The sequence below is a fragment of the Eubacterium sp. AF17-7 genome (assembly GCF_003461285.1).
Taxonomy (GTDB): domain Bacteria; phylum Bacillota; class Clostridia; order Lachnospirales; family Lachnospiraceae; genus Eubacterium_U; species Eubacterium_U album.
On sequence record NZ_QTWU01000001.1, the window covers coordinates 1 to 230686 of the forward strand.

The following is a 230686-nucleotide window of genomic DNA, read 5'->3' on the forward strand; positions in this document are numbered from 1 at the left end:
TTTTATTATGAAATCCTTGAGAATAAGCTGTCAACTTTTTTTATACCACACCACTATGTCCCTTTCGGGCGGGCAAAAGCAAAGGGTTTCTGTTGCATGTGCTCTTGCTTCAGATAAAAAAATATTAGTATATGACGAACCAACTAGCGGTTTAGATTATACAAGAATGTTAGATGTTGCAGAAGCAATTAAAAGTATGCAGAAAAGGGGAAGAACTCAGTTTGTTATTACCCATGATCCAGAATTGATTGAGAAATGTTGTGATTATGTAATGTTTATGGACAAGGGGGGAGTTATTGATGTGGGAACTATAGAAGAGGAAAGACTGCATAGAATAAAAAAATTCTTTAGGGTATGAGATTTAGGACTAATCTTTTTGTAGTTATGATATGATTGGGTTTGCATCAGGAATCTATTTTTCAAAATTTCATCAGTCGATATTGGGATTTGCAGAGAAGAATCTACCGGACGACAAAAAGATATTTCTGATCTGTACTTATGGCGGGAGTGCGAATTATAAAACCATAGAGCAGATTTTGGATAAAAGACATGCCAGTGTGGTTGGAAAATTTGGCTGTAAAGGGTATGACACATTCGGACCATTTAAACTGGTTGGAGGTATTGCTAAAGACCATCCGAATGAAGAAGATATGAAAAACGCAGCGGACTTCGTAAAAGGATTACACTGATTTTTGAGCAAAAGGAAAACCGGGGATTTTACTCCTCGGTTTTCTGGCAGTTGTGTTTCAGTCTTCAACCTGAAAAATATCTTCTACAGGCACTTTCAGGTAATGTGCCAGCCGGATTGCAATCTCAAGAGAGGGATTACGTTCTCCACGTTCGATGCGGCCTATAGTCTGGCTGCAGGAACCTATGGCTTCAGCCAAATCTGCTTGAATGAGATTCCGTTCTTCACGAATATCTTTTAGTGTATTATTGATTGCCATTCAATCACTTCCTTTGCTTATTGTTATCAGCAGGATCATGAACCTGCTGTTGAAATCTAATGAAATCCCGGAATTTCTGCACCTTTGCATTTCCCGATTACTTTTCCAAAAATCTTAAAAGAGTCAGATTCCAAAACCTGGATAGGACGATATTTTTGATTTAAAGAAATCAGATAAACACCATCTGGCTCATCGTGTAATTCCTTGATGTAAGTATTGCCGTTGAGATAGAAGATTCCAATTTCACCATTAGCAAGAGAATCTTTTTTCTGAATCCATGCAACATCGTCTGTATGATAAAGTGGCTCCATACTGTCACCGGAAATCCGTACACCAAAGTCAGTCTGCTCAGGAGCAAGGTGTCCTACATCATAGGTTTCTTTTACAGAATCCTCCAGGTAATTTCCAGTACCAGCAGAAACTGGTTCCCAGGTAATTTCTACAGGATGATGGAATGGGATAATTTTTGCAGACAGTGGAGAAAACTTTTTAGAAGCTTTCAAAATATCAGCAAATTCAATCAATTTATTTCTGCCTTCTTCATTCAATCCACTCATAATGTTATATGGGTTTTCTCCAAAGAAGGATTCATATATATCTTCGATATCAAGTAACTGGCAAAGTGTCAGGAAAACATGTAAAGCTGGTTCTCGTGCATTGGTCTCCCATTTGGAGATTGCTTTTGTAGTGACCTGAATACCTTCCTGAGAAAGCAGGTCTACCAGATCTGATTGAGAGTATCCTTTCTTTTTTCTATTTTCTGCTAATATTTCCCCGAAATCACGCATTTGTTCGCCTCATTTCTATTTGAATTTTCTATATGCATTATACCGTATGTTAGAAATAAAATCAACAATAATCTCCAAAATGGAGAAAATACAACCAAGATGTTGCTTGACTATCTCCGGAATGTCGATGTATACTAAACATACAAAAATTGATAAGACATCATGTTGAAGAAAACAGCTGGGAGGTGAAAAGTTTGAGTGAGCGTGTGATCCTGCATAGTGATATGAACTGTTTTTATGCCAGTGTGGAAATGCTGCATCATCCGGAATTTACCGGAATGCCGCTGGCAGTCGGTGGCGATCCGGAAGCCAGACATGGGATTGTGCTGACAGCAAATTATATTGCAAAGCAAAAAGGTGTAAAGACCGGAATGGCATTATGGCAGGCAAAACAGATTTGTCCGGAAATCATATTTGTACCACCACGGATGGATTTGTATTTGAGATTTTCACAGATGGCAAGAGAAATCTATTCGGAGTATACGGACAAGATCGAGCCATATGGAATTGATGAAGCCTGGCTGGATGTATCGGACAGCAGAAATCTGAAAGGAAGCGGAATGACGATTGCAAGAGAAATCAGTCATCGGATTAAATACGAACTGGGTGTAACGGTAAGTATTGGAATTTCCTGGAATAAGATTTATGCGAAACTAGGTTCAGATTATAAAAAGCCGGATGCAATCACAGAGTTTAATCGAGAAAATTATAAAGACAGGATATGGCAGCTTCCAGCGACAGATTTGCTTTATGTCGGAAGACAGACAAATAAGAAATTGCAAAAACTTGGAATCCGGACAATCGGGCAACTTGCGGAATCAGACGAAAAGTTGTTAGAGAGCCATTTGGGAAAAATAGGAAATGTATTATGGGCTTTCGCAAATGGCTGGGATGAAGATCCGGTTTGCAAGGAAGGATATGAAGCACCAGTAAAGTCGATAGGTAATAGCACTACAACACCGAGAGATCTGGAAAATGATCTGGATGTCTGGATCATTCAAATAGCATTGGCAGAAAGTGTAGCTGCACGATTGCGGAAACATGGATTTAAATGCAAAACAGTAGAAATTACAGTTCGAGATAATGGATTGTATAGTTTTTCCAGACAGATACATTTACGACAGCCAACGAATATTACAAACGAGATTGTAACTGCAGCATTTCAGCTATTTAAAGATAATTATAAATGGGAACATCCCATTAGAAGCTTGGGAATCCGAGCTGCGGATCTTGTGTTAGATGATATTCCCGTGCAGTTGGATTTATTTGGAAATCAGGAGAAAAAGGAAAAGTTAGAGAAGCTGGATCGTACTGTAGATGAGATCAGACGACGGTTTGGTTATTTCAGTATACAGCGAGCGGCAATGTATCAGGATAAAGTCTTATCCCACTTAGACGCTGGTACGCACACGATCCATCCACACAGTTATTTTCATAGGTAATTGGAGGGATAGATTTGAAAAAAGCATTAACCAGAAAACAGAAAGAAAGTTATCAATGTATTTTGAATTATATGAAGGAGCATGGATACCCGCCGACAGTCCGGGAATTTGGAGAGTTGATCGGGGTGAAATCAACATCATCTGCTTTTTCCAGAATCAAGCAGTTGGAGCAAAATGGATATATCCGCAGAATCCCGGCATCGCCAAGAGCAATCGAGATTTTATAGTGAGGTGTCGGCATGAACAAAGTATATATAGATGTAGTAGCAGAGTTTCGGAAAGACGGACAGCTGGTTCCTATATTTTTTACATGGGAGGATGGAAGAAAGTATAGCATTGACAGAATTTTGAAAATCGAGCGATGCGCCAGCAGAAAGGCAGGCGGTGTAGGAATGATGTACACCTGTATGATACAAGGGCAGGAAAGCCACTTGTTTTACGAAGTGGATAAATGGTTTATGGAGAGAAAAACAGCATAAGGAGAGATTGGTATAGACGATATTATTTGGATTATTAACCGGCAGGGATAGTCACTTTCCCTTTATATTCCTGCAGGTTTTACATAAGAAGAGGGATTCCGGTCAGCAAAGGCAGCTCCCACAATGCCTTTTGGATATCCGCTTCTGCAAATTGTAGTAAGTAATTGCTTCCCATCAAAATCATGGGGAAAGCGAACTGGTCTGAAAGACCGCCAGTTAGTGTGATGATGATAAGGAGATTTTGAAACTGATGACAGACAGAGATTATGCAATTAAATCAATGAAAGAGATTACCTTCCAGATGGCAAGCCATGCGCAGGATTATCTGGAAGTTACAATCGAAAGACATTATACTGATATTAAAGAACTGATGACAAGCTATCAGAAATTGATTTTGGAAAATCAGATTGTGTTAGAAGAACTGGATATGGAATGCCAGGAGAAAATCAATGAAGATATGGCATATGCATTGAGTTATCTGAGCATTTATAACAACCAGCTGAATGTGCCAAAGATGCACCGGGAGATGAATAATCTGATGATTATTTATGGATTGTCGGACATGATCTATCGGGGAATGACTTTGGTGAAGTTCTATGCACCGAATGGTGTGATGCTCAGTGAAATCCTTCATTCCTGTTTTTGCAGTCATTATAATAAGACAGATGTGGAAGTACAACAGGAGTTAGGAATAGGCAGGACTTCTTTTTATAAAATGAAGAAGCAGGCACTTGGGTATTTAGGATTTTATTTTTATGAGATCGTGGTACCGCAGGCAAAGGATAAAAGATTTAAACCGTCACTGGGCGTTGAGGAAGAGTAGGTGAATAATATGAGATACGAAGATTCGATGAAAGGTGTAGCTGCTCAGATAATCAAAGAACAGCTGAGAGCCAGTAAAATTAAAAACAATCCAGAAGAGTTCCATTGGCATGATGAATATGTAACGTTGAATTTCTTTTGGTTTATCTGCAAAAATATCGGTAACTTGGGAAATGGAGAAATTGAAAAAATGGTCACACGCTTGAAAAGCATAGATCAGAAAGCAGTGGAAAACCATGTGAATGGTGCTGTTTGGGCATTTGATTATGATAAGATGTTCTGTGTATTGATGGAAAATGAAATTTGCCGAAAGGTGTGTGAAAAGAATAAATATAATAGTTGGATGAAGCTGATTGGACAGTATTGTATCTCAATGGCTTAAAGATAAAGAAAGTTGCTGGAGAGAAAAAATATTCTCCAGCAACTTTGTCTTTGATGAATAAAGGTCAATTTTTTATTTAACTATTCTCACTATTATTTGATTCAGTGATTTTTTTCTTCTTTGGAGAAACCAGTTTGTGACCGGAATAAATGGACATGCCCATACAAAGCAATGAAGAATAGGCAAAGTATTTATGTGCAGTCATAGATTTTTTGATTCCAGAATAAATGCATCCCAACATACAGAAAAGTGCGCCTAAGGACCAGTATTTATGTGATTTCATAATTTGATACCTCCTTTGATTTAACTGAATCAATCATAACGCTTTTTTACGAAAATGCAAAGAAAAACTTTGAATATAGTTCTGTAGAATTAGAACTTGGCTTTGCGATTCTGTATATTTAAGATATCCACAAGTATACTAAATTCAGAACGATTATTCGTTCTGGAGGAGGTGTTACGATGGATTTGAAAGCAGTAGGACAGCGAATCAAATCAGCACGAGAAGCAAAAAATCTCACGCAAGAGGAACTGGCTGCATTAGTAAATTTAAGTCCAACGCATGTGAGTGTAATAGAGAGAGGCTTGAAAGTTACAAAATTGGATACCTTTGTTGCAATTGCAAATGTATTAGATGTTTCAGCAGATACTCTTTTGATTGATGTTGTGGCACATTCAGTTACAGGTGTTACCAATGAGCTGACAGAAAAAATTGAAAAACTTCCGATCAAAGAGCAGAAAAAAATCATCAAAGTAATTCACACATTATTGGAAGAGTGATATGACAAACTGGGAAGAGCGAGTAGCTCTTCTTTTTTTGACCTTTTATTCAGCTTTAAGTTGTAAAGTGTCTTTTCATGATAATAGAAATATGCTAAATTAGTTCTATAGAACAAGGTGTAATTCTACTTATATATTGGAGGAAAATGAATGAGAGAGAAAACTATTTATGAGAAGATTGCAGAAAAGTACAACACAACACCAGAAGAGGTACGCAGAGAAATGCAGATAGCCATAGATGCAGGATTTGATAATCCCGATCCGGCTGTGCAGGAAGAATGGAAGAAAATGACACTTAAAGGAGACAGACCTACACCGGAAGAAGTAGTCAATTACGCAGTAAAACAATTTAAAGGAAATTAATGAAAATATGAAGAAAAAGATAATTGCAGTGATAACAGGAGCAGTGATCTTGATAATTGCTGCGGGAAGTATTTATGGTAAAACTGAATCCGGTCATAAGAGAGGTGAACCGGATGTGGTAGGAACATTTTCCGTAAATCGAGATGAAAATATTACAGTGGTTGCTAACCGGGGACATATCGGGGATAAAGAAGCTTTTGCAAGAGAACTTTTGCAGATGTACAAGGATGATTCATTTTATTCGACAAAATTCTCCACAGACAGGGGATATGCGACGAGCCTTGATATGAACATCTATTTATGGAAAGAGGATATTGAAGATGGGGAATCGGTAATGACAGCCGAATATAGACCTGTAGAATACGGAAAGGACTATGATGTAGTCAATAATCCTGATAAATTTCAACTATATATAGATGGAAAAGAAGTAGAAGAATAACACGGTGAACTTTTTATACTGAAATATGTACGATTCCAATAATGATATGAACTTATGGGAATATATTGCGGATACTTTGTGAACTTTATCCTGATACAATGATTATGCTGATGAAAGAAGGCATAGATAACTGAATACAAGAAAGAGACGAAAGCCTCAGTAGTTAAGAAAAAACTACTGGGGCTTTTTTTCGTGCCTAAATTTCTCAGCCAATAACTGCGGGCGTATCCCGGCAGGATAAAGGCGGAGCAGGCATGATCCTAAACAGAGGTCCGCCTTCTGGATTTGAAACGAGCAACAAGATTTCAAATTCAGGAGGAACGGATATGTATATTGAACACCCATATTTTTACGAAGGAAAGTATTACGCAAATATTGATGGAGAAATGATCGAGATTACAAAAGAAGTTGCGTATGCGATGAATAATTTTTACAGAAGCAGCAAGGCAAAAAAAGTTGAGATTAAGAATGAACTGGGTGAGGTTGTGGATAAGATGCTGAGAGAAGTACCTTACAGCGGTCAGTCCATTGATGGAGAAGGCTTCATGATTGAGGATTTTCCAGATCTGAACTGTGATGTGGAGCACTGTGTACTGACAAAAATGGAACAGCAGGATATTCACACAGTGATCAATCAACTGAACTCAGAGGAACGCATGATTATTTACGGCATTTTCTTTGAAAACAAGACACAGACACAGATGGCAGAGATTATGGGGATTTCCAGACAGGTATTAGCTTACAAGCTGAAAACGATCCTTAATAAAATGCGTGAAATGTATATGAAAAAATTTTTTTAAAAAATTCGGAAATTTTTTTGCATCTGTCGAAGTCATTTGACTTTAGTAATTAGAGGAGCTTTAAGGACTCCCTAAAATGCACCATGAAAACTGAATATCCAATAATAACTGACGTGACATTTCATACAGTGAGCACGAGGAAGATGCCGCTATAGGATTATAAGACGTAAAAAACTTTTTTGAGCTAATAATACTGCGAAAAAGCACTGACCAAAGCCAGTCGGCAGACTGGTGATGCGATGACATGTGTGAGATGCGATACACTTGCAGCCCCTGAGAAGTCTGTAACTGGTAAACCTATGAACTGCCAGAGCCTGGAAACGAGAGTTTTTGGGTTGTGGTCCGGAGTATAGCATCCGGGCAGGTTATTATTCCCTCCCTGCAGATGCAGGAGTAACGATTCGGGGTATCGAGGATAAATAGAATCGAGCGAGCACTGTTTAATAATCAAATTGGCTATAGAGGTTATGCGGCAGAGCTTTCCGTCTTGGAAAGGAACTCTGCCGTATCCCTGTGGAGCCAATATAGCGCTATGAATGCTTTACAAATTAAAAAGATTGGAGAGATGACAAGTGACGATTCGAAGAGGAGATATCTTATGGGCGGATCTCGGTATGTTCCCGACAACTTCGGTTCAGGGAGGAGTAAGACCGGTGATCGTAGTAAGTAACAACAAAGCTAATACATATAGTTCAGTCATTACAGTAGTTCCGCTGACGTCAAGAATATATAAGAAGCGGTATTTACCAACGCATGTATTTATCAGTAAATACGACATGACAGGGATCCGAAAAGGAAGCCTGGCATTGGCTGAACAGGTTATGAGCATTTCTACAAAATGCATTATTGAGAAATGCGGAAGAGTAAATAAGTGGAGCCTGGATCGGGTACTGAAAGCAGTACGGATTCAGATGGGAATGGAAGGAGAAGGTCATGACTGCGGAAGAATATAGAAACTATCTGGAAACGGATTTTGATGATGTAGATCTGAAGGAATTGAAGGACATCCGAAAAATAAGGATTGACCGGAATCAGACGAAAGAAAAAAGAATAGCTCAATATCTCAGACAGGTGGGAAATCCCTATCTTGTCTGTATAGGAAATGTAAAAGTGAAAATACGGTTTGCAAACAATGGAGTATCTTTTGAAGATGCATTTGAGGAACTTTTGCTTTCTGTATAAAAAGTGATGGTAAAATCTGAAGAGTTATGTTAATATGGAGGCGAGGAATTCAGGACTCCTCATTCCAATCAGGACAAAATCGACTCACCCTCTGGGTTTTACCAATGTTGATGGAAAGGTAAAACTAAGGAGGATGAAGATGAATCATATTAACAATTCAAAGAAAATCTATCATGCAGCCATTTATGTTCGTTTATCGAAAGAAGATGGCGATGTTGCTACTGTTGGAAAGCGTGAAAGCAACAGTATCTCAAATCAGAAAGATCTGATAAAAAATTTCCTAAAAGATAAAAAGGATATAGTTGTTGTATCAGAACGGGTGGATGACGGTTACAGTGGTTCTAATTTTGAACGTCCTGCATTTCAGATGATGCTGGAAGATATCAAAAAAGGAATTGTGGATTGTGTTGTCGTAAAAGACCTTTCCCGTTTTGGACGTGAGTATATTGATGCCGGAAAATATATCGAAAGATTATTTCCGGCACTTGGCGTGCGGTTTATTGCGGTCAATGATCATTATGATAGCCTGGAAGGAAAAAGTCAGGCAGACGAAATCGTGATTCCCTTCAAGAATCTTATTAACGATGCATATTGCCGTGACATTTCTATCAAAATAAGAAGCCACCTGGAAGTAAAGAGAAAAAATGGGGAATATATTGGAGCGTTTACACCGTATGGCTACCAGAAAGATTCAGATAATAAAAACAAACTGGTGATAGATGCATATGCGGCAGGTATCGTCAAAGAAATTTACCGCATGAAATTATCAGGTATGAGCCAGACAGCAATTGCCAATGCATTGAACAAACAGGGTGTTCTTTCGCCAATGGAATATAAGCACAGTCTTGGAATAAGGATTCAGGATAATTTTAAAACACACGAACAGGCAGAATGGAGCGCCATGTCGGTAAAAAGAATCCTTGAAAATGAAGTATACACTGGAACTCTGGTGCAGGGAAAAAGAACAACACCAAACCATAAAGTAAAAAAATTGATGAAAAAGCCGGAGACAGATTGGGTTAGAATTGAAAAAAATCATGAGGCTATCGTATCAGAACGAGAATTTGCACTGGTGCAGAGATTATTAGGGATAGATACAAGGACTTCTCCGAACGAGGAAAAGGTATATCCATTATCTGGACTTGTGGTTTGTGGAGACTGTGGGGCAATGATGATCAAACGGGATGTTCCGGCAGGAGGAAAGGTATACGCTTACTATATCTGTTCCAGACATGCGGCTACGAAAGCGTGTGCAGCACACAGAATACCAATGGGTAAACTAGAAGAAACAGTATTGGAACTGGTAAAAATCCATATTGAAAATATCCTTGATATGAAAAAAATCATGGATTTTATCCATGAAGTACCATTTCAAGAATTGGATATAAAAGAACTGGAAATTAGAAAAGAAGTAAAAGAAAAAGAAGCCGTGCGATGCCGGGAGTTAAGAGATTATCTATATGAGGATTTCCGTGAAGGAATCATTTCAAAAGAAGATTATAAAGAGCTTCATGACGGGTACACAGAAAAACGGAAAAAAGCCGAGGAAGCAGTCCGAAGCATTGATCAACAGATCAGTGAAGTCCTGGAATCAAAAAGTGATAAATATCATTGGCTGGATTATTTTGCCGAGCATCAGAATATACAGGAACTTACAAGAACGGTTGCTGTTGAACTGATTGACCAGATATTAGTATATGACAAAAAACATATTGAAGTCAGATTTAATTTTGATGATTGTTATCAATCTCTGTTACGGCAGATACAGTCGGTGGGATGCGATGTCAGCACAGGTATGGACGGAAGAATAGAAATTCAAAAGAGGGAGGTCGTATAAATGGCTCGAAAATCAAGAAAAGTAGATTATGTGAATGTTGGAAATAAAGAAAATTTGGTTACAGAAGCTGAAAACCAGTGTGAAAAAGTTTCACATGCAGCCCTTTATGCAAGGCTTTCCTATGAGAGTGAAAAGAACAGAGAAAGAAATACGATAGAAACGCAGATGGTTCTGCTTCATAATTTCGTAAAAGAACAGAAAGATATCGTGGTTGCAAAGGAATATTATGATATATCTAAAACCGGAACTAATTTTGAGAGAGATGGTTTTAATGAGATGATGCAGGACATCAAAGAGGGAAATATTGACTGTGTTATTGTTAAAGATCTTTCTAGACTTGGAAGAAATTATGTAGAGGCAGGAAGCTATATTGAAAGAGTGTTCCCATTCTTTAATGTGCGTTTTATTTCGGTGAATGATCATTATGATTCGTTCAGAGATGACATAAGCCTGCTGATCAGCATGTCAAACGTGTATAATGAGTTTTATTCCAGAGATTTGGCAAAGAAAATAAGAAGTTCATACCGGACGAGCTGGGCAAATGGCGAATTTCCTTCCGGTCAGATGGCTTATGGTTATGAAAAAGACAAGGATAATCCTCATCAGCTGATTCCAGATCCGGTAGCAGCACCAGTGGTGAAAAAGATATTTCAGTATTTTATTGATGGAATGACTTATGCAGAGATTGCCCGGAAATTAAATGCGGATGGGTATCTCTGCCCGAAAGCCTACAAGCTGGATAAAGCAGGAAAAGCAAACGAAAAGTCAGCGACATGGACATGGAGTGGAGGAACAGTCCACAAAATCCTTGAGAATCAATATTATGCCGGTGATAGTGTGCATAATCAGTTTACCAATGATTCCTGGGCAGCACAGAGACAGAAAATGAATCAGAAAGAAGAATGGATCATTATCAAAAATACCCATGAGGCACTTGTGAGCAGAAAGGATTTTGATGAGGTACAGGAAAAGATTGGTCATATCGTAAAGCGGGTTAATGAAGCTCGTAAATCAAATGGCAATAATGTAAGAGACTTCAACTTTTTCAAGCAGAAAATTGTATGTGCAGACTGTGGAAAAACCATGTATTTATATGGGAAAACAAAAGGCAATCATCGTAGGTTTTACTGTGGAAATAATAAGCTCCACGGGAAGTGTACGCCACATTCTATCACTGATTTGGAAGTGAATGATTATGTACTGCGTGTGATACGTGCACATATCAATGTATATGTTGAAAATGTAGATTTGATTCGGCGGTTGAATCAAAGACAGGAAAGCATTAAAAAATATGATGTGTTTAACAGGGAAATCAAGAAATGCCGGAAAGAACTGGAAAAAGTGGCAGTACACCGGGAAAGATTGTTTGAGGATTATGTGTGCCGTATTATTGATGCAGAGCAGTATGAAACATTTTCAAAGCAGGATGCGGAAACAGAAAAAGAGATCCAGAATAACATGGAAATTTTATTAAAGCATCAGGTTGGATATGAAAAAAATTTTCACACAGAGGAAGAATGGGAAACATTGATCAATAAATACCGCAATACGAGAACGCTGACAAAGGAAATGGTCAATGCTTTTGTAGAAAAAATCGAAATACATGAAAGCGGTTCTATTACGGTACGTTTGGTGTATGATGATATGTTGGAAGAATTAAGAAAATATGCAAAAGAACGGGAGGCTGAGTTATGCCAGTAACAGAATGTATCGCTGTTTATATCAGACTTTCGTCGGAGGATAATGATGTAGATGGCAGTATAAAAGCCGAAAGTAACAGTGTCAGTGCACAGAGAATGCTGATAAACGAATTTATCAAAAAACAGGACGAATTTACTAACTGTCCAGTAGTTGAATATGTAGACGATGGGTACAGTGGTACAAACTTTAACCGTCCTGGCTTTCAGAGGATGATGGAAGATGCAAAAGCAGGACGTATAAAAAGTATTGTTATAAAGGACTTTTCAAGATTTGGAAGAGATTATCTGGATGTGGGGAATTATCTGGAAAAAATCCTGCCAGTCCTTGGTATTCGAATTATCTCAATTAACGATGGCTTTGACAGTATCAATTCCTCTGGTTTTACTGGAGGAATGAGTGTAGCGTTAAAAAATATGCTGAATGCAATGTACAGCAGAGATTTGTCCAGAAAAGTTCGTTCTGCTATGAAAACACATGCTAAAAACGGTGAATATATGCCGGCTTTTCCCAAATATGGATATATTAAAGATCCAGAAGATAAGCATCATCTGGTTATAGACCCAGAAGCGGCTGAAATAGTGAAACTGATATTCACAATGGCGGCAGATGGAAAAACAAAAGGACAGATAGCAAAATATCTGAACGAAACCCATGTGCTTACATGCCGGGAGTATATGTGCAGAAAAGGTATAAAAATGCACAGAGAAAACGAAAAAGAAAAGAAACTCTGGTCAGTCACAACCATTTCAGATATGCTCAAAAATGAAGTGTATCTTGGAAAAATTATTTGGAATAAAAAGAGAGTGGCAAGAACAGGAAGCAATAAATTGGTTTCCAATGATAAAGAGGAGTGGATTGTTGTAGAAAATGCACATGAACCAATTATATCCGATGAATTATTCCGGAAAGCAAATGAGAAAGCGTTTACTAACCAGAAAAAAGTTCTTGCAAAAAGAGGAGTAGCCTGCCCTATTTTCTTTTGCCCGACCTGTGGAAGAAGACTTGGTTTTACCAGCAGAGAGACTGGGTATCGCTGTATGCAGGCACATATCAGCGGTCTTAGTGGGTGTGCGGAAAGTAAAATGGACAGGAAAGAAGCAGAAGAAACAGTACTGGATGCAGCCAAAAATATGGCACAATTTATTTCGGAAAATCTTGAGAAAAAGAAAAGTGAATGGCATAAAACAATTTTGAAAGAAGAAAATATCGCAACACTGGAAAGTGAAAAAAAGCGACTCTCGTCAAGAAAGATGAAACTGTATTCTGATTATCGTTCAGAAGTGTTGGACAAGGAAGGGTATATGGAAGAACTGGAAAAAACGACTTCTCGTATTTCAGAAATCACTTTGCAGATAATAGAATTGGAGAATGAGATTGCCACAGCGAAGAAAAAATGTGATGAAGCAACAGAAAAAGAAATGGAAGTAAATGAGATTGCAGCATTGCAGGATTTTGACAAAATACAGCTGTCGAAGATTATTGAGAAAGTCTTTATTTATGGACCAGGACGTATGGAGATAAACTGGAAGATGGATGACATTTTCTACAAAGAAGAAAAAGCATAAACTGAATAAGATTGTTCGCAGGGAGCATCACTGGATGAAAACAGTGGTGCTTTTTGCGAATTAAAAGCAAATTTTTTTTAGACTTATATTGACAAAAGCAGAACTTCTTGCCTTAACACCGAAAGATTTTGATTTTGAAAATAATGTTTTGAAAATAACAAAGTCATATAAAAAGGTTAAAGGTAAAGACATTGTGACGGACCCAAAGACACCTAAAAGCATAAGGGATATAGTAATTCCTGAATTTTTGGCAGAAGAAATTAAGGAATATTTGGCAAGTATATATGGCATCAAAGAAAATGACAGAATATTTCAAAATTCAAAAAGCTATTTTCGCCATGAAATGATAAGAGGTTCAAAAGCTGCAGGAGTTAAAAGAATAAGAATACATGATTTAAGACATTCACATGTATCATATTTGATTAATAAAGGCTATACAGCACTTGCCATAGCCGACAGACTAGGCCACGAGGCTGTAGACATCACTTATAAATATGCACATCTATTTCCAACTGTACAAACAGATATGGCAAAAACTATGGATGCAGAAAGAGAGGCTTTATTAGATGAGTGCGAAGAATAATGATGCAAAAGGCAGATGGAGAAATGTAACAGTTGCCTTTAGGGTGTCACAAGAAGAAAACGAAGAAATAAATATGAGGGCAAAACTAAGTGGATTTCAGACAAAGCAGGAATTTATTGTTCAATCATTACTTTATACAAAAATAAGAGCTGTGGGGAATCCGCTAATGATGCTTAGTTTCAGAAAATATCTCCAAGAAATAATAGCACAGTTAAAGAGGATTGAGGCTGGTGGAGAAATTGATGAAGAGGTATTTGTCCCAATTAGAACAATGTTGGATATATTAGATGGATTTGAAGAAAGAAAAAAGCCCTAAGCAATAAGCTTAAGACTTACAAGGTAACAAGGAGGTTGTCCCCGCTACTTTTATTACCAATTAAATTATAGCAGGGGTTACCTCCAATAACAACAAAATTTTTAAATTACGGAGGAAAAATGAATAACACAGTAATAAATAAATCCTCCAATGCGGAGGACACAGATAATAAAGAAATAGAGGCTATAAGAGATAGCCTAAAAAAACGTCCTGATGGAAGTCCGAGACAAACCATTGAAAATGTCATTGAGGTTTTAAATAAGGACCCAATGTTAAAGGATGCAATAAGGCGTAATGAACTTTCCTGTAAGACAGACATTGTTAAGAAGATGGATTGGAGAAGACGTTCAAAGACATTTACCGATACGGATTTTAACAACATAATGCTTAGAATGGAGAAATTCTATGGCATTACAAGAGATAAAAACATAAAACGTGCAATTGACATTGTAGGCAACAACAACCATTATCATCCCATTATAGACAAATTGGAAAGTCTGGAGTGGGACGGAAAATCAAGGCTTAGATATCTGTTACCAAGATACCTTGGAACAGATGAAAGTGATTACATATTTGAAGCAACAAGAATAATGATGATGGGTGCAGTACACAGAGTTTACAATCCCGGGTGCAAGTTTGAATACATGGTTTGTCTGGTAGGCGGGCAGGGTGCAGGAAAGTCAAGTTTTTTAAGACTTCTTGCAATGGAAAATGAGTGGTTTTCGGATGACTTAAGAAAACTTGATGATGACAACGTGTTCCGTAAGATTCAGGGACATTGGATTATTGAAATGGCGGAAATGCTTGCAACCTGTAACGCAAGAAGCGTTGAGGACATTAAGTCATTTCTAAGCCGTCAGAGTGAAACTTACAAGGTTCCTTATGAAACCCATCCTGAGGACAGACCAAGACAGTGCATATTTGTGGGTTCTTCCAATAATGCTGATTTTCTGCCATTTGACCGTACAGGTAACAGAAGATTTGTACCGGTAATGGTAAATAAGGAAAAGGCGTTGCATCATCCGCTGAAGAATGAGGAAGAAACAAGGGCATACATAGAACAGTGCTGGGCTGAAATAATGAATATGTATAAAAAGGGCATAAACACTAAACTTGTATTTAATAAGGATTTGGAAAAGGAACTTATTGAATTTCAGAAGGAATGCATGCCTCAGGATACTCTTGTGGGCATCATTGAGATGTTTCTTGAAATGACGGATGAGGAGTTTGTATGTGTTCAGATGATTTACGAGAGAGCGTTGCACCACGAAAACTGCAAGCCGAAACAGTACGAATCCAGAGAGATAACAAGTATCATGAGACTTAAATTCGCAGAGCAGTGGGAAGAGGTTAAAAGTCACAGATTCATTAAGGAAGGATACGGAACCCAGCTTGCGTGGAAGAGAAAAATGTAAATTTGTTATGTAAATTGGGTGGTTTGTAAATCAGAAAGATGGATTTGTAAATTGGAAATGACGTAAAAAGAAGAGCCAATTTACATGTGGATGGCTTCAATCCCTTTATTTATGGGATGTTTTGAAATTTGTAAATCGTAAATTGTAAATTGGCTAAATAAAACTAAAAAAATAAAGTTTTTTAAAGCCGATTTACATTTTCAATTTACGGAAGGAGATTTGTATGGTTGAAAAGGTTAAACAGATAAAAATAGATGAGGACTTATTTAGGATGATTTATCAGTATTTTATATATGGTCGTGAGGACGAAACGGAACTGATTAAGGCAGGTCTTAAAGATAAGATGGATAAGATGATTTTGAGAAACATTTATACAGAAAGCAAGACTGCCGAATCGGTAGAGGAAAGAGAAAATGCAAGAAAAGATTATCTTGACAGAAAGAAAATCCCGGAGGATTTCCGTTGGTAAATTTCTGCTTAATGTTAATGACCTGCAAGTGGCACTTGCAGGTGGTAGAGCAGACAAGTCGGAAATAATATATGCGGTAGCAACGGAAAAACTAAAGGAAAAAGAAAAGAGGATTAGCCCTCGGCGATTGAGAGCGAAATACACCCATCGCACAAAATCTTACGATTTTATGCTCTTAAGGGTTTGCATTTCGCCCTTGCAGGGGGCTTTTTATTTTACTTAAACATAAAGATTTAAAGAACAGGAGGAACAAACATATGGCAAGAAATTCATTTATTCAGATAAGCAAGTTAGGCAATTTAAAGGGGCGCATAGATTACATTACAAATCCCAAAAGGCAGGAAAATCTGTACGCAGTTTACAATACAACAGACGATACATTTTGGCATGAACTTGCAAGGTGTAACAGATTGGAATTTAAGAAAAGCGGAAGTGCCGGAAAGTGTATCGAATCAAGAGAACTGATTATTGCATTGCCTGAACCATTCTGTAACATGGACAAACAAAAGGTATTGAAAGATTTTACCGAGCTGTTTAGAAGAACTTACGGAGTAAACTGCATTGCAGCAATGCATCACAACAAGACAAAAACAAACTTACACATTCATTTGATATTTTCGGAAAGAGAGGAATTAAAAAACGACATAAAGAAAATTGCCACAAGAAACATGTTTTATGACGAAACAGGAAAGCATGTAAGGACCAAAAAGGAGATACTGGATGATAGTGGGAATGTGAGAAAAGGCTGTAACATCATAAGAAAAGGTCAGGTTTATGAGTACAACAGATTTTCAAAAAAGAAAGCGGAGTTTAAGGCAAGGTCATTTCTAAAGGGTGTGAAAACACTGTACACTGAGCACATCAATTCATTCTTAAATGATAAGGACAAACTGCAGGTGTTTAACAATAAAGATATTTATCTGCCAACAAAAAAGATTGGAAAGAATAATCCAAAAGCAGAGCAGATAAGAAGAAACAATCAGGTGAGAATGAGGTGGAACAGTACAGTTGATGAAGCACTGTTTTATCAGGTTCCAAGAAAACACATCAGAACCATTAAAGAGGAAAAGATACTTAAGAATGTAAATAAATTTGGAAAGACGGAAACAAAGACAGTTGGTGGATTAAGGAAAAACAAGTCATCAAGGGAAAGTGCAGGTGTAGGAATATTTGCCGGAGTTTTTGAAAAGGCTGTTGGAATGGCGTGTGATTGTTTAAAGGGACTGATTAAGATATTTAGAGGAGCAATTGCACCAAAGCCACCACAACCGGTTAAGGAGTACAAGCAATATGCAAAAAAGGTAGATGAATTATTGGAAAATCATAGAGTATTAAACAGAGTGCATATGGCAATAAGAGAGGCAAAAGACCAAATGGACCGAAAAGAACACAGGATATTTGGAGGAAAGAAAAAGTTAAAGGATGAAATTGTACAGTTGGAAAAGCAGGAGAAAACAGCCAAGAACTTAGAAAAAAGGTTGTTGAAAAAATTAAATGGTACAAATGTTGAAGAAGTTATAAGAAAATTTAATCGAAAGAGAATGGAAATGGATGCGTATAAAGATTCCGTTGACAGGGCGGAGGATGCTAAAGAAATGTTGGATGAGAACGTTAGGGAGTATATGGGAAATGTACAAGAAAAGGTATCAGCGAGAGAAAAAAGTAGAGATGTACGAGGTGAGAAAAAAATGGAATTTAGAAGATGAAGATGATATAATGTGTAGAAATAGATTTGATATACAAATCGGAATTTGTGGAGAGATTTCCTGAACTTTCCTTATTTTACAGGCTTTTCAGCCCATTAAATAGTGAAATGATATGTATTTTCCCTTATTTTTGCCCTTATGCGGAATCCGCAAGGGAAATAAGGGAAATTTTTAGTTAAGCATTGCTCGCTACTTTATCAAGAAGTCTTGCGGAATCCCGTTTTGCTTTTCTTGTTGAGTGAGCGTAAATATTCATTGTGGTACTGACATCAGAGTGTCCTAACAGTTCCTGTACATCTTTCGGTGCAGCTCCATTGGAAAGCAGATTGCTGGTATAAGTGTGACGCAACTGGTGAAAATGGAAATCTTCAAATCCTTCCAGCTTCTTTGCCACTGATCTGCATACAATGCTGAGTGTACTCGGCAGTTCCAAAGAGCCATCTGGTCGCAGGCAGACAAAGGAGATTTCTTTGTAATCTGTCGGGACTTCCTGTGTTCCGTCAAGATGATAGTATTCATAATATACCCTGTTTTTCACATGCACTTCTTTGTAGTAATTGCGGTGATATAATTCGCCATACTGCATCCGGTTTTTGAGCTGTTCTTTTCTGGCAGCTTTCAGTATTTCAGTCAGCGTATCTCCAAAATCAACAATCCTTACTTTTTTCCGTTTCGTTGGTCCGATAATATTTTTGTGTTTCATGCCGTCGTAGCGGATACTGCGTTTTATGGTCAGGCATTGTTCCTCAAGGTTAATGTCCTGCCATGTAAGACCACAGGTTTCCCCGATACGGAGCCCGGCATAATACGCAATTTGAATCGGAAGAATAGCAGGTGGATTTTTCTTTTCCAGATATTGGATAAGCCGTTCATAATCCTCATGTGAAATCGGCTGTGTACCTTCTTCCACTTCATCATCGGAAAAGAGGTCAACTTCCTCTGCCTGCTTTTTCAGCTTAATATACTGCATCGGATTGAAACTGATTAACTGTTTTGGAAATACTGCAAAACGGAATGACTGCTGTAACACTGCGGAAAAAGAATGGATATAATCTTTGCTGTATCCCTTTTTTACTTTCCCGTCTGGAAACTCACCACCGAATGTAAGCAGATCAAGAAATGCCTGTAAATGTTCGGCAGTAACTGTTTTCAGTTTGCGGTCTGCAATCGGGTGTTTTTTGATACATCGGATTGCACCAAGATAATTTTCCACTGTACCGTTGCTGAGTGTCCCAGTTTTCAGTTCTTCTTCTGCCCACATATCCAGAAGTTCCCCTACGGTAAGATTATCTGCCTTTGCAACAAACTTCTTATCTTCGTAGTCTTCCAGTGCCTTGCGGAGAAGCTTTTCCGTCTCACTTTTACTTTCGGTTCCGGCGTATTCTTTCTGAACCATTTTACCGCTTGCATCTTCTACATAGAAACGATAGTACCATTTTTTTCCTTTTTTTCTAACAGATCCTTTTGCCATAATCGTATGTCTCCTTTCGATATCAGACAATCGGAACTGCTGAAATGCTTCTTGCGTGTAGGCATCTTATGGACAAGTCCATAAGCCAATTCGCCGCTCGTCAAATCTGTAAACAGCTTGACTCGCTTGCGCTCATTGTATCATAACTCCGATTATCTTACTATACCGATTCAGAATCGTCATACATAACTTCGGATAAAAGATTTGCAAGCCTTTGTTCTGCCGCTTCCGGTTTCTTTGAATAGAGCCTTACAACATCTGCCATATCATTAAATGCGTTGACAGTATGTGTGATCTCCCTGAGAAACATAATCTCATTATATTCATCTTTCGATTCAAATCCCATTACTTTGGCAATGTCCGCATCTTTGGTACTGCCTTTGTAATTTTTACAGGCGAACTGAAACGAATCCAGAAACAGTTCATATTGCTTTAACATTAACAGCAGTAAGTCTTTAGAAAAAGCGTCTTCTGTTTTATTGAGGTCAAGAGGAAACTGTTTGAGAATGTCGCCCATCGCATCACGAATCTGCAATTCTTTCTTATCCGTAATATCAGTTTCATATTCATCGGTTTCCCCTTTGAGCCATTCAATCGATACATGAAGTGCTTCCGAAAGACCTTCCAGTACCATCTTTTTGGTATTGTCAATCGAACCATTCTCATAACGCAGGATTGTGGAAGCGGTAACTCCCATCTTCTCTGCGACATAAGGCTGTGTCAGATTTAATTCCAGACGGCGCTGTTTTGCCCTGCTGCCGATCAGCTTGCGTAGTTCTTTATCTTTCATGCTGATGTGCCTCCTTTTTCGGTATGTCATTACTATACCACGCAACAAAATATATTGCAATATGCAATTTTAAGAAAAGCAGCAAAATTTCATAATGCTTGACAAAGCAATATAAACACGCTATACTGACAGCACAAATGAAATTGCATAATGCAATTCGAAAGGAGGTGGTCATATGACGCAAAGAAAGATTGCCTTATCTATTGAGGAAGCTGCTGATTATACGGGAATTGGCAGGAACACCCTGCGAAAGTTGGTAGAGTGGAAGAAACTTCCGGTATTGAAGGTTGGGAGAAAAGTCCTGATCAAAACGGATATGCTGGAACTTTTTATGGAAGCCAACGAGGGCAGGGACTTGAGGGATAAGGGAAATGTGAAAGCAGTCACAAGAAACGGTTCAACTTAAAAAAGCGGTTCCCGAAGAAACCGCCAAAGGTTCTATCAGACCGGAGTCATGATATACCTACACGCAAGCAGATTATACCATGTACTTCGTCTGACAGACAACAGGAAACTTATGTTTGGAAAAAAAGAAAGGACGATGATATTTATGGCAAGATCAACAAAGAGTTATGAGGAGCGTATGCTCCAGTTGGAAAAGAAAGAACAGGAAAGCCTTGAGAAAGCAAAACAGTATGCAGCACAGAAACGGGAACTGAAGAAACGTCAGAAAGATGTGGAAACCAAAAAACGGACACACAGGCTCTGCCAGATTGGCGGTGCAGTGGAATCGGTACTGGGTTCTGCGATTGAGGAAGATGATATCCCAAAGCTGATCGGCTTCTTAAAAAGGCAGGAAGCAAATGGGAAATTCTTCTCAAAGGCAATGCAGAAAGAGCCAGTTGCAAATACGGAGGAAGTGTAATGCCGGAGGGAGTGGAGTTTCCATTCCCTTCATTGCTTTTTTATGAAGGGCGCACTTATGGACAACCAGAGGTCGTCCGTATAAGTTTGCCACAGGTGGCAACCGGTCTGCGCTTACGCTTGCCGGGCTCGTTCCGTCGGCGGGGCTTTCAGCCAGACCTGCTCATGCCGCAGGAGGCACTCTTCGCCAGAGGGGCACATTCCATGCAGGCTGTTATGCACAGGGCACTCTTACGCAGAGGGTGCTCCGGCAGATACCATTTTCTTTTAGGAAAAACGTTACCTGCCGGAAATCAAAGCCGGATACGGCAGAATGGGGGAAACGGAGCATGGCGATTTTTCATTATACAGTAAAGATTGTTGGACGCAGCAAAGGAAAATCCATCATATCGGCGTCTGCTTATCTCAATGGCGATGTGATGAAAAATGAAGAAACAGGCAGGATCAGCTACTATACTTCAAAAAAAGAAGTCGTTTATACCAGCCTGCTGATGTGTGAAAATGCACCACAGGAATGGCAGAATGTACCTGCTGAAAATATCAGACGGTTCCAGAAATCTGTCCGATATAAAAGGGCAGATAACCAAAATGCTGCACTGGAAAAATTCAAACTTACTTTTCAGAAGCAGCGTTTATGGAATGAAGTCTTGAGGATAGAAAAAAGTTCAGATGCACAACTCGGCAGGTCATTTGAGTTCTCACTTCCGAAAGAATGGAGCCGACAGGAACAGATTGATTATACAACTGAATATATTCAAAAGACCTTTGTAGATAAGGGAATGTGTGCGGATTGGAGTATCCACGATAAAGGAGATGGTAATCCCCATGTGCATTTACTGGTGACGATGCGACCATTCAATTCAGACCACTCATGGGGTAACAAAGAAATCAAGGATTGGGAGTTTGTCAGAGATGAAAATGGAAATATTGTGGTGGATGAATCCCATCCGGACTGGTGGCAGGATAAAAAGAACCCTGACCGTCATGGAATCCGAATCCCCGTACTTGATGAAAATGGAGTCCAGAAAGTCGGGACAAGGAACCGCAAACAGTGGAAACGTGTATTAACCGATGCTACCGGGTGGAACAATCCGAAAAATTGTGAGCTATGGCGGAGCGAATGGGCAAACGTCTGTAATGCACATTTGAAAACGGAAAATCACATTGACCATCGTTCTTATGCAAGGCAGGGAAAATTAGAGATACCGACGATCCATGAGGGCGCAGATGCCAGAAAAATTGACGAGAAATTTCAAAACGGACAGACATCCTCTACTTCATGGAAAGTAGAGGAAAACCAGATCATAAAAAGACAAAATGCACTGCTGGATAAAATACAGATTTCTTTTGGAAAAGTATCCAGTGCATTAACACAATGGAAGGAGCGATTGCGTGACATTAGAAGAAAGCCGGGAAGTCATTTCCATGATGGAGACAATGATAAACCAGATCGAGGAACAGCAGAATCTTATGGCAGAGATGGTACAGGAATTGCAGGAACGGGACAGGCAGCTCCTGTCTTTTCAGGAGCAGAACCAGAGTTTAAAAAGCTTAAACAGCGAATTATCCAGGCTGCTAAATCTTTTGCCAGATACAGAAGAACTGCTCTCACAGATCGAGCAACAGAAAACCAGAATCGAACAGTTGGAAAACGAGAATCAGCAATGGCAGGAATTAACGCAGAAGCTGAACAACGAGAACAGCTTATTGCAGAAACAGAACAGCGAATTGCTGACCTTAAACAGCAGATAGAGAAAGCGAGGGAGATCGATGAGCGAATGCAGAAACTTAGAGAACGTCGGGCAGGTGGAAGAACTTCTGCTGATGACCGAACAGATGCAGGACGAACTGGATCAGAAAGACCAGACAATCCAGGAACTAAACAGGCAGCTAAGCGAATCGCTGACCTTGAACGAGAAATTGAACAGCGAAAACAGAGCCGAGAATATCGAAGCATTGCGGACAAGATTAAGGCAAACAGAGGAACGATTGACCAGCGAGACAGACAGCAGGAAAAGAGCCGACGCAGAAGCCGTGGCATGGAAATTTAAGTATGAAAAAGCAGAGCAGGAAAAACTTTATGCACAGACACACCAAAAGACGGTAGAGGTAGCTGTTGAGAAAAAAGTGCCTTATGAGAAATGTGAAAAATGTGACCGTACTGCTTACCGGAAAGCAAAAGAAAAATGCGATAGCCGTAAAAGCCAGTTAGAAAAGAAATATAAAAATATGACGATTGGTTATGAAAGTATCTTGTTTCTACTGGCATGGTACAGCATAACAACAACACTGTTTACTGCGATTCTTTCGCCGGTTTTCCTTAACGACTGTATCGTCTTTTTCGGTGCGTTAGGAAAAGGAATGGGAAGTTTATTTCGGGAGTTTGTGACAGGTGCAGACTCTTTCGGACAGTTAAGCAGTGGAATACCTAACAGTATTCTTTCCGGGATTGTGTACTGGCTGATTGCCGGTACTGTCATGGCAATTTTATTCGTAATAACCGGGTGGCTGATAATCGGGATTGGTTATCAGGTAGGAAAAATCTACCGGAAATATTGTTGGGATATCATCAGTATCGTGGTAGCGATAACGAGTACAGCTGTTGTAATTTACTTTGGAGAATGGATTAAAAACGCTAATCCGATAAATCTTATTGTATTGCTATTACTGTCGCATATTATTTATATTGGAATCAGATGTTATGTGAAAGACTGGATGGAAGAACGAGGATATTATTAAAAGAGGACAGGGAAATTTCATAATCTTCCTGTCCTTAGTAAGGGACTATTGATTGTTTATATAAAGAAAAAGTATATAAATAAATCTTGACAATTAGTACGAACTCGGACTATAATACAAAAGTCCGGATTCGTACTAATTTAAGGAGGAAAAAGATGAGAAAAGATAATAATATGATAATACAGTTGCAACGATATTATGCTTTATGGAAAGAATGTACAGCAATGTATGAGGAATGGTCAAAGGATCAGGGACTGTCTTCAAATGGAGTTTTTGCTTTGTATTCATTTTATGAAAGTAATGGAAGATGCACGCAGAAAATGATAAGTGAAAAATGGAATATACCTAAGCAAACGGTAAATACGATACTAAAAGATTTTCAGAAAAAAGGATACATCAATATGGTATCTGATGATTCAGACAAGAGAAATAAGCTGATATGCCTCACAGAATCAGGAATGGAATATACGAAAGATATCATAGAAAAACTGCACTCAAAAGAAATATATGTAATCGAAAAAATGGGATTAGAGAATATAGAAAGTCTTAATGATAATACAGAGCTGTTTATCAGACTTTTCAAGGAAGGAGATTGTAAGAAAAATGAATCATAAATCATTATTTTTTAAATATGTTATTCCATCTATTATAGCATTTGCATTATCAGGAATATATGCGATAGTGGATGGATATTTTGTAGGCAATACCATAGGAGATGCTGGACTTTCGGCTATTAATATTGCATATCCGATTGTGGCTTTGATTCAGGCTCTTGGAACAGGAATTGGTATGGGAGGAGCTGTTTATTACTCAATTAATGCAGCAGAAAAGAAAGGAAAACGGGCAGAAGAATTTATTGCTACAAGCTGGTGGCTTCTTGTAATAGTAAGTGTTATCAGTACCATAATTATTTACTCCTTTTCGTCTAAAATTTTAGGATTGCTTGGAGCAGATGGAATTATATTAACAAATGCGACAGATTATATCAAAATTATAGCACTTGGAGCAATATTGCAGATTCTTGGAACTGGAATGATGCCATTCATTAGAAATTATGGAAACTCTTTCTGGTCAATGTTTGCGATGGTTGGTGGATTCATAACCAATATTGTTCTGGATTTTATCTTTGTATGGATATATGAAATGGGCATGAAAGGTGCAGCCACAGCTACAATAGCCGGACAGGGTGTGACTGCAGCAATTGCAATCATATACGCATTATATAATAAAAAGTTTTATGTGTATGTATCCTTAAAAAATGTAAAAGAAATGTGTGGCGCTATATTCAGAGTAGGTCTTGCACCATTTGGGCTAGCATTGACTCCTAATATTTCATTGGTGTTTATAAACCGATTCTCCGCTTCTTATGGGGGAGAAAAAGCTATTGCAACTTATGCATGTGTATCCTATATTATCTGTATCATATATCTCATATTGCAGGGCGTAGGTGATGGAAGTCAACCTTTAATGAGCCGTTTTTATGGTGAGAAGGATCAAGAAAGCCTGAGAGGAGTTCAGAGAATGGCATACATTTTTGCAATAATTCTTGCTGTTTGTGGTGGAATTATCATGTATGTAAACAGAGCAAATATTGGAGGGGTTTTCGGAGCTTCTTATGAAGTAAGTATTGAGATTTCTAAAATTGTACCTATATTTTTAGTGTCATTACCATTTGTTGCGATTACCAGAATAGCGACAGCTGGATTTTATGCTACTGAAAAAAGTGGATTGTCATACATTCTTACATTCATTGAACCAGTATTGATGCTGATATTTATGCTTGTTTTACCACCTTTATTTGGTGGACAGATTATGATATGGTGGAGTACGGTATTGGCACGTGTTTTTTCAGCGATTCTGGCATTCATACTAATAAAATATTGCGAAAAGGGAGATTTGCAATATGGAATACAGAAAATTTAACAATCAGATAGTAGCAAGAATAATCTAGGTTTATCTATTGTATTTTTAAGGACAGCCTCATAGCAATAGGGCTGTCCTTTTAAAATTATGAAGCTAATTTTTAATAAATTCTAGTAGATTTTGATTGGAATAATCATAACTCTAATGAATCTTCAGCATCTACCCACATCTGTAAATTCCCATCAAGATATAACCTTGCATATTCTAATGGCTCATCGATTGCAAGCGATGTCAAAGCACAATCAGATCCAGGTGTGGTTCTTAAATTTTTTTCTGCTTCCCAACAATCAATACGGAGTATATAGCCCGTATTAGTATATACATCAATGCTGTTGCACTGTGGATTGTATTCTGCAAATATTGTTCTCATCGTATCCCATCTCCTTATCATTTAATCAATCAGTAGTAGCAAAAATTAAGAAGCATTTCAATCAGTTCACCATGTCACTTTTATTTTGTGTTATACTGTCTTATAGATTTTTCTTGCCCTTGTATTTGCCCTTATCAGAGTGCATAAACACTGATGGGACGATATAACACAAGGGAAATAATAAGGGAAAGCTCACCTGCGACAAATCCAGTGTTTTCAAGGGGTTGCGAAGAATTTAATAATAAAATATAACAGTTATTAAATTTCTTAAAACAGGTGAAATCTCAATCGGAATTTAAAAGGATGATGATATGATGGATAAATTAAAAAAGAACATGGTTTTCTACCTACTGTTGCTGATAGATTTTTATATCGTTCCTTGGTTTATAAAAGACACAGGAAGTGCAATGATTGTTATGTTAGTAATTATTCCTCTAATATGTTTAATAACCTCTGTTTTTTATGGGATTAGGAATGGTTTTAACTTCTGGTATATTTTGATTGTAGCAATAATGTTTGCGCCATCCATATTTATATTTTATAACTCAAGTGCATGGGTTTATGTAGTTGGATATGCTGTTATTGCATTATTGGGAAATTTAATAGCATTGCCATTAAGAAAAAGATAACTTCCAGTTTGTCATACATGCAAGAACGACTACAACGATATTGACTCGTGACAATAAAATGACAATATTTTCGTCTTAGACTATATGCAAAAATACTAAAACAGTACAGAAATGAACTTTTAAATACAATAAATATCCTACTTTATAAAGGAGTAAATTTTTGTGAGTAGGAGTTTGAATAGTAAAATATTTTGAAAAAAGCCCGTAAATAAAGGCTTTGCAAGGTGTTTGCAACCTGTCGTGGCAACGATATGGCAACACTAAAACAATTTACCTATATATATAATTGAAAAAACCTTACTGATTTCAAGGAGTCAGTAAGGTTTTTTAATGCTCTTTTATAAATCTAAATCAATCATCTTATGGTATCTGGAAGCAGATGCAGGATAATTGTATCTCCAATCATCATATTCTTCTTGGGAGATTTCTCCGGCATCAAGTTTGGATTTCATCTTTGCCCAGGCTTTTGCTTCATTACCTAAAGTATCATGGATGGCGCCAAGATCAATGTTGATGTGGCTGCCCTCCTGCTTTACGGAAATACCATAGATATCTTCAAGAGTAAATAGTACCTGCATTACACCAACGTGTGTATCAATGTTTGGAACGTTAATAGCCTCAGGAGAAACTTCCAATATGCTAGATAGAGTTTCTATCAAATCTTCCTTAGGGACGCGTTTCTCGGCTTCGTACTGAGCTAAACGGATATCAGCAGTACTTTCTTTAAAACCTAACTGAACTCCCAATTCTTTTTGAGTTAAACCTTTACGTTTACGAAAAGTTTTAATTCTTTCACCAATAGCCATAATGAACCTCCAATTTAATATAGGATAATATAACTTAAACAAATTCGTTATAGTCAGTATATCATAGGCAAAAATAGATATCAAGAAAAACTTAAACAAAAAAAGTTAATTTTTCTATTGACTTAAGCTAAAATGTTTAGTATCATATAAACCAACCTAAACAAATTAGTTTAGGAAATATAATGCAGGAGGTAAAAATATGGATAAGAACTTTATGACAGTAGATGATGTCGCTAAAGAACTTTGTGTATCCAAGTCTAAGGCTTACAAGATTGTAAGACAGCTTAATAAGGAACTTGAAGCAAAGGGCATCATCACAGTAGCAGGACGTGTTTGTACTTCTTATTTCGAGAAAAAAGTTATGTACAGCGGTGATTAAGAAATGCTTAGGAAAGGAAGGTGATAAACATGAGCGTTTATTCTTATACAGCAAATAATAAGAAAAAATGGAGAGCTGTTTATCGCTATACTGACTTTACCGGAAAGAGAAGGCAGACGCAGAAAAGAGGCTTCGATACTAAAAGAGATGCTGAAGCATGGCTTTCTAACAAGAAAAGAGCCGAAAACGGACAATTGAATATGACGTTTGGTAGTTTCTATGAAATCTATGAAAGAGATAAGAAGGCTAGGGTTAAAGAAACTACGTTTGAAACCAAATCATACTTGGTTAGAGACAAAATCCTTCCATACTTCAAAGATAGAACAATGGATGAAATCAAGCCAAAGGATGTAATTGCTTGGCAGAATGAGTTGCTTAATTACAAAGATGCAAACGGAAAACCATACTCATCAGGTTATCTTAAAACCATTCATGCACAGCTTAGCGCAATTTTTAACTTTGCAAAGAAGTTCTACGGATTACAGACGAATCCAGCAGCTGTAGTTGGTGCTATGAAAAATGATGAGGAAAAGGAAGTTGAAATCTGGACTAAGGAAGAATACTTAAAGTTTTCTGAAGCGGTTATGGATAAACCTTTATCCTTTTATGCTTTTGAAGTTCTGTATTGGACAGGAATCAGAGAAGGTGAACTTCTGGCTTTAACTCCGGCAGACTTTGATTTTGACAATAATACAATGAGAATCAATAAGAACTATCAAGTAGTCAAAGGTCGTGAGATTATCACTACTCCAAAAACAAAAAAGAGTAATCGAGTGGTAAAGATTCCGCAGTTTTTGGCAGATGAAATTAAAGACTTTATGAAGTGCTTTTATGACTTAAAGCCTAATCAGAGACTTTTCTTTAAATCAAAAGGGTATCTCGGTCATGAAATCACCAGAGGTTCAAAGAAAGCAGGCATTAAGAGAATTAATATTCATGCACTTAGACATTCGCATATTTCTTTATTGATTGATAGGGGATTTTCTGCACTTGATATTGCAGATCGTGTTGGACATGAAGCAATCGGTATCACATATAAGTATGCACATCTGTTCCCTAACAAGCAGGATGAAATGGCAAATCAGTTGGATGAAGAAAGGAAGTAAAGTCTATGGAAAAATCATTAGACAGTCATGGCAGGTGGAGGCAGAAGATTGTTGCTTTTAGAGTTTCTGATGAAGAGGCAAAAATCATTGATAATAAAGTCGCTTTGTCAGGACTCACAAAGCAGGATTATATTCTCCGCCGTCTATGTGAAAAAGAAATAACAGTTTATGGGAACCCAAAAGTTTATATTGCACTGAAAACAAAACTGAATGATGTATATGAGGAACTGAAAAGAATCTCAGATGCAAGTGAAGTTAATGATGTTTTGTTGGAAGTAATTGAACTTATTGCAGTAACCATGAACGGAATGAAAGAGGAGGCAGAAACATGGATAACAAAAGAATAGTGACTGCTCAAAACGTATCTGTTGGCGCAGATAACGAGCAGTCACACAGTGTTCCTAAACACAGTAACAGTATAACAGATAACACCGGTGCACGCAATTTGCAAGCCACTGGGACTTTAGTGGGTGAAAATTTGGAGACGGTATCAATGGATGAACTTTACGATACAGTCTACCCTATTAAGAAACCTTTAGTTGAAGATTTGGTCTATAACGGAGTGTATTTGTTTGTTGGAGCGCCAAAGGTCGGCAAGTCATTTTTAATGGCTGAAATCGGCTTCTGCGTTAGCGCAGGAGTCGACCTTTGGGGACACAAGACCAATCAGGGAACAGTGCTGTATTTGGCACTGGAAGATGATTATGCAAGACTTCAGCAAAGGTTATCAAAGATGTTTGGAATTGATGTTGCAGAGCACTTTTATTTTGCAACACGTTCTAAAAACTTGAATGAAGGATTGGAAGAACAGCTTAAAGCGTTTCTTACAACTCATCCTGACACAAGGCTTATCATTATTGATACTTTGCAGAAGATTAAAGAAATCAGCGGAGACAAGTTCAGTTATGCAAATGATTATGACATTATTACAAAGTTAAAGCATTTTGCAGATGACCACAATATTTGTATTTTGGTAGTTCATCATACAAGAAAGATGGATTCATCAGATGCTTTTGAAATGATATCCGGTACCAATGGATTACTTGGTGCAGCTGACGGAGCATTCATTATGCAGAAAGAAAAAAGAACTGACCTTAAGGCTACTGTTGATATAACCGGAAGAGACCAACAGGATCAGAGACTGCACCTTAAGTTTGTACCAAATTTGTGTTTATGGGAATTTGAAAAAGCAGAAACAGAGTTATGGAAAGAACCGGAAGATGAAATGTTATTGGCAATCCATATGTATCTGATGGATGCAGAGAAGTTTGAGGGTACGGCAAGTGAATTGTTAGAGAAGATTCCAAGTCTTAATTTACAGCCTAATCAATTGACTAGAAAACTCAATATAAAGGCTGGAAGATTGTTTGAAGACTATGGAATAAAGTACAGTAATCAGAGATGCCATGATGGCAGAATCATAACTTTGGAGTACGAAAATGAATAGAAGCGTGTCGATGGTGACGATGTTTTATGGTACGTAAATCATCGTCACAACCGTCACGCATCGTCACGGAACAATATTAATGGAGGTTTAGATATGAATAAAAATAGAAAAATAACTAATGAACTAATGGTGGCTTTAATAAAGTATCATGTTTTAAACATGAGAGATGATGAGGAAATGAACAAATATATAGTTTCAGAATTAGAAAAGAAATTAAAGCGAATGGGAAACCATGATACTTATACAAAAAGTAAAACGGCTTCAACTGAAGAAGAACGAGAGGAAGCCAGACAGGACTATCTTGATGCGGTCGGAATGCATCCGGACTTTAGATGGTAGTATCGCATCATACAACATTACTTTTTCCTTATCAATTTAATACCTGCAAGTGCCACTTGCAGGTTAAAGGGTTGGTAAGGGAAAGTAATGAGTTGGTGACATGATGTCACCGACAATTTGTGGAACTTTAGTTCTGCAAATTAAGTAGGCAGTAATAGGTAGGCAATAGGTATAAAAGCCCTCGGCAGAGACCCCGCAGTTATGGCTATGACAAAACTGCTAGAGGGTTATCAATTATGGCAGAGCCAAATTGATAACCTGACCTACACTTGTACTTTTACTTCTGCTTACAACGATAAGACCTGCCGGTGTCACCGGCGGGTGAATGACAAATAAGAAGAAATAAGAGAGGTATTGATTATGGACAAATTATCGTATTCAGCACACCTCAGTAATGGCGATCATGCAATCAATAGCAAAGCCAAACTCTCAGGTGTTGCAAAACATAATCTTCGTAAGTACCACTCAAAAGATTATAATAAGGAGAACATTGTAGTTTTATGTGGTACGGATAAATTAATGGAAGATGTGAAAAAAGTATATAAGGAACAGTTCGATGAATCAGTAAAAAAGTACAATCAGAAACAGACCAGAGATGACAGAAAGATTGATGACTATTTTGAAAAGGTCTGTAATAGCAAAAATAAAGATATTGCTGTAGAATTGATTTTTCAGTTAGGTGATAAAGATTACTGGGATAGGAATGAAGAAAAGAAAAAGAATATGGATGTTGCTTTTGAACAAATCCTGAAAGAGTTGCAGAAGCAGGCTCCGGATTTGGTTGTGGCAAATGCTGTAGTGCATCGAGATGAAGCAAGCCCTCATATGCATGTTGTGGCTGTTCCTGTTGGCAGAGGGTTCAAAAACGGAATGGAGACACAGGTTTCTAAAAGAAAAGTCTGTACAAAGGAATTTCTTGAAGATGTTTTACAAGGCTCAATGAGAAAGTTTGTAAGTGCCAATCTTTTTACTTGGATTTCTGAATTAAATTTAAAGAGAAAAGAATTTGGCAGAAATCATGATTTAAGTGTTGCAGAGTATAAGGTCAAAGCCGAGACTGAAAGAGCCGAGAAATTGGCAAAGGAAAATGCTGAATCAGAAAAGGAACTGAATGAAACAATTGCAAAACAGATTGTTGCTGAAAAGGAATTAAAAGATACTTACAAAGAATTGGAAGTTGTCGGTGATGTAGCTGATCTGGGAAAGAATATCAAGAAACTTGAAACAATGGTCAGGAAAGGACCAGATGCTCCAAAGGGAATGATGACAGCTAAGGGGTATCGTGAAAAGGTAGTTATTCCTTTTATTGATAAGTTGTATGGTGTATTCAGAAACGTAGTTGATTTTGCTAAAGGTTGTTTTGCTCAGTTAAAAGAAGTTACAGAAAAGTATCATGAGGTCTCTGAAATCAATGAAAGTCTTAGAAGACAGAACAGCAATCTTAGGGAACAGATTGAAGACCAGGAGAAAGAGATTGATGAGCTGTATGATTCTAAGGAGAAACTTGGGTATTTTGAGACTTTCTTAAGGAAGGAAGACTATGATAAGGTCATTGAGATGGGCGAGGAACAGGATAAAATTAGAACGCGAAGTAGATGATTTAAATGCCCGAAACCGCGTGTTTGTGGGTATTTTATTGATGCGCAGACCGTGAAAATATGATAGAATGAAAAACATATGAATAATAGAAAAACAATTATTTAAATAATATGATAATCAGCGTAGATATATATATATCAGCGAATTATTGATATCGTATCTAATAATTATGTTGTGAGGAAAAATATGAATAGAAATAAATATGATAATATTTTTTTGTTTTGTGATGATGCAATGAATCAATATAAGAATTGGAAAACTCCAACCATGATTATGTGTGATGGACCTTATGGAGTAAATGGCTTTAAAGGTGATTTGGTTTCGTACCATGGGCTAGATGATTGGTATGAGCCACATATCAAAGAGTGGAGCAAGAAAGCAACAGCGTTAACAACGTTATGGTTTTGGAACACAGAAGTTGGATGGGCAACGGTACATCCAATCTTGGAAAAGTATGGATGGAAATATGTCTCGTGTTGTGTTTGGGACAAGGGAATGAGCCATGTTGCAGGTAATACAAACACTAAAACTATTAGGCACCTACCAGTTGTAACAGAGGTTTGCGTTCAATATGTTAAAGAGCCATTTTTCTATGTTGAAAATAAAGCTATGAAAATGAAGGAGTGGCTCAGATACGAATGGGAAAGAACGGGACTTCCTTTTTCAAAAACTAATGAGGCTTGTGGTGTGGTTAATGCTGCAACAAGAAAATATTTTACTAAGTGTCATTTGTGGTATATGCCACCTGCAGAAGCCTTTGAAAAGATAACTAATTATGCTAATTCTTATGGTGCAGAAGATGGAAAACCATACTTCTCTATTGATGGTGAAAGACCAATAAAAAGAGATGAATGGGAGCGATTGAGAGCAAAGTTTTATTGCCCGATAGGAGTTACAAACGTATGGAAAGAACCTCAGTTGAGAAATACAGAGCGTTTGAAAGTAAACCAAAAAGCAATTCATTTAAATCAAAAACCCTTGTCGCTGATTAAAAGAATAATTGAAATGACAACGGATGAAGGAGATGTAGTATGGGATCCGTTTGCAGGACTTTGTACAACGGCAATTGCATCGATGGATTTGAAACGTGAATGCTATAGTGCCGAAAAAAATGAAGATGTTTATAAAGTGGCAAATAAACGAGTGAGAGAACATAAAAAAAAGGAGGAATGATTATGGATTTTAATGATGTTTTAGATTGTGCTAAATCTGAACTAACGAGTCTTGATGAACATTTAATTGATATATTGGATATTTCTAGACCTCCTTCATTAGAATATGCAAAAAATCTTGCAAAGGTGATTTCTAAATTGTCTCCTCTTTTGGGAAATATGATTGAATTTTCAACGGTAGATTTACTCAACCAATATGATTGGTGCGATAATGGAAAGTGGGTTAGGCAAGATCCAGGTTTTCCAGATGCGCTATTTAAGAGTGATATAATTATACCTAATCCTGGGATTGAAATTAAGGCATGGTTTCCGTTTGCAACAGAGATAACTGCACGCTTTAAGGATAGTGTTAATATATTTTCTGAAAATAATATTGATGTAGCGTTGATTGCTTGGTTGCCAGAACATGTCATTTGGGGAAAGCCAAAGATTATAGATGTTTTGGTTGTGAGTGGAAAAAGTGTCGCTGAAGCAAGAGACTCGCATTATCATCGACCGCCAGACTATATTGTTTTTGAACCAGAGGATACATCTGAAAGAACATCAAATCTTCAACAAACTAATACCAATGGTTATAAGCTTCAAACAGACAAGTGTGATGCAAATGAAGCTGAAATATTAGTTGAGTCTTGGGGACCTAAGGGAAAAATATATAGTCCATCTGTAGAATACCAACGTAAACTTCATGATTTGCTAGGTAAGTTTGTATATCGGCTTGATACTAATTATGCAAAGCTAGATCGTATCGAGCACAAAGAGATTGAAGCATTTAAACAACAAGTGCTAGATAAAGAGTATCAAGGAAAAACTATAAAACAGTGGAGTAATGTACTTTTATCAAAGGATGAAGAGAGATTAGAAGAAGCATTGAAAACAATACTGTAAATATAAAAATCAAAGTAATGCGTGAACATTTGTGAATCGTTCTTTTAATGTGATTGAACAGGAATTATAGGTAATGAAAAAAACAAAAAGAATAATTAGTTTAGAAGAGTATATTACAATAATAAGAGATGCATATAATTGTGAAGGCTGTGGACCGATTGAGAAGATTTTCTATAGAGGACAATCAAATTGTGATTACAAATTAGTCCCTTCTCTTGCACATAAAATTAAAGGCCATACAAGTGAAACAGAGAATTATATAGGGTTCGAAAAAAAGATTATTGAAAGAAGTAAGTTGGAGTATCCTTTTATCTTTAAGGAAAATAATCTCTTAGATGAATTGGCACTAATGCAACATTATGGAATGCCAACAAGACTGATGGATGTAACAGAAAACCCGTTGGTAGCATTATATTTTGCGTGTATTAGTAACTTGGACAGAGATGGAGAGGTTTTTACTTTCGCAGCCGGTTATGGGGCACAATTATATAGTAGCTATGATGCAAAAAGAATATATAAAGATAAAAAAATTGCTTTTGTAAGGACAAAGATTTTCAGTGAGAGACAAAGAATTCAGCAAGGGTTATTTATGTGGTTCCCAAAAGATAAACTAGAGGGAATTGATAAGGAATCGGATGTAATACATAACAGAATTATCATTCCGAGTGACTGTAAAGGTAGTTTGATTAATGATTTAAAAATGTTAGGAATATCTGAGAAAACATTATTTCCGGAAAACATAGATGCATGCTGTAGAGAGTTACTCGGTGATATTACAAAAGATGCATATTCGTGTTAAAAATTAAATTTTTTATAATTTAAATTGGAGGTTGGCTGTTATGAATTGTTATATTGCAATTTTACGACCTTTTTTACCTGAAGAACGAAAGAGTGAGAAGGCTCATAAATGTGAACTGAATTCTATAAAAAATGGCATTTGTGGTATGGGTTGGAATCCGGATGATAGTTTTTGGAAAGCAGGCAAAAACATAATTAACGATATGAGTATTTCTTACGATACACTCAATTATGGAAAGGGTTGGAAAACTGCCTTTAATATTTATAAAGAGATGGAAGCTGGTTCCTATATTCTAACTCGAACAATTGATGATATATGCTATGTAGGAAAAATTGTTGGCACAGCTTATCATGAAAAAGGAAAATACAACTTTGAATCGTATGATAATTATTCGTGGATAGTTGATGTTGATTGGAAAAAAATAGGGAACTTTATGAATATTCCTAATGGATTGAGAGGTTTGATGTCAGGACGAATTAATACAGTAAAGAGAGTTACAGATGATGTTCATAAAGCCTTGTTAGAAGCATTGTATAAAGGAATGGAAAACAAAATTGTATTGAAAGAAGACAATTTTTGTACTGCTCTTGCTCCGAATGATTTGGAGGATTTAGTTGCTTTATACATAAGTAGAGAGAATAGTTCATATATGATAGTTCCTTCGAGTAGTAAAGTTACTGAGCCGAAGTATGAGTTCAAATTTATTGATATGAACAATTGTAACAAACCAATTACATGTCAGGTTAAGAATAACAAACCGGTTATAGCTAGCCAATATGAAAGTGATGAGTTTTATAAAATATATTTGTTTTCTGGAATAGAAGACTACGGAGATATAGATGAAATAGCAAATAATATTATAATAATCAAAAGAAGTGAATTGTTTATTTTGCTGAAGGAATATTACAACAATAATGAATTTATAAGAAAACAGCTGGGAGATATTTTTGCTATTTAACTGCTTGTTAAAATAACAATCTGATTAGTGTATTAATGAGTCAAATGGTTGATTGCATGTAATAACTATGCTACAATAATCACGTGGCAACACTATGGCAACACGAGATCAGAAGGATAATATAAATTATATAATATAGGTAGAAAAACGGCTAAAAGAACATTGAACTTAAACAAATATGTTTAAGTTATGCTCTGTACACGCCGAGTTTGAATAAGCTACAAGCCGATTAGCATAAAACAAAAGCCAACTGTAGGAGCATATATGCTCACTAACAGTTGGCTTTTATTTTTTGCGTAAGTGGCGACAGCCACTCATAAGCAAGAAGCGAAGCGAATTGCGAATGAATCGGTGTTGTGGAAGATGGAAATACATATATGGATTTCTGCGAGGCTCTTTCTTTTCGGTCTTATACGGCGCCAGCCGTCAGTGAGATGTAGCAAGGCGAAATCGAACTGAGCATGGCGTGGAAAAAGAAGATTTTATTTTTTATATATTTTGATATAATTAGTTTAACAAAAACTTTTAGAAAATATAAATTAATAATTCAAATGTTATAGAAAATACTATTTGTGTCACCAATGGTGACACAAATAGGTTGGACAAATCATTTATTATGTAAGCTTGAAAATAAAACTGATAATAGATGAAAGATAATTAAAAAGTATGTTAGGAATGGAGAGGACATTATGGAGCTTGAACTAGACGTAGAAGATTTATTAAACAAAAGAAAAATAGAATCAGACCGAATAGAGTTTAAGACTGGGTGGAATCCTGATGATATCTACCATAGTGTCTGTGCATTCGCAAATGATTATAATAATGATGGTGGTGGTTATATTGTTGTAGGCGTTGAAGAAGAAAATGGTGTTGCCAAGCGTCCGGTAAAAGGTTTACCTGAATATATGTTGGATTCAATACAGAAAGATATGTTGGGGTACAATAATTTGATTTCTCCACCCTACTTTCCACAGGGGATACCAGCAGAAGTGGATGGAAAATGGATTTTTGTAATTGTTGTCAGAACAGGACAGCAGCGACCTTATAAATCACCAGAGCATGTAACAAGTAAGAAAGAAAAAAAGTACAATTATTATATTCGTTATCAGACAAGTTCTGTTAAGGCAAATAGTGAACAGGAGCGAGAACTGATTAATATGTCAGATCAAACCCCGTTTGATTGCAGATCAAACCATAAGGCAACATTTGAGGATATTTCACCGGTGCTGTTAGAAGATCATTTGAGAAAAACCGGTAGTAAACTTGCTAAACAGGTAAGAGAACGTGGAGTTGAGGAAATACTTAATGATATGCAGTTATTGGTTGGTTCTCCAGAACTCAGATATATTCAGAATGTGGCAATTATGATGTTCTGTGAGCATCCAGAAAAATTCTTTGGATATACTTATGTACAGATGACCTCTTTTCCTAAAGGAAGCATTAAGAATCCAAGTATTAGTGAAGATTTTCCTAATATTACAGGTTCGGTGCCTCAGATGATTCAAGCAACAATGGAAAGATTTCGTAATTTGATTATTCGAGAAAAGGTAATTAAAGTACCAAATCAGATGGAGGCGTTAAGGATATTCAATTATCCATATCAGGCAATCGAGGAGGCTGTTGTAAATGCTTTTTATCACAGAGATTATATGTCGTATGAGCCGATAACTATAGAAATAGAACCTGATTGTATAAACATTATGAACTTCCCGGGGATAGACAGATCTATTTCAGAAAAAACGATAGCTGAGGGAAAGAGATTTGTTTCGAGATATTATAGAAATAGACGACTTGGAGAGTTTTTAAAAGAACTGGATTTATCAGAGGGACATTCTTCCGGCATACCAACAATACAGGAAGAACTTGAGAAGAATGGCTCACCAAGAGCGGAGTTCTTTACGGATGAAGATAGACGAGCTATGAGAATAAGAATTCCAATCCACCCGGCATTTTTGGAAGCGGAGGATGAAGTTTTGCTGCCAGATAGCTATGAGAAAGCGACGAAAAAATCATCAAAGAAAAAGATAGAACAATATGAAAAAATCTTAAAATTATTAAATGATGGTGAATGGCACAAAACAGCTGAAATAGCTGATGATCTGGGATTAAAGGATACTAGGACAAAGGAATTGTTAAAGGAATTAATTGCACTTGATAAACTCATTGATAATGGAAAAACAAAAGGCAAATTATATAGATTAAAATAATTCGTCGCTTTTTTCGTTGAAAAAGCGACGAAAAAAGCGACGAAAAAAGTGCACTTTGTGAGGTGAGATTGATGAACAAGATTATCGAACAGATAGAAAAAATTAAGCAAATAAATTCAAATGAGAATCTTGTGATTTTTGTGGGTGCTGGAGTTTCTAAAAATTCTGGTGTGTGTTCATGGTGGGAGTTAGTTAAAGAGATTGCTGATAAAATTGGTGAAAATAAATATACATCATGCGAGATAAAAGATTTGATATGTGGAGAAGCTGACTTGTAAAAGTAAATTCCGTGTGAAAGACTAAATTCCACCCACTGTTAAAAATCAACCTAAATTTAAAAGTTTTTGGTTGAATAAAGGGTAATAAGTGTTAAAATTTAAGTACATTTTTCTTTAAATCTGAAAATCAAGGCATAGGAAACAGACCTCTGGAATTCTTGTGTGAAAGATTAAATTCCACAGGTCGGTGTGAGAAATGTGAAATTTGTGGCTCTGATGACGGGATTTATAAAAATGTTATTTTAGCAGCTTTGGTGTGAGGATTACATCATCAGGTGGGATGTATTTAAGCTGCAGGGCCCGGAGAATCTCCGGGCCAAATTTTTCAAGTGATGCCTGATATGGTGTTTTACCATTCAATCCTTCCCTCACATAAGAATTGATGTGATTAACACATTTCTTTATGTCCCATTGTGTAAGATGCGTGAAAACGGTTCCTTTTGGGATAATCATTCTCAACAGGGTATGTGCTTCCTCAATGCCCCCCTTCTGATTACTTCTCATGGGATCACAGTAATAAATACTCATGCGTTCAATGCCGTTAATACCCGTTTCAAGCGATATCGGGTCGCTGAATTCACTGCCACGGTCAGTCAGGTATTGAAAACGGATAGAAAGTCATATGTGCCAAGAGCCCTCTCCAGTTCGTTAATGGCAACCTTAACAGCTCCTTCAGTACAACGATTTAGGAGTCTGGCAATAAACAGTTGTGTTTCAGGAATGTAAAAAGTCAGAATACATTTATTGGAACCTTTAGCCGAAATAACAGTATCCATTTCACAGAAATAATCAGGATTCAGTTGCTTAAAATCAGCATAAGTTCTTCCGACGAAAACTTCCCTGTTTTTGATTGAAGGTTTGGAATCATCTTTTCGTAACTTAAACTTGACCTTACGTTTTAAATTAATGTTTCTGGTGAGAAGAACACCCTGTTCAATGTAGTTGTAAAGTGTTTTCACACTGATGCCCAGTTCCGGATGGTCGGTGACAATTACATATGGAGACTGTCCCTGTTCTATCAGAGGTGCAACCACGGCATTCATTTGAAGAGCCTGATGTTTTGTGAGATTTACACCGGTTCTTGAAGAAGTACGGAGTTCCTCATATTTTCGTTGTGCAAAAACAGCATCATAGCGATATTTATGCGGAACGCTACAGCGATGGAGTGGTTTATCACAACCATTGCAAACGTAAGGAGCCCGGTCCACTCGCAAACAGGATTCCTTTACGAAAGATTTGCATACCTGATTACATTTATTGCATGATGAACACTTAATGTCACAGAGGATAATCTTTTCACATACATTTGTCCGTTTGCACCTAAATCTCCTGGTGCAAAAGTTGTGTGGATTATTAAATATCCGTTTGGGTTGGATGTCATCAACCCGGTGAAGACGGATTTCTTTTGAAATGGTAGTCGGATCCTTACAAAGATATTTGGCAATCTCCTTGAAGGAAAGACCTTCATTTAGAGAGTCTTCAATAATTTTACGGTCATCTAAAGTTAAGTGTTTCTGGTTTCCCGGTATAAGGTTAGACATATGTACCTCCTTCTACCGTCATCAGAGAGCATGGAACAAGCATACAAGGGTAAAGATAAATATGCAAATGAATAGAATAAAATGGTGCGAAAGATTAAATTCCACTTATGTAAAAGTAAAATCCACTGTGAAATGGAAGAGTGGAATTTAAAATTTTAATTTTGGATGAGCCTATAATTCTAAAAAATTAGAATACAAAGTTAATCTGGTAAATGCTATAATGAATATATAATTAAGGTGTAAAAGAATAAATGATTAAAAGGAGATTTTATGAAAAAAGGGTTTAGTATAATCATGGCGTTTGTTACGGTTATGACAATGCTTTTTAGTGGCGCAACTTTTGCTGATGATACGAATGAAAATACAGAAAATAAAACAAAAGAAAGTAATTTTACAAATCTTATAGTATTTGCAAGATTTTTAGATGAAGATGAATTTATAGATAATTCTTATAATGGGGAATCTGTTAGAAAAATTACAGATAATACTTATAACAGTGCATATTTTAATGTTTCGGATTATTATGAAATTGCGTCAAGGGGAAGTCTTAAGATAAATAGCGTGTATTTGTTTAATAAAGGTGGTTCAGTGCAGTTATCTCATACAAGAGGATACTATGCAGAGTATAGTGAAGAGAATCCTGAAGGTTACAGGGACAACGGAGAGAGAGCAGAGCGTATGTACGAATTAAAAACAGACTGGTCTGAATCTATAAACAGAGCTATATCGGCGGGTAATGTGATTACAAATTATGATGGTACAAAAAAGTACAACTTTTCTGAACTTGATAAAAACAATGATGGGGTAATCGATGCAATCACCATTATTTATAAAAATACAACTCAGAGTATCTCTGTGGGTTGGTCCTCACCTTTGTGGAATTATAAGGATTATGCAGATTACGTAAAAATAAATGCAGATGGAAAAACAATTACAAGTAAAAACTATGTACAGGTGACAAATTCTTATAATTATTTATACAAGGATAATCGGGAAAACGTGATTTTGCCTATGGCAGTGGCGACTCATGAAATGGGGCACATTTTAGGATTTAAGGATTTGTACAATAGCTCAAATAGTTCGCCGGTATATTATATGTCTGCAATGGCAAAGCATACGTCACCTGTGCCACAGTTTATATCTGTAAAAGAAAGAGAAGCAAAGGGGTGGCTTACATCTGACAATGTTAAAACAATTTATCAAAATGGACAGTATACCTTAAAGGAAGCATCGACTAGAGAAGATTCACAGATAGTCGGATACAAATTAAATTTAAAAGGAACCGATAAAACACTGTACTTAGAATATAGAAATTTTGGAACAGGTGGTAATAAGTATGATTGTCAGTCAAAAGAATTGTATAAAACAGATGGAACGAAGCTAAAAGGATTGACAATTGGTTCAGGACTTGTTTGTTATTTGGTGGACAAAGACACAAAATTCCCAAACAATATGGGATGCGTTGCAGGAAAGTGGAATTATGAAACATTAGGTGGCACATATGCAACAAAATCTGACGCACCATTAAAACTGAATCAGAGCTTGGAAATAACTGATGATATGCATGTTGAAGTCACAAATATAACTGATAATCAATTAACATTTAAAATAGAAGGTGATTTTGAAGAACAACAGACTGAAACTAAAGAGATATCAGACAGGGAAAAATATGATGGAAGGGACGATGGCATAGTAACACCTGTAAAAGATCAGGGAGATACCAATTTGTGTTGGGCATATTCAAGCATTGCAGCAGCAGAATCATCCATTTTGAAAAGTGGAATTGATCCTACAGTAACAAAAGATACATTATCATTAAATCCGATGGCGGCAGCTTATAGAGTTTTTAAGAGAGAAAGCGATCCATTGGGAAATACAGATGGAGACTGGCAATCAGTAAATTATTTGATGCAGTCAGGAGACCCACTAAAAATTGCCAAGTTATATTCAATGTGGTGGGCACCGGTATCGGGTAATGTGGTTACGACAAACCCATATGAAAATCCATCATATAGATTTGAAAATGCAATTTATATACCTGAAAACAAATCAAATCCGGAAGAATACATTAGGTCAATAAAAAAAGCCATAGCAAAATATGGGGCAGTAACATTTCAGTACAACAATGCAAGAGAAACATTATACTACAATCCAAAGAATGAACATAGCAGTACAATTTCTCCACATGCATGCACAATCATTGGCTGGGATGACAATATCCCATCAGACAAATTTGTGCCAAATGGTGCTACCCAAAAGGGTGGCTGGCTTGTAAAAAACAGTTACAAATCATTGGAGTATTTTTGGCTGTCATATGACAATACAAGCAGTTGTTCTTATGCATTTTCATTTGCACCAAAGGACAAGTATGGCTTTAATTATTACTATGATGGAAGCATGGACGATTTCCCATTAAGAAAAGATAAGTCAGTGGCAAATGTGTTTAAAGCAAAAAAATCTGATGATTTAAAAGATGAATATATAAAAGCAGTAAATGTAGCTATTGGTGGTGAAAATGTAACCGCTAAAGTGGAGATATATAAAAATGTAGATTATCCTTATGGTGGACAGGACAATGTACCAGTTTCAGGTGGTTATCTGGCAAATACTACAACAGCATATTTTGAAAATAGCGGATATGTAACAATAGAACTGAATCAGCCGGTAAAAATCGAAAAAGACCAATGGTTCTCTGCAATAGTAAGTGTTTCAAATGAAAAGGGCGACGCCAAAATAATGACTTCATATAAAAATGGCAGGGAAATGTCATATATAAACAACGGTAGTGGATGGACACAACTTAAAAATTATGTAGGAAGAATAAAGGTATACACAAAATTGGAGAACAAAGTGGAAAATCCAACTGTAGAAGCGCCTACAACGGAAGCACTAACAACGGAAGTGACAACTACATCAGAGCCAACAACAGAAGCACCAACCACAGCGGAAGTGACAACAACATCAGAGCCTACAACGGAAGCACCAACCACAGCGGAAGTGACAACAACATCAGAGCCTACAACGGAAGCACCAACCACAGCGGAAGTGACAACAACACTAAAGCCAACAACGGAAGTGACAACTACATTAGAACCAACAACTGAGAAACAAACTGAGACAACTGTCACAGTAGAACCCACAACTGAAATATTGACTACAGAAAATACAACATCAGAAACTACTGTAGAAAATCAAACAACTGACGAAACAACATCAGAAAAAGAATCAACTACAACTTTTGGACAAGTTGTAACAAAGGAAAATGAACCAACAACTAACGGAAAAACTACAACTCGTGTTGACGGTGTAAATAAAAAGAGTTTAAAGCAAACAAAAATTCTAAAAGTAAAAAAATTTAAAAATAGAAAAGTGAGAATTACTTTTAAAAAGGTAAGTAAGGCTAAAATATATCGGATACAGTATTCAACTGACAGAAAATTTAAGAAAAACGTAAGAACAAAACGTACAGGAAAAAATACATATCTGTTAAGAAAATTACGTGTTAGAAAAAGATATTATGTAAGAGTGAGAGCAATAGTTGGAAAAGACAAAGGCAAATGGAGTAGTGTAAAATCTTTTAAAGTGAGTAAGCGGTTTTATAAGTAATTGACAGTTATTCCATATTTGTTATAATACCGTCACTTGATAGCGCAATGGTAATGTCAATTTACACACTTACAGATGCAATTGTAATTGGACAGGGAGTTGGGGCTAACGCCCTTGCGACACTTGCATCAGGGCTTATGGGCTGTAATGCCGGTGGTGGAAGTTTTGGTGTTAGGGTGGAGTGTAGTGTTTTTGAAAAATATAAAGTATAATACAAAATAATAAATTTCTAGCTAAGGAGACCAACTATGTCAGAAATTCAGAATACACAAAATAATATGGATAAAGCTCTTGCGAGGATTACTTCTATGGAACCATATCATTGCAATCCATTTGATAATCCGCCGGAATTAAGACGAAGAGCGGAAAGATTATTAAAAGAAATTGAAAGTCTAAATGAAGATGAAGTTGCAAAGAAAGAAAAAATTATGGAAGAACTTTTCGGAACGTATAATAAGCTTGCGTTTCCGGGACTAGGATTTAAATGTGATTTTGGATTGAATATTCATTTTCACGGACTTGCAGTTATAAATTATAATGTGGTGATGCTTGATACATCACCTATAAATATCGGGCATGGAGCGTTTATAGGACCGGGGGTATGTCTTGCATGTGCGGGGCATGCCATTCATCCGTCCCAGAGAAGCAACGTTCTTACCAGTGCGCCGATTACGCTTGAAGAAGATGTATGGTTAGGAGCAAATGTAACTGTATTAGGTGGAGTGACAATAGGAAAAGGAAGTGTAATTGGAGCAGGAAGTGTTGTGACAAAGGATATACCGGCAGGAGTTATTGCTGTGGGAAATCCATGCAAAGTTAAAAGAAAAATTACAGATAAAGATATATTTGATGATATACAAATATAATGATATTAGATAAATGCTACAGTAGTAAGAAAAGTGTCTGTCAAATTTGTGGATAGACATTATTTTTACTACTGTATTTTTTTTGTTATCTGTGTGCCATTTTATTTCAAAATTAAAATCGATTCAATTTAGAAAAGCCCCATTTTATGGAATTATTTAATAGGCATTAAAATATGGTAAAATTATTCTATATATATTGAGCGGGAATTTAATTAATAACATGAAATTTTAGAGATAAATTTATGTAACAAAGAAAAAATTACATCTCTACGATAAATTTATGTAATAAGGATAAGTTTATACTTTTGTATTAATTTGTGTTACAGAGACGAATTTATATCTCTTGGATATATTTATGTCTAACGTTTTTTGTTATACGATGGGTGGCAAAATGCCTCACAAAATGTTACGGGGAAAATTAAATAAAAAATTAGGCAGGTGATAGTTTGAGAAAGATTTTTTTGAGTTTACTTATAGCACTCATGCTTTTATGTATAACACCGGAAAATAATGTTACACAGGCCAAAGAAAATGCGACTCTTACAGTGTCGTCAACTATAACAAAAAATGACAAGGCAGTTGTAGATATTGATTTAAGTGGAAACAGTGGAATTTGGGCACTTAAGTTTAAAGTTGGATATAATCATTCAGCATTAACTTTGGAGTCAGTACAAAATGGCGAAGTGTTTTTGGATGGTGATTTGACGATGCCGGACAAGCCGGATAAAGAAGAGTTTGTTTTTGTTGTAAGTTCAAATAGTCTTAAAGATATTAAAGGTAATGGAACGGTTGTGACATTTAATTTTAAAATAGTAGATTATTCACCGGAAGGAAAATATCCTATAGAGCTTACGTTAATCCAGGCAATAGACGTAGATGGAAATATTATTAAAATGGATACGCAAGATGGCATGGTTACTGTATCTTACGATATAAAAAATGAGGATATTGTATTTGATAAGGCAAAGAACGAAGAAATCAGGATACCATTAGAATCTAAGGAAGCAGTTAATAAAGTGAAAATAAATGAAACGGAAATTGATAAGGATAGTTATACTGTTGATTCAGACGGAAATGTGGTAATTGGTTCGGATTATTTAAATACTTTAAAAAACGGAAAATATAAAGTAAATGTGGAAACAGAAAAGAAAAATTATGCAGCAGATATTTTTGTAAAAGAAGATGTGGAAAAAGAAATAGAGGAAAAAAGTAAAGAGGCAAAGGAGAAAAATAAAAAAGGAGAGGAAAGTAAATCAACAAAGAAAATAAACGGGAAGGATAGTAAATCAGAAAAAGGGGTAAATAAAACAAAAAATGATTGGACAGGACAGAAATCAAATAGTGCAATTGTCATATCAATTATAGGATTGGTAATTATTGCAGGGATTGTCTGTGTACTAGTAAAGAAAAGGAGAGTGAATGGATGAAGAAAAGAGTGTTACCCCTATTTTTAGCAATTGCAATTATTGTTTCACAAATGCCGGCTCAAGAAATATTTGCAAAAACCAGTGGAAACATGTATGGCGATGTAAATGGGGACAGAGTAATTGATTTAAGAGATTTGCTAACACTAAAAAAATATATTTCTGAAGAAAAAATAAAAGATTTTGTATTTGCAAATTCAGACATAAACGCAGATGGGCAGGTTGACTTAAAGGACTTTCTTATTCTTAAAAAATATTTTGCAGAATGGGATGTTCATTTAGGAGCAAAACTTTTAACAGTATCTTTTTATGACGGAGACAGACTAATAGAAACTTTGCCGGCTGAAAAGGATTATCCTTTAGGCGAATTACCATCAAAGGAAAAGGCAACAAAGGACAATGCTGTTTTAGTTGGATATTATACTGATAAAGAATTTACAACACCTTTCTATTCAGATGATGCTGTTACAGATAATATAAATGTTTATGCTAAATATCAGGAAATGGGAGGAAAAGAAGAATTAAATATTACTTCATTTGCTCAAATGGACCAGACTCCTGATATGACTTTTAGTATAAAAAAAGTGTCAGGCGATATTGAACCACAGGAAGCAGCAACATTAGTTGTTAAAGATGGTTCTGACAATGTGGAAATTAGTATTGAAGACAATGATGGAGATGGCATATATACAGTCAGCGCACCGAATGGATTTAATGAGGGATGTTCATATGAGTTAAATCTTGCAGATGGCTGGGTGTTTGATGGAAAAGAAGAAACAATACGAACAGCATCATTTTCAATAGCCATGAAGGAAGTTGAAAATCTGGAAATGAATGATGACATAGTTTATATAAAGGATACGGATGAAATAACTTATTTTGTTGATGGAAAAAATTATGACGTATTGACTTCAGAACAGATAAATGAAAACGGTGGAAGTTTTGAATATGATGAGGCTTCAAAACTTAATGAAGATGACATTATTTGTCTTTACGTTGGTACAAAACCAACTGAAAGAAATACTGATGAAACTTCTGAATTATTAGATCCGGCAGTTTACGTTAAGGTAGCAGCAATAGATGGAAATGAGGTAACATTTGCAGCACTTGATGAAAATGATCAGGCAAAAGTATATAACATGCCTGATAATTTCCCATTAATAGTACAGGAATTGCCAACTGAAGAGACCGGAACAATAAGTCTTGAAGAGTTAGATGTAGATATGTACGCAAATATGATGGGAGATGAAGGTACATATGAAAATGCAGTAGATTCAATAGGAACAGGTGATTTTGTTACATTATATGTTTCAACTGATGAAATTAAATCAGGAAATGATGTATATTATGGTGAAATCACAGATTATGATAAAGATACAGAGTTAATTACATACAAAAAAGTAGAAAAGAATGATATAGAGGAAAGCATGGACCTCTATTCTGAGATTCCTATTTCCGGAAGTGACATCATTAGTGATGAAGAATGCGAACAGTTAGAAAATGTCGTACAGACACAGATGGAAGACAGTGGATTTGGCGAAGAGGCAGCAGACATTCTTTGTGATATGGTAACAAAGACAGATGGGTTCAAAGAAAATACGAGTCTTCAAAGCCTTGTTTTAACAGATGAAAACGGTCAGCAATTATCAGCAAAGCAACTCAGAAAAATGAATGTTGGAAAGAGCTTCGAACTAACAGATGATGTAAAGCTTTCTGTTGAAATAATAAATAAAGGTGAACAACTTCATTTTAACAATGGAATCCAGCTTGCAGTTGGTGTTGAAGCTGAATTTGAAGTAGAGGTAGAAGATGGTACGGTAAAGATTGACCTTTCAGCAACATTTGTTGAAGAATGTGAATTAGTGCCACGAGTAAAAGGAAGCATTGTTACAAAAGAGATTCTTTTTATCCCTATTCCGGTTGGTATTTGTGTAAACACATCAATGGATGTAAAGAATTTTACAGCATTTTCATTTAACGCAAATATATATACAGTAGCAGAAGAGGAACAGTCTCTTTGGGAAAAATTCAAATCTATTGCTGATGATCCGACAGAAGCATTAGGACTTTCTAATTTGCCAAGTGGACTTAGTGCAGGTCTAAAGTCTGTAAAAGATGTTATGGATAAGATTGAAGAAATTCAGACAAAGATAGACCAGGCAAATGATACAGCAGAACAGATAAAAGGATATAAAGAAGATTTAAATGCTCTTTGGGAAGTAATGGAAATGAACGGAACAGACAAAGAGCAATGGAATGAAATGTGCAAAACATTTGAAAAGTCAAATGTTGCAAGTGATATTTTAGATGTTATGGATTTAAGCACTGAAACAGAACTTGGCACAGAATTTCTCGATGGAATGCAGGCACTCATGGATAAATATTCAGAGACACTGCAAAAGGAAACAGACTGGGTAACACTTGTAAACAAAGAAATCTGTTCAACAGAAGTATGTTATTTCGGCGTTGTAATTGGTACACAGGTAAACTTCCTTGTTAGAGCAGATATGAACATAGCAATCGGTTCGAATTTGGAATACGAAGTAGGCAAGCGATACAATTTCTGGTTTAAAGTTGGATTGTTTAAACCGTCAGCAGGTTCTTCTACAATGGATTTGTTAGATGAAAGATTCGATTTCCAGTTTTATGTAATGGGTAAAATTGGTTTAAAAGCAGGAATAAGAGCTAAGCTTTATGCGGGTATTGGTAGTGGCAAATTTGCATCTGTAGGTATTGCGGCAGAACTTGGACCATATGTCAAATTATATGGATTCTTTATATATGAATATTCAAAGTATCGCCCGGCAAATACGCAAAATACTGTAAGTAAAGAGCGAATGGCAGGAGCTTTGTATCTGGAATTTGGCTTATATTTTATGATGAGTTTTGAGGCAAATGCCATAGGAAATCTTTTTGAATACAGCAATGATTTCGTAAATGAAGAAATACCATTGCTGGCGGCAGGAAGAAATGTATTTTATTACAATACAGCTTACGAGCCACAGGAGGATGAGGTAATACTTGTAAAGGATGAGGATGGTGACAGCACTAACGGAATTACTATGGATGTTCCGGCTAATGTATTAGCATTGTCATATGTAGAATTAAATACAGGTATTCAGGGAGTAGAGTCACTACATCCTTCAAATTATAATATTAGATTTACAAACAGAAACTTTAGTGTTGATTATAAAACAGGAAAAATTAACGTCAATGTTCCTAAAAACACACGTTATATGACTGCAGAAATGACTATTACTTACCTATATAGTAAGGTTGCATTCAGTCAGTATGACATGACGGTAACAGTTCCTGTAGTATGGACAAACCTTACAACTGAAGAATTAAGTGAATACTATACTGCATCAGTTCGTGTTGGTAATGATACTGACGGTTATAAGACTGTATGGAACAAAAAACTTTTAAAGAACGAAGAATTTGATTTGCCAACAGAAGACGAATTAAAGAACTTACTTAACTGGAATGACTACAAGTATACTTTGACAAAAGGATATGATGGTCAGAATACGGAAAAATTAACACTTGTTGACAACACAACTTATGACTTCTATGTAGATTACAAGACATATGCAATTACTGTAACTGATATACAGAATGCAAATGGGACAACAAAAAGTAAGACATTTTATGCAAAATATGGTGAAAGATTTGATTTCTCAGAATTAGAATCAACAGGTTCTAACCGACAGGGTGCATATAATAAATTTGCAGGAATTACAACAACGGCAACTATAAATGTAAATGGTTATCCACAGACTATTGATTTGACACAGCCGATTAACAGCAAGGTTGCAGAAGCCTTAATGCAGGGTGTTACAGCAAAAGCAAATTATGTGGATGACAGCGTAACAGCAACATTTGTATTTAACGGAATTGATGTAGAAAATACTGTAGTTAAACTAAAAAGAGGTACGGTTCCAAATTATGATTATTTTGAAGTAGCTCAGGAAAATAACACGGATATTATTGGAATCAGCCCTGAAGTAGATAAGATATCAACACCAACAACATATTACGTTGAATGTAAAAATGTAATTAAGAAACTGGTAACAATGACATTTGATACAAATGGAGGAAATACAGTTGATCCGATAACAAGAAAGGAAACAACAATTCTTCCTACAATTCCAACCCCTGTTAAAAGAGGATACGAATTTAATGGATGGTGTACAGATGCCGCATGTGAAAATATGTTTACATCAAAGACTGTTCCAACAGAAGACATAACACTTTACGCAAAATGGAAACCGGCTGTATATACACTTACATTTAATGTTAATGGTGGAAATGAATTAGATAAAAATACAAAGAGAGTAATATACGATGGAAAATATGGTGAAATTCCACAACTTGTAAGAGACGGTTACGCATTCCTTGGATGGTACAATAAGGTAGAAGGAGGCGAACAGATTACAGCTGATGACCAGGTATTGATTACATCAAATACAACACTGTATGCACATTGGAGAAAATTAAAACCTATTCCGGCTGAAACATTTGTATTTAATCCACAGACATACTACTATGATTCAGCTATAGAACGTGCTACAGAGTATACATTTAATCCACCGGAAGATGAAAATTTAAGCGAAGAAGAAACATATACCGAAGACAGTTTTACGTTTAAATTCAAGTCACAGAGTAAGGACGAATACGAAAATGGATTCCCTTCAGATATAGGTGTTTATGATGTTGTAATAACACGTCCGGCAGATCAGTATTATCTGAAATTTGAAACATTATACGAAGGAGTTTTGGTAATTAAGCCGTATGACTTAAATTGCTCATATTATAAGGTTTATGTTGATTGCAGAGATTCAGTTGGTGGATCGCAGAAACTTAATAGTACTGTATCCTGGTCAAATGGAGCAAAAACTTCATTCTCAATTGAAATGGATACAAGCACTAATTATGGATATACAACAAATTATGCTTGTTATCCGACACAGATATATATGGAATCAAGTGGAAGAATGGTTGGTCAGCATGTATGGATGACAACAAGGGTACATGATATCACAGATAACATAAAATCGATAAAGAACAGACATAAGGAATATTGGGCAAACAAACTTAATTATACATGGGGACTTGGAAGTTATCCAAGCGTTAACTATTCAGCTGGAAATTATGAGGTCAGCAAGGATGGAAAGATAAAGGTTAGATTTACTACATATGGAAATAACGGAGCAGTATCGAATCTAACATATTCAACGTCATGGGATGGTAACAATAATGATTCCTGTGTAACAGTAGACGGAAATTACTTTATCATTGATGGAAGTAAATTAACAGAAGAAAAACATACTATTAATGTATATGCTAAATATGGTGGTTCCGGCTACTATCAGGTAGGCAGATTTACAGTTAGTCCTATTGATGAAGATGAATAGAAGCAGTACGGTATAACAGCAATATTATGAGAAAATGAACGTGAAGGAGGTTTTCCATATGTATAAATTAAAAAAATCCGGCATTCGCAAGTTGTTTGCCATGTTATGTGTAGTATTTATATTTGCAAGTGGTATTTATGTAAGTGTACCGACATTTGCACAGACAGAAACTAAAGAAAGTACAATTTCAGTATCTTCAGATACAGTTGAAAAAGGTGATAAGTTTTCTATTACAGTTGATATAAAAAACAACCCGGGTATCTGGGGGCTTAAGTTTAAAGTAGGATATGACCATTCTGCATTAACATTGACATCAGCAAAGAATGGAAATGTATTTGATAATGAGGATGCAACTTTACCAAGTGCTTTAGATAAGGAAGAATTTATATATCTTGCATATTTAAACAGCCTTAAAAATAACACTACAGACGGAACTATTTTAACTTTAGAGTTTACAGCAAAAAATGAAGCAGAGTTTAAACCATACATTATTGCAATTAATGTTGAACAGGCAATTAATGTTAATGGTGACGATATAGCTTTAAAATCAAATAATGGTGCTGTTTCTGTAGTTAAATGCATACATGTAAGTGACACAAAATGGGAGAGTGATGCTGATACTCATTGGCATAACTGCAAATATAGTGACTGTAAAGAAAAGATATTAAAGACTGTAGAAAAACACACAGTAGAAGTAATACCAGCAGTAAGTGCAACATGTACACAGGATGGATTAACAAGCGGAAAGAAATGCTCTGTATGCGGTTATATTATTGAAAAACAGCAGGTAGTTAAAGCTACAGGTCATACACCGGTTAAACTTAAAGCAGTAAAGGCTACGACAAAAAGAGAAGGATTAACAAGTGGAAGAAAATGTTCTGTATGTGGAGAAACTTTGGTAGTGCAACAGGTAATTCCTAAAATTACATATAAGATGAAAAAGGCTGCAAAGACAAATGGCAAAATAAAAATGTATAAAAAGAAAAAGCAGTCATCAAAGGTAATTCAAAATGTAAAAAAAGGAGAAAAAGTTACCATAGTTGATATGGACAAAACATGGTATTTAATTAAATACAAAGGTAAAGTAGGATATGTAAAATCCACATCAATAACATGGAATGCAAAGGTAAATGTAACAAAAGGAAATCTTAGAATAAGAACAGGAGCAGGACTAAAATATCCAATTATTTCTTCCCGTCCAAATGCAACAAAAGTATCAGTTGTTGGAAGAACTGCAAATGGTTGGTACAAAGTTCAGATAAAAGAAAAGAAAAAAAACATTGAAGGATATATGTATTCAAAATATGTTAAATAGAAGTTAATAAGTGTTGATGGAAATTAATAAATATTAAATAAAAGTTAATAGATGTCAATAAAATAAAAAAACAGGGCTTATATGGATTTGAGAAATTAAAATAATTCGTATAGGCTCTGCTTTTATATTTTGGGTAGAAAAACAATACTAACATCACAATCAAATATAGGAAAAGTTTATTAATTAATTTAAATGTAAAATATATCAATGTTGGTAAATCAATGTAATAATAATAGTTCTCATCAAGAAAATATGATAAAATTTAGACAGAGAATTTTTTTGTTGGGATAGATTATAATTGAAAAATAGAAGGAAAAAACAACAGATTTGATTGAAGAATTTATTCAGCAAAATGAATTGTAACAGGTAAAGTACTATGATATTGTGTAAATATAAGGATAAATAGTTGTTAGCAGTAAAAAGAATAATATTTATTTTGAAACAGAAATGGACATAAGAAATATAATAATTTGAATTGAGGTGACAAACTATGAGAATTATAATTGTACGGCATGGAGAGCCAAATTATGAAATAGACTCTTTAACTGAAAAGGGGTGGAAAGAAGCAGAATTAGCTTCTAGAAAATTTAGGATGATAAATAAAATTAGCACAATATTTATGTGGGTTGTGGCGTTTCGCAAACGCCTATTAAGTAGCAAATAATAAAGGAGCGACTATATGGCAGCAGATAAAATTACAGAATTAAAAAATGGTCTCACAACAGCATTTATAGATAGTACATTTAATTCAAATTTGGCGTACAAACCTCAGTTGGTTTACAACAATTATAAGAATGGGCAAAAAGTTTTTTCTACTGTTGAAGATGAACTTAGAAAATGTGACAAATTTGCAATTAGCGTGGCATTTATTACAAGGGGTGGAATTACACCACTTTTACAGACACTTAGGGAATTAGAAAAAAGAAATGTGCCTGGAAGAATTCTGACGACAGATTATTTGGCATTTAGTGATCCTGTGGCATTAGATACATTGGCCGGATTGTCAAATATAGAACTTCGCATGTATGAAACAGGAAAAGCAGGAAATGGATTTCACACAAAAGGTTATATTTTTCGGAAAAATGAAGAATATAGATTCATAATAGGAAGTTCTAATTTAACTCAGGATGCACTAACAAAGAATATTGAGTGGAATACAAGATTAGTATCTACGGAAAAGGGAGAGATGCTTGGTACACTTATAAATGAATTCGACAATTTATGGAATGACAGAGAATGCACGAAAGAATATAAAGAATTTATAGATAATTATAGACATAAGTATAGGGAAAAACAGCTATTTAATAAAATGGTAGCTGAACAGAAGCGTATAAGCAAAAAGGCACAAATTCCGTCACTTGAAGCGTATACATTAAAGCCTAATTCAATGCAGCTTAAATTTATAAATAATTTAATGGAGTTGAGGAAGAATGATGTTGATAGAGCATTATTGATATCAGCTACAGGTACCGGTAAAACTTATGCGTCGGCATTTGCAATGAGAGAACTTGGTTTTAAGAAAGTATTATTTTTAGTTCATCGTGAGCAAATTTTAAAGCAAGCAAAAAGGTCTTATGAGAATGTTTTTAGCAATAGAATTACTACAGGCATTCTTTCCGGAAATCATAAAGATATGAATGTTGATTATCTTTTTTCAACAGTTCAAACAATGAGTAGAGACTATATTCTTACCGAATTCGAAGAAGATAGGTTTGATTGTATTATTATTGATGAAACTCATAAGGCAGGGGCTGAGAGTTATCACAAAATAATTAATCATTTTAAACCCAAATTGCTTTTAGGGATGACGGCGTCGCCTGAACGTACAGATGGATTTGATATTTACAAATTATTTGGACACAATATCGCAAGTGAGATTAGACTTCAGGATGCCCTTGAAGATGATTTATTATGCCCATTTCACTATTTTGGAATTTCAGATTTAGTTATAGATGGAAAAGAAATTGATGAAAAGACAGAATTTAGATATTTGGCAAATGAGCAAAGAGTAGAGCATATAATTGAACAAACCGAATATTTTGGGTATTCAGGAAATAGAGTAAAAGGGCTTATTTTTTGCAGCAGAAAAGAGGAAGCTAAGGCTTTATCAGATGCGTTTAATTATAGAGGCTATAATACAGTTGCACTTTCAGGTGATGATTCACAGGAGAAAAGAGAGGAGGCTATTGAACGATTAGAGATGGAGTGTGAGGTCGATAATTGTGGAAGACCTATAATAAAATCGGAAGTAGTAAAACATAATCAGCCACTCGATTACATTTTTACTGTAGATATTTTTAATGAAGGTGTAGATATACCACAGGTAAATCAGGTCATTATGCTAAGACCTACGCAGTCAGCAATTATATTTGTACAGCAGTTAGGTAGAGGACTTAGAAAAGCGGATAATAAAGAGTATGTAGTTATTCTTGATTTTATTGGTAATTACAGCAACAATTTTTTAATTCCAATTGCGTTGTCAGGAGATAGAACATACAACAAGGACAATGTGCGTAAATACGTGCGTGAAGGATCACGATTGCTTCCGGGGTGTTCAACAATTCATTTTGATGAGATTACGAAAAAGAAAATTTTTGCATCAATTGATAGAATGACTACGACGAAGAAAATGCTTACAGAAAAATATATGCAGGTAAAATTTAAAATTGGTAGAATACCTACTATTATAGATTTCTACAAACTTGGCGAAATTGATCCTATGCTATTTATTAACTATGCAAAAACGTATGATAATTTCCAGCGGGTTGTAGATAAAGATTATACAGTTGTGTTTACAGAAAAAGAAGAGCAGATACTTGCATTTATTTCATCATTGATAATTGATGGTAAGAGACCGCATGAACTCTTGATGTTAAAGATGATGTTAGATGGAAAATCAGTTGCGATAGATTCATTTGCTAAGGAACTTGTAAGCATAGGCGAAAAGTTCAAAGAGGCTGATTATAATTCTGCGGTTCGAATGATGAGTTTAGAATTTGTAGCCGGAGCAGATGCAAATAAATTCGCACAGATAGAATTGCTATCTAAATTAGATTTAAAGTCAGGTCTATTAAAACGTTCACTAGCGTTTTTAGATAAACTTAATAATACGAAATTTAGGGAAGAGATATCAAATCTTTTAGATTATGGGATGATGCGATATAAGGATATGTACGCAAATCATGATGAAAATAATTTAGTGTTATATGGAAAATATTCAAGAAAAGATGTTTGTCGACTTATGAACTGGGATAAAGATGAAAGCTCAACAATGTATGGATATCGTATCAAACACGGAACGTGTCCAATATTTGTTACATACGAAAAGAAGGATGATATTTCTGAAAGCACAAAATATGAAGATCAGTTTATTAATCAGAAGACATTTAGCTGGCTGACTAGAAGTAATGTGGCAATTGATAATAGAGAGAGTAAGGAAATAATAAATTATAAAAATAGTGGATTAAAAATAGTTCTTTTTATAAAGAAGAGTGATGGCGAGGGTACAGATTTTTATTATATGGGTGAAGTTGTGCCTAAGAGCTGGATGCAGAAAACTATAAAGAATAATAAAGGAAAAGAACTTCCAATCATGAATTTTATTTTCGAGTTAGAACATAGTGTAAGAGAAGATATTTATGAGTATCTGACTAACTAAGAAAATTTATGATAAAACATTTTGAAGAAAAATATAAAAATAAGAGGGACGATTTTATTGGGGGCAGTAAAATCGTCTCATTATAAGTAATAAGAAAATAAATTTGTTTACGAAATAGGAGAAAGCTATAAATGAAAATAGTACGAGTAGTTGCAGCAGTTATAAAATCTATAAATGAAAAAGGACAAACAATTATATTTGCAACACAGCGTGGATATGGAGATATGAAAGATGGTTGGGAATTCCCCGGCGGAAAAATAGAACCGAGGGAAACCCCGCAGGAAGCTTTGAAAAGAGAAATAATGGAGGAAATCGAAACAGAAATTGAAGTAGGTGAATTGATTGATACTGTAGAATATGATTATGAAACATTTCACCTTTCAATGGATTGCTTTTGGTGCAATATTAAACAAGGAAAGCCAATTCTCAAAGAACATGAAGCTGCAAAATGGCTTACAAAAGGACAATTATATGATGTAGATTGGCTACCGGCAGATGTAACGTTGATAGATAAAATAAAGAAAAACATTTGAGATATAGAAGCGTAAAAAATGTTTCAAAATGATATTTTGATTTAAAATGAAACGTTGCTATATATCATAATTAATATTATAATAAATAGATAAAAACGTTACAGAGATATGTTTAAGAGGTTACATAAATGAAGCAATTATTAATGGGGAATGAAGCAATAGCTATGGGTGCGATAAGAGCCGGAGTTAATTTAGTTTGTGGATATCCGGGAACACCCTCTACAGAGGTTTTAGAAACAGCAGCAAAGAAAAATGACGGTTCATATTATATTGAATGGTCAGTAAATGAAAAGGCAGCTCTTGAGGTTGCAGCAGGCGCATCGTATGCAGGTGCAAGAACACTGGTTACAATGAAGCAGGTAGGACTAAATGTTGCATCTGATCCTATCATGAGTTTATCTTATGTAGGAATTAAAGGTGGAATGGTAGTTTTAGTAGCAGATGATCCGGGACCGATATCCTCTCAGACAGAACAGGATACAAGAGAATTTGGCATTTTTTCAAAAATACCGGTATTCGATCCATCAACACCGCAGGAAGCTTATTTGATGATGGCAGATGCTTTTGAAATGTCAGAAAAATATAACACACCTGTAATTTTCAGACCTACAACAAGAGTATGCCATGGATGTGCGGATATTGAAATTTTAGAAAATATAAAAAGAGAGCCACCGGAGGGATTTATAAAAGATACTCAGAAATGGGTTATTTTCCCAAGAACATCTTACCTCAACCATATTAGGATAGAGGAAAGAAATGCAAAACTTACACATGTACTTTCTGCAGATAGTACAGATGAATTGGATTTATCAAAATGGAACAAAATTCATCTTTGTGAAGATAGTAGGAAGGCAGTTGTATCAGGCGGAGTTTCAAGAAAATACGTTCAGGAATACTTAGATTATGACAAGGCAGGATTTTTGGAAATAGGAATTTCATATCCTTTTCCGGAACAACTTGTTGCAAGATTTTTAGAGGGAGTGGATGAAGTTCTTGTAATAGAAGAATTAAGTCCGTTTATAGAAAGAGAAATCACATACGTATGTGGAAAATATAATATTAAATGTAAGGTGTTAGGAAAACTTACAAAAGATGTACAGTGTGCAGGAGAAAATACTGCAAAATCAGTAAGAGAACAGCTTACTAAATTTGGAGTTGCAAAAGATATAGATGACGAAACACTTAAGGAAGTAGGCGGAAAACCAGAATTACCTGTAAGACCACCGGTACTCTGTGCAGGATGCCCACATAGAGCTTCATTTTATGCCGTAAAACAGGCAATGAAAGAAAAAGAAGCAGTATTTTGTGGTGACATAGGTTGTTACACACTTGGAAATGCAAAGCCATTGGATATGACTGATACATGTCTATGCATGGGAGCGGATGTAACAATAGCGCAGGGGCTTCATAGGATTGAACCTGAGAAAGTGCATTTTTCATTTATTGGCGATTCAACATTTTTCGCATCAGGAATTACAGGAGTTGTAAATGCTGTATATAATGAGACAGACATAGTCCTTATTGTGTTAGATAATTCTACTACAGCAATGACGGGACACCAGCCACATCCGGGAACCGGTGTTACAATGATGGACATGGTTAAGAAAAAAGATACTAATCCAAAGGGTGAAATAACTCATAAGATTTCTATTGAAGCTGTTTTAAAAGCAGTAGGAGTTGTAAGTGTTGAAAAAGTAAATCCATTTGAACTTGATAAGGCAATAGACGCGGTTAAGAGAGCAGCACAGATGAAAGGCGTTAAGGCAATTATATTTAAGAGTCCATGTATTGCTGTGAATAAGCCTAAAAAGGCTTATACCGTAAGCGAAAAATGTATTAAATGTAAGAAATGCATTAATGAAATAGGTTGTCCTGCAGTGACAAATATAGATGGGAAAATTGAAATAGATTCATCATTATGCTTTGGTTGCGGATTATGCAGTCATATTTGTCCGGTTCATGCTATTGAGCAGTAGAACTGTTGACAAAATAATTGCCGGAAATCGAAGATTACAAATAATATGCATGAAAGGTTTGGTATAAATATGAATTGTTTACTTTGCGGAGTTGGTGGACAGGGCACAGTTTTAGCGTCAAAATTACTTGCACAGGCTGCAATTGATAAAGGGATAAGTGTAAAAACAGCAGAAACAATTGGAATGGCCCAGCGTGGAGGTAGCGTTGTAAGCCATGTAAGAATAGGAAATGAAATAAAAGCTCCAATGATTCCTGAGGGAGAAGCGGATATAATTATCGGATTTGAACCGGGTGAAGTTGTAAGAAATTTAAATTATTTAAAAGAGGGAGGTACAGTTGTTGTAAATACAAAGCCGGTAATGCCAACAACTGCAAGTCTTGGACTTCACTATGATGGTAAAGAGATGATAGAATATTTACAAAAGCAAAATATTAATCTTATTGCTGTGGACGGAGAAAAGATTTGTAAAGAGTTAGGAAGCTCGAAGGCTTTAAATGTTGTACTACTTGGAGCAGCAGCCAATAGTAATGAATTAGGAATAACAAAAGAGGAAATTAAAAAAGCTATAGAAACAAAACTTAATCCGAAATTCCTTGAAATGAACATTAAAGCACTTATGGCAACAAACTAGTATATAAGTCTAAAAGACTTTTTATAAATTATGGACAAATGAAGAGGCATTTGTCATAAATACATAGAGGAGAAGAAAAGGTTAAAAGAAATAAAAAAGAAAGGAAAAACAATGCAAATCATTCTTTTAATCTTGGATTTGCGCCTTTCAAACACATGAAAATGCATAGTTGAAAGGCTAGGTACAAATTATGAAAATGAAAGAAGAGCAGTTTGAACTAATTAAAGCACAGTTGAAAAAACTTACAAGTCAGGATTGCTTTTACCAGAAAAAATTGGAGGGTATTAATGTAGATGATATTAAGTCTCAGGAGGATTTTGAGAAACTCCCATTTACATGGAAGGGAGATTTAAGAGAAGCTTATCCGTTGGGACTTCGTGCAGTGCCTGAAGAAGAAATTGTAAGAATACATTCATCTTCAGGTACAACAGGTATACCTGTTATTATTCCATATACAAAAAAAGATATTGATGATTGGGCAACAATGTTTTCACGTTGCTATAAAATGGCAGGAGTAACTAATAAAGATAGAATTCATATTACACCAGGTTACGGATTATGGACCGCCGGAATAGGATTTCAAAATGGTGCTGAAAAGCTTGGAGCAATGACTATTCCTATGGGTCCGGGAAATACAGATAAACAGCTTAGAATGATGGTTGACTTGGAATCTACAGTTCTATGCGCAACATCATCATATGCGTTGTTACTTGCGGAAGAAATTGCCAAGAGAGGTATTGGAGATAAGATTAAACTTAAAAAAGGAATAATTGGTTCTGAACGCTGGGGAGACAAGATGAGAAAAAGAATTGCAAATGAACTTGGCGTTAAGCTTTATGATATTTATGGACTTACAGAAGTCTATGGTCCTGGAATTGCAATCAGTTGTGAACATGAATGTGGAATGCATTATTGGGATGATTATGTCTATATAGAAATTGTTGACCCTAAGACAGGAAAAAATCTTCCTGATGGAGAAATTGGAGAAATAGTTATTACAACATTACATAAAGAAGGGGCCCCACTTATCAGATATCGTACACATGATCTTTCAAGAATTATTCCGGGAGAATGCCCATGTGGTTCTAAATATCCAAGAATCGATGTTATTTTAGGGAGAACAGATGATATGGTTAAAGTAAAAGGTGTAAATATTTTCCCATCACAGATAGAAGAAATGTTAAAAGGCATTAATGGGGCGTCAAGTGAATATCAGGTTATGATAGATCATTTGAATGGAAAAGATATTCTTACATTATTTGTTGAAATAAAGGACGATGCAAATGCTTATGAAATGGAACATGAAATTGGAGCAGCATTCAAGGCTAAAATAGGTATCGCAGCAATAATTAAGCCTGTTGCAATTGGCGATCTTCCAAGAAGTGAGAAAAAATCAACAAGAATTTATGACAACAGATACTAAATTGTGATTTAGAAAGTGATAAATCAATGGAATTAAGAGTTTTGCGGTATTTTTTTGCAGACAAATATTCAGGCGAAAGATATATTAAATATGATAGAAGAAGAGTATGGAGCATCAAAATATGGTTCAGTAAAATACAATTTGAATGAACTATATTGGATAGGATATCTGTATCGGTACTTTTCATACACTTATAATATGTCATCAATACAAGTGTACAAGATTGTAAAGCCAAAAGAGTTACGAGGATTGTATTTACCATATCACACATTAGATCCAAGTCAGGCAATAGAAAGAATATTAGGATCAAAGAATCTATTATTAGATGAAAAAAAGAATTAGAGAGACAGTACGAAATATTCAAAAGAATCCGAAATGAAAATTAAAGTAAAAATTACAACTTGTTAAATCTAAACAATACGTAATTTTTATTTTATCTACCTTAAAGCATAAATTACAAAAGAAATAGAATTTTCTAACTACAGCCGGCAGAAATTTTCATAAGCAAACGATAGGCAGATTTTTACAATTTTGCGAGCATAGCGTAAGTTCAAAAGATATGTCTGAGCCGATAGGCGAGTTTATCTTTTGAACTTACAATAAGCGGCGCAGCAAAATAAAAAAATCAACGTGTTTGCTATGAAAATTTCTGCCGGCTGGGGTTGTGAAAGTTGTGTTGCTTATGGTCGTGGGAAGGTGAAACAACGTGTTTGTTTATGAAAGTTTCAGCCGACTGGAATATCAGTTAATTATAGTGTTTAAAATCAGTAAAACTACAAGAAATACAATATTTACAACTGTAAAATAAAGCAAATATTTTCCTTTTGTGCTGTTGTTATTATGTGCATATAATTTGTAAGAAATTAAACTAGCCATTGAAGCAATAAGTGTTCCAAGACCACCAACATTTACACCTATAAGTAATCCTTTATAGTTTGTTGTAAAACCAGATAAAAGCAAGGCAGAAGGAACATTGCTTATCACCTGACTCGCAAGTACCCCAATTCCAATTTCATTTCCTATAACAATTGAAGCCAAATACTTATTTGCCATTGGAAGTGAACCAATATTTCCCGTAAAAATAAAAAATCCAATAAATGTAAAAAGTAATGCGTAATCTATTTTATATAGCACATTTCGCTGTATAAAAAACACAACAATAAACACAAGAAATATAAGAATATAATAAGGAATTAATTTAAATACAGTTCCTAATGCGATTACAAATAAAATTACATAGAAAAATAAGTTCCCCTTATATTGAATAATATCATTTTCTTTACCATCAACAACAATTTTACTTTTCTTATCCTTAATAAAAAACAAAAATAGTAAAAGAAGAAAAAATGAAACAATTGAATAAGGTAAAATAGTTTTTATGAATGTAAATATGTTAACTCCCCATAAACCATATAAATATAAATTTTGAGGGTTGCCAATTGGAGTAAGCATACTTCCAAGATTAGCTGCAATGGTTTGCAAAACAATTATTGGAATCAATAAATTTTGTTTTTCACATTTTCCTAAAATCATCATTGTAAAAGGAACAAATGTAATAAGTGCAACGTCATTTGTAATTAACATACTTGAGAAAAAACAAATGAATACCAATGTTATACTTAGCTGCCATACATTTTTCGTCTTTTTTAATAATTTATAACCTATCTTTTCAAATAATCCATTACAACTTAACCCTTCCATGATAACCATAAGGCTCCATAATATTCCAAGCGTTCTAAAATCTATGTAATCTATGTATTTAATATTTGGTTTTACAAAAAATGCGGATATAATTGCCAAGACCCATGCAATTACTAATACTGTTTCTTTACGTACTAATTCTATAAATTTTTTCATCATTAAATATATCCTTTTTTAACATGATTATAGCATATTGCTTAAACAGGATTTTTGTCAATTAATATATGGCATATTTAGCAAATATTTTTCAAGGAAATAATACATTTAACATTGTTTCAGCTAACAGAAAATTCATAGACAACACAATTCCCAGCCCAGTCGTCATAAACGTTCATAATCGACATAGTATCTTCATCCCAGCCGGCATAAACTTTCATAAGCGACATAATATACTTATCCCAGTCGGCAGAAACTTTCATAAGCAACAAAATTTCCACACCCCAGCCGGCAGATATATCCAGAGCAACAAAATTTCCATACCCCAGCCGGCAGATATTTTCATAAGCAAACGATAGGCAGATTTTTGAAATTTTGCGAGCATAACGTAAGTTCAAAAGATATGTTTGAGCCGATAGGCGAGTTTATCTTTTGAACTTACAATAAGCGGCGCAGCAAAATAAAAAAATCAACGTGTATGCTATGAAAATATCTGCCGGCTGGGGAAAGGAAAATCAACGTGTATGCTATGAAAATATCTGCCGGCTGGGGAAAGGAAAATCAACGTGTATGCTATGAAAATATCTGCCAGCTGGGGAAAAGTGAAAATACAAAACAATTTGAAATTCCCATATATTGGCACATTGACAAGAAAAAAGCGATATGCTAGACTATGCAGAGTTAGAAAAGAATAACTAGCATAAGATGCAACTAACCTTAAAACATATAAAGAAAAACAAAAGGCAATACAAATGAAAAAAATAATTATGTTAATAGCATTTGCAGTTATATTATGTGGATGCAAGAACAGCAATTTAAATAAAACTGAATATACAACAAGCCAAAAAACAGAAGAACAAAAGGCAAGTAATGAACTATTTGCAATGGACACATATATGGAAATAACAGCATATGGCAAAAATGCTAAAAAGGCAGTAGATGAAGCAACAGCAAAAATAAACGAATTAGACAATATGCTTTCAACAGGAAACAGTGAAAGTGAAATCAGTAAATTAAATAGTGAAAAAAAGTTAACATTGTCAGAGGATGTTGGAAATATAATGGAACAATCTTTAGAAATATCTGAAAGCACAGATGGAGCGTTTAATCCTGCAATATATCCAATTATGCAGCTATGGGGATTTGATACGAAAAATTACAAAATCCCTGATGAAAAAGAATTAAATAAAGCATTACAAAATATTAACGAATCAAAAATTGAATATAACAAAGAAACACGAGTAGCAAAATTGGGCAAAAAAATGAAAATAGATTTCGGAGGAATTGCAAAAGGTTATACTTCGTCAGAAATTATGAAAATTTTTGATGCAAATGGTATCAAAAGCGGTTTGGTAAGCTTAGGTGGAAATGTACAGGCACTAGGCTGCAAAACAGACAAGAGTAAATGGAAAGTAGCAATTCAGAATCCTGATAACGAAGAAGATTATATTGGTGTTTTAGCAATAGAAAACAAGGCTGTTATTACATCAGGAGGGTATGAACGTTATTTTGAAAACAATGGAAAAATATATCATCATATTATTGACCCTGCGACAGGATATCCGGCAGACTCAGGTTTAAAATCAGTTACAATAGTTAGCGAAGATGGAACCTTAGCAGACGGATTATCAACGTCATTATTTATCATGGGACTTGACAAGGCCAAAGAATATTGGCAGAAAAATAGTAAAAAATTTGATGCAATTTTATTAACAAATGACAATAAGCAGTACGTGACTGAAGGAATTTATAATGATTATTCAACAGATTACCCGGTCGAGGAAATAAAAAAGGAAAACTAGTATGCATAACATTAGAAATATTAAAATTATAGGAAATTTTATACCTACAATAATTGTTTTTGCTCTGGTTGTATCTTCACTAAATAACTTTCAGCCCCAAACATTTGAAGCTAAAGTTAAGGAAGAAATAATAACTAAGGAAACACAGGAAGATATAACAGAGGAAATAATAGAAACTGATTCAAATAAAGAATCTACAGAAGAATCAGATAAAGAAAGCATTACAGATAATACGCAAAATGTAAAAACAGCTAATCTAAATGCAATTCTAAATAAAACTGAAAATAAAAATGCTACATATAAAGATGGAGAATTTTACGGAACAGCACAAGGATTTAAGGGTGAAATTAAAGTTAGTGTTGTAATTAAGAATGGAAAAATTCAGTCTGTTAAATGCATTAATTCACAAGATGATAAAGCTTATTTTGACAAAGCATCTAATTTGATGAAAAAAATTGTAGATAAACAAAGCGCAAGTGTGGATGTTGTTTCAGGAGCAACTTATAGTTCAAATGGAATTATAGGAGCAGTACAAAACGCATTAAGTAAGGCAGTAGTTTCTAAAGCAACCAAAGAGGAAACAACTAAAACTGCAAAAAAGAAAAATGTGAAAAAAAGCAGTACAAAGAAGTCGAAAAAAGGAAAGTTTCCTTATAAAAAGGGCGTATATTATGGAGCAGGCGAAGGATATAAAGGAGAAATAAAAGTCGCCGTAGTAATTGAAAATAAAAAAATACAATACATTTTGATTTTAGAAAATAAAGATGATAAAGCGTATTTTAAAAGAGCAAAAAGCGTTACTACTCAAGTTGTGAAGAATCAAAAAACAAAGGTAGACACAGTATCAGGAGCAACATACAGCTCAAAAGGAATATTAGAAGCTATAAAAAATGCTCTCAAAGATGCAAAGGAAAAAACTTCAAACAAAAATAACAGCAACAATAATAAATCCAATGAGGATAATGATACAAATAGTTCAAATGAAGAAAAAGTAGAAACGACAACGAAGCAGCCTTCGACAGACCGGGCTTTGGAAAATGAAACTAAAGTTTACAAAGATGGAACGTATACAGTGACAGGTATTTGCAGTCCTAACGGTCATGGAGGATTTGAGGCATACACATTGTCAGCGACAGTCACAATAATTAATGACAAAATAATTGCCGTCAGTGATGTTAAAGGCGTTGGAAGTGATTATGATAAAGCAAATGACTGGTATATAAAAAGGGCAGTTAATGGAACAAGCAAATATCAGGGAGTTGTTAAACAGATTGTAGCAAAGGGAAATGTAGAGTCGATAGACTCTGTATCAGGGGCAACGTGTTCATCAGAAGCCTTGACAGAAATAGTAAAACAGGCTCTAGAAGGTGCAAAAAATAATTAATATGTAATTACAAAATAAATTTGTGATTTAATTTGTAGAATTATAAATAACTAACGGGTAATTACAACAGGTAAAAACATGAAAAGATTTTGGATAAAAACAGTCAATTTAATTTTAATAATTGGAATGATTTTTGGGTACAATCAAATAGTTTTATATAGACAGAAAGCCGAGGAGGTAAATAGTCTTCAGGCAAAACTTACTGATGCTAATACAATGTTAAAAAATACAGAAAACAAAATAAAGGCAGAAACATATGAAGCTGAAAATGATAAAACAACAGAAAATCAAACAGACAAATATAAGGATGGCATTTATAAAGGACAGGCAAAAGGATTTGGCGGAATGGTAGTTGTAGAAACTACAATTAATCAGGGTCAGATAGAAAAAGTAAATATTATTTCAGCAGATAAAGAAGACAAAGCTTATTTTGATATGGCAACAGGAGTTGTTGACGAAATAATAGAAAACCAGTCAGCAGATGTAGATGCTGTTAGTGGAGCAACTTTTAGCTCAAATGGAATAATAAATGCTGTAAAACAGGGATTGGAAAAGGCAGAAGCAAAGTAATGAAAAATATAACACCAAAGATGAAGAAAAAATTAAATATATATTTGAGATTAATTATACAGATATTATTTTTTCTGATAATGCCATCAATTTTTACAACTGCTTTTTCAGGAGTAAAATATATATTTACTCAAATAGGAAATGGACAGTCGATTGAACTGACTTCGTTTGTAACAGTATTAATTGTTTTGTGCATTTATACTATCGTGTTTGGCAGATTTTTTTGTGGATTTGCCTGTGCATTTGGAAGCGTTGGAGACTGGATACACGAAGTCTATTTGATTATATGTAAAAAGTTAAAGAAAAAGCCTTTAGTTATAAATGAAAAGATAAGAAGAAAATCAACCTTAATTAAATATATAATTTTAGCAACGATAGTGATTACATGTTTTTGTGGAGTATATTCAAAAACAAAAGGATGGAGTCCTTGGGAAGTATTTTCAATGTTATTAGCAGGAAATATAAGCTTATCAACTTATGTTCCTGCAATAATAATTTTACTATTAATAATAGTGGGTATGGCTGTATGTGAAAGATTCTTTTGCAGATTTCTTTGCCCTATGGGAGCCGTTTTTTCATTGCTGCCAATATTGCCGTTTTTTTCATTAGGCAGGGAAAGGGAAAAGTGCATAAAAGGGTGTAGGGCATGTATAAACAAATGTCCCTCAGACATAGAATTGCCTGAATTAGGCACAGACATACAAAGTGGGGATTGCTTTATGTGTCAAAAATGTATTGATATTTGCCCAAAGTCCAATGTTAGGACATCAGTAAAAAAATTACGTGGAAATGAAAGTATGTTTACTTTAATAAAAGTAATATTACTTATTATTCTGATGAAATATGCAGGGGTATAAAGAAATATATATTAATAAGATTTAATCTGTAAAAGACATTGAAAGAATGTTGATGGGCAGGAGAATTTGATGAAAAAGAGAGATTGGATTTTAGGTGCAGTTATTATTCTTGTGGCAGTTATTATGTACATTGAAATGAATGCCACGCAATCAGATGATGGTATGGCTGTAAAGATAACATTAGATGGAAAAGAGTATGGAACATATTCATTAGATGAAGATAGGGAAATAGAAATTAAAACAGATAATGGAAATAATAAGGTAGAGATTCATGACAAAAGTGTTGAAATGAAGGAAGCAGACTGTCCTGACAAATATTGTGTAAAGCAGGGAGAAATTAATAAAATCAGACAAAATATTGTATGTTTGCCCCACAAAATTGTTGTGGAAATAATATCTGCGGACAGTAGTAAACAAAATGAAGCAGACGCGATTGCAAAATAAGAGGATAACTATGAGTACAAAAAGAATAGCAAATATATCAATGCTAATTGCCCTTGCCATAATTTTTAGCTATGTAGAGGTTTTAATACCTATTAGTATAGGGATTCCGGGAATAAAAATGGGATTAGCTAATATCGTAATAGTTATTGCGTTATATAGTTTAAATTTAGGGGATGTATGGATGATATCAATAATAAGAATATTTATCATTGGTATTATGTTTGGTAATTTTATGTCAATTGCTTACAGTCTTTCAGGGGCTGTAGTAAGTCTTACCATTATGGCAATAATTAAGAAATCAAATATTTTGGGAATTATGGGGACAAGCATTATAGGCGGAGTATCTCATAATATAGCACAGCTTTTGGTAGCTATGTTTGTGGTAAGTAATAATGTTGTTTTGTATTATATGCCGGTTTTAATAATAGCAGGTGTAATAACAGGAGCAATGATAGGAATACTGTCTCAAAGAGTAGTAAATATTCTGAAAGACTATTTTTTTTAACACAGAGTTAGTTATAACTAATTTAAATAAGTGCAAACAAATTGATATTAACGGCTAAAATTTGGCCATTAATAATATAAAAAATTCTCAAACGGAGGTAAGAAAAAGTGAGAAGAAAGCAATTTTTAAAAAAGACTTTATCAGTTACACTTGCAGCAGCAATGGCATTAACTGTAAGTCAGGTAACTACATTTGCAGAAACTGATTCAATATTAAATGGAATTAGTTCATATGCAGCAGAAAATAATGGAACATACAAGTATGTTTATGCAGGTCTTACTTGGAGTGAGTATTGGAAGAGCGAAGGCGTGTATGAAGCAGAAAATGTTCAGTCTTCAGATGAACAGGATAGTAAAGGTGAATATGATAAAGGTGCATTTGATGCAGTATCAAGAGCAACAACAAACCATGGTATTCACAGAGGAAGTTTCCAGTGCAGTACAACAATTTATGATGAAGATGGAAATACATATAATGTTTCTTATTGGCAGAGTGATGATAAAGGAAAAGGAACTTCATCATGTGTTCTTACAGACGGAAGCGTTATTAATTTCGTAAAGGGAACAATTACATATAAAGATGAAGCAGGCAATGAAAAGACAGCAAAGATGAAAGATTATGTTGTTGCAGGAATTAAATATGTTCCTGTTGCAGTAAAGGCAGATGATTATGATGCGTTTAAAGAACAATATATTACTATAGAAAATGGTGAAAAACTTGCAGGAGGATATAGCGAAAATAATCTTAAGTCATTTGAAGAAACAGCTAACGTAACATTAAATACAAATGGCTTAAAGTTGGTCACAAAAAATGAAGATGGTTCATTTACATTTGGAAAGAGACAGACAGGAACTGATTCAGGTATTTTAGACAAAGAATTAGTTAAAGACGAAGGTGTTACAGTTAATGTTTTAGAAAACGATGATATAGGTGCATATGGCGAATTTATGAGAGTTGACTTAAAAGGAAACTATGGTGAATTAGGAGCAAATATGCAGACAGTAAAATGGACATATTATGGAAACGATGCTTCATATGAAATACCAGTTATTTCATATGGTACAAAGTTCGCAGCAGATAATTGGATGCACAAAGTTAATGGAATTCAGCTTGCACTTACAGATTCCATCCGTTGCCAGATTCCAAAGGGTTATGATGGAACAGGTTACTGGAAAGTTACAGTTTACGCTTTAGGACATGAAGATTATGAATTCACATTTAATGCTACATCGGCTAACGTAAAACTTTCAGACGATGACACAACAGTAGATACAACTGAATTAGCAAAATTAGTAGCAGAAGCTGCAAAATTAAATGAAAAAGATTACACACAGGCTTCATGGAAAGTATTCACAGAAGAATTTGATGAAGCAAAGGCAGAATTAGCAAATCCACAGAATCAGGCAACTGTAAATGAAGCAATTGCACATTTAACAGCAGCCATGAACTCACTTGAAAAAGTAAAAGTAGATGAAACAACAACAAATCCTGCAACAACTAATCCGTCAACAACACAAAAGCAGCCGGAAAGCAAAACTGAAACAACAACAAATCCGCAGAACACAACTGCTGTAGTTTCAGCACCAAAGGCTACAAAGATTAGCAAGACAATTGCCAAAAAGAAATCAATTACTTTGAAATGGAAAGTGGTTAAAAACGTAAAAGGATATGAAATTCAGGTAGCAACTGATAAGAAGTTTAAGAAAAACAAAAAGACAATATCAGTAAACAAACAAAAGGCAACTATATATATTGTAAAGAAATTAAAAGCAAAGAAAACATACAATGTTCGAATCCGTACATACAAAATCGTAGATGGAAACAAAGTATATTCAGCATGGTCAAAGACGAAATCCGTTAAGACAAAATAATAATAAAAAATAATTAATATGAAATACCGAAGATCTATTGTCAATAGATTTTCGGTATTTTTTTTTAATTAAAGTATGAAAAATAGAAAATTCAATCAACCATATTAGTTTCTCGATAATTTAAATAAATTAACCTTCCATAACAAACATTATTTTTTATAAAGAAAATTATTAAAAATAACATCACTTTTCATAACCGTATCTGACAGAAATCACCAAGGTAACAAAATTTCCACACTCCAGCCGGCAGAAGTATCCATAAGCAATAGAATGTCCACAATCCCAGCCGGCAGAAACTTTCATAAGCAAACGATAGGCAGATTTTTGAAATTTTGCGAGCATAGCGTAAGTTCAAAAGATATGTCTGAGCCGATAGGCGAGTTTATCTTTTGAACTTACAATAAGCGGCGCAGCAAAATAAAAAAATCAACGTGTTTGCTGTGAAAATATCTGCCGGCTGGGGAAAGGAAAATCAACGTGTATGCTATGGAAACTTCTGCTGAATAATAATTTAAATAAAGACTTCAAGATTATATTATGTTAAAATTATAATATAAAAAATGTAGTAGAAAGGAGCTGCCTATGAGAAAGTATTTTAGCCTTATTCTAAGTATAATGTTGGTAATATCATTAGTACCACAAAATACTATGGCACAACAAACAAATAATGTTATAACTAAAGAAAATACGAAAATTTCCGTATACGAAAATAACAGTGACGCTTCAATTGCCCAAAGCGATAATTCTGAAACTAATGAAAATTTAGTATACGTAACAGGAGACATAGTTTCAGATGATGGAAGTAATGTTGTAACATGGACAAAAGATAAAACATATGTTGTATGTTCAAAAAATATAGTTGAATTACCATATGTTAAATGTAAACTTGTAATCGAACCGGGAACAACAGTTTTATTTGGAACAGGAACGGGAAATGTTAACGGAGTAGAAAATTCAGATGTAGTTTATAGACCATATTCTATTTTTAGAGTAGAAGAAGGTGGAAGCATAGAAGCAAAAGGTACACAGGATGAGCCTATTGTTTTTAAAAATATTGATACTCACGCAGGGTGGAATGGAATAGAGATAACACTTCCTGATAATGGAGAAGTGACAGACACATTTGAATATTGTTATTTTATAAACGGTGGAGCACAGTTTAGAGATTTCACAGAGGGATTAATTGATGTATCTCATGGGACAAAGAATACGAAGTTTAATCTTACAGTAGACCATTGTATATTTGATAGTACAGAGTTAGTAAGCAAAAATATTTTGCAACCGAGTGAAATAGGTGCAGGATTTTTTTATGGAGATTATGATGCAAATACTGTTGAATCAAATATTAAAATATCAAATTCAATGTTCAAATCACTTTCAATGGGAATTGAAGGTTATACAAAGGATTTAGCATATGAGTATTTTTATAATGATAAATCAAAATGTAAAATAGAAAATAATACATTTAAAAACAATATTCCCGGTTCTTACAATCCGTCTGTTAACTGGGGAGGAAATGCGGAAATAATAAATAATGAATTTTATACAACAGAAGGTGGAGCATTAACAAAAAATGCGTTGAATCTTGATGGACAATGTGATTTTGTAATAGAGGGAAATGTATTCCACGGAAGTCAATCTAATGAATCATCAGAAATGAATAAGTGTGCACCTATACGAGTTCAATTTGGAGCAAATGTCAATGCTGATAAAACAAGAACTTATGCGAACAATACATGCGATTACTCAGCTGTATTTGGAAAGTACGTTGAACTTAGTGGCTCAATGATAACTCCGGAATGTACATTAGGAGAAATAGACGGTCTGGAATATTACTTTAAAAATTGTACTATAGGATATAACAATGGAAATGATGCAAAAGTAATATTGACTTCAGAACATCCTTATGTAATTGCATCGTTAGATATTATGTATAATGGAGAGCTGATTGCAAAAGGAACAAAGGAAAATCCTATTAAATTTGTAGGGGCTTCTGACAGAGGATTAACAAATGCAAGCAATCAAATTTCCATAACGCAGAATTCGTCTTCGGATTATTTAAATGGAAAAGCCGTATTTGAAAATTGTGAATTTGATAATGTTAAAATGCAGGCAAACATAATAAGCAAAAAGACCGGATATGAGGGAGAAATTCCGCAAATACTTACAGTAAAGGATTGTAAATTTACCAATGAATCAAGTGGAATGTATGTTACACTTAACAGCTATAATGATTACATTTATGGAAAAATTTCTGTAGAAAATACAATTTTTGAAGGAAAAAACAATGATTCTTTCACGGGATTAAGCATATCAGCTTATGGAACAAAAGTACCAAAAGATAATATTTTCAAAATTTCAAATTGTATTATACATAATTTTAATAAGCAAAATGATGGAATTGGTCTATCATTAAGTGTAGAAGAAGATTTAATTGAAAAAATAGTTTTGGAAAATGTTACAATTGCAAACTGCTATTATGGAGTAAGCATAGGCAGATATATGACAAAACTTCCGATAATAAAAAATTGTATAATAGCCGGAAACAAGAGAGGATTTAAGAATCTAAATGACGATACAGACACATCAAATATAACATATACATGCATATATAATGATAGCTGGAATGGTAACACTTATAATTATGGAATAGGATGTATATTTGAAGAACCATTATTTGCAAATATAGAAAAAGGAAATTATCATTTGAAATCTAAAGGCGGAAGATGGAATGGAACGATGTGGATTGCGGATGATGTTACAAGCCCTTGCATAAATGCAGGTGACCCGTTAAGTGATTATTCAAATGAACCGGCTCCTAATGGAAGCAGAGTTAATATGGGTGCTTATGGAAATACGGCAGAAGCTTCGAAAACAGATGATGGGACTTTTATTCCAACTGAATGTGAGCACAAAAATACGACAATTATAAATAAAAAAGATGCAACAGAACAAGAGGAAGGATACACAGGAGATACTTATTGTAACGATTGTGATAAAATAATTGCAATAGGAAAAACATTACCAAGAATTATAGCATCAACTTCTGAGACAACAAAAGAAGCAGATTCTACACAAACAACAAAAAAAGCAGATGTAACTAATCCGACAACACAAAAGCAGCCGGAAAGCAAAACTGAAACAACAACAAATCCGCAGAATACAACTGCTGTAGTTTCAACACCAAAGGCTACAAAGATTAGCAAGACAATTGCCAAAAAGAAATCAATTACTTTGAAATGGAAAGTGGTTAAAAACGTAAAAGGATATGAAATTCAGGTAGCAACTGATAAGAAGTTTAAGAAAAACAAAAAGACAATATCAGTAAACAAACAAAAGGCAACTATATATATTGTAAAGAAATTAAAAGCAAAGAAAACATACAATGTTCGAATCCGTACATACAAAATCGTAGATGGAAACAAAGTATATTCAGCATGGTCAAAGACAAAAAGAGTTAAGACAAAATAGTAAAAAATAATTAAAAATTACTAAGGTGAAATACCGAAGGTCTATTGTTAATAGATTTTCGGTATTTTTTTAAATTAAAGTATGAAAAATAGAAAATTTAATCAACTATATCCGATTTTAAAGAACTATATAAATTAAATCACCCAATCTGTCAAAACTTTTTATAAGCAACAAAATTTCCATACCCCAGCCGGCAGAAATATCCAGAGCAACAAAATTTCCACACCCCAGCCGGCAGATATTTTCATAAGCAAACGATAGGCAGATTTTTGAAATTTTGCGAGCATAGCGTAAGTTCAAAAGATATGTCTGAGCCGATAGGCGAGTTTATCTTTTGAACTTACAATAAGCGGCGCAGCAAAATAAAAAAATCAACGTGTTTGCTATGAAAAAATCTGCCGGCTGGGGAAGGAAAATCAACGTGTTTGCTATGAAAAAATCTGCCGGCTGGGGAAGGAAAATCAACGTGTTTGCTATGAAAATATCTGCCGGCTGGGGAAAGGAAAATCAACGTGTTTGCTATGAAAATATCTGCCGGCTGGGGGGAAGGAAAATCAACGTGTTTGCTATGAAAAAATCTGTCGGCTGGGGAAGAAATTCAAAATATAAAACATAATCAAATTAACATATGATATAATTTAATCACAATATGAAAAGAAAAATTATGGAGGCAATATGGAAAAAGTAATAGAGGTAAAAAATCTAACTAAAGAATATAAAGAACAAAAGGCAGTTGATAATTTATCATTTGATGTATATGAAGGAGAAATATTAGGATTACTTGGACCTAACGGAAGTGGTAAAAGTACAACTATAAATTCAATTTTAGCATTGCTTAAATATCAGAACGGAAGCATAAAAATATTTGGTAAGGATATGAAACCCGATTCGTACGATATAAAATCGAAAATTGGAGTCATTTTTCAGGAGGTTGCAGTATTTAATGAATTAAATGTATATGACAATATAAACTATTTTTGTGGATTATACATAGAAGATAAAAATATCAGAAAGCAATATGTAGAAGATGCCATTGAATTAGTAGGACTTGGTGAATTTAAAAAATATTTGCCAAAACAACTTTCAGGGGGACTTTTAAGAAGATTAAATATTGCCTGTGGAATAGCACATAAACCAAAACTTATTTTTCTTGATGAACCAACAGTAGCAGTCGACCCACAGAGTAGAAACAATATTTTAGATGGAATTAAGAAATTAAGAGACGATGGTGCCACAATAGTTTACACAACACATTATATGGAAGAGGTAGAGATACTTTGCGATAGAATTATAATTCTTGATAAAGGAAAAATAATAGCTCAGGGAACAAGCGAAGAACTGAAACAACAGGCAAATATTGAAGAAAAAATAGAACGTGTAGGACCTACATTAAATGATGTATTTTTGAAATTAACAGGAAAGGAATTAAGAGATTAATGTTTATTCATAATTTGAAATATACGATAAAAACATTGTTTAAAAATAAAATATTAGTCTTTTGGACATTTGCCTTTCCGATTATTCTTGGAATATTTTTCAATATGGCATTTTCCAACATAGAAAAAGATGAAGTATTAAAAGTGTTTGATATTGCAGTCGTAGATAATGACGAATTTGAAACGCAGGAAATATACAAAAACGCATTAAAAGAATTATCGGATAATGATAATAAAGACAAATTATTTAATATCAAATATGTAAGTAATAAAAAAGCAGATTCACTATTAGATGATTCTAAAATTGAAGGATATGTTGTATTTAAGAACGACGAACCGCAGGTTGTAGTAAAGGCAAATGGTACATATCAAACATTACTTAAGTTTGTCATAAATGAAATCAGACAGAATGAAACAATAGTAGAAGAATTGACCGAAAAAAATATAGAAAACGAAATAGCAAACGGGAATTTTACATTTGATACAGACAAAATAGTAAATCAAATATTAGACAAAATTAATGATGAACAAGTTAATTTGAAAAATATTTCTAATTCAAATTTAAGTTATATGCAAATAGAATATTATACTTTAATTGCGATGATGTGTATGTATGGTGGAATATTCGGGTTGACTGCAATAAATAACTGTCTGGCGAATATGAGTAGCAAGGGAAAAAGAATTTCCGTGTCACCAAATAAAAAAAGCACAATTATTTTGAGTTCGACTATAGGAAGTTATGCGGTAAGTCTGGTAGGACTTGCGGTACTTATGGCATTTTTGACATTTGTAATAAAAGTTGATTTTGGAGAAAATCTTTTGTTAATTATTTTACTTTCCATGGTAGGAAATCTGGCAGGAATTGCACTAGGGGTAGTAATTGCTTCAATATTCAGAGTGTCAGAAGGTGCTAAGACAGGAATAACTATTGCTGTTACAATGTTCTTTTCTGTTTTTTCAGGAATGATGGGAGTTACATTAAAATATGTAATTGATAAAAATGTGCCTATAATTAATCTGATAAATCCAAATAACTTAATAACTGATGGCTTTTATTCATTATACTATTACGATACTTTAGACAGATATTTTAGAGATATCATTTATTTGATTATATTTATCATAATTTGTCTATTAATTTCGTTTGTTAGCTTAAGGAGGGAAAAGTATGACAGTATTTAAGACTATTTTAAAGATATTAAATAAATTAAAGGGAATGATTATTTTATATACTGCCATACTTGTTGCAATAACAGCGCTTAATCAGACATCAGGTAATAATATGACAAATTTTGAAGATTCAAAACCAAGTGTGTTAATTGTAAATAAAGACAGTGAAGATAATATTGCTAAAGGCTTTGAGGATTATATAAGTAAACATTCAGAAATAAAAGATATAGATACAAAAGACGAAGACAAAATAAATGATGCAATTTTTTACAGAGACGTAAATTATGTAATTTATATACCAAAAGATTTTGGAAAAAATTTATTAGATGGAAAGAATCCTTCGTTGGAATATAAATCATGTGGTGATGAATATTCTTCATATGCCCAAATGATGGTGGAAAAATACATAAAAACCGTGCTTATTTACAAGGATTATTATAGTGGAGTTGAGTTAATTTCAAAAGTAAATAAAGTTGTGGACAAAGATACAAAGGTTTATATGAAAACGACTTTAGATACATCAAAGTTAAGCAGCATGACACAGTATTTTAATATCCTAAATTACGCCTTGCTTGCAGGATGTGTGTATTGCATCAGTATGATTTTAGCAAGTTTAAATGATGAGACTGTAAGAAAGAGAACAATTATAAGCAGTTTCAATTACAAAAAATATAATAGAATCGTACTATTATCAAATTCCATAGTAATATTTGCAATGTGGATTTTATATATGATTTTGGCATTGATTTTGTTTAAAGACTTAATGTTTAGTTCAAATGGTTTAGGCTATGTTATAAATTCATTTGTATTTACGATATGCAGTCTGACCATAGGATTTTTAATTGGAAATATTACGCAGAATAAGAATGCTATTGGTGGAATAGTAAATGTAATAGCACTCGGCACATCATTTCTTTGTGGATGCTTTGTGCCATTTGAATACATGCCTGATTATGTATTGAAAATAGCACATATATTGCCAACATATTATTATGTAGCAAATAACCAACTGATAAAAACTATGGAAGCTTTTAATTTTGAAAGCATTAAACCATTGTTAATAAATGGGGCAGTTATAGTAATTTCCAGTTTTATATTTGTCGCAGTAACAAATTATGTAAGTAAAAGAAAACAGATAATAAATTAAGAATTTTAAAAATGCTATTTTATAGTTTTTTATCAAAAATACCCGGTTGTGAAAATGGTTCACAACCGGGTATTTGTTTTTATTATTTGCTACATTCTAAAACAAAGGCTTTAGCAGCAACTTCGGAATTTTCATAGACACCTGCTCCTAAATAATTAGCCTCCATTCTTAAAGTTTTTTAAAACTTATAGTCCTTCTTTAATACAGTTATTAAAATTGATAATACCTGTTTCATATTAATAGGCTTTGGTATATGAGCATTCATTCCGGCTTCTTTACATGCTTTTATGTCTTCAGCAAATGCATCAGCAGTCATTGCTACAATAGGAATATTTCGTATATACGCATCTTCGTTTTTCCTGATTTTACGTGTAGCTTCTTTTCCGTTCAGTACAGGCATTTGGATATCCATTAAAATTAAGTCATAAAAGCCTTTGGAAGAGGAAGTCAAAGTGTTTATGCATTCAAGACCATTTACGGCACGGTCACATGAAACTTTATATTCGGAAAGCATTGTTTTAATAATTTCCCAATTTAAATCATTGTCTTCTGCAACAAGTACATGTAATGAAGAAAAATCATAATTTTTTTCATATAATGAATCCGGATTTACTGTATCTAAATGCTTGTGTTCGTTAAGTACTGCTAAATCAAGGTAAACAGTAAATGTAGTTCCTTTCCTTAATTCGCTTTTACAATCAATTGAGCCGTTCATTAAATCTACAAGCTGTTTAATAATGGCAAGGCCTAAACCGGTTCCCTGAATTTTATTAGTTCGACTGTCAAGAGCTCTGGTAAATGAATTATACATTGTTTCCTGAAATTCTTTAGTCATACCGATTCCGTTATCAGAGACAACAATTTTTAGTCGTATTTTTTCGTCATCATCCGGTAATCGTGACTGACTTATATCAAATAAAACTTTTCCACCATTGTCAGTATATTTTACGGCATTAGTTAAAAGATTAGTTGTTATCTGATTAAGTCGTAAAGGATCAGCTGACAAAGTTTCGTAAATAATGTCATGCATATTAACCTCAAGCGAAATGCCTTTATATTCAGCCTGAGGGCGAATAATACTAACAACTTCATTTACACAGTCCTTAAGTGAAAAAGGTTCTATAGAAATAGCCATTTTCCCACTCTCAATTTTTGAAATATCTAAAATATCATTTATTAATGTTAAAAGATGATTTCCGGCAAGAGAAACTTTATCCAGACATTCGCCCATATATTCAGGATCATTTAAATGTTTTTTCGCAATTTGAGTCATTCCCAAAACGCCATTCATTGGAGTACGGATATCGTGAGATATAGTGGACAAAAATTGTGTTTTTGCCTGACTTGCATGTTCAGCTTCACTTGCAGCTTTTCTTAAACTATGATTAATTGATAATATGTAAAATGTATCAAGAATTGTTAAAAACAATACTGTTCCACATATAATTGCAACAATACTCCAGTTCATATTAACTGAATTAATATCCTTTACAGGAATATATCCTATGATGTATAAATCTAAATTTTTTCCAAAACTTGAATAGTACCAATAGCAATTTTCGTTACGATAGTCTTTGTATTGAAGCAAGCCACTATCGGACGATTTAATTTTGTTAGCAAGCTCGTCGACTTTATTGTAATCATTTTGAAAATTGTATCCGCGAATATAGTCATAAAAAGTTCTTGATTTCATCGAAGGAGACTGAATAACATATTCACCGTTAGAGTTAATAAGACTGATTTCTGCTGATTTATATTCAGTTGGAAATGCACATGCATTTTTTAGGTAATCAACAGGAAGCAATCTTAAAAGCAGGTAAGGCTTTGTCTTATTGTTACCAATATTTAAATAAACTCTAGTACCAACACTGATGACAGTCTGTTGTAGTCCGTCAACGCGATATTTACCAAGAACATAAACCTGACCGGATTGTGATTTAAACATATTCTGCATTTTTTTTATCATTGCATGACATGCATTGGTATCTGTATCATAAAATGTTTTGTAACAGTTAACAGAGTAATTTCCATTTTTATCTGCAATAGTAGAAATAGCTGAGAAGTCATCCATATCAACGAAGTGTGCATAGCGGTTGCCCTGTGTGTTAATATTCTGCACAAATTTTATTGCTTCATCTATAGTCATATTATTGCTGGAAATGTAGTGAGCCCAGTTATCGACATATCCTTTTTCTGCATGTAAATAGCTTTCAGTAAGCTGTTTCATAGAGTCAGTAGAGTCGCAGAAATTATCTAAACGTAAGGCGACGCTTTTGTTTTCCGTAGTAATAGAATAGGAGTAGGAAGATAAAAGTGCCACTACAATCATAATAATATTGCATAAGAGTAAAAGAAATTTTTGGATACTAGTTTTTTTAGTATACTTATTTGTATATTTATTAGCTGAGTTATCTTTTGAATTATCTTGTGTCACAATAATCTCTCCTTTCGCAAAATTTAGTAATAATTTGCTTACAAAGAAGTAATAAAATTAGTAATTTTCCGAACCAAATTACATTACCTAATTATAACATATTGAGTAAAATTTAACTATAATAATCCCTATAATGTGATACAATATTTAAGGTACGATTGAAAAAGGAAAGGATAAAAATTAATGGAAAAAAAGAGGGACGGGTTTAAGAGTAGAACAGGCTTTGTAATTGCATGCATAGGGTCGGCAGTAGGAATGGGAAATATATGGAGATTTCCTTATATGGTGTCAGACTGGGGAGGTATGACATTTTTAATCCCATACGTTTTATTTGTTATTTTAATTGGAGCAACAGGGCTTATCGAAGAAATGGCGCTTGGAAGAGCTGCTAAAGGTGGACCTATTAAAGCATTTGGCAAATGTACTGAAGTTAGGACAGGTAATAAAAGAATCGGAGAAGTGATTGGTGCACTTCCGGTTATCGGTTCATTAGCATTAGCAATAGGATATACGGTAGTTGTAGGATGGATATTTAAATATACATATTTAGCAATTACAGGTCAGCTTTCTGATATGGGACATGATATGGATGCTATTGGCGGAATGTTTGGAAGTACAGCAACAAATTTTGGTAATAATTTATGGCTTGTAATCGCAGTAATTGTTACAGCCGTAATAATGGCATTTGGAATTGCCAGTGGTATCGAAAGGGCAAACAAATTTATGATGCCACTTCTTTTTGTATTATTTTTGGGATTAGGAATTTATGTATTTACGCTTCCGGGTGCAAGTGATGGATATAAATACATATTTACAATAAATCCTAAAGGATTGCTTGACCCGAGATTGTGGATTTATGCATTTGGACAGGCATTTTTCTCATTATCAATAGCGGGAAATGGAACAGTAATTTATGGTTCATATTTAAGTGAATCAGAAAATGTAGTAAGTTCTGCAAGAAACGTAGCAGTATTTGATACAGTAGCAGCATTACTTGCAGCATTTGTAATAATTCCGGGAATGGCTGTTGGTGGAGCAGAATTGTCTTCAGGCGGACCGGGACTTATGTTTATCTATCTTGTAAATGTATTTAATGGAATGTCGGGTGGAAAGATTGTAGGAATAATTTTCTATATTTGCGTTTTATTTGCGGGAATGAGTTCTCTTGTAAATTTATATGAGGCACCGATAGCAACATTAGAAGAAAGATTAAAATTTAAAAGACCGGTAGCTGTTTTGAGTATAGCGGTAGTTGGGTGCGCAGTTGCGCTTGTTATTCAGGGGATTGTTTCAGGATGGATGGATGCAGTATCAATTTATATTTGTCCATTAGGTGCAATGCTTGCAGCAATTATGTTCTTCTGGGTTGCAGGGAAGGATTTTGCAATTAGTGCAGTAAATAAAGGCAATAATAAGCCGATTGGCAAATGGTTTATGCCACTTGGAAAATATGTGCTTGTACCATTAGCGTTTATAGCACTTGTGGCCGGAGCAATGCTTGGAGGAATAGGCTGATAATGTTAAACAAAGAAACAGCATATTATCATCTTCCCGGATTATTTGAATTTTACGGGTTGTACCGTGAGTTTTTGCCATTGTTTCGTGAACATAGAGAATATTTTTACGACTGGTGCGATATAGGTTCTATATATGGAGCTCCGGCAGATTGTGCTTGGGGCGGAGGCCGTGTCGGATTTGGAGAAAATAATCCAAAAGAAGTTTTAGCATTAATGAAGGAATATGGCATTTCAGCAAGACTGACATTTAGTAATTCATTGTTGAGAAATGAACATCTTTCAGATAAGAAATGCAATGACCTATGCTCTATGTTTGAAGAAAAGAATGGAATACAAAATGGTGTGATAATTCACTCAGATTTGCTATTAGATTATTTAAAAAATAAATATCCTGAATTTTATTTTGTCTCATCAACAACTAAGGTGTTAACTGATTTTGAACAATTAAAAAATGAGATAAATAGAGATGATTTTCTTTATGTTGTTCCGGATTTTCGGTTAAATAAAGAATTAGATAAATTGAATAGGTTATCAGAAAAGCAGAAGGATAAAGTCGAATTTTTATGCAATGAATGCTGTTGGTTTGGTTGCACTGACAGAAAAAAATGTTATGAAACTGTAAGTCGCAAAAATTTAGGAGAAAAATTCAAAGAGTATCGTTGCGTGGCTCCTGATGCAGAGAGTGGCTATAAATTTTCTAAAGCAATGACAAATCCCGGTTTCATTGGTATAGATGATATAAAAAATATTTATATGCCTATGGGCTTTTCAAATTTTAAAATTGAAGGACGAAGCTTAGGAAGTGCTTTGATTCTGGAATTTTTACTTTATTATATGACTAAGCCTGAGTATCAGATTCATGTCAGAGAAAGAATTTACTTGGACAACATGTTGGATTTATTTTAAAAGTAGCATAGTAGCCTGGTATTTGGTTTGTGACTTGGATTTTATCCCAAAAAGATGTTATGTATTTAAGCAAATTTTATTTATATAAATCTGAGCGAGGAAATGGATATGCACGTTAAATGTTGGAATTTGTCATTAAAAATGCAAAGGAACTTAAATTAAATGGCATAGTTAATAACTATATGTTATTAGGAATAAGGAGAAGGACATGAAAATAGCTATCGTTGATGATAATGAGGATGACAGAAAGAGACTGCAAGAGGAAATTACAAAAATTTGCGATAACAAATCAAGAAAAGATTTTGAAATCACAGAATTTTTTAGTGGAGAAGATTTTATAAATTTAATAGAGAAAAATGAAAACAAAAAATATTTTGACATTGTATTCTTAGACATTTATATGAATGGAATTACAGGAATTGAAACGGCAAAGAAACTAAGAGAAACAGACAATCAGTCAAAGATAATATTTATCACAACAAGTAATGAATTTGCCAGTGAAAGCTATGAAGTTAAAGCATATGACTATCTGATAAAACCATTTAGTAAAGAACGTATACTTAAAACTATGGAAAGAATATCTGAGGATGAAAAGAATAATAAAAAAATATTAGATTTACCGGATGGACAGATTATACCAATTGATTCTTTATTATATACAACTTTTTCAGGGCATTATGTAACAATTTATCTGATTGATGGAAACAAAATCCAATTAAGATGCACACAGAAAAATTTTGAAGCATGTATACAAGAACATAAGGAACTTATTCAATGCTTTAAAGGAATAGTAGTTAATATTACAAAAGTAGATGGGCTTGAGGAAGACAGATTTAAACTGATAAATAAAGAATATGTTCCAATTAGCAGGAGAAAATATGCAGAAGTAAAGAAATCTTACACAGATTATCTGATAGAGAGATTAAGACAAGGGGAGGATATATAAATGTCTAATTTAAGAATATTTGAGATAATATTATATTCGTGTCTTAATTTAATTCCATACTTAGGACTTGCAATTTATCCCTTTATTGATAAACTACGTTTTTCAAAGAAAACAACAATGTTTTTTGCAATTATTCTTACGATATTTCAAAATGCGATGGGGATATATGCAACAACCTGTTCGCAAAGTCAGAAAGGACTTATTTCCCTAATAAGTACGGTAAGTTATGCAGCGTTCTATTTTATTGCCATAAAAGATTATTTTGGAAAACTTGTATTTGTGCTTCTTATAGTATCAAATTTTGCTAATTTTATTGTAATGGCAGGAAAATGCATGGAAGGTCACATATTCCCACAAATGGCCATACAGAATAACCGTTGGACATTTTCATTATGCACAATAATTGTGCAGATAATATTTGTACCAATTATATTTATATACTTTAAAAAATATATAAAAGGTCTTGCAGACATTAAAATTAATGGAAAAATGTGGAGATACCTATGGATGATACCTGCCACATTTTATTTATTCTGGTATCACGGTCTGTATTTTAACTCTAAATCTTCATTGGAACTTGCTTTAAATTATGTCAGTCTAATATTTACATTTTTAGTAAATGTAGGTGCGCTTTTGGTATATGGAGTATTAATCAGTGCAATGTTTGAATTTGAACACAATTTAAAACTGCGTGATGAAAATAAGCAGCTTGCACTTCAGAATCTTCGTTATGACGAAATGAAAAAACAGATGGATGCAACAAGAAGGGCAAGACATGACTTGAGACATCACATAAGTGTTGTACATGCAATGGCACAGAATAATGAATGCAAAAAAATAGAAGAGTATCTGGGAAAATATCTTAAGCATTCATATTTGAAAAATCCAATTGTATATTGTGGAAATTTTGCATTAAATACGGTGCTTGTATATTATGTGCAGGAGGCTGAAAAATCAGATATAAGTATAAATGTAGATGTTTCTATTCCAAATGAAGTAAATATCAGCGATTCAGATTTGACAGTGTTATTTGGAAATTTGCTCGAAAATGCTATTGATGCATGCAAAAATATAGAAATAGAAAAAAGAAAAATTGATTTAAAAATACATAAACCAAATGCAGAAGCAATAGTATTTTCAATAGATAATACATTTGACGGAAATATAAAAATGAAAGGAAACAGATTTTTGTCAACAAAAGAAAATGGTAGTGGAATAGGAATTGAATCCGTAAAATATGTTGTAAATAAATATGAAGGAGATATTAAAATAGAAATTAACGAAAAGAAATTCTGTGTTAGTGGAGTATTATTGCAACCACCTGAAATATAAAGAAAATATAGAAATAAAAAGGATACCGGCTTTATATGAGTCAGGTATCTTTTTTATTACAACCACTTGATGCCTAAAATTAACCGTTTGACGCCAGAACATAGAATTGAAATATAGTCTTATTCTATAATAAAACATGAAGTAAATTGGAAAAATATACATATCTAAATGGGAGGGCAAATATGAGAAAAAAAGTGACACGATTTTTAAGTATGACACTACCGTTGGCAATGATTTTTACTAATAATTTCATGCCTGTCAGTACATATGCAGCTACTGATAATAGTGAAGAAAACGTAATGTATGCAGACAATATAGCATATGACAAGACTACAGGACACTTGTATAAATTGACAAGTGAGGAAGGAAATTATGAGCGGGTTTTGGCTTTGGCAAAAGAAAGCGGAGGCTATCTTGCATGTATTTCCAATGCAAGGGAAAATGACATCGTTGCGAATGTTATTTCAGAGCAAGGTGCTAATACATCATCTTATATTGGACTTATAAGAAATGAAGAAAATCTTGATGAATGGCTGTGGGCAGATGGAAGTGAAGTAAGTTATACTAATTGGAATGATGGCGAACCAAACAACAAGAATGAAAAAGCAGGAGAGGTTTACGATAATAAAAGATCAAATGGTGCAGGAAAGTGGAATGACTGCAATACGACTTCACTTCGCACAGGTGTTATAGAATATGATTCATGTATTCATCCTAAATCACAGAACGTTATAAAGGATAGAACTTTAGCTGACTGTGAACAGGGAGGGTATACCGGAGATGTTTACTGTGGATTTTGTAATGAAAAAATAAGTGACGGCGAAGAGATTGAAGCTAGAGGACATTCTGATGCAGTATTAGATGAAAGCACAGTTAAAGAAGCTACATGTACTGAAACCGGTTATTCGGGTGATAAGATTTGTCCTGTTTGCGACAAGGTATTAGAGCAGGGCAAAGTGCTTAAGGCAAATGGACACAAAGAGGCTGAACAGGTTAGAAATGCCAAAAAAAGCAGTTGCTATCAGAAAGGCTATACAGGAGATAAATACTGTGAAGTATGTGATGAAACTTTGCAGGAAGGAAAGGCAATTCCTAAGCTTGAGCATGAATACGAAAATGATGTATGTAAAAACTGCGGAAGAGTAAATAACGCTCAGGTAGACGTAACATATAGCTTAACGAAAACAATAGATTGTCCGTATACAGTATTTCAATTTACGGCACCTGAAAGTGGGGGATACACATTTACAGGAGATTCAGAATGGGATAGCTATGGATATCTTTACAAGGCAGATAAATTTAATGATTCCGTAATAAGTGCAGGAATGGAAATGTATTATGCCAGATTAAAGGACAATAATGCATCAACACCACGATTAAAAGATTATTGGATAAGTGATGATGATAGCGGAATTGGTCCAGCGCCTAAGATAACTGCAGAACTAACAAAGGGAGAGACATATTACTTTGTTTTTGGACCTTATATAACAGAATATGGAGATTTTAAGCTGACAATAACGTGTGCGCATACAAAAACGCATGTTGAAGGAAGAACACTTGAAAGCTGTGAGCAGGGAGGCTATACCGGAGATGTTGTGTGCGATATATGTGGAAAAGTAATAGAAAATGGCACTACAGTTGAACCTTCAGAGCATACGCCGGGTGATTTAGAGAATGCCAGAGAGAACAGTTGTTATTTAGACGGCTATACAGGAGATAAATACTGTACGGTATGTAATACGCAACTTCAGCAAGGAGAAGTAATTCCTAAACTTGAACATGAATACGAAGATGATGTATGTAAAAATTGTGGAAGAGTAAATAATGCTCAGTTAGATATAACATACACTTCAAAGACAACAAAAGATTATCCGTATACAGTATTTCAATTCACGGCACCGGAAAGTGGAAGATACACATTTACAGGAGATTCAGACTGGGACAGCTATGGATATCTTTACAGGGCAGATAAATTTAATGATTCCGTAATAAGTGCAGGAATGGAAATGTATTATGCCAGATTAAAGGATAATAATGCATCAAGACCACAATTAAAAAACTATTGGATAGGTAATGATGGTGGTAATAACCTGGCACCGAAGATAAATGTAGAACTAACAAAGGGAGAGACATATTACTTTGTTTTTGGACCTTATTCAACAGAATATGGAGATTTTAAGCTGACAATAACGTGTGTGCATACAAAAACGCATGTTGAAGGAAGAACGCTTGAAAACTGTGAGCAGGGAGGCTATACCGGAGATGTTGTATGCGATACATGTGGAAAAGTAATAGAAAATGGCACTACAGTTGAACCTTCAGAGCATACGCCGGGTGATTTAGAGAATGCCAGAGTGAACAGTTGTTATTTAGATGGCTATACAGGAGATAAACACTGTACGGTATGTAATATGCAACTTCAGCAAGGAGAAGTAATTCCTAAATTCGAACACGAATATGAAAATGATGTATGTAAAAACTGTGGAAGAATAAGAAATGTACAGAAGAATAAAGTATATGATACTCAAATAACTAAAGACTTACCAATTCAGGTAATAGAATATACTGCAGATAAGGATGAATATGTTAGTTTTTATTGTAGTAATAAAACCGGTTGGGACAGTTATGGATTCTTATTTGATTCAGAGAATTATAGTGATGAAATGATAAGAAATGAGCTTGATAAATTCTTTGATGAAGACGAATACAAAATACGATTTAATAATGCTCTTGACTCTGATGATGATGGTGGAAACAATGGAGCTCCACAGGTTGAATACGAGCTTACTAAGGGTGAAAAATATTATTTTGTAGTTGTACCTTATGGCTATAATGATGAGTATGAATATGGCGAATTTACCATAACTGTTGGTTGTGCACATTATAATATTCATGTAGAAAATAAAACAATTAATAGTTGTGAAGAAGGAGGTTATACCGGAGATATTATCTGTGATGATTGTGGAGAAACAGTAGAAGAAGGAGTAACCATAGAACCTCACAGTGAACATTCTTATTATGAATATAACAGAAAAGATGCAACGTGTAATGAATATGCAAAGACTTATTACAGATGTAGGTATTGCAATGCTAAGAAAACTGAAATAGATACTAATGCAGGATATGGTTCACATAAATATGAATTTGTAGGTAGCATAGAAGCAACATGTACAACAGACGGATATCTTGGAGATTACAAGTGTATATATTGTGGAGAAGAAAGTGAAAATCAGCCTACAAATAAAATTATAAAAGCATATCATGATTATCCGGAAGGAAGCAGAAATCAATATTTTATATATGATTATAATATGGTCAAGGCAACATGTGAAAAGGATGGTTATACCGGCGATGTATACTGCCCAATTTGTAAAGAAACAATAGAAAAAGGCAAAGTAATAAACAAATTAGGTCATTCATTTAAAGATGGTGTTTGCGAGGAATGTGGTGCAGAAGAAGAATTCGTAAAACAACAAAAAGACGGATATTTTGAAATTACTACATTTGAAGACCTGATATTATATTTGAAAAATATTTACAGTGGTATTAATGGAAAACTTATGAGTGACATTACATTCCCTGAAAACTATGAGGATGAAGATGATCTTATAGGAAATGTGAATGCAGTAAATATTATTTTTGATGGTAATGGCCATTCGATATCAGGAATCAACCAAAGAGGAGAAAACAGACCATTATTTAATTTTGTTTATTCTAGTGAAATAAAGAACATTAATATTAAATATGTAAATGAAAACTTTACAAGTGGAATGGCTGCAGACATAGCAATTGGAGCAAAAAATTCAGTTTTTAGAAACTGTAGTGTTAGTGGTAACAAAAATCTTAATAACCTTAATGACTGTTTATCAGCAATGGTTTGTTTTGCGGATAATTGTAAATTTATCGGTTGCACAAATAATGCTAATGTTACAGGTACGGGATCAGGTGGAACAGCAGCAGGAATTGCATATATAATAACTGAAAATACTATTGTAGAAGATTGTGTGAACAATGGAAAATTATCTATGCAAAATGGCATGGCAGCAGGAATTGCAGTCAATGTATATTCAAGCACAATTAAGAACTGTATAAATAATGGTAGTATTAATGGCTATAATATAGCAAGCGGAATAGTAATTGATGTTCAGGGAGAACTTATTCCGGGGACAACTGAGATATCAGGTTGCATAAATAAGGGAAGAATAGAAGCAAATAGTTACTATGATCATTATGCATCCGGAATCTGTTCTAAATATAAAGGTAATTTTGATTCACCGGGGAAACTAATAATAAGTAATTGTGTAAATGAAGGATATGTCAAAGGTGGTACAGTAGCCGGAATTATTTGTGAAGCCAATGGAAAGTTAGAAATAACAAGTTGTGAAAACAATGGAAATATTGATGGAGATGATAGCGCAGCAGGAATCTGTGAATATATAAATAATGCACAGAATCACAACAAAATAAAAATTAGTAATTGTAAAAATAACGGAGATATATCAGCAGAAAGTGCAGCCGGAATAGTTGATTATGGATATTACTTTGATATTAACAATTGTATAAATAATGGAAATATTTTATCTGACAGATATGGCGGAGGAATATTAGCATATGTATATGGTGTAAATGGTTCTGAATTAATTAATAATGGCGATATAAATGCATACGAATATGCCGGAGGAATTTGTGCATATGATGAAGGAAAATCAACGTATGATAAATTATACAATTCAGGAAAAATTGATACTAGAAATATTGCAGCAGATAAGAATAGTCTTGTAAATTCTGATGAAGAAATAAACGTAACTAACTCAGAAGAAAAACATGTACATAACTATGATAGCGAAGCAAATATTATTAAAGCAACATTAGAAGCTGACGGTTACAGGGAATTTAAGTGTTATTGTGGTGACAGTAAAAAAATTGCAATAAGCAGAATTGATAGTGTTAATATTTCAAATGAAAAATATGAATACACTGGAAATTCAATTGCATTACCAACAGTAACAGTTACTGATGCAGCCGGTGAAATTGTATCAGACCAGTATTATACAGTTACATTTAAAAATAAAACTACAGGTGCTGCGGTTACTGAAATTAAGGACGCAGGAACATATGAGGTTATAGTAACATTTAATACATTATATGAAGGTGAAGTTGCAAAAGAAATTACAGTTGTAAATAATTCCGGAACAACTCCGGTAGATACAACACCGGGAGGTACAAATAATTCCGGAACAACAAATGTAAGCAATTCTGATACAACAAACAAAACAGACAATGATAACTCTGTTACAAAACCGGGCAAAGTTAAGAAGGTGACAACAAAGGTTAATAAGAAAAAGAGTGTTATCATTAAATGGAGAAAACAGAAAGCTGTTACAGGATATCAGATTAGATATTCAGTTAACAAAAAGATGAAAAAAGCAAAAATTAAAACTATTACAAAGAATAATGCAAAAACTGTTCTTAAAAAATTGAAACCTGGAAAATACTTTGTTCAGATTCGTGCATACAAAGTGGTGAACGGAAAGAAAGTAGCAGGAAAATGGAGCAGTAAAAAGGTTGTAAAAGTAAGTAAATAATGTATAATCTAGAAAGAGGGTCAGATTTATCTGGCTCTCTTTTAAAGTAAAATTTGCAACGAATAGCCGTCGATTAAAGAGAGGGCAAATATCATATTATTAAGGGAAAAAGCAAATTAGATTATAATTACATAAAAATTAGAACAGCGTAAATAACATAATATTAGGAGAGAAAGCATGTCAGGATATTTAATAAAAGATACAACAAGAGAAGAAAGAAAAAAGATAGTTGAGGAGTCGCTTGGAAACATAGAGGCTAACTGTGACGGATGTATGGCCGGACTTGCTGAAATGTATAATGATTACATTGATGGAAAGAGAGAAATAAGAGATATCAATATGGAATTTAATGCAAGATATGTTAAAGGCGATATGGAAAAAGATAATGGAAGAAGTTGCCCAATGTAGATGGGCAAACTACTCCGTTATTTAAAATAATTATTACAATATTTACAATTTTTTCTGAAGTAAAAACAAGCGGTTCATACCATCCTGCCACGGATAAGGAAATTCAAGATAGCGAATAATTTCATAATGTTTTTCAAAACTTTGCTTCCATGAAGCAGTATCCAACTCACGATATCTAAGAACGCCATTCTCCTCGAAAAGATTATCCTTTATCTGAGTGAATCCCCATGCCTTCATATCAGATTTCTCATAATATGGATTGAGTTTAACGAACATAAGTCCTGAAGGAACAAGCAAATCCGTAAGCCGTCTAAAAGTCTTTAAAGCAACATCCTGAGGCATAACATCTAAAACGTTAGACAAAATAATACCATCAAAACTATTACTATTATAATTATCAAAAAAAGAAATATCGCCAATTTGGAAATCAAGATTGTGATAATTGTTTACGGAAGCAAATTTTTTAGCAAATTCAATTCCTATTTCAGATAAATCCACTCCTAGTCCTGAATCTGTATTTCCAAATTCATAGCACTGAAAAAGAATATCTCCTGTTCCACAACCAAAATCTAATATGTTTTTGCATTTGCTTGCAAATATATCAAGGCAAATATCAAACATAGGCTCAACAGATAATGATTTTCCCTTTAAATCTACAATTTTACAATTAGAATAAACATCATTCCACATGTTTATTGAACGGTCGTAATCACGCTTGATAAAGTCTCCATTATTAGCGGTATTGTCAGAAGAATCGGATAATTTGTTGATATTTTTTTGAAATTTTGATTCCATTTTAATTCACCCCACTTCTAAGAAAAAAAATGATTGATAATAGAATAATTATAACTTATTAAAATATATTTTGTTATATTTATTTTTACAAGTATACAATTTTATCTTTATTTTTGATATAGTGAATAGTGAGATTGTAGAGGAACTAATGATGAAAATGGGGAGAGGAAAAAAATTATGACATTACAGGAATTTATTACCAAATTCAATGTAAAATTAAATAAACAACAGTTAGAGGCAGTGCAGAGCGTTGAAAAACCTACACTGCTTTTAGCTGTGCCGGGAAGCGGAAAAACCACGGTTTTGGTTACCAGATTAGGATATATGATTTACTGCTTAGGAATTCGTCCGGAAGAAATCCTAACAGTTACATATACTGTGGCTGCAACAAATGATATGCGAAAAAGATTTGCATCTATATTTGGAGACGAACTTGCTGCAAGACTTGAGTTTAGAACCATAAACGGAATATGTGCAAAAATAATAGGATATTGTGAAATATGTGTTGGGAAAAAAGCATTTGATTTGTTGACTGATGAGGGATATAAAACAAAGCTTTTGTCTGCAATTTACACAGAACTCGTTCATCAATATCCGACAGAAAGCGATTTGAAAAACATAAGCACATTAATTACATACATAAAAAATATGCAGCTTTCAAAAGAAGAGATAGATAAAGTTGGTAACGAACAGGACATACCACTTTTAAAAATTTATAGCGCATATTGTGATGAAATGAAAAAGCAATCACTTATGGATTATGATGACCAAATGGTGTATGCCCTGACTATGCTAAAAGTATCGCCACAGATTTTAGAATATTTTCAGGAAATGTATAAATATATTTGTGTGGATGAGGCACAGGATACCTCTAAAATTCAGCATCAGATTATCGCCTTACTTGCAAGTAAATATAAAAAAGTATTTATGGTAGGAGACGAAGACCAAAGTATTTATGGGTTTAGGGCAGCCTACCCTGAGGCACTTCTTTCATTTGAAAAAAATTATGATAATGCAAATGTATTACTAATGGAAGAAAATTTCAGGTCAAATGCAAAAATAGTTGATGCTGCGGATAAATTTATACAGAAAAATAAATTCAGGCATGAAAAACATATGAAAGCATTTAGAGAATCAGGGACTGAAATACAGAAAATTCATTTGAAAAACCGACGTGCACAATATAGTTATCTGGCAAAAGTAGCTGAAAATACAGATGTAGAGACAGCGGTGCTTTACAGGGATAATGAGAGCATTATTCCGGTGGTTGATTTGTTAGAAAGAAAAGGAATTGCATATAGAATTAAAAATGCTGACCTGACTTTTTTCTCGCATAGGGTTGTGATGGACATAAAAAATATTATCAGATTTGCAATGGAGCCAACGAATACAGAAATTTTTATGCAAATGTTTTACAAGATAAATACTTATATGAGTAAAGCCGTGGCAACACAAGTATGTAAAATAAGTCAGGAAAGAGGAATTACAATTTTTGATGCAGCCATTGATTATGGAGATGTTCCCGCGGGTACACGTAAAAGTGTAAAAGCGATGCAGACACATTTGAAAAGAATGCTTGAAGAAAGTGGAGGTAAGGCAATTTATAGAATTATACATTCTATGGGATATAAGGAATATTTAGACAGGTCAAATATAAAGGATAGCAAATTAAGTATAATTCAGGCAATCGCATATAATGAGCCGTCTGCATTAGCTTTAATAAACAGATTAGATGAACTTGCGATGCTTATAAAAGAAAAGCCTTACGATAATGGATGCAAATTTATTTTATCAACAATTCATTCAAGCAAAGGTTTAGAGTATGACAAAGTATACATAATGGATGCAGTTGATGGAATTTTTCCTGAAAATGTTATAGCAAATTATGAAACATGCAAAGCAAAAGGCGAAGAGGCAAAAGAGTATGAAGAAGAAAGAAGACTTTATTACGTAGGTGTAACCAGGGCAAAAAATGAACTTTGCATATTTGAATTTGACGACGGTTCTACATTTACAAATGAGTTGCTTGGAATCGAAAATAAAAATAGTGCAAATTCTAGTGATATATATGGAATAACAGGTATATCGTCAACCCGAAGTATGTCAAAATCATCGTCTTATAAAAATAACATAGATTTAACTAAACCAACTTCTTATCAGAAAACGGAAACGAAACGCAAAAAAATTACGGAGTCTGAATATGCCGATAAAATAGAAGAAATTTATTTGACAGGAACAGTTATGCATAAGAAGTATGGTTTAGGTAAAGTACTTAAAATATCCGGTGATTTGCTTGAAATCGAGTTCGATGGAAGAGTAACAAAATGCAAATTAAAGTTTATGATGGAACATTCGCTGATTGAGTAAATTACGCAGGTTGTCTTGTGGAAAAGAAAATAATTGTATATAATTGTGAGAGTGCTTGGCACGGAACAATCCGTAGGAATCAAAGTCGGGGAAGTTTGCCACGACAACATATAATGATGTCGGCACAATTTAGTTAAAATAAACATTTGGAGAATAAAATGGACGAAAATTTGAAAAAAGAAATAGAAAACAGAAGAACATTTGCAATCATTTCCCACCCGGATGCAGGTAAGACAACGTTAACAGAAAAATTTCTGTTATACGGAGGTGCAATTAACACAGCCGGTTCAGTAAAGGGAAAGGCAAATTCAAAATATGCGGTTTCTGACTGGATGGGAATTGAAAAGGAAAGAGGAATTTCAGTTACTTCATCAGCATTGCAGTTTAATTATGAAGGATATTGCATTAACATTTTGGATACTCCGGGACATCAGGATTTCTCGGAAGACACATACAGAACTTTAATGGCAGCAGACTCAGCAGTAATGGTAATTGATGCTTCAAAGGGTGTTGAAGCACAGACAATTAAGCTTTTCAAAGTTTGTGTAATGAGACATATTCCAATTTTCACGTTTATCAATAAGATGGATTTGGAAGCAAGGGACCCATATGAACTTTTAGAAGAAATTGAAAATGTTTTAGGAATAAAGACTTGTCCCATAAACTGGCCAATAGGTTCAGGTAAAAGATTTAAAGGTGTTTACGATAGAGATACAAAGAAAATATCAATGTTTCAGGCAGTATCTGTCGGTGGTGCAAAAAGTGCAGCAGAAACAACTTATGATTTAGAAGACGAAGCGTTCAAAGGTGAAGTTGGGGATGAATTATATGACCAGCTTATGGATGATGTAGAATTGTTGGACGGAGCAAGTGAACCATTTGATCAGGATTTGGTTGATAAAGGTGAATTATCTCCGGTATTCTTCGGTTCAGCTTTAACTACATTTGGTATAGAAACATTTTTGGAGCATTTCTTAAAAATGACAGAATCACCACTTCCAAGAATGTCAGATATAGGACTAATAGATCCTATAACAGAACCTTTTTCAGGATTTGTATTTAAAATTCAGGCAAATATGAATAAGGCACATCATGACAGAATTGCATTTATGAGAGTATGTTCGGGCAAATTTGATGCCACAAAAGATGTGTTCCATGTACAAAGTGGAAAGAAAATGAAATTATCAAGACCGCAGCAGATTATGGCACAGGATAGAAAAGTAATTGATGAGGCTTATGCAGGAGATGTAATCGGTGTATTTGATCCCGGAATTTTCTCTATTGGCGATACAATTTGCACTCCGGGCAAAAAATTCACTTACGAAGGAATACCTACATTTGCACCAGAACATTTCTGTCGACTTGTAGCACTTGATTCTATGAAGCGTAAGCAATTTATGAAAGGTGTAACGCAGATTGCTCAGGAAGGTGCGATACAGATTTTCCAGGACTACAATCTTGAAATGTCTGAAATTATCGTGGGTGTTGTAGGAACACTTCAGTTTGATGTGTTAAAATACAGAATGGAAAATGAATATAGCTGTGATGTAAGACTTGAACCATTGCCATATGGTCATATAAGATGGGTCAAAGACCCGGCTACAGATTTAAACAGCATAAAATGCCCAAGCGATACAAAGCGAGTTAAGGACATGAAAGGAAATCCTTTGATTTTATTTACAAATGAATGGTCAATAAGACTTTTATTGGAAAGAAATGAAGGAATTGAACTTACTGAATTTAAGAAGAATTAGATTGATTGGAAAACCGGTTCTGGAAACTTGTAATTTAATTTATAAATGAGTTAAGGAAACTGTTTCTGGAAAACTTGTAATTTAATAAAATCGAATTAAAGAAAATATAAAAAGGATGGAATCTTTGTTATGGGATTTCGTCCTTTTTATATGTTAAAGTCTGGTCGCGGATTATGTAGATTAGAAATAAAGGGGGAATTTGTTGCTTTAACGGTATGTAAAATAAAAGCAGGCTTGAAAATTTCTCTTTTGAAAATTCCCAAATGAGTAATAAAAAAATGACATAATACAAGTTAGAGAATAAAACAAGCCTGTGCAACAGGATAAACAGGCAGGCACAGCCCGGCAAAAAAAAATGTGATATTATTCTTTCCTGAATTGTTATATTATTAGAAAGATCTTTCAAAGCAACAAGGAGGAAAGCAGTGGAAACGCAAAAGTACAAAGAATTTGTATCGGAATATGCAAATATGGTATTTAAAATTGCTTATAATTATTGCCGAAACAAATATGATGCCGAAGACATAGTCCAGAATACATTTTTAAAACTTTTACAATATAAAGGCGAATTTGCTGATGGTGAACATGCAAAAAGATGGCTTATAAGAGTGACTGTAAATGAATCAAAAAACATGTGTACATCATTTTGGCACAAAAGAATAGTTTCGCTGGAAGAATCCAAATCAGATGCCGAATTTTCTTTTGAAAATGAAGAAGAATCAGAACTATATGATGCAGTAATGAAGCTTGGCGAAAAATACAGAATAGTGGTTCATTTGTATTATTACGAAGAATATTCAGTAAAAGAAATCGCAGAAATATTAAATATAAAAGAGACTACAATTCAAACAAGACTTATGAGAGCTAGAGCAAAAATTAAAAGTATGGTCAAAGGAGATTGGTTAGATGAATAAATATAAAGAAATGTTTGACAAAATAAATATTTCAGACGAGTGTTTAAGAAAGGTGGAACATATGGAAAAGAATAATCACAAAATAAAGAAATTCAGAATACGTTATGTGGCGGTTGCAGCAGTTATGCTTGCTATATTCGCAATGACAGATGTTGTGTCTTATGCGGCAACCGGAAATGGAATAACAAAGCATGTCCATGTATTTTTGGATAACAATAGTGAAAAAAAAGAACTTAAAGAAAATGGCAAAGGAAAATACATTTACGAGGGCGAAGACAAGAAGTATGAGCTCGAAATGAATGAAGATGAAATGGAAAAAGAGGGCATAAATGCTGAGGTAAGTGTTGATGAAAGTAGCGGAGAGGTAAATATAGAACTAAAGGCAAAATAATCAAAAAAATAAATCTAAAAAAAATATATGTCGACAAACAAAAACAAACAAAAGAAGTCCACAGGCGAATTAAAATTATGAAATTCTCTTGTGGGCTGTTTTTATGCTTTAAAATAAGTGAAAACAGAACAGAGTTTCGAAAAAATAGCAAAATCGAGTCCTGAAAAAGGGACAGTGAATGTGAGAAAATGGAGTCATAAAAGGAAAAAGAAAAATAGCAGCTATAAAGGAGGAAAAAAAGATGGCAGATAAGATTTATTTTACAATTACAGGAACAGGATTTTTTGAAGGTGACGAATTTTTTGAAAAGGATATGGAAGTGTTTCTTGAGAAAGAACCGGACAACAAATATGACCACGAAGCAATTCTTGTAAAAATGCCGGGAATTGGAAAAGTAGGGCATGTGGCAAATAGTTGTAGTACAGTCATTGGCGAGTCATATAGCGCCGGACGTATTTATGACAAAATTGGCGACACAGCAGTTGGAAAAGTGCTTTACAAAATGCCAAGAGGAATTTTGTGTGAATTAGTAAAACCAGTAGATGAAATTAAATTTTAAAGAAGTTATTGGAATTAGAATTATGGTGTAGCTGAAATGGAAAATGATAGTACAAATAATGAAATAATGTATAAATAAGGAGGCAAATATAACAATGCAAAAGTTGTATAAAATAGCCACTTATAATATAATTAATAAATATTTACAATGTGATAAAAATGAATAAATAATTATTTGATTTACTAAAAATATAGGAGGACTAAAATGGCAGAAGGAAAAGATTTGTTGCAGGTTTTGTGGAGCGGAGCAGATGTATTAAGAGGTAAGATGGATGCAAATGAATACAAAACTTATTTATTAGGATTGGTATTTTATAAGTATTTATCAGATTCATATTTATCAAAAGTATATGATTTATTAAACGATGAAACACCAGATGATTTAGAAGAAGCACAGGAAGTTTATGATGATGTAATGAATAGTGAAGATGCCGAAGAACTATTGGCAGAATTGAAAGAATCATTACGTTATACATTGGACCCTGATATGACATATGTAAGCATATTGAAAGATGCTAAAAACAATTCTTTCAACAGAGAAAAATTACAGTCAGCATTTAATAGAATTCAGGAATCAGACGAATTATTTAATGGATTATTTGCAGATGTTGATTTGTATTCAAACAGGCTTGGAACCGGAGACCAAAAACAGAGTGCAACAATAGCAGAAGTGATAAAAGTGTTAGATGGTGCAGATTTAATACATACAGAAGGCGATGTGCTAGGAAATGCATATGAATACTTAATAGGACAGTTTGCTTCTGAAACAGGAAAAAAGGCAGGGGAATTCTATACTCCACATGGTCCGGCACAGATACTATGTCGAATTGCAATGACAGGACAGGAAGATAAAAAAGGATTACAGGTATATGACCCTTGTATGGGTTCAGGATCATTAATGCTGAGCTGCAAAAATTATGCAAAAGAACCAGATTATATAAAATACTATGGACAGGAACTTATGCCATCAACTTATAATTTGGCAAGAATGAATATGTTTTTGCATGGAGTTTTGCCGGAAAATCAGCACTTAAGAAATGCTGATACATTAGATGCAGACTGGCCAACTGATGAAGAAACAGAATTTGATGTAGTTACAATGAATCCACCATATTCTGCAAAATGGTCTGCAGCAGAAGGATTTAAACAAGATGAAAGATTTATGGATTATGGTGGAAAGCTTGCACCAAAATCAAAAGCAGATTATGCATTCTTATTACACGGATTTTATCATTTAAAACAGACAGGAACAATGGCGATTGTTTTACCACATGGAGTTTTATTTAGAGGAGCAGCAGAAGGAACAATAAGAGAAACACTTTTGAAAAATGGTTCTATATATGCGGTAATTGGCTTGCCATCAAATATGTTTTATAATACTTCAATTCCAACATGTATTGTAGTATTGAAAAAGCATCGTGATGGACGAGATGTGTTGTTTATAGATGCATCAAATTTGTATGAAAAAGAGAAAAAGCAGAATGTTATGAAAGAAGAACATATTGATCGTGTTCTTGAATTATATAATAACAGAGAAAGTGTAGAGAAAGAAGCATACCTTGCATCTTATGAAGACATTGTGAAAAATGATTACAACTTGAATATACCACGATATGTAGATACTTCAGAAGAAGAACCAGAGATTGATTTAAAAGCACTTACGCTGAGAATGAGAGATACAGATAAAGAAATAAAAGAGGGTAATAATATGCTGTTAAGTATGTTAAAAGGCCTAAATTTTGACAGTGATGAAACTAGAGAATCAGTAGAAGAATTCATAAAAGTCTTAGAGGAGGTGTAAAATATGGCAGATATACCAAAAATAAGATTTAAAGGATTTACTGAACCTTGGGAACAGCGTAAGTTATCGGATGTAACAGCATGTATTAAGAATGGTTATACATACAAAGCTGATGGAAGTCGAGACCATAGATATAAGATTACAAGAATAGAAAGCATATCTTCCGGTGTCATAAACACTGAAAAACTCGGTTCCTCAGATGAGATAAATGAGAATTATAGACTTGTGGATGGGGATATACTTTTTAGCCATATAAATAGTCTACCTTATATTGCTAATACAGCCCTCTATACGGCGGATTTAGGTGAAATTTATCATGGAATGAACCTGCTAAATATACGTTCAAGACATGAAGAAATAGATTCCCATTTTTTACTTCATTTGCTCAAAAAGGAATCAACCAGAGATTGGTTTAGAATCATAGCAAAACCTGCGGTGAATCAAGCAAGTATATCCACAACAGAGGTTGGCGCGTTCGCATTTTTGATTCCAAGAATGGAAGAACAGAAGAAAATATCATCAGTATTAGATAACCTTGATAACCTTATCACTCTTCATCAACGTAAGTGTGATGACACAAAAGAATTAAAAAAATATATGCTTCAAAAAATGTTTCCGAAAAATGGAGAAAAATTTCCAGAAATCCGTTTTAAAGGATTCACTGAAGCTTGGGAACAGCGTAAGTTGGGGCACCTATGTGAAAGAGTCACCAGAAAAAATAAAAATAACGAATCCGATTTGCCACTGACAATAGCATCTCAATATGGCTTGATTGATCAAAGAGATTTTTTTAATAAGGTTGTCGCAGCAAAAGACATGTCAAATTATTACCTTTTGAAAAAAGGGGAATTTGCGTATAACAAAAGTTATTCTAAAGGATTTGATTATGGTTCAATAAAACGACTAAATGCCTATGAACAGGGATGTTTATCGACATTATATATATGTTTCGGGATAACATCAGACGATGTGGAATCAGATTATTTGGAATGCTTTTTTGATACTCTTAAATGGTATTCCGATATTACAATGATATGCGCAGAAGGTGCCAGAAATCATGGATTATTGAATGTTGATACAAAAGCATTTTTTGATGAGGTTACAATATCAATGCCTTCATCAAAGAAAGAACAGCGTATTATTTCTGCATATTTAAACAACCTCGACCACCTCATCACTCTTCATCAACGTAAGTGTGATACACTAAAAGAGTTAAAAAAATATATGCTACAAAATATGTTTCCAAAGAAAGGTAAGGGATTATGGCAGAATTAGAAGCAATAATTGAGAGAAGACTAATAGACCAACTATGTAGTGGTGAATCACAATGGACGTATAGACCGGATATCAGAAATGAAGAGCAATTATGGAAGAACTTTAAGTATATTTTAGAGCAGAACAATAAAGCAAAACTAAATGATACACCATTAAGTGAAAGTGAGTTTGCAAAGGTAAAGAATGATTTATCACATGCTTCATTTTATGATGCAGGGAAATGGCTAGTTGGCGAAAATGGAAAAGTTTATGTTCATGTACAAAGAGGCAATGAAACATTACATTTAGTCGTTATGAATAATGAGCACATTGCAGGCGGGACAAGTGTATATGAAGTTATAAATCAATATCAGGCGTTCAAAACAGAAGAAAATGACGAAAGGGACAGAAGATTTGACGTCACATTGCTTATTAATGGAATTCCTATGATTCATATTGAACTGAAAAATAAAGAACATTCATATATGGACGGATATAGGCAAATAAAGAAATATATAGCAGAAGGTAAATTTAGAGGTCTCTTTTCAAATATTCAAATGTTTGTTGTAAGTAATGCGGTAGATACAAAATATTTTTCGGCAGCAAGAGATACGGAATTAAATAAAAAATTTATTACAGGATGGATAGATGAAAAGAACTATCCTGTATGTGATTATATGGATTTTGCAAAGGCAGTATTAAAAATACCGGAAGCGCATGAAATGGTTACAAAATATACAGTTTTGGATAATGACAAAAAGAAATTGTTAATTCTGAGACCATATCAGATTCATGCAATTAAGGCAATGCGAAATGCATCAAAACAAGGAAAATCAGGATTTATTTGGCATACAACAGGTTCAGGAAAGACAATGACATCATATAAGGCTACAAGAAACCTGCTAATGGATATACCATCTATAGAAAAAACAGTTTTTTTGATTGATAGAAAAGATTTAGATATGCAGACAAAGATGGCATTTCAGTCTTATGCAGATAACGATACAATTGATGTAGATGATACAGATTATGTCGATACTTTAATTAAAAGAATGACTGATGGTAATAGGCAAATGATTGTTACAACAAGACAAAAAATGCAGACAATGATTAGCAATCGTTTGAAAGAAGGAACGAAAGAATATCAGATTATAAAGAATTTAAGAGTTGCTTTTGTAGTAGATGAATGTCATAGAGCAGTAACTCCTGAAACAAAAAGAAAATTGGAACAGTTCTTTAATAATTCTTTGTGGTATGGATTTACCGGAACACCTATTTTTGAGCAGAATAAATATGAACAAAAGGGAGACTTACCACAAACTACAGAACAGCTGTATGGAAAGTGTTTGCATAGTTATACGATAAAGGAAGCTATCCATGATGAGGCAGTCTTAGGCTTTATGGTAGAAAATCTTGGACCAAAGAATAAGGATGTAGATGAATCTGCCTATTTATCCGAAAAGCATATGAGAAATGTTTTAGACGTTATATTGAATCAATCTGCCACAAAATTGGGAATGCAGAATGGTAAAGGAAGAACATATGAGGGAATATTAACAGTTAAATCCATTTCAATTGCACAAAAATATTATGAATTGTTAAAGAAAATAAAAAATGGACAAGATGAGTTAAAGATAAGTGAAGATATTCAGAAAGCGTTACCGGATTTTCCTAAGTTTGCAATTACATACTCAATTTCAGAAAATGAAGAAGCATCTACTGTTAATCAGGATAAGATGAAAGAATCTTTAGAAGATTACAATGAAATGTTTGGAACAAATTACAAGCTTGAAGCGATAAATGCCTACAATAGTAACTTAAATGACAGATTAGCAAGAAAGGAAAAGAAATATCTTGAAAGAAGTCAGCAACTTGATTTGGTAATTGTTGTTGATAGATTGTTGACGGGATTTGATGCACCTTGTTTATCTACATTGTTTATGGATAGACCACCAATGACTCCACAGAATATAATTCAGGCGTTTTCACGAACTAATCGATTGTTTGATAGTAATAAGCAGTATGGGCAAATTGTAACATTCCAATCGCCTAAAGAGTTTAAAGATGCTATAAACAATGCATTGACATTATATTCTAGAGGTGGTGATGGAAAACCAGTGGCTGAGGATTGGGAAACTGTACTTGATAATTTCAATATATCTGTTAAGGCTATTCATGCTTTAGCAGAAACACCCGAAGAGATATCAGCATTGTCAAGACAACAAAAGAAATCGTTTGTTCATCTGTTTAGAGCATTAGACCATGATTTTGCACATCTTAAGGCGTTTTCAAATTACAATGAAGATATATTGAAAGAGTTAGAATTTTCACAGGAAGAATATGAAAACTATGCAGCAATGTATAACAATGTAATGGAGGAACTTAAGAAACCTTCAGATGACCCGGATGGAGATGGACCTGAATTAGATGAATATGATTTGATGGCTTATAGCAAGTTGCGTATAGATTTTGAATATATTATTGAATTGCTTCAAGGGGTTGTTGAATCTTTAGACCAGACAAAAGATGATTTTAAAGAATCTGATTTTGAATATAATATTAATGTATTAAGAGGTATTATCGATGATTATTATAAGGTTAATCCACAAATAAGTGAGCTACTAAAGATAATTATCGAAGATATCGAAAATGATAAGGAAAAGTATATAGGTCAGGACATATCCGTTATATTTAATCAGATGAAGTATAAAATTATCGATGATGCTATAAGGAAATTTGCTCAAAAATGGTATTTAGAAGATGAGGATGTTAAGTTTGAAGCATATAATTATAGAGATGGAATGCTTGCAAACGAAAACGTCCTAAAAGAAAAAACGGATTATAAAACTTATAAAGAAGAATCAGAAGAACCTATGCCAAAATACAAGTTTAGAAAAACTATGGTAGAAGAGTTTAAAAATGATTTAATGGAAGAAATAAGCCCATTGATTAATGAATAATATAATTATCAAGAAAGTAAAAGCTTGGAATTTTTTGAGTTTCCAAGCTTTTATTTATTAAAATCGGCGTGCATATTTTATTTAAGAAAGGTTAGATAATGACCTCATAATAATATCAATATCCTTACTTTCAAGTTCCTGTATAATATGGAGATATGTTTTTTGAGTTGTAGTCATACTAGCGTGCCCCAATCTCCTTGCAACACTGGCAATTGAAACTCCGGCAAATAGCAAAAGTGATGCATGCGTATGTCGTAATCCGTGAATTGAAATTACTGGAATACCAGTACTAATACAATGTCTTGCTAAAATATCATTTAGCGTAGAGTTGTATACTTTTTCTTTAACGAAAATTGGTTCGTTTTCAGGTAAATCTTTTATAAGTGAAGAAAACTGCATTACTGTCTGCCAATCAAGTTGGATTTTTCTCATAGAAGAAAGATTTTTTGTAGGAAGAAAACCACCGTTACCTTTGTAATTCCATGTCTTAGAAACAGTTAACATTTGATGAGACAAGTCAAAATCTTTAGGGGTTAATGCTAATGCTTCTGAAAATCTCATTCCTGTCTTAGCTACTAAAAGTATAAACCAATCCCAATTTATATTCTGTGATAAATCTAAAGACTCAATTAACTTATGTAGTTCAAATTGGTTAAGATACTTTTGCTTTTTTGCTCTAGGTTCTTTGCCTTTAATGATAGCTTTCCTTGTAGGGTCGCGGGAAATTAACCCCTCATCAACAGCATCTAATATTGCACATTTAATATGATGATGAAAATCCATAGTTGTTTGTCGTTCATGGTTTTGTGCATAATCGTTTAGAAGTTGCTGATAAGATATTCTGTCAATATCCCCAACAGTAAGAGTCGGAATTAATTTTACTAACCATTGATGTGCCATCTTATATTTGTTCATTGTTATAGGTCTTATAGCACCTTCCTTGTAAACAGTAATCCATTTTTTGTAGTAATCACAGAATAAAGTGTCACTACTGACTGTCGTTGTGTTCATTTGTAAGTCCTCCTTTTCATTAGTCTATAATGCACGCCGATGAAGAGTGATGAGGTGGTCGAGGTTAGAAAAATATTCTCCGATTTTTTCTTGTTCTTCTATATCTTGTGGCATAATCATATCCGTATCTTGAAGAGCTGACTTTGAAATTGAAGTAACTTTTATTCCCTGCATTAATGGTTTTAACTGGTTGTGATATGCAGGAGAATTGATATAGTATCCCAAGAACATCGGACCATATTTTTCCTTCGGGCGACAAGCTATCGTATGAAGTCCTGACAGAAGTTTTAATCCTTCAGAGCCCTGTATTTCTGTACATTTGCCAACAGCCTCATCCTCTGCGGTATCTGCAATTATAATGTCCCCATCTTGCAAAAAAGAGTTCTTAAACTTATCGGCTTTTGCATCATCGGATATATATGGCAACTCTGTTTCGGAAGCATTAATATAATCTCCAAACTTTATCAGCACATCGCCGTAATGAACATTCTTTACTGTACCGCTTTCATAGTTCAATTCTGCCCTTGAAAATGTATTATTCGGTAATCCATCAAAGACTGCAGCAAACTTACACTGTTCCCAAGTTATTAATTTATTATATATTATAAAATACTTACGCTGATGAAGAGTGATGAGGTGGTCGAGGGTGGAAAAATAGGCTCCGATTTGCTGCTGTTCTTCTAATACAGGAGTAGCAATTTGATAACTTGCATATTCCTGAGCATTAACACCCGGCTGTCCGGAACGTTGCGATGTAATTCTAATAAACCTTTCATAATCCGCCGTGAGTGTATTTTGAAAGACAAATTCAGGAGAATATTCATTCTTAACTCGTCCTCGAATCAAGAAACCAGCATAGTACACTAACCCGTCGGATTCCTCGTAAATATAGGTTTTTCCAACACTCGCTCCAGTTCGAGCAAACAAAATATCCCCCTGCTTAAGTTTATAATTTTCTGCACCACTAAAATCAATGTCAGGAGATGTAACATTATTCTGCAAAAACTCATGAGAATTGTCATCTATGTCAGTAATGCGAATATATTTGTTCTCACCATCATAATCAGTAGCCGCAGCATTCAATCCATATTCAAACGAATCACAAATCTCCCCCAACTTACGCTGTTCCCAAGTATTACATATAAAAAATAGAATATAATGATGTAATTTAATAAAAATCAAAATGTGAAAGAAGCTATTTTATAGTTCGATAAAGTAAAAAATAACGGAATCGAGTCCTGAAAAAGGGACAGTGAATATGAGAAAATGGAAGCATAAAAGGAAAAAGAAAAAAATTGCAGCTATAAAGGAGGCAAATTATGGGATTTTGGAACGGAAAAGCGGATGGACCTTTAGATAAGATGTTTGACTTTAACAGAGACGGAAAATTAAATGCTTGGGAAAGAGCAATGGAACTGGGGTTATTAATGGATGATGAAGATGACTACCAGGATGAGGATGATGAATTTGATGATGACGACGATGAAGAAGATGATGAAAGTGAAGAGCTGATGGAAGAAGATTGGGATTCGGATTACGATGAAAGTGATGAGTGGTAGAAGTAATTATAAAAATAAATTGACATAACATTATATATATATAATAAGATTGAGTTAATAATTTCTACTAAAATATGGTAGATAGAACCTTGTAGTTTCGAATAAATATAAAAATTGGTTGCAAAAGTAACTGCTAGTTTGCAAAAGTAGTAGCATGGAAAAACTAGCAGTTTAAATTGCAATTAAATCTTTAAATATTCCCCTACAAGTCCCATCTATTGGACACCAAATATGAGATAATTACCTCAATAAAAGAAAAACATTCTTTTACCACACAATTTGTAAAATATTTATAACACATGATTGGAGGTTAATTATGGGAATTTGGAATGGAAAGGCAGATGGACCGTTAGACAAGTTTTTTGATTTTAATAAAGATGGTAAATTAAATACATTTGAAAGAGGCATGGAATATCGCTTTATGAACGAAACAAGAAATCAGAATAGCCAGAGAAAACAGTATAGAGATTATGAAGATAGTAGTTCCAGATATCATAACAATGAGGAAAACAATGGCAGGACCTACAGCAAGAATAATGATAAGAGTAATAGCAACAACAATAAAACTGACAACAATAATGACAAGAGTAATAGCAACAACAATAAAGTTGACAACAATGACGATAACTATGGCAAACAAAATGGTGGAAGTGATTCAACCATGAAAAACAACAAATCAACTTCAGTTATAAAATTTGTTATATTAATAGTAGCCATATTTGGATTAATATACGGCTTTAAATCAATTTACACTAACATAAAAACATGCGCAGAGCCCGGTTGTAATTTTAATAAAGAAAAAGGATTTGATTATTGCTATCGTCATATGAAAGAGCATGGGCTTGATTATGATTTTTCTGATTTGGAAAATGATACAACAGAAAATGATGAAACCTACGAAGAAGAGACAACCCGTTATGACATCATAAATAATACTCAGAAACCAACTAGCAACAGCAACACATATGAAAGAGAGACAACAAGAAAAACTTATAATTATTCAAATAGCTCTAAAAAACATTATTATTATGATGACTCATACGACGATGGATATGATGATGTAATATCAGATGACGACTATGATTATGACCGCTATGATGAAGATGATGATTATGCAGATGGTGTTGACGATGCAATAGATGAAATGATGGAAGAGGGAGAAGGCGATTGGTAGATTTGAAGAAAGTGCTTAAGCTTTATTGAATTAAATCCCAAGTTTACCCGCTTAATATAGAAACACAAAGTGCTACAACAACACAAAAAATGTCATAAAATTTTGCCATAAAAATCCATAAAATCTTTGCAAATAAATTTCAAATCTATTCCCTCAACACCCATTTTATGCTATAATACTAGTAAGAAATCGAGACAGGCTAGGACGGTGGCTTGCTCATATGGAAACTCAGGATTGCATTGACGAAGGTATGTAATTCTGGGTTTCTTTTTTGACAAAATTTATTAAAAAATTACGGAAAATGGAGTAAGGTCGCAACTTAAATAGTAAATAATTGTGACCGTAAGTTTTGCATATGGATTTGACGCAGGGAAATATAACAGGAAAATTAATTAAATTTGCATTGCCACTTATGTTAGGAAATATACTCCAGCAATGCTATAATATCGCAGACACATTGATTGTAGGTAGATTTGTAGGAAAAGATGCTCTTGCCGCGGTAGGGGCATCTTATACATTGATGATTTTCTTAACATCAATAATATTAGGATTAAGTATGGGAGCCGGCGCTTTTATATCTATGGAATTTGGGAAAAAAGATTATGACCGAATGAAAAATGGAATTGTATTAGCATTTGTGTTAATAGGCGGCATTACTTTGTTAATAACTTTTGTATTTTTCGCGGAAATTAATAATATAATTAAGTTTTTGCAGATTCCAACTGAAATAACGAAGCTTACAAAACAGTATCTTCTTATTATTGGAATTGGAATAATTGCAACATTTTTTTACAATTTTTTTGGAAATGGGCTTAGAGCTATAGGAAATTCAGTAATGCCACTGGTATTCCTTGGGGTTTCAGCGGTTCTTAATATTGTGCTGGACCTTATTTTTATAGTTAAATTCAATCTTGGAGTTGCCGGAGCAGCTGAAGCTACCGTGATTTCACAGTATGTTTCAGGAATGGGAATAACCATCTATGCACTTTTAAAATCTACACATTTTAGAATTAAGCTCAAGCACTTAAAATTTGATATGAATATTGTTAAGGAACTGGCAAATCTTTCTATATTAACAGCTTTGCAACAGTCGGTTATGAATTTTGGAATCTTACTTGTGCAGGGATTGGTAAATAGTTTCGGAACGATAGTTATGGCGGCATTTGCGGCAGCAGTAAAAATAGATACTTTAGCATATTCACCGGTACAGGATTTTGGCAATGCAGTATCAACTTTTGTTGCGCAAAATTATGGAGCAGGTAAACACAGAAGAATAAAGGATGGCTGGAAGCAGTCTATGATTGCAGCATCTGTTTTTTGTGTGTGCGTGAGTGCAGTAGTGTTTATATTTGCTGAAAAATTTATGGGCCTGTTTGTGTCTGATGGAACTGAAATTATAAAAGTGGGAGCAGGATATTTAAGAATTGAAGGAAGTTTTTATATTGGAATTGGCATATTATTTTTGCTTTATGGATTTTACAGGGCAGTTGGAAAACCGGAAATGTCCTTGATTCTTACAATCATTTCACTTGGAACAAGAGTTGTGCTTGCATATGCATTATCAGCGATTCCAAAGATTGGTGTTATTGGAATATGGATATCTGTACCTATAGGATGGTTTTTGGCTGATATGACAGGGCTTTTATATATGAAAAAATTACCACTGTTAAAAAGTAGATTTAGAAAGAAATATGACTTGCATATATGAAATATTATCGAAATATATGAAAAATAACCAAAAACTCAATTGACAATTTGGCTATTTATACTATACTTAGATTGTTGTAAGGGATTTAAGGGGTAGATTCTAATGCAATTATTGGTTGAGGTGAGAAAGGATGGGAGTATGGCTAAAACACTTACGGAAAAATTTGAAAGCGAAAGAAAAGAATGCGTAACATCTGAAGATTTTTTAAGATTAATTAACAGATGGAGAAACATTCAGGGAGAGAATGTAGCAGGAGTTGAGTACTCAAGAAAAGCAATGCAATGTCTGAAGAAATGTTAGTTTACATTTTTTGAGGCATTTAAACTACTAGTTGATATCGCGGAGAATATTAATATGTCGCTTAATATTACATAAAATGTTTAAAGTCATCTTATTATTGATAAATAAGAGGGCTTTTTTTATTGATATAATTTGATAAAATAAAAGCATAGATTATAGCAGAGAAGGAGACGGGATAATGATTAAACATTTTGTTATATTTACATTTGAAAAAGATTTTTTTAAAGAAGAACATTACAAAGAATATTGTGAGGCATTTGCCAAAATAAAGAATGCATTTGATGGAATAAAGGATGTAAAGATTCATAAAAATTGCGTGGACCGTCCGGCAAATATGGACCTTATGATTGAGATGGATTTGGAAGACGAAAGCGTTCTTGGACAATATTTAAGTTATCCTGAGCATGTGAGAATGGGTGAAAAATATAATCCACATGTAACAAATAGGGTTTCATTTGATTATAAAATGTAATTTGATATGTATCAGGCGGATATTTATTAAGAGCGAAAGAACGATGGAATATTAGCCATGAGTTTTTTAGCTGTATCAGACAGATATAAAATAAGAGCGAAAGTTATATTTATGTCATGTGGGAAAAATAAATTGCCACGGAATTATGGATTTTGATGGGAGGTAAAATGGAGTTAAGGAAGGAACAATCAAACGAAAATTTAAAATATGACCAGTTAAGTATAGAATTGCAGGAACGAATTAAAGACGACAGAAAGCAGGGAAAAATTAATCCTTACAGATGCAATGATGATATGGTAATCAGAAGAAATATGGAACACGACAAGCCTAATTTATGGCGACCGGCATTTGTGCGTGATATTGAGAAAATTATTCATTTGCCATATTACAATCGTTATGCGGATAAAACGCAGGTGTTTTCATTTTACAGTAATGATGATATTACAAGAAGAGCTTTGCATGTTCAGCTTGTGTCAAGAATTGCGAGAAATATAGGCGCGGTGCTTGGACTTAATCTTGATTTAATTGAAGCCATTTCTTTGGGACACGATATTGGGCATACACCATTTGGCCACGCAGGCGAAAGATTTTTAAGCGAATTACTTCAGAATGAAACCGGACGTTTTTTTAATCATAACGTACAGAGTGTAAGGGTTCTTGAAAATATGTTTGCGAGAAATGTGTCACTTCAGACTTTAGACGGAATTCTATGCCATAACGGTGAATTTGAGCAACAGGAATATCGTCCGCACTTTGGAAAAACATTTGTCGAATATGATAGGGAAGTAGAGGACAGTTATGTAATCGGTCACGATGCGATTTCACGTCTTGTACCGCTTACACTTGAGGCATGTGTGGTAAGAATATGTGATATTGTTGCATATCTTGGAAAGGACAGACAGGATGCAAGAATTGCAAAAATAATCGATAAAAATTATCAATTTAAGACAAATAAAATAGGCGCGGAAAATGCCGCAATAATTAATAATATGACTGTTGATATTTTGGAAAACAGCTACGGAAAAGATTACATATTGTTAAGCAAATCTGTATATAATGATTTGAAAACTGCAAAAAGAGAAAATTACGAAGTTATATATAACAACAAGAAACTTGAAGAGCAGTACAATGAAATTATTAAACCAATGTTTAAGGAAATGTATTATAAATTATTGGATGATGTTCATAACAAGAGCACAGATTCAATAATTTACAAGCACCATATTAAGTTCATAAATGAAAATTTAAAGTACTATAAGCATAAAAATTATCTTGATGAAGAGGAAAATCAGATTGTTGTAGATTTTATTGCCAGCATGACTGACGATTATTTTATAGAACTGCATAAATATTTGTTCCCTGACAGCAAGTATAAAATAGAATACAAGAGCTATTTCCAGTAAACAAAAGAATATTTATTACAAACATAGACTTCCGGAAAAATAATTGATTGGTTAAACGTGGATTACCCATTAGATACTTTGTTTATCAAACACAGAATATCCGATAGATAGAAAGGTTACTTTCAATAAATAAAAATTATTAAGAAAAAATTTACTTTTATTAGAAACACTGCTGTACTATAATGAAGAAGTTGTGTGAAAAGATAATTAAAAAATACCTACAGATTTATTTAGCCTGATTTAAATAGAGGAAATATTTTATTTAAAAAATGCCTTCGTGAACTGTAGGTATAAAATCTTTTTTCAAATTAACAAGTAAATAAAATTGGAGGACTTTATATGTTGGAGTTTATTGAATGGCTTAAAGTTGTTTTCTTAGGAATTGTAGAAGGAATTACGGAATGGCTTCCTATCAGCAGTACAGGTCATATGCTTTTGGTAGATGAGTTTATCAAGTTAAATGTAAGTGATGCATTTAAGGAAATGTTTTTTGTAGTTATTCAGTTGGGAGCAATTTTAGCGGTTGTAGTAATTTTTTGGAATAAAATGTGGCCTTTTCAAATGCCAAAAGAATCTCAATCTATAATTAAAAAAGACAGATTCTCATTATGGTTTAAGGTAGTTGTTTCATGTATTCCGGGTGCAGCGGTTACATTGTTGTTTGATGATTATGTTGAAGCACATTTTCATACACCTGTAGTAATTGCAATTGCATTAATTTTCTATGGTATAGCATTTATCATTATTGAAAATAAAAACAAAAATAAAGTTGCAAGAATTAATACATTAGAAGAAATAAGTTACAAGGATGCATTTTTAATCGGTGTATTTCAGGTGCTTTCAATTGTTCCCGGAACATCCCGTTCAGGCTCAACAATCATCGGTGGTTTGTTGATGGGAATATCAAGAGTTGCTATAGCGGAATTTACATTTTTTATGGCAGTGCCTGTAATGTTTGGCTTAAGTGCAATCAAAATAATAAAATTTGGATTTAACTTTACACACACTGAGCTTGCAATTCTCATATGGGGAATGGTAATAGCGTTCGCAGTATCAATCATTGTAATCAAATTTTTAATGAGTTACATAAAGAAACATGATTTCAAGATATTTGGCTGGTACAGAATCATATTGGGTATAGTAGTGCTTGCATATTTTTTATAAAATATCTACATAGAAATATTTGTTTTATAATAAATTTTGCACTTTTGTCCTGAGATTGAAAATGATTAGAAGTTAATGACTATAGATTTGAAGCATATTTAATGCCGGAGTCATAAATAGTTTATGGATAAAAGAATCTTGACATAACAAATAAACAATATTAATATATCAAAGGATTAAAACCTTTAAGGGGTGGATTTTTAGAGAGAAATCTTTTTTCGCCACACAATTACAGAAGTAGTTGTGTGGCTTTATTATTGTTATAAACAATTAGCAAAAAAGAAAGGTAGGATAAAATGGATCAGAGTTTTATGAAAGAAAAGAAAATTTTGCCATTAGTATTGTCGATGTCGCTGCCTATGGTTATTTCAATGGCAGTAAACTCGATGTATAACATAGTAGACAGTTTCTTTGTGGCAAAATTAAGCGAGAATGCGATGACATCATTGGCACTTGTATACCCTGTTCAGAACATAATAACATCAATTGGTGTCGGTATAGGAATTGGAATAAATTCGACAGTTGCGTATTATCTTGGAGCAGAGGATAAAAAAATGGCAAATAAAGCAACTACACAAGGTGTTGTCTTGAACTTTATACATGGATTGCTATTGACAATTTTATGTACAGCGTTTATGCCAACGTTTTTAAAGATGTTTACAAATAATCAAAATATAATTTCCATGTCATTAGAGTATGCAAACATAGTATTCATGTTTAGTGTGGCAAGCACTGTAGGTATTACATTGGAAAAGATTTTTCAGGCTGTGGGACAAATGAAAGTTTCCATGTTTAGTATGATTTGCGGATTTGCAACAAATATAATTCTGGACCCACTAATGATTTTTGGAATTGGTCCGTTTCCTAAAATGGGGATTTCAGGTGCAGCCTATGCGACAGGAATAGGACAGGTTATTTCGATGTTAGTTTATATAATTGTATATTTTGCGAGACCAATTCCTGTAAAAATAGAAAGAAAATCATTAAAGCCTGATTTTAAATTGTTAAAGAGATTATATGGAATAGGAATTCCGGCAACATTAAATATGGCATTACCGTCATTTTTAATATCTGCGTTAAACGGAATCCTCGCAGAATTTTCAGACAAATATGTACTTGTACTTGGGGTTTATTATAAACTTCAGACATTTATCTATCTTAGTGCAAATGGAATTATACAGGGAATCAGACCGCTTGTTGGATACAATTATGGAGCGGGAGAACACAAACGTGTTGAAAAAATTTATCATACAACATTAAAATTAACAGTATTAATAATGGCACTTGGTATGACACTTTCATGGATTATTCCGTCACAGCTTATAGGATTGTTTACTGCAAATCCTGAAACAATTAAAATTGGTGTTACGGCACTTCATATAATAAGTTTTGGATTTATAATTTCTGCAGTATCAGTTACATCCAGTGGAGCATTAGAAGGTTTAGGAATGGGAAATCCATCATTGATGATATCCCTTCTTCGTTATGTGATAGTGATTATTCCGACTGCATTCGTTTTGAGCCGATTCATGGGAGCAACCGGTGTGTGGATGGCATTTGCCGTCGCAGAATTTGTGACAGGTATAATTTCATATTTCATTTATCAGAAATATGCTAAGAAAACTATTGAATAGATATACAATGATAGAATATGCGGTTATGAAATTAGATATTTAGATGCAAATCGAATTTGATAATTTGAGATTAGAAAAATTAGAAGGTGAAAAATCTAACAAGTATAGACAATAATTAGCCAAGAAAATTCAATTATTTTGCAAAGCATTATAGTATAATGTGTTCATATATTTTATAAAGGGGGTTAAAAATGAATAGAAAAAGAATAATTGCTTCAACAATTACTATTTTAATAATTTCAGGATTGCTTGTTGGATGCAATGAACCAAAGAATAAAATGAAGATGAGTAACGTAAGATATATGGAAGACGATGAAAGTCAGAATGAAATAAGGACATTAAAGAAATGGCCGGATAATAGCTTTACAGAAGGTTTTCCGGAACTCAATAATGCAGACTCATATTCTTATACGGAAGATAAAGAGAATAAAATGTATTCACTGTTTATAGATGGTATAAGCAAGAAAGAGATTGAAGAGTACATAGAAAAATTACAAAGTTCCGGAGTCGAAACTGTAGGATATATTCATGATGATAAAAATAAATATGAAATGATAGAATACACGGGAACAAAGGATAATGTTTCAATATCAATCTCATTTTCTGATAATGGATGTGTAATTGGTTTTATGGAACAGTAATGCAACATAATGATGCCAGGATAAAAAGACCTAAGAACACATGAACTTGCTCATAAATGGGTGAAAGACTTTGGAACTCGTCACGATATGAAAATCAAAGTTGTGGCTTTTGACCACAACATCATAAAATATAAAATTTATAAAGAGTTAAAAAATTACCTTAAGAAAAAGTATTTGAGCTTAGTCTTAAGGTAAATTTTTTGTTATGGAATTATAAAAGTAAAATAACATTAAAATATAAATATAATATTTGAAACCAGACCAAGATTAATCTCAAGGTTTAAATATCAGGAGCCAAAAAGTTTATCAAAGATAATACTTAAGTATAATATTTAAAATAAAATCTCAACCCTTAACATCCATAATTGTTAATTAATAAACAAAGATAATATGCTAATTGTGCAAAATTACTAAAACAAGAAACGTTTTTATAAAAAAATAGGGCATAAATATTAGTAAATATGCTTTGAATGTAAATATTGACAAATAAAATAAACAATGTTATTATTAGTTTAACGTTAAACGGTATAACAAACTTACAAAGAAGTTGAATATTCTTTTGATTGGGGAATTTATAGAAGGTACGTAGGTATATTATGTTCTTAATTAAGTTTAACGTTAAACTTAACGTAATATATTATTATATAATGTAGAAGGGAGTATTTATATGAGAAAGAAACAGTTACTTAGTTTGGCATTAATTGCCGCGTTGACAACAACAATGTTTGCAGGATGTGGAAGTTCAGGAGACAAGGATTCAGCCAAGAAAAAGGCAGAGAAAGAGGGAAAGACAGTTCTCTCATTAGGAATCTGGCCATCAGCGGATTTGGTTGATGATGTTAAGAACTTTGAAAAGTATGCTAAGACAATGAATGAACAGCATAGCGATGTATATGTTGAACCGGCAAGTTATACATATGCAACAGATACATTCGTATCATTAGCAGAATCAGGAAACTGTCCTACAATTTTTCAAACATGGTTTACAGAACCAAAGAAGTTAATTAAACAGGGGTTGGTAGCAGATGTTACTGATATTCTTAAAGAAAGAGGATGGATTGATGATATGAGTCCATCAGTATTATCTCTTATGTCAGATGAAAATGGTCACGTATATGGTGTTCCAAGAGATGCTTATGCATTAGGACTTATGTGTAATGTAGAATTATTTGAAGAAGCAGGACTTGTCGATGACAATGGTATTCCAAAGTTCCCACAGACATGGGATGAACTTGCTAAGGATGCTAAAATTATTAAAGATAAGACAGGAGCTGCAGGCCTTTGCTTATTGGCAAAAGATAATTCAGGCGGATGGCATTTTTCTAATATTGCATGGTGCTTTGGCGCTACATTGTGTACAGATAATGGCGACGGAACATACACTTCACACTTAGATTCAACAGAAGCTGTTGCAGCTATGGAATATGTATATGATTTGAAATGGAAATATGATGTTTTAACAGCTGATCCAACAGCAGAAGATTGGGCATCAGGATTCCAGCAGTTAGGAACAGGTGCAGCAGCAATGTACATCGCAGCTAATGATGCAGTTGCACAACCAACACAGGTTAACGGATTGCCAACAGATAAGTTGGCAATGGGAGCAATTCCAGCCGGACCTAATGGTGATCAGTATTCATTAACAGGTGGTACACCTTATATGTTCTCTAAGGATGCAACAAAAGAAGAAATTAATGCAGCTTTAGATTTCCTTGAAATTATGGGTAAATCTCCTGTAGTTAATGATACAAGTATTGAAGGTAAACAGGCAGATGCAGCTAACCGTGTATCAAACGGAGTTCCTGTAATTAAATCATTCCCATGCTGGATTAATCAGGATTATGTAGATGCTGAACAGAAGGTTATTGATGAATACAAGAACGTTGACTCAGCGCTTTATGATTCATATTTCGAAAAGACTGGAGCTGAAGGTAACTTAAGAGCGGAAGAACCGGGAGATACACAGTCAATGTACAAGGAACTCACAAAAGTTCTTCAGGAAGTTGTTACAAAGAAAGATTGTAATGTAGAAGAACTTATGAAGACAGCAAATGAAAATTATCAGAAAGTTTTAGACAAATTAAACAAATAGAATATTACCAAGGAAGGGTGGGCGACTAGTCCGGTTGCCTGCCCTTTTTCTAAAAACAGGAGAAGGTTTTACTATAAAATTAAGGAAACAGAATTGTTTTCTACAAATGTTTCAGAAAATTAGCTACTGACTAAAGGTGAGGGCAATACATATTATGTGAGGAGGTTTCCAGGTGAAAAGTAAACAACAAGTTCAAACAAAACAAACAAATTATAAACCTAAAAAACATAAATTTTCTAAGAGAGATTTACTGGGATGGTGCGTAATGCTCCCATCAATATTGTTATTCACATTCTTTGTTTGGGAACCGCTACTTGAAAGCGTGAGATTATCGCTATTTTCAGCAAAGGGAGTTCAGCTCCAGGAGTTTGTTGGGTTAGACAATTATATAACAGTAATTAATAACGTTAGTTTTAAAGCAGCGTTTCTAAACACATTTAAGTACATAGGATGGTCCTTGATTATAGGATTTTTTGTACCGATTATTTTGGCAATATTCATCAGTGAGACCGTTAGAGGAAAGAGCTTTTTCAGATTTGCAGTTTATTTTCCAAATATGATTCCGGGAATGGCTGTTTCACTTCTTTGGGTTTATTTCTTCAAACCGGGTCCTACAGGTGTTTTAAATATTTTACTATCTAAATGTGGTATAGAGCCACAGGTATGGTTAAACAATGCAGCGTTGGTTATCCCGTTGATTATTATAGCAATGACATGGAAAAGTGCAGGCTCCACATCCCTTATTTATATGGCGGGAATAAGTGGAATTAATCCGGAATATTACGAGGCTGCTGCAATTGATGGAGCGGGTGTATTCCAAAGAATTTTCCATGTAACTCTTCCTTGCATCTTAAGCTTAGGAAAGACAATGCTTATTCTTCAGGTTATTTCCGTATTCCAGATTTTATATGAACCATTAGTTTTGACAAATGGTGGACCAAATAATGCAAGTTTATCAATAATGCTTTTGGTTTACCAGTATGCGTTTACTGAATTTAATTATCCATGCGCAGCAGCGTTGTCAGTAATGATTTGTATAGTATTAATTTTGTTGAGTGGATTATATATGTACTTAACAAGAAAGAAAGATGATTAGGAGGAAAGGCTGATGTATTTTAATAAGTATGCAGACAAAACAGACGGTGCCATCAGAGGGTTTGACGTCAAGTCGACAAAAGTAAAAATAATCTGCCTATTCTTCGTGGCAGTATGTATTTTATTTGCAATAATTGCAATGTTCCCTGCAATATGGGTATTTTTATCAGGATTTAAAGATTTAAAAGAGTTAACAAGAGAAGCAACATTGTTCCCTAAATCGTTTAATTTTTCAGGATTTAAGGAAACATGGGATAAATTGAATTTCGGATTGTATTACAAGAACTCATTTATCATGGTTATCGGTTCAGTTATATGTGCAATTATTTTTAATGGAATTTTAGCATATGGACTTGCCATTTTAAAACCAAAGGGATATCAGATTGTAAATGGTCTTGTAATGTGGAGCCTCTTGATTCCTGCAACAACAAGTGTAGTTGCTTTGTTTGTAAATATTAACAGAATTGGTTTAAATAAATCATTTATTCCATTGTGGCTTGCATATGGAGCAAATGCCTTTTGGGTAGTTTTATTCAAAGAATTCTTTGAAGGGCTTCCACCTGAACTTATTGAGGCTGCAAGATTAGATGGATGTAATGTAGTACAGGTATTTTACAAAATTGTATTACCTTTATCAAAGCCAATCATCATGGTAATCGTAATTTTTGCGGTTACGGCAGCGTGGTCAGATTTCCTTCTTCCATATTTGATTTTAAATGGATCAGGAAAAGAAACAGTTATGGTTAAGTTGTATACATATTCAACTTCAAGAACAACAGCGATAGATATGATTAGAGCAATCTTCTTCTCGCTGATTCCACCTACAATTCTGTTCTCTATATTCCAGAAACAGATTACAGATGGTGCAGCCGGTGGGGCTGTAAAGGGTTAAGATATTTGGATACTAACATCCCCTTACGTTAGTAAAAAATATATTTGATAAAGATTATTTCTGTATAAAACTGACAGTAATAATCTGAAAATGATGTGTGCTGTCGGCAATTTCCTCCGTGGTTTAGAAAGACCATGTTTCTCATATTGTCGACAGCAGAAAAGATGGAGAAGAATTATGGCGAAAATAGCAGATAAATATTTTAAAGTGGATTCTTGGAAAATAATTGAAGAGGGTTTTAATCCGGATTACGGAGAAGTATCAGAATCTATATTTTCATTAGGAAATGAATATATGGGAGTTAGAGGATATTTTGAAGAAGGATATAATGGACCAAAGTTAATCGGAAGTTATTTTAATGGAATATATGAAAGAACAAAACCGGATTACGGACATTATAAAGGTATTGTAGATTTTACTGAATATATGGTTAATTCCGTTGACTGGTTATATACAAGAATATGTGTTGATGGGGAAGAATTAGAAATTTCCAAAGCAGATATTTCAGAATTTGTTCGTGAATTAGATATGCGAAACGGAGTATTAACCCGTTCATTTATATGGAACTTATCAAATGGTAAAAAGTTAAAAATTTCTTTTGAAAGAATTCTTTCGATGACTGATGTACAGGTTGGCGCTCAGAAAGTTAAGCTTACTGCTTTGAACTTTGATGGAGATGTAGAAATAAAGTCAGGACTTGATTTTTCGAACCCGCATTGCATGCAGAAAATGAACATGTGGGAAATAAAAGACATATTACATAAGTCAGGAAAGAATGCATTTGCCGGAATAGAAGGTGAAACACTTCATACACAGCAAAGAGTATTTAGCGCATGTGCAATAAAAGCGGATGTGAATGAGTTTTACAATGTTAAGGAAGAAAAAAAGGCAGTTGTTAAATTTAATCTTTCATTAAAACAGAATGAAGAAAAAATATTTGAAAAGATAGTTAAGAATTTTACATTAAAGGAAGAAAAAGAAGAAAATAAATTCCGTGAAGATGTAAAGGCAGTATATGAAGAATTTGAAACAGGAAAAGAAAATGACATAAGTTCTATGTCATTTGAACAGATAAAAGAGGACAGCACTAAGTGGTGGAAAGAAATCTGGGAAACATCTGATGTCACAATAGACGGAGATGAAGAAAATCAGCAGGGAATCAGATTCTGCATTTTTCAATTGTTCCAGACTTATCACGGTGCTGTAAAAGGTACAAATATTGGTGCAAAAGGATTGACAGGCGAAGCATACAATGGAAATGCTTTCTGGGATACAGAAACATACTGCTTACCTTTCTTCCTTTTCAATAATAAGGAAGCAGCTCAGAATCTTCTTTATTTCAGATATAAAACTTTAGATGAAGCAAGAGAAAGAGCAAAGGCATTAGATTGTGAAGGCGCATTTTATCCAATAGCGACAATAAGCGGTAGGGAATGTTGTAATTTATGGCAGCATGCAAGTTTACAGCTTCAGGCATCTACAGCAGTTGCGTATGGTATTTGGTTCTATGAAAAACTGTATCATGATGAAGAGTTTATGACACAGTATGGATTAGAAATGTTAATTGAAATATCGAGAATGTTAGTTACCCGTGGTGATTTCTCGCAGGATGGCCAATATGGTTATTACTGCGTAATGGGACCTGATGAATTCCAGATGATGGTTCATAACAACTGTTATACGAACTTCATGGGTAAATTCACATTAGATTTTACACTCAAAGTAATTGAAGATATTAAGAAAAATGATAAGAAGGCTTATGACGAAATAGTTGGAAAAATTAACTTCGATGAGTCAGAAATGGACAAATGGAAAAAAGTTAGTGAATGTATGTACATTCCATACTATGAAGATAGTCTTTTGTACGAACAGCATGAAGGATTCTTTAAACTTCCCCATTTAGATATTGATTCAATTCCAATTGAAGATTTCCCACTATATAATCATTGGTCTTATGACAGGATATATAGAAATGACATGATTAAACAACCGGATGTTTTGATGTTTATGTTGTTATTTAATTCTCATTTTACAGAGGAACAGTTAAAGGCAAATTATGAATATTACGAACCTAGATGTATACATGAAAGTTCATTGTCACCTTCAGTACATTCAATTTTAGCATCACAACTTCATAAAAAAGATGAAGCATATGATTTCTTTGGATTTGCTACAAGAATGGACTTGGATAACTATAACAGAAATACAAGAGAAGGTATACATACAACAAGTATTGCAGCAGCATGGATGAATATTATTTATGGGTTTGGCGGACTTAGAACAGATGGAGATATTATTCATATTACACCTTCAATTCCGCAAAACTGGAATAAATATACTTTCAAAATTCATTATATGGGAGAAGTTATTGAAGTGAAAGTTACAAAGAATAAAGTGGAAATCAGTACTAAATATGGCAAAAATATTTTAGTTCAGGTTTATGACGAAAAAATTGAACTTGGAAAAGAAGCATATATTTGTGACGTCAAATAAAAATAAATTTAATGCCGGGGCAGAATACAAAGTGTTTTGTCCCCGGACAAAAATGGGAGGTAAATAAATGAATTGGGAGTTGACAGAAAACGGGTTTAATTCAGAAAAGATTGATCATTTAGGAAATAAATTTCTGACAGGTAATGGATATATGGGAATTAGAGGCACTCTCGATGAATTTGATTCCCGGGATTTAGTAGCTGTTAATTTGGCAGGAATTTATGATCAGGTAGGTAATAGCTGGAGAGAACCGTTGAATGCTCCAAATGGTTTTTACAGTTATCTGATTGTTGATGGAAATGTTTTAAAGGTTCAGGATAATGCGCCTAAAGAACATTTTATAAAATTAGATTACAGACATGGAATATTTAAAAGACATACAGAGTGGACAACGAAGAGAGGAAACATTGTACTTGAATCAGAGCGCTTTGTAAGTATGGATGATGTTCATATTGGAGTAGAGAAATACAAAATTACGGCGGATTTTCATGCAGACATTAATTTTTTAACAGGAATTGATGGCGATGTATGGGACATTAATGGACCGCATTATGATGAAATTATTATGGATGAAGATGACTGTATAAGCATAGTTGGAATATCTCATGAAAAGAAATATCATGTGGCGGTAAGTGTAAGTGAAGATGAAAATTTTCCATGTGAAAAGAAGATAATATTAAAAAAAGAGGACAAAAAGATAATAAAATCATTAAATTTTGTCTCAGATATTAATAAGTGTTACGAAATTCACAGATTTATGGCAATTTATACATCAAAAGATTGTGAGAATCCTTTAGATAATGCAAAAGAAACGGCTATAAATATTAGAAATAAAGGATATTACGAATTGCGCGATGAACATTGTAAATGCTGGGAAAGCATTTGGGACAATTCAGAAGTGGAAATTGAAGGCGATGATGATGCGATGGAAGCATTGAATTATTCCTGCTATCATTTGAATAGCATTTCGCCAAGACATGCAGACAGTCTTTCCATTGCAGCCAGAGGTTTATCGGGACAGACGTATAAAGGTGCTGTTTTCTGGGATACGGAAATGTTTATTTTAGACTTTTTACTTATGACAAACCCAAAAGTAGCAAGAAATGTAATGAAATATAGAATTGATACTTTAGATGGTGCAAAGGAAAAAGCAAAAAGTTATGGCTATGATGGTGCATTTTATGCATGGGAAAGTCAGGAAGGCGGATTTGACGCCTGCTCAGATTATAATGTTACAGACGTTTTTACAAAAAGACCGATGCGAACATATTTTAAAGATAAACAGATTCATATTTCAGCAGCTATTGTATATGGAATTGGCAGATACATAGACCTTACAGGTGATATGACAATTTTATCTGAAGGTGGAGCCAAAACAATAATAGAATGTGCAAAATTTTATTATGATTTACTTCTTAAAAAAGTGTCAGGCGGATATTATGAACTTCATGATGTTATAGGACCTGATGAATACCATGAAAGAGTTAATAATAACGGTTATACAAACCGAATGGCAAAATATACATTTGAACAGGCTGTTAAAGTAATTGATTCAATTGATGAATTAAACGAACAGTATGCAATAAAGTTGTGTAAAGAATATAACTTAAAACAATTAAAAGAAAAATTTGAAATGGCTGAGCGTAATATTTATATTCCACAGCCAAATGAAAATGGAATCATTCCACAGTTTGACGGTTATTTTGATTTAGAAGATGTAAGCGTAAATACTGTAAGAAGCAGACTCTTAGACCCTAAGGAATATTGGGGAGGAGCAAATGGAGTTGCAGCACATACACAGGTTATAAAACAGGCAGACGTAGTAACATGGCTTACAATGTTTCCGGATGATGTAAGTGATGAAATAAAACTCAAAAACTGGCAGTATTATGAACCGAGAACAGAACATGGTTCATCATTGAGTGCATGTATGTATGCTTTGTTAGCCTGCAAGTGTGGAATGAAAGAAAAAGCCTATCCGCTATTTATGAAATCAGCTTCGGCAGATTTGAATGAAGGTGGAAAGGAATGGGCAGGACTTGTCTACATCGGAGGAACACATCCGGCGGCAGAAGGTGGAGCCTATATGGTGGCAATAAAAGGATTTGCGGGAATTTATTTTGAAGATGGAAAAATTAAAGCAAAACCTGATTTGCCAAAAGCATGGAAAAAAATGAGATTTCATATTTGTTATAGAAACAAAAAATACAAAATTGAAATAGAAGACAATAACGCAAATATTGTGGAAATATAGGAAATGAATACAAAGCAAAACAGTGCAAGTGTAGAATTTAAAATTTATATGACAATATAAGTAGCATTTATAAGATTGTTAGGATTCATTTGAAATCTCCTTAAATAAGAAAGAAGCGTTAGAAAATACTTCTAACGCTTTCTCTTTCTACAATAGAAGTTGGAAGTGATACTTCGCATGGATTAGGCATTCTGTGTTCTAACAATTCCAACATAAATTTAACGGCTGTACGACCTTTAAGGTCCATATCCTGATGAACAGTGGTAAGAGCCGGAGTTGTAATGTTACATATATTTAAATCGTCGAATCCTACTATTGATATATCTTCAGGAATACGAACACCTTCTTTATGAAGGTTAGCCATAATATTTCCTGCAAGAAAATCGGCAGTAGTAACGAGTCCTGTTATTTCAGGATGAGAAGATAAATATTTAGCGATATGTTTTGTATTTTCAAGGTCCATACCACATTCAAAAACAAGGGAATCATCAAATGGAATACCGGCTTCTGTAAGGGCAGCCTTATATCCGAGGAAACGCTCCATTAAAACGCCACCTTCTTTTATGTGAAGAGAGGCAAATGCAATTTTACGATGACCTTTGCTGATTAAATACTTGGTTGACTGGTTGCTTCCACCAAAATCTTCTAATCCGACATTACAAATGTTCTTTTCATGAACGTAACTGTCAACGAGAACGATAGGAAGCTTTTTAGCACAACTTGCAATGGCTTCAAAAAAGTCATCGCGGAAGATACCTGCTAAAAACAAACCGTCAAGATCCCATGTTTTTAAGAAAGCTTTAAACTGTTCAGGCGTCTCAACAGTACGCAACATTAAAAAATAACCATTTTCACGAAGAACCTGTTCGAGAATTCCGATAAATCGGGAAAGAAAAGGGTCTTCCATGAAATTTGAGTCTTTATTAGTAACAATATGGTTTACGAAACCAATAACTTTTGATGAACGTGAAACCAATGATCTGGCAGACATATTAGGTACATAACCTAAATCATCAATTGCTTTATTAATTTTAGCGACGGTTTCAGCAGAAACGCGACCGGTTTTTCCATTGATAACATTGGAAACGGTTGTTGCACTTACGCCTGTAGCCGAAGCAATATCTTTAATAGTAACCATATAATAAATCCTTTCTGTTTTTAGAATAGGTAAAACGTAAAACCTATATAGAAATAGTAACACTAAAATATGATTTTGAAAACAAAAAAATGTAAAGGAGAAGAGAAAAAATGAAGGGTGTAATTTTTGATTTAGATGGAGTTTTAGTTTCTACAGATGAACTTCATTATCAGGCTTGGAAAAAATTAGCTGATGAACTGGGAATTACTGAATTTAACAGAGAGGACAATATGCGACAGCGAGGAGTAAGCCGTATGGCTTCTTTGGAAATTGTTCTTGAAAAAGGTGATAAAACATATACACAGGAAGAAAAGATGGAGCTTGCAGACAGAAAAAACGGATACTATGTTGAAATGCTCCAAAAACTGGATTCAGGTGCTGTACTTCCGGGAGCAGTAGAAACTTTGAAAATGCTAAAGGAAATGGGAATTATGTCAGCAGTTGGTTCGGCAAGTAAAAACGCACCAATAATACTTGAAAGGACAGGTCTTGCACCTTATATCGACAAAATAAGTTGTGGGCTGGATGTAACAAAATCTAAACCTGACCCGGAAGTATTTTTAGTGGCTGCAAAGAAATTAGGACTTAATCCGGCGGATTGTCTTGTAGTTGAAGATGCAGCAGCAGGAATAGAAGCAGCAAAGAGAGGCGGAATGAAATCCCTCGGTGTAGGACCGTTTCATGAAGAACTGGGAGCAGATTTTCATTCCGAAACACTAGCAACAGTAGAAAACTGGAGGGAAATTTTATGTTAAAAGGAAAGAAACAAAAAACAGGGGAAAACAATAATTCAAAGCCAATGGGCAAAGGATTTTTTGTAGTTGGATGTGTAATAATTTATTTCCTTATTGTAGGAATAGTAAGCGCGGCAATTCATTTGCCTGTAGCAATAACAAAAATTTCAGACAATAGTGAGATAAAAAACGCCAAGGTTGTATTGTATGATGGACCTAAATCACTTAAAGATGCTACAGATGCTGATTTGGAAAAAGCATCAGAAGAAAAAAGAGATATTTCATTAATGCATTGTGTTGATACTAAAGTTGCGGTAAACGGCAAAGACTGTTATGTATACGATACAAATGTAAATAACACACATACATGGATGGGTGATTATATGCCGGCAGAAGACAGAACACCTATTACATATTTTGATTTTGAAGGAAAAGTTAAAATAACAGTTACAGTTCCTAATACAGATATTGAATATGTAAATATCAGACCATTAAAATATAACATTAAGCCGGAAATTAATACTAAAAAGCATACGGTGACATTTACAATTGACACACCTGATGCCTACACAGTTGAATTTAATAAAAAAGTAGAACGTGCAGTACATATTTTTGCAAATGAAATAGAAAAAGATGTTCCTGACAAAGATGCAGAGGGTGTTAAATACATTGGACCTGGTGAATGGAATATCGAAGACATGGTATTAGAAGATGGAGATACAATTTATATCTCAGGTGGAGCAGTTGTACATGGAGCAGTTACAGCATCATTTGCTAAAGATGTAACAGTTAGAGGAAGAGGCATTATTGATAATTCTAATTTAGAAGGTTGGAAAGGTACAAGTGCTACAGTTCCACTTAGATTTGATAACTGCCAGTACGTAACTGTTGAAGGAATTATTTCATTAAATGCAAATGCATGGTGCTTCCAGGGTTACAATTCAGTAGCTGGAGATATCAGTAATTTAAAGATTATTACAGCAAGACCAAATGGTGACGGAATTTCATTACAGTCATGTAAGAGTTTTGATGTAGAAAATTGTTTTGTACGTACATGGGATGATTCATTAGTAGTTAAGAATTATGATGTAAATTCAAACAATATCAAGTTCAAAAATGTTCAGGTTTGGACAGATTTGGCACAGTCAATGGAAATAGGTTATGAAACAAATAAAGGTGACAAAGAAAACTCGACAATTGAAAATGTTACATTTGAAGATATAACAGTACTTCATAACTTCCATAAGCCGGTATTATCAATTCACAATGCAGATAATGCAGCAATTTCTAACGTGACTTATAAAAATATTGTAGTTGAAGATGCATGCATGGGACTTGGAGATGGAACAAAAGAATTAATTGATTTACAGGTATTAACAAATTCAGGATGGTCAACAACTTCTGACAGAGGAACTATTTCAAATGTTACAATTGACGGCTTTAAGGTACTTTATGGAAATGAATCACTTCCTTCACAGATTAAAGGATTTGACGAAGAACATGGTATTGATGGAGTTTCAATTTCAGGATTAAATATTAAGGGTAAAGATATTAAATCATTTGAAGATGGTGAATTTGAAGTAGATGAAGACACAGTGAAGAATGCGGAAATAAAGTAGGAGGAGCATTATGAAGAAAAAGTTTATAATTATAATGGGATGTCTTGCCGTAGTATGTGCAGTAATGTCAGCTGTTGTAGCTGTAGGCAATTCATCAGTAAAAATGTCAAATAAAAATTTGACGGTAGTAACAGCTCCTGACCAGAAGGAGGCGATGGAGAACGATGCTTTTAAGGAAGAAGAATATGTTGCACCTGAAATTGATGGTACAAATGTGGCGTTAGATGGAAGAGCAGATGCAAATGGATTTAATGATGTTTATAGAGCTCCAAATATTATTGACGGTAGCAGATTAACATACTGGGAAGGTTCTCAAAATGAAGAAAGCCAGATAATTTCTGTAGACTTAAAGGATTCATATACTATTCATACAGTTGTAGTTGGATTGAATCCGGCTCAGATTTGGGGAAAGAGAACTCAGACATTTACAATTGAAGCAAGTGACGACGGACAGAATTATACAGAAGTAATACCATCTACAGACTATGATTTTGATCCAAAGACAGGAAATCAGGTTGTTATCGATATTGATAATGTTAAAATGCAATACATAAGATTAACGTTTACAAAAAATACAGGTGCAGTAGCCGGACAGATAGCTGAACTCGAGGTTTATACAAACGACAAATAAAATTGTGTGCAGTTTAAAGAGTTTAATTAAATATAATGTGTTTAAAAGATACTTCGCGTAGAACCAATATATGTTGAAATATAATTTGAAACACAGCAAATAAAAAGAATCATACTTGTTATTATCGGTTTATATGAAATAAATCTGATAAAAGTATGATTCTTTTTTGTTTAAATAGTACAGGTTCATGTTTAAGAATCAGCAGAATGTTCTTTATGTTTGAATACATTGTCAGACTAAATTTAAGAATCAACAGAATATTCTTTAAATTTAAACGTATTGTCAGGAACACACTTGTTAATTAGTTTTATGTATGCTTTAGACATGCTCTTAGGCAGTTTGAATTTGGCTCTAACATATATTTTTGCGAAAGCCTTTTCTCCTATAGAATCTAAAGTATTGCTCCTTATTTTAACATATTTTAAATTTGGAAGCTTATAGAAAACTTTTTCTTCGATTGTATTTACGCTATCGCCAATAATGACTTCTTCAAGTTTAGTACAGTTTACAAAAGCCTTTTTAGGTATAATCTCAACTTTGTTTCCAATTTTTAAGCGCTTTAATTTGTTCAAATTATCAAAAGCCTTTTTTGAAATGGAAACTACATCAAAAACTCTTCCCTGAAATTCAATAGTTGATGGAATTTCTAAAGACTTAATACTATAGTCTTTAACTCCTTCAAAAGAAACAGCCGAGTTTGATAAAATTTTGAAATTATAACCATCAACTTCACAAGTTTTATTAACAGAGGATTCAACCTCAAGTGAACCGTCGTACCAGTCAATTTCATTAAATGACATTGCATTTTCAAATGAAGTTACAGTTGGTTTCTCGCCACCATATTTTTTATACCAGCTTGATGGATATAAAACATTTTTATTATAGTGAGCTAAACTTGTGTCTACATCTGAGGATTCATTTTTTCTAAGCTTTCTGCAAACGACAACAGTTCTATAATCGTGTACTTCATATGAGCAAGTGGATAACATTAAAAGTGAATCTTTTTCATTTATATCTACAGGACATTTATAGGATGAACGAATCTCTATCTGATATACAAAATTTAAAAATTGTTCCTTTGTCTGAAATGTACTTTGTAGATAATTGAATCCGTCGCTGCTTTTGAAATCTCCTGCCACTCGCATATATCCTATTATTTTCCACTTGCTCTCTTTATATAAGGTGTCAAATGTAATTACCGGATGCTGTTTGTAAAATTCGATATCTTTATATTTTAACAACTGATGAAACATCATTCCTGTCGAATCCATATTATGTCCATGTATGACAAGATTCTTTGAACGAGGTTTGATTTTTGAATTGCTTTGTATGTAAAGGCAACCATTTTTATCACGACAACCTTCAAAATCATGCTTTAAATAAAATTCTGAGTTGCCGGTTGACTGCATTACCGGATAATCGATATTAGTTCCGGGAACTTTTAACCAACCTCGTATGTCCGAGTTTATCTCTATAAGTTTTGAGAACTTTAATAATATTCCATCAGAGCCTTTAGCCCCTTCTTCATATGATTTGTCCAAATTAATGTCAACAGGGGTATTCTCGGACGAATCGTCATCTATAACTTCATTGTTGCCGTCAGATTCAGGAGAATCTGAAACTGAATAATATAATGATTTATATTTATTGTTAAGCTGTTTGGAATGATAAGGCTGTATGCCTAAGTAATAAATCAAAAAAATAACGCATCCAATTAACAATAAAACAGAACAAATCATTACCGTAAGTCTGATTTTTTTCTTGATTTTAATACTAATCATAAACATCTCCTATTGGATTTGGAAAAGTAAAATAAAGATAATAATGACAAAATATATTTATTTAATTTTCATTATAAAGAGTGTTTAGGGGGGATTTTAAAATAGTGTTGAAATATAAAAATGCTTTCGGATTGTTCTGTATTATGTAACAGGAAAATCCACATTTAACTTTAAAATAATTATAATTGTAATAATAAAAAAAAGCAATAAAACATAAAATTAATAGTAGGAAATAAAGTCAGGTTATATATTGGTAAAACCGTTCCCAAAACAAAGCAGAAGACACAAGCGTAAACATAAAAAATATAGACATAAAATACAAAATAATTGACAATTGAAAGGTTTTTTTGTGCAATAATAATAAAAAAATGGGTGGTTTTTGGTTAAAACGCACCCACCAAACAGATTGACAAAGGCATGGTGCCATGTTAATATTAGTTTAACGTTAAACGGATGTGGGAAAAGTGATTTATTGGGGTGTGTCCGGGGGGACAATTTTCAAAAAAATCTTTTATTTTACCCAGGAAACAAGAAACAATTAAATAAGTGAAAATCTTTAAACCGTTACAAGTTTAACGTTTAACTTATTCGAAGAAAGGAAGAGGTAGAGAAATGAAAAAAACATTTAAAAAGTTATTAGTTATGGTAAGCGCTGTTGTTCTTACATTTAGTATGAATGTAGCAGCTGCAGAGGATATTGTGTTGAATGATAGTGGAAGTCCATTTATTAAATCGTTTGATCCGGGAACAAGTGGAGAGTACAAGTATTTAGGATATGCTTACTGTTTTGAAGTAGGACCTGAATATAAATATTTACAGATTACATATACAGGTGATCCTACAGCATTTGATGAATTAAGATTAGAATTTGTAGTTAACTCAGACCCATCAGAGGAAAAGAAATTAACTCCTGTATGGTTCAGAGAAAATGACGAAGGTACAGTTAGAACAACAGACGGCGGATTAGTTCCTAATCCTTCAGATAAAGAACAGACAGCAGTAATCGATTTAGAAAAATCAGGAATTGACTTATCAACAGGTATCAGAGCGTTCCATATACATGATACACCTGGTAAAGGTAAGTTTACAATTACAGATGCAAGATTAATGACTAGTGCACCAAAGGGTGGAGCATCAGCAAGTGCAAGCGACGTTAAATCATCTTCAGATGATAAGAAAGCAAGCAGTGATTCAAAATCAAAATCAAGCTCAAGCACAGACAGTAAGAGTTCGGATTCATCTTCAAGCAAAGACAGCTCAGCATCATCAGCTTCAGCATCTTCATCAAGCGATAGCTCAGAATCAGTAGGAGGTGGCGCAACAGCAGCACCTACAACAGGTTCAGCAACATATCCAATTGCTATAGCTATAGGAGGTATTGTAGTAGCAGGCGCAGCATTAGTTGCATCAAAGAAAATGAAAATCCAGTAGTTTTAAGAAAGGAAGAAGGTTCATATGAGATTAAAGAAAATTAGTAACAAAGCAATAGCTTACGCATGCGTCGGAACATTAGCAGTAAGCAGCTTAGCAGGGGTGAACTTGGCATCAGTAAAAGCAGCTGAAGACAGCAAAACTGAAGCAGAAATTAACGCGTATAAGGAAGTAAGTGTTCCATGGATGGCTAAAGAATACGATCCGGGAACAGATGGTGATTACAAATATCTTGCAGGAATTGATCTTGCAGCACTAGAATTGACTAGTGATTATAAATATTTACAACTCACATATACAGGCGATGCTACGGCATTTGATGCTTTAAGATTTGAAATGGCAGGAGCAGATGGCTCTTTAGGAACATATTGGTTTAAGGAAAACCCACAGGGAACAATTAAGACATCTGATGATACATTAGTTGCAGATCCTTCAGAAGAGGAACAGACAGCAGTAATTGATCTTGAAAAATTAGGAATTAGTGGTGCAGACTTAATTACTACGATTCATATGCATGATTCACCGGGAAATGGTAAGTTTACAATTAAGGAAGCTAAGTTTACAAACAGTCCAAAAGAAGTTAAGTCGATTAGCATTCCATGGATGGCTAAAGAATATAATCCTGGAGAGGGAGAAGGATATCAGTATCTTGCAGGAATTGATCTTGCTGACCTAAATGTAACAAAAGATTACCAGTATTTACAGTTATCATATACAGGTGAATCTACATCATTTGATGAACTTAGATTTGAAGTAGTTGGAACAGATAAAGGATTAGGAACATTCTGGTTTAAAGAAAATCCACAGGGAACAATTAAGACAGTAGATGACACATTAGTTGCTAATCCAACAGAAACAGAGCAGACAGTTGTAATTGACCTTGCAAAATCAGGAATTACAAATGCTGAAGGAATTGCTACAATCCATATGCATGACACAAAGGGCAAAGGTGCATTTACAATAACAGACGCTCAGTTTACAAACACACCACTTCAGGTAGCTAAGACACCGGTAGAACCTGAAGAAACAACTCCAGAGGAAACAACACCTGACAATAATGGGGAAACAACACCGGAAACAACAACAGAAAAAGTAATTGCAGATGGAACAAATGACATCATTTTAAATGGTGATGACCAGGGCAAGAGTGCTATGATTGGAACTTACTCAATTAAGAAAGGCTCTGTAGAAAAACCAAATTACAAATATCTTGGATGGGCAACATTTAAAGACTTTGCAAACGAATCATACAAATACTTAAAGATTACATATACAGGTAATATTAAATTACTTAGATTTGAATTTGAAGGCAAAGGTGGAGAAAAACAGGGACCATTCTGGTTTGATCCTGAACAGGCAACTCATTTTGTAACAGAAGATGGTAGTGCAATTCCACTTGTTGGAAACAACACAACAGTAGTAATTAATCTTGCTAAATCAGGCGTTGATATGAGCAAATATAATTCAGGTGTACATATGCACTGCTCAGCAGAAGACGAAGATGTAAATATTTCAATTACAGACGCAGTGTTATATGGTGGAAAGAAGAGTGAACCACAGCCAACAACAACTGCAGCACCAACAACAAAACCAACAACTGTAGCACCAACAACAACTCAGGCAGCAAAAGTTTCAGTTGGAAAGACAGCTGTTAAGAGTGCAACAAAGAAGAAATCAGCAAAGAAAGCTTCTGTAGTACTTAAGAAAGTTAAAGGGGCAAAAGGATATCAGGTTAAAATTTCTACATCTAAGAAATTTAAGAGTAAAGCAACAAAGACAATCACAACTGCAAAAGTTAAATTTGTTGTTAAGAAATTAAAAGCAAACAAGAAATACTATGTTAAGGCTAGAGCATACAAAGTAGTAAACAAGGCTAAAGTTTATGGTAAATGGTCAGCAGTTAAACAGGTAAAAAATAAATAATAATAACAGTTAATTACTAGAAAGCCCTCACGTAATAAACATGTGAGGGCTTTCGTTTTAAAAGAAAGGGCAAATGAAAGTGAAGAAGGGAAAAGTTTTTACAGCTATATTGATGGGAATAGTAATGACAACAGGGGGAAATATGACAGAATTTAATACAGAAGTAAAGGCGGATATAAGTTCAGAATTTGAAATTCCTCAAGCAGATGAGGCAGGAAGAATTGGTGCAAGCATGCCCTATCTTAGATATGATTCAAAAGATGCAGAGATTGGAAATGGCGCAAAAATAGAAGAATCAGTAAAATCTGAACGAACAAAGATTGCAAGTCAGGCGTCACAACAGTCGTATGTAAGTCTGCCGGTTAAAGATTCATATGCAGAATGGACTGCAGTTAAAAGTGGTTCAGGTGTAACAATGAGATTTACAATGCCGGATTCAACAGGCGGTAAAGGATTAACAGGAAGCCTTGATGTATATGTAAATGGAGAATTTTGTCAGAAAGTAGATTTGACATCTTATTATATGTGGCAATATTTCGCAGGCGGAAATCCAAGCGATAAAAACAACGGAGGAGTTCCATGCTTCGCATTTGATGAAGTACATTTTATATTAAATAAGCCTATAAATTCCGGAGACAAAATAAGAGTTCAAAACTCAGGAAGAGACAATTTAATTTATGGTGTAGATTTTGTTGAAATCGAAGAAGTTCCACAAACTATTGCACAACCTGCAAATTCTTTGAATGTCGTAGATTATGGTGCGAAGCCAAATGATGGAAAAGATGATTATAATGCAATAAGAAATTGTATAAGTGCTGCTAATATTCAGGGAAAAGATGTTTATTTTCCAGAAGGAACTTTTAATATAGGCAGAAAATGGACTTTTTATGGAAAGAACATAAAAGTTACGGGAGCAGGAATGTGGTATACAAACATTCAGTTCACAAACAGTAATGCGAATAGCGGAGGAATTGCATTTGCAGGAGAAAATTCATGTTATAATGTAGAATTTTGCAATATGTATATTAATTCAAATTTAAGCTCAAGATATAATGAACAGGCATCATATAAATGTTTTAGTGATGTTCCGGGAAATGGAAGTGTAATACATGATATTTGGGAAGACCATTTTGAGTGTGGATTTTGGTTAGGAGATTATAGTGGAACAGTTGATTATTCAGATGGAATGAAAATAATCAATTGTAGAATTAGAAACAATTTAGCTGACGGAGTAAATTTCTGTCAGGGTACAAGCAATAGTGTGGTATATAACTGCTCAATAAGAAATAATGGAGATGACGGACTGGCATGTTGGAATAATAATTATTTGTCAGCGAAAGATGAAACAGGAAATGTGTTTGCATATAATACAATAGACTTTATTTGGAGAGCCGGAGGCATTGCAATATATGGAGGAGATGGATTTAATATTTACAATAATTATATTTGCGATACATTCATGGCATCTGGAATTCATTTGAATACAACATTTGATGGATATAAATTTAATAATACGAAAAATATAAAATTCGAAAATAATACATTGGTAAGATGTGGAACATATAAAGATAGTTGGGGCAGTTCTTTAGCAGCTATAGATATTTCGCAAAATGTAAAGAATGTTTCATTTGTTAATACAAAAATATATGATGCATGGCACGATGGAATAGCTTTAAAGGACAACATACAAGGGATAAAATTTGAAAATACAATAATTTATGGAAGTGGAACTGCAGGACAGAAAGTGTCAGGAAATGTAGGAGCAGCAATTAAGACATCGGGAAGTCCGAAAGCTCAAATTGATAATATAAGTATAACTAACAGTGCTTATAATCATAATGACAAACCGTATCTTTTTACAGGAAGTTATAATGGAATTTCAATTTTGAACGAATTGTTGTATAATGATTTAATTTATGAAGTGCCGGGATATCCTGAAGTTTCAGATGTTACAAAGGATGAGGAGACAATAAAACCAGGTGATAACGAGACAACACCTGGAAATGAAAACCGTAATGATACGGGAAATTTAATGAATTCGGGAACATCTTCGAATTCAGAAACAGTTTCAAATCAGAATGATGAGACTGAGAAAAAAATAACAAAGAATAAACCGGGAAAAGTAAAAATAAAGTCTGTAAAAAAGACAAAAGGCAAAATGAAAATTGCATTGAAAAAATTAAGAGGGGTTTACAGGTATCAGATTAAAGTTTCAACTTCAAAGAAGTTTGTAGGCAAAAATACTCTTACTAAAAACTTAAAGGGGACAAAAGCGGTTTTCAAAAAAATCAATGTAGCAAAAAAGTATTACGTTAAGGCTAGAGCGTATAAAATTGTGGAAAAGAAAAGATTATATGGAAGATGGTCGGGGGTCGTATCTAAATAACCAACACAATTGCGAATAGTTGAACGTAAAACTTTAAATAAAATAAGAAGGAGAAGAAACATGAGAAAAAGTATTCAAAAGGTTTTATCATTTGCTTTAGCAGGGGCAATGGTATTACAACCTTTACCTTCAGCACAGAGTGTGTTTAAGGTAAACGCAGGGGTGGCTTCGGAATCAAAGTTTGATATTCCGCAAGCTGATGCAAGTGGACGTGTAGGAGCTAAGGTTCCTTACACAAGATATGATTCATTACAGGCGAATATTGGTGGCGGAGCACAGATTGCTTCATCAAAGAATTTCGACAGAATGAATATTGCAAGCCAGGCTTCGGAACAGTCATATGTAAGACTTCCTGGAAAAGGAGCTTACGCAGAGTGGACAATGAACACTACCGGAGATGGGGTTACAATGAGATTTACAATGCCTGATTCCAGTGATGGAATGGGACTTAAAGGCTCATTAGATGTGTATGTAAACGGACAGTACAAAAAGACAATTGATTTAACATCTTATTTTATGTGGCAGTATTTTGCCAGTGGAAATCCAAGCGATAATAATGATGGTGGAGTGCCATGTTTCGCTTTTGATGAAGTACATTTTAAATTAGATAACTCTTTAAAAAAGGGTGATACAATCAGAATTCAGAGCAGTGGAGCCAATGCTTTAGAATATGGTGTAGACTTCCTTGAAATTGAAAATGTACCTGATGAAATTGCACAGCCGGACAATTCTTTAAATGTTGAAGATTTTGGAGCAGTTCCTGATGATGGACAGGACGACTATGATGCAATTTATCGTTGTATAGAAGAAGCAGACAGATCAAACATGGATGTTTATATCCCGGCAGGAACATTTGAAATCGGACAGGTTTGGAGATTATATGGTTCAAACATGAAGATTACAGGTGCAGGTATGTGGTATACAAATATTCAGTTTACAAATCCTGATGCCGGTGGCGGTGGTATTTCCGCCGGATGGCAGACAAGCGGTTCAAAGGATGGATATTGTAATAATATTGAATTTTGTAATATGTACATTAATTCAAATCTTAGATCACGTTATAATCAGCAGGCAGTATATAAATGCTTTATGGATGTATTCACAGATGGATCAGTAATCCATGATATTTGGGAAGAACATTTTGAATGTGGATTCTGGTTTGGTGATTACAATGGAAAAATGGATTACTCAGACGGAGTTAAAGTAATGGACTGTAGGATTAGAAATAATCTTGCAGACGGAGTAAACTTCTGTCAGGGTACAAGCAATGCAACAGTTTACAACTGCTCTATCAGAAACAATGGTGATGATGGTTTAGCATGTTGGAATAACAGTTGGGGCGGAGCTAAAAATGAATCTGGAAATGTATTCGCATATAATACAATTGATTTCATATGGAGAGCTGGTGGTATTGCAATCTATGGTGGTGATAATTTCAAAGTTTATAACAATTACATTTGCGATACATTTATGGCAGCAGGTATTCATTTAAATACAACATTTGACGGTTACAAATTTAGTGAGTGTAAAAATATGACATTTGATAATAACATCATAGTTCGTGCCGGATGTACAAAGGACAGCTGGGGTGAAGAACTTGGTGCAGTTGATATCAAGCAGGAAGTCAAGAATGTAACATTTAACAATACTCAGATTTATGATGCTCAGCATGATGGTATCAGAATCCTTGATAACTCAGCAAGTAATGTAGTGTTTAACAATACTAAGATTTTAGGCTCAGGTATAGATGGTCAGCAGGGAAATTATTCATCAGTTCCTCATGCAGGTGCAGCTATCAGACTTGGAAGCTCATCATCAGCTACATTTAATGGAATCGAAATTGCAAATTCTGCATTTAAGAACAAAGAAGATGGATCACCATATTTCTATACAGGTGGAACAGATTCATCATGTGTGAAGAATGCAACAATCTATGATGATGATGTTACATATACAGTACCGGGTTATCCTGAACCATATATTGATGGTGGACAGCAAGGTGGTGTTACAAATCCATTAGAAGGTATTACAGGATATGATATTGCTTTAACAGGTTTAACATGGAAAAATGAAAATGGCTCATCAGACCTTAAAAATGGAGATAAGGTTACATTCTCTGTTGCAATTACTAATACAAGTAATGTAGATATTCCTGAAGGAGTAACAATTGGATTCAAAGTTGTAGTTGATGGAACAACAACTTACAGAAATCAGAAATTTAAAGATGGTTTGAAAGCAGGACAGACAGTTAAACTTTCAACAACAGGTGCTTGGATAGCTTCAAGAGGAGGTCATACAATCGTTGCAACAGCAGATGATACAAATAAACTTCCAAATGAAACAGACAAGAACAATAATACAAGAACAAAGAAATTTAATGTTTATGGAGATGCAGCTACAAATCCTGTAACAAGAGTTTCAGGTGGATATGACTTAGTTGTATCAAAGATAGTTGCTAATAAGCAGGACATTGCTGTTGGAGATCAGTTAGTATTTACTGCAACAATTACAAATGCAGGTGATACAGCTATTCCGGCAGGAACAACTATTGGATATCAGTTACAGATTGATGGAAATACATCAAATATTTTATGGTGCGATACATATAATAGCGGATTGGCAGCAGGACAGTCAGTTGATTTAACAGTAAATTCTGGTTCAGCACAGAGAAATTACTGGACAGCTACAAGTGGAAAACATAGCATAATGGCATGGGTTGATGATGTTAATAGAATTCAGAATGAAGTTAATGAAGATAACAACAAATATACTATTTCATTAAATATTCCAACAGCATCAATGATTGAAAATCCTGATGCACCTGATGATTTAAACAATCCTGGACAGGTTGAAACAACAAAACCAGTTGAAACAACAAAGGCACCTGAAACAACGACAAAACAGGCTGAAACAACAACAAAGGCACCTGAAACAACAGCTAAACCGGCTGAAACAACAACTAAGACACCTGAAACTTCAAGAGATACATCAGGAGATATTGTACTTAATGAGTTTATGAAAACATGGACAGTAGGTACAGGAAGCGGATATCAGTATATGGGTCAGGTAAATTACAAAGCACCTGCAGGATACAGATATCTTCAGTTGACATATACAGGTGATACAAGAGCATTTGAAGAACTTAGATTAGAATTCTTTACAGATATGAAGAATCCGTATTGGTTCAACAAAAATCAGGCAGTTAAGTTTGTGACAACAAGCGGCGATGTAGTTGAAGCTCCATCATCCACTGCAAAGACAGTTGTAATTGACCTTCAGAAATCAGGTTTAAATATTAACCAGACAAATACTGGTTTCCATATTCATAATACACAAGGATACGGAAGCTTCACAATTACAGATGCACGACTTTATAAAACAGCAGCTGTAGAACAACCAACAACAAAACCGGTTGAGACAACAACAAAGCAGGTAGAAACAACAACAAAGGCACCTGAAACAACAACTAAACAGGTAGAAACAACAACAAAGGAACCTGAAACAACAAAACCGGCAGAAGCTCCATCAATGGTTTCAGATAAAGTTATTGTACATGGATATCAGATGAGTGCTAAGTTCAACGGAGTAGAAGGAGATATGGGAATTCGTATCGTATATTCTGTAGAACCTGAAATTGATGGAAAGAAAGTAGAAAAAGCAGGTGTTATTTGCGGAATAGTATATGGTGACAACCCAATAACAAAGAATGACATTGTATTAAACAGCAAGAATTCTTATGTAGCAAGCTATGAAGCAACAGACAAAGGTTTGATTGGCGATGTAGTTGGCGATTCAAAGACAGCAAAGAATTATGTAAGAACATTTGGTTTGAAAGACTACAATGCAGAAGGACTTTCAGCAAAATACTACACAAGATCATATGCAATTTTAGAAGACGGAACAATTGCATACAGTAATGTAGAAGAATTCAATATTTATGAAATCGGGAAGAAGATTTACCAGAAGAGATCAATGGTAAATGAGGCAGCTCATAATTACTTATATGATAAGATTCTTAAGGTGGTAAATCCTGCAGAATTACCAATTGATTATAATTGGAGCAATACAATAGAAAAATAAATAAAAGATATTGAAAACGGAGGCTATCGCTTCAACATTTAGGTTGTTGAAGCGAAGCCTCTTTGTGTTATATATGGGACTTTATTATGAATCAATTTTAATGAAATATTTGTATAATTTTTGATGTAATACTTGTATGTTTTTTAATGAAATATTTGAAAAAATCACCGCAATATTTGTATGAGTTTAAGTGCAATATTCCAGGGTTTTGGTAGAACATTTTACACTAATATGATAAAATAAAATAATAACTTTATTTACAATTTAATAGTGTCAAATGCGTATAACAACACAAAGGGGTGATTATTATGACAAATGACAAAGTAAGAATTCATCAGAGAGTACAGGATGTAATGAACGTGGATGAACTGTACAATTATATTTACAGATATGTGCATGATAACAACATGGAACAGTCAATTATGGCATTGGAAATGGCAAATGAATGCCATAAGGAACAGACAAGGATGGAAGGTGGACCGTATATTATTCATCCGTTAACAATTGCAAGACATGCAATATCCTTAGGAATTAAAGAAGACAACATAATTGCAACGATGCTTTTACATGATGTGTGTGAAGATTGTAATATTTCGGAAACAAGTATGCCTATAAATGATATTGTTAAAGCCGGGGTAAAAGCAATGACATTTGAAGTTAAGCCAGGTGAGGATAAGGAAGAAGCAAGATTAAAATATTTTGCAAGGTTAATTGATAATAGAGAAGCAACGATAACAAAGATGTTTGACAGGTGTAATAATGTGTCGACAATGGCTTTAATATTTTCGAGAAAAAGACTCGTTAAGTACATTAATGAGACAGATAAGCATGTCATTCCTCTTATTCAACAGGCAAGGATAAGATATCCTGAATTCGAGCAAATATGCTTTGCAGTAGAATATCAGATGAATTGTATGTTAAACTCGGTAGAAATGTTATTAGAATTTAACGATTCAAAGAGAGTATAGACTATTAAATGTCTATATAGTTTACAGAAAACGGTATGCAGTTATAAATAAATGTGACGTGATTAAAATTTGTGCAAATAACTACCATTTCATAGCTGTAAAAAATATATATTTTAAATACCCCCTAAAATATAATAGTGAAAGGATTGCATAATGGATAACAACCAAAATATTGAGACAGAAAAAGTTCACAAAAGAAGGGTAAGATATAAAGGAACACACCCGAGAACGTATGCAGAAAAGTATAAAGAACAACAGCCTGAAAAATATGCTGATACAATAGAAAAAGTAATACGAAAGGGAAGTACTCCTGCAGGTATGCATATATCTATTTGTGTAAAAGAAATATTAGAATTTTTACAAATAAAGCCGGGGCAGAAAGGATTGGATGCAACTCTAGGATATGGTGGACATACATCAAAGATGCTCGAATGCCTTGAAGGAAATGGTCATGTATACGGATTAGATATAGATCCGATAGAAATAGAAAAAACAAAAAAGAGATTAGCAGACAAAGGATTTGGAGATAATATATTTACAGCTATTAATACTAATTTTGCAAATATAGATGAAGTGGCAAAAGAATACGGCCCATTTGATTTTGTATTGGCAGATTTAGGTGTATCATCTATGCAGATTGACAATCCGGAGAGAGGATTTACTTATAAATATGATGGCCCGCTTGATTTACGATTAAATCCGCATAAAGGAATTTCAGCAGCTCAAAGATTGGAAAATATCAGGGAAGATGAACTTGAAGGGATGTTTATTGAAAACTCAGACGAACCTTATGCCGCTGAAATTGCAAAGGCTATAGTGGAAAGGAACCGAAAAGGACAGAAAATAACAACAACACTTATGCTTAAAGATGTAATAGAAGAGGCATTATCTTTTATTCCACAGAAAGAAAGAAAAGAAGCAGTGAAAAAGTCCTGTGCCAGAACATTTCAGGCTTTAAGAATTGATGTAAATAATGAATTTGAAGTGTTATATGATTTTCTTGAAAAACTACCGGATGCAATGGCACCAGGTGGAAGAGTTGCGATTCTGACTTTCCATTCAGGTGAAGACAGACTTGTAAAGAAGGCATTTAAAGCCCTATATAAGCAGGGAATATTTTCAGAAATTGCAAAGGATGTAATAAGACCGTCTGCAGAAGAATGTAATATGAATCCGCGTGCAAGATCAACAAAAATGCGTTGGGCAATAAAAAATTAACAAATTAGTAAAATATTGTTTTGAGTATATAGAATATTTGTATTATAATGGAAAATATGTAAGAACGTGAATAGTTACATCGCACAATGAAAAATTGGAAATGATAATATAGTTGTGCGTAAAGGATAAAAGGAGGAGGAAATTAATGAATCCTATTATTTTAGATAAGGTAAGGGGTTGTATGTTAGGTGGTGCTGTAGGTGATGCACTTGGTTACCCGGTTATGAATCTTAACATTGATGATATTCGTAAAGAACATGGTGAAAATGGTATTAGCGAATATTTATTAGATGAAAATGGTAAAGCAGGAATATCAGATATAACACAGTTATCGTTATTTACTGCAAATGGAATTTTATCAGGAAAGACAAAAGCCTGTAAAATAGGTACTGAGGGACCAGATGTTGCAACAGTATGTCAGGCATACAAAGATTGGGTTAAAACACAGGAAAGTGATAATACTAACGAAAGCCATACAACATGGTTATATAATATAGAAAATTTGCATAGTAGAAGACATTCATTAGAATCAGGAATAGATATTTTCAAAGGCGATTTTGGAAGTGTTGAAAAGCCTGAAAAGTTAGGAATGGATTTTGGAGCTATTACAAGAATCGCTCCTGTGGGACTTTATTTTAAAGAAGAAAATATGCAGATTGAAGAAATAGATGTGTTTGCTGCAAATGTAGCTGCATCTACACATGGATATGATGCTGCTTATATTTCAGCTGCAATATTAGCTCATATAATAAATAAAGTAACATATACGGAAATGACTTTAAAAGAAGCAGTATCAGATGCAATGAACACAGTAAAAAGATTATGTGGATATAAACCACATGTTGAAAGTGTCATGGAAGGATTAAGCAGAGCCGTTTCTTTAACAGGTGAAGATATAGATGATAAAGAAGCAGTATCAGAAATCGGTATAGGAAATAGTGCCGATGAAGTACTTGCAGCAGCAATTTACTTTAGTTTAAAGTATGAAGAAGATTTTGAAAAAGCAATTCATGCTGCGGTCAATAATGACGGTAAAAGCGGAGCAATAGCATCCGTAACAGGAAATATACTTGGTGCATATCTTGGAGCAAGAGCAATTCCTGAAAAATATTTAGAAAAATTAGAGTTACGCCATATAATCCAGATAATAGCAGAAGATTTACACGAAGATTGCCCGAATACAAATTATTTTGACAACTTCAATTGGATTTGGGAAGAAAAATATGGCGAAGCCTGTTATATTATTTAATAACTCAGAATTACAAAAAACTGCCTTCATGTTCGCATGTAAAGGCAGTTTTTCTAAGAAATCAAAGCCATAAGGAATGAGTCTTACAGGGAAGAAGCCGAATGGAAGGGGCAATACAGATTAATAAAGGAGGAAACAAAATGAACGAAGTTCATTTTTTATAAATGTTTCCGACGAATAGCCGCTGACCGAAGGGCGGGGCAATACAGATTAATAAAGGAGAATATGTTGGACGACAAATTAAAGCAACAAATATTTTTAGAAATAGCAATGCCTATTTGTACCAGAGAAAAAGTAATGCTTATGCATAAGTTTGTACAACATGGAAAAACAAGTTGCTTAGAACATAGCATAGCTGTAGCATACAATAGCTTTTTGATGGCAGAAGCCATGGGAACTGAATATGATAGGGAAAGTCTTATAAGAGGCGGCCTTTTGCATGATTATTTTTTATATGACTGGCATAAACCTCATGGAAGATGGCATGGATTTAAACACCCGGCAATAGCATTGAAAAATGCTACAAGGGATTTTAAACTAACAGAAATAGAAAAGAATCTTATAGTAAGACATATGTTTCCGCTAGTACCGATACCACCTAAAAATATTGAGGGTGGTATAGTATGTATGGTTGATAAGTGGTGTTCACTTAAAGAAACATTTTGTAGCGATATTTATAAAAAAGATGGAATGGTTCAGCAGATAATTAAAATAGTTGAAATTAAACTAAGAGAAGAAGAAACAAGAGAGTCAACGGTTAATATTTCACAGAGACATGTTGTTTTATAAAAATATACTTTTAGGCTGCAAATAACAAAAGATACAATAAAAAACAAAAGAGTGACTTTAAAGTTATTAATTGGATTAGTATTTTATGTAAAACAAATCTGAATGAAGCATTAGGAGGAATAGTATGGCAGGATTAGTTTTAGAAGGTGGAACATTCAGACCTATTTTTAGTTGTGGCGTAATGGATGCGTTATTAGATAATGGTATCGAATTTCCTTACGTAATAGGTGTATCGGCAGGAATAACGGATGCGATATCATACATTTCAAAACAGAAGGAAAGAAATTTACTGGTATTAGAAAAATATAGAAATGACAAAAGGTATATTGGAATAAACAATTTTAAGACTGATAAAAGTTTATTTGGTCTTGAATTTGCATATGGAACAGTTCCAAATGAATTAATGCCATTTGATATGGAAACATATAAGAAATACACAGGAAAGGTAAGAGTTGGTGTAACTAATTGTATTACAGGAAAAGCTGAGTATATGGATGGCATGGAAATGGATGATAAATATACAATGCTAAGAGCAACATGTGCAATACCCGGATTTTTCCCAACGATTAACATTAATGGAACACCATATTATGATGGAGGGATAGCTGACCCGATTCCGATACGTAAGTCTATGGCGGATGGAAATGAAAAAAATCTAATTATCCTGACACAGCCATTAGAATATAGGAAAACATTAAATGCAAAGACCAAATTTGCAGCGAATCGTGTTAAAAAGAAATATCCTGAATTAGCAAATGCCCTATATACAAGACACATCAGATATAACGAGACAGTAGAGTATTGTCATAAGTTGGAAGATGAGGGAAAGGCAATAATACTTCAGCCAAAGGTGAAACTCAATAGTTTTGAAAAGGATGTGAAAGTGTTGAGACAGACAAATGAAATGGGATATGAAATGGCTATGGACAAAATGGATTTAATAAAAGAATTAATAAAAAAATAAAAATATTTTTATCAAAAATAAGCGTAAAATTATGTTTTTTCGACATTTTTTTACGCCATTTTTTTTGCAAAAAAGGCAAAAACACCAAAATGAAAATTTTGAAATACCATAAAATAGTAAGGTGTTTGTACAAAATCAACAAAAAAACAAATAAAATAGACATTTTTTTGATGATATATTGCAAAAAATGTTTTTAAATTCTAATATTTTAAATATAGAACGACATATATATTGGGAATATGTTGGGGGTCGGATTCAAAAAAGCGGGCAAGTCAGCCTGATATTTCGTGAGTTAATGCGTGTATTGAAAACTTTTAATATACGCTTTATTTTTATCTTGGTAATTTAGAAAAATAAAAATTACCAAATAAATATGTATAGAGTTTTGAATTATTATTGTAAACCGTGGAGTGATAATAATAGAAATCAGAAAGGGTTTTTATTAATTATATTATGCGGAAAATGTTGAGATTGGGCAAATATTTTACGTAATCGCAGAAAGTGAATAAAAACGCATAGCGCGTTTTTTTATAAAAAATATGAAGGGGAGGTTTTTATTCAATGAGAATTAAAAATCTAAGAAAAGTGTCAAAAAGAGCAGCAAGTTTTGCACTTTCAGCAGCGTTGGTAGTTGGAGTAGTACCTGCGCAGAATTTAATGCCTACTGTAAAGGCAGCGGATGACAATACACCATATGTTATTTCGAACGGAAGAATGGTATATGCTAGTTCATCTGTAGAAAACAGTGATCCGTCTTATGCAGTGGATGGCTCAACATCGACAAGATGGGAAAGTTCATGGAACAACAAAAATGAATGGATGTACGTAGACCTCGGAAAAGTTACACAGATTACAGGTGTAAAACTTATGTGGGAAGGTGCGTACGCAACAGCTTACAAGATTCAGTTTTCTGATGATGAAGAAAACTGGAGAGATGTTTACACAAACAATTCATGTAAGGGTGGAAACGAAACAATTGATTTAAGTGGCTCAGCAAGATATGTAAGAATTTATATGACAGATAAAGCTTTGGCTGCTTATGGATATTCATTATATGAATTTCAGGTTCTCGGATTAAACGGAGTTACACAGAGACCTGTAGATTACGGAAAAAATATAGCAGAAGGCAAGAATGTAACAGCTTCATCACTTAGAGATGTATGGTGGATGTATGATGACAATGGCGTAATTGACCAGTCAACAGTACTTGCAAAGAATGCTGTAGATGGAAATATGAATTCATATTGGACATCAGGTGAAAAAGATAAACAATGGTTATGCGTAGATTTAGGCAGAAACTATGAGATAGGTCGAGTAATTATAAATTGGGCATCAGATGCAGGAAAGATTTATGATATTCAGACATCGACAGATGGAAATAATTGGACAACATTATATAGACAGACAAAAGGTTCAGGAAATAAAGTAGACAATGTAGAACTTTATGCTAATGCACGTTATGTAAGAATGTATGGATACACAAGAGTTGAGACAGGAAGTGGATTTAGTATAAATGAATTACAGGTATACGAATATAAAAATGGAGACAAGAAGGTAACACATAATATAGAAGCACTACCACAGTCTCAGGTAAAGAAAACAGCTAACAATAAAGGAAGTTATTTGTCAAATGATATGTACGAAGCAAAAGCTAAACTTCCGGTTTATGCAGCAGATAATATTAAAGATCCTGTTGAAAGTAATGACTGGTGGCAGTCAATTTTAATTAACAAGTTTGGAAATATGTTATCAACACTTCCATTAAAGATAAAATATTCAACAAAAGGACTTGGAGTTTTAACAGCTACAGAAGGCTGGCTTCCGGCAATGGGCGAAACAGATGTAAATGTTTCAGTAGTTTCAGAAACAAAACCTGATTTTTACATTATGCCTGAGAATCTTGATACAGCGTCAGCATGTGACAAAGTCATGGATTACAGTGATTACTCAGTAAAAGTTGGTTTATGTGATGATAATCATGTAGCAATGCAGTCAACACATATAAAAGGTTCACCATATATTTTTACTGAATATGGAACAACAAGAACAATTTATATTTCATCATCAGCTGATGCACAGTGCTTTGATGCAAATGGAAATGCCATTTTAGCAAATAATCTTGATAAGATTACAGCTGACCATATCGGACTTCAGGTTACAGATGATGATAATAAGAACGGTACAAAGAACTCAACAAGTTATTATTGTTTAACAGTACCTGAAAATACAACATTTAAGAAAATCGGAAGTTATATTAAAGTAACATTCCCGGCAGACAACGGATATATGTCAATTGGTACAATGCAGGCAAAGAACCAGTTAGAAACATTCTTTGCACATGGATATGCATTTGTAACAGATACAGCCGTAACATATGATTATAGTGATGACAATGCAAAGATTAATTCACACTATAACTTAACAACAACAGTAAAGAGAAATGGATTTTCAAATGAATCTATGTTATGTATGCTTCCTCATCAGTGGAAAAATTCAACAGATGATAACAATGCATTCACAACATATACTTCTGTAAGAGGTGATTTAAAGACAATCATTTCAAATAAATTTACAACAACAAAGACATTTGCAGGTCTTCTTCCAACATTTGCAATTCCATCAGGAAGTGACTTTGACAGTGAAGAGGCTCAGATGTATTTAGCACAGTTAGATGATGCAACAAAGAATTTGAACCCTGCAGCTGATGCTTATTGGGAAGGTAAGAATTTACATCCATTAGGAATGGGAGTTCTTATGGCTGACCAGTTAGGGGATACAGAATTAAGAGATGAATTCCTTGCAAGAATTAAGAAGATTCTTATTAACTGGTTTACATATGATGGTAAAGATGACATTAGTTATTTCATTTATGATAACAATTGGGGAACACTTTATTATGCACAGAGTGAATTTGGTGCAAATGCTTCAATTTGTGACCACCATTTTACATACGGATATTTTATGTTTGCTGCTACAGTATTAGCAACATATGATGAAGAGTTCTACAACGATTACAAAGAAATGATTGAAATGTTAATCAGAGATTATGCAAATCCATCTGACAATGATAGTGAATTCTGTAGATTCAGATCATATGATTTATATGAAGGACATTCATGGGCAGGCGGATACGCAGACAATGATTCAGGAAACAATCAGGAATCCGCAAGTGAATCATTATTCAGCTGGGTAAGTTTATACTTATGGGGAACACTTACAGGAAATGACACATATAGAGATGCAGGTGTATTTGGTTTCTCAAATGAAATGGATGCAGTAGAACAGTACTGGTTCGATTATGATAAAGATAACTGGGTTAAAGAATGGCCATATGATGTAGTAGGACAGGTTTATGGTGGAATTAACTTCTACGGTACATTCTTCGGTGGACAGCCATTATATGTATATGGTATTCAGTGGTTACCGATTTCTGAATATTTAACATACTATGGTATGAATCAGGCAAGATGCGCAGAAATTTATCAGGGATTATTAGATGATACAGATACAGCTATGAAGAAAGCTGTTATCGTAGCTAGAAATGAAGGAAAGACTGAAGAAGAAATTCAGACAATGTTAGATACATATCCACAGGCAGATACAGGTTGGCAGCATATTACATGGCCATTCTTATCACAGACAAATCCAACATTGGCATTACAGAAATTCCTTGCAAATGATGATAAGGTACAGAAAACAGATACAGCAAATACATACTGGTTCATTAACAGTATGAAAGAATTAGGAACAAAGACAACTGATATTGTAGCAACAGGAGATTGCTCAGCAGCAGTTTACTACAATAAGAATACAAATAAATATACTGCTACAGTATGGAACCCAACAAATGCTACAAAGAAAGTAACATTTAAGAACGCAAATGGAACAACTTTAGGAACAGCAACAATTGGTGCAAAAGCATTAGTAAGCTTTGAAGTATACAAAGATAAGAAATTTGATATTACTCAGGCTCAAACACCTGAAATTTCAGTTCCAACAGGTACATATGATGATACACAGTATGTAGAAATTAAGTCATCAACTGAAGGTGCAACAATTTACTACACAACAGATGGAACAAGACCAACAACTTCATCAAAAGTTTATGATGGTATTATTCCTGTATCAAGTACATCAACAGTAAAAGCAATAGCAGTAAAAGACGGATATATTACATCAGCAATGGCATCTTCAACAATTACAGTAAATGGTGCAGAAGTATCAAAGAATACTAACATTGCATTAGGAAAGAATGTAACAATATCTTCAAGTGAAAATCCATCAGTAAGTGGTGACAAATTAGTAGATAATGATGGAACAACAAGATGGTCATCAGAATTTACAGATGATCAGTGGTTCAACATTGATTTAGGTGGAAATTACACAATCAACAAAGTAACACTTGATTGGGAAGCTTCATATGCAACAGCATATAAGATTCAGACATCAGTGGACGGAAACAATTGGAATACAGTTTACAGCACAACATCAGGAAAAGGTGGAGATGAAGAAATTGTATTTGATGCAACAAAATGCAGATATGTAAGATTCCAGGGCGAAAAGAGAGTAATGCAGTATGGATATTCTCTTTGGGAAGTTGGAGTATATGAAGCAAAGAAGGTTGAACAGCCAACATTTAGCTTAGCTTCAGGAAATTACTCAGGAAATAAGAAGTTACAGATTAGCAGTGCAACAAAGGGTGTTGAAATCAGATATACAACAGATGGTTCTACACCAAATGAAAATTCAAAACTTTATGTACCAAGCATTACTTTAAATAAGGATACAACAATTAAAGCAATAGCATACAGAAAAGGAATGATTGCTTCAGAAATTGCAACAGCTACTTACACAATTAATGGTGGAAGCACAACAGAACCTGAACAGCCAACAGAACCTTCAAAACCAGATGAAGGAGAAACAACATTAGTAAATGTTGCTAAAGGTAAAACAGCATCAACATCAGGAACAGAGACAGATGCAATGGCAGCAGCAAATGCATTTGATGGAGATGAAGGAACAAGATGGTCATCAAATTTTGCAGATGATGCATGGATTGCAGTAGATTTAGGAAAGACATATGCAGTTAGTAAAGTTGTACTTAACTGGGAAGCAGCATATGGAGAATCATATAAGATTCAGACATCAACAGATGGAAAGAATTGGACAACAGCAAAGGATGTAACAGGAAAGAACGGAGGTATAGATACAATTACATTTAACACAGTAAATGCAAGATATGTAAGAATGCAGGGTGTTAAGAGAGGTTTACCATATGGATATTCATTGTGGGAAATGGAAGTATATGCAACTGTTAAGGAAACTGCAGAATATGGCGTAGTTTCTAAAGGAAAAACAGCATCAACATCAGGAGCAGAGACAGATGCAATGGCAGCAGCAAATGCATTTGATGGAGATGAAGGAACAAGATGGTCATCAAATTTTGCAGATGATGCATGGATTTCCGTTGCCTTAGGAAAAACATATGCAATTGATAAGGTTGTACTTAACTGGGAAGGTGCATATGGAGAATCATATAAGATTCAGACATCAACAGATGGAAAGAATTGGACAACAGCAAAAGATGTAACAGGAAAGAACGGTGGTATTGATACAATTACATTTAACACAGTAAATGCAAGATATGTAAAAATGCAGGGTGTTAAGAGAGGACTTCCGTATGGATACTCATTATGGGAAATGCAGATATACGGAAAGTAAAATACTAGATTAAAGGACAGGTATTAAAGAGGCTTCATGGCATGAAAAAGGGCTATGGGCCTCTTTTATATAATTATATTAGGAAAATTGGAGGGTAAAAAATGAACAGGAGAAAGTTAGTGTCAATGGCACTTTCTTTAATGATGGTTACCGCATCATTAGGAACAATTAACGGAACAGCTTCGGTAAAAGGAGCAGACACATGGAGAAGTAGTTTATATCCGAGTAACTGGACACCCGGATACATGAACAGTAGCGGACAGTTTTTACAGGATTTTTCATATGCAGGATATGAAAAAGGTGAAAAAGAAGTTCCAACTCAGATGAGTGGAATGTATGTAAATGTAGTAAATTATGGAGCTGACAGTACAGGAGCGAAAGACTCAACAGCAGCAATTCAAAATGCAATCAACGCTGTTGAGGCAGCAGGTGGTGGAACAGTATATCTTCCGGAAGGAACATACAAGGTAAAGCCAACTACTTCAAATTCAGCAGCTTTAAGAATAAAAGGCAGCAACATCTTATTTAAAGGAGCAGGAAAAGGAAAGACTTTTATAAGAGGCTATGCGGAAAATATGAGATATAGTCAGGTTATTAATGTATCTCCAAATGGAGGAACATGGAATAGTGCTGACGATGGAAATTATTATAGTTTGTCACAGGATATACCAAAAACACCAACAAATAAAATTTATTTGAGTAATGTTGGAAATTTAAAAGTTGGTGATTGGGTAATTATCAGAAGTGACAGAACAGCTGCATGGATTAATGAACATCAGATGTCAGGATTCTGGTCAGCAAGTGTAAATCCTACAACAATGGGAACAACATTTTATAGACAGATAACAGCAGTAGATAAGAATAGTAAGACAATTACAATTGATATCCCTACAAGATATTATATGAAAACAAGAGACAATGCCAGAGTTTATAAAGTAACTCCAAAGCAGCAGAATGTAGGATTGACAGACTTTTCCATTGGAAATAAAGCCAACAGCAAGACAAATGGCTGGGGAGAGGAAGACTATAAGACAAGTGGAACAGGAGCATATGATGCAAATAATGCATTTTTGATTAAATTTGCATTAAATGTAAACTGTTTTGCAAAGAATATTTCTACATATCAGGCAGGAAATGCAAGTCAAATTCATATGATTTCGAACGGACTTGATTTAAGCCAGTGCAGAAGCATTACAATTGACAGCTGTGATTTCAGTCATCCACAATATGAAGGTGGTGGCGGAAACGGTTATGGAATGAATGTTTGTTCACAGGAAGCATTAATTAAAAATTGCTCATCAACAAGTGCAAGACATAGTTTTTCATTTAAATATGCATATACAAGTGGAAATGTAATTTATCATTATACATCAACAAATCCAAAATACGGAAGTGATTTCCATATGTATTTAAGTATGTCTAACTTAATTGATAATGAAGAACTTAATGGTGATTTTGTTGAATCAAATGTAAGACCATATGGTGGCACTGCAGGAAACAGACATGGTTATACATCAACAGAAACTGTTTTCTGGAACACAAAAGGAAATTATTATAAGTCAGGAATGAATTATATTATTGATTCAAGACAGTTTGGAAATGGTTATATTATAGGAACTCAAGGTGCTGCTACAAATGTTAAGACAACACCTACAACAATGTCTTCACAGTATGGAACTGTAAATACAGCACCGGAAGACTATAAAGAAGGAATTGGAAAAGGAGCAACATTATATCCACAGTCACTTTATTACGATCAGCTTGAAAAGAGACTTTCGAAATCAAGTGGAGGAGAGACAGTAACAGAAACAGCAAAGAAAATTCCGGGAACAATTAATGCAACTGAGTATGCAAGTGCTACATCAGGAATAACAAAGAATACATCAACAACACCAAATTATGTGGGAAATCTTGTGTCAGGGTCTTCATTAGAATATAAGGTTAATGCAGAAGACGGAACGTATAAGGTAAATATAGGTTTAGCAGCAGGAGATGTAAAATATAATGCAAAGAACATTACAGTAAAAGTTGATGGAACAAATGCGATAAATGTACCGGTTATAGGAAGTACAAGTTGGACAGAATTTGTACAACACAATTTACAGCTGACATTATCAAATGGTGAACACACAATTGCAATTAGTTCAGTTGATGGAGCAGTTAATATTGGAGATATTGTATTTACTAAGAAAATAGTAAAAGAAGAAGCGACTAATGTAGCTAAGGGCAAAAATGTTACAACTTCAGGAAATGAAAATAATGAGTTTGCAGGTAGTAATGCAGTAGATGGAAATAAAGATACAAGATGGTCATCAAATTTTGCAGATAATGCATGGATTGCAGTAGATTTAGGAAAGACATATGCAGTTAGTAAAGTTGTACTTAACTGGGAAGCAGCATATGGAGAATCATATAAGATTCAGACATCAACAGATGGAAAGAATTGGACAACAGCAAAGGATGTAACAGGAAAGAACGGAGGTATAGATACAATTACATTTAACACAGTAAATGCAAGATATGTAAGAATGCAGGGTGTTAAGAGAGGTTTACCATATGGATATTCATTGTGGGAAATGCAGGTGTTAACAAAATAATGCGTTGCAGAAAAAAAGAATAATGTCGGTGTTACAATTATTGACATTAACTGAATAATACTTTGAAAAAATCAGAGAAAAAATTTTAATTATCTTATAAAATAATTTCTTATCATTCACCCCATTTGGGCAGATTACAATCTACCCAAATGGGGTATTTTAATTTGACAAAGAAATTAATATTCTCTATACTCCATATAGTAGTAAATTAACAATGATTTATATATTGCCCCGAAGCTTGTTGATATTAAGAGAAAGAGCATTTGTCCCCGTCGGTTCAATGTTTTGCCATGTGGAATGATTAGAACCAAAGGTTCTAAAGTCAGACCATATGGCAAAACGTTAGAACCGCTACGAGGGACAAGCAGCGCGAGCGTTCTTTCGTTAATATCAACAGGCTTCGGGGCAGATAATGAATAAACATAATTGAATATTAAAATGGAGAGAAAAATGTATACAAAAATAGTGGGAACAGGAAGTTATCTTCCAAAAAAAGTATTAACAAATGATGATATAGCACAGCTTGTAGATACAAATGATGAATGGATCAGGGAAAGAACAGGGATACAAAGCCGTCATATAGTCGAAGACGAAACTACGGTTACTATGGCATCAATGGCAGCAAAGGATGCACTTGAAAATGCAAATTTGCAACCTGAGGATATAGATTTAATAATAGTAGCAACTGTTTCAGCAGATAATCTTTTGCCTAGTACAGCATGTAGCGTTCAGAAGGAGTTAGGGGCTGTAAATGCAACTGCATTTGATATAAATGCAGCATGCTCAGGATTTTTATTTGCACTCAATACAGCAGATGCGTACATAAAAACGGGCATGTATAAAAATGCACTTTTAATTGGAGTGGAGACTTTGTCAAAAATCGTAGACTGGAATGACAGGGGAACATGTATTTTATTTGGTGACGGAGCAGGTGCAGCAGTTGTTGCAGCAAGCGAAACACCGGGAATTTTAGCAGGAATACAGGGCGCAGATGGAGCAGGCGGAGATGTATTAGCGTGCAAAGGACGTGAAAACAATAATCCTATTGTGAAAGGAGATTTGACACCGGGATATGTCTCAATGGAAGGTCAGTCAGTATTCAAATTTGCAGTAAAAAAAGTTCCTGAATGCATAGATGAAGTCCTAAATAAGGCAGGAAAGAATATAGATGATGTTGAATTATTTGTGCTTCATCAGGCAAATTTAAGAATTTTAACTTCTATATCAAAGAGAAAGAAAATACCTATGGACAAAATTCCTGTAAATCTGGATACATGCGGAAATACTTCTGCGGCAAGCGTACCGATACTTTTAGATAAAGTAAATAAAGAAGGAAAAATTAAAGAAAACGATTTGATTTTACTTGCCGGATTTGGTGCCGGATTAACTTGGGGAGCGGCACTTATACAGTGGTAAAGTTTTTTATCCAGGAGGAAACAAAATGAACGAAGTTCATTTCCTATAAAAGTTTCCGACGAATAACCGCCGACCGAAGGGCGGGGCATTACATAATTTATATACAGTAATTTAATAAATAATGGGATTAGGTAAAATGGAACAACATACACATAGAAAAGAATTTGTAAGGGGAATAAAAAATGGAATACCAATAGCCATGGGATATCTGGCTGTGGCATTTACATTAGGAATAGCGGCGAAAAAAGCAGGAATTACAGCATTTCAAGCAGGATTAACAAGTTTTGGACTTCATGCATCAGCGGGAGAGTATATTTGCTTTACTTTGATTGCAGCTCATGCAGGTTTAATAGAAATGGTTGTTATGGAAGCGGTTGCAAATGCAAGATATTTGCTTATGTCATGTGCATTGAGTCAGAAAATCCCGGCAGACACACCAATTTGGAAAAGGCTCATAATGGGATATTTTATAACAGATGAAATATTTGGAGTGTCAATACTGACAGACGGGAAATTAGACCCGTATTATAATTTCGGAATGGCAGCAGTTGCATCACCTGCATGGGTATTTGGAACTGTATTTGGCGTAGTGCTTGGAAATTTTCTTCCTATTTCAGTGGTTAGTGCATTAAGCGTAGGTTTATATGGAATGTTTATAGCAGTTATAATACCTCCTGCGAGAAAGAATAAAATAGTTGCAGTATTGATAATAATAAGTTTTGTCGCAAGTTACATATTTAATAAATTAGCATTATTTTCAGCTATATCAAGTGGTGTGAAAATAATAATACTTACAGTAGTAATTTCACTTGGAGCAGCAATTTTGTTCCCTGTAAAGGAGGAAAAATAATTGAACAGTAAAATATATATTTACATATTTGCAATGGCACTTGTTACATATTTGATAAGAGTGCTTCCTCTTACATTAATAAGAAAAGAGATAAAAAATCAGACATTAAAGTCATTTTTATATTACGTCCCATATGTAACATTGGCAGTAATGACGTTCCCGGCAATTTTGGATTCTACGCAGAGTACATTATCTGCAATCATAGCACTTATTACTGCAGTTGCACTTGCATGGTGGGGAAGAAGTCTGTTTCAGGTGGCAGTTATCAGTTGCGTAGTAGTGTTTGTAGTAGAATTTGCTGAAAAAATATTAGACATACTATAAGGAAAAAAATATCGGAGTTATGATAATGCGTAGTAAAAAATACGGAATAACAGTTGTTAATTTCAAATAAAGAAAGTGTTTTTAGTTAACAAAAGTGTGGCAAAAATTCTGAAATTTAGCGCAGTCTATTGTAATAATTTATATATACAGTAAAATTGAAAAAGTGATGAGAAATCGATATTTTACAAGAGAGTTTGTAAAGTATATGCTAGTTACAATATAAATTTGAGTCAAATATACAATGCTATATAAAAGGAGAAGATATGAAATCAGAAGCAAAGAAAAAAGTAGCCGTTTTTCTTGTGGCGGCACTAATTGCTACGACGGTGCCATTTAATTTTACAAGTGTAAAGGCACAGGCAAAAACAAATCAGAATAATAAATATTCAGTAAGGGTAAATGCTGAAGAAGAACCGGTGACTGTTGATGGTAGTCAGCAGGAAACAACAAAAGAATCACAGGAAACTACAGAACCATCAAAAGAGACAAGTACAATAGAGACAAGTACAACAGAAACTTCTACAGTACAGGAATCATCAACTACAGATATTACAACAACACAGCCTGTAACTGAAACAACAACACAGGCTCCTACGGTAGAGACAACAACACAGGCCCCAACAACACAGGTCCCAACAACGGAAGCACCAACAACATCAAAAAAGACAGCATGGGGAGAAAGTAACGGTAAATTCTATAATGACAAATTAAAGCAAATTACAGGCGCTGTTGCAAAAGGTTTAGATGTAAGTCATCATCAGGGAAAAATAGATTGGGAAAAAGTTAGTAAATCGGATGTTGACTTTGTTATTATCCGTTGCGGATATGGAAACAATTTAACAAGTCAGGATGACAAATATTTTGCACAAAATGTTGCAGGATGTGAGAAGTACAATATTCCTTATGGAATTTACATATATTCGTATGCTTTAAGTAAGTCTGATGCAAAGAGCGAAGCAAATCATGTTTTAAGATTAATTAAATCTACAGGCGCAAAACCAACATATCCTATTTATATAGATTATGAAGATTCATCACAAAACGGACTTACTCCAAAGCAGTTAGGAAATTTTGCTACAGCATTTTTTAATAAGACTATTGCAGCAGGTTATAAGGCAGGCGTTTATGCAAATCTAAATTGGTGGACAAATAAACTTACAGATAGCAGATTTAATCAATGGACAAAGTGGGTAGCACAATATAATTCGGCATGCTCATATACAAAGCCTTACCAGATATGGCAATCAACATCAACCGGAAAAGTTCCCGGAGTAAATGGAAATGCAGATTTGAATTTCCTTATGCAGTTTGATTGTATAGAAGACGGACATATTTATTCACAGTGGGTAACTACAAAAAGTGCAACTATATTTGCAAAAGGAACTAAAGTAAGAATTTGTAGTGTATGTGGAAAATTACAGACAAAAGAGACGAAAAAACTTAAGCCTACAGGAAAATTAAATACAACAAAGGTTACACTAAGATTTCGCAGAAAATATAATAGAATACGAGTATCAAATTTATCAGCAGGCGATAAAGTAAAAAGTTATAAATCATCTAATAAAAAAATAGCTACCGTTAATAAAAAAGGTGTTATTAAAGCGAAGAAGAAGAAAGGAAAAGCTACAATTACAGTAAATCTTAAGAGCGGCAAGAAATTAAAAGTTAAAGTAACTGTAAGAAGAAAATAAAAGATGAATAAATTACTTGTTATATAGTAATAATAAATAATGAAAGTAATTTTGCAATTTATAAATGTAAAAAATGTGTTTTGGTTTTAGTAAAACTGAAGCACATTTTTTATTGCCATATTGCATATCTAAATTATATGGGATGAATTACATTTGAAGCATTTATAGAAGAAGTAAATTTTTTGTATGGCAATTAGCTAAATGTTATTGGTGGATATAATAGATTTGTGGTATAATATAGTTTTATGATGCTAGGATTGTGGGAGTGCATAGCACTAAACAATTCGTAGGAATTAAAGTTGGAGGCTTTAGACCCCCCAACGTCATTTTATATTACATATGAATTTGATAGAGGTGAAGAAAGATGCCTATTAAAGTAAAACAGAATTTGCCTGCACAGCATATTTTAGAGCAGGAGAATATTTTTGTAATGACAGAGCAGAGAGCTATGACTCAGGATATACGACCATTAAATGTTTTAGTATTGAATTTAATGCCGACTAAAATTGTAACTGAGACACAGCTTTTAAGAAAATTATCTAATACTCCATTACAGATTCAGGTGGAATTTTTACAGACAGTAACATATAAATCGCAGCATACAGACAGTAGTCATTTAGATGAATTTTACAAATCATTCGATGAAGTAAAAGATCATTTTTATGATGGATTGATTATCACAGGGGCACCACTTGATTTTATAGATTATGAAGATGTCGATTACTGGGATGAAGTATGCAAGATAATGGAATGGTCAAAGAAACATGTACATTGTACATTCCATTTGTGCTGGGGCGCTTATGCGGGCCTTTATTATCATTATGGTATTAGAAAGAGAGACAGAATACCTAAGCTATCAGGAATTTATAAACATCATATTCTTAAGAAAAATGCTCCACTATTTAGAGGATTTGATGATGTATTTTACGCTCCACATTCAAGAGCAACTGAAATTACAAAAGAGCAGATTCTTGCAGAACCTAAACTTGAATTGATGGCAGAATCGGATGAGGCCGGAGTAGCAATTGTTAAAAGCGAGGATAGTAGACAGTTCTTTGTATTTTGCCATTCGGAATATGATGCTGATACTTTAAAATTAGAATATATACGAGATACGGAAAAGGGAATGAATCCTAAAGTTCCTGTAAATTATTTCCCTGATGATGATCCAACAAAAGAGCCGGTTGTTAATTGGCGTTCAGCAGGACAGTTGTTATTCACAAACTGGTTAAATTATTATGTATATCAGACAACACCGTATGATGTAAATGCAGTTAAAAATGAGTAAATAGGGAGGTTTGTATGTTTGGACCATATGATAAGAAATTTGATAAAAATAAAAACGGAATAATGGAAGACGATGAAAAGTTAGAAGAACAGGCTTACATCAGATATTTAGCAGAAAAAGATGATGAAGGTGAAGAAGATGATGATTTTGACAATGGTGAGTCAGTGTAGAGTTTAAATAGTTAACATAATGAACAAACATTAGCGTGTTAAAGTTTGTTTATTATGCCTATGACATTTTGTCGGTTAAAGGAGTATAATAAATACATAGCCGAAAAGAAAAGTCAGAGGTGAGATAAGTGTTTAAAATAGGAGAATATGTTGTACACGGCAGAAATGGGGTTTGTAAGATTGATGACATTACTAAGTTAGAGATATCGGGTGCCGACAAAGATAAGTTATATTATGTTTTGGTACCAATGAAATCTGAACAGAGTAAAGTATTTTATCCTGTAGACAACAACAGGGTAACAATGAGATCAGTTATTTCGAAAGATCAGGCGGAAGATATTGTAAATGAGATTAAAAGTATTGAGCCGTTGTGGATTAACAATGAAAGACTTAGAGAGGCTAAATATAAAGAAGCAATTTCGTCATGTGATTGTGTTGAATGGATTAGAATTATTAAGACATTGCATATGCGTAATAAGGAAAGAGTTCAACAGGGAAAGAAAATTACATATGTTGACGACAGATATTTAAAAGAAGCAAAAGAAAATCTATATGAAGAATTTTCAATTGCTTTAGATATTGAAAAGGACAATGTGGAACAGTACATAACTGACCACCTATAAAAAAAGACCATCATTTGATGGTCATTTTTATTCTAAAAATATTAAAATTTTATAAGCATAATCTATTCATCTAAATTATCATGGTTGTTGTAATCGTAGTTATTAGAACTATTATCATAATTTGAATTGTCATTATTATAGTTGCCATTGTCATAACTACTACTAAAGCCTGAACTATGGTCATTATAATCATTACCATATCCATTGTTATTATAACCACTGCCATAACCTGAATTATTATCAAATCCATTAGCGTTGGTATAACCGTTATAATTATTATAATCTGTTCCGGTAAATCCATTATTAGGTTTAGAACATAATGTTACATACAATTCCATATTAGTGTATGCCTGATATGGCGCAACGTAAAAAAGACCGACAAGACCTAAAGTAAATGCTGATAAAATGTTCCAACCTATAAATGATAAATCAAGAACGAAAGCGTTCCATTTTTCGCCATCCATCATAGAACGGCTTCTTGCAAAGGCTTCATCTGTACTCATATATGGATTCTCAGCAAGTAAATAAGGAATCATACGATATTCATAGGATTTGATGATTCCGGGAAAGACAAATAACAATGACCAGAAAAATGTGTAAAGCTGTTTTAAGAACATTGTTTTTGTAACATTTCCATATCCTTCTTTAAATGTAAATCCTACACTACCAATATTATAATTGTCTTCAGTTCTTGAACGAATAAACCAATGCTGGCACCCAACCTGCAAAGGATTAAATACAAAAACATTTAAAAGTATTGAAAGTAATCCAACTATTAATATTATTAATGAGAGTCCTTGAAGTATTGTATTAACATTTACTCCTGGGAAAATGGAAGATATGTAATTCTTCATGTATGCTGACATATCTGAATATGATGAGTCAGGAATAGGAGAATCAGATAGTATATTATTAATATCTGAACTGCTATAATAATTATCAGAAGTTGCGTTAGAGAAACTGTTTCCAAAAGAAAAAGTTCCCAATGTAATTGATAAGATAACAGCTACAACAACTGATGGCCAATAGTTAGAATGAAATCTTTGCTTTGCAGCTGCTTTAAGTTCTATTCTGTTCCACATAAAATAATCTCCTGCGAATGTATTTATAAAATTTAGTTACTGTGTTATTATAATACAAAACAAAAAAGAAATAAATAAAATAGCATTTTTTTTCGTATATATATATATGGATGCTTAATTTAAAACACAGGGAGGATATGTACATATGTATTGTAAACATTGTGGAACTCAATTGGCAGATTGGCAGAAGACATGCCATATATGTGGAACGCCGGTTGATTCAGATGCTAAGAAAACTTTTTTAGATGATATCGATTTCTCAGAAACAGAGGAACTATCGGATGCAATTAATGCGGATGAAGGCAAGACAAAAATCTTTAACGTAGAAGAAGATGATATATCTAAAACTCAGGATTTATCAGGCATGGCTGATACAAAGATTTTTGAAGAAAATAAAGCTATGGAATTTGAGGACATAGAACCTCAGGAAGTTGATGACTTTAATTTTAACACTACAGATTTTCAGTTTGATGATGAAGCGGAAAATGCTCAGAAGGAGAGAGCAGGAGTTATAGAAGACCTGTTTTACGGAGAAACTGACGATGATGGTATAGAAGAAGACGAATTAGAAATATTAAGAGAGAGCAATAAGAATAAAAAGATGAGTATTATTGCATTAGCATTAGCAGTAGCAGCAATACTTATAGTTGTTCTTGTAATTATTCTTGCAAATAATCTGACAGGTGGAAATAAAGATGCTAAAGAAACCGAAAATACCACTCAGGAGACAACAACACAAGAATATACAACAGAAGAATACACAACAAAAGCAACAGTTGTAACAACTTACAAGAAGGAAACAACAACAGAAGAAAAGACTACAGAAAAGAAAACAAAGAAAGCTAAAGAAACAACAACGGCAGCACCAACAACAGTGGCACCAACAACAGAGGCAGCTACAGTGGTACCAACAACAGTAGCGCCAACGCAGGCTCCAACAGTGGCACCAACACAGGCAGCGGCACAGGATAATGATAATAATGCAGCAGATTCTAATGATGGAGCAGAATAAATAAAGAAGTTTAACAGCAGGAAAGGATGACATAAAATGAAAGTATTAGAAAATTTACAACCAACAAGTGTATTTAAATATTTTGAAGAGATAACACAGATACCACATGGTTCAAAGAATGTAGAAAAGATAAGTAATTACCTTGTGGATTTCGCAAAGGAACATAATTTAAAATATATTCAGGATGAAAGCAAAAATGTAATTATTTTTAAAGATGCATCAGAAGGATATGAAAATGCAGATACGGTAATCATTCAGGGACACATGGATATGGTTGCAGTTAAAGAAGCTGATTGTAACAAAGACATGGAAAAAGAAGGCTTAGATTTAGAGATTAATGGAGATTACATTAGTGCAAAAGGAACATCGCTTGGCGGCGACGATGGTATTGCAGTGGCAATGGCTTTAGCCATTTTAGACGATGACAGCATTAAACATCCGGCAATTGAAGCAGTATTTACAGTAGATGAAGAAATTGGAATGTTGGGCGCAGTAGCACTTGATACATCAGTTTTAAAAGGAAAGATTTTATTAAATGCTGATTCAGAGGATGAAGGGGTATTTACAGTAAGTTGTGCAGGTGGTGGAACAGTAGAATGCAAAGTTCCATTTCAGCATGAACCTGTAAACGGACAGATATTTGAAATAAAGCTAGATCAATTTACAGGAGGACATTCAGGGGCAGAAATTCATTTAGGAAGAGCTAATGCGAATGTTGCTCTTGGAAGAATCTTATTAAATCTTGTTCAAAATATGGATATAAGAATTATTTCAATTAATGGTGGGGAGAAAGACAATGCAATTGCTAAATTAAGTGAAGCTGCAATTGCCGTATTACCTGAAAACGTTGATAAAGTAAAACAGATAGTAGAAGAAACATTTGAAGAGATAAAGGATGAATACAAGCATACAGACCCTGATATGAGACTTACAACTAATGTCCTTCCAAGTCAGGTACTTGATGTTGCAACAGTTCCAACTACAATTAGAGCAATTATGACTTTAGTTAATATGCCACATGGTGTACAGAAAATGAGCCATGATGTAGAGGGATTAGTTCAGACATCACTTAATTTAGGCGTGTTAAGAACAAATAAAGATGACATAACATTTACTTATTCAGTAAGAAGTTCAAAAGCTTCAGAAAAGAAATATTTAATAGAAAAAATTCGCTCATTAGCGGATTTGCTTGGAGAAGAAATAAGCATAAGCGGAGAATATCCGGCATGGGAATATGTTGAAAATTCTAAAGTGCGCGATATTATGGTAGATGTATATAAGGAAATTTACGGTAAAGAACCTATAGTTGAAGGAATTCATGCAGGACTTGAGTGTGGAATTTTTTCATCAAAAATAGAAGGACTTGATTGTATTTCGTTTGGACCACAGATGCATGATATTCATACTACAAAAGAAGTGTTATCTATTGCATCAACAGAAAGAACATGGGAATTATTGTTAAAAACTTTAGAGAGACTTAAATAAATGATAATAGAGAAACTCTTGCATTAGGATTTAATTTTTTGAAATTAAGTCAAAGCGAGAGTTTCTTATGTTTATATAAGAAGAGAAAGATTTGGAGATACAGATATGAGCGAAAAAAGATATTTACAGTTACTTTCAGAAAAATACCCAACGATACAGTCTGTGTGTACAGAAATTATAAATTTAAATGCAATATTAAATCTTCCAAAAGGAACAGAACATTTTATGAGTGATTTGCATGGAGAGTATGAAGCTTTTTGTCATTTGTTAAATAACTGTGCAGGTGAAGTAAGAGACAAAGTAGACAGAATGTTTAGTGACATTATGACGAAGGAAGAACGAAAAGAGATATGTACATTAATCTATTATCCGAAAGAAAAAATGAATTTGCTTAGGCAGGAAGACAAACTGACGGACGGTTGGTATAGGGATAATTTGAAAAAACTTATTAATATAGCAAAGAAATTTTCATCAAAGTATACACGTTCTAAAGTGAGAAAAGCCATGCCTCAGGACTATAGATATATTATTGATGAACTTTTACATATGCAGGAAGATGAAGACAATAATCAGATTGTTTATCATGAAAAAATATTAGACACAATTATTAGTATAAAAAATGCAGAGGAATTTATAGAAGCATTATCGACCCTGATAAAGCGTCTTGCGGTAGACCATTTGCATATAGTGGGGGATGTATTTGACAGAGGAGAACATCCTGATGATATTCTTGATTTGCTGATGGAACACCATTCAATAGATATACAGTGGGGAAATCATGATATTTTGTGGATGGGAGCAACAGCCGGAAGTGATGCGTGTATTGCCACGACAATAAGAAATAATATTCAGTATAATAATATGCAAATGCTTGAAAACGGATATGGAATAAGTCTTAGAACTTTAACGCTTTTTGCAGAAAGATTATACCCGGATATGGAACCTATGAAAGCAGCATTAAAAGCAATTTCAGTCATTTTATTTAAATTAGAAGGACAGATTATTTCGAGACATCCCGAATATAATATGGATGATAGAAGACTTTTACATAAAATAAATTATGAAAATGGAACTATTCAAATTGAAGGAAATACATATGAGATGAATGATGTTAATTTCCCAACAGTTGATAGAGAAAATCCGTACGAATTATCATCAGAAGAAAAGCAACTCGTGAAAGAACTTCGCAGAATGTATGTTAATAACAAACGTTTAAAACAACATATAGAATTCTTATATGCAAAAGGAAGTATGTATTGTTGTTTCAATAATAATCTGTTATATCATGGCTGCGTTCCTTTGGATGAGGATGGAAATTTTGCTGTTATTAAATTAAATGACAAGAATTATAAAGGAAAAGATTATCTTGATTATGCTGATAAAATGGCGAGAAAAGCTTATTTTAATAAGAATAATCAGGATGAACTTGATTTTATGTGGTATTTGTGGTGCGGTGAAAAATCTCCGCTATCAGGAAGAAGAATAAAGACATTTGAAAGAACTTTTATTGATGATAAAAATGCATGGAATGAACCTAAGAATCCATATTATGATTTTTATAAAGATGAAAAAACATGTAATATGATTCTTCATGATTTTGATATGTATTCACCAATGTCTCATATAATTAACGGCCATACGCCAATCAGGGTAACAAAAGGAGAAAAGCCGGTTCATGCAAATGGCAAACTTATAATAATTGATGGCGGATTCTGCAAAGCATATCATGATACTACAGGTATTGCAGGATATACGTTAATTTATAATTCCCACAGCATGAGACTTATGTCACATCAGCCATTTGAAAGTATTGAAACGGCACTTGAAGAAAATAAAGATATTGAATCAACTGCAGATAGAATAGAGACTATAGATAAACGAGTTATGGTTAGAGACAGTGATATAGGAAAAAATATTAAGAAGCAAATAAAAGAACTTGAGGAATTACTCGAGGGTTATAGACAAGGTGAAATAAAGGAAAGAGTATAACTGTATAACAGCCCTTTAAAATATAATCAGGTTAAAGAATATAGTCGGATTTGAAGCTAGATTAAATTAAGAGTACAACTTGAAAAGAGCCATCACTTGTTCTGAATTGACATATGAGTTAACAACTGATTTGACAACTGACAAGACAGATGATATAATGCCACCTAATGAAAACACGAAAGGAAAATACTGGTTCTATAAAACATAATGGCGAATCAGTTCAGGTGGCAAAATGGAAAATATGATAGCACGTATTGAACAGTTAAAGCAGGAGAAAGATGTTGCAATAGTAGCACATTACTATGTAGATGGACAGGTGCAGGATATCGCAGACTATGTAGGAGATTCATTTGCATTAAGTAAGATTGCAACAATAGTTCCACAGAAGAATATTTTGTTCTGTGGTGTACTTTTTATGGGAGAAAGTGCTAAGACATTAAATCCTAAGAAAACAGTTATGATGCCGGACTTATCAGCAGATTGTCCTATGGCTCATATGGTTACAGTAGAAGATATATTAGATGTAAAAGAAAAGTATCCTGATGTTGCGGTTGTATGTTATGTAAACTCAACAGCAGAAATAAAAGCATATTCAGATGTATGTGTAACTTCATCAAATGCAGTAAAAGTTGTAAAGGCATTACCAAATAAAGACATATTCTTTGTTCCTGATAACAATTTAGCGCATTTTGTAGCAAAACAGACACCGGACAAGAACTTTATATTCAACGATGGATATTGTCATGTACATAAAAAAATAACAACACAGCATATTGCAGACGCAAAGAAAAGACATCCCGGAGTTAAAGTCTTAACACATCCGGAATGTACAGAAGATGTATTAGCTGTTTCAGACTTTATAGGAAGTACAGCTGAAATTATTGACTATGCAACAAAGTGTGAAGATGAAGAATTTTTAATTGCCACCGAAATCGGAGTATTTCATGAACTTCAGAAAAGAAATCCGGATAAGAAATTCTATCCGGTTAAGGATTCACAGATTTGTCCAAATATGAAAAAGATTACACTTGAAAAAGTGTTAAACGTATTAGAAACATTTGATAATCAGGTTGAATTACATGAAGAGATAAGACAGAAGGCTAATTATCCATTATCAAGAATGCTTGAATTAGCAAAATAAAGATTAGAATTCGTTAATAAGAAATTAAAATATACAGATTAAATATAATTTATTTTTTTTAGAATAGAAAATCTCTTTATAGAAAGTGAAGTAAAATGAAAACAGATATAGTAATTGTTGGAAGTGGATGCTCAGGACTTTATTGTGCATATAATCTTCCAAGAGATAAAGAAATATTAATAATTACAAAAGATATAGTTGAGCATAGTGATTCATATTTAGCACAGGGTGGAATGTGCATGTTGACAGATGAAGAAGATTATGACAGTTATTTCTATGATACAATGAGAGCCGGACATTTTGAAAATGATACAGCTGCAGTAGAAACAATGATAAAATCTTCACCGGATATAGTAACAGATTTGGTTGAATTTGGAGCAGATTTTCATAGAGAAGAGGATGGCTCATTAAGTTATACAAGAGAGGGTGCACATTCAAGAAACAGAATAATATTTCATGAAGATGTAACCGGAAAAGAAATTACAAGTCATATTTATGAAAGAGTTAAACAACTGCCAAATGTTACAATAAAAGAACATTGGACAATGGTGGACATTCTATGTGAAGATAATGTATGTTATGGTGTGGTGGTAAAGAAAGATGACGGCACACTTGATACAATAACGGCTAATTATACAGTATTAGCAAGTGGTGGAATTGGTGGAATTTACAGATATTCTACAAATTACAGACATTTGACAGGAGATGCAATTGCACTCGCTTTGAAACACGGAATTGAACTTAAGAATACAAATTATGTTCAGATTCATCCTACAACATTTTACACTGAGAATGAGACAGACAGAAGTTTTCTTATTTCAGAATCAGTAAGGGGAGAAGGGGCAGTTCTTTTGGATAAAAAAATGAAAAGATTTACAGATGAACTGCAACCAAGAGACGTTGTTACCGGAGAAATAAGAAAACAAATGAAGAAAGACGGAACTGATTTTGTGTGGCTGTCTATGAAACCAATTGACAGAGAACAGTTAGAAAGCCATTTTCCAAATATAGTAAAACATTGTAGAGAATATGGCTATAATGTGCCTGATGACTGCATTCCAGTAGTACCGGCACAACACTATTTTATGGGTGGCATAAAAGTAAATCTTGAAAGTAAGACATCAATGGACCAGCTTTATGCAGTAGGAGAAACTGCATGTAATGGGGTTCATGGAAAGAACAGACTTGCAAGTAATTCGTTATTAGAAAGTCTTGTATTTGCGAAAAGAGCAGCAATCCAGATGGGAGAACAGTATAATACTACAAAACAGAAGGAATTTGAAAACATAGATATAACAAAATACCAGGATGGAGATGCCCTTGCAAAAGAGTACAAAAAACTTGTTTTAGATGAAATAGACAGATTAAATAATGAAGCACAACAGGCAGTTTAAATAAATAAGTTAAACAATTAGATTAAATGATAGATATAAAGTGAAAGATTAAACAGTGAGGTATTATAAATGTACGATCCAATTACTTTGAAATTAAGCGTTGATCCATTAGTATTAAGCGCATTAAAAGAAGATGTGACAAGCGAAGATGTAACCACAAATGCTGTAATGCCAACAGCACAGGCTGGCGAAGTAGATTTAGTATGCAAGGAAGATGGAGTTATTTGTGGACTTCAGGTATTCAGAAGAGCATTTGAACTTTTAGATGAAAATACAGAATTTGAATTCTACGTTCAGGACGGGGATGAAGTAAAAAAAGGACAGCTTATGGCAAAGGTAAGAGGCGATATCAGAACTTTGTTAGTAGGTGAAAGAACAGGACTTAATTATCTTCAGAGAATGAGTGGAATCGCAACATACACACATTCTATAGCAGTATTACTTAAGGATAGCAAAATAAAATTATTAGATACAAGAAAGACAAGCCCGAACAACAGAATATTTGAAAAATATGCTGTAAGAGTTGGTGGCGGAAATAATCACAGATACAACTTGACAGATGGTGTTCTTTTAAAGGATAATCATATTGGTGCTGCAGGTGGTGTCAAAGAGGCAATAATGGCAGCAAAGGAATATGCACCATTTGTAAGAAAGATAGAAGTTGAAGTAGAAAATCTTGAAATGGTAAAAGAGGCAGTAGATGCAGGAGCAGATATAATCATGCTTGATAATATGAGCCATGAAGAGATGAAAGAAGCAGTGGAAGTTATAAATCATAAGGCAGAAATTGAAATTTCAGGAAATGTTACTAAGGAAAATATAGCAAAATTAATTGATTTAGGTGTTGATTATATTTCTAGTGGTGCATTAACACACTCTGCACCAATTATGGATATTTCACTTAAAAACCTTCACAGAATATAAGACACATGAGAGATGGCACTTAATATATTTGATATTAGATATATCAAATTTTAAGAGTCGGACATTAAACATTCATATATTTAAAATTGTAGGAGATAGGAATTTATGAGCGGAGAAAAGAGAAGGGAAAATCTGTTGAAAATATTGCAGGAAAGCACAAATCCTGTATCAGGAACGGAATTAGCTGAAAAATTTAATGTAAGCAGACAGATTGTTGTTCAGGATATTGCACTTCTTAGAGCAAAAAATCACGAAATTATTTCTACTCATAAGGGTTATATTTTAAATGACGAAGAAACATTTAAAAGGGTGTTTAAAGTAAAACATACAACAGAGCAGATTCCTGATGAATTAAATCTTATTGTAGATTTAGGCGGAGTGGTAGATGATGTGTTTGTGTACCACAAAGTATATGGTGTCATAAAAGTTGACATGAACATAAAGTCCCGTCGTGATGTAAAAAAATATATTGAAGGAATTGAAAGTGGCGTGTCTACACCGCTTATGCAAATAACTTCAGAATATCATTATCATACTGTATCTGCTGATTCAAAAGAAACATTAGATGAAATACAAAAGGAACTTGACGAAAGCGGATATTTGGTAGCTTTAAGAGATTATGAACCCGTGGATTTCTGGAGCAGAGTAGATGAATAAAGACGAGGAGAATTGTAATGCAAACTTTTTACTATACGGTAGTCAGCATTGATGGAGACTATGCAAATTTAAAAAGAACAGATATTGAAAGTGAAAATATAAAGTTGGTAGCAAGAGCTTTACTACCAGAGGGAATAAATGAAGGCACAAATCTTAAATATGAGATGTTACAATATGAAATTATTGAGTAAAGTACTATAGGATGATGGCATATCTATATTTGAAAAAATAAATATCCTCATAAAAGTGTTGGAATTGATGAAAAGTTCCCTCATAAAAATGTAAAAAAGTTAAAAAAATCGCTCATAAAAATGTAAAATAGTGTGATGTTTTATTCAGAAATAAATTATCAAAGTACAAGTAAGATATTTTCAAATAAAAAATACGCACAATATTTGAAGGAGTATTTAATATTAAATGATATATTGACCAATACACTTGGTGGCGTATTTGGACATGAAGTTTATGCAATAGTTAGTAAAAAACAGGGAAAAGCTTTCAATTGAAGGCTTTTCCCTGTTTTTGGTTTATATTTATTTGTTCTGATTATCGAGTGATGCGTTAACAAATCCAAGGAATAATGGATGAGGTCTGTTAGGTCTGCTCTTAAATTCAGGATGTGCCTGAGTAGCAATGAAAAATGGATGAGATGGAATTTCTACCATTTCAACAATTCTTCCGTCAGGAGAAATACCTGAAAGCATCATTCCGTTGTTTGTTAAATCCTTTCGATAGTCATTGTTAACTTCGTAACGATGACGATGACGTTCATGAATTAATTCTTCTTTATATAATTTGTATGCTAAACTGTCTTTAGCTAATTTACATGGGTAAGAACCAAGTCTTAATGTTCCACCGATATTATCAACACCTTCCTGATCAGCCATAAGAGAAATTACAGGATGAGTAGTTGCTGAATTAAGTTCAACACTATGTGCATCTCTAAATCCTACAACATGTCTTGCAAACTCAACAATTGATAATTGCATACCAAGGCAAAGACCAAGGAATGGAATGTTGTTTTCACGTGCATAACGGATAGCAGAAATTTTTCCTTCAATACCACGGCTTCCAAATCCGCCAGGAACAAGGATTCCTGAAACATCACTAAATACTTCAGCAGCATTTTCATCTGTTACAGTTTCTGAGTCAACCCATTTGATATTTACACTTGCGTTAGCAGCATATCCGGCATGCTTTAATGATTCAACAACGCTGATGTAAGCATCGTGTAATGCAATATATTTTCCAACTAAAGCAACAGTAACCTCTTTTGTAGGATTCTTTGCTGATTTAACCATTGCTTTCCAATCATCTAAGTCAGGTTCAGGACAATCAAGATTTAAACTTTCGCATACGATTTCAGCCAGATGTTCTTTTTCCATTGCAAGAGGTGCTTCATAAAGCATGTCTACAGTTAAATTTTGTACAACATGGCTTGCAGGCACGTTACAGAAAAGACTGATTTTATCTTTTAAAATATCATCAATTTCAAATTCTGTACGGCATACAACGATGTCCGGCTGAATACCAAGTCGCTGTAATTCCTTAACACTCATCTGAATTGGTTTTGTTTTCATTTCTTCAGATGCTGGGAGATAAACCATTAATGCTACATGAATAAGAATGCAGTTTTCATGTCCAACATCATGCTGGAACTGTCTGATTGCTTCGATATATGGCTGTGATTCAATATCACCAACTGTTCCACCTACTTCAATGATTGCGATTTCAGTTTCTTCATTTAAACTTCTGTGAAAACGGCTTTTGATTTCATTTGTGATATGAGGAATAACCTGAACAGTTCCCCCACCAAAGTCGCCACGACGTTCTTTAGTAAGAACAGACCAGTAAACTTTACCGGTTGTTACATTTGAATTTTTTGTAAGACTTTCGTCGATAAATCTTTCATAATGACCTAAATCAAGGTCTGTTTCAGCACCGTCATCAGTTACGAAAACTTCGCCGTGCTGGATTGGATTCATTGTACCGGGGTCAATATTAATATATGGATCAAATTTTTGCATTGTTACTTTGTATCCACGTGCCTTAAGAAGTCTGCCAAGGGAAGCGGCTGTAATTCCTTTGCCAAGGCCGGATACAACACCACCGGTTACAAATACGTATTTTACTGACATAATTTTCCTCCTATAATTCAATCAGAAAAAATTGATTTTATCAAATATATTTAAGTCCGAAAAATAATTAAAACAATATTTCTGAAAGTGTTTTGTTGTACCTATTTTATTATATTAAAATGCTCATCTTCTAAAAAAACAAACACGATTAAAATATACAACATATAAGAAAGCAATACTATAAAAAATCAGAAAAAATGAATTTTTGAAAAAAAAACTTTTGATTATATAGTGAAATACAAAAATATGTAATTATTATGCATACTTTAGTTTATAATAATAAGAAAAAAGCAATGACAAATTAAAATAAATAATTATAACTTTTATAATAAGCACTTTAGGTAATTGTTAAATAAATAAAAAGTATAAGTGATGGTTATATGAGAAAACGAAAAAAATAAAGGCGATATATAATTACCGGATTATTTGAGTAAACGAAAAAAATAAAGGTGATATATAATTACCGGATTATTTGAGAAAATGAAAAAAATAAAAATTTAATATTTGTTAAATCTTTTTTCATAAAATAACATTAGTATGGTATGTGAGATAAAAAATATGCTATATAACTGGCATTAATTAAGACAAAATGATAAAATAAACTACAATTACACAGTTGACAGGAGAATTTTAGATGGACAATAATTTTTATCAAAATAATAATCAAAATAATAATGGCAACAATAATGGTAATAATTCAGGTAATAATGGTAATGGCAACAGGCCTAACAAAAATACAGTTATACCTATAGTAATCGCAATTGTTGCTGCATTTTTATTTATGTCACTTTCATCTTATATGACAAGTGCGTTAACAACAAAGGAAATAACATATAATCAGTTTATAGCTTTGTTAGAGCAGGACAAAGTTGATACAGTAGTATTTGACAAAGGAAAAATAGTATTAACATTAAAAGGTTCAGAAAATTCATTTATTCAGTATAAATATTGGACAACAGACTTAGAAGATAGAGATATTTCACTGATTCAGGAATTAAAAACAAAATATACTGATGTTAATTTTAAGGCACAATTTGACAGCGGTTCACAGGAAATAATTTTCTATGTAATACAGCTTGTTATTATGTTTGCCGTATTCTATTTTATCTTTGGCATGATGATGAAAAGAAGTGCCGGTGGCAAAAATGGAATATTTGGAGTTGGAAAGAGCAATGCCAAAGTTTACATTCAGAAGGAAACCGGTGTTACATTTAAAGATGTAGCCGGACAGGATGAAGCTAAGGAATCAGTAGTTGAACTGGTAGATTTCCTTCACAATCCCGGAAAATATGCAGAAATTGGGGCGAAACTTCCAAAAGGAGCTTTGCTTGTAGGACCTCCGGGAACTGGTAAAACCTTACTTGCAAAGGCAGTAGCAGGTGAAGCTAAAGTACCGTTCTTCTCATTGTCGGGTTCAGATTTTGTTGAATTATATGTTGGTGTAGGTGCATCAAGAGTTAGAGATTTATTTAAACAGGCAGAGGAAAATGCACCATGTATTATATTTATCGATGAAATTGATTCTATTGGTAAGAGCAGAGATTCAAAATACGGTGGCGGTAATGATGAAAGAGAACAGACATTAAATGCATTGCTTGCTGAGATGGATGGATTTGATTCTTCTAAAGGTATTTTAATCTTAGCTGCAACTAACAGACCGGAAGTATTGGATCCGGCATTGTTAAGACCGGGACGTTTTGACAGACGAGTAATCGTAGATACACCTGATTTACAGGGAAGATTGGAAACATTAAAAGTACATTCTAAAGATGTTAAGATGGATGAAACAGTAAATCTTGAAGAAATTGCATTGGCAACAAGTGGAGCTGTTGGTTCAGACCTCGCAAATATGATTAATGAAGCAGCAATTAATGCAGTTAAAGCCGGTAGAAAAGCGATTTCACAGGCTGATTTATTTGAAGCTGTAGAAGTTGTAATTGCAGGTAAAGAAAAGAAGAACAAGATTCTTGGAGCAGAAGAAAAGAAGATTGTTGCTTATCATGAAGTTGGTCATGCTCTTGTAACAGCAATTGAAAAGGATGCAGAACCTGTACAGAAGATTACAATTGTACCAAGAACGATGGGTTCTTTAGGATATGTAATGACAGTACCTGAAGAAGAAAAATATTTGATGTCACAAAGCGAACTTGAAGCAAGACTGGTTATGCTTCTTGCCGGAAGGGCAGCAGAAGAAATTGTATTTGATTCAGTTACAACAGGTGCTTCAAATGATATGGAAAAGGCAACAAAGATTGCAAAATCAATGATTGCAATGTATGGTATGTCAGAGAAGTTTGGACTTATGAGTCTTGAACAGGTAGAAAATCAGTATTTAGGAAGAAGTACAAGTTTAAATTGTAGTGAAAAGACAGCTTCACAAATTGAAGAAGAAATAAAGATTCTTTTGAAAGAAAAATACGAAGAAGCAAAGAGAATTCTTACAGAAAACAGAGACAAGCTCGATAAGATTGCTGAATATTTATATGAAAAAGAAACAATTACAGGAAAGCAGTTTATGGAAATTTATCATCAGTGCCAGGCTGAGGAAGCAGGACAGCAGGATGCCGGTGAAACAGTAGAACAGCAGAACGATGACAATGCAGATAGTCAGGTGACAGATGATAATCAATAATTAGTCAGATAGTCAGACGACGGATGATAATCAATAATTAGTCAGATAGTCAGACAATGGATGATAATCAATTCATATACTATACAAATAAAAGTGAATTAAATTAATTAATTCATAAAATATATAATTAAAACAAAGACTATACTTTTACTGATACGCGACACTCATATAGGACAATGAAATATAAAAGTTTTATATGGGGGAGCATATCATTTTAAGTATAGTCTTTATTTCATTAAATTGAATTCATATGCAAAATGCGTGCAATGCCGTGTCCATAGTATTGAAAATCACGCCCATAAAATCTGGTTAAAGCCCCAATCGATTATTTTGCCCCATAAATAGTTTTATGATAAAATGACTTTGAAGCCTACGGATTGTTCAGTGCTACGCACTCCCACAATCCTACCCAATATTCGCATATCGTGGGAATTATCCCACTTTTTTGCTCATATTGGGGCGGGTCTCAAGGTCTTTTACCCACTTATGAGTAAGCTCATGTGGGCTTAAACCATTTGATCCTGGCATTAAATTATTAATAAGCACAAGAGGTAAACATGGAGAGAAATTGGGATTTGTCAGAGATGACAGATGGAAAATTATATACAGAAAATGATTTGGCAAGGATAGGATGCAACGACTGCGAGGGATGCAGCAAGTGTTGTCACAATATGGGAGAGTCAATAGTGCTTGATCCATATGATATATACCAATTTGCAAAAGCCGGAATCACAATGGAAGAATTGATGAGCAGGGCGGTGGAATTAAATGTAGCAGACGGTGTCATTTTGCCAAACTTAAAAATGCAGGAAGACGGTGGGAAATGTTATTTTCTAGATGAAAACGGAAGATGCAGTGTGCATTCAAACAGACCTGGTATATGCAGATTGTTCCCGTTAGGCAGAATATACGATGATAATGATTTTAAATATTTTAATCAGATTTATGAATGCCCGAAGAAAAATAAAACTAAAGTTAGAATAGATAAATGGCTTGGAATAGATAATATAAATAAATACCATGAATACATTGTTATATGGCATTATTTCCTAAAAGACATACAACATATATTGAAAGGAATGCAGGATGAAAGTCAGATTAAAACAATAACAATGTATTTGGTAAAATTATTTTATTTAATGCCATATGATGTGAATAATGAATTTTATTTGCAATTTACACAGAGAATAAATAAGGTGAAAGAAGTAATAGGATAGAATGTTTAATTTTCAGGAAGAATTAAAAAAATTGCCGGAAACTCCGGGCGTATATCTTATGTATGACTCTCATGATGATGTAATTTATGTTGGAAAAGCAGTAAAGTTAAAGCGAAGAGTGAGTTCATATTTCAGAAAAGATGTAAAAAAAAGAGGACCGAAGATTGAATCAATGGTTCAGAAAATAAGCAGGTTTGAATATATTCTTACAGATTCAGAATTAGAGGCGCTCATATTAGAATGCAATCTTATAAAAGAATACAGACCAAAATACAATACAATGCTTATGGATGATAAAAGTTATCCGTATGTGCAGGTAACGATAAATGAAGATTATCCAAGAATTTTATTTGCAAGAAGAATGAAGAAAGACAAGAGCAAGTATTTTGGACCATTTACAAGTTCAGGAGCGGTAAAGGATACGATAGACCTGCTTCAGAAAATGTATCACATAAGAAATTGCAATAAGTCAATAGTTACGGATGATACACTGACAGCTGATGGTGAACATAAGCAGGTGCCCAAAATAAATGGAAGACCGTGCCTTTATTATCATATAGGACAGTGTGATGGGGCTTGTCAGGGCTACATTTCAAAAGCAGATTATAGAGAAAATATAAATAAGGCTATAAAGTTTCTTGAGGGAAATTATAAAGATACAATAAAAGAATTAGAAGAAAAAATGATGAAGGCATCAGAGGCTTTAGATTTTGAAAAAGCCATGGAATGCAGAGATTTGATAAATAGCATAAATCATGTTGCCGGAAATCAGAAAATTACAACGCATCAGTTTGAAGACAGGGATATTATAGGATATGCAGAGGAAGGAAATGATGCAGTAGTTCAGGTTTTCTTTGTCAGAAATGGCAAATTAATAGGAAGAGAACATTTTTACATGAATACTGTTCCGGGTGATACAGGGATGGATATCGTAACTAATTTTATCAAACAGTATTATGTGGGAACTCCGTTTATTCCAAGAGAGTTATTTGTGCCAACAGAAATTGAAGATGAAGAACTGATAAGCAAATGGCTTAGCAGAAATCAAAACTTTACGGTAAAAATTGTAAAACCGAAAAAAGGTCAGAAAGAAAAACTTGTGGAGCTTGCAAATAAAAATGCGAGAAATCTCCTAGAACAGAATAAGGAAAAATACAGAAGAGAAAAGCAAAAAACAATCGGAGCCGTAAAAGAAATTGAAGAATTGCTAAATTTAACAAATATTCATAGAATGGAAGCTTACGATATTTCTAATACTAACGGATATGAATCAGTAGGCTCGATGATAGTTTATGAAGATGGGAAGCCAAAAAGAAACAGTTATAGACGATTTAAAATTAAATGGATAAAGGGCGCTGATGATTACGGAAGTCTTGCGGAAGTTCTTACTAGAAGATTTTCCCATGGATTAGAGGAAAGAGAAAAAATGGATGAAGACGGAAGAGATTATGAACTTGGAAGTTTCAGCAAATTTCCTGATATTATTATGATGGATGGTGGAAAAGGACAGGTTAATGTTGCCCTTGAAGTGCTTGATAAACTTCATTTGAACATACCGGTATGTGGAATGGTTAAGGATGATAATCATAGGACAAGAGGGCTATATTATAACAATATAGAAATTCCGATAGACAGAAATTCGGAGGCATTCAAATTAATTACAAGAATTCAGGATGAGGCACATAGATTTGCAATTGAATTTCACAGAAGTCTTAGAAGTAAAAAACAGGTTAAATCTATTCTTGATGACATCCCGGGAGTTGGTCCGGCAAGAAGAAAGGCTCTGATGCAACATTTTAAATCGATTGACAATATAAAAGAGGCATCATTAGAAAATTTAGAGCAGGCACCTTCTATGACAAAAAATATTGCAAAAAGTGTTTATGATTTTTTTCATTAAATTAGTGTACAAAGAGTGTTTATGATGTTAAAATCTAGGAAGAATATATTACGGAAATAGTAAAAAAGGGCTTAAGAATAGGTTTATGCAACATATTCTTATGTGAAATAAAAAATAGGAGGAACATAGATATGGCAAAAGTAAAGTTTTCAAAAATAATAGAAAATTATAATCTTAAAAATTATATACCGGAAATTGATACTAATAAGATAATGATAACAATTCCGGAAGTAAACAGACCGGCTTTGCAGTTAGCAGGATTCTTTAATCATTTTGATAAAGAACGTGTACAGATTATAGGAAATGTTGAGTGGGCATATATTTCAGAAATGACTCATGAGAAACGTATTGAAATGTATAACATGTTAATGACAAGCGGAATACCTTGTTTAGTAATATGTCAGGGAATTGAGCCGGATGAAGATTTGATTGAGGTAGGACGAAAGAATGGAGTACCTGTTTTATCAACAGATATGACAACGTCAAGTTTTTATGCTGATTTGACAAGATGGCTTAATGTAGAACTTGCACCTTGTATTTCAATTCACGGAGTTTTAGTTGATGTTTATGGTGAAGGTGTTTTGATTATGGGTGAAAGCGGAATTGGTAAAAGTGAAGCTGCCCTTGAACTTATTAAAAGAGGACATCGTCTTGTAACAGATGATGTTGTAGAAATAAGAAAGGTAAGTGAAGAAACATTAATTGGAACTTCACCTGATATAACAAAACATTTTATTGAACTTCGAGGAATAGGTATTATTGATGTTAAGACTTTGTTCGGTGTTGAAAATGTTAAAGATACACAGAACATTGACATGGTAATAAAATTAGAAGAATGGAACAGAGAAAAAGAATATGACCGTTTAGGGTTAGAGGACCAGTATATTGAATTCCTTGGAAATCAGGTTGTATGTTACTCAATACCTATAAGACCGGGTAGAAACCTTGCGGTTATTGTAGAAGCAGCGGCAGTTAACCACAGACAGAAGAAGATGGGTTATAATGCAGCAAGAGAACTTTATAACAGAGTTCAGAATAACATTATGAAAAAAAGTGAAGAAGAAGATGATTAGGAGGAAAATAAAAAAATGAAGAATTATTGTTTTGGCATTGATGTGGGAGGAACAACAGTAAAGTTAGGACTTTTCAGCACAGCAGGAGAACTTTTAGACAAATGGGAAATTACTACAAGAACAGAGAACTTTGGTGAAAATATCCTCTCAGATATTTGCGAGGCAATGGAGGCTAAGTTAGCAGAAAAAGAAATAAGCCTTGATGATATCGAAGGCGTAGGAATCGGACTTCCGGGACCTATTACAAATGACGGAACAGTTCTTCAGTGTGTAAACCTCGGATGGGGAACATTTAATGTAGAAGAAAAGTTATCTGAAATGTTCAGAGGAATAAAGGTTAAGGCAGGAAATGACGCTAATGTTGCAGCTTTAGGAGAAGCATGGCAGGGTGGCGGAAAAGATTATGATGATATCGTAATGATTACACTTGGAACAGGTGTAGGCGGTGGAGTTATAATTAATGGAAAGATTCTCACAGGCTACAATGGTGGAGCAGGTGAAATTGGTCATATGCATGTAGATGATAATGAAACAGACAGCTGTAATTGTGGAAGAAAAGGATGCCTTGAACAGTTTACATCAGCAACAGGTGTTGTAAGACTTGCAAAACGCTTAATGAATAATACAGATAAAGAAACAAAGATGAGAGAATTTGGAGAAAACATCACAGCTAAAGATGTATTTGACCTTGCAAAAGAAGGAGATGCAGGAGCAAATGAAGTTGTTGAAACAATGGGTACATATCTTGGAACAGCAATGTCACATATCGCAGTAGTTGTAAATCCTCAGGCATTTATCATAGGTGGAGGTGTTAGTAAGGCAGGACAGTTTCTTATTGATGCTATTAAAGATAAATACCGTGAAACATGTTTTGCAGCATGTGGTGACGCAGCAGTACATCTTGCAACATTAGGAAATGACGCAGGAATGTATGGTGCAGCAGCAATGATATGTAAATAAATATCAGTTTTTATAAAGTAGATTTGTAGCAAATGTTAATCATAAATGTATTTTTTTGTGAATTTAACATATTTGCCTTTAAATCTAATATAGAAACATAATCAAAATAGTTGAATGGAGATTTTTTCAATGAATAAAAGTCTGGAAAACAGATTAAAATTAATTGCCGGTGATAGTAATGTGCGATGTGATGAACCGATGAGTTCACACTGTACATTTAGAGCCGGAGGAACTGCAAAATACTATGTAATCCCTGATGAATATAAAAAAGTCAGGGATGTTCTGCGTTTATGTGTAGAAGAAAATATTCCATATTATGTAATTGGAAATGGAAGTAATTTATTAGTACAGGATGATGGATTTGATGGTGTGATAATTGAAATTGATTCTGCATTAGCGAAAATAGAAATAAATGGAAATGAGATAGTTGCAAAGGCAGGAGCCAAATTATCTAAAATTGCAGTAAAGGCATTAAACGAAAGCCTGACAGGATTTGAATTTGCCCATGGAATTCCGGGAAACTTAGGTGGAGCGGTAACGATGAATGCCGGTGCATATGGTGGGGAAATGAAGGATGTTCTTAAGTGGGTTAAGGTACTTGATAATAATGGAGAAATGAAAACTCTTAAAGCAGAAGAACTAGAGTTAGGGTATAGAACAAGTATTATTGTAAAAGAAAAAATGATAGTACTTGAAGCATGCATTGAGTTGCACGAAGGCAACAGAGATGAAATAGAAATGCATATGAAAGAATTAATGGCTAAAAGAAAAGAAAAACAACCTTTAGAATACCCAAGTGCCGGTAGTACATTTAAAAGACCGGAAGGATATTTTGCAGGCAAATTAATTCAGGATGCAGGATTAAAGGGCTACCGTGTAGGTGGTGCAATGGTATCTGAAAAACACAGTGGATTTGTAATTAATTATGATAATGCAACAGCAACAGATATCATTAATTTGATGAAAGATGTGAGAAAAAAAGTATACGAAGAATTTCAGGTGACTCTGGAACCGGAGGTTAAAATATTACCGGCTGTTAAATGGTAATAAAATGAAAGGACAATTATGAGATTTGTTATAGTTACAGGAATGTCAGGCTCAGGTAAGATAACAGCACTTAAAATCTTAGAAGACAGCGGCTATTATTGTGCAGATAATCTTCCTATAGAACTCATAGGAACGTTTGCTGATTTAGTTTATAGTCAGACGAGTGAAGTTAACAGAGTAGCCATAGGTGTGGACATTCGTAGTGGACAAAATTTGGGCAAAATAAATAAAGTTCTTGAGCAAATGAAAAATAAAGGTCAGGAATATGAAATTTTATTTTTAGACTGTAGTAAAGAAATGCTCATCAAGCGATTTAAAGAAACAAGAAGAGCTCATCCTATGGGTGAGAATAAAAGTGTTGCCCACGGCATAAAAGTTGAGCAGGAAAGGCTTGCTTTCTTGCGTGAGCAGGCGGATTACATCATAGATACAAGTAATCTGCTTGTAAGAGATTTGCGCGTAGAATTGGAAAAAATATTTGTTCAGAGTAAAGGGTACAAGAATCTGTTCATATCGGTATTGTCATTTGGTTTTAAACATGGAATACCGACAGATTGTGACTTAGTATTTGATGTAAGATTTTTGCCAAATCCATATTATGAACCGGAGCTTAAGCATAAAACAGGGCTCGACAGAGAGGTACAGGAATTTGTTTTAAATGCAGATGTAACTCAGGTATTTCTGGAAAAATTAATTGATATGGTAAGATTCCTTATTCCAAATTATATCGCAGAAGGAAAAAATCAGCTTGTAATTGGAATTGGATGTACAGGAGGACACCATCGTTCAGTAACTGTTGCAGGAGAACTGTATGCCGCACTTGATGTTGAAGATGCACAATACGGAATAAAAATATCACACAGAGATATTAACAGATAGTTGTTTTAAAAACAAAAATAAAATAGCTGTTAAAAGACGGAGATATTTTAATGACAACATAATTAATAGATGTTAGCAGACAAGAACTTTTTAGTAGGAGTAAAAATGTCATTTTCAAGTGAAGTAAAAGAAGAATTATCGAGGCAAATGAGTAATGCACAGCATTGTAGAATTGCTGAAATTGCCGCAATTACAAGTATGTGCGGAAATGTAATTATTTCCTGGGATAACAAATATTCTATCAAGATGAGAACTGAAACATTGGCTGTTGCAAGGAAGTATGCAAATTTAATAAAAAAATCATTTAGAATAAAACCTGAAATTTCCATAAGGACAAGTGCATATTCTAATAAGTCAAGAACATATACTGTTAATATAAAGAATCATGAGGAAAGCCTTAAAATACTTCAGGCAACAAAATTAGTCAATAATGATGGTGATATTGAGGAAATATTGTCAGTACAAAATAATATAGTAATAATGAAGAATTGCTGTAAAAGGGCATTCCTTAGGGGAGCATTTATGGCAACAGGATCAATTAATGACCCTAACAAATCGTATCATTTTGAGATAGCATGCAATAATGAACTTAAGGCTAAACAGATACTGGATATACTGAATATTTTTAATATTGAGGGAAAAACGGTTGCAAGAAAGGGTAATTGTGTGGTATATATCAAAGAAGGCGAAGGCATAGTGGATGTTTTAAATGTTATGGAAGCACACGTTGCTCTTATGAAAATGGAGAATGTAAGGATTCTTAAAGGTATGAGCAACTATTATAACAGACAAGTTAATTGTGAAGCAGCCAATATTAAAAAAACAGTTAATACGGCATGCAGACAGATTGATGATATCCAATACATAATAGATAAAGCAGGCATAGATTATTTGCCGGGTAAACTTCAAGATATTGCCATGGTGAGACTGGAAAATCCGGACTCTTCATTGCAGGAACTTGGTGGATTGCTTGAGCCACCACTTGGAAAATCAGGAGTAAACCACAGATTACGCAAAATAAGCGAAATCGCAGACGATTTAAGAGGTAATACCCAGGGAGGATTAGATCAATGACGACAAAGGACATAACAATAGGAATTCAGACAGGATTGGAAGCAAGACCGGTAGCGGTATGTGTACAGGTGGCAAGTCAGTTTCAGAGCAAGATTTATGTAGAACATGGAAATGTTAAGGTAAATGCAAAGAGCATCATGGGAATGATGACATTAGGACTTGCATCAGGTGAAACAGTTACTGTAACAGCTGACGGTGAGGATGAAGTTCAGGCTATTGACAAAATTGAAGAATATCTTAGCAATAATGCAGAGTAAGATGTATTAATATTAGGCAGGAAAATATAAATATATAAGAAAATTATTGGTAATAGGATAAATAAAAAGATGCTGTTGTGTTAAACGCGACAGCATCTTTTTATTTGAAAATTATAGCTCTTTGTCAAGCGTAGTGCTGTGCAAAAGTCACCTCGAAAATCGTTCCCCCAGTCTTGCCTGATTTGATACAAATACTGCCATCATGTACTCTAACGATTTCACGGACAAAAGCAAGACCTAGCCCTACGCCACCCAGCTCCCGGCTTCTGGATTTATCAACACGGAAGAATGGCTCGAACACTCTCTCCCTAAGCTCCTTTGGTATTCCGCTTCCCGTATCTTCTACAGACAGATAAACATGCTTGTTTCTCTGATATGCGGTTACTGTAACCTGTCCGAGTGGATGGTTATATTTGATGGCATTCTCAACCAGATTGTATACAAGCCTGTAAATAAGGATATCACTGCCTATCATAGTGGCATTCTCACATTTTCCAATCAGCTTTATATTCTTTTCCACAGCAAGAGGCTCAAGGTCTGCCAAAACCTCTTCAACAATAGCATCCAATATAATTTTATCATCCCTTCCCACCGTCTGAAGCTCACTCATGTCAAGAAGAGTCTTTACCATCCTGTTTAATTTATCATTTTGTTCCGTAACCATTTTTATGGTCTGCAAAGTGTCTGCATCATTTCCCGGGTGAGAGGCAGAATTATATAAATCAAGCTGTACCTGCATTAACGCTAATGGAGTACGCAACTCATGTGCTGCATTTGCAGTAAACTGTCTCTGTATCTCAAATGCTTCCGACAGACGCTCAAGCATCTTATTATAAGAAATACCCAGCTGGTTCAGTTCCTTAACATTGTTTTCCTCTATTCTTGAATCAGACAGATTCTGAGCCTGTACCTCTTCAATTTTATCTGAAAACTCCCTGATTGGTCTGAGTGCATGCCCGCTTATAAAATAAGTGACGGCACCCCCCAAAAGCGCCAGCAAAACCGTGATTATCAGACTGTTTCTTTTATAGTCGGCCTTATTATTGTACACCTGAACCGAAAATTCATCCGCAAACTCATCCCACTTATCGTCCGGTATGCTGATATATATTTCATCTGATTTGTTCCCTTTTTCATCCCCCTGTGACTCTACCGCATCCTGCAGAGAATCGATGTAATGCACACCATTTTTATAGACAAACATAGTCAGGCAGCCACATATAATAGCAATACACAATGTAGTAATGCACGTAAGTCTCCACTGTAGCGACATTCTTTTCATCTGTCAGACTCCTCCCGTATTTTATAGCCTTCACCTACCTTGTTCTGAATGGGATCATATCCCAGCTTCGCCTTAAGCTTTTTTCTAAGTGAAGACATATGTACCCTGATTGCTCCGCTAAAGCTGTCTGCCGTGGCATCCCACACATGCTCTATCAGCTCCTCCTGACTCACCGGTCTGCCTATATTGATAAGTAAATATTCCAAAATACCATTCTCTTTTCTTGTTAGTGGAACCGGCTCTTCCTTTGCATATGCCTCACGTTTAATCGTATCAAACTTTATTTCTCCGCATTTAAGACATATATCATTCTGTACAAATTTCCTTCTTGTCAGGCTTCTGATACGTGCCTCAAGCTCCTGCAGATGGAATGGTTTTTCCATGTAATCATTTGCTCCTGCATCCAGTCCCTCTACCTTATCAGCAATCTGACCTCTTGCAGATAATATCAAAACCTTAGTTTCATCATTGTATTTTCTAAGCTCCTTAAGAAGCTCCATGCCATCCATCCCCGGCAGATTCAAATCCAAAACTATCAGATCATAATTCTCCGACAGTATACATTCAAGAGCCTCTTTCCCATCATAACAGGTATCCACCTCATAGCCGGCAGCATACAGACTCTTTGCAACCATATCACATATTTGTTTCTCATCCTCAACAATTAATAATCTCAAAATGTTCTCCTACTTCTTAACAATAATTTTACAACCTATATTGTATAATACCAAAGTCAGCTGGTCAACAATACAACAAAAAAGGAGCAACATTATGTTGAAATACCAAAAAACATGTCAAATCATTCTGCTTATCCTTGGTGTATCCATGATAAGCTATGGTGCAGTCAGAGGTGAGGCGGCTACAGTGCTTGGTAAAGCAATAAAACTATGTCTGGAGTGTGTCGGAATTGGATAAGGAAAAGAAATTACTATCAAGAAAACTGGCAAAAATACGTGGCTGGATACAGGCCGCAGCAACGCTGCTGACCAATATTCATATTCCAAATTTATTTAAGGGTAAAATATATCAGGGCAATGCAAAAACAGTATGCGTACCCGGATTAAACTGCTACTCCTGCCCTGCCGCGACAGGAGCCTGTCCAATAGGGGCATTTCAGGCAGTTGTCGGATCATCAAAATTTAAGTTTTCATACTACATAACCGGATTTTTTATTTTACTAGGTGTAACTCTCGGCAGATTTATATGTGGTTTTTTGTGCCCATTTGGATGGTTTCAGGATTTACTTCATAAAATCCCCGGAAAGAAATTATCCACAGCCAAACTAAAGCCTCTTAGGTACCTAAAATATGTCATTCTTATTGTTTTCGTTATACTTCTTCCGATGCTTGTAACGAACTCTATAGGAATGGGAGACCCGTTCTTCTGCAAATATATCTGTCCTCAGGGTGTTTTAGAGGGTGCTATACCGTTATCTATTGGAAATGCTGCTATCCGTTCTGCACTGGGAAAGCTTTTTTCTTTCAAGTGTATGATTTTAATTGCAGTGATTGTACTAAGTATCTTATTTTACAGGCCCTTCTGTAAATGGATTTGTCCGCTTGGAGCAATCTACTCATTATTTAATAAGGTCAGCCTGCTCAAAATCACCGTTGATAGCAGCAAATGTGTCGGATGCGGTCAATGCTCAAAGGCATGTAAGATGGATGTGGATGTGTGTAAGACACCGGATCACCCCGAGTGCATACGCTGCGGTGCCTGCATAAAGGCCTGTCCGAAGGACGCCATCTGCTACCGGTTTATGGGAAAATCATGTCAAAAAAATGACAACAGATAGCTATTAAACATTTTACTATTATTTTAAAGGAGAAATTACTCATGAAAAACAAATTATTATTTATTTCTATTTTTACACTCTGCATAGCATTATCACTTACAGCATGTGGCTTAAAGCAAGCTTCCACAACAGATTCTAAGAACACTCAGACTGAAGCCGGCTCAGAAGCATCCGGCAAATCAGATTCCAGGCTTGATGATTTATATCAGCAGGAAAATCAGCTTTTTGCAGATCACGCTGATGTGTGGAACAAGGCATTTGGCATGATGAACAAAAGTGAAGCCGATCCAAACGGAAATTATGCTGATTATCTTGCCGGTACCGTAGAATCAAACAAGAATTCATTCACAGACGATGAGCTTAAAACACTTAATGAGGATATTGAAACCATACGAAAAATCGAGGAACAGATAGCAGAGCTTGAAAACAAAAATACATCATCAGACGATAACAAGAAGGATAGCTCTAAAGCCTCATCTGTATTCAGTGATTTTTCCGGTGAGGATTTTGATGGCAATAAGGTTGATGACAGCCTGTTTTCCGGTAATGCAGTAACAGTCGTCAATTTCTGGTTTACCGGCTGCAAACCATGTGTCGCTGAATTATCCAAGCTTAACGAATTAAATGATGCTATCAAATCAATGGGCGGAGAAGTTGTTGGCATCAACACTGAGACCTTCGATGGCAATAAAACAGCTATCAAAGAGGCTGCCTATGTTCTTGAAAGCCAGGGTGTCAAATATCGTAATCTGTCAATTGACTCCTCTAGTGCTGCCGGTAAATATGCCTCAGAAATCATGGCCTTTCCAACAACTATACTTGTTGACAGAAATGGCAATATTGTAGGCGAACCAATGCTCGGCGGAATTGATAACAAGGACAACTATGATGCCCTTATGAAGCAGATTCAGTCTGTAATTGATGCAGACAGCACAAATAAATAGATGTCTACATATAAAAAGCTCCTGTGCATTGCACAGAGAGCTTTTTTTGAACATTACTATAATGTCAAGGAATCGCTCTTAATTGTCGTTGGGGAAAGAGTAATTATAAAGCGTTGAAATAAATCTCTTAATATAATAAAATCAAGATAAAAAAATATATTAAGGAGAGGGTGTTATGAACGTTAAAAAAATCATTATTTATGCAATGTTTACAGTTATAATTTTAATAACCAGTGGATGTTCAAATGATAATATGGAATATACAAAAAGTGATAAGAAGGAAGAAAAAGGCATTGAAATTAATGAGAAAAATTTTCCGAGTGAATATGTAAGAGAATTAGTCAGCGAATCCTTTGATTCCAATAATGACAATCAATTGAGCCAAAATGAAATTGATGCAGTAACAGAATTATGGATAGATCCTGATGATACATATACTTATATGGATGGATTGGATAATAGTAATTACAAATATTCTGTTATTGACTGTAGAGGACTGGAAATATTTAAAAATGTAGAGAAAATAAGAATCTGTGTGGAAATTGTTGAACATAATGATGAAATAATAGAAGAATATGGCTTGTTAAATTTTGAAAAATTATATGAATTAGATAAAGTTAAAGAATTGTTTATATCAGGAGAAAAATATAAAGCAAAATATGAATTAAATCGCTTCCCAAATTTGGAAAAAGTACAATTGAACTATATTAAAAATTTAGAACAAATAAAATTTGGAGATAAAATAAAACAGATAAAATTTAATTCTGTATATACCGATAGTGTTATTGACCTTTCAAAAGTACATAGCTTAGAAAGATTTAAGGCAATAGGATTTAATTGTAATGGCATCGTGTATGGTCAAAATGAGAAACTTAAAAATATTTCCATGAAAGAAATAGGTAAAGGAATAAAAGAAATAGATGTATCAAAGTTAAAGAATTTAAGAAGACTTGAAGTATGGTACTCAAAATATTTAAAAAATATTAAAATTGGAAAAATAAAAAATATAGATTTATATGAATGCAAAGGAATAAAAGAATTAGATATATCGAAATGTAATAAATTGAAGAGAGTGACAGTAATAGCTACGGGAATTGATAAAGTGCGAATGAGTAAAACGCCATCAATAAATCATTTATGTTTATCATTTAATAAAATAGAAAACATTGATTTAACAAATGCAAAAATTCATTCTCTTTCTTTGCAAGGAAATCCTATAAAAAACATAGATGTATCAAAGGCAAAGAAGATTGATAAGATATATGTAAAAAAATCTCAAAATGTAAAAAAAGGAGATAAACAACAAATTAAAATAATAAGGAGGTAGAATATGAGAAAAAAGCATCCGGTTTTTATATGCATTACTGTAATCAGTAAATAAGTATATAAAACCGGATGCTTTTTATAGAAGAATGTAAAAGTCTTATCCAAATTTTCTTTTGATTTCAGCTATAAAATCTTTCGGGTTAAAAGATTTACTTTCGGAGTTTGCGTTTCCTGAATTTCTTTTTGCTTCGTTCATTAATACGGTATGATTATCGATTGGCTCATTGCTTGTAATTATGGAACGGTATGTGCCGTCACTACGCATAATACGTGCCTTTGTGTTATCATCCTGCTGAACTTCGATAAAATGCATTATTTTTTCTTTTACATATTTATCTTTAATAGGGCAACCAACTTCTACACGCTTGTCCATATTTCTGGTCATAAAGTCGGCAGAGGAAATATACATAATTTCATCGTTCCCTGAACCAAATAAATATATTCGGGAGTGTTCTAAGTATCTTCCAACAATACTCTTTATAAAGATATTATCAGTTTTTCCTTCAACCTGAGGAAGAATGCAGCAAATACCACGAACAATCATCTGAATATTAACACCGGCAAGAGAAGCCTCAGCTAATTTATTAATAAGAGTCAGGTCAGATATTGAATTGAATTTAAGAAAAATACGTCCTTTTGTTCCTTTAGCAATTTCTCTATCAATAAGTTTAATAATTTCTGACTTCATTGAATTAGGGGCAACAAGCAAGGTGGAATAGTTTCCTTCAAGATTCCCAATTGCCATGTTTTTGAAAAATTCATTTGTGTCAGTTCCTATTTCCATGTCAGAGGTCATAAGTGAAAAATCAGTATATTGTTTTGATGTCTTTTCGTTGTAATTTCCGGTGCCTATCTGGGTAATATAGGAAATTTTCCCACGCTCTCTTCTTGTGATAAGGCAAACCTTTGAGTGAACTTTATAACCTTCAAATCCGTAAATTATACGGCAGCCTGCCTGTTCTAATCGCTGTGACCAGTCAATGTTATTTTGCTCATCAAATCTGGCACGTAATTCTATAAGTACAGTTACATCTTTATCATTTTCCGCAGCCGCACACAAATAGTCTACAATTTTGGCATTTTTTGCAAGGCGGTATATGGATATCTTTATTGAAATAACAGAGTTATCATAAGATGCCTCTTTAAGTAATTTTAAAAATGGGTCCATGCTTTCGTATGGGTATGATAAAAGCAAGTCTTTTTTCTGAAGCTGTTTGATTATGCTTTCATTTAATCTAATATCACTACTTGGCTGAGGTTCAAATGGTGGATAAATTAATTCGCTTTTTACACTGCCTGATATCTTATCTTCTAATCCGAATGCGTATGACATTGTTAAAGGCGAAGAAGTAATAAACACCTGAGCTTTAGTTAATTCAAGTTTCTCACATAGAAAGCGAAGAAAATTACCACTTATCTTATTCTTTAATTCAAGTATTACAGGGGCAAGTCGTTTTCTTGAATTTAATAATTGCTGCATTGCATCACGAAAGTCTTCATCTACATCAAAAGCTTCATCTCCTGACGCAATATCAGCATTTCTTGTTACTGAAAATACAGTACTTTCTATAATTTTATATGAACTGAATATTGTATCAGCAAAATAAGAAACCACATCGCTTGTAAAAACATACCTTACATCTGCACCGGGCAGGAAAATTACTTCCGGAAGGGCAGTTGGAATTGGAATTATACCAAATAGTTCATTTCCCTTTTTTTCATCCGCATTAGTTAATGTAGCACCCACATATATTTTTTTATTAACTAAAAATGGAAATGGATGGTGTGGGTCGATTATTTGAGGTGAAAGTATAGGATTAATCTGTGTCAAAAAATAGTTCTTAATATATTTTAATTCCTTTTTCTCAATTTCATTCATTCTCAGACCGTGAACACCATAGGTTTTTAACTGCTCAGTAACATTTTCATAAATTTCATCTCTGAAATTAATTAATGGTTTTACAGCACGAAAAATGGCTTCAAGCTGTTCAGCGGGAGTCATTCCTGTTTTATTATCTTTATGATTACTTTTAATCTGGCTCAAATCATGAAGAGTACCAACACGAATCATAAAAAATTCATCAAGATTACTTGTAAAGATTGATATAAATTTAAGACGTTCTAATAAAGGTACTGTTTCGTCTGTAGCCTCGGATAAAACACGTTGGTCAAATCTAAGCCATGACAATTCTCTGTTTTGTGTATAATTTTGTAATTTCTCTTTCATTCAAATCTCCTTAATTAATGGTTATCTTATGGTTTTGGGACTGCTGCAGGTGGTAGGCTCGTAAGCATTTTTTTGCAAATTGATACACAGCCTACACGTAAAAGTGTAATTACTTACAAATTTTTACTTTCTAGTATATTTAGAAGATAGCCTTCGCGTACACCATATGGGCTAACGGTAAAATTAGTGCATCCATAATGTTTTGCAACTGAATTGATTATTGCAATTCCGGGAATTATAGTGTGGATACGTCCGGGAGTTGCCTTAATGATTGCGGATACCAATTTAGGTTTGTCCTTCTTTGCTAATTTCAAAATTTTATTTAATCGTTTGCATTCAAAGCCTGTATAGCCTGAGTTTTCGTTGAAAAGTTCATCACTTAATTTACAACAGGCACGTGCAGAACCACCTACTCCGAATAAAACGGTTGAGTTAACAGTTTCAGGCGAAAGGGGTAGCGTGTTAAGGATTTCATTAACATGGTCGTTGATGTTTTTTAATTCTGATTTAGTAGGAATGATATCTTCAACATAATTTGTGTACATATTTAATGAACCAACAGGTATTGAACATGTAGACAATAATGTGCCGTTTTCAAAATAAACAAGTTCAGTACTTCCTCCACCTACATCAACTAATAAGCCGTTTCCGGATGAAATGCTTTTCATTGTACCATAGTAGTCGTACAAAGCTTCTTCTTTGCCGGAAATGATTTCAATATCAAAACTACAATGTTTTTTTATTTCAGCTAAAACTTCTTCTGAGTTACTGATATTTCGTAATGAAGCGGTTGCAAATGCGTGAACTTCTTTTACATCCACACTTTCCAAAATGGTTTCAAATTTGCTTAAAGCTTCAATGGCTTTTAAAATACCTTTTTTCGAAAGCATATTGTTATTGTCAATATAACCGGCAAGCCCGGCAGGAATTTTAGAATTAAGCATTTGCTGAATCTCATTGTTTATTACTTTATATAAAACCATTCGTATTGTATTTGAACCTATATCTATAATTGCGTACATATAAACCTCCGGAAAATCTGATTTAAAATATTTAAAAAGAAATTGCAAATTAATTAGCAAAATTTATGTAATTAATAAGAGAACATTAGTTTAAATATTTTATTGATAGTATTTACATATAGAAGAAATTATAAACAGTCAAAGTAAAATCTAAATATGACCAATGTATATTGTACGTAAAAATAATAAGTAACATAAATTATAGGCGAAAGTGAATAAAAATATTTTTGTTTAGAGAAATTATTTAGTAAAATCCAATAAAAAATTACGCGAAAAATTCAATAAAAAACAAAATTGAAAACAACAAAATACAATAAATGCCAAAAATAGAAAAGAAATTAAAAAATAATGTTACCATAATAAAATTTGAACCCTTTTTTTTAGTAAAATAAAAAGGTAAAAATAGTATATAAGAAAAAGTACTTATCGCGATTGGAAAGCGATATCACAAAAAAGTAAAAATATTTTTAGGAGGGTTTTATGAGAACATTGAACCGTTTTGCGCCAGGATTCAAGAGAATCATGGTTGCAGTCTTAGCAGTTGCTATGCTTGTATCTTCAATTTCATTTTCAAAGGGTACAAATGCAAAAGCAGCAGCATCAACTATTGGAAGCGCAGAAGACTATTCTGTAACAGCAACGGACGTATCAGACAGTCTTTGCAGAATCACATTTACACCAACAAATCCGGCAGCTTATGTAATTATTCATTACAAAGTTAACGATGGAGAGCAGGTTAACATTGGAATGAACGCTAAGGGTTCATATTTCGAATACGATATCAACAATGTTAAAAAAGGTGATAAAATCGATTGCTCATTTACATATAACAAAGGTGGACTTCAGTATGATTCATCAATGATGACATACACAACAGGATCAGCTCCTGTAACAGATACAAGTATTGAAGCACCATTTGGTTTAGTAGTTGCAAGTCCTGCAAATGGAGAAATCAGTGTAGTATGGGGAAGAGGAAACGTTGACTCATATAATGTTTACATTGACAATGCATTAGTAGGAAGCAAGTTGGGATGTGGATATTATGTTTATAAAGGATATGCAGTAGGAACTCATACAGTAAAAGTTACTACAGTAAGTGGTAATAAAGAATCAGCAGCTGCAACAGCTAGCGTAAATGTTATTGCCCCAACAACAAAGGCACCTGAAACAACAACAAAAGCGCCACAGACAACAAAGGCACCTGAAACAACAACAAAGGCGCCACAGACAACAAAGGCACCTACATCAAATATTGAAGCACCATTTGGATTAGTAGTAGGAAATCCTGAAGCAGGAAAAATCAGTGTAGTATGGGGAAGAGGAAATATTGACTCATACAATGTTTACATTGATGGTAAGAGAGTAGCATCAGCTGTAGGTTGCGGATATTATGTATATGAAGGATATGCAGCAGGAAGTCATACAGTAGCAATTACTACAACAAAGAACGGAAATGAATCAGCACAGACTACAATGACAGTAAATGTTGCACAGTCAGCAGTTGCCCCAACAACAAAAGCACCAGAAACAACAAAGGTACCACAGACAACAAAGGCACCACAGACAACAAAGGCACCTGAAACTACAACAAAGGCACCACAGACAACAGAAGCAATTGGGGTTGACTCAAGTCTTCCTGCACCATTTGGTTTGGTCGCTTCATCACCTGTAAATAATCAGATTACAGTAGTATGGGGATATGGAAAAATTAACTCATACAATGTATATGTAGATGATACAAGAGTTGCAAAGAAAGTTGGATGTGGCTCATACAAGTTTAAAAATATCGTAGCAGGAACACACACAGTTTCAGTTGCTACATATAAAGATGGAAAAGAATCAGCAAAAGTAAGCGTAACAGTAACAGTTAACGGTTTAACTGAAATTGCTACAACAGCTCCGGCTGAAAAACCAACATACAGTGAAGCAATTCCTGAAACAAGAGCAGACTTAAAAGCAAACGAAGACAGAATGTATTTCCAGATGAACAATAAGACAAAAGGTCAGTATTCAGATGATCAGGTTTATTGGTGCATACTTGGAAAGAATCCAAAAACACATGAATTATGTTATGTTGATACAAATGGAAATTTAATTCCTGTAAGCTTATCAATGAATACAGTTAAAAAGGGAGACAGAATGTGTGCAAATATCTGCAACACATTAGCTCAGAAAGATTATGTTTATATGCCTGACATTGAATCAGGAAGAATGTACTTAAGCTATGGTTCACCTGTTTATATTACAATTAACCAGGGTGCAGATGGAAATATGGGATTTGCAGGACCTGACCTTAACAATGCATCAGACCCTAATGCAGATGTATTATTTGAATTTATTGAATTTACAATTACAAACAAAGAATACTGGGGCAACACATCAAGAGTAGATTTCTACAGCTTCCCAATGGCTACAAGATTAATTGGTGAAGGCGGATGGAACAACTTCCCTGGTGATGCAGATGTTTACGATAAGACAGTAGGTGATTTAGGAACAAGAGCAGAAATGTTTGCAGCATTTAAAAATGAAGTACCTGCAGCATTCCAGACATTACTTACAGACAAGAGAATTATGGCACCATGTAAACTTACATTCAACGAAGGAAAGCAGTATTCAAATTATTTTGATAACTATATCAATAAATTCTGGTCAAAATATTCTACACAGGATTTAGTATTCTCATGTGATGCCGGAACATTCAGAGGACGTGTACATGGAGATACAATGGTATTTACAAAAGACGGTGTTGGTGGAACATACACAATTTACAAGCCAACAACTCAGGATGTATTAGAAGGAAAAGGCAACATGGCAAGAGGTAACTCAACAGAATTAGTTATCGAAGCACAGCTTTGCGCAGCATTTAACAGAGGTGTTGCAACAGAACCTGAAAATTATGATAATGAAAGTGCTTACTATAAGAATAGCAATTCAAACTTCTATTCAGGATTCTTCCACAATCATTCATTTGACAGACTTGCATATGGCTTCTGCTATGATGATGTAAATGACCACAGCACATTATTACATTACACAAATCCAACAGGATTAATCATTGATCTTAAGTGGTAAGAAATTAATAAACTGTAAACGGAAATAGAAATAAAAGACGTTGTTCTTACAATGAAAATTGTAAGGATGACGTCTTTTATATAATAAATAATTGTTAGATTTGCATCTATAAATAAATATATAAAGTAATCGGAGTTGTATATAAATATATTGATACAATATTAAAAATTTATTAATATAAAAAATATGTAGACAAAACATAAACAATGTATTACTATACAAAATAGTTAAACGATAATGTTTAAACAAAAAAGAAAAAAGGAGAAGATGGGATAGAGGGGTTTTAACCATTTTCAAATTTGTTTTCTTTAGTTATTGGTATGAGTAGTAGTAAAAACTTAAGAAAATATTTATAATGAAAAAATTCTAATATTCTGTAAAAAAGTATGAACAAATTATTTAAGAAAATGATTGCATTTATTCTTATATTTGCAATTATGACAACAAGTATCAATTTATCTGTATTCGCAGATATAGTCTCAGGACCGATTATGTATAACAATACTTCTTATGACACAATTGAGGAAGCTGTAAATAAGGCAACAGAAGATGGAGATGAAAATCCGGTAATTTATCTGAAAAGAAATATTGAATTTGGTGGGAGTGTAACACTTTCAGAAAATCAACATATGACAATTAGTTCGAATGATGAAAATAAAGTTGTGATAAGTTTTACATGTAATACAACAAAGTCAGATACGTTTTTCACAGTACCGGAAACAGCAAATTTAACATTTCAAAATATTGATGTAGAAGGAAATAGAGTTAAAACTACACAGGAAGATGGAAAAGTAAAATATGAAAATAAATATGCGGCGAACAAGAGCTTTATTATTGTAAAAGGAAAGGTAGTTCTAAATAATACAATATTTAGGAATTTTTCAGTAAATGATGATAAATCTATTTTTGAATTGAATAATGGTGCGTTAGAAATGGATAAGAACTCTGGAATTACAGAATGTGATAATCAGGGGATTTATGCAAGCAATGCTCTGATCAGAGTATATAATAAGGGCAATATAACTGGTGGAACAGTTTCAAATGTTAGAGGGTGGTATGATATTGGAGTAGGATGTGTTTTCTATTCTAATGATTTATTGGAAGTAAGTGATGTAAATATTAGTAATGTTGTAATAAGAGTTGCAAGAGCCAAGGAATTCACAATGAATAATTGTGATATTAGTGAGATATATTCATATGGTGAAGCGATAGATGCAGAAAAATTATATATTAAAAATTCAAAGTTTTATCATAATGGTTCTCATTACGGAACAAGTACATTAGCATTTGATTATGGTGAGATTATAAATACATCATTTGAAAAGGAATATGTAAGATATGGTTGGACAAATATTTTAGTAAGAAAAAGAGCAGTTATGGCTGGTGTAAAGTTTGTTAATAACAGGAACGATATTAAGATTGAAAAGAATGCTTCGGTTATTGTTAAAGAAGGAAAGATAGATAGTGAAAAATTTGGCAAGGATATTGAAGTAAATTCAAATGAATTTAGCGGTAATTCAATGTGTGCATTTTTTGTTGATAGTACAGCAACACTTATTGTTGAAGAAGGAACGTTTAGTGGGAACAATAATGATATGGGTGGTGCAATTAATAATCAGGGTAATACAATATTAAAAAAAGTATCTATTTTTGATAATAAGGCTAGGAATAGTAATGATAAGAATGTTAATAAGGTTACATATGGAAACGGAATTTATAATAATGGCACATTAGAGGTATATAGCTTAGCAAACATTCAGGATCAGATTATGCTTGGAGAAGGTAAAATAGTTACCGTTAAAGAAAAACTTATGTATCCTATAGATATTGTTGTAGAGGAGATAATTGGAGATGAATTTAGAGCTATTGCGCAATATGAGACGGAAGAATCAGAGGCAGATGCTTATATAAATGCTACAGAAGCTATATGGAAATTATCATCAGTAACAGACGATAAGCAGGATAATATTACAGCCAGTGGAAACAGAATTGGATTAGTTAGTGAAATTAATACACAGAATATTAAGTGTGTTGACAATAATAATCAACCTATAGAAGGAGTGAATTTTACTCTTTGGAAAGTAATTAATGGAAGAAAATATAAAATGGGAATTACGGGGGCTACAAATGAAGATGGCATACTCGAAATTGTACGTTTGCAAAAAGGAGATTATTCAGTAACATTAGATAAATATCCTGATGGATATTATCCAAATGAAAAAATAGATTATTTATTTACTACATCAAATGATAATACAGTAAAAATTATAAATCTTGGAGAGTTTAATGCAGAACCGACAGCGATTATTACATTAGATAAGGAAAAGTTTGAAGTAGGTGAGACAGTAAACTTTTCAGCTGCTGAATCTTATGATGATCATACTGATAAAGAAAATCTTAAATACTCATGGGATTTTGGGGATGGAAAGAAATCTGGCAGCTTAGAAGCAACACATAAATATTATTTGCCGGGAACTTATGTTGTTATATTAACAATTACAGATGAAAAAGGAAGAACAAATACTGCTGTACAGGAGATAGAAGTAGAGGGCTCTGATACATATAGAAAATTAAAAGTAAGGGTTGAATCGACGGAAACAGGTGAATTGCTTACGGGAGTTGACATATATGTGTTAAATGACAATAATGAAGCAATTTGGAAAAATTCTAATAAAACAGGTATATTAGAAGTTTATTTATTACCTGGAGAATCATATAGTGTATATGCAGAGGATAAAAATGAAAGGTATTTGCCACGTCAGTCAAAAGTGATAATGGGTGAAGAGGATAAGGAAATAGTATTATATCTTAGCACTAATGATACAGTAAAAGGTAAAGTTACTGCTTCTGAAATGACATATGGAGAGATTAAAGAAGCAGGAATTGACATGGACTGTGATGATAACCAAAGGATTAACAAGTATGAAGTAACTTTAGTATTTGGTCCTAAAGCATCTCAAACATCAGATGTGCGTAGTTGGGAAATTTATTCAGAAGAGGTTTCAGGTGACATAAAAATTAAAGCAAAATCAGAAACTACTTCCGGAGAATTTAAAATCAATACATATATAAAAGGAAATTCAGTCTTTTTCTTAATTGTTGATGGAACTACTAAATATTTGTGTGATATGTTTCATGTGCAATTAGTGGTGTTTAATACTTCAACACAGGAATTTATTACTGATTGCGAAGCAAAATTATGTCTGCCGGATGGATTAGCACTTGCAAAAATGATTGAAGGAAAATCTAATGAAGCAATTAAAAAAATTGGAAGGATTGATAAATCTAGTGAGGCTTGTGCTGATTGGTATGTAAGAGGGGAGAAAAACGGAGATTATAAGGTGTCGACGATTGTAACCGGAAAGATGGATGATGGGACAGGCGAGACGGAACCATATGAATTTATTCATCAGTTTGAATCTCAAGACATTCTTCATGTAACAGGAGAGGCAGCTTTGGAACTGAAGATTGCAGCTAATTCTATTGCATTTTCCGGAAAAGCATATCCTATTAGAATGACATATACAAATGTTTCAGATAAAACTTTATATGGATTGAAGTTTTTCTTTGATAGGGAAGAACAAAAGGCTATTGATGGAACAATATATTTAGAAGAGTATGATACGACACATAAAGTAGTAAACCATCCAGTAGAGAAAATAGAAGGAAAAAATGGTATTTTTTGTGAACGTTTATTACCAGAAGAATCATTTACAATTACATATGTAACAACTATTGAATTCTCTAAATTAAAATCATATTTAAGTGGTATTGTGACAAGAGTTTTAGAAGGTTCAAGTACAACATTTAGAAGCACTTCGTATGAAATTATAGAGGTTCCGGATTATGATAATGATTGGAATATTTGGAAAAATTCAATTGAACATTATGTAGGAGAACCAGTAAATTTGTATACTGGTGGATTTACATATAAATATACAGATATAATTGCAAGGGGAAGACATGAATTAACATTTGAAAGAAATTATGATTCCAGAAGAAAAGTTGATAATGGACTTGGCATAGGATGGTCATCAACATATGATTATGTACTAACAGATGATAGTGAAAACGATGAAATAACTGTTAGTTATCCAAATGGAGAAAAATATATATTTTTTAATCCAAACGATAATGGAATATATGAATCTTATGGTATGTGTGGAAAAACGCTTAAAAAGAATAATAAAGAATATATATTAACTGATGTAGCAAATAAATTAAAATTTGATTGTAATGGTAAGTTGATTTCTATTATAGAGAGTGATGGTTGGGAGACTGTATTAACATATAATAACGGATTGTTGGAAAATGTATCAAGTGATGCAGGCGAGATGAAATTTATTTGGGAAAGCACAGGATATAATGGCGATAATGAAGAAGTGGGTAAGAGTAACACAAATTCATTAGAGGATATTATTAAGAATTATGATCCTGCAAAAATTGAATGGGATGCAAATAAAATAAAAGTCACTCCGAAAAAAATAGAAAATCATATTAAAACGATTAACATCAATGGAGAAAATATCACATTCACTTATAATGGGGATAATCTAGATACAGTTACAAATCTTGATAAAGATACTATGTCATTTAGTTATGATGATAATTATAATCTTATTAGTATAAAAGATTTTGAAAACGTTGAAACTATAAAAAATATTTATGATAGAAAGTGTAGAGTGACTAGTCAGGTATCAAAGGATGAAGGAACATTCACATATACTTATGATGATGAAAAATATAGAAATATATGTAAAGGGGATAATGGATATAAAAATACTGTTGAATATGATGAAAATGGAGCAATCATTCGCGAAATTGCAGGTGATATAACTGAATATACATATAATGGATATGGAAAAGTTGTAGGAGCAAAAGATTCAGATGGTATTGTATATACAGCATATGATAATAACGGAAATATTGTAAAAATGGTATATCAGGATGGAACATATGAAGAGTATACTTATCAAAATAATTTGATGACATCATATACAAACAGAAATGGTGAAATGCAGAAATATGTTTATTCAAATGAAGGACTTTTACTTAAACTCATAGATGCTAATAATAATAGCATATCTTATGAGTATGATGTAAAAGGAAATCTGGTTAAAGAAAAAACAAGTGAAGGCATCGTTATTAAATATACTTATAACAAAGCAGGATTGGTGGCAACAAAGACGGACGGTAATGGAAACGTTATCAGATATACATATGATGATTTTGGGAGGACTGTCAAAGAAACTGATAATGATGGTAATGCAAAAGAGTATACATATTCGAGAGCAGGTAAAGTTTTAAGTGAATCTGATGAAAACAAAAATACTATTAAATATAAAGTAAACAAAAATGGATTTATAACAGAAACTGTAGATACTTGTGGCAATTCTGAAAAAACAACATATAATGCACAGAGCAAGATAACAACAGTTAAATCAAAAGCCGGTTATGAAACAAAGTATGTTTATGATAAAATGGGAAATGTTACATCAGAAACAGATGCGCTTGGTAATAAAGTGAAATACACATATGATTCTTACGGAAATGTGACATCAAGAGTTGATGAAAATGATAATATATGGATGTATTCCTATGATAAGAAAGGGAGACTTAAGTCAATATCAGATCCTTATGAAAATAAAGATACATATATATATGATGACAATGGTTGGTTAATATCAAAGAAAGATGCTAACGGAAATAGCTATTCATATGAATATGATGGAACTGGCAAGGTATTGGCTGAAATTGATGAAGAAGGTAACAGAAAAACATATAACTATGATAGTAATGGCAATTTAATTACAGAGACGGATTTTAACAACAACGTTACTGTTTATACATATGATGGAGATAATAGATTAAAGAAACTAGAAACAGATAAGTGCATAACAAAATATACATATGATAATTGTAATAATGTGATTGCCATTGAAAAAGTAGATAATTCAAAAGAAAATGATAAAGTATCGAAAATATTATATACTTATGATTTCGCCGGTAGAGTGACAAGCTTTACAAATGCTAATAATAGTGCAAAGGGAAGTGATAAAGTATTATATACATATGATAAGGCAGGAAATCTTGCAACTGTAACAAAACAGAATGGGACAATAGATGCCGGAACAATTACATACACATATGATGGAAACAATAATCTTGTTTCATTAAAGAATGAAAGAGGATATGAGGAAAAATATGTCTATGATGAGCAAAGCCGATTGGTAAGTAAAACGGATGCAAATGGCGAAGTTTCATTATATGAATATGATTGTGATGACAATCTTACATTTGAATGTAAACCAAACAATTATTCTGAAAAATACGAATATGATGCAGTTGGTAAAGTTAAAAAAATGACATACGCCGAGGGAAAGGGTGAAAATTATTTACCGTATGCTGATTATTTATATGAGTATGATAAAGCAGGACGTTTAATTAGCGAAAAGGCTAAGGATAGTGAGTCCAAGTCGACAGTCGAGTTGGGACACTATACATACGATAAAGCAGGTAATGTGAAAACCATAACAGATGGATTAGGTAATGAAACATCATATGAATATAATAAGCGTGGAGATGTTACTGCTTATAAAGATGGAAATGGAAATGTTACAAGATATAGCTACGATGGAAATGGTAACATTATAAAAAAAGTAGAGGCAAATAATAATGAGATTACTTTTGTATATGATTCAATGAATAATGTTATTGAACAAAAAGAAAGTAGCGGTAAAATTTGCAAATGGGAATACGATGCAAGTGGTAATATTACAAAATATGTAGATTCAGAAGGTCATACGACAAAATATGAGTATGATTTAAATGGAAATAATACTAAGATTGTTGATGCAAAAGGTAACTATGTATCAATGGAATATAACTATTTGAATCTTTTAAGTAAAAAGGAATCTAACGGAAAATTACTTGAAACATATAGTTATGATAATGCTGGAAATTTGATAAAGAAAATAGACAGCAATGGAACTGTGTATACATATGAATATAGTGCAACAAACCAAATCACAAAAATGGTTAAAACATCAAAAAATGGTAAGGCAAAATACAGTGAAATATATTCATATGATAAGGGGGACAATCTAAGTAAAATTACTTATGACGATGGGACAGAAGAGTCGTTTACATATAACGGGAATGGAGATGTTACATCTTATAAGGATAAGAATGGAAATAAGACTTTATATTCATACAGTTATAATGGAAATCTTGTTAAAGTAACGAAACCGGATGGAAACTTTAACTGTTATAGTTATGATGAAAATAACAATTTGACAGTTAAGGAAGAATGTGATGCCAAAACAGGAGAGAGTCATTTGACTAACTATAGTTACGATGCTAATGGTAATTGTACTAGAGAAGGCGTAAGTCTTGGAGAAGATAAAAAATATATATACACTTACTATAAATATGATTGCATGAATAATCTTATAAGTGTAAGTGATTCACCAAATGATGCAAAAGCACCTAATAAGACATATAAATATGATTTAGATAATAATGTTATTGAAAAAACAGAAGGTCAGGATACTATAACTTATTGTTATGACAAGGACGGCAACTTAATTTCAATGATTACACCAAACAACGAGGTGTCGTTTGATAGAGATAACCTTGACAGAATTGTTAATACAAATCAGAATGGAAAGCATGTGTCATACGAATATGATGCTGATGGAAATAAAAGTAAAATAACATATTCTGATGGAAAGGTTGTATCATATGAGTACGATGGAAATGGAAATATTATTTCTTTAAAAAATGATAACAAGTCAACATATTTTACATATGATTATTTAAATAATATAACAGAAAAGTCATCAAATGGTGTTGGTGAAACATATAAGTATGACAACTCACATAATCTCGTTAAGGTGTATGCTACAGAGGGAATAAGAGCTTATCTGATTGACAACTATGAATACGATGCTAATGGAAATATTATAAATCATAAAGAGTCAGGTAGATATACAGAAAAAACAAAGGAAACAAAATATGAATATGATGTTGAAAACAAATTAACCAAAGAAACAATTATTTCAGATGGGAAAGAATCAACAACAAAATATGAATATGATGGTTTTGGCAACTTAATATCAGAAACAAAAGATTCGTATAAAACATATTGCAAATATAATCATTTGAATCAGTTAATAGAGAAATATAATGATAATGATATAGATGCTTCCGGACTAATTAAAGGAATAAAGTATTCATATGACAGTCATGGTAATCTCGCATCAATAAATGATTATAAATCAAGTGTTATTGCGAAATTTAGTGCAACATATAATGAAAATGGACAGATTAAGACAGCTTTCAAAAATGTTAATACAAATGGAATCAAAGATATCACAAGTAACTATGAATATGATGGTTCCGGAAATTTAATAAAAGAAGCAAATGTGGTTCAGTCGTTGACAAATAAGACATCAACAGAGACACAGTATATTTACGACTATACGGAAAAGAACCCGACAGTTTTATCAGAAATAAAAAACAATGGAGTAACAATTGATTATGCATATGGATGTGACAATAAAAAAACAGATGTTACAGTTGATACAAACATACTTTACAAAAAGACTCATGAGACATATAGTGTAAGCACAGACATAATAGGCTCTACAAGATGGGCGTTTGACTCAATAGGAAATGTTTGTGCTAGCACGGAGTATGATGCATGGGGAAATGTAACTGAAAATTCAGGTTTAACTGTTAATGCGTCAGTGCCTACAGTTAATATTACAAAGAGTTATACGGGACATATTTATGATGAGGGAACCGGATTTTGGAATGCAGGTGCAAGAGAATATGATCCGTTTACAAAAAGATTTACATCAATGGATCCAGAAAACGGAAACATATATATGCCGGAAACATTACATAAATATTCATATGCTTCGAACAACCCGGTAATGAATGTTGACTTAAATGGACGCTTTACAACATCAACATTTGAAAAAGCAGCATGTTCGGCTGTAAAAGCGGCAATAGGAGGAATATACACATTTACAGAAACAACGGTTAATGTGTGGAATGATTTTAATAATCTGATAGACAGAATACCGGCTCCGGTAAAGGCAGCGGTAGCAATTGCAGGTACAGGTATTGCAATTGCATCAGGAGTTGCACCGGGAGCAGCGGCCTTAACAATGGCTATGGCAATGGGAGAAGGAGCAGCGGTAAATCTGGCTTTCTATGCAGTGGGCAGTTATGTTACAGGAAAACAGATGACATGGAAGGATGCTATAAAGACAGCCGGAAAAGGAGCGTTAGACGGAGCATTCCTTAATGGAATAGGACAGGGCATTGCAGGTGCAGGAAGGATTCTGGTTAATAATAAGGCAGGAATAAAGAACTTTTATGTAGACGAGACCGGTTCCGTTAAAATAGATGGGTTAAGTGGTGGTAAGACGCAAGTGTTTGATATTGTTGAATATGGAGATAAAACCTCTGGGTTAGAAAATCATCATGGAGTTTTAGACGTATGGGCAACCAATAATATTGATGGATATAAATCAAGGGCAAGTAAATCTACAACAATAGCATTAACACCCGAACAGCATGCAACTACAAAATTAGTATATAGAGACTGGTTGTATGAGAGAACTGGTAAAAAAGTAGGAGGAAAAGTTGATTGGACAAGTGTGTCACCGCAAGAAGCACAAGCTTTGTCGGAAAGAATGTTTGACGCAGCAAATGTTCCTTTATCTGCAAGAAATGATTATTACAGAGAATTCAATCGCTATATTTATGGATTAGGGAATTAGAAAGGAATTAGAGATGGATATTTTGAAGATGCTTGATAAAATTAGAAATACTCAGGGATGTATTGTATATAGTCCTTGTGGCTTGCCAACATTAAATGAAGGAGTTGATTTGCCTAATGATTTAAAAGTGTTTTATGAGAATTGTGGAGGTGTTTGTTTCTTTACTGATAGTGCGTATGGGTTTACGATTGTAAGTCCAGAAGAAATGGTATTAGCAAACCCAATTATCGTTGGGGAACTTTGTGGGGAAGATATATCATCAGAGTGGTATATTATTGGTAAAGATACCGAAAATAATTATATTACTATTGATTTGGCAAAAGAAAGGTTAGGAAGATGCTACGATAGCTTTTGGGATAGACACGGTGTGGTTGGAGAATGTGCTATTGTTGCACAAACTTTTACAGAATTGGTGTCACAATTGTATAGTAATCAAGGTAAAAGCTTATTCTGGTTAGATGATGATTTTAATTATTTAGGTGATGCTTATGATGAAGCATAATATTTAATTATGTCTCCACTTAAGGCACCTGAAATCATGACCGAATATTGTTTTTATGGCATAGAATGCATTGTTTGCATAGCACTTGGTGTTGTGGAGATGATGCGTTTTTGTGTGATAATTTTCAAATTCTTTTCCAAACTGTTAATATCGGTCTACGTCTTTCGAATATCGTGCCCAAAGTCTGCTTTTTGTAATCTCACAAAGAGAGTGTGTTCAGATGGTTCAATAAATCGTTAAGTTAGAAATCTTGATTCTGGTGCAGTTTTTCTATGGGAGATGCTTCATCTGTAAAGGAGGAGTGCATTTGAGTAAGTAGAAGGTTACTTTAAGGATTGAAGAAGGAGAAAAATTAAAAACTGATAATGTTTCAGAAGCTATTAGAATATCAATTATGCAAAGTCTGGCTACGGAAGATTAGAAAAGGTTAAGACATTGTTTCCGTATATTGGGAAAAAACACCGAGAATAGGAAGGAAAGTTGTGAATGCATTTGAACAGTCTGGATGTGAAATTTTTGTTGGTTTATTCTGCGGTAACATTGCTATTTACCATGGGATGTGAAAGTGGTTATTAATGATATTAATGGAAATCTTACAAACCTGTATATGGTAATTCGAGACAGACCATCTGATTTTGTAAGTGTGGTCATAAAGGTACCTTATTCCGAGGTGGTGTTTCAGAGGTTTAAGGAAGATTTGAAGTCAGGTAATACTATGTCAATTTGAATAGGGCGGTTGCATATTTTTATGTGAGCTTTGGTGCATACAGAGGTGGGATGAAAAATCCGTTATTTCATATTTCTACATCTGCTGATACGAATAGAGCTGAGAGTTATCAAAAGAGTATTCAGTGGATTTTACAATTATCTAAGAGGTTACAGAATGTGGAGATTTTGAACAGGGATTTCCGTAGGGTGTTGCAAAGCTATAATACTGAACAAGTATTTATCTATACTGATTGCCCGTATCTGGGAACGGAAAATTATTACGATTATGTTTTTACGGTGCAAGAACATAAATACTTAGCAGGAATGTTAAAATCACATAAAGGGAAATTTGCATTATCGTCTAAGTCAATGAAGCAACTGCGTAAGTTATACCGTTCTAACAAGCATTATATATTGGGATTTGAAGATGACAGTAGACTTCCCAATAAGCGTCATCGGGAGCAACTTATTATGAACTTTGAAATGAAACACGTAAATAAGTATGGAGATAACGATATTAAGCCATACAGATAAAAAATAAAGATGGAGTATGCTGGAAGTCCATACACTATCGGCATTTCCGCTAATGGAGAAATATAGTTGCTCCATGGAACGGATGTTTTTATAAGTGCAGAGATAAAAAACAACGGAGTAACAATTGATTATGCATATGGATGTGACAATAAAAAAACAGATGTTACAGTTGATACAAACATACTTTACAAAAAGACTCATGAGACATATAGTGTAAGCACAGACATAATAGGCTCTACAAGATGGGCGTTTGACTCAATAGGAAATGTTTGTGCTAGCACGGAGTATGATGCATGGGGAAATGTAACTGAAAATTCAGGTTTAACTGTTAATGCGTCAGTGCCTACAGTTAATATTACAAAGAGTTATACGGGACATATTTATGATGAGGGAACCGGATTTTGGAATGCAGGTGCAAGAGAATATGATCCGTTTACAAAAAGATTTACATCAATGGATCCAGAAAACGGAAACATATATATGCCGGATACATTACATAAATATTCATATGCATCGAACAATCCTGTAATGAATGTTGATTTAAACGGACGTTTTACAACATCGACATTTGAAAAAGCAGCATGCTCGGCTGTAAAAGCAGCAATAGGAGGAATATACACATTCACAAAAACAACAGTTAATGTGTGGAATGATTTTAATAATCTAATAGACAGAATACCGGCTCCGGTAAAAGCAGCGGTAGCAATTGCAGGTACAGGTATTGCAATTGCATCAGGAGTTGCACCGGGAGCAGCGGCCTTAACAATGGCTATGGCAATGGGAGAAGGAGCAGCGGTAAATCTGGCTTTCTATGCAGTGGGCAGTTATGTTACAGGAAAACAGATGACATGGAAGGATGCTATAAAGACAGCCGGAAAAGGAGCGTTAGACGGAGCATTCCTTAATGGAATAGGACAGGGCATTGCAGGTGCAGGAAGGATTCTGGTTAATAATAAGGCAGGAATAAAGAACTTTTATGTAGACGAGACCGGTTCCGTTAAAATAGATGGGTTAAGTGATGGTAAGAGTGGTAGTACTTCTAATACTTCTAATACTTTATACCATTATACCAATAAGAAAGGTATGAATGGAATTATTGATTCAAATCAATTGAATCCGTCATTGAAAGCTAATAATCCTAAAGATGCTAGATATGGAAATGGTCAATATTTATCAGATATAACACCAGATTCAGTAACGCCAGGGCAGCTTGGAAAGAAATTTATTAATGTTCCAAACAAATACAAATATACCAATTATGTTGAAATAGATGTATCGGAGTTAGATGTGGTAAAAGGTAGAGGTGGAGTTTTTGTAATTCCGAATAAAGTTCCGTTAGATTTAACAAATAGAATTATCAGTTATGGAAAGGTGGGACAATAAATTGCTAGATAAGAAATATATTTATCTCCAAGATGAGGGGGATAAGTATTGGATAGAATTAGATGGAGAAAACTATGCTGTTCGACAAATATCTAGGGATACTTGTGGTAGATATCATTTATCATGTTTTGAGGATTGTCTGGCAGAAGGAGTTTTTGAGGAAAAATGTATCGAAAAGATAATATCAAAAAATGAATTTCAAGAATTGTGGTATAGTTGTTTAGCCAGATTTTCGAAACAATGGAAGTCTGTTAAAACAAAATATAAAATTGGTTCAAATGTTCTGGGGAGAGTAGAATATTATTATCCACAAGGAATTATTTTGAAAGGTACCGATTTTACTGCTTTATATAGGGGAAAAAATAACTATAGATTGCATGAAGAAGTAAGTGTAAGAATAGTTAAATATGATGATGACAACATGTGGTTTGTAGTAGAGTAATTTGTTTAAAGGTTGTGATATAGTTATTATTTCACAGCCTTTACTCTATTACGAGCAGTAGAATTACATAAGATTTACTTTTGAAAAGCAGTAATTTTAGTCCAATTATTGCTTCAAAAGGCAGTAAATCACATACAGATTTTTGATGGAAAGATGGTATCGGATTCTTTTGATTTTACTTTCAAGATATTACGAGAATCCATTTTTATTTAGAAATTTAGCTGTTACGTAAGATTTTTTCGTAATTAAGTTTCACTTTATTTAATATGAATTATGACATTCAGAGACAGATAATAGCCTGTTAAATGCAGACAACTAAGAGAATGAAGTGTCAATTTCCAGTAATCTGAAACTATTTGCATCTGAGAATACCAAAATTCTCCAATCTTAATCCACACTTCCTAACATCATATCTCTGTTTTGATTCATTTTGATTTTCTGAATATAAATCAAACTAATATCTCCAGAAACCAGCTCGTCCATCGATAATGCATATTTCCATAGATCCGTGGAATATTACTTTTATCATAGTGTTTGAATTTTGTATATGCTCGATTATCTGAAGCAAGAATTGTAGCTTCAAAAAACAAATAGTTCCGGGAATTTGATAAAAGAGGCAAATGAGGTTCAGTCGTTGACAGACAGAGACACAGTACGGCAATAGGAGGAATATACACATTCACAAAAACAACAGTTAATGTGTGGAATGATTTTAATAATCTAATAGACAGAATACCGGCTCCGGTAAAAGCGGCGGTAGCAATTGCAGGTACAGGTGTGGCAATTGCATCAGGAGTTGCACCGGGAGCAGCAGTCTTAACAATGGCTATGGCAATGGGAGAAGGAGCAGCGGTAAATCTGGCTTTCTATGCAGTGGGCAGTTATGTTACAGGAAAACAGATGACATGGAAGGATGCTATAAAGACAGCCGGAAAAGGAGCGTTAGACGGAGCATTCCTTAATGGAATAGGACAGGGCATTGCAGGTGCAGGAAGGATTCTGGTTAATAATAAGGCAGGAATAAAGAACTTTTATGTAGACGAGACCGGTTCCGTTAAAATAGATGGGGTAAGTGGTGGTAAGAGTAGTACTCCATCTTATGGAGCATATAGTACTAAAATCGATTCCAAGGTTACTGCAGTAGAAAAACAAGAATTGCCGAGTTGGTTAATTGATACCTATAAAGATGGGCAATATCGTACTGTAGTAACTAATGAGGAAATTACTGTATATCGTGCATTTGGATATAATGCGGAAGCTGGTGGTGCATTTGCGACAAGTAATCCTTCTATAAATAGAGTACAAACAAAAGTTGATAGTGCAATACTACTAGAGTGGAAAAATACGCTCAGGTATGAGGCAGAGATTGTTATCCCCAAAGGAACAACTTTGAATATAGGACGTGTAGGAGAGCAATATACTATGAGCGGAGCAAGACTGTCAGGAGGCGCGGATCAAATCTTATTGCCACAAAATTGGGATTTGAATTGGATTAAGAGTATTAGAAATATTAAACCTTAAGGAGCATTTATATGAACACTATATTAGAATTAAAAAAACAAATTGAAAAGGTAATTTTATTGTTAGAACAACGCTTGATAGATGACCCAGATAGGCCCATTTTAAAAACTTTATATGATAGATATGTGAGGGCTGAAGAAATATTAAACAATAATGACGATATTAAAAAAATAATGATTATTGGTGGGTGTAGAGCATATTTGGATGCATTTAGCGATTATATGAATCCATTGCTAATTGAGATGGACAAAGCAGAAAAAATGTTTTCGAATATGAATGTGAAAAAATAAATTGAAAAAACAAAAAAATCAACGGTATTCCATAATCTTAGAAACATTATGAAATAGCGCTGATTTTCTGTTAGTCTTTAATAGTCAGCTAGTTGCATCAATAAGGAAAAAAGAATTGCATGCCTATGCAGAAAACAACTGCCGTGTAAGCGGATTTTTATGCTTGTATGGAATCTGTCGACTGCATTATGACTTTTCTCTGCACATCCGACAAGTAAAGTTGTTTATATTTATCATGGAGTTTATTCTCTTGTCTTGTGGTTTCAAGATAGTTGGCATTATACTTTATGTTATGGTGTATGTTGTTATAAGGCCGTTCATCCAAGCAGCTGGCAGTTATGTTGCAGGGAAGCAGATGACATGGAAGGATGCAATAAAGACATCCGGAAAAGGAGCATTAGATGGAGCGTTTCTTAATGGAATAGGCCATAGTATTGCAGGTGTAAGAAGAATACTTTCTAATAACAAGGCAGGAATAAAGAAGTTTTATGTAGATGAAACCGGTTCTGTTAAAATAGATGGGGTAGGTGGTAGTAAGGCTGATATTACTACAGAAATTGGATATAATGCGGGAGATACTCAGGTAAGAGTAGATGGTGATTGGACTGAAAATGATATGAAACAAGCATTGTTAGGACATCCACCCAGAGGTAGATGCTGGAATATGCAAAAGTATAGTTACTATGTATTCACATGAGGGGGAAACATTACAGGAAATGCAAATAGATTTTTATGAGGCATTATTAAAATTTGGTTTAAAATGTGACGAATAGAAATTGATTAAAATAAAAAGAGCTTGAGATATACCTCAGGCTCTTTTTTGTGTTATAATAACATATACTATGTGCATTTGTTAAATACTTATGGATAAAACCTGAATAATGAAATGGAGATAGATATTATGAAAAAGGACTGGAAGAGAGAATATTTTTCAATCCCAAATTTAATGGGATATTTTAGACTGATTTTAATACCGGTATATTTAATGGTATATATTCACGCAGATGGAATGAAAGATTATGCAATTGCGGCGGGAATTTTATTGCTGTCAGCGCTTACGGATTTCTTTGACGGAAAAGTTGCAAGAAGATTTGACATGATAACTGATTGGGGAAAAATTCTTGATCCTATAGCAGATAAACTTACTCAGGGAATTGTTGTTATAAGTTTGATTTTCAGATACAGATTTATGGCGATTGTGTTGGTTATATTTATAGTCCAGCAATTGGGACAGGGAATTTTAGGACTGATATATATTAAAAAAAGCGGAAAAGTTGAGGGCGCGAAAATGTTTGGAAAAGTAAGCACGGCATTTCTTGACTTTATGGTATTAGTTTTAGTTATATGGATAGATATACCGAAAAATGTTGCATTGGCAATGATGACAGTGTCAGTATTTTTAATGACAAATTCATTGCTTAGATATTTTGATTATTATTACAAAGAGATAAGGAAATAAAATGAATGAAGTTCATTTTCTAAAGATATTTCCGATGACCAGCCAACAATTAAATGGCTAGGCAATAACACATTTTTTATAGGAGATTAACATATGAATTTTGCTCATTTACATGTGCATACAGAGTTTAGTTTGTTAGACGGCTCGAGTAAAATTAAAGAAATTACGGCAAGGGCAAAGGAACTTGGAATGAATAGTCTTGCGATTACTGACCATGGTGTTATGTATGGGGCGATAGACTTTTATCGCGCTGCAAATGCCAATGGAATTAAGCCGATTATCGGATGTGAGGTTTATGTTGCACCGGGTTCAAGATTTACTAAAGAAGCAGGGGAGAGCGAAGACCGTTACTATCATTTGGTTTTGCTTGCCGAAAATAATAAAGGATATAGCAATTTGTCAAAAATCGTATCAAAAGGATTTGTTGACGGATTTTATTATAAACCACGAGTAGATTACGAGGTGTTACAGGAATTTCACGAAGGTATAATATGCCTAAGTGCATGTCTTGCAGGTGAGGTGCAGAGATATCTGGCAAGAGGAATGTACGAAGAAGGAAAAAAAGCAGCGCTTAAATATCAGGATATTTTTGGAAAAGGCAATTATTTTCTTGAAATGCAGGACCATGGAATTCCTGAACAGCGTATGGTTAATCAGCAGCTTATGCGTATGAGTCAGGAGACAGGTATTGAGTTAGTGTGCACAAATGACGTGCATTATACTTATGATACCGATGTAGAAGCGCATGATATTTTGTTGTGTATCCAGACAGGTAAAAAGCAGTCAGATGAAAATCGTATGAGATATGAGGGAGGGCAATATTATTTAAAAAGTCCCGAAGAGATGGCTGAATTATTTAAATTTGCGCCTGAAGCATTAGAAAATACGCAGAAGATTGCAGACAGATGTAATGTTACATTTGAATTTGGTGTTACAAAACTTCCTAATTATGAAGTGCCTGAAGGTTACACTCCGGCAACATATTTGAGAGAATTGTGCAATAATGGATTGCAGAAGAGATATGTCGATACAAAGCTTGATTATGATTGCCCGATGTCTTTAGGACAATTGAAAGAACGCTTAGATTACGAACTTAGCACAATTGAAACCATGGGATACGTGGAATACTTCCTTATCGTATGGGATTTTATAAATTATGCAAAGACAAATGGAATTGCAGTAGGTCCGGGACGAGGTTCGGCAGCAGGAAGTATAGTTTCGTATTGCCTTGAAATTACGGATATTGACCCTATTAGATATAACTTACTTTTTGAAAGATTTTTAAATCCTGAGCGTGTGTCCATGCCCGATATTGATATTGATTTTTGTATCGAAAGAAGGCAGGAAGTTATTGATTATGTAGGAAGAAAATATGGCAAAGACCATGTCGCTCAGATTGTTACATTTGGAACTTTAAAAGCCAGAGGTGTGCTTAGGGATGTAGGTAGGGTACTTGATATGCCATATGCACAGGTGGATGCAATTGCAAAGACAATTCCTAAGGAATTGAACATTACTCTTGATGGAGCTTTGAAGGAAAGTAAAGAGTTTAAGGATTTATATGAGAGTGATGAACAGATTAAATATCTTGTTGATATGTCACGAAGACTTGAAGGGCTTCCACGTCATGCTTCAATGCATGCGGCAGGTGTAGTAATTTGTGCAAAACCTGTTGAAGAGTATGTTCCGCTTTCAAGAGCAAGTGACGGTTCAATTACAACCCAGTATATAATGACAACATTAGAAGAATTGGGACTTTTAAAAATGGACTTTTTAGGATTGAGAAACTTAACTGTAATTCAGAATGCGGTTAGATTTGTTGAAAAAGACCATAATATAAAATTGGATATGCATAGCATAGATTATGATGATAAAAAAGTATTGGCTTCTATAGGAAAAGGAAATACAGAAGGAATTTTCCAGTTGGAAAGTGGCGGTATGAAAGGGTTCATGAAGGAATTAAAACCTCAGAATCTTGAAGATATAATAGCCGGAATATCACTATATCGTCCGGGTCCTATGGATTTCATTCCTAAATATCTTGAGGGAAAAAATAATCCGGAAGCAATTACTTACGACTGCCCGCAACTTGAGCATATATTAGAGCCAACTTACGGCTGTATTGTATATCAGGAACAGGTTATGCAGATAGTTAGGGATTTGGCAGGATATACATTAGGACGAAGCGACTTGGTTAGAAGAGCCATGTCAAAGAAAAAAGATTACGTTATGCAGCAGGAAAGACAGAACTTTGTTTATGGAAATAAAGAAGAAAATGTACCGGGCTGCATAGCAAATGGAATAGATGAAAAGACTGCAAATAAAATTTATGATGATATGATTGATTTCGCCAAATATGCTTTCAACAAGTCTCATGCGGCGGCATATGCAGTTGTTGCCTATCAGACAGCATATTTGAAATACTATTATCCGGCAGAATTTATGGCAGCTATGCTTACATCTGTCATGGATAATGCAGAAAAAGTATCTGAATATATTTATTCATGCCGCTCAATGGGAATAAAAATACTTCCTCCGGATATAAATGAAGGAGAAAGCGGATTTTCTGTATCTGAAAATTGCATACGATATGGTTTGACTGCAATTAAAAGTGTAGGAAAAAATATTATTGATGCGATTGTAATGGAAAGAAATGCAGCAGGAAAATATAAATCATTAGAAGATTTTATCTCAAGAACAAGTCCGCTTGGAGTTAATAAGAGAGCTGTTGAAAACTTTATTAAGGCAGGGGCTTTGGATTCACTTGGAGCGACAAGAAAACAAATGATGATGGTTTATGTTCAAATCATGGATTCAGAGGCACAGGAAAGAAAAAACACCATGGCAGGTCAAATGAGTTTATTTGATTTTGTAAGCGAAGAAGATAAAGCAGATTTTGAAATTAAAATGCCTGATGTTGGTGAGTATTCAAGTGACCAGATGCTTGAATTTGAAAAAGAAGTTTTAGGAATCTATGTTAGTGGACATCCTTTACAGAAAGAAGAAGCAAGATGGCGTAAGCATATTACAAATATTTCCACTGATTTTGCTGAAGTAGGAGAAGATGAGGAAAATACAAAAGTCGAAGACAAGGCAAGAGTAACAATAGGTGGAATAATTACCGGAATTACAAAAAAATATACAAGACAGGGGCAGCCTATGGCATTCTTAACATTAGAAGATTTGTTAGGTTCTGTTGAAGTAATTGTATTTCCAAGACAATATGAAAAATATAAAACACTGATTGCTGAGGATAATCAGATATTTGTTAACGGACAGGCAAGCTTAGAAGAAAATGCAGCAGGTAAAGTTATTGCAAATGATATAAAAGTATTTGATGAATATGGTACAAGTCTTTGGATTGCATTTGCAGATAAAGATGATTATACAAATAAGGAAGCAGAGCTGTTTGAATTACTTTCTGAAAATAAGGGAAAAGATAAGGTTATAATATATCTTGTGAAGGAAAAACAGAGTAAAATGTTGCCTGCTATGTATAGAGTAGATTCAAATGATACATTAGTTGAAAAATTAAAGGCTATGTATGGAGAAAAATTTGTGACAAAAGTATTAGAGTAGCATTTGTGACAAAGATATTAGAGTAGCATTTACAACAAAGATATTTTAGTAACATTTGCAACAAAGATATTGTAGTAATAGTTGCAACAAAATTGTAAGGTAACATTTGTGACAAAGAGATTAGAATAACTGATAAATAATAAAATTATCAGTCATATATATGGGAGTAAAAATGAAAGTTGATAAAGCTATAAAAGCTACATTCAATACAAATTTAATAATTCTTAACGGCTTTTTAGTTGCTCTTTTAGTAGGAACTATATTGTTAATGTTGCCCGTTTCCTCTGCAAGTGGAAATGGAACAGATTTTATTACGGCATTGTTTACGGCAACAACATCCCTATGTGTAACAGGGCTTGTAGTTGTGCCTACATATGCATACTGGAGCATATTTGGAAAAGTAATAATACTTATATTAATACAGCTTGGCGGGCTTGGGATTATTAGTTTTACAATTGGATTTCTAATTATAATAGGAAAGAAAATTTCTTTGAAAGAAAGAAAAATGATACAGGAATCGTATAATCTTGATTCGGCACAGGGTGTATTAAAAATATTGAGAAAAATATTTGGAATCACTGTAAAAATAGAAGGAATAGGAGCGATACTTTATTCCATACAGTTTATTCCTGAATATGGAATCGTAAAAGGAATCTGTTACAGCGTATTTCATTCGGTATCTGCGTTTTGTAATGCGGGAATAGATATAATTGGAAATGACAGTCTTGTTAAGTATCATGGAAATGTGCTTGTCAATTTTACAACTGTGATGTTAATCATATGTGGTGGTATTGGATTTATTGTATGGCTTGATATCGGTGGCATAATAAGTGAAATCCGTAACAAAAAATTGAGCCCAAATAAATTTATAGAAAGAATGAAATTGCATACAAAGCTTGTATTGATTACGACAGCCATTTTAGTTGGAGGAGGATTTTTATTTATTCTTTTATTTGAATATAATAATCCGGACACGCTTGGAAATATGACATTTGGAAATAAATGCTTAGCGGCTTTATTTGAAGCGGTAACGCTTAGAACAGCAGGATTTATTACTGTGCCACAGGCAGGATTTAGAGATGGAACATTTATGATAATGTGCGGTTTGATGATTGTTGGCGGTTCCCCTTTTGGAACAGCAGGTGGAATTAAAACAACTACATTGGCACTTATTTTTCTACTAACCTGGTCAACTATAAAAGGTAAGGAGGATATAGAGGTTTGCAGAAGAAGAATAAATAAACAAAATGTCAGAAGTGCAGTAGCAATCGGAACAATAGTACTTAGCATACTTGCAGTAGCAATTATGGCGTTAAGTTTTACGGAAGATGCACCTTTGAAGGTAATTACATTTGAGGCTGTTTCAGCCCTTGGAACAGTTGGACTTAGTATGGATTTTACAGCAAGTCTTACAGCTATAGGAAAACTTATTATAATAGTACTTATGTTCTTTGGAAGAGTAGGACCTATAACGATTGCCATGGCAATGGCAGGCAGGGCAAGAAAAGATAGAAAGATAACGAATTATCCTGAAAAGAGAGTAATGATTGGATAAAATTCAAACAAGTAATGTGATTATATTTTTAAAATGTAATATTCAGTAATAAACGGATGAAATTTAAATGAAATAAAGTATGCAGAAATTATTTTATATTAAAAAATTTTGTATACAGTTTTAAACAAATGAATTAGAAGGAGCATAAAATGAAGGACGTAGCGGTTTTTGGAATTGGAAAATTAGGAAAAACATTTGCAGTAACTTATTCAAAAAAAGGTGGAAAAGTTTTTGCAATTGATAGACGTCAGGAAAGAGTAGATGGAATTGCAGAAGATGTGACATATGCCATAAGAGCCGATGTTACAGAGGAAAATGTTGTAGAAAATCTGGGAATCAATAATGTAGATGCGGTAGTAGTTGCCCTTGGAAATAATTTTGAGGCAAGCATAATTGTTACTACAATATGCAAATCTTTAGGGATTCCATACATTGTTGCTTCAGCGATGGACAAATTACAGGCAGATGTACTGATGAAAATTGGTGCGGATCATGTTATTTTACCGGAAAGTGAAACTGGAAAAAGGCTTGCAAATGGAATGGCAAGTGGAGGGCATTTTCAGGATATTGCTGATTTGTCAGATGAATTTAGCATAATTGAAACTAAGGTTCCAAAAGAATGGATTGGTAAAAGTTTAATAGAATTAAATCCAAGAAAGAAATTTGGATTCAATGTAATAGCAGAGAAGGTAAATGGTGTTTATAAAAATAATATAGATGCGGATAAACCTTTTGGAGATCAGGAATCAATAATTGTAATTGGTGATAATGAGAAATTATTAAGAGTATTTAAAGAGGGTTAAAAAATGATAATCACATCAAATACAAATGAACAGATAAAGAATTTAATTCATTTAAAGGATAAGAGCAAAGCCAGAAAAACTTCAGGAACATTTATTGTAGAAGGAATTAAAATGTTTCAGGAAATACCAAAAGAAGATTTTATTAAGGCTTATGCTTCTGAAAGCTTTTATGAAAAAAGAAAAGAAGAAATATCAGATTATTTTAAGAAAAATAATTTAAAAGAAGATGTTCAACTTGTTAGCGACAGTGTATTCAAAAAAATATCAGATACAGTAACGCCACAGGGAATATTAGCTGTTGTAAGACAAAAAACATATTCTATTGAAGATATAATAAAATCAAGAAATAAAGAAAAAAGCTGTATTGTTGTACTTGATAGAATTCAGGATCCCGGGAATCTCGGAACAATAGTAAGAACAGGCGAAGCTGCCGGAATTACAGGAATAATTATGAGTAGTTCAACTGCAGATATTTATAATCCAAAAGTTATACGTTCTACGATGGGGTCAATTTATAGAGTGCCATTTACAATAGTAGCTGATTTGCCTAAAGCAGTAGATATGTTAAGAGAAGATGGTATAACATGTTTTGCAGCACATTTAAAGGGTGAATTATACAATTCAGGAACACTTACAAAGGATTGTGCTTTATTAATTGGAAACGAAGCAAATGGATTAAGTGATGAAGTAGCAAATAAAGCAGATAAACTAATTAAAATCCCTATGGCAGGAAAAGTAGAATCACTAAATGCGGCAATTGCAACATCAATATTAATGTATGAAGCAACAAGGTAAAAAGGTTCTAAACTTTGGATTTCTCCATGCTTGACAAAGAAACAAAAAAACTCCCACATTTGTATCTTATTCTTGTGAAGTTCTATGATATCAATAAAGAACGCTCGCACTGCTTGTCACTCGTAGCAGTTCTAAATATTCAGCACATAGACCGGCTTTGAAACCTAAAGTTTCAGCCGGTCTATGCACCGAATATTTGAACCGACGGTGCCAAATGCACTTTATTTGATATCATAGAACTCCACAGTTATGAGAACAAATGTAGGAGTCTTATTTTATAAAGCTGATAATTTCTCTACAGCTTTGTCATCAAGTATTTCTTCAAAATGTTCAAGATAAAATAAATCTTTTGCATACGTTGCACTTTCAATTTGACCGTGTTCTGTGATAAATCCTAAAATTTTATTTAATACTGAAGGCTCAGTTGATTCTAAGCATATAGATAAATAATATTTATTGTTATATGGAGATTTATATACAGAACTATCTCCTTTAAAATAAGGCATGATTAACTTTGTTACAGTAATCACATCGCTTAAATTATCATATATTGAAATATTGTAAAGCAAGTCAGAATCACCGGAATTATCCGATACTTCGTCCTTTACAGATGAAACAATGTTGTCTAATTCTTCCGGATTAATATCGTCAAATGGATCAAAAGCATCTTCCTCTTTATTAGAAGAAAATAATTTAGCTAAACTGCTTCCGCGGTCATCTCCATCTTCAACTTTTGTAATCAATAAAACGATATTTTCAGGAGAAACCGGAATTGCTTCAACCATAAGAGGTTTGTCGTTTACTTCAAATCCAAAATCCTCATTGGCCTGACGCATCATATCTTGAAAAAGTTCCTTTGTTTTCCCTGCCCCAAAAGCCAATTCACTGAATTTAATATGTCTGTCTTCTAAATCAGCACGGCTTATTGTGCAACGAATCTGCTTATCATTGATTTTTTCAATTTTCATAAAATCACCTCGCTAACAGTTTAGATTCGTATAGTTTATTATATCCACTATAAAAAAATATGTAAAGTTTTCATCCATATTTTAATATGTAATATATTGCAAATATGGAAAAGTTTCAATATAAAATAAGGATATTTGACAAAATATTCTTATTTATATTTATATTATACGTCAAAAAAGAACACAATATGTCAAAAAAATGAAAAATATATGATATATATGATAAATAAGATGTTGGGGTCAAAAGCCCCAACTTTGACGCCTGCGGATTGTATTTTTTAACAAATCGTTCTAAATTAATGTTGCGTATTTTATACAATATGTGTATAATGATTGAGAGAAGGAGTATATGTTATAATATGGGTAAGAACACTTCTTTGCAACTATTGGAATGCCGATATGCAACGACTTACTATTAATAAGTTTTATGAAATGTTAATATATATCACAATTATTATTTAAAGTATTAATAGTTTGACCTTTTATAATACGGAGTATACGGAATTTCCCTTAAACAAATAAAAGAGCCGGTTATATATAATAATATTTGTCAGATAATGTATTTGAACAATTATTATAATAACGGGCTCTTAGTTTTTTGCTAATTTATTTTATAGAGAACACATACACCATTTTCCATAAACACGTTTACCTTTAACAATTTTAAAAGGTCTGATTTTTACATATAAATATTGTTTTGACGGATTGTTTGAATCCGTATTAATTCTTCCGTTTAATACAACTTTTGCTGAAGTGTTTTTTCTGCCAACATCCATAGCCTTGTATTTTTTGAAGTTTTTATTTGTAGCATATCTTATCTGATATCCTGATGCTCCGGTAACCTGATTCCAATGGATTGTGCCTGAAAAATTTTTCTTGTTTTTAAACTGACTTAATAAAGAAATATAGGCATTTGTTTTTGCAGATTTAATTCCGGCAGAATAACATATTCTCAAATTATTACAGCCATCAAAAGCTGTATCCGAAATAGAAAGTTTGTTACCGTTAATTGTAATATTTTTAAAATCAGAACAATTGCTAAATGCAAAACTTTCAATATTTGTCACGGAATATGGAAGGGTTATATTCTTTAATATAGTATAAGCAAAAGATGAGTTGCCAATAGTTTTAATACCATGTCCAAAAGACACATTTGTGAGTGGATTATTTTCAAATGCACCTTCACCAATTATTTCAATATTATCGCCTAAAGTTAAATCAGAAATACTATTGCGACTAAACATATGATTTGGAATTGTCTTAAGGTTTAAAGGAAAGTTTATAGTTTCAATAGCGTTATCAGCAAATACATAGTCACCCCATGTAAGAACAGTTTCAGGAAGTGTTATGCTTTTAAAATTACATAATCTAAAAGCACGATTTCCTATATAATATAATTTGTCAGGAAAATTAATTTCCGAAAGATATATGCAACCATTAAAGGCATCATCTCCAATTTTTAAAAGAGTAGATGGAAGTATAACTTTTTTAAAAGAGTATCTTGAGTCTGTTACATATGAATTAAATGCGTTAGGAGCAATTTCTGTTACTCCCTCGGGAATTTCAACAGTCGAAAGTCTGCCGTTATAACCGATAACAACATTGTCGTTTGTAATAAACATACCATTTTCAAATCTCAGTTTATTGCCAAGAGCCAGTGAAAGATGATAAATATCTATGCGGGCTAATGAACTGTAAAGAGTAGAAATGCTTAAGGAATCAAGTGTGTCTGATCCAATTGCAATGTCAGTTACAGAGGTCTGAGAAACAGAGGCCTTAGCAAAATATTTATCTTTTTCTATGGTTGTAACGCTTCCGGGAATCACTAGTTTTGTAAGATTAGTACAGCATGCGTAAGCATCGGAAGACGAATCTGTCTGGGCATAAAGAATAGACTGAAGGTTAAATTCCTGACAACCATCTTCAATAATTAGTTCAGTTCTTTCAGAAGGAACACGAACTATGTTCAAACCATTTTTAGAATAAATTATACCATTTATAGATTTATATGCAGGGTCTTTTTTGTAAACTACAAGATTGTTTGTTTTTACTGTTGAAACTACATCTAACTTAAGAGACGATGAAAACTTAACTGTTTCAATTATAGTATCTCCGCTTATGGAATCGTATGCATCATCCCCCGGGAGTGTCTTAACATTATAATTTCCGGGAACTGATAATTTAGACAATGAATCACAAGAAGAAAATGCACATTGTCCAATAGTGCTAACAGTGTTTGGTACTATAATCTTTTTTATTTTTGTTCCGTAAAAAGCGTAACAATTTATGACTTTCAAAGTGTTTGGAAGCTTAACTTTTTGCAGATTTTTACAATTATAAAATGCGTATTTAGAAACAGATGTAACGCCATTTCTTATAATAACGGTATGTATTTGTCTGTTCTTTTTAAATGTCATTGAGTTAGGCATTTTACCTTTTCCATAAATGGTAATAGTTCCATCCTTTATTTTATATTTGACGGAAGCTATCTGAGTGGAAGAGCTACTTTGATTGATTTTTGCTGCCGCATTTACATTTTTTGAAATTGCACTATTTCCAAAAATAAATATAGAACAAAAAAATGTAAGGATTAATAAAGTTACACTAGATTTAAAAGTTTTTGCCATATAAATCCCTCCTCTCACAGCTTTGAACAGCTGGATAAATTTGAAATTTTTCATACAAATAAATATGTATTTTCCGCTCATACTAATTGATTTAATTATACCAAAATATAGTCTGAAATTAAACAAAAGTTATTAAATCTTAAGATATATAAAGATGAAATTATGTTATATATATGTTATGATGTAGTAGTTAAATATTTGCAAAAAATATGCTAATAAAATGATGTGAATATCAAAAATATGCATAATAAATTGGTAAGCCTATAGTAGTGTTCAATTTAGGAAGATATTCACAGAGGAGGAAGAACAAGTGAGAAAGAGCATAAAGTATATAATGACAATGGCTACAATTTCAGCCATGGCAATGACAATGACAGGATGTTTTGGACCGGAAACAAGTAAAGAATATGTTACTTTGAATGATTATATGATGCTTCATTATACAGATGATGATGGAAATGAGGTTACAGCGACATCTGCAGATGGAAATGAAATGGCAGCAGTTGCCTGTGATAATGAATATGTAAATAAATATGCATTTGAAAAAGATGGCGATACTTATATGGATATAAGTGGCGTGAAAAAATATATTGATGACAGATTTTACTATGACAGTACGGAAAATACAGTTATGTATACTAATGCAACTACAATATATACAAGCCCTGTAGGCAGCAATGAAGTTACAGGCAATACAAAAGAAAATCTTGATTTTACATCATCAGTTATGGATGGTGAGATATGTTATGTAAATTTAAAATATATAAGCAAATACATTGATTTTGATTATAAATATGCAAAAGCAAATGGGGATAAGCCTGCAGTTGTTGTAGTCAATACAAAAAGCCGTGAAGATAAAAATGGCACTGTAAAGAAAAATACTCAGATTAGAACAGATGCAGATTATATGGCTGATATTGTTAGTGACGTAAAGGCTGATACAAAACTCACAATTTTAGATAAAGGTGATGAATGGGATAAAGTTGCTACAGACGATGGAGTTATAGGTTATATTTTAAATAAGAGAGTTAAAGTAGGAAAAACAACAAAAGTTTCATATAAAAATGATTATGATACATATACGCATAATGTTTTAGATAAAAAGATAAGCCTTGCATGGCATCAGGTTATGTATTCATCAAGTAATTCAGGGTTAAGTGACATGATAAAAAACGCTAAAGGTCTTAATGTTATTTCACCAACATGGTTTAGCGTAAGTGATTCAAAGGGAGAAGTGTCATCAATAGGCTCAGCGGATTATGTAAAGAAGGCACATAGTGCTGGACTTGATGTATGGGGACTTGTAAGTGATTTTGAAACAGATGGCAATGGAGATTATTATATAAAAACAGTTGTAAATAATACAAAAGCAAGACAAAAGATGGTTTCTAATATAATGAAATATGCATCATTATATGATTTAGATGGAATTAATGTAGATTTTGAATATATAAATGTTTCTGAGGGAGCCGGATATTTACAGTTCTTGAGAGAATTGTCAATTGAATGCAGAAAGAAAGGTATAGTTTTATCAATAGACAATTATCAGCCGTCTGCATGGACAGAATTTTATGACAGAAATCAGCAGGGAAGATTAGCAGATTATGTTGTTGTAATGAATTATGACGAACATACAACTTCAAGTAATGAGGCAGGATCAGTATCATCATTGACATTTACGGAAGAAGGTTTAAAAAATACAATTGATGAAGTGGGAGATGCTTCAAGAGTAATTAATGGAATGCCATTTTATACAAGAATATGGACGGAAACTCCTGAGGACGAATCAGATGGAAATGGAAAATTAATCGAAGATGCTGCAAATGGTAATTATGTTTTGTCAACAAAGGCTGTTTCAATGGATGCGGCAAAAGAAGCGTATACAGAAGCAGGGGCTACACCTAGTTATAATGAAGAAACAGGACAAAATTATGTTGTTTATGAAAAAGGAAACAGTACATACATGATTTGGCTCGAAGATGAGACTTCAGTAAAGGCAAGACTTGAGTTAATGAACAAGTACGAAATTGCCGGGGCAGGATATTGGAAATTAGGATTAGAGTCAGACGATATATGGAATACGATTTCACAATATTTTAAATAATTACTCATAAAAATTGTTTTGGCTTCATATAATTTTAAAGAAGGAGTGAGGCCATGATTAATACAAAACGAGTTTTTTACATTTATTCTTACAAAAGAGGAGTAAAGGGCAGAAATGTAGGATTTGCCAGAATCAGGGGAAGAGATGATAATTATAAGTTGAATGTATCCATTAAAGTTCCGGTAGAATATGGTGCTGAGAATATGGAAATATGCCTGCTTAAAAGAAATCAGGGATTTGTATCCGGATATAAGGTTGGCACAATGACACCATTTAATGAAATATGTAAATTCAATACCGTGATTAGTTCGAAAAAATTGCGGGAAGCTGAATTTGATATAAATGATATTGATGGAATTTATATATTTGGAACAGAGCAGGATGGATATGCTTTTTTTGCAAAAATGGAGGATGAATTGAATGATCATCCAAAAGAATTATTTGATTATCAGATGGACAAATTTAATAGGAATTCACAACTTGTATATGTAAATTAGGAGCATTGCCAATGAATGAAAAATACATGAAAGAGGCAATTAAGCAGGCAAAAAAAGCTGCTTCAATAGGTGAGGTACCGATAGGTTGCGTAATTGTTTATAAAGATAAAATTATAGGTAGAGGCTATAATAGAAGAATGACAGATAAAAATGCTTTGAGTCATGCAGAATTGAATGCAATAAAAAAAGCAAATAAGGTGTTAGACGACTGGAGACTTGATGACTGTGAAATGTATGTAACAACAGAACCGTGTCAAATGTGTGCCGGTGCAATTGTACAGGCAAGGGTAAAAAAAGTTTACATAGGTTGTATGAATCCCAAGGCAGGTTGTGCCGGTTCTATTATGAATTTGTTTAATGTAGATGCTTTCAATCATCAGGTAGAAAGTGAAAATGGAATTCTTGAAGAAGAGTGCAGCATGTTACTTAAGGAGTTTTTTAGAAATCTTAGAAATAAAAAGTAGTTTCATTTAGTATTATTTTACGTTGACAAAGTAAAATAAAATAATGTATACTAAATGTCTGTAATTGAATAAGTTTAAAACTTCCGCGCAGCCGGGGAGATAGCGGTGCCCTGTACCTGCAATCCGCTACAGCAGGGGTGATGCTTTGCGTCGGGTCTATTTTGTAGAGCTGCCCTTTATAAGTGATGTTGACGCTTGGGTCTTGTGCAACGGAAATTTGTGAATCGTGTCAGGTCAGGAATGGAGCAGCACTAAGCAAAACCTTTCGTGTGACGCGAGGGTGCCTGAGCTGAGTTAACTGTAGAGGTAACGTCTATGAGATTTTCACAAAACAAAGCGCGCGGATTAAAATAAAAAGAACTATGACTTTATAAGTTATAGTTCTTTTTTTGCCGAAAAAAAGATTCACATATATAAGGTGGTTTGCTATAATGAAGCAATGTATTTAATATGACGATTAGGTATAAATGCATAATATAAAAGATACTAAAATAGAAATGCAAATGAGTAAAAGTATAATTAAAAAATAAAGCGTGGTAAAAAATGAAAGATATGGTTGGTAATAAATTTATGAAACTAAAAAATGAACTTCATATTGGGAAGAATGACATAATAGCTATGGGGTTAATGCTATTGGCATTATTAATACTTATGCAGTATAGAACATATAGACCGTTTTTAGATGAATCAGACAATTTTTTAGGAGGAAAAATATTAAGCCGTGGCGGGGTTATATATAAAGATTATATATCCCAACATATGCCGGGGATGTATTACATTGTTGGAATTATTGTAAAGTTAGGCTTTACGGAAATTCAGGAAATACGTACATGCTTTTATTTATTAATATTTTTGTCGTGGATAGTTATGTATTTTAGATACAAAAATATATTTTCATTGTGGATAATTCCAACTTTTGTATTTATGTATTTGTCTATGTTTAGTATTTCTAAAGGACATACATTGTTGGCTGAGCAGATAGAAATTATCGCGTTTATGGTGATTATGTGTGAATTGTTCTTATTTTTTAAAACAAAAAAATTAAAACTAAGTTCAACAATTTTTATTTCAATTAGCACATGGTTAGCAATTGTCTGTGCTATGACTGCGGTATGGACAATATTTTTTATGGCACTTATATTTATCATAATTTATATTGAACAATTAAAAAGTAGTGAAAATAAAAAAAATATAATGAATGAGATTATAAGAACCAGTGTGATAATAGCAATTCCTTTTATAATATGGATGGTTTATTTATTAAAAACTAATTCAGTAGAAGAATGGTTTTACCAGGCATATAAATTTAATCAGGAAGTGTACGGAAAATATGTTAATTTCTCAGGAATATTTAAAACTGTTATTGCTCCGTTTTTTGGATATGGAAGTATGATTTGGAAGGCAATACAACAATTAACAGTATCGCTTTATTCAAGTGTAATAATTTTGGTGTATGTAGTAGTTAATATTCTTTTTTGCATAGAAATGAGTCGAAAAGGGAAAATATATGGAATACTTATGTTTGTTACCATTATAGCAATGGGAAATAGAAGTTTTGGTATATGGTCATCAGATGAAAATATGCATGCAACACCGTATTTGGCAATGACGGGATTTATGTTAGCGTATTTATTATTTGAAGTTTGGAATGTTCGAAAAGTGACAATAATAATGCTAACATTTCTTATGGTTGTACCGATTACATCAGCTCTTAATGAAGTGAGCGAATATAATAACAATATTAAATATGTAGAAACTTCTGATACGGCAAAATATATAAATGCATTAACTAAAAAGAATGAAAAGATATTTTTGGTCGGTTTTAATGAATATAATGATTACAATGCATATAATAGAATGCCGGCAACAAGGTTAGTACATATTCATCCGTGGTTTATGGAAGAGTTCCAACAGGATGTAATTAATGATTTGGAAAAAAATAAAACAAGAGTAATTGTTAACGCTGAGGATATGGATATATGGGGATATAAATATGTAGATTATGCCGCATCTTTGAGAAATTACATATTACAGAATTATACTCAGATTGGAAAAAGTGAAGCAAATGTATGGGTGCGAAATGATTATTACGAAAAGGCTTTTGAAAAACTGAATTATGACAATAATATGATAGTGCCAAATAATGAAGAATTAAAAGGTATTACATCAATAAATGGAAAGAGAGTGTCGGAATGTTTTGTACCTAAGGTGAAAAAATTGGTTAAAATTTCAACATATATAACAATAAACGGGGATATAAGAGATGGATATTATATGGTGGATTTATATTCTCAAAAGGATAAAAAATGTATTTATAGTAGTGTAGTTCCGATTAGCGGAATAGTTGATGGATGGCAAATGTTTGAATTAGATGATGTTAAAGTGACTCCGGGGAATAAATATGAAGTAAGAATTTCAGTAGCAGGCGTGTCTGAAACATGTAATGTTAATATAGGAGTTATAAAAAATAATGCATCATTAAAAACAAAAATTAACAACAAATTGATTAATCAGGATTTAGCCTTAAGAGTTTATGGAAAATAGAATGAAAAATAGTCCCAAATATTGGATATATTCTAATATTTGGGATTTATTTTTGTTCCAAAATATTATATAATGAATCCAAAGGTATGCCCATTTATAGGAATGAAAACATTTTTATAAATACTAAGCATATTTTTTAGATTTAAAATAGACACAGGAAGGAGCGGGCTAATGTCATATACAGCTTTATATAGAAAGTTTAGACCGGCAACGTTTGACGAAGTAAAGGGACAAGATCATATTGTTAAAACTTTACAGAACCAGATTGAAGCCAATAGAATAGGCCATGCATATCTTTTTTGTGGAACACGAGGAACAGGTAAGACAAGTATTGCAAAGATATTTGCGAAAGCAGTTAATTGTGAACATCCGGTAAATGGAAGCCCATGTAATGAATGTGCATCATGCAAAGCTATTGCAGCAGGAAGTTCAATGAATGTAGTTGAAATCGATGCGGCTTCTAATAATGGTGTTGATAATATCAGACAAATTAGAGAAGAAATTCAGTACTCACCAGCGGATGGAAAATATAAGGTTTATATTATTGATGAAGTACATATGCTGTCTATAGGAGCGTTTAATGCGTTATTAAAGACATTAGAAGAACCACCGGCATATGTTATTTTTGTGCTTGCAACTACCGAACCACATAAGATTCCTATAACAATTCTTTCAAGATGTCAGCGATATGATTTTAAGAGAATCACTATAGATACGATAGCAGACAGACTTTCAGAATTGATGGAGAAGGAACAGGTTACAGTTGAAGATAAGGCAATCAGATATGTTGCAAAGGCAGCAGATGGTTCTATGAGAGATGCGTTAAGTCTTTTGGATCAGTGTATTGCTTTTTATTTAGGACAAACACTTACCTATGATAATGTACTTGAAGTGTTAGGTGCTGTAGACACAGAAGTGTTCAGCAAACTTATTAGAGGCATTATAAATGGAGATGTTGTTGGTAGTCTGCATATATTGGATGATATGATAATGCAGGGAAGAGAACTTGGACAGTTTGTAAATGATTTTATCTGGTATATGAGAAATTTATTATTAGTTCAGACATCAGATAATGTTGAGGATGTAATTGACGCATCCGCAGACAGAATCCAGGCATTAAAAGAAGAAGCACAGATGGTTGAGACCGAAGTTCTTATGAGATACATAAGAGTTTTTTCGGATTTGTCAAATCAGATAAAATATTCTTCACAGAAAAGAGTTTTAATAGAAATAGCTCTTATAAAGCTTAATAAACCGGCAATGGATACGGATGTAAGTTCCTTATTAAACAGAATGGCTTTAATTGAAAATAAATTAGAAAATGGTGTTGTTGCAGTAAGCCCTACAACAACGCAAAGTGCCACACCGGAGAGGCAGTCACAACCTAAAAAGAAATTTGATAAGGCGATACCAAAGGATGTGCAGGAAGTTGCTGATAATTGGGGAATGGTACAAAAACATTTGCCAACACACTTTAGAGCATATTTTAAAGACGCAAGATTTAGTGTGAAAGGTGACAACATATTACTTGTTGTATTTAAACATGGTGCAGTAGGTTATAATCAGTGTAATAAGCCGGAAGTCATAGAAATGCTAAATACAATTATTAGCGAACAGATAAAGAAAGAAGTTACAGTTGAAGTACAAATGCTTGAAGATAATCAGAATTTTGCAGATGTATATCAGGAAGTAATCTCAAGAATAAACATGGATATTGAAGAGGAGGATTTTTAACATGGCAAGACGTGGAGGATTTCCAGGTGGCGGAATGCCACAGAATATGAACAATTTAATGAAGCAGGCTCAGAAGATGCAGAAGCAGATGGAAGAAGCTCAGGCAAATCTTGAAAGCCAGGAATTTACAACTACAGCCGGAGGCGGTGCAGTTGAAGTGACAATTACAGGTAAGAAAGAAATTACAAAAGTAAAAATTGATGAAGAAGTTGTAGACCCTGATGACATTGAAATGTTAGAAGATTTAATTATGGCTGCAGTAAATGAGGCAATCAGAACTGTAGAAGAAAATACAACACAGCAGATGTCTAAAATAACAGGCGGTCTTGGCGGATTATTTTAAGGAGTAGACATTGGATTATTACAGTGGATATATATCAAAGTTGATTGAGGAACTTTCCATACTTCCGGGAATTGGCGCTAAGACAGCGTCAAGACTTGCATTTTATATATTAGATATGCCACAGGAACAGGTGGAAGAGTTATCCCAATCAATTATTGATGCTAAGAAAAATGTAAAATATTGTAAAAAGTGTTTTACTTTGACAGATCAGGACATTTGTCCTATTTGCGCAAGTAAAGACAGAGACCATAAAACAATTATGGTTGTAGAAAACACAAAAGATATGGCAGCCTATGAAAAAGTAGGAGAATATAAAGGGGTATACCATGTATTACATGGTGCCATAAATCCTTTAATGGGAATTGGACAGAATGATATAAAACTTAAAGAATTATTTGAAAGATTAAAAGATGATGTAGATGAAGTTATAATTGCTACAAATTCCAGCGTTGAAGGTGAAGCAACGGCGATGTACATAAGCAAAGTCGTTAAACCTTTAGGGATAAAGATAAGTCGAATCGCCAGTGGAGTACCGGTAGGTGGAGATTTAGAATGTATTGATAACGTTACGTTACTGAGAGCGTTACAGGGAAGAGTGCAGATTTAGATTAAGTCATAATTCGCAACGGCGGATGAATGAAAGGTGTTTATCAAAATGGATAGAAATGAGTATAACTTTAAAATAGAAGAAATGAGAGTCGCTGTTCGTAATAAAGATTACGAAAGAGCAGTGCAAATCGCAGACTCTCTTGATTATAGAAGAGAAAAAGCAAATGACATTTTATCCCTAATAGCAGATGCATATGAAATGGCAAAGCAGTATGATAAGGCAAAGCAGGCTTTGATTATTGCTTATGAAAATACAAATACAGGAAGACATTTGGCTTATAGGTTGTGTTTGTTGTCAGCAAAATTACAGCAGTTTGATGAAGCAGAAGAGTTTTATCAGGACTTTGTTGAACTTGCACCTAGGGACAATGATAAATATATATTGCAGTATGAAATGCAGAAAGCAAAGAAGGCTCCAATTGGAAAACTAATAGAAATCCTTGAAAAGTATATTCAGGAAGATATGGAGGAAAAATGGGCTTATGAATTAGCTAAGTTATATCATGAAGCAGGAGATGAAGAAGGCTGCGTTGATATGTGCGATGAAATAAGCTTATGGTTTGCTGAAGGAAAATATGTAAATAAGGCTATGGAGTTAAAAAAACTTTACAGACCACTTACAAAGCTTCAGCAGGAGAGATATGACAATTATAGATTAGGCAGAAAGCCTTTACAAAAGATAGAAAAAGATGAGAGAAAAGAAAACAAACAGGCAGGAGACATAGAAGATAACTTATCAATAGATAATGCCATCTCTGAAGATAAAGAGAAAGAATCAGTGTCGGTAAAGATAGCTGATGAGGTTATTGACGAGAGACCAAGTATTCCATTTATGATAAGAAAGGATAATTTTAAAGAAAGTATCAGAAAGCTTAAACATCCTGTTATAGAAAGTATTCACAAGTCAAATGACGAAAAGAAAGCCGAAGGTGAATCGGAACAAAAAGAACTGTTTGCACAGCAGAACAATCCTGATGTACAGGAGATATTTGTAGAGCAAAATGATCCTGAAATGCATGAGATTACTTTTGAAGATGAATTTGAAAAAGACGAATTGGAGTTAGAATCAGAAGAAAATTCAGAATCAGAAGAGAATCCAGAAGTGAACAAAAATTTGGAATCAGAAGAAAACTTGGAATCAAAAGAAAATGAGTTTATAGTCGATGAAGCTAATATTGAAGAAAGTTCTAAAGAAAAGTCAGATTATTCAGCTAAAGAAGCGACAGATGAAAGCGATGGCAAGTTGGATGTTGAAAAAATAGCTGTTGAAAGCGATTCTACAGAAAACAATGTCGATAAAGAAGCGGAAACTATTTTGGATGGTAAAGAGAATGTTGATGCTATACAAGAAAATGATTCTGATGAAAAAAGTCTTAGCGAAGAAGATAATGCTTCAAATAACGAAAGCATAACTGATGATGAAGAAGATCAGATAGTTAAAAAGCAGAATACAGGACAATTATCAATAGAAGAAGTTTTACATAAACTTCAGGATAGGGGAATTCTTAAGGCGGACACAGTTGAAAAGGCAGTTAAGGCCTTAGATGAGGCAGAAAATATTGTCGAAAAAACAGAAGAAGATTTTGAAAAAATAAATCCTGACTATAAGAGAATTCAGTCGATACATGAAGGTCTTGGTATAGATGAAGAAGGAAATGAACAGGAAATCGAAGATACTGAGACATATAACTATGATAATGAGCAGTATTTTGATGAAATTGAGATAAGTAATCAGGGAAAAGAGATACAGCATGCCGGTGTATCAGAATTTGAAAATCCTACTCATGATAAGGAACTTGGTGCAGACCACGAAAAAG

184 protein-coding genes, 1 other RNA gene and 1 pseudogene (1 of these 186 cut by a window edge) are annotated in these 230686 nt (G+C 33.8%); 160 read left to right on the forward strand and 26 right to left on the reverse strand.

Going from position 1 to position 230686, the window contains the following annotated elements; translation table 11 throughout:
• The coding region (locus DWW96_RS00005; RefSeq protein ID WP_117908200.1) for an ATP-binding cassette domain-containing protein at nt 1-358 on the forward strand (358 nt) is incomplete at its 5' end.
• Nucleotides 359-389: 31 nt separating this feature from the next.
• Nucleotides 390-689, forward strand: coding sequence for a hypothetical protein (locus DWW96_RS00010; protein ID WP_243001748.1), 300 nt, complete (start codon nt 390-392; stop codon nt 687-689).
• 57 nt (nt 690-746) lie between these two features.
• On the opposite strand, the gene DWW96_RS00015 is transcribed toward DWW96_RS00010, so the two are convergent.
• Nucleotides 747-947, reverse strand: a complete 201-nt coding sequence (locus DWW96_RS00015) for a helix-turn-helix transcriptional regulator (RefSeq protein WP_005344265.1) — start codon at nt 945-947, stop codon at nt 747-749.
• A gap of 56 nt (nt 948-1003) precedes the next feature.
• The gene (locus DWW96_RS00020; RefSeq protein ID WP_024720754.1) at nt 1004-1735 is read right to left on the reverse strand and encodes an XRE family transcriptional regulator; all 732 of its coding nucleotides are present in this window, start codon (nt 1733-1735) and stop codon (nt 1004-1006) included.
• A gap of 194 nt (nt 1736-1929) precedes the next feature.
• Here DWW96_RS00020 and dinB point away from each other — a divergent pair, with 194 nt between their 5' ends.
• The 5 genes from dinB to DWW96_RS00045 all read left to right on the forward strand — a co-directional run bounded on the left by dinB (nt 1930) and on the right by DWW96_RS00045 (nt 4860).
• Nucleotides 1930-3177, forward strand: coding sequence for a DNA polymerase IV (gene dinB, locus DWW96_RS00025; protein ID WP_117908202.1), 1248 nt, complete (start codon nt 1930-1932; stop codon nt 3175-3177).
• Nucleotides 3178-3191: 14 nt separating this feature from the next.
• Nucleotides 3192-3404, forward strand: coding sequence for a DNA-binding protein (locus tag DWW96_RS00030; protein WP_055156894.1), 213 nt, complete (start codon nt 3192-3194; stop codon nt 3402-3404).
• Between the two features lie 12 nt (nt 3405-3416).
• Entirely contained in the window at nt 3417-3656 is a 240-nt protein-coding gene (locus tag DWW96_RS00035) for a hypothetical protein (RefSeq protein WP_117908204.1), read from the forward strand.
• A gap of 250 nt (nt 3657-3906) precedes the next feature.
• Nucleotides 3907-4479 (forward strand): hypothetical protein, encoded by a 573-nt coding sequence (locus tag DWW96_RS00040; protein WP_008688147.1) that lies wholly within the window; start codon nt 3907-3909, stop codon nt 4477-4479.
• A 9-nt stretch (nt 4480-4488) separates the two neighbouring features.
• A complete protein-coding gene (locus DWW96_RS00045) occupies nt 4489-4860 on the forward strand; it encodes a hypothetical protein (protein WP_117908990.1) in 372 nt (123 codons plus the stop codon).
• 76 nt (nt 4861-4936) lie between these two features.
• On the opposite strand, the gene DWW96_RS00050 is transcribed toward DWW96_RS00045, so the two are convergent.
• Nucleotides 4937-5143: a DUF6219 family protein gene (locus tag DWW96_RS00050; protein ID WP_008688150.1), complete on the reverse strand. Its 207-nt coding sequence runs from the start codon at nt 5141-5143 to the stop codon at nt 4937-4939.
• Nucleotides 5144-5322: 179 nt separating this feature from the next.
• On the opposite strand from DWW96_RS00050, the gene DWW96_RS00055 reads away from it, so the two are divergent.
• From DWW96_RS00055 to DWW96_RS00125, 14 genes and pseudogenes are all read left to right on the forward strand, one after another.
• Nucleotides 5323-5640, forward strand: coding sequence for a helix-turn-helix transcriptional regulator (locus tag DWW96_RS00055; protein ID WP_117908206.1), 318 nt, complete (start codon nt 5323-5325; stop codon nt 5638-5640).
• Between the two features lie 150 nt (nt 5641-5790).
• Nucleotides 5791-6003 (forward strand): sporulation initiation factor Spo0A C-terminal domain-containing protein, encoded by a 213-nt coding sequence (locus tag DWW96_RS00060; RefSeq protein WP_055182410.1) that lies wholly within the window; start codon nt 5791-5793, stop codon nt 6001-6003.
• A 7-nt stretch (nt 6004-6010) separates the two neighbouring features.
• On the forward strand, nt 6011-6442 hold the full coding sequence (locus DWW96_RS00065; protein WP_117908208.1) for a hypothetical protein: 432 nt from the start codon (nt 6011-6013) through the stop codon (nt 6440-6442).
• A gap of 326 nt (nt 6443-6768) precedes the next feature.
• Nucleotides 6769-7242, forward strand: coding sequence for a sigma factor-like helix-turn-helix DNA-binding protein (locus DWW96_RS00070; protein WP_118670375.1), 474 nt, complete (start codon nt 6769-6771; stop codon nt 7240-7242).
• A 572-nt stretch (nt 7243-7814) separates the two neighbouring features.
• Nucleotides 7815-8195: a type II toxin-antitoxin system PemK/MazF family toxin gene (locus DWW96_RS00080; RefSeq protein ID WP_027089935.1), complete on the forward strand. Its 381-nt coding sequence runs from the start codon at nt 7815-7817 to the stop codon at nt 8193-8195.
• A complete protein-coding gene (locus DWW96_RS00085) occupies nt 8176-8424 on the forward strand; it encodes a DUF6870 family protein (protein ID WP_005344286.1) in 249 nt (82 codons plus the stop codon). Before DWW96_RS00080 ends, DWW96_RS00085 begins: the two co-directional genes overlap by 20 nt.
• A gap of 139 nt (nt 8425-8563) precedes the next feature.
• A complete protein-coding gene (locus DWW96_RS00090; RefSeq protein WP_117908213.1) occupies nt 8564-10261 on the forward strand; it encodes a recombinase family protein in 1698 nt (565 codons plus the stop codon).
• Nucleotides 10262-11962: a recombinase family protein gene (locus DWW96_RS00095; RefSeq protein WP_005344296.1), complete on the forward strand. Its 1701-nt coding sequence runs from the start codon at nt 10262-10264 to the stop codon at nt 11960-11962.
• Entirely contained in the window at nt 11953-13527 is a 1575-nt protein-coding gene (locus DWW96_RS00100) for a recombinase family protein (RefSeq protein WP_117908215.1), read from the forward strand. Before DWW96_RS00095 ends, DWW96_RS00100 begins: the two co-directional genes overlap by 10 nt.
• Nucleotides 13528-13627: 100 nt before the next feature.
• Nucleotides 13628-14110: pseudogene (locus tag DWW96_RS00105) on the forward strand (site-specific integrase); the annotation flags it as partial.
• Entirely contained in the window at nt 14094-14426 is a 333-nt protein-coding gene (locus tag DWW96_RS00110; RefSeq protein ID WP_117908219.1) for a hypothetical protein, read from the forward strand. The pseudogene DWW96_RS00105 and the gene DWW96_RS00110, both read left to right, overlap by 17 nt.
• A gap of 119 nt (nt 14427-14545) precedes the next feature.
• Nucleotides 14546-15841: a virulence-associated E family protein gene (locus DWW96_RS00115; protein WP_117908221.1), complete on the forward strand. Its 1296-nt coding sequence runs from the start codon at nt 14546-14548 to the stop codon at nt 15839-15841.
• Between the two features lie 223 nt (nt 15842-16064).
• Nucleotides 16065-16310 (forward strand): complexin-2, encoded by a 246-nt coding sequence (locus DWW96_RS00120; RefSeq protein WP_117908223.1) that lies wholly within the window; start codon nt 16065-16067, stop codon nt 16308-16310.
• Nucleotides 16311-16567: 257 nt separating this feature from the next.
• Nucleotides 16568-18016, forward strand: coding sequence for a MobA/MobL family protein (locus tag DWW96_RS00125; RefSeq protein WP_117908225.1), 1449 nt, complete (start codon nt 16568-16570; stop codon nt 18014-18016).
• Nucleotides 18017-18191: 175 nt separating this feature from the next.
• On the opposite strand, the gene DWW96_RS00130 is transcribed toward DWW96_RS00125, so the two are convergent.
• Both DWW96_RS00130 and DWW96_RS00135 read right to left on the reverse strand, forming a co-directional pair.
• A complete protein-coding gene (locus DWW96_RS00130; RefSeq protein WP_009321335.1) occupies nt 18192-19487 on the reverse strand; it encodes a tyrosine-type recombinase/integrase in 1296 nt (431 codons plus the stop codon).
• 160 nt (nt 19488-19647) lie between these two features.
• Nucleotides 19648-20277, reverse strand: coding sequence for a helix-turn-helix transcriptional regulator (locus DWW96_RS00135; protein WP_009243739.1), 630 nt, complete (start codon nt 20275-20277; stop codon nt 19648-19650).
• 175 nt (nt 20278-20452) lie between these two features.
• Here DWW96_RS00135 and DWW96_RS00140 point away from each other — a divergent pair, with 175 nt between their 5' ends.
• From DWW96_RS00140 to DWW96_RS00170, 7 genes are all read left to right on the forward strand, one after another.
• Nucleotides 20453-20683 (forward strand): helix-turn-helix domain-containing protein, encoded by a 231-nt coding sequence (locus tag DWW96_RS00140; RefSeq protein ID WP_002578307.1) that lies wholly within the window; start codon nt 20453-20455, stop codon nt 20681-20683.
• A gap of 144 nt (nt 20684-20827) precedes the next feature.
• Nucleotides 20828-21142 carry a DUF3847 domain-containing protein gene (locus DWW96_RS00145; RefSeq protein ID WP_002578306.1) on the forward strand — a complete coding sequence of 105 codons (315 nt, stop codon included), beginning with the start codon at nt 20828-20830 and terminating at the stop codon, nt 21140-21142.
• Entirely contained in the window at nt 21142-21495 is a 354-nt protein-coding gene (locus tag DWW96_RS14585) for a hypothetical protein (protein ID WP_058692446.1), read from the forward strand. Before DWW96_RS00145 ends, DWW96_RS14585 begins: the two co-directional genes overlap by 1 nt.
• Nucleotides 21471-23192 carry a MobA/MobL family protein gene (locus tag DWW96_RS00155; protein WP_107029151.1) on the forward strand — a complete coding sequence of 574 codons (1722 nt, stop codon included), beginning with the start codon at nt 21471-21473 and terminating at the stop codon, nt 23190-23192. Before DWW96_RS14585 ends, DWW96_RS00155 begins: the two co-directional genes overlap by 25 nt.
• Nucleotides 23176-23880, forward strand: coding sequence for a DUF6040 family protein (locus tag DWW96_RS00160; RefSeq protein WP_021369328.1), 705 nt, complete (start codon nt 23176-23178; stop codon nt 23878-23880). Before DWW96_RS00155 ends, DWW96_RS00160 begins: the two co-directional genes overlap by 17 nt.
• Nucleotides 23881-24035: 155 nt before the next feature.
• On the forward strand, nt 24036-24494 hold the full coding sequence (locus DWW96_RS00165) for a MarR family transcriptional regulator (RefSeq protein WP_108817235.1): 459 nt from the start codon (nt 24036-24038) through the stop codon (nt 24492-24494).
• A complete protein-coding gene (locus DWW96_RS00170) occupies nt 24484-25803 on the forward strand; it encodes an MATE family efflux transporter (protein ID WP_109214827.1) in 1320 nt (439 codons plus the stop codon). The genes DWW96_RS00165 and DWW96_RS00170 overlap by 11 nt, the downstream gene beginning before the upstream one ends.
• Before the next feature lie 133 nt (nt 25804-25936).
• On the opposite strand, the gene DWW96_RS00175 is transcribed toward DWW96_RS00170, so the two are convergent.
• Complete coding sequence (locus DWW96_RS00175; RefSeq protein WP_002578301.1) at nt 25937-26173, reverse strand: DUF6061 family protein; 237 nt, start codon at nt 26171-26173, stop codon at nt 25937-25939.
• A 311-nt stretch (nt 26174-26484) separates the two neighbouring features.
• Between DWW96_RS00175 and DWW96_RS00180 the strand changes: the two genes are divergently transcribed.
• A complete protein-coding gene (locus DWW96_RS00180; protein WP_117452273.1) occupies nt 26485-26802 on the forward strand; it encodes a hypothetical protein in 318 nt (105 codons plus the stop codon).
• Between the two features lie 338 nt (nt 26803-27140).
• On the opposite strand, the gene DWW96_RS00185 is transcribed toward DWW96_RS00180, so the two are convergent.
• Nucleotides 27141-27608, reverse strand: a complete 468-nt coding sequence (locus DWW96_RS00185; protein WP_117908227.1) for a helix-turn-helix transcriptional regulator — start codon at nt 27606-27608, stop codon at nt 27141-27143.
• A 199-nt stretch (nt 27609-27807) separates the two neighbouring features.
• On the opposite strand from DWW96_RS00185, the gene DWW96_RS00190 reads away from it, so the two are divergent.
• From DWW96_RS00190 to DWW96_RS00245, 12 genes are all read left to right on the forward strand, one after another.
• Nucleotides 27808-27987 carry a helix-turn-helix domain-containing protein gene (locus tag DWW96_RS00190; RefSeq protein ID WP_117908229.1) on the forward strand — a complete coding sequence of 60 codons (180 nt, stop codon included), beginning with the start codon at nt 27808-27810 and terminating at the stop codon, nt 27985-27987.
• 29 nt (nt 27988-28016) lie between these two features.
• Nucleotides 28017-29093 (forward strand): site-specific integrase, encoded by a 1077-nt coding sequence (locus DWW96_RS00195; protein ID WP_117908231.1) that lies wholly within the window; start codon nt 28017-28019, stop codon nt 29091-29093.
• Between the two features lie 5 nt (nt 29094-29098).
• A complete protein-coding gene (locus tag DWW96_RS00200; protein WP_117908233.1) occupies nt 29099-29440 on the forward strand; it encodes a mobilization protein in 342 nt (113 codons plus the stop codon).
• Entirely contained in the window at nt 29422-30540 is a 1119-nt protein-coding gene (locus DWW96_RS00205; protein WP_117908235.1) for an AAA family ATPase, read from the forward strand. Before DWW96_RS00200 ends, DWW96_RS00205 begins: the two co-directional genes overlap by 19 nt.
• Before the next feature lie 93 nt (nt 30541-30633).
• Complete coding sequence (locus DWW96_RS00210; protein ID WP_117908237.1) at nt 30634-30879, forward strand: complexin-2; 246 nt, start codon at nt 30634-30636, stop codon at nt 30877-30879.
• A gap of 360 nt (nt 30880-31239) precedes the next feature.
• The gene (locus tag DWW96_RS00215) at nt 31240-32478 is read left to right on the forward strand and encodes a plasmid recombination protein (protein ID WP_117908239.1); all 1239 of its coding nucleotides are present in this window, start codon (nt 31240-31242) and stop codon (nt 32476-32478) included.
• Nucleotides 32479-32664: 186 nt separating this feature from the next.
• Entirely contained in the window at nt 32665-33651 is a 987-nt protein-coding gene (locus tag DWW96_RS00220; RefSeq protein WP_117908241.1) for a site-specific DNA-methyltransferase, read from the forward strand.
• 2 nt (nt 33652-33653) lie between these two features.
• The gene (locus tag DWW96_RS00225; RefSeq protein WP_117908242.1) at nt 33654-34535 is read left to right on the forward strand and encodes a hypothetical protein; all 882 of its coding nucleotides are present in this window, start codon (nt 33654-33656) and stop codon (nt 34533-34535) included.
• 73 nt (nt 34536-34608) lie between these two features.
• Nucleotides 34609-35334, forward strand: a complete 726-nt coding sequence (locus DWW96_RS00230; RefSeq protein WP_117908244.1) for an FRG domain-containing protein — start codon at nt 34609-34611, stop codon at nt 35332-35334.
• Between the two features lie 40 nt (nt 35335-35374).
• Nucleotides 35375-36292 (forward strand): hypothetical protein, encoded by a 918-nt coding sequence (locus tag DWW96_RS00235; RefSeq protein WP_117908246.1) that lies wholly within the window; start codon nt 35375-35377, stop codon nt 36290-36292.
• A 689-nt stretch (nt 36293-36981) separates the two neighbouring features.
• On the forward strand, nt 36982-38499 hold the full coding sequence (locus tag DWW96_RS00240; protein WP_117908248.1) for an RNA-binding domain-containing protein: 1518 nt from the start codon (nt 36982-36984) through the stop codon (nt 38497-38499).
• Nucleotides 38500-38570: 71 nt separating this feature from the next.
• Nucleotides 38571-38777 carry a hypothetical protein gene (locus tag DWW96_RS00245; RefSeq protein WP_117908250.1) on the forward strand — a complete coding sequence of 69 codons (207 nt, stop codon included), beginning with the start codon at nt 38571-38573 and terminating at the stop codon, nt 38775-38777.
• A 237-nt stretch (nt 38778-39014) separates the two neighbouring features.
• Here DWW96_RS00245 and DWW96_RS14305 read toward each other — a convergent pair whose 3' ends face one another.
• Together DWW96_RS14305 and DWW96_RS14310 are read right to left on the reverse strand one after the other, a co-directional pair.
• Nucleotides 39015-39281 (reverse strand): hypothetical protein, encoded by a 267-nt coding sequence (locus DWW96_RS14305; RefSeq protein WP_243002979.1) that lies wholly within the window; start codon nt 39279-39281, stop codon nt 39015-39017.
• Between the two features lie 89 nt (nt 39282-39370).
• The gene (locus DWW96_RS14310; protein ID WP_243002980.1) at nt 39371-39991 is read right to left on the reverse strand and encodes a hypothetical protein; all 621 of its coding nucleotides are present in this window, start codon (nt 39989-39991) and stop codon (nt 39371-39373) included.
• Between the two features lie 597 nt (nt 39992-40588).
• Between DWW96_RS14310 and DWW96_RS00255 the strand changes: the two genes are divergently transcribed.
• The 12 genes from DWW96_RS00255 to DWW96_RS00310 all read left to right on the forward strand — a co-directional run bounded on the left by DWW96_RS00255 (nt 40589) and on the right by DWW96_RS00310 (nt 61508).
• The gene (locus tag DWW96_RS00255) at nt 40589-43924 is read left to right on the forward strand and encodes a lectin like domain-containing protein (protein ID WP_117908252.1); all 3336 of its coding nucleotides are present in this window, start codon (nt 40589-40591) and stop codon (nt 43922-43924) included.
• Nucleotides 43925-43977: 53 nt separating this feature from the next.
• Entirely contained in the window at nt 43978-44136 is a 159-nt protein-coding gene (locus DWW96_RS13860; protein ID WP_158562608.1) for a hypothetical protein, read from the forward strand.
• 36 nt (nt 44137-44172) lie between these two features.
• Nucleotides 44173-44790 carry a sugar O-acetyltransferase gene (locus DWW96_RS00260; protein ID WP_243002981.1) on the forward strand — a complete coding sequence of 206 codons (618 nt, stop codon included), beginning with the start codon at nt 44173-44175 and terminating at the stop codon, nt 44788-44790.
• Between the two features lie 446 nt (nt 44791-45236).
• On the forward strand, nt 45237-46217 hold the full coding sequence (locus tag DWW96_RS00265) for a hypothetical protein (protein ID WP_117908254.1): 981 nt from the start codon (nt 45237-45239) through the stop codon (nt 46215-46217).
• Nucleotides 46214-51628 (forward strand): InlB B-repeat-containing protein, encoded by a 5415-nt coding sequence (locus tag DWW96_RS00270; protein ID WP_117908256.1) that lies wholly within the window; start codon nt 46214-46216, stop codon nt 51626-51628. Before DWW96_RS00265 ends, DWW96_RS00270 begins: the two co-directional genes overlap by 4 nt.
• 58 nt (nt 51629-51686) lie before the next feature.
• A complete protein-coding gene (locus DWW96_RS00275) occupies nt 51687-52943 on the forward strand; it encodes an SH3 domain-containing protein (RefSeq protein WP_158562609.1) in 1257 nt (418 codons plus the stop codon).
• Between the two features lie 679 nt (nt 52944-53622).
• The gene (locus tag DWW96_RS00285) at nt 53623-56601 is read left to right on the forward strand and encodes a DEAD/DEAH box helicase (RefSeq protein WP_117908261.1); all 2979 of its coding nucleotides are present in this window, start codon (nt 53623-53625) and stop codon (nt 56599-56601) included.
• A gap of 131 nt (nt 56602-56732) precedes the next feature.
• Nucleotides 56733-57134 (forward strand): (deoxy)nucleoside triphosphate pyrophosphohydrolase, encoded by a 402-nt coding sequence (locus DWW96_RS00290; protein WP_022088140.1) that lies wholly within the window; start codon nt 56733-56735, stop codon nt 57132-57134.
• Nucleotides 57135-57262: 128 nt separating this feature from the next.
• Nucleotides 57263-59110 carry an indolepyruvate ferredoxin oxidoreductase subunit alpha gene (gene iorA, locus DWW96_RS00295; protein WP_243002982.1) on the forward strand — a complete coding sequence of 616 codons (1848 nt, stop codon included), beginning with the start codon at nt 57263-57265 and terminating at the stop codon, nt 59108-59110.
• A 69-nt stretch (nt 59111-59179) separates the two neighbouring features.
• Nucleotides 59180-59743: an indolepyruvate oxidoreductase subunit beta gene (locus tag DWW96_RS00300; protein WP_022088142.1), complete on the forward strand. Its 564-nt coding sequence runs from the start codon at nt 59180-59182 to the stop codon at nt 59741-59743.
• 190 nt (nt 59744-59933) lie between these two features.
• The gene (locus DWW96_RS00305; RefSeq protein ID WP_117908264.1) at nt 59934-61166 is read left to right on the forward strand and encodes a phenylacetate--CoA ligase; all 1233 of its coding nucleotides are present in this window, start codon (nt 59934-59936) and stop codon (nt 61164-61166) included.
• Nucleotides 61167-61220: 54 nt separating this feature from the next.
• A complete protein-coding gene (locus tag DWW96_RS00310; RefSeq protein WP_199522655.1) occupies nt 61221-61508 on the forward strand; it encodes a hypothetical protein in 288 nt (95 codons plus the stop codon).
• A gap of 399 nt (nt 61509-61907) precedes the next feature.
• Here DWW96_RS00310 and DWW96_RS00315 read toward each other — a convergent pair whose 3' ends face one another.
• Both DWW96_RS00315 and DWW96_RS13865 read right to left on the reverse strand, forming a co-directional pair.
• Nucleotides 61908-63026 carry an SLC13 family permease gene (locus DWW96_RS00315; RefSeq protein WP_347496319.1) on the reverse strand — a complete coding sequence of 373 codons (1119 nt, stop codon included), beginning with the start codon at nt 63024-63026 and terminating at the stop codon, nt 61908-61910.
• 116 nt (nt 63027-63142) lie between these two features.
• Nucleotides 63143-63304 carry a hypothetical protein gene (locus tag DWW96_RS13865; RefSeq protein ID WP_158562610.1) on the reverse strand — a complete coding sequence of 54 codons (162 nt, stop codon included), beginning with the start codon at nt 63302-63304 and terminating at the stop codon, nt 63143-63145.
• A gap of 471 nt (nt 63305-63775) precedes the next feature.
• Between DWW96_RS13865 and DWW96_RS00320 the strand changes: the two genes are divergently transcribed.
• The 7 genes from DWW96_RS00320 to DWW96_RS00350 all read left to right on the forward strand — a co-directional run bounded on the left by DWW96_RS00320 (nt 63776) and on the right by DWW96_RS00350 (nt 70456).
• Nucleotides 63776-64825, forward strand: coding sequence for an FAD:protein FMN transferase (locus DWW96_RS00320; protein ID WP_117908266.1), 1050 nt, complete (start codon nt 63776-63778; stop codon nt 64823-64825).
• 1 nt (nt 64826) lies between these two features.
• Nucleotides 64827-66209 (forward strand): FMN-binding protein, encoded by a 1383-nt coding sequence (locus DWW96_RS00325; protein ID WP_117908268.1) that lies wholly within the window; start codon nt 64827-64829, stop codon nt 66207-66209.
• Between the two features lie 78 nt (nt 66210-66287).
• Nucleotides 66288-66779: an FMN-binding protein gene (locus tag DWW96_RS00330; RefSeq protein ID WP_243002983.1), complete on the forward strand. Its 492-nt coding sequence runs from the start codon at nt 66288-66290 to the stop codon at nt 66777-66779.
• Entirely contained in the window at nt 66779-67636 is an 858-nt protein-coding gene (locus tag DWW96_RS00335; protein ID WP_117908270.1) for a 4Fe-4S binding protein, read from the forward strand. Before DWW96_RS00330 ends, DWW96_RS00335 begins: the two co-directional genes overlap by 1 nt.
• 69 nt (nt 67637-67705) lie before the next feature.
• Entirely contained in the window at nt 67706-68080 is a 375-nt protein-coding gene (locus tag DWW96_RS00340; RefSeq protein ID WP_117908272.1) for a NusG domain II-containing protein, read from the forward strand.
• A gap of 10 nt (nt 68081-68090) precedes the next feature.
• A complete protein-coding gene (locus DWW96_RS00345) occupies nt 68091-68585 on the forward strand; it encodes a Gx transporter family protein (protein WP_117908274.1) in 495 nt (164 codons plus the stop codon).
• A gap of 107 nt (nt 68586-68692) precedes the next feature.
• Nucleotides 68693-70456, forward strand: a complete 1764-nt coding sequence (locus DWW96_RS00350; protein WP_243002984.1) for a penicillin-binding Tp47 domain C-containing protein — start codon at nt 68693-68695, stop codon at nt 70454-70456.
• A gap of 183 nt (nt 70457-70639) precedes the next feature.
• Here the strand turns inward: DWW96_RS00350 and DWW96_RS13870 are convergent, their stop codons facing one another.
• Nucleotides 70640-70798: a hypothetical protein gene (locus DWW96_RS13870; protein ID WP_158562611.1), complete on the reverse strand. Its 159-nt coding sequence runs from the start codon at nt 70796-70798 to the stop codon at nt 70640-70642.
• A gap of 240 nt (nt 70799-71038) precedes the next feature.
• Here DWW96_RS13870 and DWW96_RS14320 point away from each other — a divergent pair, with 240 nt between their 5' ends.
• From DWW96_RS14320 to DWW96_RS00375, 5 genes are all read left to right on the forward strand, one after another.
• Entirely contained in the window at nt 71039-73927 is a 2889-nt protein-coding gene (locus DWW96_RS14320; protein ID WP_243002985.1) for a fibronectin type III domain-containing protein, read from the forward strand.
• A 385-nt stretch (nt 73928-74312) separates the two neighbouring features.
• Nucleotides 74313-74543: a hypothetical protein gene (locus DWW96_RS00360; protein ID WP_147339769.1), complete on the forward strand. Its 231-nt coding sequence runs from the start codon at nt 74313-74315 to the stop codon at nt 74541-74543.
• Nucleotides 74544-74602: 59 nt separating this feature from the next.
• Nucleotides 74603-75364 carry an ABC transporter ATP-binding protein gene (locus DWW96_RS00365; RefSeq protein WP_022088985.1) on the forward strand — a complete coding sequence of 254 codons (762 nt, stop codon included), beginning with the start codon at nt 74603-74605 and terminating at the stop codon, nt 75362-75364.
• On the forward strand, nt 75364-76545 hold the full coding sequence (locus DWW96_RS00370; protein WP_117908278.1) for an ABC transporter permease: 1182 nt from the start codon (nt 75364-75366) through the stop codon (nt 76543-76545). Before DWW96_RS00365 ends, DWW96_RS00370 begins: the two co-directional genes overlap by 1 nt.
• Nucleotides 76532-77680, forward strand: a complete 1149-nt coding sequence (locus DWW96_RS00375; protein WP_117908280.1) for an ABC transporter permease — start codon at nt 76532-76534, stop codon at nt 77678-77680. Before DWW96_RS00370 ends, DWW96_RS00375 begins: the two co-directional genes overlap by 14 nt.
• A gap of 178 nt (nt 77681-77858) precedes the next feature.
• On the opposite strand, the gene DWW96_RS00380 is transcribed toward DWW96_RS00375, so the two are convergent.
• Entirely contained in the window at nt 77859-80114 is a 2256-nt protein-coding gene (locus tag DWW96_RS00380; protein ID WP_117908282.1) for an ATP-binding protein, read from the reverse strand.
• Nucleotides 80115-80297: 183 nt separating this feature from the next.
• Here DWW96_RS00380 and DWW96_RS00385 point away from each other — a divergent pair, with 183 nt between their 5' ends.
• From DWW96_RS00385 to DWW96_RS00415, 6 genes are all read left to right on the forward strand, one after another.
• On the forward strand, nt 80298-81629 hold the full coding sequence (locus DWW96_RS00385) for a sodium-dependent transporter (protein ID WP_117908284.1): 1332 nt from the start codon (nt 80298-80300) through the stop codon (nt 81627-81629).
• Nucleotides 81630-81631: 2 nt separating this feature from the next.
• A complete protein-coding gene (locus DWW96_RS00390) occupies nt 81632-82537 on the forward strand; it encodes a hypothetical protein (protein WP_117908286.1) in 906 nt (301 codons plus the stop codon).
• 208 nt (nt 82538-82745) lie between these two features.
• Nucleotides 82746-83483 (forward strand): LytTR family DNA-binding domain-containing protein, encoded by a 738-nt coding sequence (locus tag DWW96_RS00400; RefSeq protein WP_022088991.1) that lies wholly within the window; start codon nt 82746-82748, stop codon nt 83481-83483.
• A complete protein-coding gene (locus DWW96_RS00405; protein ID WP_022088992.1) occupies nt 83484-84815 on the forward strand; it encodes a sensor histidine kinase in 1332 nt (443 codons plus the stop codon).
• Nucleotides 84816-84997: 182 nt separating this feature from the next.
• Nucleotides 84998-90400: a lectin-like protein gene (locus DWW96_RS00410; protein ID WP_117908288.1), complete on the forward strand. Its 5403-nt coding sequence runs from the start codon at nt 84998-85000 to the stop codon at nt 90398-90400.
• A 177-nt stretch (nt 90401-90577) separates the two neighbouring features.
• Nucleotides 90578-90808, forward strand: a complete 231-nt coding sequence (locus DWW96_RS00415; RefSeq protein ID WP_117908290.1) for a purine biosynthesis protein PurH — start codon at nt 90578-90580, stop codon at nt 90806-90808.
• A gap of 42 nt (nt 90809-90850) precedes the next feature.
• On the opposite strand, the gene DWW96_RS00420 is transcribed toward DWW96_RS00415, so the two are convergent.
• Nucleotides 90851-91603 carry a class I SAM-dependent methyltransferase gene (locus DWW96_RS00420; RefSeq protein ID WP_117908292.1) on the reverse strand — a complete coding sequence of 251 codons (753 nt, stop codon included), beginning with the start codon at nt 91601-91603 and terminating at the stop codon, nt 90851-90853.
• Nucleotides 91604-91780: 177 nt separating this feature from the next.
• On the opposite strand from DWW96_RS00420, the gene DWW96_RS00425 reads away from it, so the two are divergent.
• The 8 genes from DWW96_RS00425 (at nt 91781) to DWW96_RS00460 (ending at nt 103602) form a co-directional block, all read left to right on the forward strand.
• Nucleotides 91781-93970: an ATP-dependent helicase gene (locus DWW96_RS00425; protein WP_117908294.1), complete on the forward strand. Its 2190-nt coding sequence runs from the start codon at nt 91781-91783 to the stop codon at nt 93968-93970.
• Between the two features lie 158 nt (nt 93971-94128).
• The gene (locus DWW96_RS00430) at nt 94129-95724 is read left to right on the forward strand and encodes a peptide chain release factor 3 (RefSeq protein ID WP_117908296.1); all 1596 of its coding nucleotides are present in this window, start codon (nt 94129-94131) and stop codon (nt 95722-95724) included.
• Between the two features lie 425 nt (nt 95725-96149).
• Nucleotides 96150-96638 carry a sigma-70 family RNA polymerase sigma factor gene (locus DWW96_RS00435; RefSeq protein WP_117908298.1) on the forward strand — a complete coding sequence of 163 codons (489 nt, stop codon included), beginning with the start codon at nt 96150-96152 and terminating at the stop codon, nt 96636-96638.
• Nucleotides 96631-97029: a hypothetical protein gene (locus tag DWW96_RS00440; protein WP_117908300.1), complete on the forward strand. Its 399-nt coding sequence runs from the start codon at nt 96631-96633 to the stop codon at nt 97027-97029. The genes DWW96_RS00435 and DWW96_RS00440 overlap by 8 nt, the downstream gene beginning before the upstream one ends.
• Nucleotides 97030-97270: 241 nt before the next feature.
• Nucleotides 97271-97588: an HIRAN domain-containing protein gene (locus DWW96_RS00445; RefSeq protein ID WP_117908302.1), complete on the forward strand. Its 318-nt coding sequence runs from the start codon at nt 97271-97273 to the stop codon at nt 97586-97588.
• A gap of 204 nt (nt 97589-97792) precedes the next feature.
• Entirely contained in the window at nt 97793-99388 is a 1596-nt protein-coding gene (locus DWW96_RS00450; RefSeq protein ID WP_117908303.1) for a type I restriction-modification system subunit M, read from the forward strand.
• Between the two features lie 3 nt (nt 99389-99391).
• The gene (locus tag DWW96_RS00455; protein ID WP_117908305.1) at nt 99392-100663 is read left to right on the forward strand and encodes a restriction endonuclease subunit S; all 1272 of its coding nucleotides are present in this window, start codon (nt 99392-99394) and stop codon (nt 100661-100663) included.
• Nucleotides 100651-103602 carry an HsdR family type I site-specific deoxyribonuclease gene (locus DWW96_RS00460; protein WP_117908307.1) on the forward strand — a complete coding sequence of 984 codons (2952 nt, stop codon included), beginning with the start codon at nt 100651-100653 and terminating at the stop codon, nt 103600-103602. The genes DWW96_RS00455 and DWW96_RS00460 overlap by 13 nt, the downstream gene beginning before the upstream one ends.
• A gap of 81 nt (nt 103603-103683) precedes the next feature.
• Here the strand turns inward: DWW96_RS00460 and DWW96_RS00465 are convergent, their stop codons facing one another.
• Nucleotides 103684-104613, reverse strand: coding sequence for a site-specific integrase (locus DWW96_RS00465; protein WP_117908309.1), 930 nt, complete (start codon nt 104611-104613; stop codon nt 103684-103686).
• Nucleotides 104614-104637: 24 nt separating this feature from the next.
• On the reverse strand, nt 104638-105795 hold the full coding sequence (locus tag DWW96_RS14325; RefSeq protein WP_117908311.1) for a restriction endonuclease subunit S: 1158 nt from the start codon (nt 105793-105795) through the stop codon (nt 104638-104640).
• Nucleotides 105796-105932: 137 nt separating this feature from the next.
• On the opposite strand from DWW96_RS14325, the gene DWW96_RS13880 reads away from it, so the two are divergent.
• The 14 genes from DWW96_RS13880 (at nt 105933) to DWW96_RS00530 (ending at nt 123494) form a co-directional block, all read left to right on the forward strand.
• Nucleotides 105933-106172: a hypothetical protein gene (locus tag DWW96_RS13880; RefSeq protein WP_158562613.1), complete on the forward strand. Its 240-nt coding sequence runs from the start codon at nt 105933-105935 to the stop codon at nt 106170-106172.
• Nucleotides 106173-106488: 316 nt separating this feature from the next.
• On the forward strand, nt 106489-107346 hold the full coding sequence (locus tag DWW96_RS14180; RefSeq protein ID WP_199522656.1) for a hypothetical protein: 858 nt from the start codon (nt 106489-106491) through the stop codon (nt 107344-107346).
• Nucleotides 107347-107701: 355 nt separating this feature from the next.
• Nucleotides 107702-109054, forward strand: coding sequence for an MATE family efflux transporter (locus DWW96_RS00480; protein WP_347496320.1), 1353 nt, complete (start codon nt 107702-107704; stop codon nt 109052-109054).
• A 138-nt stretch (nt 109055-109192) separates the two neighbouring features.
• The gene (locus DWW96_RS13885; RefSeq protein ID WP_158562614.1) at nt 109193-109354 is read left to right on the forward strand and encodes a hypothetical protein; all 162 of its coding nucleotides are present in this window, start codon (nt 109193-109195) and stop codon (nt 109352-109354) included.
• A gap of 178 nt (nt 109355-109532) precedes the next feature.
• Nucleotides 109533-109826 carry a Dabb family protein gene (locus DWW96_RS00485; protein ID WP_117908314.1) on the forward strand — a complete coding sequence of 98 codons (294 nt, stop codon included), beginning with the start codon at nt 109533-109535 and terminating at the stop codon, nt 109824-109826.
• Between the two features lie 167 nt (nt 109827-109993).
• Nucleotides 109994-111229, forward strand: a complete 1236-nt coding sequence (locus tag DWW96_RS00490; protein WP_117908316.1) for an HD domain-containing protein — start codon at nt 109994-109996, stop codon at nt 111227-111229.
• A gap of 339 nt (nt 111230-111568) precedes the next feature.
• Entirely contained in the window at nt 111569-112393 is an 825-nt protein-coding gene (locus tag DWW96_RS00495; protein ID WP_117908318.1) for an undecaprenyl-diphosphate phosphatase, read from the forward strand.
• Between the two features lie 311 nt (nt 112394-112704).
• On the forward strand, nt 112705-114027 hold the full coding sequence (locus tag DWW96_RS00500; RefSeq protein ID WP_347496321.1) for an MATE family efflux transporter: 1323 nt from the start codon (nt 112705-112707) through the stop codon (nt 114025-114027).
• A gap of 191 nt (nt 114028-114218) precedes the next feature.
• Nucleotides 114219-114668, forward strand: a complete 450-nt coding sequence (locus DWW96_RS00505) for a hypothetical protein (protein WP_117908322.1) — start codon at nt 114219-114221, stop codon at nt 114666-114668.
• A gap of 667 nt (nt 114669-115335) precedes the next feature.
• Nucleotides 115336-116760 (forward strand): extracellular solute-binding protein, encoded by a 1425-nt coding sequence (locus DWW96_RS00510; RefSeq protein WP_117908323.1) that lies wholly within the window; start codon nt 115336-115338, stop codon nt 116758-116760.
• Nucleotides 116761-116932: 172 nt separating this feature from the next.
• The gene (locus DWW96_RS00515; RefSeq protein ID WP_022088830.1) at nt 116933-117856 is read left to right on the forward strand and encodes a sugar ABC transporter permease; all 924 of its coding nucleotides are present in this window, start codon (nt 116933-116935) and stop codon (nt 117854-117856) included.
• A 12-nt stretch (nt 117857-117868) separates the two neighbouring features.
• Nucleotides 117869-118747: a carbohydrate ABC transporter permease gene (locus DWW96_RS00520; protein ID WP_117908326.1), complete on the forward strand. Its 879-nt coding sequence runs from the start codon at nt 117869-117871 to the stop codon at nt 118745-118747.
• Nucleotides 118748-118924: 177 nt separating this feature from the next.
• Entirely contained in the window at nt 118925-121240 is a 2316-nt protein-coding gene (locus tag DWW96_RS00525) for a glycosyl hydrolase family 65 protein (protein WP_117908328.1), read from the forward strand.
• 67 nt (nt 121241-121307) lie between these two features.
• Nucleotides 121308-123494 (forward strand): glycosyl hydrolase family 65 protein, encoded by a 2187-nt coding sequence (locus DWW96_RS00530; protein WP_117908330.1) that lies wholly within the window; start codon nt 121308-121310, stop codon nt 123492-123494.
• 118 nt (nt 123495-123612) lie between these two features.
• Here DWW96_RS00530 and DWW96_RS00535 read toward each other — a convergent pair whose 3' ends face one another.
• On the reverse strand, nt 123613-124632 hold the full coding sequence (locus tag DWW96_RS00535) for a LacI family DNA-binding transcriptional regulator (RefSeq protein ID WP_022088834.1): 1020 nt from the start codon (nt 124630-124632) through the stop codon (nt 123613-123615).
• Between the two features lie 110 nt (nt 124633-124742).
• On the opposite strand from DWW96_RS00535, the gene pgmB reads away from it, so the two are divergent.
• From pgmB to DWW96_RS00550, 3 genes are read left to right on the forward strand one after another with little or no spacing between them, the layout of a single operon-like run.
• A complete protein-coding gene (gene pgmB, locus DWW96_RS00540; protein WP_117908332.1) occupies nt 124743-125387 on the forward strand; it encodes a beta-phosphoglucomutase in 645 nt (214 codons plus the stop codon).
• Nucleotides 125381-126985, forward strand: coding sequence for a glycosyl hydrolase family 28 protein (locus DWW96_RS00545; RefSeq protein WP_117908334.1), 1605 nt, complete (start codon nt 125381-125383; stop codon nt 126983-126985). Before pgmB ends, DWW96_RS00545 begins: the two co-directional genes overlap by 7 nt.
• 10 nt (nt 126986-126995) lie before the next feature.
• The gene (locus DWW96_RS00550) at nt 126996-127616 is read left to right on the forward strand and encodes a discoidin domain-containing protein (RefSeq protein ID WP_022088837.1); all 621 of its coding nucleotides are present in this window, start codon (nt 126996-126998) and stop codon (nt 127614-127616) included.
• 242 nt (nt 127617-127858) lie between these two features.
• On the opposite strand, the gene DWW96_RS00555 is transcribed toward DWW96_RS00550, so the two are convergent.
• Nucleotides 127859-129397, reverse strand: a complete 1539-nt coding sequence (locus DWW96_RS00555) for a leucine-rich repeat protein (RefSeq protein WP_158562615.1) — start codon at nt 129395-129397, stop codon at nt 127859-127861.
• Nucleotides 129398-130009: 612 nt separating this feature from the next.
• On the opposite strand from DWW96_RS00555, the gene DWW96_RS00560 reads away from it, so the two are divergent.
• From DWW96_RS00560 to DWW96_RS00640, 18 genes are all read left to right on the forward strand, one after another.
• Nucleotides 130010-130828 (forward strand): hypothetical protein, encoded by an 819-nt coding sequence (locus DWW96_RS00560; RefSeq protein WP_117908338.1) that lies wholly within the window; start codon nt 130010-130012, stop codon nt 130826-130828.
• A gap of 24 nt (nt 130829-130852) precedes the next feature.
• Nucleotides 130853-132751, forward strand: coding sequence for a hypothetical protein (locus tag DWW96_RS00565; protein WP_117908340.1), 1899 nt, complete (start codon nt 130853-130855; stop codon nt 132749-132751).
• 73 nt (nt 132752-132824) lie between these two features.
• Entirely contained in the window at nt 132825-135137 is a 2313-nt protein-coding gene (locus tag DWW96_RS00570) for a glycosyl hydrolase family 28-related protein (RefSeq protein ID WP_117908342.1), read from the forward strand.
• A 60-nt stretch (nt 135138-135197) separates the two neighbouring features.
• Nucleotides 135198-139217, forward strand: a complete 4020-nt coding sequence (locus DWW96_RS00575) for a CARDB domain-containing protein (RefSeq protein WP_117908344.1) — start codon at nt 135198-135200, stop codon at nt 139215-139217.
• Nucleotides 139218-139525: 308 nt separating this feature from the next.
• Nucleotides 139526-140185, forward strand: coding sequence for an HD domain-containing protein (locus DWW96_RS00580; RefSeq protein ID WP_022088843.1), 660 nt, complete (start codon nt 139526-139528; stop codon nt 140183-140185).
• 153 nt (nt 140186-140338) lie between these two features.
• Nucleotides 140339-141403 (forward strand): 16S rRNA (cytosine(1402)-N(4))-methyltransferase RsmH, encoded by a 1065-nt coding sequence (gene rsmH / locus DWW96_RS00585; RefSeq protein WP_117908346.1) that lies wholly within the window; start codon nt 140339-140341, stop codon nt 141401-141403.
• Between the two features lie 145 nt (nt 141404-141548).
• Entirely contained in the window at nt 141549-142652 is a 1104-nt protein-coding gene (locus tag DWW96_RS00590) for an ADP-ribosylglycohydrolase family protein (protein WP_117908349.1), read from the forward strand.
• Nucleotides 142653-142877: 225 nt separating this feature from the next.
• On the forward strand, nt 142878-143441 hold the full coding sequence (locus tag DWW96_RS00595) for an HD domain-containing protein (protein ID WP_117908351.1): 564 nt from the start codon (nt 142878-142880) through the stop codon (nt 143439-143441).
• 124 nt (nt 143442-143565) lie between these two features.
• Nucleotides 143566-144405 carry a patatin family protein gene (locus DWW96_RS00600; RefSeq protein ID WP_117908353.1) on the forward strand — a complete coding sequence of 280 codons (840 nt, stop codon included), beginning with the start codon at nt 143566-143568 and terminating at the stop codon, nt 144403-144405.
• Nucleotides 144406-144966: 561 nt separating this feature from the next.
• Nucleotides 144967-150126, forward strand: coding sequence for a discoidin domain-containing protein (locus DWW96_RS00605; protein WP_117908355.1), 5160 nt, complete (start codon nt 144967-144969; stop codon nt 150124-150126).
• 101 nt (nt 150127-150227) lie between these two features.
• Nucleotides 150228-152723 (forward strand): discoidin domain-containing protein, encoded by a 2496-nt coding sequence (locus DWW96_RS00610; RefSeq protein WP_117908357.1) that lies wholly within the window; start codon nt 150228-150230, stop codon nt 152721-152723.
• Nucleotides 152724-153173: 450 nt separating this feature from the next.
• On the forward strand, nt 153174-154139 hold the full coding sequence (locus DWW96_RS00615; protein WP_022088850.1) for a beta-ketoacyl-ACP synthase III: 966 nt from the start codon (nt 153174-153176) through the stop codon (nt 154137-154139).
• 121 nt (nt 154140-154260) lie between these two features.
• Nucleotides 154261-154989: an AzlC family ABC transporter permease gene (locus DWW96_RS00620; protein ID WP_117908359.1), complete on the forward strand. Its 729-nt coding sequence runs from the start codon at nt 154261-154263 to the stop codon at nt 154987-154989.
• A complete protein-coding gene (locus tag DWW96_RS00625) occupies nt 154990-155313 on the forward strand; it encodes an AzlD domain-containing protein (RefSeq protein ID WP_022088852.1) in 324 nt (107 codons plus the stop codon). It abuts the gene before it with no gap.
• A 263-nt stretch (nt 155314-155576) separates the two neighbouring features.
• Nucleotides 155577-157004, forward strand: coding sequence for a glycoside hydrolase family 25 protein (locus DWW96_RS00630; protein WP_117908361.1), 1428 nt, complete (start codon nt 155577-155579; stop codon nt 157002-157004).
• A 364-nt stretch (nt 157005-157368) separates the two neighbouring features.
• On the forward strand, nt 157369-158292 hold the full coding sequence (metA, locus tag DWW96_RS00635) for a homoserine O-succinyltransferase (RefSeq protein WP_022088854.1): 924 nt from the start codon (nt 157369-157371) through the stop codon (nt 158290-158292).
• Nucleotides 158293-158306: 14 nt separating this feature from the next.
• On the forward strand, nt 158307-158462 hold the full coding sequence (locus DWW96_RS13890; protein ID WP_158562616.1) for a hypothetical protein: 156 nt from the start codon (nt 158307-158309) through the stop codon (nt 158460-158462).
• Between the two features lie 128 nt (nt 158463-158590).
• A complete protein-coding gene (locus tag DWW96_RS00640; protein WP_022088856.1) occupies nt 158591-159085 on the forward strand; it encodes a CarD family transcriptional regulator in 495 nt (164 codons plus the stop codon).
• A gap of 62 nt (nt 159086-159147) precedes the next feature.
• Here DWW96_RS00640 and DWW96_RS00645 read toward each other — a convergent pair whose 3' ends face one another.
• Nucleotides 159148-160167, reverse strand: coding sequence for a DUF975 family protein (locus tag DWW96_RS00645; RefSeq protein WP_117908363.1), 1020 nt, complete (start codon nt 160165-160167; stop codon nt 159148-159150).
• A gap of 145 nt (nt 160168-160312) precedes the next feature.
• Between DWW96_RS00645 and DWW96_RS00650 the strand changes: the two genes are divergently transcribed.
• The 9 genes from DWW96_RS00650 to DWW96_RS00685 all read left to right on the forward strand — a co-directional run bounded on the left by DWW96_RS00650 (nt 160313) and on the right by DWW96_RS00685 (nt 168960).
• Entirely contained in the window at nt 160313-161179 is an 867-nt protein-coding gene (locus DWW96_RS00650; protein WP_117908365.1) for a zinc ribbon domain-containing protein, read from the forward strand.
• Nucleotides 161180-161215: 36 nt separating this feature from the next.
• Complete coding sequence (locus DWW96_RS00655; protein ID WP_117908367.1) at nt 161216-162664, forward strand: aminoacyl-histidine dipeptidase; 1449 nt, start codon at nt 161216-161218, stop codon at nt 162662-162664.
• Nucleotides 162665-162769: 105 nt separating this feature from the next.
• Entirely contained in the window at nt 162770-164653 is a 1884-nt protein-coding gene (locus tag DWW96_RS00660) for a fructose-1,6-bisphosphatase (protein ID WP_117908369.1), read from the forward strand.
• Nucleotides 164654-164732: 79 nt separating this feature from the next.
• Nucleotides 164733-164861: a hypothetical protein gene (locus DWW96_RS14500; protein WP_260978937.1), complete on the forward strand. Its 129-nt coding sequence runs from the start codon at nt 164733-164735 to the stop codon at nt 164859-164861.
• 24 nt (nt 164862-164885) lie between these two features.
• Entirely contained in the window at nt 164886-165794 is a 909-nt protein-coding gene (gene nadA, locus DWW96_RS00665; protein ID WP_346432201.1) for a quinolinate synthase NadA, read from the forward strand.
• 95 nt (nt 165795-165889) lie between these two features.
• Nucleotides 165890-167188 carry an L-aspartate oxidase gene (locus tag DWW96_RS00670; protein ID WP_117908371.1) on the forward strand — a complete coding sequence of 433 codons (1299 nt, stop codon included), beginning with the start codon at nt 165890-165892 and terminating at the stop codon, nt 167186-167188.
• A 69-nt stretch (nt 167189-167257) separates the two neighbouring features.
• A complete protein-coding gene (nadC, locus tag DWW96_RS00675; RefSeq protein ID WP_022088863.1) occupies nt 167258-168112 on the forward strand; it encodes a carboxylating nicotinate-nucleotide diphosphorylase in 855 nt (284 codons plus the stop codon).
• A gap of 105 nt (nt 168113-168217) precedes the next feature.
• Nucleotides 168218-168769, forward strand: a complete 552-nt coding sequence (locus DWW96_RS00680; protein WP_022088864.1) for a 3H domain-containing protein — start codon at nt 168218-168220, stop codon at nt 168767-168769.
• Between the two features lie 17 nt (nt 168770-168786).
• The gene (locus DWW96_RS00685; RefSeq protein ID WP_022088871.1) at nt 168787-168960 is read left to right on the forward strand and encodes a hypothetical protein; all 174 of its coding nucleotides are present in this window, start codon (nt 168787-168789) and stop codon (nt 168958-168960) included.
• Between the two features lie 342 nt (nt 168961-169302).
• Here the strand turns inward: DWW96_RS00685 and DWW96_RS00695 are convergent, their stop codons facing one another.
• The gene (locus tag DWW96_RS00695; RefSeq protein ID WP_117908375.1) at nt 169303-170907 is read right to left on the reverse strand and encodes a CTP synthase; all 1605 of its coding nucleotides are present in this window, start codon (nt 170905-170907) and stop codon (nt 169303-169305) included.
• A gap of 634 nt (nt 170908-171541) precedes the next feature.
• Between DWW96_RS00695 and ftsH the strand changes: the two genes are divergently transcribed.
• From ftsH to DWW96_RS00740, 9 genes are all read left to right on the forward strand, one after another.
• Nucleotides 171542-173539, forward strand: a complete 1998-nt coding sequence (ftsH, locus tag DWW96_RS00700) for an ATP-dependent zinc metalloprotease FtsH (RefSeq protein WP_117908377.1) — start codon at nt 171542-171544, stop codon at nt 173537-173539.
• A 557-nt stretch (nt 173540-174096) separates the two neighbouring features.
• Nucleotides 174097-174756 carry a YkgJ family cysteine cluster protein gene (locus DWW96_RS00705; RefSeq protein ID WP_117908379.1) on the forward strand — a complete coding sequence of 220 codons (660 nt, stop codon included), beginning with the start codon at nt 174097-174099 and terminating at the stop codon, nt 174754-174756.
• Nucleotide 174757: 1 nt separating this feature from the next.
• Nucleotides 174758-176656, forward strand: a complete 1899-nt coding sequence (gene uvrC, locus DWW96_RS00710; RefSeq protein ID WP_117908380.1) for an excinuclease ABC subunit UvrC — start codon at nt 174758-174760, stop codon at nt 176654-176656.
• Nucleotides 176657-176787: 131 nt separating this feature from the next.
• A complete protein-coding gene (hprK, locus tag DWW96_RS00715; RefSeq protein WP_022088880.1) occupies nt 176788-177729 on the forward strand; it encodes an HPr(Ser) kinase/phosphatase in 942 nt (313 codons plus the stop codon).
• Between the two features lie 15 nt (nt 177730-177744).
• The gene (locus tag DWW96_RS00720) at nt 177745-178689 is read left to right on the forward strand and encodes an ROK family glucokinase (protein ID WP_117908383.1); all 945 of its coding nucleotides are present in this window, start codon (nt 177745-177747) and stop codon (nt 178687-178689) included.
• 129 nt (nt 178690-178818) lie between these two features.
• Nucleotides 178819-179736, forward strand: coding sequence for a UDP-N-acetylmuramate dehydrogenase (gene murB, locus DWW96_RS00725; RefSeq protein WP_022088882.1), 918 nt, complete (start codon nt 178819-178821; stop codon nt 179734-179736).
• An 18-nt stretch (nt 179737-179754) separates the two neighbouring features.
• Nucleotides 179755-180615, forward strand: a complete 861-nt coding sequence (rapZ, locus tag DWW96_RS00730) for an RNase adapter RapZ (RefSeq protein ID WP_022088883.1) — start codon at nt 179755-179757, stop codon at nt 180613-180615.
• Between the two features lie 69 nt (nt 180616-180684).
• The gene (gene whiA, locus DWW96_RS00735; protein WP_347496322.1) at nt 180685-181689 is read left to right on the forward strand and encodes a DNA-binding protein WhiA; all 1005 of its coding nucleotides are present in this window, start codon (nt 180685-180687) and stop codon (nt 181687-181689) included.
• Nucleotides 181686-181946 carry an HPr family phosphocarrier protein gene (locus DWW96_RS00740; RefSeq protein WP_022088885.1) on the forward strand — a complete coding sequence of 87 codons (261 nt, stop codon included), beginning with the start codon at nt 181686-181688 and terminating at the stop codon, nt 181944-181946. The genes whiA and DWW96_RS00740 overlap by 4 nt, the downstream gene beginning before the upstream one ends.
• 124 nt (nt 181947-182070) lie before the next feature.
• Here the strand turns inward: DWW96_RS00740 and DWW96_RS00745 are convergent, their stop codons facing one another.
• On the reverse strand, nt 182071-183228 hold the full coding sequence (locus tag DWW96_RS00745) for a HAMP domain-containing sensor histidine kinase (protein WP_117908385.1): 1158 nt from the start codon (nt 183226-183228) through the stop codon (nt 182071-182073).
• Complete coding sequence (locus tag DWW96_RS00750; RefSeq protein ID WP_022024520.1) at nt 183225-183905, reverse strand: response regulator transcription factor; 681 nt, start codon at nt 183903-183905, stop codon at nt 183225-183227. Before DWW96_RS00750 ends, DWW96_RS00745 begins: the two co-directional genes overlap by 4 nt.
• Nucleotides 183906-183999: 94 nt before the next feature.
• Here DWW96_RS00750 and DWW96_RS00755 point away from each other — a divergent pair, with 94 nt between their 5' ends.
• The 4 genes from DWW96_RS00755 (at nt 184000) to DWW96_RS00770 (ending at nt 187294) form a co-directional block, all read left to right on the forward strand.
• Nucleotides 184000-184143, forward strand: coding sequence for a CD1871A family CXXC motif-containing protein (locus DWW96_RS00755; RefSeq protein ID WP_009263530.1), 144 nt, complete (start codon nt 184000-184002; stop codon nt 184141-184143).
• Nucleotides 184136-185023, forward strand: coding sequence for a 4Fe-4S binding protein (locus DWW96_RS00760; RefSeq protein WP_009263529.1), 888 nt, complete (start codon nt 184136-184138; stop codon nt 185021-185023). Before DWW96_RS00755 ends, DWW96_RS00760 begins: the two co-directional genes overlap by 8 nt.
• A 41-nt stretch (nt 185024-185064) precedes the next feature.
• Nucleotides 185065-185967, forward strand: coding sequence for a TlpA disulfide reductase family protein (locus tag DWW96_RS00765; protein WP_117908386.1), 903 nt, complete (start codon nt 185065-185067; stop codon nt 185965-185967).
• A gap of 175 nt (nt 185968-186142) precedes the next feature.
• Nucleotides 186143-187294, forward strand: a complete 1152-nt coding sequence (locus tag DWW96_RS00770; RefSeq protein WP_117908388.1) for a hypothetical protein — start codon at nt 186143-186145, stop codon at nt 187292-187294.
• A 96-nt stretch (nt 187295-187390) separates the two neighbouring features.
• Here DWW96_RS00770 and ppk1 read toward each other — a convergent pair whose 3' ends face one another.
• Together ppk1 and DWW96_RS00780 are read right to left on the reverse strand one after the other, a co-directional pair.
• Nucleotides 187391-189520: a polyphosphate kinase 1 gene (gene ppk1 / locus DWW96_RS00775; protein WP_117908389.1), complete on the reverse strand. Its 2130-nt coding sequence runs from the start codon at nt 189518-189520 to the stop codon at nt 187391-187393.
• Nucleotides 189521-189633: 113 nt separating this feature from the next.
• On the reverse strand, nt 189634-190542 hold the full coding sequence (locus DWW96_RS00780; RefSeq protein WP_117908391.1) for a phosphatase: 909 nt from the start codon (nt 190540-190542) through the stop codon (nt 189634-189636).
• A gap of 480 nt (nt 190543-191022) precedes the next feature.
• Here DWW96_RS00780 and DWW96_RS00785 point away from each other — a divergent pair, with 480 nt between their 5' ends.
• From DWW96_RS00785 to rlmB, 15 genes are all read left to right on the forward strand, one after another.
• Nucleotides 191023-193614 carry a beta-1,3-glucanase family protein gene (locus DWW96_RS00785; RefSeq protein ID WP_117908393.1) on the forward strand — a complete coding sequence of 864 codons (2592 nt, stop codon included), beginning with the start codon at nt 191023-191025 and terminating at the stop codon, nt 193612-193614.
• 386 nt (nt 193615-194000) lie between these two features.
• Nucleotides 194001-203408, forward strand: coding sequence for a PKD domain-containing protein (locus DWW96_RS00790; protein WP_117908395.1), 9408 nt, complete (start codon nt 194001-194003; stop codon nt 203406-203408).
• Nucleotides 203409-203421: 13 nt separating this feature from the next.
• Nucleotides 203422-203910: an SMI1/KNR4 family protein gene (locus DWW96_RS00795; protein WP_117908397.1), complete on the forward strand. Its 489-nt coding sequence runs from the start codon at nt 203422-203424 to the stop codon at nt 203908-203910.
• Nucleotides 203911-204475: 565 nt separating this feature from the next.
• Complete coding sequence (locus DWW96_RS13900; protein WP_158562617.1) at nt 204476-204637, forward strand: hypothetical protein; 162 nt, start codon at nt 204476-204478, stop codon at nt 204635-204637.
• The gene (locus DWW96_RS00800; RefSeq protein ID WP_117908399.1) at nt 204634-205152 is read left to right on the forward strand and encodes a DNA adenine methylase; all 519 of its coding nucleotides are present in this window, start codon (nt 204634-204636) and stop codon (nt 205150-205152) included. Before DWW96_RS13900 ends, DWW96_RS00800 begins: the two co-directional genes overlap by 4 nt.
• 66 nt (nt 205153-205218) lie before the next feature.
• On the forward strand, nt 205219-206535 hold the full coding sequence (locus tag DWW96_RS00805) for an HYD1 signature containing ADP-ribosyltransferase family protein (protein ID WP_117908401.1): 1317 nt from the start codon (nt 205219-205221) through the stop codon (nt 206533-206535).
• A gap of 1 nt (nt 206536) precedes the next feature.
• Complete coding sequence (locus DWW96_RS00810; protein ID WP_022088057.1) at nt 206537-206977, forward strand: hypothetical protein; 441 nt, start codon at nt 206537-206539, stop codon at nt 206975-206977.
• 699 nt (nt 206978-207676) lie between these two features.
• The gene (locus tag DWW96_RS14330; RefSeq protein ID WP_117908403.1) at nt 207677-208498 is read left to right on the forward strand and encodes a hypothetical protein; all 822 of its coding nucleotides are present in this window, start codon (nt 207677-207679) and stop codon (nt 208496-208498) included.
• A gap of 11 nt (nt 208499-208509) precedes the next feature.
• The gene (locus tag DWW96_RS00820; protein WP_022089321.1) at nt 208510-208788 is read left to right on the forward strand and encodes a hypothetical protein; all 279 of its coding nucleotides are present in this window, start codon (nt 208510-208512) and stop codon (nt 208786-208788) included.
• A gap of 355 nt (nt 208789-209143) precedes the next feature.
• Nucleotides 209144-209485 (forward strand): hypothetical protein, encoded by a 342-nt coding sequence (locus tag DWW96_RS00825; RefSeq protein ID WP_158562618.1) that lies wholly within the window; start codon nt 209144-209146, stop codon nt 209483-209485.
• A 204-nt stretch (nt 209486-209689) separates the two neighbouring features.
• A complete protein-coding gene (locus DWW96_RS00830; RefSeq protein ID WP_022089323.1) occupies nt 209690-210247 on the forward strand; it encodes a CDP-alcohol phosphatidyltransferase family protein in 558 nt (185 codons plus the stop codon).
• 93 nt (nt 210248-210340) lie between these two features.
• A complete protein-coding gene (locus DWW96_RS00835; RefSeq protein ID WP_117908409.1) occupies nt 210341-213826 on the forward strand; it encodes a DNA polymerase III subunit alpha in 3486 nt (1161 codons plus the stop codon).
• Nucleotides 213827-213998: 172 nt separating this feature from the next.
• On the forward strand, nt 213999-215381 hold the full coding sequence (locus DWW96_RS00840; RefSeq protein WP_243002987.1) for a potassium transporter TrkG: 1383 nt from the start codon (nt 213999-214001) through the stop codon (nt 215379-215381).
• Nucleotides 215382-215530: 149 nt separating this feature from the next.
• The gene (locus tag DWW96_RS00845) at nt 215531-216184 is read left to right on the forward strand and encodes a TrkA family potassium uptake protein (protein ID WP_117908413.1); all 654 of its coding nucleotides are present in this window, start codon (nt 215531-215533) and stop codon (nt 216182-216184) included.
• Between the two features lie 6 nt (nt 216185-216190).
• Nucleotides 216191-216979 carry a 23S rRNA (guanosine(2251)-2'-O)-methyltransferase RlmB gene (gene rlmB / locus DWW96_RS00850; RefSeq protein WP_117909007.1) on the forward strand — a complete coding sequence of 263 codons (789 nt, stop codon included), beginning with the start codon at nt 216191-216193 and terminating at the stop codon, nt 216977-216979.
• Nucleotides 216980-217254: 275 nt separating this feature from the next.
• Here the strand turns inward: rlmB and DWW96_RS00855 are convergent, their stop codons facing one another.
• Both DWW96_RS00855 and DWW96_RS00860 read right to left on the reverse strand, forming a co-directional pair.
• Nucleotides 217255-217947: an adaptor protein MecA gene (locus tag DWW96_RS00855; protein ID WP_022089328.1), complete on the reverse strand. Its 693-nt coding sequence runs from the start codon at nt 217945-217947 to the stop codon at nt 217255-217257.
• Nucleotides 217948-218558: 611 nt separating this feature from the next.
• Complete coding sequence (locus tag DWW96_RS00860; RefSeq protein WP_158562619.1) at nt 218559-220574, reverse strand: leucine-rich repeat domain-containing protein; 2016 nt, start codon at nt 220572-220574, stop codon at nt 218559-218561.
• A 310-nt stretch (nt 220575-220884) separates the two neighbouring features.
• Here DWW96_RS00860 and DWW96_RS00865 point away from each other — a divergent pair, with 310 nt between their 5' ends.
• The 9 genes from DWW96_RS00865 to DWW96_RS00905 form a co-directional block, all read left to right on the forward strand.
• Nucleotides 220885-222678 (forward strand): glycosyl hydrolase family 18 protein, encoded by a 1794-nt coding sequence (locus DWW96_RS00865; RefSeq protein WP_117908417.1) that lies wholly within the window; start codon nt 220885-220887, stop codon nt 222676-222678.
• 53 nt (nt 222679-222731) lie between these two features.
• The gene (locus tag DWW96_RS00870) at nt 222732-223175 is read left to right on the forward strand and encodes a hypothetical protein (RefSeq protein WP_022089331.1); all 444 of its coding nucleotides are present in this window, start codon (nt 222732-222734) and stop codon (nt 223173-223175) included.
• Between the two features lie 5 nt (nt 223176-223180).
• Nucleotides 223181-223639: a tRNA adenosine(34) deaminase TadA gene (gene tadA / locus DWW96_RS00875; protein ID WP_117908419.1), complete on the forward strand. Its 459-nt coding sequence runs from the start codon at nt 223181-223183 to the stop codon at nt 223637-223639.
• Between the two features lie 83 nt (nt 223640-223722).
• An RNA gene (gene ffs / locus DWW96_RS00880) (signal recognition particle sRNA large type) lies at nt 223723-223983 on the forward strand.
• Between the two features lie 199 nt (nt 223984-224182).
• Nucleotides 224183-226183, forward strand: a complete 2001-nt coding sequence (locus tag DWW96_RS00885; protein ID WP_117908421.1) for a hypothetical protein — start codon at nt 224183-224185, stop codon at nt 226181-226183.
• Nucleotides 226184-226354: 171 nt separating this feature from the next.
• Nucleotides 226355-227917: a DNA polymerase III subunit gamma/tau gene (dnaX, locus tag DWW96_RS00890; protein ID WP_022089334.1), complete on the forward strand. Its 1563-nt coding sequence runs from the start codon at nt 226355-226357 to the stop codon at nt 227915-227917.
• Nucleotide 227918: 1 nt separating this feature from the next.
• Entirely contained in the window at nt 227919-228260 is a 342-nt protein-coding gene (locus tag DWW96_RS00895; protein ID WP_022089335.1) for a YbaB/EbfC family nucleoid-associated protein, read from the forward strand.
• Nucleotides 228261-228270: 10 nt separating this feature from the next.
• Nucleotides 228271-228867, forward strand: a complete 597-nt coding sequence (gene recR, locus DWW96_RS00900; RefSeq protein WP_022089336.1) for a recombination mediator RecR — start codon at nt 228271-228273, stop codon at nt 228865-228867.
• A 48-nt stretch (nt 228868-228915) separates the two neighbouring features.
• On the forward strand, nt 228916-230686 hold the start of the coding sequence (locus tag DWW96_RS00905; protein ID WP_117908423.1) for a hypothetical protein. 2816 nt of this gene lie beyond the right edge of the window; only the first 1771 of its 4587 coding nucleotides appear in the window; it begins with the start codon at nt 228916-228918; its stop codon lies beyond the right edge, outside the window.

What these genes read in the sequence shown, in the direction of transcription:
- DWW96_RS00010 (WP_243001748.1), top strand. Translation starts at nt 390, where the DNA reads ATGATTGGGTTTGCATCAGGAATCTATTTTTCAAAATTTCATCAGTCG.
- DWW96_RS00015 (WP_005344265.1), bottom strand. Translation starts at nt 947, where the DNA reads ATGGCAATCAATAATACACTAAAAGATATTCGTGAAGAACGGAATCTC.
- DWW96_RS00020 (WP_024720754.1), bottom strand. Translation starts at nt 1,735, where the DNA reads ATGCGTGATTTCGGGGAAATATTAGCAGAAAATAGAAAAAAGAAAGGA.
- DWW96_RS00035 (WP_117908204.1), top strand. Translation starts at nt 3,417, where the DNA reads ATGAACAAAGTATATATAGATGTAGTAGCAGAGTTTCGGAAAGACGGA.
- DWW96_RS00040 (WP_008688147.1), top strand. Translation starts at nt 3,907, where the DNA reads ATGACAGACAGAGATTATGCAATTAAATCAATGAAAGAGATTACCTTC.
- DWW96_RS00045 (WP_117908990.1), top strand. Translation starts at nt 4,489, where the DNA reads ATGAGATACGAAGATTCGATGAAAGGTGTAGCTGCTCAGATAATCAAA.
- DWW96_RS00050 (WP_008688150.1), bottom strand. Translation starts at nt 5,143, where the DNA reads ATGAAATCACATAAATACTGGTCCTTAGGCGCACTTTTCTGTATGTTG.
- DWW96_RS00055 (WP_117908206.1), top strand. Translation starts at nt 5,323, where the DNA reads ATGGATTTGAAAGCAGTAGGACAGCGAATCAAATCAGCACGAGAAGCA.
- DWW96_RS00060 (WP_055182410.1), top strand. Translation starts at nt 5,791, where the DNA reads ATGAGAGAGAAAACTATTTATGAGAAGATTGCAGAAAAGTACAACACA.
- DWW96_RS00065 (WP_117908208.1), top strand. Translation starts at nt 6,011, where the DNA reads ATGAAGAAAAAGATAATTGCAGTGATAACAGGAGCAGTGATCTTGATA.
- DWW96_RS00070 (WP_118670375.1), top strand. Translation starts at nt 6,769, where the DNA reads ATGTATATTGAACACCCATATTTTTACGAAGGAAAGTATTACGCAAAT.
- DWW96_RS00085 (WP_005344286.1), top strand. Translation starts at nt 8,176, where the DNA reads ATGACTGCGGAAGAATATAGAAACTATCTGGAAACGGATTTTGATGAT.
- DWW96_RS00090 (WP_117908213.1), top strand. Translation starts at nt 8,564, where the DNA reads ATGAATCATATTAACAATTCAAAGAAAATCTATCATGCAGCCATTTAT.
- DWW96_RS00095 (WP_005344296.1), top strand. Translation starts at nt 10,262, where the DNA reads ATGGCTCGAAAATCAAGAAAAGTAGATTATGTGAATGTTGGAAATAAA.
- DWW96_RS00100 (WP_117908215.1), top strand. Translation starts at nt 11,953, where the DNA reads ATGCCAGTAACAGAATGTATCGCTGTTTATATCAGACTTTCGTCGGAG.
- DWW96_RS00110 (WP_117908219.1), top strand. Translation starts at nt 14,094, where the DNA reads ATGAGTGCGAAGAATAATGATGCAAAAGGCAGATGGAGAAATGTAACA.
- DWW96_RS00115 (WP_117908221.1), top strand. Translation starts at nt 14,546, where the DNA reads ATGAATAACACAGTAATAAATAAATCCTCCAATGCGGAGGACACAGAT.
- DWW96_RS00120 (WP_117908223.1), top strand. Translation starts at nt 16,065, where the DNA reads ATGGTTGAAAAGGTTAAACAGATAAAAATAGATGAGGACTTATTTAGG.
- DWW96_RS00125 (WP_117908225.1), top strand. Translation starts at nt 16,568, where the DNA reads ATGGCAAGAAATTCATTTATTCAGATAAGCAAGTTAGGCAATTTAAAG.
- DWW96_RS00130 (WP_009321335.1), bottom strand. Translation starts at nt 19,487, where the DNA reads ATGGCAAAAGGATCTGTTAGAAAAAAAGGAAAAAAATGGTACTATCGT.
- DWW96_RS00135 (WP_009243739.1), bottom strand. Translation starts at nt 20,277, where the DNA reads ATGAAAGATAAAGAACTACGCAAGCTGATCGGCAGCAGGGCAAAACAG.
- DWW96_RS00140 (WP_002578307.1), top strand. Translation starts at nt 20,453, where the DNA reads ATGACGCAAAGAAAGATTGCCTTATCTATTGAGGAAGCTGCTGATTAT.
- DWW96_RS00145 (WP_002578306.1), top strand. Translation starts at nt 20,828, where the DNA reads ATGGCAAGATCAACAAAGAGTTATGAGGAGCGTATGCTCCAGTTGGAA.
- DWW96_RS14585 (WP_058692446.1), top strand. Translation starts at nt 21,142, where the DNA reads ATGCCGGAGGGAGTGGAGTTTCCATTCCCTTCATTGCTTTTTTATGAA.
- DWW96_RS00155 (WP_107029151.1), top strand. Translation starts at nt 21,471, where the DNA reads ATGGCGATTTTTCATTATACAGTAAAGATTGTTGGACGCAGCAAAGGA.
- DWW96_RS00165 (WP_108817235.1), top strand. Translation starts at nt 24,036, where the DNA reads ATGAGAAAAGATAATAATATGATAATACAGTTGCAACGATATTATGCT.
- DWW96_RS00170 (WP_109214827.1), top strand. Translation starts at nt 24,484, where the DNA reads ATGAATCATAAATCATTATTTTTTAAATATGTTATTCCATCTATTATA.
- DWW96_RS00175 (WP_002578301.1), bottom strand. Translation starts at nt 26,173, where the DNA reads ATGAGAACAATATTTGCAGAATACAATCCACAGTGCAACAGCATTGAT.
- DWW96_RS00180 (WP_117452273.1), top strand. Translation starts at nt 26,485, where the DNA reads ATGATGGATAAATTAAAAAAGAACATGGTTTTCTACCTACTGTTGCTG.
- DWW96_RS00185 (WP_117908227.1), bottom strand. Translation starts at nt 27,608, where the DNA reads ATGGCTATTGGTGAAAGAATTAAAACTTTTCGTAAACGTAAAGGTTTA.
- DWW96_RS00190 (WP_117908229.1), top strand. Translation starts at nt 27,808, where the DNA reads ATGGATAAGAACTTTATGACAGTAGATGATGTCGCTAAAGAACTTTGT.
- DWW96_RS00195 (WP_117908231.1), top strand. Translation starts at nt 28,017, where the DNA reads ATGAGCGTTTATTCTTATACAGCAAATAATAAGAAAAAATGGAGAGCT.
- DWW96_RS00200 (WP_117908233.1), top strand. Translation starts at nt 29,099, where the DNA reads ATGGAAAAATCATTAGACAGTCATGGCAGGTGGAGGCAGAAGATTGTT.
- DWW96_RS00205 (WP_117908235.1), top strand. Translation starts at nt 29,422, where the DNA reads ATGGATAACAAAAGAATAGTGACTGCTCAAAACGTATCTGTTGGCGCA.
- DWW96_RS00210 (WP_117908237.1), top strand. Translation starts at nt 30,634, where the DNA reads ATGAATAAAAATAGAAAAATAACTAATGAACTAATGGTGGCTTTAATA.
- DWW96_RS00215 (WP_117908239.1), top strand. Translation starts at nt 31,240, where the DNA reads ATGGACAAATTATCGTATTCAGCACACCTCAGTAATGGCGATCATGCA.
- DWW96_RS00220 (WP_117908241.1), top strand. Translation starts at nt 32,665, where the DNA reads ATGAATAGAAATAAATATGATAATATTTTTTTGTTTTGTGATGATGCA.
- DWW96_RS00225 (WP_117908242.1), top strand. Translation starts at nt 33,654, where the DNA reads ATGGATTTTAATGATGTTTTAGATTGTGCTAAATCTGAACTAACGAGT.
- DWW96_RS00230 (WP_117908244.1), top strand. Translation starts at nt 34,609, where the DNA reads ATGAAAAAAACAAAAAGAATAATTAGTTTAGAAGAGTATATTACAATA.
- DWW96_RS00235 (WP_117908246.1), top strand. Translation starts at nt 35,375, where the DNA reads ATGAATTGTTATATTGCAATTTTACGACCTTTTTTACCTGAAGAACGA.
- DWW96_RS00240 (WP_117908248.1), top strand. Translation starts at nt 36,982, where the DNA reads ATGGAGCTTGAACTAGACGTAGAAGATTTATTAAACAAAAGAAAAATA.
- DWW96_RS00245 (WP_117908250.1), top strand. Translation starts at nt 38,571, where the DNA reads ATGAACAAGATTATCGAACAGATAGAAAAAATTAAGCAAATAAATTCA.
- DWW96_RS14305 (WP_243002979.1), bottom strand. Translation starts at nt 39,281, where the DNA reads ATGAGAAGTAATCAGAAGGGGGGCATTGAGGAAGCACATACCCTGTTG.
- DWW96_RS00255 (WP_117908252.1), top strand. Translation starts at nt 40,589, where the DNA reads ATGAAAAAAGGGTTTAGTATAATCATGGCGTTTGTTACGGTTATGACA.
- DWW96_RS13860 (WP_158562608.1), top strand. Translation starts at nt 43,978, where the DNA reads ATGTCAATTTACACACTTACAGATGCAATTGTAATTGGACAGGGAGTT.
- DWW96_RS00260 (WP_243002981.1), top strand. Translation starts at nt 44,173, where the DNA reads ATGTCAGAAATTCAGAATACACAAAATAATATGGATAAAGCTCTTGCG.
- DWW96_RS00270 (WP_117908256.1), top strand. Translation starts at nt 46,214, where the DNA reads ATGAAGAAAAGAGTGTTACCCCTATTTTTAGCAATTGCAATTATTGTT.
- DWW96_RS00275 (WP_158562609.1), top strand. Translation starts at nt 51,687, where the DNA reads ATGTATAAATTAAAAAAATCCGGCATTCGCAAGTTGTTTGCCATGTTA.
- DWW96_RS00285 (WP_117908261.1), top strand. Translation starts at nt 53,623, where the DNA reads ATGGCAGCAGATAAAATTACAGAATTAAAAAATGGTCTCACAACAGCA.
- DWW96_RS00290 (WP_022088140.1), top strand. Translation starts at nt 56,733, where the DNA reads ATGAAAATAGTACGAGTAGTTGCAGCAGTTATAAAATCTATAAATGAA.
- iorA (WP_243002982.1), top strand. Translation starts at nt 57,263, where the DNA reads ATGAAGCAATTATTAATGGGGAATGAAGCAATAGCTATGGGTGCGATA.
- DWW96_RS00300 (WP_022088142.1), top strand. Translation starts at nt 59,180, where the DNA reads ATGAATTGTTTACTTTGCGGAGTTGGTGGACAGGGCACAGTTTTAGCG.
- DWW96_RS00305 (WP_117908264.1), top strand. Translation starts at nt 59,934, where the DNA reads ATGAAAATGAAAGAAGAGCAGTTTGAACTAATTAAAGCACAGTTGAAA.
- DWW96_RS00315 (WP_347496319.1), bottom strand. Translation starts at nt 63,026, where the DNA reads ATGATGAAAAAATTTATAGAATTAGTACGTAAAGAAACAGTATTAGTA.
- DWW96_RS00320 (WP_117908266.1), top strand. Translation starts at nt 63,776, where the DNA reads ATGAAAAAAATAATTATGTTAATAGCATTTGCAGTTATATTATGTGGA.
- DWW96_RS00325 (WP_117908268.1), top strand. Translation starts at nt 64,827, where the DNA reads ATGCATAACATTAGAAATATTAAAATTATAGGAAATTTTATACCTACA.
- DWW96_RS00330 (WP_243002983.1), top strand. Translation starts at nt 66,288, where the DNA reads ATGAAAAGATTTTGGATAAAAACAGTCAATTTAATTTTAATAATTGGA.
- DWW96_RS00335 (WP_117908270.1), top strand. Translation starts at nt 66,779, where the DNA reads ATGAAAAATATAACACCAAAGATGAAGAAAAAATTAAATATATATTTG.
- DWW96_RS00340 (WP_117908272.1), top strand. Translation starts at nt 67,706, where the DNA reads ATGAAAAAGAGAGATTGGATTTTAGGTGCAGTTATTATTCTTGTGGCA.
- DWW96_RS00345 (WP_117908274.1), top strand. Translation starts at nt 68,091, where the DNA reads ATGAGTACAAAAAGAATAGCAAATATATCAATGCTAATTGCCCTTGCC.
- DWW96_RS13870 (WP_158562611.1), bottom strand. Translation starts at nt 70,798, where the DNA reads ATGCTCGCAAAATTTCAAAAATCTGCCTATCGTTTGCTTATGAAAGTT.
- DWW96_RS14320 (WP_243002985.1), top strand. Translation starts at nt 71,039, where the DNA reads ATGAGAAAGTATTTTAGCCTTATTCTAAGTATAATGTTGGTAATATCA.
- DWW96_RS00360 (WP_147339769.1), top strand. Translation starts at nt 74,313, where the DNA reads ATGAAAAAATCTGCCGGCTGGGGAAGGAAAATCAACGTGTTTGCTATG.
- DWW96_RS00365 (WP_022088985.1), top strand. Translation starts at nt 74,603, where the DNA reads ATGGAAAAAGTAATAGAGGTAAAAAATCTAACTAAAGAATATAAAGAA.
- DWW96_RS00370 (WP_117908278.1), top strand. Translation starts at nt 75,364, where the DNA reads ATGTTTATTCATAATTTGAAATATACGATAAAAACATTGTTTAAAAAT.
- DWW96_RS00375 (WP_117908280.1), top strand. Translation starts at nt 76,532, where the DNA reads ATGACAGTATTTAAGACTATTTTAAAGATATTAAATAAATTAAAGGGA.
- DWW96_RS00385 (WP_117908284.1), top strand. Translation starts at nt 80,298, where the DNA reads ATGGAAAAAAAGAGGGACGGGTTTAAGAGTAGAACAGGCTTTGTAATT.
- DWW96_RS00390 (WP_117908286.1), top strand. Translation starts at nt 81,632, where the DNA reads ATGTTAAACAAAGAAACAGCATATTATCATCTTCCCGGATTATTTGAA.
- DWW96_RS00400 (WP_022088991.1), top strand. Translation starts at nt 82,746, where the DNA reads ATGAAAATAGCTATCGTTGATGATAATGAGGATGACAGAAAGAGACTG.
- DWW96_RS00405 (WP_022088992.1), top strand. Translation starts at nt 83,484, where the DNA reads ATGTCTAATTTAAGAATATTTGAGATAATATTATATTCGTGTCTTAAT.
- DWW96_RS00410 (WP_117908288.1), top strand. Translation starts at nt 84,998, where the DNA reads ATGAGAAAAAAAGTGACACGATTTTTAAGTATGACACTACCGTTGGCA.
- DWW96_RS00415 (WP_117908290.1), top strand. Translation starts at nt 90,578, where the DNA reads ATGTCAGGATATTTAATAAAAGATACAACAAGAGAAGAAAGAAAAAAG.
- DWW96_RS00420 (WP_117908292.1), bottom strand. Translation starts at nt 91,603, where the DNA reads ATGGAATCAAAATTTCAAAAAAATATCAACAAATTATCCGATTCTTCT.
- DWW96_RS00425 (WP_117908294.1), top strand. Translation starts at nt 91,781, where the DNA reads ATGACATTACAGGAATTTATTACCAAATTCAATGTAAAATTAAATAAA.
- DWW96_RS00430 (WP_117908296.1), top strand. Translation starts at nt 94,129, where the DNA reads ATGGACGAAAATTTGAAAAAAGAAATAGAAAACAGAAGAACATTTGCA.
- DWW96_RS00440 (WP_117908300.1), top strand. Translation starts at nt 96,631, where the DNA reads ATGAATAAATATAAAGAAATGTTTGACAAAATAAATATTTCAGACGAG.
- DWW96_RS00445 (WP_117908302.1), top strand. Translation starts at nt 97,271, where the DNA reads ATGGCAGATAAGATTTATTTTACAATTACAGGAACAGGATTTTTTGAA.
- DWW96_RS00450 (WP_117908303.1), top strand. Translation starts at nt 97,793, where the DNA reads ATGGCAGAAGGAAAAGATTTGTTGCAGGTTTTGTGGAGCGGAGCAGAT.
- DWW96_RS00455 (WP_117908305.1), top strand. Translation starts at nt 99,392, where the DNA reads ATGGCAGATATACCAAAAATAAGATTTAAAGGATTTACTGAACCTTGG.
- DWW96_RS00460 (WP_117908307.1), top strand. Translation starts at nt 100,651, where the DNA reads ATGGCAGAATTAGAAGCAATAATTGAGAGAAGACTAATAGACCAACTA.
- DWW96_RS00465 (WP_117908309.1), bottom strand. Translation starts at nt 104,613, where the DNA reads ATGAACACAACGACAGTCAGTAGTGACACTTTATTCTGTGATTACTAC.
- DWW96_RS13880 (WP_158562613.1), top strand. Translation starts at nt 105,933, where the DNA reads ATGGGATTTTGGAACGGAAAAGCGGATGGACCTTTAGATAAGATGTTT.
- DWW96_RS14180 (WP_199522656.1), top strand. Translation starts at nt 106,489, where the DNA reads ATGGGAATTTGGAATGGAAAGGCAGATGGACCGTTAGACAAGTTTTTT.
- DWW96_RS00480 (WP_347496320.1), top strand. Translation starts at nt 107,702, where the DNA reads ATGGATTTGACGCAGGGAAATATAACAGGAAAATTAATTAAATTTGCA.
- DWW96_RS13885 (WP_158562614.1), top strand. Translation starts at nt 109,193, where the DNA reads ATGGCTAAAACACTTACGGAAAAATTTGAAAGCGAAAGAAAAGAATGC.
- DWW96_RS00485 (WP_117908314.1), top strand. Translation starts at nt 109,533, where the DNA reads ATGATTAAACATTTTGTTATATTTACATTTGAAAAAGATTTTTTTAAA.
- DWW96_RS00490 (WP_117908316.1), top strand. Translation starts at nt 109,994, where the DNA reads ATGGAGTTAAGGAAGGAACAATCAAACGAAAATTTAAAATATGACCAG.
- DWW96_RS00495 (WP_117908318.1), top strand. Translation starts at nt 111,569, where the DNA reads ATGTTGGAGTTTATTGAATGGCTTAAAGTTGTTTTCTTAGGAATTGTA.
- DWW96_RS00500 (WP_347496321.1), top strand. Translation starts at nt 112,705, where the DNA reads ATGAAAGAAAAGAAAATTTTGCCATTAGTATTGTCGATGTCGCTGCCT.
- DWW96_RS00505 (WP_117908322.1), top strand. Translation starts at nt 114,219, where the DNA reads ATGAATAGAAAAAGAATAATTGCTTCAACAATTACTATTTTAATAATT.
- DWW96_RS00510 (WP_117908323.1), top strand. Translation starts at nt 115,336, where the DNA reads ATGAGAAAGAAACAGTTACTTAGTTTGGCATTAATTGCCGCGTTGACA.
- DWW96_RS00520 (WP_117908326.1), top strand. Translation starts at nt 117,869, where the DNA reads ATGTATTTTAATAAGTATGCAGACAAAACAGACGGTGCCATCAGAGGG.
- DWW96_RS00525 (WP_117908328.1), top strand. Translation starts at nt 118,925, where the DNA reads ATGGCGAAAATAGCAGATAAATATTTTAAAGTGGATTCTTGGAAAATA.
- DWW96_RS00530 (WP_117908330.1), top strand. Translation starts at nt 121,308, where the DNA reads ATGAATTGGGAGTTGACAGAAAACGGGTTTAATTCAGAAAAGATTGAT.
- DWW96_RS00535 (WP_022088834.1), bottom strand. Translation starts at nt 124,632, where the DNA reads ATGGTTACTATTAAAGATATTGCTTCGGCTACAGGCGTAAGTGCAACA.
- pgmB (WP_117908332.1), top strand. Translation starts at nt 124,743, where the DNA reads ATGAAGGGTGTAATTTTTGATTTAGATGGAGTTTTAGTTTCTACAGAT.
- DWW96_RS00545 (WP_117908334.1), top strand. Translation starts at nt 125,381, where the DNA reads ATGTTAAAAGGAAAGAAACAAAAAACAGGGGAAAACAATAATTCAAAG.
- DWW96_RS00550 (WP_022088837.1), top strand. Translation starts at nt 126,996, where the DNA reads ATGAAGAAAAAGTTTATAATTATAATGGGATGTCTTGCCGTAGTATGT.
- DWW96_RS00555 (WP_158562615.1), bottom strand. Translation starts at nt 129,397, where the DNA reads ATGATTAGTATTAAAATCAAGAAAAAAATCAGACTTACGGTAATGATT.
- DWW96_RS00560 (WP_117908338.1), top strand. Translation starts at nt 130,010, where the DNA reads ATGAAAAAAACATTTAAAAAGTTATTAGTTATGGTAAGCGCTGTTGTT.
- DWW96_RS00565 (WP_117908340.1), top strand. Translation starts at nt 130,853, where the DNA reads ATGAGATTAAAGAAAATTAGTAACAAAGCAATAGCTTACGCATGCGTC.
- DWW96_RS00570 (WP_117908342.1), top strand. Translation starts at nt 132,825, where the DNA reads ATGAAAGTGAAGAAGGGAAAAGTTTTTACAGCTATATTGATGGGAATA.
- DWW96_RS00575 (WP_117908344.1), top strand. Translation starts at nt 135,198, where the DNA reads ATGAGAAAAAGTATTCAAAAGGTTTTATCATTTGCTTTAGCAGGGGCA.
- DWW96_RS00580 (WP_022088843.1), top strand. Translation starts at nt 139,526, where the DNA reads ATGACAAATGACAAAGTAAGAATTCATCAGAGAGTACAGGATGTAATG.
- rsmH (WP_117908346.1), top strand. Translation starts at nt 140,339, where the DNA reads ATGGATAACAACCAAAATATTGAGACAGAAAAAGTTCACAAAAGAAGG.
- DWW96_RS00590 (WP_117908349.1), top strand. Translation starts at nt 141,549, where the DNA reads ATGAATCCTATTATTTTAGATAAGGTAAGGGGTTGTATGTTAGGTGGT.
- DWW96_RS00595 (WP_117908351.1), top strand. Translation starts at nt 142,878, where the DNA reads ATGTTGGACGACAAATTAAAGCAACAAATATTTTTAGAAATAGCAATG.
- DWW96_RS00600 (WP_117908353.1), top strand. Translation starts at nt 143,566, where the DNA reads ATGGCAGGATTAGTTTTAGAAGGTGGAACATTCAGACCTATTTTTAGT.
- DWW96_RS00605 (WP_117908355.1), top strand. Translation starts at nt 144,967, where the DNA reads ATGAGAATTAAAAATCTAAGAAAAGTGTCAAAAAGAGCAGCAAGTTTT.
- DWW96_RS00610 (WP_117908357.1), top strand. Translation starts at nt 150,228, where the DNA reads ATGAACAGGAGAAAGTTAGTGTCAATGGCACTTTCTTTAATGATGGTT.
- DWW96_RS00615 (WP_022088850.1), top strand. Translation starts at nt 153,174, where the DNA reads ATGTATACAAAAATAGTGGGAACAGGAAGTTATCTTCCAAAAAAAGTA.
- DWW96_RS00620 (WP_117908359.1), top strand. Translation starts at nt 154,261, where the DNA reads ATGGGATTAGGTAAAATGGAACAACATACACATAGAAAAGAATTTGTA.
- DWW96_RS00630 (WP_117908361.1), top strand. Translation starts at nt 155,577, where the DNA reads ATGAAATCAGAAGCAAAGAAAAAAGTAGCCGTTTTTCTTGTGGCGGCA.
- metA (WP_022088854.1), top strand. Translation starts at nt 157,369, where the DNA reads ATGCCTATTAAAGTAAAACAGAATTTGCCTGCACAGCATATTTTAGAG.
- DWW96_RS13890 (WP_158562616.1), top strand. Translation starts at nt 158,307, where the DNA reads ATGTTTGGACCATATGATAAGAAATTTGATAAAAATAAAAACGGAATA.
- DWW96_RS00645 (WP_117908363.1), bottom strand. Translation starts at nt 160,167, where the DNA reads ATGTGGAACAGAATAGAACTTAAAGCAGCTGCAAAGCAAAGATTTCAT.
- DWW96_RS00650 (WP_117908365.1), top strand. Translation starts at nt 160,313, where the DNA reads ATGTATTGTAAACATTGTGGAACTCAATTGGCAGATTGGCAGAAGACA.
- DWW96_RS00655 (WP_117908367.1), top strand. Translation starts at nt 161,216, where the DNA reads ATGAAAGTATTAGAAAATTTACAACCAACAAGTGTATTTAAATATTTT.
- DWW96_RS00660 (WP_117908369.1), top strand. Translation starts at nt 162,770, where the DNA reads ATGAGCGAAAAAAGATATTTACAGTTACTTTCAGAAAAATACCCAACG.
- nadA (WP_346432201.1), top strand. Translation starts at nt 164,886, where the DNA reads ATGGAAAATATGATAGCACGTATTGAACAGTTAAAGCAGGAGAAAGAT.
- DWW96_RS00670 (WP_117908371.1), top strand. Translation starts at nt 165,890, where the DNA reads ATGAAAACAGATATAGTAATTGTTGGAAGTGGATGCTCAGGACTTTAT.
- nadC (WP_022088863.1), top strand. Translation starts at nt 167,258, where the DNA reads ATGTACGATCCAATTACTTTGAAATTAAGCGTTGATCCATTAGTATTA.
- DWW96_RS00680 (WP_022088864.1), top strand. Translation starts at nt 168,218, where the DNA reads ATGAGCGGAGAAAAGAGAAGGGAAAATCTGTTGAAAATATTGCAGGAA.
- DWW96_RS00685 (WP_022088871.1), top strand. Translation starts at nt 168,787, where the DNA reads ATGCAAACTTTTTACTATACGGTAGTCAGCATTGATGGAGACTATGCA.
- DWW96_RS00695 (WP_117908375.1), bottom strand. Translation starts at nt 170,907, where the DNA reads ATGTCAGTAAAATACGTATTTGTAACCGGTGGTGTTGTATCCGGCCTT.
- ftsH (WP_117908377.1), top strand. Translation starts at nt 171,542, where the DNA reads ATGGACAATAATTTTTATCAAAATAATAATCAAAATAATAATGGCAAC.
- DWW96_RS00705 (WP_117908379.1), top strand. Translation starts at nt 174,097, where the DNA reads ATGGAGAGAAATTGGGATTTGTCAGAGATGACAGATGGAAAATTATAT.
- uvrC (WP_117908380.1), top strand. Translation starts at nt 174,758, where the DNA reads ATGTTTAATTTTCAGGAAGAATTAAAAAAATTGCCGGAAACTCCGGGC.
- hprK (WP_022088880.1), top strand. Translation starts at nt 176,788, where the DNA reads ATGGCAAAAGTAAAGTTTTCAAAAATAATAGAAAATTATAATCTTAAA.
- DWW96_RS00720 (WP_117908383.1), top strand. Translation starts at nt 177,745, where the DNA reads ATGAAGAATTATTGTTTTGGCATTGATGTGGGAGGAACAACAGTAAAG.
- murB (WP_022088882.1), top strand. Translation starts at nt 178,819, where the DNA reads ATGAATAAAAGTCTGGAAAACAGATTAAAATTAATTGCCGGTGATAGT.
- rapZ (WP_022088883.1), top strand. Translation starts at nt 179,755, where the DNA reads ATGAGATTTGTTATAGTTACAGGAATGTCAGGCTCAGGTAAGATAACA.
- whiA (WP_347496322.1), top strand. Translation starts at nt 180,685, where the DNA reads ATGTTAGCAGACAAGAACTTTTTAGTAGGAGTAAAAATGTCATTTTCA.
- DWW96_RS00740 (WP_022088885.1), top strand. Translation starts at nt 181,686, where the DNA reads ATGACGACAAAGGACATAACAATAGGAATTCAGACAGGATTGGAAGCA.
- DWW96_RS00745 (WP_117908385.1), bottom strand. Translation starts at nt 183,228, where the DNA reads ATGAAAAGAATGTCGCTACAGTGGAGACTTACGTGCATTACTACATTG.
- DWW96_RS00755 (WP_009263530.1), top strand. Translation starts at nt 184,000, where the DNA reads ATGTTGAAATACCAAAAAACATGTCAAATCATTCTGCTTATCCTTGGT.
- DWW96_RS00765 (WP_117908386.1), top strand. Translation starts at nt 185,065, where the DNA reads ATGAAAAACAAATTATTATTTATTTCTATTTTTACACTCTGCATAGCA.
- DWW96_RS00770 (WP_117908388.1), top strand. Translation starts at nt 186,143, where the DNA reads ATGAACGTTAAAAAAATCATTATTTATGCAATGTTTACAGTTATAATT.
- ppk1 (WP_117908389.1), bottom strand. Translation starts at nt 189,520, where the DNA reads ATGAAAGAGAAATTACAAAATTATACACAAAACAGAGAATTGTCATGG.
- DWW96_RS00780 (WP_117908391.1), bottom strand. Translation starts at nt 190,542, where the DNA reads ATGTACGCAATTATAGATATAGGTTCAAATACAATACGAATGGTTTTA.
- DWW96_RS00785 (WP_117908393.1), top strand. Translation starts at nt 191,023, where the DNA reads ATGAGAACATTGAACCGTTTTGCGCCAGGATTCAAGAGAATCATGGTT.
- DWW96_RS00790 (WP_117908395.1), top strand. Translation starts at nt 194,001, where the DNA reads ATGAACAAATTATTTAAGAAAATGATTGCATTTATTCTTATATTTGCA.
- DWW96_RS00795 (WP_117908397.1), top strand. Translation starts at nt 203,422, where the DNA reads ATGGATATTTTGAAGATGCTTGATAAAATTAGAAATACTCAGGGATGT.
- DWW96_RS00820 (WP_022089321.1), top strand. Translation starts at nt 208,510, where the DNA reads ATGAACACTATATTAGAATTAAAAAAACAAATTGAAAAGGTAATTTTA.
- DWW96_RS00825 (WP_158562618.1), top strand. Translation starts at nt 209,144, where the DNA reads ATGACATGGAAGGATGCAATAAAGACATCCGGAAAAGGAGCATTAGAT.
- DWW96_RS00830 (WP_022089323.1), top strand. Translation starts at nt 209,690, where the DNA reads ATGAAAAAGGACTGGAAGAGAGAATATTTTTCAATCCCAAATTTAATG.
- DWW96_RS00835 (WP_117908409.1), top strand. Translation starts at nt 210,341, where the DNA reads ATGAATTTTGCTCATTTACATGTGCATACAGAGTTTAGTTTGTTAGAC.
- DWW96_RS00840 (WP_243002987.1), top strand. Translation starts at nt 213,999, where the DNA reads ATGAAAGTTGATAAAGCTATAAAAGCTACATTCAATACAAATTTAATA.
- DWW96_RS00845 (WP_117908413.1), top strand. Translation starts at nt 215,531, where the DNA reads ATGAAGGACGTAGCGGTTTTTGGAATTGGAAAATTAGGAAAAACATTT.
- DWW96_RS00855 (WP_022089328.1), bottom strand. Translation starts at nt 217,947, where the DNA reads ATGAAAATTGAAAAAATCAATGATAAGCAGATTCGTTGCACAATAAGC.
- DWW96_RS00860 (WP_158562619.1), bottom strand. Translation starts at nt 220,574, where the DNA reads ATGGCAAAAACTTTTAAATCTAGTGTAACTTTATTAATCCTTACATTT.
- DWW96_RS00870 (WP_022089331.1), top strand. Translation starts at nt 222,732, where the DNA reads ATGATTAATACAAAACGAGTTTTTTACATTTATTCTTACAAAAGAGGA.
- DWW96_RS00885 (WP_117908421.1), top strand. Translation starts at nt 224,183, where the DNA reads ATGAAAGATATGGTTGGTAATAAATTTATGAAACTAAAAAATGAACTT.
- dnaX (WP_022089334.1), top strand. Translation starts at nt 226,355, where the DNA reads ATGTCATATACAGCTTTATATAGAAAGTTTAGACCGGCAACGTTTGAC.
- DWW96_RS00895 (WP_022089335.1), top strand. Translation starts at nt 227,919, where the DNA reads ATGGCAAGACGTGGAGGATTTCCAGGTGGCGGAATGCCACAGAATATG.